This window comes from Nocardioides sp. BP30 (genome assembly GCF_029873215.1).
In the GTDB taxonomy this organism is placed as follows: Bacteria; Actinomycetota; Actinomycetes; order Propionibacteriales; family Nocardioidaceae; genus Nocardioides.
Genome location: NZ_CP123620.1, coordinates 2,610,569 through 2,839,600, shown reverse-complemented (window position 1 = coordinate 2,839,600; position 229,032 = coordinate 2,610,569). Strand labels below are relative to the sequence as shown.

Annotated in this window: 210 protein-coding genes and 1 tRNA gene (2 of these 211 only partly in view); 141 read left to right on the top strand and 70 right to left on the bottom strand. The window is 70.6% G+C overall.

Annotated elements, in window-relative coordinates:
- Positions 1–729, bottom strand: partial view of a 2-oxoglutarate dehydrogenase, E2 component, dihydrolipoamide succinyltransferase gene (sucB, locus tag P5P86_RS13410; RefSeq protein WP_280607943.1) — the 5' portion only. Its footprint begins 1,116 nt before the window's first position; 729 of the gene's 1,845 nt are visible here — the first part of the coding sequence; it begins with the start codon at positions 727–729; the stop codon falls past the left edge of the window.
- Between the two features lie 156 nt (positions 730–885).
- Here sucB and P5P86_RS13405 point away from each other — a divergent pair, with 156 nt between their 5' ends.
- Positions 886–1,245 (top strand): hypothetical protein, encoded by a 360-nt coding sequence (locus P5P86_RS13405; protein ID WP_280607942.1) that lies wholly within the window; start codon positions 886–888, stop codon positions 1,243–1,245.
- A gap of 7 nt (positions 1,246–1,252) precedes the next feature.
- Here P5P86_RS13405 and P5P86_RS13400 read toward each other — a convergent pair whose 3' ends face one another.
- Complete coding sequence (locus P5P86_RS13400; protein WP_280607941.1) at positions 1,253–2,728, bottom strand: leucyl aminopeptidase; 1,476 nt, start codon at positions 2,726–2,728, stop codon at positions 1,253–1,255.
- Positions 2,729–2,761: 33 nt separating this feature from the next.
- Between P5P86_RS13400 and gcvT the strand changes: the two genes are divergently transcribed.
- The 16 genes from gcvT (at position 2,762) to P5P86_RS13320 (ending at position 29,178) form a co-directional block, all read left to right on the top strand.
- Complete coding sequence (gene gcvT / locus P5P86_RS13395; protein ID WP_280607940.1) at positions 2,762–3,895, top strand: glycine cleavage system aminomethyltransferase GcvT; 1,134 nt, start codon at positions 2,762–2,764, stop codon at positions 3,893–3,895.
- 3 nt (positions 3,896–3,898) lie between these two features.
- Positions 3,899–4,162: a hypothetical protein gene (locus tag P5P86_RS13390; protein WP_280607939.1), complete on the top strand. Its 264-nt coding sequence runs from the start codon at positions 3,899–3,901 to the stop codon at positions 4,160–4,162.
- The gene (locus P5P86_RS13385; protein WP_280607938.1) at positions 4,162–5,688 is read left to right on the top strand and encodes an amino acid permease; all 1,527 of its coding nucleotides are present in this window, start codon (positions 4,162–4,164) and stop codon (positions 5,686–5,688) included. The genes P5P86_RS13390 and P5P86_RS13385 overlap by 1 nt, the downstream gene beginning before the upstream one ends.
- 165 nt (positions 5,689–5,853) lie before the next feature.
- Entirely contained in the window at positions 5,854–7,206 is a 1,353-nt protein-coding gene (locus P5P86_RS13380) for an NCS2 family permease (protein ID WP_280607936.1), read from the top strand.
- A gap of 70 nt (positions 7,207–7,276) precedes the next feature.
- On the top strand, positions 7,277–8,104 hold the full coding sequence (locus P5P86_RS13375; RefSeq protein WP_280607935.1) for a PhzF family protein: 828 nt from the start codon (positions 7,277–7,279) through the stop codon (positions 8,102–8,104).
- Positions 8,105–8,118: 14 nt separating this feature from the next.
- A complete protein-coding gene (locus tag P5P86_RS13370; RefSeq protein ID WP_280607934.1) occupies positions 8,119–8,928 on the top strand; it encodes a thymidylate synthase in 810 nt (269 codons plus the stop codon).
- Entirely contained in the window at positions 8,921–9,433 is a 513-nt protein-coding gene (locus tag P5P86_RS13365) for a dihydrofolate reductase (protein WP_280607933.1), read from the top strand. Before P5P86_RS13370 ends, P5P86_RS13365 begins: the two co-directional genes overlap by 8 nt.
- Positions 9,430–10,551: a calcium:cation antiporter gene (locus P5P86_RS13360; RefSeq protein WP_280607932.1), complete on the top strand. Its 1,122-nt coding sequence runs from the start codon at positions 9,430–9,432 to the stop codon at positions 10,549–10,551. The genes P5P86_RS13365 and P5P86_RS13360 overlap by 4 nt, the downstream gene beginning before the upstream one ends.
- 176 nt (positions 10,552–10,727) lie before the next feature.
- The gene (locus tag P5P86_RS13355) at positions 10,728–11,663 is read left to right on the top strand and encodes an LLM class F420-dependent oxidoreductase (RefSeq protein ID WP_280607931.1); all 936 of its coding nucleotides are present in this window, start codon (positions 10,728–10,730) and stop codon (positions 11,661–11,663) included.
- Between the two features lie 16 nt (positions 11,664–11,679).
- Positions 11,680–12,570 carry a 4-hydroxy-tetrahydrodipicolinate synthase gene (gene dapA, locus P5P86_RS13350; RefSeq protein WP_280607930.1) on the top strand — a complete coding sequence of 297 codons (891 nt, stop codon included), beginning with the start codon at positions 11,680–11,682 and terminating at the stop codon, positions 12,568–12,570.
- Between the two features lie 13 nt (positions 12,571–12,583).
- The gene (locus P5P86_RS13345) at positions 12,584–14,269 is read left to right on the top strand and encodes a ribonuclease J (protein ID WP_280607929.1); all 1,686 of its coding nucleotides are present in this window, start codon (positions 12,584–12,586) and stop codon (positions 14,267–14,269) included.
- 141 nt (positions 14,270–14,410) lie between these two features.
- Positions 14,411–17,203 carry a DNA translocase FtsK gene (locus P5P86_RS13340; RefSeq protein ID WP_280607928.1) on the top strand — a complete coding sequence of 931 codons (2,793 nt, stop codon included), beginning with the start codon at positions 14,411–14,413 and terminating at the stop codon, positions 17,201–17,203.
- Positions 17,203–18,816 (top strand): helix-turn-helix domain-containing protein, encoded by a 1,614-nt coding sequence (locus P5P86_RS13335; protein ID WP_280607927.1) that lies wholly within the window; start codon positions 17,203–17,205, stop codon positions 18,814–18,816. The genes P5P86_RS13340 and P5P86_RS13335 overlap by 1 nt, the downstream gene beginning before the upstream one ends.
- 142 nt (positions 18,817–18,958) lie before the next feature.
- Positions 18,959–20,413 carry a 30S ribosomal protein S12 methylthiotransferase RimO gene (rimO, locus tag P5P86_RS13330; protein WP_280607926.1) on the top strand — a complete coding sequence of 485 codons (1,455 nt, stop codon included), beginning with the start codon at positions 18,959–18,961 and terminating at the stop codon, positions 20,411–20,413.
- A gap of 30 nt (positions 20,414–20,443) precedes the next feature.
- The gene (pgsA, locus tag P5P86_RS13325) at positions 20,444–21,058 is read left to right on the top strand and encodes a CDP-diacylglycerol--glycerol-3-phosphate 3-phosphatidyltransferase (RefSeq protein ID WP_280607925.1); all 615 of its coding nucleotides are present in this window, start codon (positions 20,444–20,446) and stop codon (positions 21,056–21,058) included.
- Positions 21,059–21,234: 176 nt separating this feature from the next.
- A complete protein-coding gene (locus P5P86_RS13320; RefSeq protein WP_280607924.1) occupies positions 21,235–29,178 on the top strand; it encodes a putative Ig domain-containing protein in 7,944 nt (2,647 codons plus the stop codon).
- Between the two features lie 79 nt (positions 29,179–29,257).
- Here the strand turns inward: P5P86_RS13320 and P5P86_RS13315 are convergent, their stop codons facing one another.
- The gene (locus P5P86_RS13315) at positions 29,258–31,141 is read right to left on the bottom strand and encodes a glycoside hydrolase family 15 protein (RefSeq protein ID WP_280607923.1); all 1,884 of its coding nucleotides are present in this window, start codon (positions 31,139–31,141) and stop codon (positions 29,258–29,260) included.
- Positions 31,142–31,183: 42 nt separating this feature from the next.
- Here P5P86_RS13315 and P5P86_RS13310 point away from each other — a divergent pair, with 42 nt between their 5' ends.
- Entirely contained in the window at positions 31,184–31,726 is a 543-nt protein-coding gene (locus P5P86_RS13310; RefSeq protein ID WP_280607922.1) for a CinA family protein, read from the top strand.
- 48 nt (positions 31,727–31,774) lie between these two features.
- Positions 31,775–32,077 carry a helix-turn-helix domain-containing protein gene (locus tag P5P86_RS13305; RefSeq protein WP_280607921.1) on the top strand — a complete coding sequence of 101 codons (303 nt, stop codon included), beginning with the start codon at positions 31,775–31,777 and terminating at the stop codon, positions 32,075–32,077.
- A gap of 3 nt (positions 32,078–32,080) precedes the next feature.
- Here the strand turns inward: P5P86_RS13305 and P5P86_RS13300 are convergent, their stop codons facing one another.
- Both P5P86_RS13300 and P5P86_RS13295 read right to left on the bottom strand, forming a co-directional pair.
- Entirely contained in the window at positions 32,081–32,839 is a 759-nt protein-coding gene (locus tag P5P86_RS13300) for a DNA-formamidopyrimidine glycosylase family protein (protein ID WP_280607920.1), read from the bottom strand.
- Positions 32,826–37,373, bottom strand: coding sequence for an Lhr family helicase (locus P5P86_RS13295; RefSeq protein WP_280607919.1), 4,548 nt, complete (start codon positions 37,371–37,373; stop codon positions 32,826–32,828). The genes P5P86_RS13300 and P5P86_RS13295 overlap by 14 nt, the downstream gene beginning before the upstream one ends.
- Before the next feature lie 144 nt (positions 37,374–37,517).
- On the opposite strand from P5P86_RS13295, the gene P5P86_RS13290 reads away from it, so the two are divergent.
- From P5P86_RS13290 to P5P86_RS13255, 8 genes are all read left to right on the top strand, one after another.
- Positions 37,518–38,093, top strand: a complete 576-nt coding sequence (locus P5P86_RS13290; RefSeq protein ID WP_280607918.1) for a DinB family protein — start codon at positions 37,518–37,520, stop codon at positions 38,091–38,093.
- On the top strand, positions 38,093–38,287 hold the full coding sequence (locus P5P86_RS13285) for a DUF3046 domain-containing protein (RefSeq protein WP_280607917.1): 195 nt from the start codon (positions 38,093–38,095) through the stop codon (positions 38,285–38,287). Before P5P86_RS13290 ends, P5P86_RS13285 begins: the two co-directional genes overlap by 1 nt.
- A gap of 248 nt (positions 38,288–38,535) precedes the next feature.
- Positions 38,536–39,579 (top strand): recombinase RecA, encoded by a 1,044-nt coding sequence (gene recA / locus P5P86_RS13280; protein WP_280607916.1) that lies wholly within the window; start codon positions 38,536–38,538, stop codon positions 39,577–39,579.
- Between the two features lie 13 nt (positions 39,580–39,592).
- A complete protein-coding gene (locus P5P86_RS13275) occupies positions 39,593–40,234 on the top strand; it encodes a regulatory protein RecX (RefSeq protein ID WP_280607915.1) in 642 nt (213 codons plus the stop codon).
- The gene (locus P5P86_RS13270) at positions 40,231–40,728 is read left to right on the top strand and encodes a phosphoribosyltransferase (RefSeq protein ID WP_280607914.1); all 498 of its coding nucleotides are present in this window, start codon (positions 40,231–40,233) and stop codon (positions 40,726–40,728) included. The genes P5P86_RS13275 and P5P86_RS13270 overlap by 4 nt, the downstream gene beginning before the upstream one ends.
- On the top strand, positions 40,728–41,582 hold the full coding sequence (locus P5P86_RS13265) for a PPK2 family polyphosphate kinase (protein WP_280607913.1): 855 nt from the start codon (positions 40,728–40,730) through the stop codon (positions 41,580–41,582). The genes P5P86_RS13270 and P5P86_RS13265 overlap by 1 nt, the downstream gene beginning before the upstream one ends.
- Positions 41,579–42,343 (top strand): HipA family kinase, encoded by a 765-nt coding sequence (locus P5P86_RS13260; RefSeq protein ID WP_280607912.1) that lies wholly within the window; start codon positions 41,579–41,581, stop codon positions 42,341–42,343. Before P5P86_RS13265 ends, P5P86_RS13260 begins: the two co-directional genes overlap by 4 nt.
- Positions 42,340–42,744, top strand: coding sequence for a DUF3037 domain-containing protein (locus tag P5P86_RS13255; protein WP_280607911.1), 405 nt, complete (start codon positions 42,340–42,342; stop codon positions 42,742–42,744). The genes P5P86_RS13260 and P5P86_RS13255 overlap by 4 nt, the downstream gene beginning before the upstream one ends.
- Here the strand turns inward: P5P86_RS13255 and P5P86_RS13250 are convergent.
- From P5P86_RS13250 to P5P86_RS13240, 3 genes are read right to left on the bottom strand one after another with little or no spacing between them, the layout of a single operon-like run.
- Complete coding sequence (locus P5P86_RS13250) at positions 42,741–43,484, bottom strand: sirohydrochlorin chelatase (protein WP_280607910.1); 744 nt, start codon at positions 43,482–43,484, stop codon at positions 42,741–42,743. The two genes, P5P86_RS13255 and P5P86_RS13250, sit on opposite strands and share 4 nt — an antisense overlap.
- A 40-nt stretch (positions 43,485–43,524) precedes the next feature.
- On the bottom strand, positions 43,525–44,268 hold the full coding sequence (locus P5P86_RS13245) for a phosphoadenylyl-sulfate reductase (RefSeq protein WP_280607909.1): 744 nt from the start codon (positions 44,266–44,268) through the stop codon (positions 43,525–43,527).
- On the bottom strand, positions 44,265–45,989 hold the full coding sequence (locus P5P86_RS13240) for a nitrite/sulfite reductase (RefSeq protein ID WP_280607908.1): 1,725 nt from the start codon (positions 45,987–45,989) through the stop codon (positions 44,265–44,267). Before P5P86_RS13240 ends, P5P86_RS13245 begins: the two co-directional genes overlap by 4 nt.
- Positions 45,990–46,421: 432 nt before the next feature.
- Here P5P86_RS13240 and P5P86_RS13235 point away from each other — a divergent pair, with 432 nt between their 5' ends.
- On the top strand, positions 46,422–47,864 hold the full coding sequence (locus tag P5P86_RS13235; protein ID WP_280607907.1) for a glycine hydroxymethyltransferase: 1,443 nt from the start codon (positions 46,422–46,424) through the stop codon (positions 47,862–47,864).
- Positions 47,865–47,944: 80 nt separating this feature from the next.
- Here the strand turns inward: P5P86_RS13235 and P5P86_RS13230 are convergent, their stop codons facing one another.
- Positions 47,945–49,630, bottom strand: a complete 1,686-nt coding sequence (locus P5P86_RS13230) for an acyl-CoA dehydrogenase family protein (RefSeq protein ID WP_280607906.1) — start codon at positions 49,628–49,630, stop codon at positions 47,945–47,947.
- A 38-nt stretch (positions 49,631–49,668) separates the two neighbouring features.
- Here P5P86_RS13230 and P5P86_RS13225 point away from each other — a divergent pair, with 38 nt between their 5' ends.
- Positions 49,669–50,763 carry a potassium channel family protein gene (locus P5P86_RS13225; RefSeq protein ID WP_280607905.1) on the top strand — a complete coding sequence of 365 codons (1,095 nt, stop codon included), beginning with the start codon at positions 49,669–49,671 and terminating at the stop codon, positions 50,761–50,763.
- A 131-nt stretch (positions 50,764–50,894) separates the two neighbouring features.
- Here the strand turns inward: P5P86_RS13225 and P5P86_RS13220 are convergent, their stop codons facing one another.
- Together P5P86_RS13220 and P5P86_RS13215 are read right to left on the bottom strand one after the other, a co-directional pair.
- Positions 50,895–51,146 (bottom strand): DUF3263 domain-containing protein, encoded by a 252-nt coding sequence (locus tag P5P86_RS13220; protein ID WP_280607904.1) that lies wholly within the window; start codon positions 51,144–51,146, stop codon positions 50,895–50,897.
- Positions 51,147–51,193: 47 nt separating this feature from the next.
- A complete protein-coding gene (locus tag P5P86_RS13215) occupies positions 51,194–52,582 on the bottom strand; it encodes a pyridoxal phosphate-dependent decarboxylase family protein (RefSeq protein ID WP_280607903.1) in 1,389 nt (462 codons plus the stop codon).
- Positions 52,583–52,669: 87 nt separating this feature from the next.
- On the opposite strand from P5P86_RS13215, the gene P5P86_RS13210 reads away from it, so the two are divergent.
- Together P5P86_RS13210 and P5P86_RS13205 are read left to right on the top strand one after the other, a co-directional pair.
- On the top strand, positions 52,670–54,421 hold the full coding sequence (locus tag P5P86_RS13210) for an MFS transporter (protein ID WP_280607902.1): 1,752 nt from the start codon (positions 52,670–52,672) through the stop codon (positions 54,419–54,421).
- The gene (locus P5P86_RS13205) at positions 54,418–54,903 is read left to right on the top strand and encodes a MarR family winged helix-turn-helix transcriptional regulator (protein ID WP_280607901.1); all 486 of its coding nucleotides are present in this window, start codon (positions 54,418–54,420) and stop codon (positions 54,901–54,903) included. The genes P5P86_RS13210 and P5P86_RS13205 overlap by 4 nt, the downstream gene beginning before the upstream one ends.
- Positions 54,904–54,968: 65 nt before the next feature.
- On the opposite strand, the gene map is transcribed toward P5P86_RS13205, so the two are convergent.
- Positions 54,969–55,736: a type I methionyl aminopeptidase gene (map, locus tag P5P86_RS13200; protein WP_280607900.1), complete on the bottom strand. Its 768-nt coding sequence runs from the start codon at positions 55,734–55,736 to the stop codon at positions 54,969–54,971.
- Positions 55,737–55,822: 86 nt separating this feature from the next.
- On the opposite strand from map, the gene P5P86_RS13195 reads away from it, so the two are divergent.
- From P5P86_RS13195 to P5P86_RS13185, 3 genes are all read left to right on the top strand, one after another.
- Complete coding sequence (locus P5P86_RS13195) at positions 55,823–56,218, top strand: limonene-1,2-epoxide hydrolase family protein (RefSeq protein WP_280607899.1); 396 nt, start codon at positions 55,823–55,825, stop codon at positions 56,216–56,218.
- 79 nt (positions 56,219–56,297) lie between these two features.
- Entirely contained in the window at positions 56,298–56,915 is a 618-nt protein-coding gene (locus P5P86_RS13190) for a ClpP family protease (RefSeq protein WP_280607898.1), read from the top strand.
- Positions 56,912–57,520 (top strand): ClpP family protease, encoded by a 609-nt coding sequence (locus P5P86_RS13185; RefSeq protein ID WP_280607897.1) that lies wholly within the window; start codon positions 56,912–56,914, stop codon positions 57,518–57,520. The genes P5P86_RS13190 and P5P86_RS13185 overlap by 4 nt, the downstream gene beginning before the upstream one ends.
- A gap of 14 nt (positions 57,521–57,534) precedes the next feature.
- On the opposite strand, the gene P5P86_RS13180 is transcribed toward P5P86_RS13185, so the two are convergent.
- The 3 genes from P5P86_RS13180 to P5P86_RS13170 form a co-directional block, all read right to left on the bottom strand.
- Positions 57,535–57,852 (bottom strand): helix-turn-helix domain-containing protein, encoded by a 318-nt coding sequence (locus P5P86_RS13180; RefSeq protein ID WP_280607896.1) that lies wholly within the window; start codon positions 57,850–57,852, stop codon positions 57,535–57,537.
- Positions 57,853–57,917: 65 nt separating this feature from the next.
- Positions 57,918–58,592 (bottom strand): MBL fold metallo-hydrolase, encoded by a 675-nt coding sequence (locus P5P86_RS13175; protein ID WP_280607895.1) that lies wholly within the window; start codon positions 58,590–58,592, stop codon positions 57,918–57,920.
- Positions 58,589–59,299: a maleylpyruvate isomerase family mycothiol-dependent enzyme gene (locus P5P86_RS13170; RefSeq protein WP_280611263.1), complete on the bottom strand. Its 711-nt coding sequence runs from the start codon at positions 59,297–59,299 to the stop codon at positions 58,589–58,591. Before P5P86_RS13170 ends, P5P86_RS13175 begins: the two co-directional genes overlap by 4 nt.
- A 110-nt stretch (positions 59,300–59,409) precedes the next feature.
- Between P5P86_RS13170 and uvrA the strand changes: the two genes are divergently transcribed.
- Together uvrA and P5P86_RS13160 are read left to right on the top strand one after the other, a co-directional pair.
- On the top strand, positions 59,410–62,349 hold the full coding sequence (gene uvrA / locus P5P86_RS13165; protein ID WP_280607894.1) for an excinuclease ABC subunit UvrA: 2,940 nt from the start codon (positions 59,410–59,412) through the stop codon (positions 62,347–62,349).
- Positions 62,350–62,476: 127 nt separating this feature from the next.
- Positions 62,477–62,959 carry a Rieske (2Fe-2S) protein gene (locus P5P86_RS13160; protein ID WP_280607893.1) on the top strand — a complete coding sequence of 161 codons (483 nt, stop codon included), beginning with the start codon at positions 62,477–62,479 and terminating at the stop codon, positions 62,957–62,959.
- Between the two features lie 76 nt (positions 62,960–63,035).
- On the opposite strand, the gene P5P86_RS13155 is transcribed toward P5P86_RS13160, so the two are convergent.
- Positions 63,036–64,340, bottom strand: coding sequence for a tetratricopeptide repeat protein (locus P5P86_RS13155; protein ID WP_280607892.1), 1,305 nt, complete (start codon positions 64,338–64,340; stop codon positions 63,036–63,038).
- Positions 64,341–64,419: 79 nt separating this feature from the next.
- On the opposite strand from P5P86_RS13155, the gene uvrC reads away from it, so the two are divergent.
- From uvrC to whiA, 8 genes are all read left to right on the top strand, one after another.
- The gene (gene uvrC, locus P5P86_RS13150; protein WP_280607891.1) at positions 64,420–66,384 is read left to right on the top strand and encodes an excinuclease ABC subunit UvrC; all 1,965 of its coding nucleotides are present in this window, start codon (positions 64,420–64,422) and stop codon (positions 66,382–66,384) included.
- A 44-nt stretch (positions 66,385–66,428) separates the two neighbouring features.
- Positions 66,429–67,256: an RNase adapter RapZ gene (gene rapZ / locus P5P86_RS13145; RefSeq protein ID WP_280611262.1), complete on the top strand. Its 828-nt coding sequence runs from the start codon at positions 66,429–66,431 to the stop codon at positions 67,254–67,256.
- The gene (locus tag P5P86_RS13140) at positions 67,253–68,263 is read left to right on the top strand and encodes a gluconeogenesis factor YvcK family protein (RefSeq protein ID WP_280607890.1); all 1,011 of its coding nucleotides are present in this window, start codon (positions 67,253–67,255) and stop codon (positions 68,261–68,263) included. The genes rapZ and P5P86_RS13140 overlap by 4 nt, the downstream gene beginning before the upstream one ends.
- Positions 68,264–68,410: 147 nt before the next feature.
- Positions 68,411–69,724: an ABC transporter substrate-binding protein gene (locus P5P86_RS13135; RefSeq protein WP_280607889.1), complete on the top strand. Its 1,314-nt coding sequence runs from the start codon at positions 68,411–68,413 to the stop codon at positions 69,722–69,724.
- Between the two features lie 9 nt (positions 69,725–69,733).
- Positions 69,734–70,762, top strand: coding sequence for a carbohydrate ABC transporter permease (locus P5P86_RS13130; RefSeq protein WP_280607888.1), 1,029 nt, complete (start codon positions 69,734–69,736; stop codon positions 70,760–70,762).
- Positions 70,762–71,655 carry a carbohydrate ABC transporter permease gene (locus tag P5P86_RS13125; protein ID WP_280607887.1) on the top strand — a complete coding sequence of 298 codons (894 nt, stop codon included), beginning with the start codon at positions 70,762–70,764 and terminating at the stop codon, positions 71,653–71,655. Before P5P86_RS13130 ends, P5P86_RS13125 begins: the two co-directional genes overlap by 1 nt.
- Before the next feature lie 44 nt (positions 71,656–71,699).
- Positions 71,700–74,186 (top strand): beta-xylosidase/alpha-l-arabinosidase, encoded by a 2,487-nt coding sequence (locus tag P5P86_RS13120; protein WP_280607886.1) that lies wholly within the window; start codon positions 71,700–71,702, stop codon positions 74,184–74,186.
- A gap of 22 nt (positions 74,187–74,208) precedes the next feature.
- Positions 74,209–75,192 (top strand): DNA-binding protein WhiA, encoded by a 984-nt coding sequence (whiA, locus tag P5P86_RS13115; protein WP_280607885.1) that lies wholly within the window; start codon positions 74,209–74,211, stop codon positions 75,190–75,192.
- Positions 75,193–75,294: 102 nt separating this feature from the next.
- Here whiA and P5P86_RS13110 read toward each other — a convergent pair whose 3' ends face one another.
- From P5P86_RS13110 to P5P86_RS13100, 3 genes are all read right to left on the bottom strand, one after another.
- Complete coding sequence (locus P5P86_RS13110) at positions 75,295–76,947, bottom strand: Ig-like domain-containing protein (protein WP_280607884.1); 1,653 nt, start codon at positions 76,945–76,947, stop codon at positions 75,295–75,297.
- A 112-nt stretch (positions 76,948–77,059) separates the two neighbouring features.
- Entirely contained in the window at positions 77,060–78,034 is a 975-nt protein-coding gene (locus P5P86_RS13105) for an acetylxylan esterase (RefSeq protein WP_280607883.1), read from the bottom strand.
- The gene (locus tag P5P86_RS13100) at positions 78,034–79,062 is read right to left on the bottom strand and encodes a LacI family DNA-binding transcriptional regulator (RefSeq protein ID WP_280607882.1); all 1,029 of its coding nucleotides are present in this window, start codon (positions 79,060–79,062) and stop codon (positions 78,034–78,036) included. Before P5P86_RS13100 ends, P5P86_RS13105 begins: the two co-directional genes overlap by 1 nt.
- 251 nt (positions 79,063–79,313) lie before the next feature.
- Here P5P86_RS13100 and gap point away from each other — a divergent pair, with 251 nt between their 5' ends.
- Genes gap through P5P86_RS13075 form a run of 5 tightly spaced genes read left to right on the top strand, consistent with a single transcriptional unit; the run spans position 79,314 to position 82,940 of the window.
- Entirely contained in the window at positions 79,314–80,312 is a 999-nt protein-coding gene (gene gap, locus P5P86_RS13095; protein WP_280607881.1) for a type I glyceraldehyde-3-phosphate dehydrogenase, read from the top strand.
- 3 nt (positions 80,313–80,315) lie between these two features.
- Entirely contained in the window at positions 80,316–81,506 is a 1,191-nt protein-coding gene (locus P5P86_RS13090) for a phosphoglycerate kinase (RefSeq protein ID WP_280607880.1), read from the top strand.
- A complete protein-coding gene (tpiA, locus tag P5P86_RS13085; protein ID WP_280607879.1) occupies positions 81,503–82,297 on the top strand; it encodes a triose-phosphate isomerase in 795 nt (264 codons plus the stop codon). Before P5P86_RS13090 ends, tpiA begins: the two co-directional genes overlap by 4 nt.
- 33 nt (positions 82,298–82,330) lie before the next feature.
- Positions 82,331–82,561, top strand: a complete 231-nt coding sequence (gene secG / locus P5P86_RS13080) for a preprotein translocase subunit SecG (protein WP_280611261.1) — start codon at positions 82,331–82,333, stop codon at positions 82,559–82,561.
- A 19-nt stretch (positions 82,562–82,580) separates the two neighbouring features.
- Positions 82,581–82,940 (top strand): RNA polymerase-binding protein RbpA, encoded by a 360-nt coding sequence (locus tag P5P86_RS13075; RefSeq protein WP_280607878.1) that lies wholly within the window; start codon positions 82,581–82,583, stop codon positions 82,938–82,940.
- A 128-nt stretch (positions 82,941–83,068) separates the two neighbouring features.
- On the opposite strand, the gene pgl is transcribed toward P5P86_RS13075, so the two are convergent.
- Genes pgl through tkt form a run of 6 tightly spaced genes read right to left on the bottom strand, consistent with a single transcriptional unit; the run spans position 83,069 to position 91,209 of the window.
- Positions 83,069–83,809 (bottom strand): 6-phosphogluconolactonase, encoded by a 741-nt coding sequence (gene pgl / locus P5P86_RS13070; RefSeq protein ID WP_280607877.1) that lies wholly within the window; start codon positions 83,807–83,809, stop codon positions 83,069–83,071.
- A complete protein-coding gene (locus tag P5P86_RS13065; protein WP_280607876.1) occupies positions 83,806–84,759 on the bottom strand; it encodes a glucose-6-phosphate dehydrogenase assembly protein OpcA in 954 nt (317 codons plus the stop codon). The genes pgl and P5P86_RS13065 overlap by 4 nt, the downstream gene beginning before the upstream one ends.
- Positions 84,756–86,315 carry a glucose-6-phosphate dehydrogenase gene (gene zwf / locus P5P86_RS13060; RefSeq protein WP_280607875.1) on the bottom strand — a complete coding sequence of 520 codons (1,560 nt, stop codon included), beginning with the start codon at positions 86,313–86,315 and terminating at the stop codon, positions 84,756–84,758. The genes P5P86_RS13065 and zwf overlap by 4 nt, the downstream gene beginning before the upstream one ends.
- A complete protein-coding gene (gene pgi / locus P5P86_RS13055) occupies positions 86,312–87,979 on the bottom strand; it encodes a glucose-6-phosphate isomerase (protein ID WP_280607874.1) in 1,668 nt (555 codons plus the stop codon). The genes zwf and pgi overlap by 4 nt, the downstream gene beginning before the upstream one ends.
- A gap of 17 nt (positions 87,980–87,996) precedes the next feature.
- Entirely contained in the window at positions 87,997–89,103 is a 1,107-nt protein-coding gene (gene tal, locus P5P86_RS13050; RefSeq protein ID WP_280607873.1) for a transaldolase, read from the bottom strand.
- Positions 89,104–89,163: 60 nt separating this feature from the next.
- Positions 89,164–91,209, bottom strand: coding sequence for a transketolase (tkt, locus tag P5P86_RS13045; protein ID WP_280611260.1), 2,046 nt, complete (start codon positions 91,207–91,209; stop codon positions 89,164–89,166).
- 198 nt (positions 91,210–91,407) lie between these two features.
- On the opposite strand from tkt, the gene P5P86_RS13040 reads away from it, so the two are divergent.
- Positions 91,408–92,358: a heme o synthase gene (locus P5P86_RS13040; protein ID WP_280607872.1), complete on the top strand. Its 951-nt coding sequence runs from the start codon at positions 91,408–91,410 to the stop codon at positions 92,356–92,358.
- 34 nt (positions 92,359–92,392) lie between these two features.
- Here P5P86_RS13040 and P5P86_RS13035 read toward each other — a convergent pair whose 3' ends face one another.
- The 4 genes from P5P86_RS13035 to P5P86_RS13020 form a co-directional block, all read right to left on the bottom strand.
- Complete coding sequence (locus P5P86_RS13035; protein WP_280607871.1) at positions 92,393–93,319, bottom strand: type IV toxin-antitoxin system AbiEi family antitoxin; 927 nt, start codon at positions 93,317–93,319, stop codon at positions 92,393–92,395.
- Between the two features lie 231 nt (positions 93,320–93,550).
- Positions 93,551–94,456, bottom strand: a complete 906-nt coding sequence (locus P5P86_RS13030) for a COX15/CtaA family protein (RefSeq protein ID WP_280607870.1) — start codon at positions 94,454–94,456, stop codon at positions 93,551–93,553.
- A complete protein-coding gene (locus tag P5P86_RS13025) occupies positions 94,447–95,232 on the bottom strand; it encodes an ABC transporter permease (RefSeq protein ID WP_280607869.1) in 786 nt (261 codons plus the stop codon). Before P5P86_RS13025 ends, P5P86_RS13030 begins: the two co-directional genes overlap by 10 nt.
- Positions 95,225–96,073, bottom strand: coding sequence for an ABC transporter ATP-binding protein (locus P5P86_RS13020; protein WP_280607868.1), 849 nt, complete (start codon positions 96,071–96,073; stop codon positions 95,225–95,227). The genes P5P86_RS13025 and P5P86_RS13020 overlap by 8 nt, the downstream gene beginning before the upstream one ends.
- Before the next feature lie 165 nt (positions 96,074–96,238).
- Between P5P86_RS13020 and P5P86_RS13015 the strand changes: the two genes are divergently transcribed.
- The 9 genes from P5P86_RS13015 (at position 96,239) to P5P86_RS12975 (ending at position 104,126) form a co-directional block, all read left to right on the top strand.
- The gene (locus tag P5P86_RS13015; RefSeq protein WP_280607867.1) at positions 96,239–96,955 is read left to right on the top strand and encodes a helix-turn-helix transcriptional regulator; all 717 of its coding nucleotides are present in this window, start codon (positions 96,239–96,241) and stop codon (positions 96,953–96,955) included.
- The gene (gene sufB / locus P5P86_RS13010; protein ID WP_280607866.1) at positions 96,952–98,370 is read left to right on the top strand and encodes a Fe-S cluster assembly protein SufB; all 1,419 of its coding nucleotides are present in this window, start codon (positions 96,952–96,954) and stop codon (positions 98,368–98,370) included. The genes P5P86_RS13015 and sufB overlap by 4 nt, the downstream gene beginning before the upstream one ends.
- Positions 98,370–99,578 carry a Fe-S cluster assembly protein SufD gene (gene sufD, locus P5P86_RS13005; RefSeq protein WP_280607865.1) on the top strand — a complete coding sequence of 403 codons (1,209 nt, stop codon included), beginning with the start codon at positions 98,370–98,372 and terminating at the stop codon, positions 99,576–99,578. Before sufB ends, sufD begins: the two co-directional genes overlap by 1 nt.
- Entirely contained in the window at positions 99,578–100,336 is a 759-nt protein-coding gene (gene sufC / locus P5P86_RS13000; protein WP_280607864.1) for a Fe-S cluster assembly ATPase SufC, read from the top strand. Before sufD ends, sufC begins: the two co-directional genes overlap by 1 nt.
- A 45-nt stretch (positions 100,337–100,381) precedes the next feature.
- Positions 100,382–101,677 (top strand): cysteine desulfurase, encoded by a 1,296-nt coding sequence (locus P5P86_RS12995; protein ID WP_280607863.1) that lies wholly within the window; start codon positions 100,382–100,384, stop codon positions 101,675–101,677.
- 5 nt (positions 101,678–101,682) lie between these two features.
- Entirely contained in the window at positions 101,683–102,135 is a 453-nt protein-coding gene (sufU, locus tag P5P86_RS12990; protein ID WP_280607862.1) for a Fe-S cluster assembly sulfur transfer protein SufU, read from the top strand.
- Positions 102,132–102,494, top strand: a complete 363-nt coding sequence (locus P5P86_RS12985; protein WP_280607861.1) for a metal-sulfur cluster assembly factor — start codon at positions 102,132–102,134, stop codon at positions 102,492–102,494. The genes sufU and P5P86_RS12985 overlap by 4 nt, the downstream gene beginning before the upstream one ends.
- Before the next feature lie 117 nt (positions 102,495–102,611).
- Positions 102,612–103,193: an acVLRF1 family peptidyl-tRNA hydrolase gene (locus P5P86_RS12980; RefSeq protein WP_280607860.1), complete on the top strand. Its 582-nt coding sequence runs from the start codon at positions 102,612–102,614 to the stop codon at positions 103,191–103,193.
- 27 nt (positions 103,194–103,220) lie between these two features.
- On the top strand, positions 103,221–104,126 hold the full coding sequence (locus P5P86_RS12975; protein WP_280607859.1) for an aminoglycoside phosphotransferase family protein: 906 nt from the start codon (positions 103,221–103,223) through the stop codon (positions 104,124–104,126).
- A gap of 9 nt (positions 104,127–104,135) precedes the next feature.
- Here the strand turns inward: P5P86_RS12975 and ypfJ are convergent, their stop codons facing one another.
- Positions 104,136–105,074, bottom strand: coding sequence for a KPN_02809 family neutral zinc metallopeptidase (gene ypfJ / locus P5P86_RS12970; RefSeq protein WP_280607858.1), 939 nt, complete (start codon positions 105,072–105,074; stop codon positions 104,136–104,138).
- A 78-nt stretch (positions 105,075–105,152) separates the two neighbouring features.
- Between ypfJ and P5P86_RS12965 the strand changes: the two genes are divergently transcribed.
- Positions 105,153–106,751 carry an ABC-F family ATP-binding cassette domain-containing protein gene (locus P5P86_RS12965; RefSeq protein WP_280607857.1) on the top strand — a complete coding sequence of 533 codons (1,599 nt, stop codon included), beginning with the start codon at positions 105,153–105,155 and terminating at the stop codon, positions 106,749–106,751.
- A gap of 12 nt (positions 106,752–106,763) precedes the next feature.
- The gene (locus P5P86_RS12960) at positions 106,764–108,641 is read left to right on the top strand and encodes an ABC transporter ATP-binding protein (protein WP_280607856.1); all 1,878 of its coding nucleotides are present in this window, start codon (positions 106,764–106,766) and stop codon (positions 108,639–108,641) included.
- Here P5P86_RS12960 and P5P86_RS12955 read toward each other — a convergent pair.
- Positions 108,623–109,642, bottom strand: coding sequence for an SURF1 family cytochrome oxidase biogenesis protein (locus P5P86_RS12955; protein WP_280607855.1), 1,020 nt, complete (start codon positions 109,640–109,642; stop codon positions 108,623–108,625). The genes P5P86_RS12960 and P5P86_RS12955 overlap by 19 nt on opposite strands.
- Before the next feature lie 64 nt (positions 109,643–109,706).
- On the opposite strand from P5P86_RS12955, the gene moaA reads away from it, so the two are divergent.
- Positions 109,707–110,708 (top strand): GTP 3',8-cyclase MoaA, encoded by a 1,002-nt coding sequence (gene moaA / locus P5P86_RS12950; protein ID WP_280607854.1) that lies wholly within the window; start codon positions 109,707–109,709, stop codon positions 110,706–110,708.
- A 6-nt stretch (positions 110,709–110,714) separates the two neighbouring features.
- Here the strand turns inward: moaA and P5P86_RS12945 are convergent, their stop codons facing one another.
- On the bottom strand, positions 110,715–110,921 hold the full coding sequence (locus P5P86_RS12945; protein ID WP_280607853.1) for an acetone carboxylase: 207 nt from the start codon (positions 110,919–110,921) through the stop codon (positions 110,715–110,717).
- On the bottom strand, positions 110,921–111,247 hold the full coding sequence (locus P5P86_RS12940; protein WP_280607852.1) for a DUF3099 domain-containing protein: 327 nt from the start codon (positions 111,245–111,247) through the stop codon (positions 110,921–110,923). Before P5P86_RS12940 ends, P5P86_RS12945 begins: the two co-directional genes overlap by 1 nt.
- A gap of 56 nt (positions 111,248–111,303) precedes the next feature.
- Here P5P86_RS12940 and P5P86_RS12935 point away from each other — a divergent pair, with 56 nt between their 5' ends.
- From P5P86_RS12935 to P5P86_RS12920, 4 genes are read left to right on the top strand one after another with little or no spacing between them, the layout of a single operon-like run.
- Positions 111,304–111,519: a dodecin gene (locus tag P5P86_RS12935; protein WP_280607851.1), complete on the top strand. Its 216-nt coding sequence runs from the start codon at positions 111,304–111,306 to the stop codon at positions 111,517–111,519.
- A 58-nt stretch (positions 111,520–111,577) separates the two neighbouring features.
- On the top strand, positions 111,578–112,306 hold the full coding sequence (locus tag P5P86_RS12930) for a beta-ketoacyl-ACP reductase (protein ID WP_280607850.1): 729 nt from the start codon (positions 111,578–111,580) through the stop codon (positions 112,304–112,306).
- Between the two features lie 42 nt (positions 112,307–112,348).
- Positions 112,349–113,128 (top strand): enoyl-ACP reductase FabI, encoded by a 780-nt coding sequence (gene fabI, locus P5P86_RS12925; protein ID WP_280607849.1) that lies wholly within the window; start codon positions 112,349–112,351, stop codon positions 113,126–113,128.
- 36 nt (positions 113,129–113,164) lie between these two features.
- A complete protein-coding gene (locus P5P86_RS12920) occupies positions 113,165–113,671 on the top strand; it encodes a SixA phosphatase family protein (protein WP_280607848.1) in 507 nt (168 codons plus the stop codon).
- Positions 113,672–113,775: 104 nt separating this feature from the next.
- Here the strand turns inward: P5P86_RS12920 and serB are convergent, their stop codons facing one another.
- The gene (gene serB / locus P5P86_RS12915; protein ID WP_280607847.1) at positions 113,776–114,990 is read right to left on the bottom strand and encodes a phosphoserine phosphatase SerB; all 1,215 of its coding nucleotides are present in this window, start codon (positions 114,988–114,990) and stop codon (positions 113,776–113,778) included.
- A 38-nt stretch (positions 114,991–115,028) separates the two neighbouring features.
- A complete protein-coding gene (locus P5P86_RS12910) occupies positions 115,029–115,787 on the bottom strand; it encodes an Rv1486c family protein (protein ID WP_280607846.1) in 759 nt (252 codons plus the stop codon).
- A 32-nt stretch (positions 115,788–115,819) separates the two neighbouring features.
- Here P5P86_RS12910 and P5P86_RS12905 point away from each other — a divergent pair, with 32 nt between their 5' ends.
- From P5P86_RS12905 to P5P86_RS12890, 4 genes are all read left to right on the top strand, one after another.
- On the top strand, positions 115,820–116,617 hold the full coding sequence (locus P5P86_RS12905; protein WP_280607845.1) for an ABC transporter ATP-binding protein: 798 nt from the start codon (positions 115,820–115,822) through the stop codon (positions 116,615–116,617).
- A gap of 64 nt (positions 116,618–116,681) precedes the next feature.
- Positions 116,682–117,128 carry an NfeD family protein gene (locus tag P5P86_RS12900; protein ID WP_280607844.1) on the top strand — a complete coding sequence of 149 codons (447 nt, stop codon included), beginning with the start codon at positions 116,682–116,684 and terminating at the stop codon, positions 117,126–117,128.
- Entirely contained in the window at positions 117,128–118,258 is a 1,131-nt protein-coding gene (locus P5P86_RS12895; protein ID WP_280607843.1) for an SPFH domain-containing protein, read from the top strand. Before P5P86_RS12900 ends, P5P86_RS12895 begins: the two co-directional genes overlap by 1 nt.
- Entirely contained in the window at positions 118,258–118,920 is a 663-nt protein-coding gene (locus P5P86_RS12890) for a nitroreductase family protein (protein WP_280607842.1), read from the top strand. The genes P5P86_RS12895 and P5P86_RS12890 overlap by 1 nt, the downstream gene beginning before the upstream one ends.
- Here P5P86_RS12890 and P5P86_RS12885 read toward each other — a convergent pair.
- From P5P86_RS12885 to P5P86_RS12865, 5 genes are read right to left on the bottom strand one after another with little or no spacing between them, the layout of a single operon-like run.
- Complete coding sequence (locus tag P5P86_RS12885; RefSeq protein ID WP_280607841.1) at positions 118,883–119,629, bottom strand: gamma-glutamyl-gamma-aminobutyrate hydrolase family protein; 747 nt, start codon at positions 119,627–119,629, stop codon at positions 118,883–118,885. The two genes, P5P86_RS12890 and P5P86_RS12885, sit on opposite strands and share 38 nt — an antisense overlap.
- Complete coding sequence (locus P5P86_RS12880; protein WP_280607840.1) at positions 119,626–120,405, bottom strand: 3-oxoacyl-ACP reductase; 780 nt, start codon at positions 120,403–120,405, stop codon at positions 119,626–119,628. Before P5P86_RS12880 ends, P5P86_RS12885 begins: the two co-directional genes overlap by 4 nt.
- Positions 120,406–120,434: 29 nt before the next feature.
- Complete coding sequence (locus tag P5P86_RS12875; RefSeq protein WP_280607839.1) at positions 120,435–121,829, bottom strand: aldehyde dehydrogenase family protein; 1,395 nt, start codon at positions 121,827–121,829, stop codon at positions 120,435–120,437.
- Positions 121,829–123,199 carry a glutamine synthetase family protein gene (locus P5P86_RS12870; protein WP_280607838.1) on the bottom strand — a complete coding sequence of 457 codons (1,371 nt, stop codon included), beginning with the start codon at positions 123,197–123,199 and terminating at the stop codon, positions 121,829–121,831. The genes P5P86_RS12875 and P5P86_RS12870 overlap by 1 nt, the downstream gene beginning before the upstream one ends.
- Before the next feature lie 53 nt (positions 123,200–123,252).
- Positions 123,253–124,005: a FadR/GntR family transcriptional regulator gene (locus P5P86_RS12865; protein WP_280607837.1), complete on the bottom strand. Its 753-nt coding sequence runs from the start codon at positions 124,003–124,005 to the stop codon at positions 123,253–123,255.
- 164 nt (positions 124,006–124,169) lie between these two features.
- On the opposite strand from P5P86_RS12865, the gene P5P86_RS12860 reads away from it, so the two are divergent.
- Positions 124,170–125,777: an amino acid permease gene (locus P5P86_RS12860; protein WP_280607836.1), complete on the top strand. Its 1,608-nt coding sequence runs from the start codon at positions 124,170–124,172 to the stop codon at positions 125,775–125,777.
- Positions 125,778–125,803: 26 nt separating this feature from the next.
- Here P5P86_RS12860 and P5P86_RS12855 read toward each other — a convergent pair whose 3' ends face one another.
- Positions 125,804–126,769 (bottom strand): alpha/beta hydrolase, encoded by a 966-nt coding sequence (locus P5P86_RS12855; RefSeq protein WP_280607835.1) that lies wholly within the window; start codon positions 126,767–126,769, stop codon positions 125,804–125,806.
- Positions 126,766–127,479, bottom strand: coding sequence for a glycerophosphodiester phosphodiesterase (locus P5P86_RS12850; protein ID WP_280607834.1), 714 nt, complete (start codon positions 127,477–127,479; stop codon positions 126,766–126,768). Before P5P86_RS12850 ends, P5P86_RS12855 begins: the two co-directional genes overlap by 4 nt.
- 109 nt (positions 127,480–127,588) lie before the next feature.
- Here P5P86_RS12850 and P5P86_RS12845 point away from each other — a divergent pair, with 109 nt between their 5' ends.
- Together P5P86_RS12845 and P5P86_RS12840 are read left to right on the top strand one after the other, a co-directional pair.
- A complete protein-coding gene (locus P5P86_RS12845) occupies positions 127,589–128,740 on the top strand; it encodes an LLM class flavin-dependent oxidoreductase (protein ID WP_280611258.1) in 1,152 nt (383 codons plus the stop codon).
- Entirely contained in the window at positions 128,737–129,402 is a 666-nt protein-coding gene (locus P5P86_RS12840; protein WP_280607833.1) for an FMN reductase, read from the top strand. Before P5P86_RS12845 ends, P5P86_RS12840 begins: the two co-directional genes overlap by 4 nt.
- A 211-nt stretch (positions 129,403–129,613) precedes the next feature.
- Here P5P86_RS12840 and P5P86_RS12835 read toward each other — a convergent pair whose 3' ends face one another.
- The 6 genes from P5P86_RS12835 to P5P86_RS12810 form a co-directional block, all read right to left on the bottom strand.
- Complete coding sequence (locus P5P86_RS12835; RefSeq protein WP_280607832.1) at positions 129,614–131,629, bottom strand: glycosyltransferase; 2,016 nt, start codon at positions 131,627–131,629, stop codon at positions 129,614–129,616.
- A gap of 1 nt (position 131,630) precedes the next feature.
- On the bottom strand, positions 131,631–133,346 hold the full coding sequence (locus tag P5P86_RS12830; protein ID WP_280607831.1) for a hypothetical protein: 1,716 nt from the start codon (positions 133,344–133,346) through the stop codon (positions 131,631–131,633).
- On the bottom strand, positions 133,327–135,516 hold the full coding sequence (locus P5P86_RS12825; RefSeq protein WP_280607830.1) for a hypothetical protein: 2,190 nt from the start codon (positions 135,514–135,516) through the stop codon (positions 133,327–133,329). Before P5P86_RS12825 ends, P5P86_RS12830 begins: the two co-directional genes overlap by 20 nt.
- A gap of 154 nt (positions 135,517–135,670) precedes the next feature.
- Positions 135,671–136,675 (bottom strand): glycosyltransferase family 2 protein, encoded by a 1,005-nt coding sequence (locus P5P86_RS12820; RefSeq protein WP_280607829.1) that lies wholly within the window; start codon positions 136,673–136,675, stop codon positions 135,671–135,673.
- A gap of 1 nt (position 136,676) precedes the next feature.
- Positions 136,677–137,714 (bottom strand): glycosyltransferase family 2 protein, encoded by a 1,038-nt coding sequence (locus P5P86_RS12815; RefSeq protein ID WP_280607828.1) that lies wholly within the window; start codon positions 137,712–137,714, stop codon positions 136,677–136,679.
- Between the two features lie 66 nt (positions 137,715–137,780).
- Positions 137,781–138,308 carry a YbhB/YbcL family Raf kinase inhibitor-like protein gene (locus P5P86_RS12810; RefSeq protein ID WP_280607827.1) on the bottom strand — a complete coding sequence of 176 codons (528 nt, stop codon included), beginning with the start codon at positions 138,306–138,308 and terminating at the stop codon, positions 137,781–137,783.
- A 105-nt stretch (positions 138,309–138,413) separates the two neighbouring features.
- On the opposite strand from P5P86_RS12810, the gene cobA reads away from it, so the two are divergent.
- On the top strand, positions 138,414–139,697 hold the full coding sequence (gene cobA / locus P5P86_RS12805) for a uroporphyrinogen-III C-methyltransferase (RefSeq protein ID WP_280607826.1): 1,284 nt from the start codon (positions 138,414–138,416) through the stop codon (positions 139,695–139,697).
- Positions 139,698–139,736: 39 nt separating this feature from the next.
- Here the strand turns inward: cobA and P5P86_RS12800 are convergent, their stop codons facing one another.
- Together P5P86_RS12800 and def are read right to left on the bottom strand one after the other, a co-directional pair.
- The gene (locus tag P5P86_RS12800; protein WP_280607825.1) at positions 139,737–140,540 is read right to left on the bottom strand and encodes a TrmH family RNA methyltransferase; all 804 of its coding nucleotides are present in this window, start codon (positions 140,538–140,540) and stop codon (positions 139,737–139,739) included.
- 13 nt (positions 140,541–140,553) lie between these two features.
- Positions 140,554–141,156, bottom strand: coding sequence for a peptide deformylase (gene def / locus P5P86_RS12795; protein WP_280607824.1), 603 nt, complete (start codon positions 141,154–141,156; stop codon positions 140,554–140,556).
- Between the two features lie 87 nt (positions 141,157–141,243).
- Here def and P5P86_RS12790 point away from each other — a divergent pair, with 87 nt between their 5' ends.
- The 3 genes from P5P86_RS12790 to P5P86_RS12780 all read left to right on the top strand — a co-directional run bounded on the left by P5P86_RS12790 (position 141,244) and on the right by P5P86_RS12780 (position 144,479).
- Entirely contained in the window at positions 141,244–142,620 is a 1,377-nt protein-coding gene (locus tag P5P86_RS12790; RefSeq protein WP_280607823.1) for an acyl-CoA dehydrogenase family protein, read from the top strand.
- Entirely contained in the window at positions 142,620–143,834 is a 1,215-nt protein-coding gene (locus P5P86_RS12785; protein WP_280607822.1) for an acyl-CoA dehydrogenase family protein, read from the top strand. The genes P5P86_RS12790 and P5P86_RS12785 overlap by 1 nt, the downstream gene beginning before the upstream one ends.
- A gap of 84 nt (positions 143,835–143,918) precedes the next feature.
- Complete coding sequence (locus P5P86_RS12780) at positions 143,919–144,479, top strand: nucleosidase (protein WP_280607821.1); 561 nt, start codon at positions 143,919–143,921, stop codon at positions 144,477–144,479.
- On the opposite strand, the gene P5P86_RS12775 is transcribed toward P5P86_RS12780, so the two are convergent.
- Both P5P86_RS12775 and P5P86_RS12770 read right to left on the bottom strand, forming a co-directional pair.
- Positions 144,460–144,966 carry a hypothetical protein gene (locus P5P86_RS12775; RefSeq protein WP_280607820.1) on the bottom strand — a complete coding sequence of 169 codons (507 nt, stop codon included), beginning with the start codon at positions 144,964–144,966 and terminating at the stop codon, positions 144,460–144,462. The genes P5P86_RS12780 and P5P86_RS12775 overlap by 20 nt on opposite strands.
- 89 nt (positions 144,967–145,055) lie before the next feature.
- Complete coding sequence (locus P5P86_RS12770) at positions 145,056–145,631, bottom strand: LysR family substrate-binding domain-containing protein (RefSeq protein WP_280607819.1); 576 nt, start codon at positions 145,629–145,631, stop codon at positions 145,056–145,058.
- A gap of 87 nt (positions 145,632–145,718) precedes the next feature.
- Here P5P86_RS12770 and P5P86_RS12765 point away from each other — a divergent pair, with 87 nt between their 5' ends.
- The 5 genes from P5P86_RS12765 to P5P86_RS12745 all read left to right on the top strand — a co-directional run bounded on the left by P5P86_RS12765 (position 145,719) and on the right by P5P86_RS12745 (position 148,569).
- Entirely contained in the window at positions 145,719–146,024 is a 306-nt protein-coding gene (locus P5P86_RS12765; RefSeq protein ID WP_280607818.1) for a hypothetical protein, read from the top strand.
- Between the two features lie 148 nt (positions 146,025–146,172).
- Positions 146,173–146,838 carry a VC0807 family protein gene (locus P5P86_RS12760; RefSeq protein WP_280607817.1) on the top strand — a complete coding sequence of 222 codons (666 nt, stop codon included), beginning with the start codon at positions 146,173–146,175 and terminating at the stop codon, positions 146,836–146,838.
- Positions 146,839–146,912: 74 nt separating this feature from the next.
- Positions 146,913–146,997: transfer RNA gene (locus P5P86_RS12755), tRNA-Leu, on the top strand.
- 265 nt (positions 146,998–147,262) lie between these two features.
- On the top strand, positions 147,263–148,192 hold the full coding sequence (locus P5P86_RS12750) for a PP2C family protein-serine/threonine phosphatase (protein ID WP_280607816.1): 930 nt from the start codon (positions 147,263–147,265) through the stop codon (positions 148,190–148,192).
- Positions 148,193–148,236: 44 nt separating this feature from the next.
- Positions 148,237–148,569, top strand: a complete 333-nt coding sequence (locus tag P5P86_RS12745) for a cupin domain-containing protein (protein WP_280607815.1) — start codon at positions 148,237–148,239, stop codon at positions 148,567–148,569.
- Here P5P86_RS12745 and P5P86_RS12740 read toward each other — a convergent pair.
- Positions 148,554–149,705: an HNH endonuclease signature motif containing protein gene (locus P5P86_RS12740; RefSeq protein WP_280607814.1), complete on the bottom strand. Its 1,152-nt coding sequence runs from the start codon at positions 149,703–149,705 to the stop codon at positions 148,554–148,556. The two genes, P5P86_RS12745 and P5P86_RS12740, sit on opposite strands and share 16 nt — an antisense overlap.
- A gap of 497 nt (positions 149,706–150,202) precedes the next feature.
- Between P5P86_RS12740 and P5P86_RS12735 the strand changes: the two genes are divergently transcribed.
- A complete protein-coding gene (locus P5P86_RS12735) occupies positions 150,203–152,248 on the top strand; it encodes an MDR family MFS transporter (RefSeq protein WP_280607813.1) in 2,046 nt (681 codons plus the stop codon).
- A gap of 92 nt (positions 152,249–152,340) precedes the next feature.
- Here P5P86_RS12735 and P5P86_RS12730 read toward each other — a convergent pair whose 3' ends face one another.
- Positions 152,341–153,243: an aldo/keto reductase gene (locus P5P86_RS12730; protein WP_280607812.1), complete on the bottom strand. Its 903-nt coding sequence runs from the start codon at positions 153,241–153,243 to the stop codon at positions 152,341–152,343.
- Between the two features lie 126 nt (positions 153,244–153,369).
- On the opposite strand from P5P86_RS12730, the gene ybaK reads away from it, so the two are divergent.
- On the top strand, positions 153,370–153,855 hold the full coding sequence (gene ybaK, locus P5P86_RS12725) for a Cys-tRNA(Pro) deacylase (protein ID WP_280607811.1): 486 nt from the start codon (positions 153,370–153,372) through the stop codon (positions 153,853–153,855).
- Between the two features lie 4 nt (positions 153,856–153,859).
- On the opposite strand, the gene P5P86_RS12720 is transcribed toward ybaK, so the two are convergent.
- The gene (locus tag P5P86_RS12720) at positions 153,860–155,125 is read right to left on the bottom strand and encodes a polysaccharide pyruvyl transferase family protein (RefSeq protein WP_280607810.1); all 1,266 of its coding nucleotides are present in this window, start codon (positions 155,123–155,125) and stop codon (positions 153,860–153,862) included.
- Between the two features lie 57 nt (positions 155,126–155,182).
- Here P5P86_RS12720 and P5P86_RS12715 point away from each other — a divergent pair, with 57 nt between their 5' ends.
- A complete protein-coding gene (locus tag P5P86_RS12715; protein ID WP_280607809.1) occupies positions 155,183–156,499 on the top strand; it encodes a M20/M25/M40 family metallo-hydrolase in 1,317 nt (438 codons plus the stop codon).
- 72 nt (positions 156,500–156,571) lie between these two features.
- Here P5P86_RS12715 and P5P86_RS12710 read toward each other — a convergent pair whose 3' ends face one another.
- The 3 genes from P5P86_RS12710 to P5P86_RS12700 all read right to left on the bottom strand — a co-directional run bounded on the left by P5P86_RS12710 (position 156,572) and on the right by P5P86_RS12700 (position 158,878).
- Positions 156,572–157,570 carry a GGDEF domain-containing protein gene (locus P5P86_RS12710; protein WP_280607808.1) on the bottom strand — a complete coding sequence of 333 codons (999 nt, stop codon included), beginning with the start codon at positions 157,568–157,570 and terminating at the stop codon, positions 156,572–156,574.
- 99 nt (positions 157,571–157,669) lie between these two features.
- Entirely contained in the window at positions 157,670–157,888 is a 219-nt protein-coding gene (locus P5P86_RS12705; RefSeq protein ID WP_280607807.1) for a DUF5703 family protein, read from the bottom strand.
- Between the two features lie 42 nt (positions 157,889–157,930).
- On the bottom strand, positions 157,931–158,878 hold the full coding sequence (locus P5P86_RS12700; protein WP_280611257.1) for an aldo/keto reductase: 948 nt from the start codon (positions 158,876–158,878) through the stop codon (positions 157,931–157,933).
- Positions 158,879–158,980: 102 nt separating this feature from the next.
- Between P5P86_RS12700 and P5P86_RS12695 the strand changes: the two genes are divergently transcribed.
- Positions 158,981–159,802, top strand: a complete 822-nt coding sequence (locus tag P5P86_RS12695; protein ID WP_280607806.1) for an undecaprenyl-diphosphate phosphatase — start codon at positions 158,981–158,983, stop codon at positions 159,800–159,802.
- 42 nt (positions 159,803–159,844) lie between these two features.
- Here the strand turns inward: P5P86_RS12695 and P5P86_RS12690 are convergent, their stop codons facing one another.
- Complete coding sequence (locus tag P5P86_RS12690) at positions 159,845–160,165, bottom strand: hypothetical protein (protein WP_280607805.1); 321 nt, start codon at positions 160,163–160,165, stop codon at positions 159,845–159,847.
- A 25-nt stretch (positions 160,166–160,190) separates the two neighbouring features.
- Positions 160,191–161,180 carry a magnesium/cobalt transporter CorA gene (corA, locus tag P5P86_RS12685; protein WP_280607804.1) on the bottom strand — a complete coding sequence of 330 codons (990 nt, stop codon included), beginning with the start codon at positions 161,178–161,180 and terminating at the stop codon, positions 160,191–160,193.
- Between the two features lie 109 nt (positions 161,181–161,289).
- Here corA and P5P86_RS12680 point away from each other — a divergent pair, with 109 nt between their 5' ends.
- The 4 genes from P5P86_RS12680 to mshC are packed head-to-tail and all read left to right on the top strand — an operon-like array spanning position 161,290 to position 164,700.
- Positions 161,290–162,030, top strand: coding sequence for a histidine phosphatase family protein (locus P5P86_RS12680; RefSeq protein ID WP_280607803.1), 741 nt, complete (start codon positions 161,290–161,292; stop codon positions 162,028–162,030).
- 9 nt (positions 162,031–162,039) lie between these two features.
- Complete coding sequence (locus P5P86_RS12675) at positions 162,040–162,621, top strand: Rv2134c family protein (RefSeq protein ID WP_280607802.1); 582 nt, start codon at positions 162,040–162,042, stop codon at positions 162,619–162,621.
- Between the two features lie 19 nt (positions 162,622–162,640).
- Positions 162,641–163,426 (top strand): Rv2133c family protein, encoded by a 786-nt coding sequence (locus P5P86_RS12670; RefSeq protein WP_280607801.1) that lies wholly within the window; start codon positions 162,641–162,643, stop codon positions 163,424–163,426.
- A gap of 23 nt (positions 163,427–163,449) precedes the next feature.
- Positions 163,450–164,700 (top strand): cysteine--1-D-myo-inosityl 2-amino-2-deoxy-alpha-D-glucopyranoside ligase, encoded by a 1,251-nt coding sequence (mshC, locus tag P5P86_RS12665; RefSeq protein ID WP_280607800.1) that lies wholly within the window; start codon positions 163,450–163,452, stop codon positions 164,698–164,700.
- 70 nt (positions 164,701–164,770) lie between these two features.
- On the opposite strand, the gene P5P86_RS12660 is transcribed toward mshC, so the two are convergent.
- Positions 164,771–165,619 carry a PAC2 family protein gene (locus P5P86_RS12660; RefSeq protein WP_280607799.1) on the bottom strand — a complete coding sequence of 283 codons (849 nt, stop codon included), beginning with the start codon at positions 165,617–165,619 and terminating at the stop codon, positions 164,771–164,773.
- 84 nt (positions 165,620–165,703) lie between these two features.
- Here P5P86_RS12660 and metH point away from each other — a divergent pair, with 84 nt between their 5' ends.
- From metH to P5P86_RS12635, 5 genes are all read left to right on the top strand, one after another.
- On the top strand, positions 165,704–169,426 hold the full coding sequence (gene metH / locus P5P86_RS12655) for a methionine synthase (protein ID WP_280607798.1): 3,723 nt from the start codon (positions 165,704–165,706) through the stop codon (positions 169,424–169,426).
- A gap of 7 nt (positions 169,427–169,433) precedes the next feature.
- A complete protein-coding gene (locus P5P86_RS12650; protein ID WP_280607797.1) occupies positions 169,434–169,637 on the top strand; it encodes a hypothetical protein in 204 nt (67 codons plus the stop codon).
- Positions 169,638–169,841: 204 nt separating this feature from the next.
- Positions 169,842–170,090: a hypothetical protein gene (locus P5P86_RS12645; protein WP_280607796.1), complete on the top strand. Its 249-nt coding sequence runs from the start codon at positions 169,842–169,844 to the stop codon at positions 170,088–170,090.
- 132 nt (positions 170,091–170,222) lie between these two features.
- On the top strand, positions 170,223–170,729 hold the full coding sequence (locus tag P5P86_RS12640) for a DUF5994 family protein (protein WP_280607795.1): 507 nt from the start codon (positions 170,223–170,225) through the stop codon (positions 170,727–170,729).
- Positions 170,729–171,811: a fatty acid desaturase family protein gene (locus P5P86_RS12635; protein ID WP_280607794.1), complete on the top strand. Its 1,083-nt coding sequence runs from the start codon at positions 170,729–170,731 to the stop codon at positions 171,809–171,811. The genes P5P86_RS12640 and P5P86_RS12635 overlap by 1 nt, the downstream gene beginning before the upstream one ends.
- Before the next feature lie 31 nt (positions 171,812–171,842).
- On the opposite strand, the gene P5P86_RS12630 is transcribed toward P5P86_RS12635, so the two are convergent.
- The 4 genes from P5P86_RS12630 to P5P86_RS12615 form a co-directional block, all read right to left on the bottom strand.
- Entirely contained in the window at positions 171,843–172,067 is a 225-nt protein-coding gene (locus tag P5P86_RS12630) for a hypothetical protein (protein ID WP_280607793.1), read from the bottom strand.
- A gap of 2 nt (positions 172,068–172,069) precedes the next feature.
- Positions 172,070–172,630: a DUF5994 family protein gene (locus tag P5P86_RS12625; RefSeq protein ID WP_280607792.1), complete on the bottom strand. Its 561-nt coding sequence runs from the start codon at positions 172,628–172,630 to the stop codon at positions 172,070–172,072.
- 149 nt (positions 172,631–172,779) lie between these two features.
- The gene (locus P5P86_RS12620) at positions 172,780–174,048 is read right to left on the bottom strand and encodes an ATP-binding protein (RefSeq protein ID WP_280607791.1); all 1,269 of its coding nucleotides are present in this window, start codon (positions 174,046–174,048) and stop codon (positions 172,780–172,782) included.
- Between the two features lie 102 nt (positions 174,049–174,150).
- Entirely contained in the window at positions 174,151–174,567 is a 417-nt protein-coding gene (locus P5P86_RS12615; RefSeq protein WP_280607790.1) for an ATP-binding protein, read from the bottom strand.
- A gap of 294 nt (positions 174,568–174,861) precedes the next feature.
- Between P5P86_RS12615 and P5P86_RS12610 the strand changes: the two genes are divergently transcribed.
- From P5P86_RS12610 to P5P86_RS12555, 12 genes are all read left to right on the top strand, one after another.
- Positions 174,862–175,476, top strand: a complete 615-nt coding sequence (locus P5P86_RS12610) for an ANTAR domain-containing protein (RefSeq protein WP_280607789.1) — start codon at positions 174,862–174,864, stop codon at positions 175,474–175,476.
- Complete coding sequence (locus P5P86_RS12605; RefSeq protein WP_280607788.1) at positions 175,476–176,267, top strand: GAF domain-containing protein; 792 nt, start codon at positions 175,476–175,478, stop codon at positions 176,265–176,267. The genes P5P86_RS12610 and P5P86_RS12605 overlap by 1 nt, the downstream gene beginning before the upstream one ends.
- A 173-nt stretch (positions 176,268–176,440) precedes the next feature.
- Positions 176,441–177,316, top strand: a complete 876-nt coding sequence (locus P5P86_RS12600; RefSeq protein ID WP_280607787.1) for an MEDS domain-containing protein — start codon at positions 176,441–176,443, stop codon at positions 177,314–177,316.
- A 187-nt stretch (positions 177,317–177,503) separates the two neighbouring features.
- Complete coding sequence (locus P5P86_RS12595) at positions 177,504–177,803, top strand: putative quinol monooxygenase (protein ID WP_280607786.1); 300 nt, start codon at positions 177,504–177,506, stop codon at positions 177,801–177,803.
- A 94-nt stretch (positions 177,804–177,897) separates the two neighbouring features.
- Positions 177,898–179,814, top strand: a complete 1,917-nt coding sequence (gene dnaK / locus P5P86_RS12590; RefSeq protein WP_280607785.1) for a molecular chaperone DnaK — start codon at positions 177,898–177,900, stop codon at positions 179,812–179,814.
- Positions 179,815–179,819: 5 nt separating this feature from the next.
- Positions 179,820–180,362, top strand: coding sequence for a nucleotide exchange factor GrpE (locus tag P5P86_RS12585; protein ID WP_280607784.1), 543 nt, complete (start codon positions 179,820–179,822; stop codon positions 180,360–180,362).
- Entirely contained in the window at positions 180,362–181,354 is a 993-nt protein-coding gene (locus P5P86_RS12580; protein WP_280607783.1) for a DnaJ C-terminal domain-containing protein, read from the top strand. The genes P5P86_RS12585 and P5P86_RS12580 overlap by 1 nt, the downstream gene beginning before the upstream one ends.
- On the top strand, positions 181,351–181,671 hold the full coding sequence (locus P5P86_RS12575) for a chaperone modulator CbpM (protein ID WP_280607782.1): 321 nt from the start codon (positions 181,351–181,353) through the stop codon (positions 181,669–181,671). The genes P5P86_RS12580 and P5P86_RS12575 overlap by 4 nt, the downstream gene beginning before the upstream one ends.
- Positions 181,662–184,298 carry an ATP-dependent chaperone ClpB gene (gene clpB, locus P5P86_RS12570; protein ID WP_280607781.1) on the top strand — a complete coding sequence of 879 codons (2,637 nt, stop codon included), beginning with the start codon at positions 181,662–181,664 and terminating at the stop codon, positions 184,296–184,298. The genes P5P86_RS12575 and clpB overlap by 10 nt, the downstream gene beginning before the upstream one ends.
- On the top strand, positions 184,295–184,747 hold the full coding sequence (gene trxA, locus P5P86_RS12565; protein ID WP_280607780.1) for a thioredoxin: 453 nt from the start codon (positions 184,295–184,297) through the stop codon (positions 184,745–184,747). The genes clpB and trxA overlap by 4 nt, the downstream gene beginning before the upstream one ends.
- Positions 184,744–185,022 (top strand): UBP-type zinc finger domain-containing protein, encoded by a 279-nt coding sequence (locus P5P86_RS12560; protein WP_280607779.1) that lies wholly within the window; start codon positions 184,744–184,746, stop codon positions 185,020–185,022. The genes trxA and P5P86_RS12560 overlap by 4 nt, the downstream gene beginning before the upstream one ends.
- Positions 185,000–186,667, top strand: coding sequence for an FAD-dependent oxidoreductase (locus P5P86_RS12555; RefSeq protein ID WP_280607778.1), 1,668 nt, complete (start codon positions 185,000–185,002; stop codon positions 186,665–186,667). Before P5P86_RS12560 ends, P5P86_RS12555 begins: the two co-directional genes overlap by 23 nt.
- Before the next feature lie 401 nt (positions 186,668–187,068).
- Here P5P86_RS12555 and P5P86_RS12550 read toward each other — a convergent pair whose 3' ends face one another.
- Positions 187,069–188,523 carry a DHA2 family efflux MFS transporter permease subunit gene (locus P5P86_RS12550; protein ID WP_280607777.1) on the bottom strand — a complete coding sequence of 485 codons (1,455 nt, stop codon included), beginning with the start codon at positions 188,521–188,523 and terminating at the stop codon, positions 187,069–187,071.
- 125 nt (positions 188,524–188,648) lie between these two features.
- On the opposite strand from P5P86_RS12550, the gene P5P86_RS12545 reads away from it, so the two are divergent.
- The 15 genes from P5P86_RS12545 to P5P86_RS12475 all read left to right on the top strand — a co-directional run bounded on the left by P5P86_RS12545 (position 188,649) and on the right by P5P86_RS12475 (position 204,928).
- Positions 188,649–189,548 carry an alpha/beta fold hydrolase gene (locus P5P86_RS12545; protein ID WP_280607776.1) on the top strand — a complete coding sequence of 300 codons (900 nt, stop codon included), beginning with the start codon at positions 188,649–188,651 and terminating at the stop codon, positions 189,546–189,548.
- Entirely contained in the window at positions 189,545–189,925 is a 381-nt protein-coding gene (locus P5P86_RS12540; protein WP_280607775.1) for a non-heme iron oxygenase ferredoxin subunit, read from the top strand. Before P5P86_RS12545 ends, P5P86_RS12540 begins: the two co-directional genes overlap by 4 nt.
- Positions 189,926–190,040: 115 nt before the next feature.
- Positions 190,041–190,943, top strand: coding sequence for an alpha/beta fold hydrolase (locus P5P86_RS12535; RefSeq protein WP_280607774.1), 903 nt, complete (start codon positions 190,041–190,043; stop codon positions 190,941–190,943).
- 133 nt (positions 190,944–191,076) lie between these two features.
- A complete protein-coding gene (locus tag P5P86_RS12530) occupies positions 191,077–191,838 on the top strand; it encodes an IclR family transcriptional regulator (RefSeq protein ID WP_280607773.1) in 762 nt (253 codons plus the stop codon).
- A gap of 62 nt (positions 191,839–191,900) precedes the next feature.
- Positions 191,901–193,139 carry an NAD(P)/FAD-dependent oxidoreductase gene (locus P5P86_RS12525; protein WP_280607772.1) on the top strand — a complete coding sequence of 413 codons (1,239 nt, stop codon included), beginning with the start codon at positions 191,901–191,903 and terminating at the stop codon, positions 193,137–193,139.
- A gap of 168 nt (positions 193,140–193,307) precedes the next feature.
- Positions 193,308–194,843 (top strand): sugar ABC transporter ATP-binding protein, encoded by a 1,536-nt coding sequence (locus P5P86_RS12520; RefSeq protein ID WP_280607771.1) that lies wholly within the window; start codon positions 193,308–193,310, stop codon positions 194,841–194,843.
- 65 nt (positions 194,844–194,908) lie between these two features.
- Positions 194,909–196,012 carry an ABC transporter permease gene (locus P5P86_RS12515; protein WP_280607770.1) on the top strand — a complete coding sequence of 368 codons (1,104 nt, stop codon included), beginning with the start codon at positions 194,909–194,911 and terminating at the stop codon, positions 196,010–196,012.
- Positions 196,013–196,199: 187 nt separating this feature from the next.
- Positions 196,200–197,300 carry a sugar ABC transporter substrate-binding protein gene (locus P5P86_RS12510; RefSeq protein WP_280607769.1) on the top strand — a complete coding sequence of 367 codons (1,101 nt, stop codon included), beginning with the start codon at positions 196,200–196,202 and terminating at the stop codon, positions 197,298–197,300.
- Positions 197,301–197,381: 81 nt separating this feature from the next.
- Positions 197,382–198,410 carry an aldo/keto reductase gene (locus P5P86_RS12505; protein ID WP_280607768.1) on the top strand — a complete coding sequence of 343 codons (1,029 nt, stop codon included), beginning with the start codon at positions 197,382–197,384 and terminating at the stop codon, positions 198,408–198,410.
- A 132-nt stretch (positions 198,411–198,542) separates the two neighbouring features.
- On the top strand, positions 198,543–199,088 hold the full coding sequence (locus P5P86_RS12500; RefSeq protein WP_280607767.1) for an aromatic-ring-hydroxylating dioxygenase subunit beta: 546 nt from the start codon (positions 198,543–198,545) through the stop codon (positions 199,086–199,088).
- 11 nt (positions 199,089–199,099) lie between these two features.
- Positions 199,100–200,410 (top strand): aromatic ring-hydroxylating oxygenase subunit alpha, encoded by a 1,311-nt coding sequence (locus P5P86_RS12495; protein WP_280607766.1) that lies wholly within the window; start codon positions 199,100–199,102, stop codon positions 200,408–200,410.
- Between the two features lie 48 nt (positions 200,411–200,458).
- Positions 200,459–201,193 (top strand): ferredoxin reductase, encoded by a 735-nt coding sequence (locus P5P86_RS12490; RefSeq protein WP_280607765.1) that lies wholly within the window; start codon positions 200,459–200,461, stop codon positions 201,191–201,193.
- A 515-nt stretch (positions 201,194–201,708) separates the two neighbouring features.
- Positions 201,709–202,329: an HAD family hydrolase gene (locus P5P86_RS12485; RefSeq protein ID WP_280607764.1), complete on the top strand. Its 621-nt coding sequence runs from the start codon at positions 201,709–201,711 to the stop codon at positions 202,327–202,329.
- A gap of 5 nt (positions 202,330–202,334) precedes the next feature.
- A complete protein-coding gene (locus P5P86_RS12480; protein ID WP_280607763.1) occupies positions 202,335–202,568 on the top strand; it encodes a hypothetical protein in 234 nt (77 codons plus the stop codon).
- 170 nt (positions 202,569–202,738) lie between these two features.
- Positions 202,739–204,928 carry a DEAD/DEAH box helicase gene (locus tag P5P86_RS12475; RefSeq protein ID WP_280607762.1) on the top strand — a complete coding sequence of 730 codons (2,190 nt, stop codon included), beginning with the start codon at positions 202,739–202,741 and terminating at the stop codon, positions 204,926–204,928.
- A gap of 15 nt (positions 204,929–204,943) precedes the next feature.
- On the opposite strand, the gene P5P86_RS12470 is transcribed toward P5P86_RS12475, so the two are convergent.
- Positions 204,944–205,792: a RecB family exonuclease gene (locus P5P86_RS12470; RefSeq protein WP_280607761.1), complete on the bottom strand. Its 849-nt coding sequence runs from the start codon at positions 205,790–205,792 to the stop codon at positions 204,944–204,946.
- A 98-nt stretch (positions 205,793–205,890) separates the two neighbouring features.
- On the opposite strand from P5P86_RS12470, the gene P5P86_RS12465 reads away from it, so the two are divergent.
- The 16 genes from P5P86_RS12465 (at position 205,891) to P5P86_RS12390 (ending at position 224,071) form a co-directional block, all read left to right on the top strand.
- Positions 205,891–207,039: a site-2 protease family protein gene (locus tag P5P86_RS12465; RefSeq protein WP_280607760.1), complete on the top strand. Its 1,149-nt coding sequence runs from the start codon at positions 205,891–205,893 to the stop codon at positions 207,037–207,039.
- A gap of 10 nt (positions 207,040–207,049) precedes the next feature.
- The gene (locus tag P5P86_RS12460) at positions 207,050–208,042 is read left to right on the top strand and encodes a tRNA (adenine-N1)-methyltransferase (protein ID WP_280607759.1); all 993 of its coding nucleotides are present in this window, start codon (positions 207,050–207,052) and stop codon (positions 208,040–208,042) included.
- A 166-nt stretch (positions 208,043–208,208) separates the two neighbouring features.
- Complete coding sequence (gene arc, locus P5P86_RS12455; RefSeq protein ID WP_280607758.1) at positions 208,209–209,948, top strand: proteasome ATPase; 1,740 nt, start codon at positions 208,209–208,211, stop codon at positions 209,946–209,948.
- A 32-nt stretch (positions 209,949–209,980) separates the two neighbouring features.
- Positions 209,981–211,504, top strand: a complete 1,524-nt coding sequence (gene dop / locus P5P86_RS12450; RefSeq protein ID WP_280607757.1) for a depupylase/deamidase Dop — start codon at positions 209,981–209,983, stop codon at positions 211,502–211,504.
- A gap of 10 nt (positions 211,505–211,514) precedes the next feature.
- The gene (locus P5P86_RS12445) at positions 211,515–211,712 is read left to right on the top strand and encodes a ubiquitin-like protein Pup (protein ID WP_280607756.1); all 198 of its coding nucleotides are present in this window, start codon (positions 211,515–211,517) and stop codon (positions 211,710–211,712) included.
- On the top strand, positions 211,709–212,551 hold the full coding sequence (gene prcB, locus P5P86_RS12440; RefSeq protein ID WP_280607755.1) for a proteasome subunit beta: 843 nt from the start codon (positions 211,709–211,711) through the stop codon (positions 212,549–212,551). The genes P5P86_RS12445 and prcB overlap by 4 nt, the downstream gene beginning before the upstream one ends.
- Positions 212,548–213,366, top strand: a complete 819-nt coding sequence (gene prcA / locus P5P86_RS12435) for a proteasome subunit alpha (protein ID WP_280607754.1) — start codon at positions 212,548–212,550, stop codon at positions 213,364–213,366. Before prcB ends, prcA begins: the two co-directional genes overlap by 4 nt.
- Before the next feature lie 130 nt (positions 213,367–213,496).
- The gene (gene pafA / locus P5P86_RS12430) at positions 213,497–214,858 is read left to right on the top strand and encodes a Pup--protein ligase (RefSeq protein ID WP_280607753.1); all 1,362 of its coding nucleotides are present in this window, start codon (positions 213,497–213,499) and stop codon (positions 214,856–214,858) included.
- Positions 214,859–214,919: 61 nt separating this feature from the next.
- Entirely contained in the window at positions 214,920–215,936 is a 1,017-nt protein-coding gene (locus P5P86_RS12425; RefSeq protein WP_280607752.1) for an FKBP-type peptidyl-prolyl cis-trans isomerase, read from the top strand.
- 153 nt (positions 215,937–216,089) lie between these two features.
- On the top strand, positions 216,090–217,085 hold the full coding sequence (locus tag P5P86_RS12420; RefSeq protein WP_280607751.1) for an FKBP-type peptidyl-prolyl cis-trans isomerase: 996 nt from the start codon (positions 216,090–216,092) through the stop codon (positions 217,083–217,085).
- A 73-nt stretch (positions 217,086–217,158) separates the two neighbouring features.
- Positions 217,159–218,127 carry a helix-turn-helix transcriptional regulator gene (locus tag P5P86_RS12415; protein WP_280607750.1) on the top strand — a complete coding sequence of 323 codons (969 nt, stop codon included), beginning with the start codon at positions 217,159–217,161 and terminating at the stop codon, positions 218,125–218,127.
- Positions 218,124–219,146, top strand: a complete 1,023-nt coding sequence (locus P5P86_RS12410; RefSeq protein ID WP_280607749.1) for a helix-turn-helix transcriptional regulator — start codon at positions 218,124–218,126, stop codon at positions 219,144–219,146. The genes P5P86_RS12415 and P5P86_RS12410 overlap by 4 nt, the downstream gene beginning before the upstream one ends.
- A gap of 56 nt (positions 219,147–219,202) precedes the next feature.
- The gene (gene tatA, locus P5P86_RS12405) at positions 219,203–219,496 is read left to right on the top strand and encodes a Sec-independent protein translocase subunit TatA (protein ID WP_280607748.1); all 294 of its coding nucleotides are present in this window, start codon (positions 219,203–219,205) and stop codon (positions 219,494–219,496) included.
- Positions 219,497–219,510: 14 nt separating this feature from the next.
- Positions 219,511–220,350, top strand: a complete 840-nt coding sequence (tatC, locus tag P5P86_RS12400; protein WP_280607747.1) for a twin-arginine translocase subunit TatC — start codon at positions 219,511–219,513, stop codon at positions 220,348–220,350.
- 22 nt (positions 220,351–220,372) lie between these two features.
- Complete coding sequence (locus P5P86_RS12395; protein ID WP_280607746.1) at positions 220,373–221,248, top strand: diacylglycerol/lipid kinase family protein; 876 nt, start codon at positions 220,373–220,375, stop codon at positions 221,246–221,248.
- A gap of 45 nt (positions 221,249–221,293) precedes the next feature.
- Complete coding sequence (locus tag P5P86_RS12390) at positions 221,294–224,071, top strand: DEAD/DEAH box helicase (protein ID WP_280607745.1); 2,778 nt, start codon at positions 221,294–221,296, stop codon at positions 224,069–224,071.
- A 37-nt stretch (positions 224,072–224,108) separates the two neighbouring features.
- Here the strand turns inward: P5P86_RS12390 and P5P86_RS12385 are convergent, their stop codons facing one another.
- Complete coding sequence (locus P5P86_RS12385; protein WP_280611255.1) at positions 224,109–225,020, bottom strand: 5'-3' exonuclease; 912 nt, start codon at positions 225,018–225,020, stop codon at positions 224,109–224,111.
- 72 nt (positions 225,021–225,092) lie between these two features.
- Between P5P86_RS12385 and P5P86_RS12380 the strand changes: the two genes are divergently transcribed.
- The 3 genes from P5P86_RS12380 (at position 225,093) to P5P86_RS12370 (ending at position 228,100) form a co-directional block, all read left to right on the top strand.
- On the top strand, positions 225,093–225,656 hold the full coding sequence (locus tag P5P86_RS12380) for an Lrp/AsnC family transcriptional regulator (protein WP_280607744.1): 564 nt from the start codon (positions 225,093–225,095) through the stop codon (positions 225,654–225,656).
- A gap of 442 nt (positions 225,657–226,098) precedes the next feature.
- Complete coding sequence (lnt, locus tag P5P86_RS12375) at positions 226,099–227,613, top strand: apolipoprotein N-acyltransferase (protein WP_280607743.1); 1,515 nt, start codon at positions 226,099–226,101, stop codon at positions 227,611–227,613.
- A 7-nt stretch (positions 227,614–227,620) separates the two neighbouring features.
- Positions 227,621–228,100: an FxsA family protein gene (locus P5P86_RS12370; RefSeq protein ID WP_280607742.1), complete on the top strand. Its 480-nt coding sequence runs from the start codon at positions 227,621–227,623 to the stop codon at positions 228,098–228,100.
- Positions 228,101–228,120: 20 nt separating this feature from the next.
- On the opposite strand, the gene P5P86_RS12365 is transcribed toward P5P86_RS12370, so the two are convergent.
- Together P5P86_RS12365 and P5P86_RS12360 are read right to left on the bottom strand one after the other, a co-directional pair.
- Complete coding sequence (locus P5P86_RS12365; RefSeq protein ID WP_280607741.1) at positions 228,121–228,501, bottom strand: RNA polymerase-binding protein RbpA; 381 nt, start codon at positions 228,499–228,501, stop codon at positions 228,121–228,123.
- Between the two features lie 153 nt (positions 228,502–228,654).
- On the bottom strand, positions 228,655–229,032 hold the final stretch of the coding sequence (locus tag P5P86_RS12360) for an MFS transporter (protein WP_280607740.1). Its footprint extends 1,017 nt past the window's final position; 378 of the gene's 1,395 nt are visible here — the last part of the coding sequence; its start codon lies beyond the right edge, outside the window; the stop codon is at positions 228,655–228,657.

The window sequence follows — 229,032 nt, the reverse complement described above, 5'->3', positions numbered from 1 at the left end:
CGCGGGCTCGGCCGGGGCGGCCTCGGAGGAGGCGGCCGGCTCGGCGGGCGCCGCGGGAGCCGCGGGAGCCGCGGGAGCCTCCGGCGCCGCGGGGGCTGCCGAGGCGTCGCCGACGAGGGCGAGCTCGGCGCCGACCTCGACCGTCTCGTCCTCGTTCACCTTGATCTCGAGCAGCGTGCCGGCGACCGGCGAGGGGATCTCGGTGTCGACCTTGTCGGTGGAGACCTCGAGCAGCGGCTCGTCGACGGCCACGGCGTCACCGACCTGCTTGAGCCACCGCGTCACCGTGCCCTCGGTGACCGACTCGCCGAGGGCGGGCAGGGTGACCGACGTGGCGTTGCCGCCGCCGGCGGGAGCAGCGGGGGCCTGGGCGGCAGCCGGAGCCTCCGGCGCGGCCGGGGCCGGCTCGGCCTGGGCGGGCGCCTGCTCGGCAGGTGCCTCGGAGGCGGCGGGCGCCTCGGGCGCGGCCGGTGCAGCGGAGCCGGCCTCGTCAGCGGCACCGATCAGCGCCAGCACGGCGCCGACCTCCACGGTGTCGTCCTCGCCGGCCTTGATCTCGACGAGGGTGCCCGCCACCGGCGAGGGGATCTCGGTGTCGACCTTGTCGGTGGAGACCTCGAGCAGGGGCTCATCGACGGCCACGGTGTCGCCGACGTTCTTGAGCCAGCGGGTGACAGTGCCCTCGGTGACGGATTCGCCGAGTGCCGGGAGGGTGACTTCGGTGGCCATGGACTTCCTTCGCTGCGTACTGGTGGTGACCGTACTGGGACCGTAACGTGTGCGTTCATCTTGGCACCCCGCACACAGGCGCGCAGCACCGGCTGTCCTACCGACTGGTAACGGAATGTGCCACATCACATGGCGCGACCGGGCACACTTGCCCCCATGGCGTGGTGGGATCGATGGCGTCGCGGTGGCCGCTGGCGCGCACCGGCGGCGGATGGCTACAGGACCGGCTCGACCCGGGTGCGCGCGGCGGACGGTGCCGACGTCGAGCACCTGCAGGCGTTCATCGACGGCCGGCGCGGCGTCGAGGGCTTCGTCGAGCCGCGCACGGCCGTCAGCGATGTGACGCTGCTCCTGGTCGCCCACGACGGGGAGTGGACCCGGCGCCGGGTGCCCTCGGTGCGTTGGGCGCACGAGTTCTGCAACGACCGGATGGTGCCGTCGTACGACGCGGCCGTCGTCGGCGTCCCGCAGCGGATGCGCGACTACAACCGCCGTCGTAAGCAGGAAGGGCGCTGAGCGCGGCTCAGACCAGCGACCGGGCGTAGTCGACCAGGGTCGCCGTCGCGGTCCCGGTGGCGCCGGGGCTGAGGTGTCCCGAGGCGCCGCCGGCGTTCCACGACGGCCCCGCGATGTCCAGGTGCGCCCAGGGCAGGCCGGCGGTGAACTCGCGCAGGAACGCGGCGGCGAACAGACCGCCGCCCCACCGGATGAAGTCGTACTGCGCCAGGTCGGCGATCTTCGAGGAGTGGACCCGCTCGTCCATGATCTCCGGCAGCGGCATCGGCCAGGCGTCCTCGCCGGCGATCTCCGCCGCGGCCAGGACGGCGTCGACCATGTCGGGTGTGCCCATCACGCCGGTGATCTTGTCGCCCAGCGCCGTGACCATGTGGCCGGTCAGGGTGGCGACGTCGATGATCGCATCGGGGGAGACCTCGGTCGCGCGGACGAGCGCGTCGGCGAGGATGAGCCGGCCCTCGGCGTCTGCGTTCAGCATCTCCGAGGTGGTGCCGCCGTAGTGCGTGATCACGTCGCCGGGCCGCATCGCGGCACCCGAGATCATGTTCTCCGCCATCGGGGCGAAGGCCGAGATCCGCACCGGCAGCCCGAGCCGGGCGATCGCCAGCGTCGCCTGCACGACGGAGGCCGCGCCGTGCATGTCGGTCTTCATGTGCGTCATCGCGCCGCCGGGCTTGATCGTCAATCCGCCGGTGTCGTAGGTGATGCCCTTGCCGACCAGGGCGAGGTGGGCGACCGGCGCCTCGGGCTGGTAGGACAGCTCGACCAGCCGCGGCGGGGCGGCCGACGCCGCGCCCACGGCGAGGATGCCGCCGCAGCCGAGGTCGGCGAGCTGCTGCTCGTCGTACACCGTCACCGACACCCCCGGGACACCGCCGGCGGCGGCCACGACGGCGTCGGCGAACACCGGCGGGGTCAGGTCGGCGGCAGGGGTGTTCACCCAGTCGCGCACGGTGGCGATCGCCGCGGCGAGCACCTGCGCCTCCTCGAAGGCGGCCGTCGCGGTGGCCTGCCGCGCGATCGGCGACAACACGATCACGTCGGCCGGCGCCTGGCTCTGGGCACCGCTCTTGTAGACGGTGAAGGTGTAGCCACCCAGGACGCTGCCCTCCGTCACGGCCCGGACCAGCTCGCCGGAGTCCGCCGGCAGCGCCAGCGCCACCGACGTCGCGTTCGGTACGGCGCGGGCGGCCACGCCGGCGGCCCGCCGGACGGCATCGGGCGTCACGGCCGGTCCGATGCCGACGAGGACGAGCAGCTGGGCCGCGAGACCGTCGCCGGCCGGCAGCCGGGTGACCTCGCCGGCCTTGCCGGTCACGCCCAGCGATGCCAGCAGACCCCGCAGCCGGCGGCCGAAGGTGTGCGCGACGTCCTCGGCCCCAGCGGCCAGCTCCGGGCCCTTCGCGCCCTGCACGACGCCGACCACGACGGCCTCGGCGCGGGTCTTGGCGGGGCTGGCGGTGCGCAGGGTGTAGGACGTCACGCCCGGCAGCCTACCTACGGTAGTTTCGAGGCCATGTCCGAAGCCGATGATCTGCTGACCTCACCCCTCCACGACCGCCATGTCGCGCTCGGCGCGAAGTTCGGCGAGTTCGGCGGCTGGTCGATGCCGCTGGAGTACGGCGGCGCCGGTGGCGGGGTCGTCAAGGAGCACACCGCCGTGCGCGAGGCCGCGGGCATCTTCGACGTCAGCCACCTCGGCAAGGCGACGGTGCGCGGGGCCGGCGCCGCGGCGTACGTGAACGCCACGCTGTCGAACGACCTGCGCCGGATCGCGCCGGGGAAGGCGCAGTACACCCTGTGCATCGACGACCTCACCGGCGGCATCGTCGACGACCTGATCGCCTACTACAGGAGCGAGGAGGAGGTCTTCCTCATCCCCAATGCGGCGAACACGGCCGAGGTGGTGCGCCGCCTCGCCGAGTCCGCGCCCGAGGGGGTGCAGGTGAGCGATCAGCACCGCGACTTCGTCGTGCTCGCCGTGCAGGGCCCGCGCTCGGACGAGGTGCTGGCCGCGGTGGGGCTGCCGACCGGCCACGACTACATGAGCTTCGTCGAGGCGCCGCTGCCCGGCGCTGCCGCCGGCGGCACCGTGGTCGTGTGTCGCACCGGCTACACCGGCGAGCGCGGCTACGAGATCGTCGCGAGCAACGCCGACGCGGCGCCGCTGTGGGACGCGCTGATGAGCGCCGGTGCCGAGTTCGGACTGGTGCCGTGCGGCCTCGGCGCCCGCGACACGCTGCGCACCGAGATGGGCTACCCGCTGCACGGCCAGGACATCTCGCCGACGATCAACCCGCTCGAGGGCGGCGTCGGCTGGGCCGTCGGGTGGAAGAAGGAGGCGTTCTGGGGGCGGGAGGTGCTGGCGCCGATCAAGGAGGCCGGCCCGACCCGGGTCCTGCGCGGCGTCCTGGCGACCGGACGCGGCATCCCGCGCCCGCACATGGTCGTGTCGCTGACCCCCGACCTCCTGGTCGGGGAGGTCACCTCGGGCACGTTCAGCCCAACCCTGCGCAAGGGGATCGGTCTGGCCCTGGTCTCCACCAAGGTCGCGCCCGATGCCGAGATCGGCATCGATGTCCGCGGCCGGCGTGAGGTCTTCCAGCTGACCTCGCCGCCGTTCGTCCCCGCCCACGTCCGAGAGGCCTGAGCCGTGTCCCTTCCCGATGTGCCCTCGCCCTTCCGCCCGACCCCGCCGCCCGAGCAGGCCTGGTGGTGGCGCCTCCAGGACGCCGCCGGTGAGGAGGTGGGTGTCACCGAGGAGTACGCCGACCAGCGGTTCGCCTCGCAGGGCGACGCCGAGTCGTGGGTGGGGGAGTACTGGCAGGAGCTGGCGGAGCAGGGCGTGAGCGCCGTCGTACTGCTCGAGCACGACCGGCAGGTCTACGGGCCGATGTCCTTGAGCGCTGACGGCTGATGACGGACGCGACGACGCCCGCCCGTTCCGACCAGCCCGACCAGCTCGACGAGCAGGCGGGCTACCACCAGAGCCTGGGGCGCCGTCAGGTCCAGATGATCGCCATCGGCGGCGCGATCGGCACCGGCCTCTTCCTGGGCTCGGCCGCTCGGCTCAACAGCACCGGTCCGGCGCTGCTGCTCAGCTACGCCGCCGTGGGCGTGATCGCCTACTTCCTGATGCGGGCCCTGGGCGAGCTGGTCCTGCACCGCGCGACCTCGGGGGCCTTCGTCTCCTACATGCGGGAGTTCTACGGCGAGCTCGGCGCCTACGTCACCGGTTGGATGTACTGGCTCAACTGGGCGCTGACCGGCATCGCCGACCTCTCCGCCGTCGGCCTGTACGTGAAGCACTTCGACAAGAGCATGCCCTCGTGGGTCACCGTGCTGATCGCGCTGGCGGTGGTCCTGGTGGTCAACCTGCTCTCGGCGAAGGCGTTCGGCGAGTTCGAGTTCTGGGCCTCGCTGCTCAAGGTCGGCGCGATCGTGGCGTTCCTCCTGGTCGCCCTAGTGGTGGTCGTCGGCGGCCTGCACATCGGCGACCACCAGGCCGGCTTCCAGAACCTCTGGAACAACCCCGGCGGCTTCTGGCCGGCCAGCGGCGACTTCCACTGGTACGGCCCGATCCTCATCATGTCCAGCGTCGTCTTCGCCTACGCCGCCATCGAGATGGTCGCCGTGGCCGCCGGCGAGATGGAGGATCCGCGCCGCGAGGTGCCCCGCGCCGTGCACTCGGTGGTGTTCCGGATCGGGGTGTTCTACGTCGGGTCGATCCTGCTGCTCGTCGCGATGCTGCCGACCTCGGACTACCAGTCCGGCACCAGCCCGTTCGTCACCGTCTTCGACCGGCTGGGCTTCGGCGCGATCGGCGACGTCGTCCAGGCGATCCTCATCATCGCCGCCATGTCGAGCCTCAACTCCGGGCTCTACTCCACCGGCCGGGTGCTGCGCAGCCTCGGCGGGGCCAAGCAGGCGCCGGGCTTCACACTGCGGATGAGCGCCAGCGGCGTCCCGTACGCCGGCATCCTCATGACGGCCGTCGTCTACGCGCTGGGCGCCATCCTCAACGCCGTCGCTCCGGGCTCGGCCTTCGACATCGCGCTGGAGTGCGCCTCGATCGGCGTCCTGGCGACCTGGTCGGCGGTCTTCCTGTGCCAGCTGCGCCTGCGCCAGCTCAGCGATCGCGGGGTGGTCCCGGCGAGCTCGTTCCAGGCGCCGGGATCGCCGTACACGAGCATCATCGGCCTGGTGTTCATCGGGCTCGTCGTGGTCGGGATGGCGATCTCGGGGTGGCAGGAGTCGGCCGACTTCTGGCACAAGACCGACTTCCTGGTGGTGGTGCTCGGCCTGCCGGTCATCGTCGTGGTGCTCGCCGTCGGCTGGCTCTACGCCCGACCCCGGGTGGTCGCCAACACCGGCAACCGGTTGGGCTCGCGCTGGACCCTCGACGGCCCGAGGTACGCCGAGGGCGACCGGGCCGGCGCCTGACCCCGGGGGCGCTGCGGGCACGGCGTGGCTGCGACCTGCGGCTGCCGGCGGGTTCGCGTGCGGCGTACGAATGCGTCCATAATGCGCCCCGTCATCCCTCGCAGACCGGATCGGGCGGCGCCCTGTGCCGTCCTGGTCCCGCACAGTCTTGACTAGGACTTCTCCATGGACCGCTTCTTCCGCATCAGCGAGCGTGGCAGCACCGTTCGCACCGAGATCCTCGGTGGTCTCGTCACGTTCGCGACGATGGCCTACATCGTCGCCCTGAACCCGGCCATCCTCGGCGGAGTCAAGGACGCCGCCGGGCTCACCCTCGACCAGACCCAGCTCGTCACCGTCACCGCGCTGGTCGCCGGCGTCATGACGATCGCGATGGGCCTGTTCGCCAACGTTCCCATGGCGCTGGCCGCCGGCCTGGGTGTCAACGCCTTCGTCGCCTACACCCTGGTCGCCGGCCGCGGCCTGAGCTGGGCCGACGCGATGGGCGTGATCGTGATCGAGGGCATCGTGATGCTCGTGCTGGTCCTGGTCGGGCTGCGCGAGGCGATCATGAACGCGATCCCGGACGCTCTCAAGCGTGCGATCGGGGCCGGCATCGGCCTGTTCATCGCGCTGATCGGCTTCGTCGACGGCGGCATCGTGATCCACCCCGAGGGTGGGGGCACCGTCGTCGCGCTGAGCGACCACTTCCGCAGCTGGAACACGCTGGTCTTCGCCGTCACCCTGCTGGTGGTCGCCATCTTGATGGCACGGCGCATCCCGGGTGCGCTACTGATCGGCATCGTCGTCGGCACGATCGTGGCGCTGATCGTCAACGGTGCCGCCGACGGGACCCCCGTCGCCGGGGCAAGCTGGCCACACAAGGTCTTCGCCACGCCGGACTTCCACCTCGTCGGCGACGCCCGCTTCCACGTCTTCGACGTGCTCGGGTGGGGCGCCGCGATCGGGCTGATCCTGACCGTGCTGATGGCCAACTTCTTCGACGCGATGGGCACCGCCCTGGCGATCGGCCGCGAGGCGGAGCTGGTCGACGAGGACGGGCGGCTGCCGCAGATGCGCAACGTCTTGATCGTGGAGTCCGTCGGCGCCGTCGCCGGTGGCGCGGCCTCGGCCTCGTCCAACACGATCTTCGTCGAGAGCACCGCCGGTGCCGCGCAGGGCGCCAAGACCGGCCTGGCGAACATCGTCACCGGCGTGCTGTTCCTGCTCGCGATGTTCCTCTCGCCGATCGTCGGGATCATCCCGTCCTCGGCCACCGGCCCGGCGCTGGTGATCGTCGGCGCGCTGATGATCAGCCAGGTCGCCGGCATCGACTGGCAGGACATGGGCGTCGCGCTGCCCGCCTTCGTCACCATCACGCTGATGCCGTTCACCTACTCGATCGCCAACGGCGTGGGCGCGGGGATCGTCACCTTCGTGCTGATCGCCCTGGGTCGCGGCCGGTGGCGCGACGTGCACCCGCTGCTCGCCGTCGTCGGGGCGTTCTTCGTCTGGTACTTCCTGCGCGGGGTCGTCTGAGGCTCGGCGCTTCGCACGGCGTCCACAGCGCTGGGGTGGGCAGGACGGGCCGAGACGCTACGGTCGAGCCATGCGATCCTTCCGACAGGTCGACGTCTTCTCCGCCGAGCCGCTGCTGGGCAATCCGGTGGCCGTCGTCCACGACGCTGAGGGGCTGGAGGACGAACAGCTGGCGGCGTTCGCACGCTGGACGAACCTGTCCGAGACGACGTTCCTGCTGCCGCCGACCTCCGCCGAGGCCGACTACCGGTTGCGGATCTTCACCCCGGGCGGCGAGCTGCCGTTCGCCGGTCACCCGACGCTGGGCTCCGCGCACGCGTGGCTGGAGGCCGGCGGTCGTCCACGGGGTGAGCGAATCGTGCAGGAGTGCGGCGTCGGTCTGGTGGAGCTGCACCGCGAGCAGGGCCGACTCGCCTTCGCGGCCCCCGACCGTCTCCGCTCCGGCTCGGTCGGTGCGGAGGACCTGGCCCGCGTCGCCGACGGCTTGCGGATCGGACGCGACGAGATCCTCGACGCCGAGTGGGTCGACAACGGCCCGGGCTGGGTGGCGGTGCTGCTCGCGGACGCGGCGGCGGTGCTCTCGGTGTGGCCCGACCCCGCCGCGCTCGGTGACCTGGCCGTCGGCGTCGTCGGGATCTACCCGGAGGGGGAGTGCGCCATCGAGGTGCGCGCGTTCGTCGGCGGCCTCGGCGTCGACGAGGATCCGGTGACCGGCTCGCTGAACGCCGGCATCGCGCAGTGGCTGGTCGGCAACGGGACGCTGCCGGCGGCGTACGTCGCGAGCCAGGGCACGGCGCTGGGGCGTCACGGGCGGGTGCACGTCGCCAGCGACCCCGACGGCGTCATCTGGGTGGGCGGCGACACGCGGACGACCATCACCGGCACCGTCGCCCTCTGACTAGGCTGACGCCCGTGCAGTCCTACCTCGATCTCCTGACCCGGATCCTCGACGAGGGCGTCGAGAAGTCCGACCGCACCGGCACCGGCACCCTCAGCGTCTTCGGGCACCAGACGCGCTACGACCTCACCGCCGGTTTCCCGCTGCTGACCACGAAGAAGGTGCACACCCGCTCGGTCTTCGGCGAGCTGCTGTGGTTCCTGCGCGGAGACACCAACGTGAAGTGGCTCCAGGAGCGTGGCATCACCATCTGGGACGAGTGGGCCGACGAGAACGGCGACCTCGGTCCGGTCTACGGCGCGCAGTGGCGCTCGTGGCCGACCCCCGACGGACGCCACATCGACCAGCTGCGCGAGGTGATCGACCAGATCCGGGCCACCCCCGACTCGCGACGGCTGGTGGTCTCGGCGTGGAATCCCGCGGACATCCCGGACATGGCGCTGGCGCCCTGCCACGCGCTCTTCCAGTTCTACGTCAGCCCTCAGGACGACGGCCCGGGGCGGCTCAGCTGCCAGCTCTACCAGCGCAGCGCCGACGTGTTCCTCGGCGTACCTTTCAACATCGCCTCCTACGCCCTGCTGACCCACATGGTCGCGCAGGTCTGCGGGCTCGAGGTCGGCGACTTCGTGCACACGCTCGGCGATGCGCACCTCTACCTCAACCACCTCGACCAGGCCCGCGAGCAGCTGACGCGCACGCCGCGCTCCCTGCCGCGGCTGGTGCTCAACCCGGACGTCCGCGCGATCGACGCGTTCGAGCTCGAGGACATCAGCGTGGAGGACTACGACCCGCATCCGGCGATCAAGGCGCCGATCAGTGTCTGATCCGACCCGGCGCGTCGTGCTGGTGGCGGCGGTGGCCGACAACGGCGTCATCGGCAACGGCCCCGACATCCCGTGGCGCATCCCCGGCGAGCAGGCCGAGTTCAAGGAGCTCACCTGGGGTCACACCCTGCTGATGGGCCGGACGACGTATGAGTCGATCGGGCGACCGCTTCCGGGCCGTACGACCATCGTGCTCAGCCGCGATCCGGACTGGCGGCCCGCGAGCAGCCCGGGATCCGAGGCGGTGCAGGTCGCCGGTGACATCGCGGCGGCGCTCGCCCTCGCGAAGGACACGCCGGGCGACGTGATGGTGGCCGGGGGCGCGCAGGTCTACGCCGCAGCGATGCCGCACGCGACCGAGCAGGTGCTGACCCGCGTCCACCTGACGCCGGAGGGCGACGTCTTCTACCCGGCCTACGACGAGGGGTCGTGGCGGGAGTCCGCACGCGAGGACCGCGAGGGCTACGACCGCATCTTCCTGATACGGCGGACGGCGACCGCGTGAGCGCACTGCTCCGCCGTCTCGACCTGCTGCTGACCCGGCTGCGGTGGACGATCAGCGTCCCGGTCGTCGCGGCCCTCGAGCTGCTCCTCGCCTGGGGCAGCCATCCCCACGGGCTGGTCGTCGCGATCATCGCCGTACTCCTCATCGGAGCGGTGCTCGCCTCGGTGCACCACGCCGAGGTGGTGGCCCACCAGGTCGGCGAACCGCTCGGCTCGCTCCTGCTCGCCGTGTCGGTGACGGTGATCGAGGTCGGACTGATCGTGACGCTGATGGCCGGCGGCGGTTCCGGCACCGACTCGCTGGCGCGGGACACGGTGTTCTCCGCGGTGATGATCTGCCTCAACGGCATCGCCGGCGGTGCGTTCCTGATCGGGGCGGTGCGCCACCGGCTCGCGGTGTTCAATCCCGAGGGGACCGGCGCCGCGCTCGCCACCGTCAGCACCATCGCCGTGCTGTGCCTGGTGCTGCCGAGGTTCACCACCTCCCACCCGGGCCCGATCTTCACCGGTGCGCAGCTGACCTTCGCCGGCCTGGCCTCGCTGCTGGTCTACGTGCTCTTCGTGCTCACCCAGACCGGCCGCTACCGCGACTTCTTCCTGCCGGTCGCCGCCGACGGCACGGTGCGCGACGCGGACCAGGACGGCCATGCCGATCCGCCGGGCATCCGGTCGGCGGTGATCAGTGCGGCGACCCTGGTGCTGGCGCTGGTCGCGGTGGTCGGGCTGGCCAAGGTCGAGTCCGGAGCCATCAAGGACGGTGTGCACGCGCTCGGCCTGCCCGACACGGTCGTCGGGGTGGTGATCGCGCTGCTCGTGCTGCTGCCGGAGAGCATCGCCGCCTTCCGGCACGCACTCGGCGACCGGGTGCAGATCAGCCTGAACCTGGCCTACGGCTCCGCGATGGCCTCGATCGGGCTGACCATCCCGGCGATCGCGGTGGCCTCGATCTGGATCGACGGCGACCTCGTCCTGGGACTGGACCCGACCCAGATCGTGCTGCTGGCGATCTCGCTGGTGGTCGGCACGCTCACCGTCGTCCCCGGACGGGCCAAGACCCTGCACGGTGGCCTGCACGTCGTACTGCTCGCGGCCTTCGTCTTCCTCTCCGCCAGTCCGTAGTCGACTCGGGCCTCCGTCCGGGTTGGTTCGGGCCTCCGTCCCGCGGCGTGGACGCAGGCCCGACTCGACGTGGACGCAGGCCCGACTCGACGTGGACGGAGGCCCGACTCGACGTGGACGCAGGCCCGACTCGACCCGGACGCAGGCCCGACTCGGCGGTCGGTAGGGTGAAACACATGGAGTTGCGCATCTTCACCGAGCCCCAGCAGGGCGCGACGTACGACGACCTGGTCCGCCTCGCCCAGGAGGCCGAGCGCCTCGGGTTCGCGGCGTTCTTCCGGTCCGACCACTACCTGAAGATGGGCGACGTCACCGGGCAGCCCGGGCCCTCGGACGCGTGGATCACGCTGGCCGGCCTCGCCCGCGAGACCACGACGATCCGGCTCGGCACGCTCGTCACCAGCGCCACGTTCCGGCACCCCGGCCCGCTCGCTGTGAGCGTCGCCGGCGTCGACCAGATGTCCGGAGGCCGGGTCGACTTCGGCCTCGGCGCCGGGTGGTTCGAGCAGGAGCACCAGGCCTACGGCCTCCCGTTCCCGGCGACCGGCGAGCGCTTCGACCGGCTCGAGGAGCAGCTCGAGCTGATCACCGGGCTGTGGGCCGCCGAGGGCAACTACGACTTCGCCGGCCGGCACTACCAGCTCACCGACAGCCCCGCGCTGCCCAAGCCGGTCCAGCGCAGCGGTCACCGCGGCACGATCCCGGTGCTCGTGGGCGGGCACGGCAAGAAGCGCACACCCGCGCTGGCAGCGGCGTACGCCGACGAGTTCAACGTGCCCTTCGCCGACCTGGAGGCGACCCGGACGCAGTTCGGCCGCGTCGCCGCGGCCGTCGCTGATGCCGGACGCTCCGCCGAGAGCATGACCTACAGCGCGGCCCAGGTGCTCTGCGTCGGCACCGACGAGGCCGAGATCGAGCGCCGCGCCGCGGCGATCGGCCGCGACAAGGACGAGCTGCGGGAGAACGGTCTGGCCGGCACGCCGGACGAGGTGATCGCCAAGATCAAGGCGTTCGAGTCCGCCGGCGCCGCCCGGCTCTACCTCCAGGTGCTCGACCTCTCCGACCTGGACCACCTCCGCCTGGTGGCGGCTGACGTCATGCCCGCCGTCTGAGCGATACGCTGACCCCATGACCACCGCCGCTCCGTTCGGGACCGTCCTGACCGCCATGGTCACCGTCTATCGGCAGGACGGATCGGTCGACCTCGAGCAGACCCAGAAGGTGGCGCGGCACCTCGTCGACCACGGTCACGACGGTCTGGTGGTCTCCGGGACGACGGGCGAGTCGGCCACGACGACCGTCGCGGAGGACGCCGAGACCCTGGCCGCGGTCAAAGACGCCGTCGGCGATCGGGCCAAGATCGTGGCAGGGGTCGGCACCAACGACACCCGGACCACCGTCGAGCTGGCCCGTCAGGCCGAGAAGGTCGGGGCCGACGGCCTGCTGCTCGTCACGCCCTACTACAACAAGCCCGGCCAGCGTGGCATCGCGCAGCACTTCGGCCAGGTCGCCGCTGCGACCGGCGTGCCGATCATGCTCTACGACGTGCCCGGTCGCACCGGCTCGACGATCTCCTACGACGTCTACCGCGAGGCGATCGGCTGGGACACGGTCCTCGCCGTCAAGGAGGCGACCGGCGACCTGGCGCGGGGCACGAAGCTGATCGACCTCGGCTACGCGCTCTACTCCGGCGACGACGCCCTCAACCTGGCCTGGCTCGCGCACGGCGCTGTCGGCGTCGTCAGCGTCGCCGGGCACGTGGCCGGTGACCTGCTACGCGCCATGGTCGACGCGATGGCGGCCGGCGACGTGGCCACGGCCCGCAAGACGTATGCGCGGATGCTCCCCGCGATCGACGCCATCATGGGCGTCCCTAACTACGGAGCGACCACAGCGAAGGCAGCCCTCGAGCTCACCGGCGTGATCGACAACCGCTCCGTCCGCTCGCCCCTGGTGGCGCTGGACGAGGACGAGGTCGAGGCACTCCGCGCGGGTCTGGTGGCGGCTGGCCTTCTTTGATCGAAAGGGCTTCATGAGCCACCCCCATCCCGAGCTCTCCACGCCTGCGGAGCTGCCCGAGGGCGCCCTGCGCGTGATCCCGTTGGGCGGCCTCGGCGAGGTCGGCCGCAACATGACCGCCTTCGAGTACGCCGACCGGCTGCTCATCGTCGACTGCGGCGTCCTCTTCCCCGAGGACCACCAGCCCGGCGTCGACCTGATCCTGCCGGACTGGTCCTGCATCCGGGAGCGGCTGGACGCCGTCGAGGCGCTCGTCCTCACCCACGGGCACGAGGACCACATCGGTGCCACGCCCTACCTGCTGCGCGAGCGCGGCAACATCCCGCTGGTCGGCTCCAAGCTCACCCTGGCGCTGCTCGGGTCCAAGCTGCGCGAGCATCGGCTCAAGGAGACGGTGCACCACGAGGTCAAGGAGGGCGACCGGCTCAGCTTCGGCCCCTTCGACCTGGAGTTCGTGGCGGTCAACCACTCCATCCCGGACGCGCTCGCCGTGGCCATCCGCACCGGTGCCGGCATGGTGCTGCACACCGGCGACTTCAAGATGGACCAGCTGCCGCTGGACGGGCGGATCACCGACCTGCGGTCCTTCGCGCGGCTGGGGGAGGAGGGGGTCGACCTCTTCCTGACCGACTCCACCAACGCCGAGGTGCCCGGCTTCACCACCGCCGAGCGGAAGATCACCCCGGCGATCGAGCAGGTATTCCGCGAGTCCGAGCAGCGCATCATCGTGGCCTGCTTCGCCTCGCACGTCCACCGCGTGCAACAGATCCTGGACGCGGCGGTCAAGCACGGCCGCAAGGTCGGGTACGTCGGCCGTTCGATGGTCCGCAACATGCAGATCGCCTCGGACCTGGGCTACCTGCACGTGCCCGAGGGCGTCATCGTCGACGCCAAGGAGCTGGCCGAGCTGGCCCCGGAGCGGCAGGTCCTGATCTCCACCGGCTCCCAGGGCGAGCCGATGTCGGCGCTGTCGCGGATCTCCAACGGCACGCACAACTTCGTCCAGATCGCGCCCGGCGACACCGTGCTGCTGGCCTCATCGCTGATCCCGGGCAACGAGAACGCCGTCTACCGGGTCATCAACGGCCTGGCCCGGCTCGGGGCGAACGTCGTGCACAAGGGCAACGCGCTCGTGCACGTCTCGGGTCACGCCTCGGCGGGCGAGCTGCTGTACTGCTACAACATCGTCCGCCCGCGCAACGTGCTGCCGGTCCACGGCGAGATCCGGCACCTGCTCGCCAACGGCGACCTGGCGCGCGCGGTCGGGATCGACAACGTCGTCATCGCCGAGGACGGCGTGGTGGTGGATCTCGTCGACGGAGTCGCGAAGGTCGCGGGCAAGGTCGAGTGCGGCTACGTGTTCGTCGACGGCACCTCGGTCGGCGACATCACCGAGTCGGAGCTCAAGGACCGCCGGATCCTGGGCGAGGAGGGCTTCATCTCGGTGATCGTGGTGGTCGACTCGGTCAGCGGCAAGGTCTCCGCCGGACCGGAGATCCACGCCCGTGGCAACGCCTGGGACGCCGGGGCGTTCGACGACATCAAGCAGCCCATCGTGGACGCGATCAACCGGGTCGTCGCCGAGGGTGCCACCGACACCTACCAGATGCAGCAGGCGGTACGCCGGACGATCGGGCGCTGGGTCTCCGACACGCACCGTCGCCGCCCGATGATCATCCCGGTGGTGCTCGAGGCCTGATCGGTGGGGGCCTGATCGGTGCGCGGGGCCTGATCGGGTGTCCCGACAGGCTCGGCGCCGACCGGCGTGCGTGACTCCTGTGAGCGACACGCACTCCTGTGGTGCGTGTGACGGGTGTGATCACCAAATAGGGTGCTGACTATGGCGACCCGTACGTCTTCCCCGCCGGGTTCGCGGAACAGCAGCACGTCGTCCTCGACTGGCAACGGACCGCGCCCCCGGAGTACCGGCACCACCCGTGCCGCCTCCAAGGCTCCTGCACGCGGCAACTCCCGCGGCAAGAGCTCCGCTCGTCGTCCCGCAGCGCGACCGGCACCACGTGCCGTTCGCAACGGCCGGGGGCCGGTGGCGCGACTCTTCGACGGGATCGCCCGGCTGATCGCGACCATCTGGATGGGCATCGCGCGCGCCGTCGGAGCCGTCGCGCGCAGCGTCGGCCACACCGCCCGCGACCTCGAGCCGGAGCACCGCCGCGACGGCGTCGGGCTGTTCCTGCTGGCGCTGTCGGTGGTGGTCGTGGCGGCGGTGTGGTTCCAGCTCAGCGGCCGGGTCTTCCACGTCACCCGCGTCGCCGTCGCCGGCAGCGTCGGCAAGGTGGGCTGGCTGGTGCCGCTCGGTCTGGTCTACCTGGGGGTCCGCACGATGCGCGACCCGCTCAAGGGCGGCCCCGTCGGCCGTCAGGTGGTCGGCTGGTCGGCGCTCGCGCTCGGCGTGCTCGGCATCGTCCAGATCGCCAACGGCAACCCGCAGCCGGTCAACGGCGACTCCACGGACCTGCAGGCCGCCGGTGGCGCCATCGGGTACGTCGTGGCCAGTCTCCTGCTCGACCTGCTCCGCTCGAACCTGGTCGTGGTCCCGCTGCTGGCGCTGCTCGCGTTCTTCGGCGTACTCGTCATCACCGCCACCCCGCTCTACCAGGTGCCGAGCCGGCTCGCGGAGTTCCGCGACCGTGCGCTCGGCCTCGGTCCCGACGAGGACGAGGAGCCCTACGAGGACCTCTTCGACGAGGGCAACCCGCGCCGTCGCCGCTCGGCCAAGCTCTTCGCCGACGAGACCGACAGCAGGATCGAGGTGCCGGCGTACGACACCCCGGTCGTGGAGGACCCGAAGCCTGCCCGGAAGAAGCGCACCAAGCGTGCGGACAAGGCGCAGGAGCGCGATCGTGACGCGCTCGACCTGGCCCAGGAGTTCAGCAGCGTCGACGCGTTGGCCGGCGGGGACGTCGGCATCGACCTGTTCGACGAGTCCGCAGTGGCCGGCGGCGTCGCCGGAGCTGCCGCAGGGCTCGCCGACCTCGACGACGAGGACGGCCGCGAGCGCACCAACCCCCGGTTGAAGCAGATCCCGGCCAAGCCCAGGCCCGGCGAGCGGATCGACAAGTTCGAGAAGGCCGACAAGGTCGAGCTCGAGCCGCCGCCGCACGCTCAGCTGCCGCAGCGCGTCGAGCAGCTCTCGCTGTCCGGCGACATCACCTACACCCTGCCGGACAGCTCGGTGCTCAAGGCCGGTGACGCGCACCAGCCGCGGTCGAAGGCCAGTGACGACATCGTCGATCGGCTGCAGTCGGTGCTCGACGAGTTCGGCATCGACGCGCGGGTGACCGACTACACCCGCGGCCCGACCGTCACCCGCTACGTGGTCGAGGTCGGCACCGGCGTGAAGGTCGAGAAGATCCTCGGCATCCAGAAGAACATCGCCTACGCGGTGGCCAGCGCCGACGTGCGCATCCTCAGCCCCATCCCGGGCAAGTCGGCCGTCGGCGTCGAGATCCCGAACCGGGACAAGGAGATCGTCTCGCTGGGCGACGTGCTGCGGTCCAACGCGGCCCGCAGCAACACCCACCCGATGGTGGTGGGGCTCGGCAAGGACGTCGAGGGCGGCTTCGTCGTGGCGAACCTCGCCAAGATGCCGCACCTGCTGGTCGCCGGCGCCACCGGCTCGGGCAAGTCGTCGTTCATCAACTCGATGATCACCTCGATCCTGATGCGCTCCACGCCCGACGAGGTCCGGATGATCATGGTCGACCCCAAGCGCGTCGAGCTGACCGCCTACGAGGGCGTGCCGCACCTGATCACCCCGATCATCACCAACCCGAAGAAGGCCGCCGAGGCGCTCGAGTGGGTCTGCCGCGAGATGGACATGCGGTACGACGACCTCGCCAACTTCGGCTTCCGGCACATCGACGACTTCAACAAGGCGGTCAGGGCGGGCAAGGTCGAGGTTCCCGAGCACAGCGAGCGCGTGCTCTCGCCGTACCCCTACCTGCTGGTCGTCATCGACGAGCTCGCCGACCTGATGATGGTGGCCCCGCGCGACGTCGAGTCCTCGGTCGTGCGGATCACCCAGCTGGCCCGCGCGGCCGGCATCCACCTGATCCTGGCCACCCAGCGACCCTCGGTGGACGTCGTGACCGGCCTGATCAAGGCCAACGTGCCCTCCCGGCTCGCGTTCGCCACCTCGAGCCTCGCCGACTCCCGGGTCGTGCTCGACCAGCCCGGCGCGGAGAAGCTGGTCGGTCAGGGCGACGGCCTGTTCCTGCCGATGGGCGCCTCCAAGCCGATCCGCGTGCAGGGCTCGTGGGTCGGCGACAGCGAGATCGAGGCGGTGGTCAAGCACGTCAAGACCCAGCTCGAGCCCACCTACCGCGAGGACGTCACCGCCCCGGCGGAGTCCAAGCGGGTGCTCGACGACGACATCGGCGACGACCTCGACCTGGTCATCCAGGCGATCGAGCTGGTCGTCTCCACCCAGTTCGGCTCGACGTCGATGCTGCAGCGCAAGCTGCGCGTCGGCTTCGCCAAGGCCGGACGGCTCATGGACATCATGGAGAGCCGCGGCGTGGTCGGGCCCTCCGAGGGCTCCAAGGCCCGTGACGTGCTCGTCAAGCCCGACGAGATCGACAGCGTGATCGCCACCATTCAGGGAGAGATGTGATGGTCGAGGTACGACGCAACACCCGGCTCGCGACGGTGGTCGCGGTGTCCGCGCTGCTGCTCGGGGTCGGCTTCGCGACGCGCGGCGGGGGATCGGTCCTCGTGGGCGCGCTGCTGCTCCTGCTCGGACTGGCGCACGCCTGGCTCGCCTGGGACGCTCGCACGCCGCTCGCGGTCGTGGACGAGCAGGGCGTCCGGATGCGGCTCGGCCGTACCTGGCGCGGGCTGCCGTGGAGCGAGATCGACGAGGTCGAGCACCAGCCGCGTCCCGCCGGTGCTCGGCGCTGGTGGAGCGACGGACGGCTCACCGTCCTACCGGTCGACAACGCCGCCCAGCTGGACGGCCTGTCCGGCATCGCGCTGCGGCTGGGTCGGATCGCGGAGCGGATGTACGGCGTGCCGTTCGCCGTACCGCTCGGGCTCGGGACGACCGTCTCCGGTGCCGACGAGGGGCTGACCGAGGCGCTGCTCGCGCTGGCGCCGGTCGAGGTGGAGGTGGTCGAGATCGATCCGGCCCTGGCCACCGCCGACGTCACCGACGTCACCGACGTCACCGACGAGTCTCGGGCGATCGACCTGACCGACACCGCCGAGCGGCCCGCCGTGGCTGCGCACGAGGCTGCGTACGCGGCCGGTGACGAGGGCGGCCTGGAGGGTGGCCTCGACCGCGGGACGACGGCGGAGCCGACAGTGGCCGTGCTCCGTCCCAGCGTGACGCCGAGTCCGCTGCGCGAGCCGACCGTGGCGGTGCGCAGCGATGTGGTCGGCAGCGGTTCGCTCGCCCCCCTCGACGCCGCGGCCCCGGTCGCCGAGGTGGCACGGTTCGCCCAGCCAGCCGACGAGTCCGAGACCCAGGTGGTCTTCGACGATCTGGTCGACTCCGGGATCATCCCGGCCGCCGATCCGGTCATCGGCCCGAAGCTCGCCGCTGCCCGCGATCGGGTCGGCCTGAGCGTCGACCAGCTCGCCGAGCGCACCCGGATCCGCCCGCACGTCATCGAGTCGATCGAGGTCGACGACTTCGCCCCCTGCGGTGGCGACTTCTACGCCCGCGGGCACCTGCGCACGCTCGCCCGCGTTCTGGGCGTGGACTCGGCTCCGCTGCTCGCCGAGTACGACGCGACGTACGCGCACGCACCCGTCGACCCGCGAGCAGTCTTCGAGGCCGAGCTGGCCAGCAGCCACGGCGGTGGCCTGCGGCCGATGCGGGGCGGCCCGAACTGGTCGGTGCTGGTCGCCGCGGTGATGGGCGTCGTCCTGATCTGGTCCGTCGCCCGCCTGGTGATGGCCGGCTCGCCGGCCTCGCCCGCCCCGCAGATCAGTCTGGACAGCGGCTCCGCGGGCACCACCAACCCCTACGGCAAGTCCGCCGCGCCGGTGCCGGTGGTGCTGACAGCGGCCGGCGGGGGAGCGCAGGTGGTCGTCCGGGACAGCTCCGGCACCGTCGTCTTCACCGGCGACCTGGCGTTCGGTCAGACCAAGTCGCTGAAGGCCTCACCGCCGGTGCGGGTGCAGACCTCCGACGGCTCGCTCGCGGTCTCGGTCAAGGGCAGCAAGCCTGCGGCGATCGGGGCGACCGGGAAGTCGGCGCAGAAGACCTACACCGCCGACTGACGGCGATCGCGCGAGCGCAGGGAAACGGAAGGCGATCGGCGGCATTCCTGCAGGGGAAGTCCGCCGATCGCCTTCGGTTTCCCCGCCGTGCCGCTCGCCTTCAGTTTCGCCCCGCCACCCCCCGAGCCCCATACTCGTGCCAATGACTGAGCAGCTCCTCTCCGTGGCCATGGTGACCCTCGGGTGCACCCGTAACGAGGTCGACTCCGAGGAGCTCGCCGGCCGGCTGCAGGCGGGCGGATTCCGGCTGGTCGCGGACCCCGCGGACGCGGACACGGTGGTGGTCAACACCTGCGGGTTCGTCGAGCAGGCCAAGAAGGACTCGGTCGACACGCTGCTCGAGGCCGCCGACCTCAAGGAGAGCGGTCGGGCCCAGGCGGTCGTGGCGGTGGGTTGCATGGCCGAGCGGTACGGCAAGGAGCTGGCCGACTCGCTGCCCGAGGCGGATGCAGTGCTCGGCTTCGACGACTATCCCGACATCGCCGCCAAGCTGCGCGCGATCGTCGCCGGCGGCCACCACGAGGCTCACACGCCCTCGGATCGGCGGCTGCTGCTCCCGATCAGCCCCGTCGAGCGCGACGCCGCGAGCATCTCGGTCCCGGGCATGGGCGTCGCCGCACCACCGAACCTGCCGACCACCGCGGTGACCGGGATGCTCGGCGGCGCGGTCAAGGACTTCTCCGAGGTCCGCGCCCGGCTCGACGACGCGCCCTGGGCTCCGCTCAAGCTCGCCAGCGGCTGCGACAGGCGTTGCACGTTCTGCGCCATCCCCAGCTTCCGTGGCTCGTTCGTCTCGCGCCGGCCCAGCGACGTGCTGCACGAGGCGCAGTGGCTGGCCGGGCAGGGCGTCAAGGAGCTGTTCCTCGTCTCGGAGAACTCGACCTCCTACGGCAAGGACCTCGGCGACCTTCGGCTGCTCGAGTCGCTGCTGCCCGAGCTGGCGGCCGTCGAGGGCATCGAGCGCGTCCGGGTGTCCTACCTCCAGCCCGCCGAGACCCGGCCCGGCCTGGTCCGGGCGATCGCCACGACGCCGGGCGTGACGCCGTACTTCGACCTCTCCTTCCAGCACGCCTCCAACGCCGTGCTGCGCCGGATGAAGCGCTTCGGCGACCCGGACTCCTTCCTCGGCCTGCTCGAGCAGGTCCGACAGCTCGCGCCGGAGGCGGGCGTGCGCTCCAACGTCATCGTCGGCTTCCCCGGGGAGACCGAGGAGGACCTGCAGATCCTGTGCGACTTCCTCGAGGCGGCCCGGCTCGACGTCACCGGCGTCTTCGGCTACTCCGACGAGGACGGCACCGAGGCGGCCGGATTCGACGGCAAGCTGGACGAGGACGAGGTCGCCGCGCGTGCCGCGCACGTCGCAGCGCTGGTCGAGGAGCTCACCGCGCAGCGCGCCGAGGAGCGCGTCGGGGAGACCGTGGAGGTGCTGGTTGAGGAGATCGATGGCACCGAGGTGATCGGTCGCGCCGCCCACCAGGGTCCCGACGTGGATGGCGTCACGGCGCTGGTCGGCGACGTCTCCGGCGTACGTCGCGGCGACCTGGTCCGTGCCGTGGTCGTCGCCAGCGAAGGCGTGGACCTCACCGCCGAGGCCTGAACAACGGCGACCGGCCGCTAGGGTCTAGGCGTGACCGAGACCCAGGCCGCACAGCCCAGCAACTGGAACGTCCCGAACGTCCTGACGACGCTGCGGATCGTGCTGGTCCCCTTCTTCGCCTGGGCGCTGCTCGTCGACGGCGGCGACTCGGCGCGGTGGCGTCTGGTCGCGTGGGCGATCTTCTTCGTGGCCATGGTCACCGACAAGATCGACGGCGACCTGGCCCGCAAGCACAACCTGATCACGAACTTCGGCAAGATCGCCGACCCGATCGCGGACAAGGCCATCACCGGGATGGCGTTCATCGGCCTCTCGATCGTCGGCGAGGTCTGGTGGGCCGTCACGATCCTGGTGCTCATCCGGGAGTGGAGCATCACCTTCGTACGGCTCGCCGTCGCGTCCAAGGTGGTCATCGCGGCCGACACGCTCGGCAAGTGGAAGACCTTCATCCAGGCGATCGCGCTGGGCGGTCTCGTGCTGCCGCTGCGCGATGACGACGCCGCGCACTGGTGGAAGGTGCCCGGCGAGGTGCTGCACGCCGGCTTCCTGGCCTGCCTGGTGGTGGCGGTGGTGCTCACGTTCTGGTCCGGCGCGCAGTTCTACGCCAGCATCTGGCGCCAGCGCGCCAACCTGCGCTCGGCCTGAAACCCTCTCCGCGCCCGGCGCCGCATCGCCCAACATTGCCGTTGGGTAAATGTCGAATGACGTTCATCTTGGTCAGGGTTCTTTGGGGGTGCTCTCAGGTTAGGTTCCCTGCGAGTCCGGGCTGAGGGCGCGCAGAGCCTCCCCGCGGCGTCCGTTCGCACTACCGGGAGAACCTCTTGAAGCTCGCCGCACGCCGCACCCTCGGCACTGTCCTCGGTGGGGCGCTCGCCGCCGCCGGGCTGCAGGTCATGACGCTGCCGGCCGCCCACGCGGCCGGTGCCACGCATCTGGTGATCAACGAGGTGTACGGCGGGGGTGGCAACAGCGGTGCGCCCTACACCTACGACTTCGTCGAGCTGTTCAACCCCACCGACGCCGCCGTGAGCCTGTCGGGGATGAGTCTCCAGTACCGCTCCGCCGCCTCCACCACCGCGCCGGCATCGACGAGTGTCAACGCCCTCAGCGGCTCCGTCGCACCGCACGGGCACTTCCTGGTGCAGCTGGCGGCCGGCACCACGGTCCTCAACAAGCCGCTCCCGAACGTCGACCTGGCCATCACCACCTCGCCGTTGGCGCTGAGTGGGACCGGCGGCCAGGTCTACCTGGTCAACAGCACCTCGTCCGTGGCCGCGCAGACGAACACGTCGGCTCCGTGGACCTTCGCCTCCTCGGTGGTCGACTTCGTGGGCTGGGGCACCTCGACCACCGTCTACGAGGGCACCGGCGCGGCGGGCGCGACCGCCAACGCGACCTCGATCTCGCGCAAGACCCTGGGTGCCGATACCGACAACAACGCAGCCGACTTCGCCGCGGCGACGACGCCGACCCCCGAGGGCTCGGCGACCGACGGCGGCAGTTCGACCCCGACGCCGCTGGCCCTCGCGGCCGTGACCGACAAGGCCGCCTTCCGCAACACCCCGATCGCGCCGATCGCGCTCACCGCGTCGGGCGGAAAGGCGCCGTACGCCTACAGCCTGTCCGGCGACGTCGACGGCAGCGGCCTGAAGGTGTCCAGCGCCGGCGTCATCTCGGGTCTGCCCACCGCGGCCGGCACCTACCACCTGACCGCGAAGGTCACCGACAGCGCCGACACCCCGGCGACAGCGAAGCAGGACTTCACCCTCACCGTCACCGACGGCGACACAGCGAACCATGTCGTCATCGCCGAGGTCTGGGGCGACGGCGGCTACGGCGGCACGGCCTACAAGAACAGCTTCATCGAGCTCTACAACCCGACCGACTCCACCATCGGGCTCAGCGGCGACTCGATCGCCTACGTCCCGGCGTCGAACGCCACGCCCCCGGTGGTGGGTGCGACGCTGCAGTCGAACCTGACCGGCGACATCCCGGCGCACTCGTTCTACCTGATCGCGGGGGTGTCCTCCAACGGCGGCTCCAACGGCGTCGACCTGCCGGCTCCCGACGACAACTCGACGATCAACTGGCACTACGCCGACGGCACCATCGCGCTTCTCGACACCCAGGACGAGACTTCGCTGACGGCCGGTGACCTCACCGACGCACCGCACGTCGTCGACGCCGTCGGCTACGGACCGAGCACCGGCTACGTCCCGGTCGCCTACGAGGGTGCCGTCACCGGGACGGCCACCGGCTCCGCGATCGCCGCCCTGCGCTCGCCGGTCGGGACGGACACCGACAACAACCACACCGACTTCACCACCATCGCGCCGTACGCGATCAACGCCAACGGCGACACCCAGCCCGAGCTCAAGCTCACCCCCGTCACCGACCAGACGGCTCTCACCAACCAGCCGATGACGCCGATCGACCTCGACGTCTCCGGCGGCGTCGGCGCGATCACCTACTCGCTGAGCGGCCAGCCGGCAGGGGTGTCGATCGACAGCGCGACCGGCGTGATCAGCGGTACGCCGAGCGCCGCCGGCACCTTCACGCTCACCGCCAAGGCGGCCGACACCCTCAACGACGTCGCCTCGATCAGCTTCAAGCTCACCGTCGGCAGCTTCCTGGTGACCAACCCGGGCGACCAGACCCTCGACAAGGGCGGTCCGGCCGACATCCAGCTCACCGCCTCGCCGGCGAACACCAACGGGTACGGTTTCGCGCTGAAGTCGGGCGGCACGCTGCCCGCGGGGCTGACGCTCGACGGCACGACCGGTGAGATCACCGGTACGCCGACGGCCACGCAGTCGGCGACCCCCGTCACGATCACCGTGACGAACAAGGACGACGCGACCACCATCGACGTGACCTTCAGCATCACCGTCACCGCCGACGTGACCTCGATCGCGACCATCCAGGGCGCCGGGCAGCGCTCGTCGTACGCGCCGGCCTCGGGCACGGGGGCCGGACAGACGGTGAGCACCGAGGGCGTCGTCACAGCGGTCTGGGACGAGGGCTACTCCGGCACCGGCACCGCCGCGGCCCTGGGCACGGCGAACAGCGGCCTGTCCGGCTTCGTCATCCAGACCCCCGACCCGGACGTGGCGACCTCGCCGTCCTCGGAGGCGATCTTCGTCTTCTACAGCGGCACCACCTTCACCGGCAAGGACGCCAACGGGTCCGCGATCACGGTGGGCGACTCGATCAAGGTGAGCGGCACCGTGAGCGAGTACAAGGCAGCCAGCGCCGCCTCCACGGAGACCGCGACCGAGATCACCGCCACCGTCGCCAACACCCACAAGCTGGGCGCCTCGCTCGGCACGGTGACGGTCCAGACCACCCTGCCGGCGACGTACGCCGATCGGGAGGCCCACGAGTGGGAGGCCTACGCGCCCACCGACACCGTCGTGACCGACACCTACGACTACGAGTCGGACGGCGAGCTCGGCCTGGCCAGCGGCGGCAAGCCGCTCGTGCAGCCGACCGAGGTCTGCACCACCGCGCAGACCTCCTGCATCCAGGACGCCGAGACCGACATCGTCAACCGTGGCTACTTCCTCGGCGACGGCACCAACACCTTCTTCCTCTCCGGAAGCACGCACTACAGCCCGAACAAGAGCGGCAACAGCGCCATCCCGCTTCCCTACATGGACGCCTCGACCTCGGCGCGCGTCGGCGCCCGCGTGACGGCACCGACGGGACACGCGCTGATCCTCGGCTTCTGGCCGGACCTGTCGCAGACGGCTGCCAGCCGCCCGGGCAAGTGGTACCTGCAGCCGGAGCGCGCCGTCCTCGGTACGCCGGGCACGACCACGACCGCCGGCACGCCGGACCTGGGCAAGGACGTGGTCAGCTTCGAGGACACCCGCGCCGAGAACGCCACCCCCGACCCGGCCAACATCAACGCCGACGCCACCTCCAACATCCGGGTGGCCACCTTCAATGTGGAGAACTTCTTCACCGAGACCGGTGAGGCGTTCGCCGACGACAACCCGGCGATCGGCAACTCCGCCGCAGGCGTGACCTCGTCGACCACGAAGGGCTGCCAGTACGACTACGACCGGGCCGGCAACCGTGAGCTGACCTACCAGTGCGTCTCGCCGTACGGACAGGCGACGGCCTGGGACCCGGTCTCCGGCACGCCGACCGCCTACAAGGCCGGGGTGACGAACGCCCCGCGCGGTGCGGCGCGGCAGCAGGACCTGGACCGGCAGACCGCCAAGATCGTCACCGCCATCAACGGTCTGGGCGGCATCGACCCCAACGCGGTCAACCACAGCTCGGGCGCCGACATCATCTCGCTGGAGGAGATCGAGAACCCCAACAAGCTCAAGCAGGGCATCACCAACAGCCCGCTCTCCCCGGACCTGTCGAACCTCAAGGACCAGGGTCAGGGCACGCCGATCGCCAACCGCGACGCCGCGCTGAAGTACCTGGTGGACAAGCTCAACGCGGCCGCCGGCAGCACGGTGTGGGGCTACGTGAAGAGCCCCGAGGAGGCCACCGACGCCACCTCGATGGTGCACATGTGCTCGATCCTGCGCGGTGATGGGGTCACCCCGATCGACGGCAACGCCGCGTCCCGCGCCAACGCCAGCTGCTCCTACGCCTCCACCCAGGACGTGATCCGGTCGGCGTTCATCTACAAGGTGGCCACCGTCGTACCGGTCGGGTCCTCCGACATCGACTTCCCGGCCAACCCGCTGAGCCCCGACGGCACCGGCAACAACGCGCAGCCCACCTACAACGGTGCTACGCCGTTCGACCCGGCCCGCGAGCCGCTGGCCCAGTTCTTCAAGCCGAAGGGCTACCCGAACGCCGACGGCTTCGCCGTGATCGTGAACCACTTCAAGTCCAAGGGTGGGACCTCCACCAGCGACGACCCGGGGATCACGGTCACCGGCGACAACAAGTCCGACCCGCTCGTCGGCGCCTACAACACGGCGCGCACGAAGGAGGCGCAGGAGCTCGTCCGCTTCGCCAACCAGTTCGCGGCGCAGTGGCACACCGACAAGGTGCTCATGGTCGGTGACTTCAACTCCTACACCGACGAGGACCCGGTCTCCGCCGTCCTGGACGCCTCGAAGACCGACCCGGACAACGGCGTCGGCGCGCTGAACTTCTCGCTCATCGAGTCCAGCGACGCCAGCGACCTCACCTACAACTACACCTCCAACGTCAACGTCGGCCTGGACTCCAGCGGCGCGCTCCACGTCGCGACGCCGAACACCAGCGGCACCAGCGGCACCGACCAGGTCGGCTACGGCACCGTCGGCTCGATCGACCACGAGTTCATGTCGGCCGGCTTCAGGTCGATGTTCACCGGCGCCGACGTGTGGGAGATCAACGCCAACGAGACCGACGCCTACGACTACGGGCGGTTCAACACCAACGCGACCGACTTCTACTACGGGACCGCGCCCGGCTCGTCGGTGCCGGCGGACGCGTCGTACGACGACGACCTCAAGGTGGCGACGCCGTTCCGCAGCTCGGACCACAACCCGATGGTGATGGGCATCCGGATCCCGGCACTCGCCGACGCGAGTGCGGCCAAGGTGACCGACGTCCAGCTGGTGGGGGTCAACGACTTCCACGGGCGCCTCATCGCGGACTCGAGCGATGGTGGTGCGGCGGCGCTCGGTGGCGCTGTCGACGAGCTCCGCGAGCAGTACGGCGCGGACAAGACCCTGTTCGTCTCCGGCGGCGACAATGTCGGCGCCTCGACGTTCGAGTCGTTCACCGCGCACGACAAGCCCTCCCTGGACGCCCTCGCGACCCTGGGTCTCGACGTCTCCACCGTCGGCAACCACGAGTTCGACGGCCAGGCGTCGCTCGGTGCCGGCAACGTGGGCTGGAAGGACCTCGTCAACCGGCTGATGAAGCCCTACGACGCCACGACCAACCCCTACGGGCCGGTGGCGACGGCGGCCGACCCGAGCGGGCTGCCGTACCTGGCCGCGAACGTCACCTACGCGACCGACCCCGATGGCAGCGGCCCGCTCAAGGCCGGTGACACGATCGCTCCGGCGACCAAGTCCTTCACCATCGCCAACCCGCTCGATGCGAGCAAGCCGATCAAGATCGGCTTCGTGGGCACTGTCACCCCCGACCTCGTCTCGCTGGAGAGCCCTGCCAACCTGGCCGGCATCCACGTCGACGACGAGGCGGCCACCATCGCGGCGATCAACGGCTACGCCGCGCAGCTCAAGGCCGCCGGGGACCAGATCGTCGTGCTCCTGACCCACGAGGGCGCGGCGTCGACCGACTGCTCCTCGATCACCTCCGCGGGCGGCTCGTTCGCCCAGGAGCTGAACGGCGTGAGTGACGACGTGGACGCGGTCCTGTCGGGTCACACCCACCTCGAGTACAGCTGCACGATGCCGAAGAAGGCGACGGCCAGCAACCCGCTGACCACCCGCCCGGTGATGCAGGCGGGTTCCTACGGCGTGGCCCTCGACCAGCTCGTCTACTCCTTCGACCAGAACGGCACGCCGACGGACGTCACCTCCAACATCGTCGGCGTGAAGGGTCCGGTCAGCACGCTGTTCAGCGCGCCGGACGACGCCGCGGTGAAGTCCATCGTCGACGACGCCGTGACGGCCTCGGCCACCGCCGGCGCCAAGGTGCTCGGCAAGCTCGGTGGTCCGTTCGACAGGGCGCGGCTCTCCGACGGCACCGAGAACCGCGGCGGGGAGTCGACGCTGGGCAACCAGATCGCCGAGATCCAGCGCTGGGCGACCTCGTCCGACGACCCCGACGGCTACGTCTCCTCGGCGAACGGGTCGGCGCAGATCGCCTTCATGAACCCCGGCGGCCTGCGGGCCGACCTGGAGGGCACGAGCAGCGACGGCTCCGGCGACCTCACCTATCGCGCGGCGGCCGACGTGCAGCCGTTCGCCAACGAGCTGACCAACATGTCGCTGACGGGCGATCAGATCAAGACGGTGCTCGAGGAGCAGTGGTCGCGCGACAACATCGACAACGCGAAGGCCAACATCCCGGCCCGCCCCTTCCTCAAGCTGGGCATCAGCAAGGGCTTCACCTACAGCTATCACGAGGTCGCCGACCCGGTGCACAGCGGCGCGAAGCTCGGCGTGATCGACGGGATGTGGCTCGACGGGGTGCCGATCGAGGCCGACCAGCACTACAGCGTCACCGTCAACTCCTTCCTGGCCACCGGCGGCGACAACTTCTGGGAGCTCGCGAACGGCACCCACCAGGAGGACACCGAGCAGACGGACCTGCAGGCCCAGGTCGACTACATGTCGAGCCTCGGCGACAAGGCCCTGCCGGTCGACGACAGCCAGCGCGGCGTCGAGATCACCTTCCCCGGTGGCACGGCTCCGACGATCACCGGCGACGCGCAGGAGATCACCTTCGACGTCGCCTCCCTCGACATGACCGGCAAGAGCGCCGCCAACACCGCCGGCGACCCGCAGGACGCCCATGTCCTGGTCAAGCTCAACGGCACGGTGCTCGGCACGTTCGCTGTGACCCACACGAACACCACGCAGCCCTACGACGACCGCGGTACCGCGAGCGTCGACGTCACCCTGCCGGCGGGCGCGAAGGGTCGGCTGACGGTGGAGGGCGACACCACGGGCACCGTGGCGGTCGTCCCGCTGGACCTGCCCAAGCAGACCAGCACCGTCAGCGCCGACGCGCAGAAGGTGACCGCCGGCTCGGGGTCGATCAAGGCCACCGTCGCCGCGGGCTCGGGCAGCGTCACGCCCGGCGGCTCGGTGACCTTCAAGGACGGCGACAAGGTCCTCGGCACCGCTCCGGTCGGTGACGATGGCCTGGCCACCCTCTCGCTGGTGGGTGTCTCGCTCACGGCCGGTGACCACACCATCACCGCGTCGTACGGCGGTGACGCCACCTTCGACGCCGACAGCACGACATTCACGCTGACGGTGGTGGCTCCGCTGGCGCTGGACGCGATCACGAGCCAGAGCTGGACCGCCGACACGGCGATCACCTCGGTGACAGCGTCGGCCACGGGCGGCACCGCGCCGTACGCCTTCTCGGCGACCGGCCTCCCGGCCGGGGTGTCGATCACCGCCGGCGGAGCGATCAGCGGTACGCCGACCGGTGCCGGCTCGGGCACAGCGACGATCACCGTCACCGACGCCACCTCCGCGACCGCGCAGACCACGTTCGGCTGGACGGTGGCGGCGGCTCCGGTGCCGCTGGCGATCAACCCGCTCGGCGCTCAGAGCTGGTCGGCCGGCAGGGCGATCACCTCGGTGACAGCGTCGGCCACCGGCGGCACCACGCCGTACACCTTCTCGGCGACGGGCCTGCCCGCGGGTGTCTCGATCTCCAGCGCCGGCCTCATCAGCGGCACGCCGCGGGCTGCGGGCTCCGGAGCGGCGACGATCACCGTCACCGACGCCACCTCCGCGACGGAGCACACGACGCTGGCCTGGACGGTCAGGGCGTCGTCCACCGGTCACCCGACCGGCCCGACGACCCACCCGGTCGCCGTCACGGTGAAGGTGCTCGACAAGACCATCAAGGCCAAGCACGGCAAGGCCAAGGTCACCATCACCGTGACCTCGGCCGATGGTGCCAGGCACACCGGTGAGGTGACGCTGAAGGGCGGTGGCCTCAAGGGCAGCGGCGTGCTGAAGAACAACAAGGTCACCATCACGCTGAAGAAGGCGAAGCCGGGCAAGCACAAGGTCCGGATCAGCTACAGCGGCGATGCGACCTCGCTGGCCAGGACCGTCACCGTGACGATCAAGGTCAGGCGCTAGGCGCGAGAGCACGAGGGCCCGGCCGGTCGGAGGACCGGCCGGGCCCTCGCACGTCCGGTGACAGCTCGCGGGCTCGGACTCAGGGCTCGCCGAGCGTCTCGGCGGCCTCGCCGGCCCGGCCCACGTCCCCACCGGGGCGGGTCGCGCCGTGCTCGTGGTCGGGCGCGTCATGGTCGCCGGGCTGCCGTGCATCGGCGAGCGCGAAGGCGGCCTGGATCAGCGCGAGGTGGCTGAAGGCCTGCGGGAAGTTGCCGACCATCCGCTCCTCGCCGGGGTCGTACTCCTCGGCCAGCAGCCCGACGTCGTTGGTCAGCGCCACCAGCCGGTCGAAGAGCGCGTGCGCATCCTCGAGTCGACCGGCGCCGGCGTAGGCGGAGACGAGCCAGAACGAGCAGGCCAGGAAGGGGTGCTCGTCACCGGGCAGCCCGTCGACACCGGACTCGGTGCGGTAGCGCATCACCAGGCCCTCGCGCAGCAGGTCCTTCTCGATCGCGTCGATCGTGCCGAGGACGCGCGGGTCGTCCCCGGGCAGGAAGCCGACCAGCGGGAGCATCAGCAGCGCGGCGTCCACCTCGGTGCTGCCCTCGTGCTGCACGAACGTGTTGCGGTCGGCGTCGTACGCCGTCTCCAGCACCGCCTCGCGGATCCGGTCGCGGATCGCACGCCACTCCTCGACCGGTCCGTCGACGTCGTACTCCTCGATCGCGCGGACGGCGCGGTCGAAGGCGACCCACATCATCACCCGGGAGTGGGTGAACTGCTGCGGCTCGCCGCGGATCTCCCACAGCCCGTGGTCCGGCTCCTGCCAGTGCTTGGCCAGCTCACCGACCAGGGCGCGCTGCAGGGCCCAGGCGTTGGCATCGGGCCGGGCCCCTGCCGCCCGGTCCAGGGCCAGGGCGTCCATCACCTCGCCCAGGACGTCGTGCTGGAGCTGGTCGACGGCCGCGTTGCCGATCCGCACCGGCGTCGAGCCGGCGTAGCCCGGCAGGTGGTCCAGGGTGCTCTCCGGCAGCCGCCGGCGCCCGTCGACGCCGTACATGATCTGCAGGTCCTGGGGGTCGCCGGCCACCGCGCGCAGGAGCCAGTTGCGCCACAGGTCGGCCTCGTCGATGTAACCGGCCCGGATCAGGCTCGCGGTGGTCAGCGCGGCGTCGCGCAACCAGCAGTAGCGGTAGTCCCAGTTGCGCACGCCGCCGAAGTCCTCGGGCAGCGAGGTGGTCGGGGCCGCGACGATGCCGCCGCTCTCGGCGTGGGTCATCAGCCGCAGGGTCATCAGCGAGCGCAGCACCACGTCGCGGTGCGGAACCTCGGCGGTGCACCGGTCCGCCCACTCCTGGTCGGCGGCGATGGTGCGGTCGACCGCCTCCAGGACACCGTCGAGGTCCGCCAGCCCCTCCAGGGAGGCGTAGGACGGCAGCCAGGTGGTGATGAAGACCAGCTCGTCACCGGCGCGCACGTCGAACCGGTCGGTGTGCCGGTGATCGGCCGCCCGTGGCAGGCGCGGGCCGCGCAGCACGAGCATGTCGGGACCGGCGGTGGCGGTGATGACGTGGTGGCCGTGGACGGTGCGGCGCCGTACCCACGGCAGGATCGCGCCGTAGTCGGGCCGGACCAGCCACTCGTGCTCCATGCTCACGGTCCCGCTGACCCCGCGCAGGATCCGCACCACGTCGGCCTGGCCGTCGCCCTCGGGCATCAGGTCGGTCAGCGTCATCACCCCGGAGTCGGTGGTGAAGGTGGTCTCCAACGCGCTCGAGGAGCCGACGTAGCGACGGGTCACCGTGTGCTCGCCGCTGGGGCGCAACTGCCAGTGCCCGTGGTCGTCGGTGCCCAGCAGCGCGGCGAAGCAGGCGCCGCTGTCGAAGCTCGGCAGGCACAGCCAGTCGATCGATCCGTTGGTGCCGACCAGCGCTGCGGTCCGGCGGTCGCCGATGAGCGCGTACTCCTCGATGGGCAGAGACATGACGCGAGCGTACGGCCTGGGGCGAAGACCTAGGATCGATCCATGACCCCGTCGAGTGACGTGCCTCCGGAACCCGATCAGTCCGCGCTCGACCTGGCGACCCGGGTCTTCCTGGCGCTGCGGGCGGCGGGGGAGACGCTGGCGACGGCGGAGTCGCTGACCGGCGGCCAGCTGGCTGCGTTGGTCACCGACGTGCCGGGGGTGTCCGACACCTATCTCGGCGGCGTGGTCAGCTATGCCACCGAGCTCAAGATCTCCCTGCTGGGCGTGTCCGCGGAGCTGGTCGAGGAGCACGGAGTGGTCTCCGGCCCGTGCGCCGAGGCGATGGCGACCGGCGTCCGCGGCCTGACCGGCTCGACGTGGGCGCTCGCCACCACCGGCGTCGCCGGGCCCACGGCGCAGGAGGGGAAGCCGGTCGGGACGGTGTACGTCGGGATCGCCGGACCGGGACGCGTCGAGGCGATTGAGCTCAGCCTGGACGGGGATCGGCCGACCATCCAGGAGCAGACCTGCGAGCGGGCGCTCGCCGCGCTCGACTCGGCGTTGACCGAGCAGGTGCGGCGGGAATCACGGGCCCTCGGGTAGCGTTGACCCACCACAGCGATGGACGGTTCGAACACAGGAGGCAAGCCGATGGTGCTGTTCCGGCGGTTGCTCGGTGATGTGCTCCGTGCTCAGCGCGTGGAGCGGGGCATGACGCTCCGCGAGGTCTCGGCCGGGGCGCGGGTCAGCCTGGGCTACATCTCCGAGATCGAGCGCGGCCAGAAGGAGGCGTCCTCGGAGCTGCTGGCCTCCCTGTGCTCGGCGATGGACGTCAGCCTGGCGACCGTCCTGCGCGAGGTGTCCGACGCTGTGGCGATCGAGGAGGCGGCGACGCTGCCGACGCGGATCCCGGTGCGCACCGCGGGCGACGTGGTCGCCTCGGCGGCCGCCTGACCCTCAGCTCCGGACCGGCTGGCACGACGGGCAGAAGTACGCCGGTCGCAGCCTGGCCTCCTCGCCCATCTCGATCCGCTGGATCGGGGTGGCACAGCGGGGACAGGTCGCCCGGCCGCGACCGTAGACCGCGTTGACCGGCGGGCGCCGTGCCATCGCCTGGTCGAGCTTGAGGTGCGCGACGCGCAGCATCCGGACCAGATCCGGCACGGCGGCGACGGGTGAGGTGGGGTGCACGCCCATCGTGAAGCAGATCTCGGCCGCCCACATCGTGCCGATCCCAGCCAGATTGCGCTGGTCGCGCAGCGCGTCGAAGATCGGTCGCTCGGGTTGCGCGCGCAGCCGCCGGGCGGCCTCGTTCTCGTCCCAGTCGGGCCCCAGCACGTCGGGACCGAGGTAGGCGAAGGTCTCGAGCTCGTCGGAGCGGTGCAGCAGCTCGACGATGCCGAGCTGGAACCCGACGGCCTGCGCCGTCTCGGTCGTGAGCGCCACCCGGGCCAGGTGCGGAGCCTTCGGCCAGCGCTGCCGTGGCTTGAGGGTGGCCCACGACCCCTCCATCTTGAGGTGGGTGTGCAGCGTCCAGTCGGTGCCGATCCGGGTCAGCAGATGCTTCCCGCGCGCGATCGTGCCCCTCACCTCCTGTCCGGCGAGGTCGACGGTCGCATAGCGCGGCACCCGGAAGTCGGTGCGGGTCAGCACGCCGCCGGTGAGCGTCCTGTCCAGCCGGCGCGCGGTGCGCAGGACGGTGTCACCTTCCGGCATCGCGCACCCCCTCGCGCAGCCGCAGCCCCTTCGGGGTGGCGACGAACCCGGCCAGCTGCAGCGCCTCGCGCAGCGGGGTCCCGCCGGAACCGAGCAGCGGCGCGCCGTCGGCCTTCTCGACGGTCAGCCTGCCCAGCGCCCCGCCACGCACCGCCGTCGCCAGCGCAGCGGTGGCGGCCGCCAGCGGAGCCTCCTCCTCGGTCCACGACAGCAACGTGCGTCCGCCGCGCTCGACGTAGAGGGTGAGGGCGCCGTCGACGAGGAGCACCACCGCGCCGGCCTTGCGGCCCGGCTTGTGACCGGTCGACGCCGATGCGGCGGGTGCACCGGTCCGCTCCTCGTCGGGGTCGGCCGCCTCGCGTGCGGTGGGCCAGGCGAGCGCCGCACCGTACGGGTTGGCCGGGTCGGTAGCGGCCAGGCACACGGCGACCGGCTTGGCCTCGTCGGCGACCGCGCCGAACGTGCGCAGCCGGTCGACGGCTCCCGCGGTGCCGAACTGGGCGGCGCCGAGCCCCTCCACGAAGTAGCCGCGACGGCAGCGCCCGGACTCCTCGAAGGCGGAGAGCACCTTGTAGACCGCCGCGAATCCACCGGGCACGCGCTCGGCCGTGACGGCGCCACGGGTCACCACGCCGTGGCGGTCGAGCAGGCGCTCGGCGGCCGCATGGGCACGGCGGGTCGGGTCGGTGTCGAGCTCGGGCAGCAGCGTCCAACGGCCCGACGTCTCGGGCGGCCCGGTGCGGACCGGCATCCGGGGTCGCCCGCCGGCGAGGCGGGTGCGTGGCGGCGGTCGCCTGCTGCGATGCGCCGGCGTACCGGTGCGGGTCAGGGCGCGCAGCGGCGCGAGCGTGTCGTTGCCGACGCGTCCGGACCAGACCAGCTCCCAGAGCGCGGCGCTGAGCGCGGCGTCGTTCTGCGAGCCCACGGCGTCGGAGAGCTGCCGGAAGAACCAGGCGCCGCCCGGTGCCAGTGCGTCCAGGAGCCGCTGGGCGAGCTCGCTGTGCTCGAAGGGCTGCGGATCGGGCAGGGTCAGGTCGGCGTTGTCGGCGAGGTGCAGCGAGACCCAGCCGTCGCTGCCCGGCAGCGCGCCGTGGCCGGCCCAGAGCACCTCGCCCGAGGCGGTCAGCTCGTCGAGGTACGCCGGCTCGTAGTCACGCACCCGCGAGGCGAGCACGAGCGACTCCAGCGCGCTGGCCGGCACCGGAGCCCCGGCGAGCTGCTCGACGGCGCTCAGCACGCCGTCGACGCCGCGCAGTCCGCGTCCGGTACCCGTCGAGGCGACCTGTTGCCAGGCCGGCAGGAAGCGGGCCAGGGTGGTCGGCTCCACCGGCTCGATCTCGTGCCGCAGCCGCGCCAGGGAGCGGCGCCGCAGGGAGCGCAGCACGTCGGCGTCACACCACTCGGCGCCGGTCCCGCCGGGACGGAACTCGCCGTCGAGTACGCGGCCTCGACCGGCCAGTCGCTGCAGCGTGTGGCGCACGACGGCCACCCCCACGCCCAGCCGGTCGGCCACCTGCTCGGCGGTGAACGGGCCGTGCGTGCGGGCGAACCGGGAGACCAGGTCGCCCACCGGGTCCTCGACGGGCTCGGCGAACGTGGCGGGCGTTCCCGGCGGGACCGGTACGCCGAGGCCGTCGCGCAGCCTGCCCACGTCCTCGACGACCGCCCACCGTGCCTCGCCGGCCATGCGCACCTCGACGAGCCGGCGCTGGTCGCGCAGCGTCTCCAGCCAGTCGCCGATCGGTGCCTCGGGCGTGCAGCGCTCGCGTACCTCCGCGGTGCTCAGCGGGCCGATCAGCCGCACGAGGTCGGCCACGCCCTCGGCGTCGCGGGCGCGGCGCTCGGGCGCGGTGCGCTGCAGCTCCGTCTCCACCTCGGCGAGCACGTCCGGGTCGAGCAGCTCGCGCAGCTCGGCGCGGCCGAGCAGCTCGGCGAGCAGACCCTGGTCGAGCGAGAGCGCTGCAGCCCGGCGCTCGGCGATCGGCGAGTCGCCCTCGTACATGAACTGCGCGACGTAGCCGAACAGGAGGCTGCGTGCGTACGGCGAGGGCTGGCTGGTGGCCACGTCGACCACCTGGACCTCGCGCCGCTCGATCCGGCCGAGCAGGCCGACCAGGGCGGGCAGGTCGTAGACGTCGCGCAGGCATTCGCGCACCGCCTCCAAGACGATGGGGAAGCTGGGGTACTGGGCGGCCACCTCGAGCAGCGCGGCGGCCCGCTGGCGCTGCTGCCACAGCGGCGATCGCCGACCCGGGTCGCGCCGGGGGAGCAGCAGGGCGCGGGCGGCGCACTCGCGGAACCGGGAGGCGAACAGCGCGGAGCCACCCACCTCGGTGGTCACCAGGTCCTCGATCTCGTCGGCGCCGAACACGACCACGTCGCCGCCCGGCGGCTCCGCCTCGGTGTCGGGGATACGCACGACGATGCCGTCGTCGGAGGCGACGGCCTGCCCGTCGACGCCGTACCGCTCCCGCAGCCGGGCGTTGATCGCCAACGCCCAGGGGGCGTGCACGGGGGTGCCGTAGGGACTGTGCAGCACCAGCCGCCAGTCGCCCAGCTCGTCGCGGAACCGCTCCACCACGATGCTGGTGTCGCTGGGCAGGACGCGGGTCGCCTCCAGCTGCTCGTGGAGGTAGCCGACCAGGTTGCCCGCCGCCCACGCGTCCAGGCCGTTCGCCATCACCCGATCCGTGGCCTTGGCCGCCGGCAGGGCAGCCAGCTCGCGGGTGAAGCCGCCGATCGCGGCGCCGAGCTCGGCCGGTCTGCCGAGGGCGTCGCCCTTCCAGAACGGCAGCCGCCCCGGGATCCCGGGTGCGGGGGAGACCAGCACCCGGTCGTGGGTGATGTCCTCGATCCGCCAGCTGGTGGCGCCGAGCGCGAAGATGTCGCCGACGCGCGACTCATAGACCATCTCCTCGTCGAGCTCGCCGACCCGCTTGCCGGCCGCCGACTCACCGACCAGGTAGACGCCGAACAGGCCACGGTCCGGGATGGTGCCGCCGCTGGTGACGGCCAGGCGCTGGGCACCGGGTCGCCCGGTGAGGGTGCCGGCGACGCGGTCCCACACGATGCGCGGGCGCAGCTCGGCGAACTCGTCGGAGGGGTAGCGTCCGGCCAAGAGGTCCAAGGTGGCGTCGTAGGCGCTGCGGGGCAGCCCGGTGAAGGGTGCGGACCGGCGGACCAGGTCGTAGAGCTCGTCCACGTGCCAGGCGTCGAGAGCGGTGGCGGCGACGACCTGCTGGGCCAGCACGTCCAGAGGGTTGGCCGGTACGGCGAGGGCCTCGATCGCGCCCGATCGCATCCGCTCGACAGCGACGGCGGTCTGGGCCAGGTCGCCGCGGTGCTTGGGGAAGAGCACGCCGCGGGAGACCTCTCCGACCTGGTGGCCGGCCCGGCCCACCCGCTGCAGGGCGCTGGCGACGCTCGGGGGCGACTCGATCTGCACCACCAGGTCGACCGCACCCATGTCGATGCCCAGCTCGAGGCTGCTGGTCGCCACCACCGCGGGCAGCCGGCCGCGCTTGAGGTCGTCCTCGATCAGCGCCCGCTGCTCCTTCGACACCGAGCCGTGGTGCGCCTTCGCTATCACCGTCGGCTCGCCGAGGCGCTCGCTGGCGAGCTCGTTGAGGCGGCCGGTCAGCCGCTCGGCGAGCCGGCGGGAGTTGGCGAAGACGATGGTCGACCGGTGCTCGGCGATGAGGTCGGTGACGCGCTCCTCGACGTGGGGCCAGATCGAGGTGGCCCGCTGCGGGTCGGTGTCCGACCCCTCGTCGTACTCCTCCGGAGCGGTCATGTCCTCCACCGGCACCACGACGCGCAGGTCCCACTCCTTGGCCGAGGGCGGCGCGACGATCTCGACGGGCGCGGAGCCGCCGAGGAATCGGGCGACCTCCTCGAGCGGGCGGACGGTGGCGGAGAGCCCCACCCGCTGGGCCGGTGTGTCCAGCAGCGCGTCGAGCCGCTCCAGGCTGAGGGCGAGATGGGCGCCGCGCTTGGTGCCGGCGACGGCGTGTACCTCGTCGATGATCACCGTCTCGACGCTGCGCAGCACCTCCCGCGCCTGGCTGGTGAGCATCAGGAAGAGCGACTCGGGGGTCGTGATCAGGATGTCGGGCGGTGTGGTGCTCAGCCGGCGACGGTCCGCGGCGGGGGTGTCGCCGGAGCGGACGCCGACCCGCAGCTCGGGCACCTCGATGCCCAGGCGCGCAGCCGTATGGCCGATGCCTGCCAGCGGGGCGCGGAGGTTGCGCTCGACGTCGACGGCCAGTGCCTTGAGCGGCGAGATGTAGAGGACCCGACAGCGCTCGGTCTTCTCCGGCACCGGCCGGGTCAGGAGGCGGTCCAACGACCAGAGGAAGGCGCTGAGCGTCTTGCCGGAGCCGGTGGGCGCCACCACCAGGGCGTGACGGCCGGCGCCGATCGCCTGCCAGGCGCCGGCCTGGGCGGGTGTGGGGGCGGCGAAGGCGGCGGTGAACCACTCGCGGGTGGGCGCGCTGAACCCGCCCAGCGCATCGTGGACGAGCCGCTCCGACATGCGGTCCATCCAACCAGCCGACCGGAAACCTCGTGCGGCAGCCGCGACCAACCAGGCGGGGCCCGTGGGGCTTCCGGGAGGCCCGGCCGCGTCGTCCCCGGGCGGTCCTCCCGGCCGCCGGCGGGGCCGTGTCAGAGTGGAGGCATGACCGACGCCGCCGACACCGCGCCCGAGGGTCTCTCCGATGAGACGATCGAGCCCGACACCAAGGACTGGACCTGGGTGCTCAACGAGACCTGCCCGGAGTGCGGATACGAGGCGTGGTCGATGACGGTGGACCGGTTCGCCCCGATCGTGCGGGACAACGCGACCGTGTGGGAGCGGCTCCTGGCCGACGAGGGCGCGCGCCGCCGGCCGCGGCCCGACGCCTGGTCCCCGCTCGAGTACGGCGCCCACGTCCGCGACGTGCACCTGGTCTTCGCCGAGCGGATCCGGCTGATGCTGGCCGAGGACGAGCCCCGGTTCGCCAACTGGGACCAGGACGCCACGGCGCGGGAGAAGGCCTACCACCTCGCCGACCCGGCCGTGGTCGCCACCGAGCTGCTCGAGGCGGCCACGGCCGTCGCCGACCTCTACGAGACAGTCCCGCCGGACGCGTGGAGCCGCCGGGGGCTGCGCTCCAACGGCAGCGAGTTCTCCGTCGAGACGCTGGGGCGCTACCACCTGCACGACGTGGTGCACCACCGCTGGGACGTCGACGGCACCGGCTGGGGAGCCTGATGCGTCATACCGAGTTCTGGTCGCGGATGGAGGCGGCCCTCGGGCCGGGCTACGCGGGCGTCTGGGCCTCGCAGTACGTGCTCGCCGCGCTGGACGGTCACACGGCCCAGGAGGCGCTCGCCGCGGGCTATGCGCCCAAGGAGGTCTGGGCCGCCGTCTGGGAGGCGCTGCAGCTGCCGCCCTCGCAGCGTTGAGACGGCGGCCGGCCTCAACCCCAGGGCCGCGACGACCCGCGACGACGCGCGACACGCCGGTCCCGCTTGGGTTGCTCGAACAGATGTTCGGGCTAGATTGATCCACAGGTGACGCTGCGAGCAACCTTCTCCACAGGTCCGATGCGGAAACTGTCGGTGGCTCCGTCTAGCGTCCAGCCTTGATGACGAGGACACGAGCAAACGCGACGAAGACGGCGGGCCCCAAGGCCCCGCAGGGAAGGACCATCATGGCTGGTGGAGACCGCGACAAGGCCCTCGAGCTGGCGCTCGCAGGCATCGAGAAGCAATACGGCAAAGGCTCGGTCATGCGGCTGGGCGACGACTCCCGCGCACCGCTGGAGGTGATCCCGACCGGTGCGATCTCGCTCGACGTCGCGCTCGGCATCGGGGGGCTCCCGCGGGGTCGTGTGGTGGAGATCTACGGTCCGGAGTCCTCCGGTAAGACGACCGTCGCGTTGCACGCGGTCGCCAACGCCCAGCGCAACGGCGGCATCGTGGCGTTCATCGACGCCGAGCACGCCCTCGACCCCGAGTACGCCAAGGCGCTCGGCGTCGACACCGATGCGCTGCTGGTCAGCCAGCCCGACTCCGGTGAGCAGGCGCTGGAGATCGCCGACATGCTGATCCGTTCCGGCGCGCTCGACCTCATCGTCATCGACTCCGTGGCAGCTCTGGTGCCGCGCGCCGAGATCGAGGGCGAGATGGGCGACAGCCACGTCGGCCTGCAGGCGCGCCTGATGTCGCAGGCGCTGCGCAAGATGACCGGCGCGCTCAACCAGTCCAAGACCACCGCGATCTTCATCAACCAGCTGCGCGAGAAGATCGGCGTCATGTTCGGCTCGCCCGAGACCACCACCGGTGGCCGCGCGCTGAAGTTCTACGCCTCGGTCCGCCTGGACGTGCGCCGCATCGAGACGCTCAAGGACGGCACCGACATGGTCGGCAACCGCACGCGCGTCAAGGTCGTGAAGAACAAGGTCGCCCCGCCGTTCAAGCAGGCCGAGTTCGACATCATGTACGGCAAGGGCATCAGCCGCGAGGGCGGCCTGATCGACGTCGGTGTCGACGCCGGTCTGATCCGCAAGGCCGGTGCCTGGTTCACCTACGAGGGCGACCAGCTCGGCCAGGGCAAGGAGAACGCACGCACCTTCCTCAAGGACAATCCCGACCTCGCCAACGAGCTCGAGAAGAAGATCCTGGAGAAGCTGGGCGTGGGCGCCACGGTCGACGAGGCCCCGCTGGCCGAGCCGGTCGGTGTCGACGACTTCTGAGCCCCGGCCCTCGATGAGCGAGGCGTGGCCGTCCGATCCGCCGGAGTGGCTCGGAGACGTCTCGGCCGGGGTGGAGGCGTGGACGCGCCGCTCCGCCCCGGCCGGATCGGCCCGACCGGGGCGAGCGGCCGGTGAGGAGGCCGAGCCGGTCGACGAGGTCGCCCGTGGCCCCGAGGCGGATCCGGAGTCGGTCGCACGCAAGATCCTGCTCGACCAGCTGACCGGTCAGGCGCGCAGTCGCCAGGAGCTCGCGGACAAGCTCGCCAAGAAGCTCGTGCCCGACGAGATCGCCGCCACGCTGCTCGATCGGTTCGAGGAGGTCGGGCTGATCGACGACGCCGCCTTCGCCCGACTGTGGATCGACAGCCGCCAGGGCAGCAAGGGCCTTGCCCGGCGAGCCCTCGCGCAGGAGCTGCGGCGCAAGGGCATCGCCGACGACGTCGCCCGCGAGGCACTCGACGAGGTCGATCCTGCCGACGAGGAGGCGGCCGCGCGCTCGCTCGTGCGGCGCAAGCTCCGCACGATGAGCCGCCTGGACGAGACCACCAAGGTCCGTCGGCTGCTCGGGATGCTGGCCCGCAAGGGCTACTCGTCGAGCCTGGCGATGAGCGTGATCCGCAGCGAGATCGCAGACGTGCCAGAATCCGACGCGTGAGTGCACGCGAGCGCGAAGTCCTGAGCTACGAGTTGTTCGGCACGGCTGTGCGAGAGCTCGCCCAGCAGGTGGTCGACTCCGGTTACGAGCCGGACATGGTGCTGTCCATCGCCCGCGGCGGTCTCGGCCTCGGCATGGGCCTGGGCTACGCCCTGGACATCAAGAACCTGTCGGCCGTCAACGTCGAGTTCTACACCGGCGTCGGCGAGACCCTCGACGTGCCGATGATGCTGCCGCCCACGCCGGCGGCGATCGACCTGACCGGCCTGAAGGTCCTCATCGCCGACGACGTCGCCGACTCGGGCAAGACGCTCGAGGTCGTGCGCGCGTTCTGCGCCGGCCACGTCGCCGAGGCGCGCACCGCGGTGATCTACGAGAAGCCGTGGACGATCATCCACCCCGAGTACGTGTGGCGGCGTACCGACCGGTGGATCGACTTCCCCTGGTCGGCGCTGCCGCCGCTGGTGGATCGGCACGGCGGGATCGGGCACTGATGAGCCTCCTCGAGGATCTGCGGGTGCCACGCGGTCGCGTCGAGCTGTCGTCCTACTCCACCCGCGCGACGCCCGGCGTCCACGGCGGCAAGAAGCGCGGCCATCGCGCGCTGTTCGACCTCGGCGCCGAGCTGATGGAGCTGCAGACGAAGCTCTACGCCCAGCGTGAAGCCGTCGGCGCGCGGCGCCTTCTGCTCGTGCTCCAGGGCATGGACACCTCCGGCAAGGGTGGCGTCCTCAAGCACACGGTCGGCCTGGTCGACCCGGTCGGCGTCCGGATCACCTCCTTCAAGGCGCCGACCGAGGAGGAGCGCGCCCACGACTTCCTGTGGCGGATCGAGAAGGCGGTCCCCGGGCCCGGCTATCTCGGGGTGTTCGACCGGTCGCACTACGAGGATGTCCTGATCGGCCGGGTGCGCTCGCTCGCCCCGATGACGGAGATCGAGCGCCGCTACGACGCGATCAACGGCTTCGAGCGCCGACTCGTCGAGGAGGGGACCACGATCGTGAAGTGCTTCCTCCACATCTCGCCCGCCGAGCAGAAGGAGCGCCTGCTCGCGCGGCTCGACGATCCGACGAAGCACTGGAAGTACAACCCCGGGGATGTCGACGAGCGCCAGCTGTGGACCGACTACGCCCGGGCCTACGAGATCGCGCTGGAGCGCACGAACACCGACATCGCTCCCTGGTACGTCGTGCCCAGCGACCGCAAGTGGTACCGCAACCTGGCCATCGGCGAGCTGCTGCGTGAGTCCCTGAAGGACCTCCACCTCGGCTGGCCACCCGCCGACTTCGACGTCGCAGCCGAGCGCAGGCGGCTGATGGACGACACCATCGGCGAGGCGGGCGCGTGAGCCTGCCGCGCGTCACTGTCACCCGCTACGTCACACCGCTCCGCGAGGGCGGCAGCCTGCCCGGGATCGTGGAGGCCGACGACCTCGGCACCTACGTCTGCAAGTTCCGTGGCGCTGGTCAGGGCCTGCGGGTGCTGGTCGCGGAGGTGATCGTCGCCGGCCTGGCCCGGACCCTCGAGATCGCGACCCCGGACCAGGTGGTGCTCGACCTCGACGCGGAGATCGCGCGCTACGAGGCCGACGAGGAGGTCCAGGACCTGATCAACGCCAGCAGCGGCCTCAACCTCGGCATCGACTTCCTGCCCGGTGCGTTCGGGTACGACGCGGCGTGCGAGCCGGAGCCCGGCCTCGCCGGTCGGATCGTGTGGCTCGACGCGCTGACGGCCAACGTCGACCGCAGCTGGCGCAACCCCAACCTGCTGGTGTGGGGCGGCACGGTGCAGGCGATCGACCACGGTGCCTCGCTCTACTTCCACCACTCCTGGCCCGGCGGGGTGGGCAGCCCGGACCGGTTCGCCGCCCAGCCCTACGACCTCTCCGAGCACGTCCTGAAGGATCACGCCGTCAGCGCCGCCGAGCAGGCGCCGGCACTGCGCGAGCGACTGGACGCCGCCGCGCTGACGAAGGTCGTCGACGACGTGCCGGACGAATGGCTGGAGCCTGTCCCGGGCGCGGCGACGCCGGCCGAGCTCCGGGCCCACTACGTGGAGTTCCTCCGCGCCCGGCTCGCGGGCCCTCGGCCGTGGGAGCCGACCGCATGAGCCCCTACCAGTACGTCGCGCTGCGCTGCGTGCCCCGCGTGGAGCGTGAGGAGTTCGTCAACGTGGGGGTGGTGCTCTACTGCCCCGAGGCCAGGTTCCTCGCCTCCGCGTCGCGGGTCGACCCGTCCCGGCTCGCCGCGTTCGCCCCGGGCCTGGACCTGGTGGCGGTGCACTCGGCGCTGGCAGCGATCGACATGGTCTGTCGTGGCGAGGCGCCCGGCGGCGGCGGTGAGCGGGCGACCGCCTACGGCGTGCGGGTGCTCGCCGACACGCAGAGCAGTCGGTTCGGCTTCCTGAAGGCGCCGCGCAGCACCGTGATCCAGCCCGGGCCCGTGCACGGTGGCGTCACGGCCGATCCGGCGACCGAGCTCGAGCGGCTGCTCGACCGGCTGGTCCCCTAGACCGGGACCAGCTCGACCGCTCCCACCGCGTAGCGCGCCAGCACGGTGCGGGCCACCTCGGGGTGGGCCCCCAGCGGAGCCGACACCGCCACGGCGCCGGCCTCGTAGGCCAGCTCGGCGGCCCGGTCGACCAGGCTGCCCGGGGCGAGGAAGAGCGAGGCCACGGCGATGTGCCGGCGTCCCTCGGCGCGGAAGGCGCGCACCGCCTCACCGGTGGCCGGCGGCGCGGAGGAGGCGTACGCAGCGGTCACGGGCAGCTTGTGGTGCGAGCCCCAGATCCGCGCCAGCCGGGCGACGGCCTGGTTGGCCAGCGGGTCCGAGGAGCCGGCGGCCGCCAGCACCAGCGCGTCCAGCTCGCGGACGCGCTGGGCGCTCAGCGCGGTGCGCAGGCGCTCGTCGAGCACCTCGAGGAAGCACGCCTCCAGACCGAGGATGGCGGTCGCGCGGATCTTGACGGCCGGGTGCTTGGCGCCGACCTCGGCGATGGCCGAGGGGACGTCGACCTTGGCGTGGTAGGCCTCGGTCAGCAGCAACGGTACGACGACGATCTCGTCGTACCCCGCCTTCACCAGCCGGTCGACGACCGTGGGGAAGGACGGCTTCGACAGGTCGAGGAACGCGGCCTCGATGCGGAGGTCGGGCCGCTGCGCCCGGACCTCCGCGACGAGGGCGTCGATGGTGGCGGCCGAACGGGGGTCACGGCTTCCGTGAGCGAGCGCCACCAGGGCAGGAGCAGCCATCAGCGGTCTCCCTTCGTGGTCGTAACGGGGTTGATGCGGATCATGTGTGGATGCCGCACTCGGTCTTGTTGGTGCCCGCCCAGCGTCCGCTGCGCGGGTCGTCGCCGGGCGCGACGCGTCGGGTGCAGGGCGCGCACCCGATCGAGGGGTAGCCGTCGTAGACGAGCGGGTTGACGAGCACGCCGTTCTCGGCGATGTAGCGGTCGACCTGCTCGTCGGACCAGCGCGCGATCGGGGAGACCTTGACCTTCTGCTTCTTGGCGTCCCACCCGATCACCGGCGCGATCACGCGGTTGTGGGTCTCCGCGCGGCGCAGGCCGGTGGCCCAGGCGTCGTACTGGGCCAGGCCCTCGGCCAGCGGCTTGACCTTGCGCAGCGCGCAGCACAGGTCGGGGTCGCGGGCGTAGAGGTCCTTGCCGTACTCGGCGTCCTGCTCGGCGACCGTCTGCACCGGCGTGATCGTCAGCAGGTTCACCGGCAGCGTCGCCTCGACCGCGTCGCGGGTGCCGATGGTCTCGATGAAGTGGTAGCCGGTGTCCAGGAAGACCACGTCGACCCCGGGGACCACCTTGGCGGCCAGGTGGGCGAGCACCGCGTCACCCATCGAGGAGGTGACGCAGAAGCGCTCGCCGAAGGTGGCGGCCGCCCACTCGATGATCACCTCGGCCGGTGCGAGCTCGAGCTCGGCTCCCCAGTGGGAGACGATCTCGCGCAGCTCCTCGGGCGTGCGGTTGTCGGTGTGCGCACCGCGGTTGGCGCGTGCTGCGGCTGTCAGGAGACTCATGAGCGCGCGACCTCCAGTGCCTTGTCGCCGCGCAGCAGCGCCTCGTCGGCATGCTCGATCCAGTCGGCGAAGCTCTCGCCGGCGGTGCGGTCGCGCAGGTAGTTGCGCACCACTGTCTCGACGTAGTCGTCGAGGCCGGCGCTGGTCACCTTGTGCGCACGCAGCTTGCGCCCGAACCGGGTGATCTCGCCGATGCCGCCGCCGAGGTGCACCTGGAAGCCCTCCACCTGTCGGCCGTCGTCGTCGAGCACGAGCTGACCCTTGAGCCCGATGTCGGCGACCTGGCTGCGCGCGCAGGAGTTGGGGCAGCCGTTGACGTTGACGGTGATCGGTACGTCGAGGTCCGGAAGGCGCTGCTCCAGCGACGCGATCAGGTCGGCCGCGCGCTGCTTGGTCTCCACGATCGCGAGCTTGCAGAACTCGATGCCGGTGCAGGCCATCGTGGAGCGGCGCCAGTTCGACGGGTTGGCCTGCAGGCCGATCGTCTCCAGGTCCGCGACCAGGGCGTCGACCTGGTCGGCCTCGACGCCGAGCACGACCAGCTTCTGGTAGGAGGTCAGCCGGGCGCCGGCGGCGCCGTACTGCTCCAGCAGGTCGGCCAGGCCGGTGAGCAGGGCACCGTTGACCCGGCCGACGACCGGCGCCAGGCCGATGTAGAACTTGCCGTCCTTCTGCTCGTGGACGCCGATGTGGTCACCGGGACGCGTGGCCGCCTCGGGGGAGGGGTTGGAGAGCAGCTTCCGCTCGAGGTACTCGTTCTCGAGGACCTCGCGGAACTTGTCGTTGCCCCAGTCGGCGACGAGGAACTTCAGCCGGGCCTTCGAGCGCAGCCGGCGGTAGCCGTAGTCGCGGAAGATGGAGGCCACGCCGGCCCACACGTCGGGGACCTCGTCGATCGGGATCCACACGCCGAGCCGCTGGGCGAACATCGGGTTGGTCGACAGGCCGCCGCCGACCCACAGGTCGAAGCCCGGGCCGTGCTCGGGGTGCTCGACGCCGACGAACGCGACGTCGTTGACCTCGGGCGCGCCGTCGAGGCTCGGGTGTCCGCTGACCGAGGTCTTGAACTTGCGCGGGAAGTTGGAGAACTCCGGGTTGTTCAGGAACCGGCGCTTGATCTCGACCATGGCGGGGGTGCCGTCGATGATCTCGTCCTTGGCGACGCCGGCGACCGGCGAGCCGAGGAAGGGACGGGGGCTGTCGCCGCAGGCCTCGATGGTGTCGAGACCGACCGCCTCGAGCCGCTCCCAGATCTCGGGGACCTTCTCGATCTCGACCCAGTGCAGCTGGATGTTCTGCCGGTCGGTGATGTCGGCGGTGCCGCGCGCGAAGTCGGTCGAGATGCCGCCGAGGGCGCGGATGGCCTCGGGGGAGAGCAGGGCGCCGTCGGTGCGGATCCGCATCATGAAGAAGCGGTCGTCCAGCTCCTCCTCCTCCAGGGCACCCGTCTTGCCGCCGTCGATGCCGGGCTTGCGCTGGGTGTAGAGGCCCATCCAGCGGAACCGGCCGCGCAGGTCGGCGGGATCGATCGAGTCGAAGCCGCGCTTGGAGTAGGTGTAGAGGATCCGGTCGCGGACGTTGAGCGGGTCGTCGTCCTTCTTGGACTGCTCGTTCTTGTTGAGCGGCTCGGTGTAGCCGAGCGCCCACTGACCCTCGCCCCGCTTGGGACGCGGGATCTCGGTCTGGGCGGCGGTCTTCGCCGTGAAGCGCAGGTCGGGCATCGGTGTCAGAGTTCCTAGCGTTCGAAGACACGCGTCACGATGGAGCCCCGGGTGGGATGGGTGGGACTGTCCTCGCGATCGCGCGCCCGTGGTTTGTCGATCGGGCGGCGGGCCAACGGGCTCGTACCGGGCGGAAGACGCCGGCGGTGCGGAGCGTTGGTGTCAGCGAGGCCAACAGATCATGCTGCGCATACGCCCGAAGTCCACGTGGCGACGGACCACGAGGTGCTTGTGGGTTGCGGCGGAGACCATGTCAAGGAGTCTCACTGCTCGGACGGGGTTGCCACAAGGGCGCATCCCATATAGCGAGACCTCAGTCCGCGATATGAACACGTCTGCACGCTCGGAGCGGGCCGTTGTGGCCCACGTCACCCTGGGCGGCCGCTACCGCGAGTCGGCGCGATCCGCCTCCGTGTCACTAGGATCAGCACCATGGCTGACCTCTCGTCCCTGACCAGCTCCGCGTATCAGCAGGCCCTCGAGGTGATCGCCTCGGTCGAGCCCCGGGTCGCCGAGGCCACCCGCAAGGAGCTGGCCGACCAGCGTGCCTCGCTCAAGCTGATCGCGTCGGAGAACTACGCCTCGCCGGCAGTGCTCATGACGATGGGCACCTGGTTCAGCGACAAGTACGCCGAGGGCACGGTCGGCCACCGCTTCTACGCCGGTTGCCAGAACGTCGACACCGTGGAGGCCCTCGCCGCTGAGCACGCCCGCGAGCTGTTCGGCGCGGAGTACGCCTACGTGCAGCCGCACTCGGGCATCGACGCCAACCTGACGGCGTACTGGGCGATCCTGGCGCACCGCGTGGAGGGTCCCTGGCTGCAGGACGCCGGGGTGAAGAACATGAACGACCTCACCGAGGCCGACTGGGAGAGGCTGCGGTCCGAGCTCGGCAACCAGCGCCTCCTCGGCATGTCGCTCGACGCTGGCGGACACCTCACCCACGGCTTCCGGCCGAACATCTCGGGCAAGATGTTCCACCAGAACCAGTACGGCACCGACCCGGAGTCCGGGCTGATCGACTACGACGCCGTGCGTGCGAAGGCCAAGGAGTTCAAGCCGCTGATCCTGGTGGCGGGCTACTCCGCCTACCCGCGTCGGGTGGACTTCGCCAAGATGCGCGAGATCGCCGACGAGGTCGGCGCCACCCTGATGGTGGACATGGCGCACTTCGCCGGACTCGTCGCGGGCAAGGTCTTCACCGGCGACGAGGACCCGATCCCGCACGCCCACGTCGTCACCTCCACCTCGCACAAGTCGCTGCGCGGCCCGCGCGGCGGCTTCATCCTGGCGACGGAGGAGTACGCCCCGAGCGTGGACCGCGGCTGCCCGATGGTGCTGGGCGGCCCGTTGTCGCACGTGATGGCCGCCAAGGCCGTCGCCTTCGCCGAGGCGCGCCAGGACTCGTTCCGCACCTACGCGCAGAACATCGCGGACAACGCCCAGTCGCTGGCGGCGGGCTTCCTCGAGCGTGGCGCGAAGCTGGTCACCGGCGGTACCGACAACCACCTGGTGCTCCTCGACGTCAGCTCGTTCGGCCTCACCGGCCGCCAGGCCGAGTCGGCCCTGCTCGACGCGGGTGTCGTGACCAACCGCAACTCGGTCCCGGCCGACCCGAACGGCGCCTGGTACACCTCCGGCGTCCGCCTCGGCACGCCCGCCCTGACCACCCGCGGCTTCGGGCACGACGAGTTCGACAAGGTCGCCGAGCTGATCGTCGACGTCCTGAAGAACACCGAGCCCGGTACGACGAAGGCCGGCGAGCCCTCCAAGGCGTCCTACGTGCTCGGCGACGGTGTCGCGGAGCGGACCCGGGCCGCCAGCGCGGAGCTGCTCGAGCGGCACCCGCTCTACCCGGGCCTCGACCTGGCCTGAGCGGGCCGCGTCGGCCGTCCGCCGAGCGTGCCGAGGCGTCTCGAGCACGCTCGGCGAGGGCCGTCCAGCGCGCCGACCGGCTAGGAGAGCGTCGGCGTGGTCCGCTGGACCAGGGCGGCGAGGTCGCCGCCGGCGAGCATCCCGTACGTGCCGTCGTGGCCGGCGCCGAGTCGCGACGCACAGAACGCGTCGGCCACCTCGGCCGGTGCGTGCCGGACCAGCAGCGAGCCCTGCAGCACGGCCGCCATCCGCCCGGCCAGCCGACGGGCGGAGCTCTCCAGCTCGTCGGGGGAGCCCATCAGCGTGCCCAGCAGGGCAAGCAGGTCCTCGATGGCCCGGTCGAAGTCCGCGTTCGCACCGCGGGCGCTGCCCACCTCGGCGAGGTAGGCGTCCAGCGCCTCCGGCTCGCGCGAGAGCGCCCGCAGGACGTCCAGCGCGTTGACGTTGCCCGAGCCCTCCCATACCGAGTTCAGCGGCGCCTCCCGGTAGAGCAGTGGCAGTCCGGACTCCTCGACATAGCCGTTCCCGCCCAGGCACTCCAGCGCCTCGGCCACCATGCCCGGCGTGCGCTTGCAGACCCAGAACTTGGCCAGCGGCAGGGCGAGCCGGCGCAGGGCTGCCTCGGCCGGGTCGTCGGCCCGGTCGACCGCGGCGGCCAACCGCAGCGCGAGCGCCGTCGCTGCCTCCGACTCGAGGGCGAGGTCGGCGATCACGTTGCGCATCAGCGGCTTGTCGGCGAGCCGGGACCCGAAGGCCGAGCGGTGCGCCACGTGCCAGGACGCCTCGGCGACGGCCTTGCGCATCAGCGACGCCGATCCCAGCACGCAGTCCAGACGGGTGGCGGCCACCATCTCGATGATCGTGCGGACGCCGCGGCCCTCCTCGCCGAGACGGCGCACCAGGGTGCCGTCGAACTCCAGCTCGGAGGAGGCGTTCGACCTGTTGCCCAGCTTGTCCTTGAGCCGTACGACGTCGAGTCGGTTCGCGGAGCCGTCCGGCAACACGCGCGGCATCACGAAGCAGGTCAGACCTCCGGGCGCCTGGGCCAGCACCAGGAACACGTCGTTCATCGGCGCGGAGGTGAACCACTTGTGGCCGTAGAGGGCGTACTCACCCTCGACGCCTGTCGGGCGCGCAAGGGTGAGGTTCGCGCGGACGTCGGAGCCGCCCTGCTTCTCCGTCATGCCCATGCCGGCGAGCACGCCGAGCTTCGCCGAGGCGGGCCGCAGACCGGGGTCGTAGCGGAGCGAGGCCAGCAGCGGCGCCCACTCCGCGGCCAGCGCTGCGTCGGCGCGCAGGGCGGGCACCGCGGCGTACGTCATCGAGATCGGGCAGCCGTGGCCCGGCTCCGTCTGCGACCACGCCAGGAAGCCCGCCGCACGGCGCAGGTGAGCGTGCGCGTCGCCGTCCTGCTGCCGCTCCCAGGGCGCCGCGGCGAGGCCGTGCCCGACGGCGCGCTCCATCAGCCAGTGCCAGGAGGGATGGAAGGTCACCTCGTCGACCCGGTTGCCGTAGCGGTCGTAGTTGACCAGCACGGGGGAGTGCTGGTTGGCGAGCAGGCCGTGCTCGCGCGCGTCGGCGGTGCCGGCCTCCGCGCCGAGCGCGAGCAGGGTGTCCAGTACGCCGGCGTCACCGTGCCGCAGGACCGCCTCGCGCAGCGCCGCGTCGCTCGTCACCACGTTGTGGCCGACCAGCGGCGGGGCCTGGTTGGTGACGGAGCGGAGGTCGGTGCGGGAGGGAACCGTGCCCGGGAGCGTGGATGCCATGGACGAGAGCCTAGAGCGCAGCGCGATAGATTGCGCTCGTGTCCGATGTGGAGAGTGTGCACCAGGGTCGTGCGCGAGGGCGGGTGTCGCTTCCCGAGCGCTACCGGTCGCCGTGGTGGCACCTGATGCGGCGGATCCTCATCGGCGTGGCCATCCTCGCCGTCGTGGTGCTGCTCGTGTACCTCCAGCGGGACGGCTACCAGGACGGCAACGACCCGGTCGGGCAGGTGAGCCTCCTGGACTCGTTCTACTACTCCGCCACGACGCTGAGCACGACCGGCTTCGGGGACATCGCCCCCGCCACGGACGCGGCGCGCCTGGTGAACGCGCTGGTCGTGACGCCGTTGCGGATCGCCTTCTTGATCCTGCTCATCACCACCACGATGGAGATCCTGGCGTTCCGTCGCCGGGACGTGTTCCGGATCGCACGCTGGAGGAAGAACATGAGCAACCACGTCGTGGTCGTCGGCTACGGGACCAAGGGGCGCAGCGCCGTGCAGACGCTGGTCAACAACGGCCAGGACCGGGACCGGATCGTGATCGTCGACCCGGCGGCCTCGGCGCTGCAGGAGGCGCACGCCGACGGGCTCGCGGTCGTGACGGGCGATGCCACCCGCCGCGACGTGCTGCAGCGCGCGGGCGTCGAGCGGGCGCAGCAGGTCATCATCACGACCGACCGCGACGACTCCAACGTCCTGGCCACGCTCACCGTGCGCCAGCTCAACCCGGAGGCATGGATCGTCGCCTCGGCCCGGGAGCAGGAGAACGCCCCGCTGATGAAGCAGTCGGGTGCGAACTCGGTGATCACCAGCTCCGACGCGGTCGGACGCCTGCTGGGTCTCTCGTCGCTGAGTCCGACCCTCGGCTCGGTGATGGAGGACCTGCTGACCTACGGCGAGGGTCTCGAGGTGGCCGAACGCGGCCTGCTGGTGAACGAGGTGGGCAAGCAGCCCCAGCAGCTGCCCGACCAGGTGATCGCCGTCGTGCGCGACGAGAAGGTCTTCCGCTACTTCGACCCGGTGGTCACCCAGCTCGCCCGCGGCGACCGGCTCGTGGTGGTCCGCCCCGCCAAGGAGCTGCCGTGGGCACCGCGCCCGGGCACGCATGACGAGGACCTGGCGTACGACTCCTGAAATGAGCTGAACCGCTGGCGTCTCGGGTCACCAGCGGTTCAACGAATGAAACATTAACCGGCCCGCGGGCGCCTGTCACCGTCCCAGGGCGAAGATCACCCGAGAGGACCGGGTGATCTAGCCCGAACGGGCTAGCCCCGGGCCCGCCGTACCGAGCGGGCGCGCTGCCGGGCAAGACGTTGGCGGCGGAGCCGGCGCACCAGCAGGGGGTCCTGCTCCAGCGCTTCCGGACGGTCGATCAGCTCGCCCAGGAGCCGGTAGTAGTGGGCAGCGCTCAGGTCGAACCGCTCGCGGATGGCCGTCTCCTTGGCGCCGCCGGCCGACCACCAGGACCGCTCGAAGGTCAGGATCTCGCTCTCGCGCTGACTCAAGGCACCGGACATGCCGGCCATTCTCGCAGGCCGTCGGCGGTGGGGCTCCGACGCCTCGCTCAGCGCATCGATGCGAGCACCAGCTCGATGTCGGCCAGCGTCGTCATCGGGTTCACCACCGCGATCCGGGTGCACACCTGGCCGTGGTGCCGCGTCGGGGTCACGAAGGCGGTGCCCTCGCGCAGCAGTCGTGCGCTCCACTGCGCGTAGTCGTCGGCGGACCAGCCCACCCGCTCGAAGATCAGCACACTCAGATCCGGCTCGACCAGGAGCCGCAGGTGGTCGGCCCGGTCGATCATCCGGCGGGCGTCGGCGGCCATGGCGAGGGTGTGCTCGATCGCCGCGCGGTAGGCGTCGGTGCCGTGCACGGCCAGCGAGAACCAGAACGGCAGGCCGCGCGCGCGGCGGCTGAGCTGGACGGCGAAGTCGCTGGGATTCCACTCGCCCTCCACGTTGACCGGGTCGAGGTAGCCCGCCTTCTGGGTGTGCGCGGCGCGGGCCAGCACCGGGTCGCGGTAGAGCAGCGCGCAGGCGTCGAAGGGCGCGTAGAGCCACTTGTGCGGATCGACGATGAAGGAGTCGGCACGCTCGACGCCGTCGAACAGGTGCCTGACCGAGGGCGCGGCGAGCGCAGCCCCGCCGTACGCGCCGTCGACGTGGAGCCACCATCCGTGTTGCTCGCAGACGTCGGCGATCCCGGCGATGTCATCGACCACGCCGACGTTGGTGGTGCCGGCGGTGGCGACCACGGCGAAGACCGCATCCAGCTCCTCGGCGGAGGCATCGGCCGCCCACGCCGCGACGGCGGCGCCGGTGACGCGCCCGCGCTCGTCACCGGGGACGACGACCACGTCGACGTCCATCACCGACTCCAGGGAGTGCTTGACCGAGGAATGGGTCTCGTCACTGAGCAGCACGGCCCAGCGGACGGGCCGACTGCCGCGGCGGTGCTGGGCGGCCGATCGGGCCGCCACGAGCGCCGAGAGGTTGCCGGAGGTGCCGCCCTGCACGAACACCCCTCCCGCCTCCTCGGGCAGGCCGGCGAGATCGGCGAGCCAGCGCAACGCCTGGTTCTCGGCGTAGACCGCACCCGACCCCTCCAGCCAGCTGCCGCCGTACACGCTGGAGGCTCCGATGAGCATGTCGAAGGCAGCCGCCGCCTTGGTGGGTGCGCTGGGGATGAAGGCCAGGTAGCCGTGGAAGTCGGTCGAGATGCAGGCACGGGAGAGCACCTCGTCCCAGAGCTCGACGGCTGCGTCGGCACCGATGCCGGCGTCGGTCACCGTCTGGCCGGCGGCCGCCTGCAGCGCCTCGAAGGTGCTCGCACCGTCGAGCGGGACGGGATCGCACAGCCGGGCGATGCTCAGGTCGGCCAGTGCTCGGGTCAGCTTCTCGGTCGCCGGTCCGGAGCGGTGCATCCGGGTGGCGTCGGTCAGGTCCCTTTCCATGCTGGGCAGCCTAGGCCACCCCACCGGAGCCGGGCCCGGGAGCGGCCGCGGCAATTTAGTTAGCAGAAGTGAAGTAATATGGCCCGAGTGACCTCATCCTCGAGCCAGCGCGGCTGGATCGCTGCCGACCACCCGTCGTACCGCTGGGTGGCCTTGTCCAACACCACCCTCGGGATCCTGATCGCCACGATCAACAGCTCGATCGTGATCATCTCGCTGCCGGCGATCTTCAAGGGGATCAAGGTCGATCCGCTGGGTGCTGGCAACGTCAGCTACCTGCTCTGGATGATCATGGGCTTCCTGGTCGTCTCGGCGGTGCTGGTGGTGATGCTGGGCCGGCTCGGGGATATGTACGGCCGGGTGAAGATCTACAACCTCGGCTTCGTGGTGTTCTCGATCGCCTCGGTCTACCTCTCCCTCGATCCGTTCACCGGCGGGGCGGGCGCCCTGTGGCTGATCGTCGGGCGCGTCATCCAGGGTGTCGGTGGGGCGATGCTCTTCGCCAACTCCACGGCGATCCTCACCGACGCCTTCCCGGCCGCTCAGCGCGGGATGGCGCTGGGCATCAACAACGTCGCCGCGGTGGCCGGCTCGTTCATCGGGCTGATCGTGGGTGGCGTGCTCTCCGAGATCGACTGGCGGCTGGTCTTCTGGGTTTCGGTGCCGATCGGGGTGCTCGGGACGGTGTGGTCCTACAAGTCGCTGCACGAGACCGGCGTCCGGCGCGAAGGCAGTCTCGACCTCCCGGGCAACCTCACCTTCGGGATCGGGCTGACAGCGATCCTGGTCGCCATCACCTACGGCATCCAGCCGTACGGCGACCACACCATGGGCTGGACCAATCCCTGGGTCCTCGCCGGCATCATCGGCGGTGCCGCCCTGCTGGCGCTCTTCTGCTGGATCGAGACCCGGGTGGCCGATCCCATGTTCGCGATGAGCCTGTTCAAGATCCGGCCGTTCTGGGCCGGCAACCTCGCCGGGCTGCTCTCCTCGATCGCGCGCGGCGGGATGCAGTTCATGCTGATCATCTGGCTCCAGGGCATCTGGCTGCCGCTGCACGGCTACTCCTACGCCGACACCCCGCTGTGGGCGGGCATCTACCTGCTGCCGCTGACCATCGGCTTCCTCGTCGCCGGGCCGATCGCGGGGGTCCTCTCCGACCGGTTCGGCGCGCGCCTGTTCGCGACCGGCGGGATGCTGCTCGTCGCGGCGACGTTCATCGGGTTCCTGCTCATTCCGGTGAGCTTCGACTACTGGGAGTTCGCGCTGCTCCTGCTGCTCAACGGTCTGGCCTCGGGCCTGTTCGCGGCGCCGAACGTCTCCGCGATCATGAACTCCGTGCCCGCCAACCAGCGTGGTGCCGCCTCCGGCATGCGCGGCACCTTCTTCAACGCCGGCTCCTCGCTGTCGATCGGCGTGTTCTTCTCGCTGATGATCGCCGGTCTGGCGGCCAAGCTGCCGACCTCGCTGACCGGGGGGCTGCAGGCGCACGGCGTCTCCGACCAGGCCGCGACGGCGGCCGGGCAGCTCCCGCCGGTGGCGTCGCTGTTCGCCTCGTTCCTCGGGTTCAACCCGATCCAGACGATCCTCGACCAGCTCCAGCAGGCCGGTATCCCGCTCGGCTCGCCCGACGTCACGACACTGACCGGCAAGAAGTTCTTCCCCCAGCTGATGTCGGAGCCCTTCCACCACGGCCTGATCGTGGTGTTCGGCGCCGCGGCCGGCATGTGCGTGCTCGCCGCGGTCGCATCGTTCTTCGCCGGCGGCAAGTACGTCCACCAGGACGAGCCGGTGGGCGCCGAGGCGACCGCCGGCACTGCGTCGCCGGAGCAGGAGTGAGCGGCCGCCACGGCAGGCCGGCCGACGTGCCCGGGGACCTGCCCGGGGACCTGCCCGGGGACCTGCCCGGGGACCTGTACGTCGCGCTCGGTCGGCTGGTGCGCTCGCTGCGACGCGAGCAGGGCGACGCCCCGCTCTCGGTCGGGCTGTTCAGCGCGATGCGGCAGCTGGCCGATCACGGCCCGATGCGTGCCACCGCCCTGGCCGAGGCCGAGGGCATCGCCGGTGCGTCGATGACGCGGGTGCTCAACGCGCTGGAGGACCGCGGTCTGGTGCTGCGCGCACCCGACCCGCACGACGGCCGCGCGCTGCTCGTGCGGCTCTCCGCCGAGGGCAGGCGGGTGGTGACCGAGGGGTCGGGGGTCCGGATCGCGGCCCTGCGTCGGCGCATCGGAGCCTTGTCCGCCGACGAGCGGGCCGCCCTCGCCGCGGCACTACCGGCGCTGTTGCGGCTCGAGGAGCCGGTCGACGGGTTGGGGTAGTCCGGGGCGCAAATCAGGGGTGATCGCCGAAGATCCCTGATTTCCGCCCCGGACTATCCCGACGCTCAGTCGCGAGCCGTCAGCACCAGCGGCCCGTCGGCCGTGACCGCCACCGTGTGCTCCATGTGGGCGCCGCGGGAGCCGTCCTTGCTGCGCAGCGTCCAGCCGTCCTTGTCGGTGTAGATCTCGTCGGTGGTGTGCAGGAACCACGGCTCGATCGCGATCACCAGACCGGGCTGCAGCTTGAAGCCACGACCCGGGCGTCCGTCGTTGGGCACGTGCGGGTCTCCGTGCATGGTCCGGCCGACACCGTGGCCGCCGAACTGGGTGTTGATACCCAGGCCCGCTGCCCGCGCCACCTCGGCGATCGCATGCGAGATGTCGCCGATCCGGTTGCCGGCCTGCGCGGCACCGATGCCGGCCTCGAGGGCGCGGGTGGTGGTCTCGATCAGGTCGAGGTCCTCCTGTCGCGGCGTACCGACGACGACGGAGAGGGCACTGTCGGCGACCCAGCCGTCGACGCTGGCCGCGAAGTCGACGCTGAGGAGGTCACCGCTCTGGAGCGCGTAGTCGAACGGCAGGCCGTGGAGCACGGCGTCGTTGACGCTGGTGCACAGCACCTTGCCGAAGGGGCTGGCGCCGAAGCTCGGGTGGTAGTCGATGTAGCAGGACTCCGCGCCGCGCTCACGGATCATCCGGTGGGCGAGCTCGTCGAGCTCCAGCAGGTTGACGCCGACATCGGCCTTCTCCTTCAACGCGAGGAGGACGTCGGCGACGAATCGGCCGGCCGGCCGCATCTGCTCGATCTGGGTAGGGGTGCGGAGCTCGATCACGTCGTGAGCCTATCGGCCGGGCGGATCGGCCGAACGGATCGGCCGGCCCTATCGGCGCGGCCGCGCGGCCAGTACCGTCGCGTGACATGACCGACTCCACCGTCGTCGTCCGCGACTTCCTGTCCCTGCTCGAGAACGGCCGCGCCGCCGAGGCGGTCGAGATGCTGACTCCCGACGCCCAGTGGCGCAACACCGGCCTGCCGACCCTGCGCGGTCGCCGCATGCGCCGGGTCCTGCTCGACCTGGAGCGGCGCCACATCCGGTTCCGGGCCGACATGCACCACCTCGCCGCCGACGGCGACGTGGTCCTCACCGATCGGACCGACTTCCTGCGGATCGGCCGGTGGGAGGCGTCGTTCTGGGTCTGCGGGACCTTCCACGTGCGCGCGGGCCGGATCGAGCTGTGGGACGACCACTACGCGATGGGCAACGTGCTCGCCGGCTCCCTGGTCGGCCTGGCCAAGATGGTCACGAGACGCTGAGCCGGTCCCGCTGCTGAGGGCGGATCTGCCCTCAGCAGATCCGCTGGGCCCGTACGCCGAACCCGGTCAGGCTGGCCGCATGACACAGACCCAGGAACACCCGCTCGGCGCTCTCGACGACCAGCTGACCGCGCGGCTGCTGCACCAGCGCATCATCGTCCTCGGCCAGGAGGTCGACGACCCGATCGCCAATCGGATCTGCGCCGAGCTGCTCCTGCTCGCCGCGGAGGACCCACACCGGGACATCAGCCTCTACATCAACAGCCCGGGCGGTTCCGTGACGGCCGGGATGGCGATCTTCGACGTGATGCAGCTGATTCCCAACGACGTCGCCACGCTGGGCATGGGCCTGGCCGCCAGCATGGGTCAGTTCCTGCTGACGGCCGGTACGCCGGGCAAGCGCTTCGTGCTGCCGAACGCCGAGGTGCTGCTGCACAAGGGCTCGGCCGGGATCGGCGGGAGTGCGGCGGACATCGAGGTGCAGGCCACCCGCCTGGAGCGGATGACCCGCCGGATGCTGGCCATCACGGCGGAGCGGACCGGGCGGAGCATCGAGCAGGTGGACGCGGACTCGGTGCGGGACCGCTGGTTCACCGCCCAGGAGGCACGCGAGTACGGCCTGGTCGACGAGGTGCTCGACGACGTGGAGTCGGTCGCGCCGGCCCGTCGTGGCACCGCGTTCGGGATCGCGCGATGAGCAGCTACACGATCCCGTCGGTGGTGGAGCGAACCCGGCAGGGCGAGCGCGCGGTCGACATCTACAGCAGGCTGCTGGGCGAGCGCATCGTCTACGTCGGCACGCCGATCGACGACGGGGTCGCCAACGTGGTGATCGCCCAGCTGCTGCATCTGGAGTCCGACAGCCCCGAGTCGCCGATCAGCCTCTACCTGAACAGTCCCGGCGGCGATCCGACGGCGATGCTGGCCGTCTACGACACGATGGAGTTCATCGCCTCGCCCGTGGCCACCACCTGCGTCGGGCAGGCTCGCGGAGCGGCCGCCGTGCTGCTGGCGGCCGGTGCGCCGGGGCAGCGCACCGTGCTGCCCCGCGCGCGCGTCGTGCTCGAGCAGCCGGCGCAGGGCGGCACGCGCGGCGACGTACCCGACCTCCAGGTGGCGGCCAAGGAGATCCTGCGGCTGCGCACCGAGCTGGAGACGGTCCTGGCCCGGCACACCGGCCGCGGGGTGGGGGAGGTGCACCGGGACACCGATCGCGACCTCGTCCTCACCGCCGAGGAGGCGGTCAGGTACGGCGTCGCCGACGCCGTGATCGCCAGCAGGAGGCCACGGGGCGTGGCGTGAGCCGTGCGGCCGGCTCAGGCGGCCAGGCAGACCGGGCCGCTGAGCCGGCCGGCGGCGAGGCGGCGGGTGACCCGGCCCGTCAGGTCGATCAGGCGCAGTCCGAGCGCGCCCGACACCGCGCCGAGGACCTCGGAGCTGGCCTCCTTGCGGCCGCGTTCGACCTCCGAGAGGTACTGCGTGGACACCCCTGCCGCGCCGGCCACGTCGGCCAGGGTGCGGTCCTGGGTGCGGCGCTCGTCGCGGAGCACCTCACCCACGGCGTCTCGCCACAGCGGCTCGGCCGCGGGCTCGCTCGGCTGGGGTCGCTGCGGGAACTCGAAGACCTGGCCCATGCGACCCACGCTAGGCCCGCGCTCGTCGTCGTGACGACGGCGTTCGCCTTGGGCGAACAGCCGGCTCACCAGCCCCGTTCGCGCCACTCGGCGAGGTGTGGCCGCTCGGCTCCCAGCGTGGAGTCGTCGCCGTGGCCGGGGTAGAACCACGTGCTGTCGGGCAGCCGCTGGAAGATCCGCTCCTCCACGTCGTCGATCAGCTGGGTGAAGCGCGCCTCGTCCTTCTGGGTGTTGCCGACGCCGCCGGGAAAGAGGCTGTCGCCGGTGAAGAGGTGCGGGGTGCCGTGGGGGTCGCTGTAGAGCAGGGCGATCGAGCCCGGCGTGTGGCCGCGCAGCGCGATCACCTCCAGCACGCACTCGCCCACGGCGACGGTGTCGCCCTGGCCCACGGTCCGGGTGATCGGCACGCCGGTGGCGTCGGTGATCGCCGCCGCGTCCGGCTCGCCGGCCACGGTGGCCGCACCGGTCACGGCGACCACGTCCGCGAGCGCGCGATGGTGGTCCCAGTGCTGGTGGGTGGTCACGACGGTGGACAGGCCGCCGCCGGCACCGATCAGGGGCAGCAGGGTCGCGGCCTGCGCCGCGGCGTCGACGAGCAACTGCTCGCCCGTCGCCCGGCAGCGCAGGAGGTAGCAGTTGTTGGCCATCCGCTCGTCCACCGCCACCTTGGTGATGGTCAGGTCGGCCAGCTCGCGGACGTCGGGCGCGCCGCCCGGCGTCACCTCTCCGGTGTAGCTCACATCGCCTCGATCCTCGGCAGGACGCCGCTCTCGCTGGTCACCTCGGCACCCGGGTACGGCGCCCTTCCGGTGAGCCACCATGCCAGCCCGTGTGCCGCACCGGTGACGGTGGGCCGGCCGCTGCCCAGCGGCAGCGTCCAGTCCAGGTCGGTGGCGACGACCGTCGCATCGACCGTGTCCCGGTGGCGGCGCGCTGTCTCCTCCAAGAGCGCCCTGCTGAACTCCGCCGGCCAGTCGGCGGGGGAGTAGCCCCGACCGAGGTCGACGTGGTGGATCTCGACCTCGCGCCACCGCATCGTGGCGACCCGCGCGACCGGGAAGCGCCTGCCACCCGGCGTCCGGTCGATCATCGCCGCGTCCACCTCCTCGGGCGCCTGTGCCAACAGTGCCAGGGCCTGCAGCAGCGTCGTCACGCCGCCGAAGAGCCTGTCGCGCAGCCGGTCGGGCGCCGCCACGGCCAGCGCCTCGATGTCGCCGTCGCGGCGCTCGTCGGAGACGTACATCGGTACGGGCCGGCCCTCGACGGCGCCCGTCACCGCTCCCGCGAGGCCCTCCGCGTTGAGGGCGAGGTGCGCCACCACGTGGGCACGGCTCCACCCCGGCAGGCGGCTCGGCGCGGCCCAGTCGTCGTCGGACAGTGCGTCGACGGTGCGCACCAGCCGGCGCGAAGCGGCGCGCAGCTGATCGGCCTCGGTGGCGGCGGACATGGTCACGGAGCCATCCTGGCACCACCGAGCCGCGCGGGGGAGGCTCGTTTCGGCCCACCTGCTAGCATGGCGAACACGTGTTCGAGTCAAGCTCTTCAGAAGGGACCGCGGTGGCGGACCAGCTCATCATCCGGGGTGCGCGTGAGCACAACCTCAAGGACGTCTCGCTCGACCTGCCCCGCGATGCGCTGATCGTGTTCACCGGCCTGTCCGGCTCGGGGAAGTCGAGCCTCGCCTTCGACACCATCTTCGCCGAGGGCCAGCGGCGCTACGTCGAGTCGCTCTCGGCGTACGCGCGCCAGTTCCTCGGCCAGATGGACAAGCCCGACGTCGACTTCATCGAGGGCCTGAGCCCGGCCGTGTCGATCGACCAGAAGTCGACCTCGAAGAACCCGCGCTCGACGGTCGGCACCATCACCGAGGTCTACGACTACCTGCGCCTGCTCTACGCGCGCGCCGGCCGTGCGCACTGTCCCGTCTGCGGCGCGCCGATCGAGCGGCAGACGCCGCAGCAGATCGTCGACCGCGTCCTCGCCCTGGAGGAGGGCCGGCGCTTCCAGGTGCTCGCGCCGGTCATCCGCGGCCGCAAGGGCGAGTACGTCGAGCTCTTCTCCCAGCTGCAGCAGCAGGGCTACAGCCGTGCCCGGGTGGACGGCGAGACCTACCAGCTCGATGCCCCGCCGACGCTCGACAAGCAGAAGAAGCACACGATCGAGGTCGTGGTCGACCGGCTGGCGGTCAAGGAGTCGAGCAAGCGCCGGCTCACCGACTCGGTGGAGACCGCCCTGGAGCTGGCCGGCGGCCTCATCGTCTTCGACTTCGTCGACACCGGCGAGCAGGTCAAGTTCAGCGAGAAGATGTCGTGCCCGAACGACCACGCCATCGACACCGACGACCTCGAGCCGCGCTCGTTCTCGTTCAACAGCCCGTTCGGCGCCTGCCCGGCCTGTTCCGGGCTCGGCACCCGGATGGAGGTCGACCCCGAGCTGGTCGTGCCGAACCCGCAGGCCACCCTCGGCGAGGGCGCCATCCAGCCGTGGAGCCATGCCCACATCGCCGAGTACTTCCTGCGGCTGATGGGTGCGCTCGGCCAGGAGCTCGGCTTCGACCTGAACACCCCGTGGGAGGAGCTCTCGGTCAAGGCCCAGCGTGCGATCCTCGACGGGCACAGCACGAAGGTGCACGTCGTCACCCGCAACCGCTACGGCCGCCAGCGCGCCTACGACGCCGATTTCGAGGGTGTGCGCTCCTACATCGAGCGCCGTCACCGGGAGGCCGAGTCCGACACCAGCCGGGAGCGCTTCGAGGGCTTCATGCGCGAGGTGCCGTGCCCGGTCTGCTCCGGCAGCCGGCTCAAGCCCGTCTCCATGGCCGTCACGCTGGGTGCCAAGGAGGAGGGCGGCAAGAACATCGCCGAGGTCTGTGCGCTGCCGATCAACGAGGCCGCCGCCTACCTCGACGGCATCGAGCTGAGCGAGCGCGAGAAGCAGATCGCCGAGCGGGTGCTCAAGGAGATCCAGGAGCGGCTGCGCTTCCTGCTCGACGTGGGTCTGGACTACCTCTCGCTCGACCGGCCGAGTGGGTCGCTGTCGGGCGGCGAGGCGCAACGCATCCGGCTGGCGACGCAGATCGGCGCCGGCCTGGTCGGCGTCCTCTACGTCCTGGACGAGCCGTCGATCGGTCTGCACCAGCGCGACAACCAGAAGCTCATCGAGACCCTGGTCCGGCTCAAGGAGCTCGGCAACACCCTGATCGTCGTCGAGCACGACGAGGACACCATCCGGGTGGCCGACTGGGTGGTCGACATCGGCCCCGGTGCCGGTGAGCACGGTGGCCAGGTGGTGCACAGCGGGACCGTCAAGGAGCTCTACGCCAACGAGTCCTCCATGACCGGGCAGTACCTGGCCGGCAAGCGTGAGATCCCGGTGCCCGAGCTGCGCCGGCCCCGGACGCCGGGCCGCGCCCTGACCGTGCACGACGCCCGCGAGAACAACCTGAAGAACGTGACGGTCGAGTTCCCGCTCGGGGTCTTCTGCGCCGTCACCGGCGTCTCGGGCTCGGGCAAGTCGACGCTGGTCAACGACATCCTCTACACCTCGCTGGCCAAGCAGATCTACGGCGCTCGCGCGATCCCCGGGCGGCACCGGACGATCAGCGGCCTGGAGAACGTCGACAAGGTGATCCACGTCGACCAGTCGCCGATCGGCAGGACGCCGCGGTCGAACCCGGCGACGTACACGGGTGTCTTCGACCACGTCCGCAAGCTGTTCGCCGCGACCCCGGAGGCGAAGATGCGGGGCTACCAGCAGGGCCGGTTCTCGTTCAACGTCAAGGGCGGCCGCTGTGAGGCGTGCGCCGGCGACGGCACCATCAAGATCGAGATGAACTTCCTGCCGGACGTCTACGTCCCCTGCGAGGTCTGCCACGGTCAGCGCTACAACCGCGAGACGCTCGAGGTGCACTACAAGGGCAAGAACATCGGCGAGGTCCTCGACATGCCGATCGAGGAGGCGGTGGAGTTCTTCGCCGCCGTCCCCGCCATCGCCCGTCACCTCACGACGCTGGTGGAGGTCGGCCTCGGCTATGTCCGGCTGGGACAGCCGGCGACCACGCTCTCGGGTGGTGAGGCGCAACGCGTCAAGCTCGCCTCCGAGCTGCAGAAGCGCTCCACCGGCCGCACGGTCTACGTCCTGGACGAGCCGACCACCGGACTGCACTTCGAGGACATCCGCAAGCTGCTCAAGGTGCTCCAGAGCCTGGTCGACAAGGGCAACACGGTGCTGACGATCGAGCACAACCTCGACGTCATCAAGACCGCCGACTGGCTCATCGACATGGGCCCGGAGGGCGGGTCGCGCGGCGGCACGGTGATCGCCGAGGGTACGCCGGAGCAGGTCGCGGCCGACCCGGCCAGCTACACCGGGCGGTTCCTCGTGCCGCTGCTGCAGGGTCGCGAGGCGGCGCAGCCGCCGGCGGCGAAGAAGCCGGCGCGCAAGCGGGCCTCGACACCGGCGAAGGCGACGGCGAAGGCAGCGGCGAAGGCACGCTGAGGCCGGGGTTGAACCGGACGGCCTGCCGCCTCGTGATTCTCGGAGACTTCACAGGTTCGCTTGTCTGGATGACCGGTGAGCCCACGTAGTGTGAAGTTCAATCACCTTCACCGAGAGGAATTGGTCTGTGACCGAGCAGAAGATCACCCGTCGGCATGTCATCGGGGGCGCCGCGATCGTGGGGGTCGGCGTACCGCTGCTCGCGGCGTGCGGGTCGAGCGACGGCAGCGCCACCGACAGCACCGGCACCAGCAACACGAGCGGCAGCAGCTCGGCGGCGAGCAGCGGTGGGGCAGCCGGCTCCTCCAGCGGCTCCAGCAGCGCGCAGACCCTCGGGCCGGCCTCCGACGTCACCGTCGGCAGCGGCAAGATCTACACCGACGCGGCCGTCGTGGTGACCCAGCCCACGGCCGGGACCTACGAGGGCTTCAGCGCCATCTGCACCCACCAGGGCTGCCCGGTGACCTCGATCTCCGGCGGCACCATCAACTGCACCTGCCACGGCAGCAAGTTCTCCATCAAGGACGGCTCGGTCGTGCAGGGCCCGGCCACGCAGTCGTTGGAGAAGGTCGCCGTCAGCGTCGACGGCGGCAACATCGTCAAGAGCTGACGCGGCAGGCGGACGACGGTGGCGTGCGGCGCGCACGGTGCGCACCGCACGCCACCGTCCCGGCACCGAGATCCGCCTAGCCGTGCGCGGCAGGGGTGAGCGCGGAGTCGAGCAGCTGTGCGCGCCAGGCCTCGTCGCGCGGGGAGCGCCGCCGATCGAGCCGCAGGTCCAGCAGCACCCGCGCCTCGTCCCAGCGGCCGGCCCGTAGCAGCGCCGCGATCCGGGCCTCCTCGATGATCTCCCGCTGGGCATCGGACCCGCCGAGACGGCGGATCTGCGGTGAGAGCGCGCCGAGGGCGTCGGCGGCGGGGCCGAACCGGCCGGAGGCCATCGCGCCGAGGGCGTCGGCGAGAGGCGCCACCACCTCCCGGAACGTCGGGTGCCGGTGTCGGGTCGCCCAGGCCGACAGCTCGCGCAGCGCCGGCGCGTCGTCGAGCGCGAGCCGGGCCACCGCCACGTGCATGGCCAGGAACGGCGTGGCCGGACGCTCCAGGGTGGCCCGGCCGGTCACCCGCACCACCTCCGCCATCGCCGGCACCTCGCCGGCGTCCGGGGTCAGTGCCCACCGGAAGAGCAGCGACCCGGTGTCGACCAGCGCGCGACAGCCGAGCGCGTTGCCCGGCTGGAGCTGTGCCTCGTAGCGGCGGCGGACCGCGTCGATGTCGCCGATCGAGAGCTCGTGCAGCGCGGCGTGCCAGGAGAAGTGCGAGAGGGAGTCGATCTCGGCGCCGTCGCCGGTGACCCAGGCGTCCATCCAGGCCAGGCCGGCCTCGTGGTCGCCTGTCTCGTAGTGTGCGTGCGCGCGGGCGTGCGCCGAGTGGCCGGCGCCCGGCTCCTGGGCGAGCGAGCGGCAGGACAGCGCGAGCGCCTCGTCGTACCGGTGCTGCTCCTGTCGCACGAAGGCGAGTAGTCCGGTGAACCACCAGTCGTCGCCGTAGGCGGGGATGCAGCGCTCCACGATCGCCCAGGACTCCTCCGGCACCTCGGTGGCGCCGGCGAACGCGATGGTGGGGACGGCCGAGGAGAGCAGGAGGGCGTCGCGCGGGTAGGCGGCGACATGGTCGATCAGCGGTCGCGAGTCGCCGCGGACGTGGGCGCCGATGGCGTGGACGTGGCTGCGCTCGCGCTCGCTGGTCCGGCCGGCGAGTTGCTCGGCCTGTCGCAGCCGGGCGTCGACGTCGACCGGCGCGCACATCTCGTGGCCGAGAAGCGCCAGTGCGGCATGGCCCAGGGCGAAGGTCGGGTCGTGCGCGATCGACTCGGCGATGTGGCTCAGCGCACCCGCCCGCAGCTTCAGGATGTCGCCGACGCCCCGGATGTACGCCGCGGCGGCTTCCTGGCTCGTGCTCAGGCCGTAGCCGTAGGGGTCCAAGATACGCATGTAACTATACTAAGACACCAGACAATCGATCCTGCTACCTCAGCATGGGAGTGTCGGTGCCCGCAACTAGGGTTGGTGCGTGGCAGATCCGCGCAGCTACCGGCCCAAGCCGGGGGAGATCCCGACCCAGCCGGGTGTCTACCGGTTCCGCGATGCGAAGGGCCGGGTGATCTATGTCGGCAAGGCGAAGTCGCTGCGGCCGCGCCTGACGTCCTACTTCCAGGACATCGGCAACCTGCACCCCCGCACGGCCACGATGGTGACCACGGCGGCCAGCGTCGAGTGGACGGTGGTCAACACCGAGGTCGAGGCGCTGCAGCTGGAGTACTCCTGGATCAAGGAGTTCGATCCGCGCTTCAACGTGAAGTACCGCGACGACAAGTCCTACCCCTGGTTGGCGGTGACGCTGAGCGAGGAGTTCCCGCGGGTGATGGTCGGCCGTGGCGCCAAGCGCAAGGGCACCCGCTACTTCGGTCCCTATGGGCACGCCTGGGCGATCCGGGAGACGGTCGACGTGCTGCTGCGGGTCTTCCCGATGCGCTCGTGCTCCAACGGGGTCTTCAAGCGAAGCCAGCAGATCGGGCGTCCGTGTCTGCTGGGCTACATCGACAAGTGCAGCGCGCCGTGCGTGGGGAAGATCAGCCCGCAGGACCACCGCGCGATCGTCGACGACTTCTGCGACTTCATGGGCGGCCAGACGGCGAGCTTCCTGCGCCGGATCGAGAAGCAGATGTACGCCGCCAGCGACGCTCTCGACTTCGAGCGCGCCGCCCGGCTTCGCGACGACCTCGGTGCCATGCAGCGGGCGCTGGAGAAGCAGGCGGTCGTGCTCGGCGACGGGGCCGACGCCGACGTCATCGCCCTGGCCGAGGACCCGCTCGAGGTCGGGGTGCAGATCTTCTACGTCCGCGGCGGCCGGATCCGGGGCCAGCGGGGGTGGGTCGCCGACCGCGTGGAGGAGGGCGACACAGCCGAGCTGGTCGAGCACTTCCTGCTCCAGCTCTACGCAGGTGAGGACGCCGAGGCGATCCCGCGCGAGATCCTGGTCCCGGCGCTGCCGCCCGACGTCGAGACGATGGAGGCACTGCTCGCCGACGTCCGCGGCGCCAAGGTGCAGGTCCGGGTGCCGCAGCGCGGCGACAAGCGGGCGCTGCAGGAGACGGTGGCGGCCAACGCCAAGCAGGCCCTGGCGCTGCACAAGACCAAGCGCGCCAGCGACCTGACCACCCGCAACCGGGCGCTGGAGGAGATCCGCGACGCCCTGGCGCTGGAGGAGGCGCCGCTGCGGATCGAGTGCTACGACATCTCCCACCTGCAGGGCAGCGAGATCGTGGCCAGCATGGTCGTCTTCGAGGACGGGCTGGCGCGCAAGAGCGAGTACCGGCGGTTCATCATCAAGGGCCAGGACGGCTCCGACGACGTCCGCGCGATGCACGAGGTCATCACGCGCCGGTTCCGCCGGCTGCTGGACGAGCAGGCCACCTCGACCTCGGTCGAGGGCGACGGCGGCCCGATGCTGGTCGACCCCGAGACCGGCCGGCCGCGGAAGTTCGCCTACGCGCCGGGTCTGGTCGTGGTCGACGGAGGGGCGCCCCAGGTCGCGGCCGCCCGGCGAGCGCTCGCGGAGCTCGGGATCGACGACATCCCGGTCGCGGGCCTGGCCAAGCGGCTGGAGGAGGTCTGGCTGCCCGACGAGGAGGATCCGGTGATCCTGGCGCGCAGCTCCGAGGGGCTCTACCTGCTGCAGCGGCTGCGGGATGAGGCGCACCGCTTCGCCATCGCCCATCACCGCGGCCGGCGCAGCAAGTCGATGGTGGAGAGCCTGCTCGACGACGTCCCCGGCCTGGGCGAGGTGCGGCGCAAGACGCTGCTGAAGCATTTCGGCTCACTGCGCAAGCTGCGCGCCGCGACGGTCGAGGAGATCGCCGAGGTGCCCGGCATCGGCCCGGCCACGGCGCGCGCCATCAAGGATGCCGTCGCAGCCGGCGCCGCGACCCCTAGGGTTGCTGTCAACGTCACCACCGGCGAGATTGAGGAGATCTGAACGTGGGCCAGGACCCCTCCGGCGAGCTTGTCGTCGTCACCGGCATGACCGGTGCGGGCCGCAGCACCGCGGCCAAGGAGCTGGAGGATCTCGGCTTCTACGTCGTCGACAACCTGCCGCCCGGACTGCTTCCGGACGTGGTGCGGCTGGTGGACGCCGCTCGCGGCCGGCAGCAGCCGATCGCGGTGGTGGTCGACGTACGGTCGGGCGCATTCTTCGACCAGCTCATCGACGAGTTCCAGCACGAGGCGCTGGGCCGGGAGAAGACACTGCTGTTCCTCGATGCCACCGACGAGGTGCTGGTGCGCCGCCAGGAGGCTGCGCGCCGGCCACATCCCATGCAGGGCAAGGATCGGCTGCTCGATGCGCTCCAGCGCGAGCGCATCGTGCTCGGTGAGCTGCGGGCGCTGGCCGACCTGGTCATCGACACCTCGGCGCTCAACGTGCACCAGCTCACCGACCGGGTGGCCCAGGCGTTCGGTACGCCGGAGCGCACCCGGCTGTCGGTGACGGTGATCAGCTTCGGCTTCAAGTACGGCATCCCCGTCGACGCGGACTTCGTCGCCGACATGCGGTTCCTGCCCAACCCGCACTGGATCCCCGAGCTGCGAGCACGCAACGGCACGGACGCCGACGTGGCGGAGTACGTCTACGGTCAGCCGGGTGCCCAGGAGTTCCTCGACGGCTACGTGGCGGTGCTGGCGGGGGTCGCGCCGGGCTACCTGCGCGAGGGCAAGCGCTTCATGCGGATCGCCATCGGCTGCACGGGCGGCAAGCATCGCAGCGTGGCGATGTCGGAGGAGATCGCCCGACGACTGCGGGCGCTGGGCCACGACGCGGCCACCGCCCACCGCGACCTGGGCCGGGAGTGAGCGTGAGCGACGCCAACCTATCGGTGGGACTGCTGCCTCCCGACGTCGCGGAGCGCGCCGTCTCGGTCGTCGCCTTCGGTGGTGGCCACGGGCTGCACGCGTCGCTGTCGGCGCTGCGCATCCTGCTGGAGGAGGTCATCGTCGACGAGCTCACCGCCGTGGTCACGGTCGCCGACAACGGCGGCTCCTCGGGCCGGCTGCGCGGGGAGTTCGGCGTGCTCCCGCCCGGCGACCTGCGGATGGCGCTGGCGGCGCTGTGCGGCCGCGACGACTGGGGCGTGACCTGGGCGAACGTGTTGCAGCACCGCTTCGCCGGCGAGGGGGAGATGAACGGCCACAATCTCGGCAACCTCCTCATCGTCGGTCTGTGGGAGCTGCTCGGCGACCACGTCGCCGCGCTCGACTGGGTCGGTCGGCTCCTGGGCGCCCGGGGTCGGGTGCTGCCGATGGCCCTGGTGCCGATGGAGATCCGGGCGGAGGTGCGGGGCATCGACCCGGCTGACCCCGACGCACTGACGACGGTGACGGGCCAGGTCGAGGTCGCCACCACCGACGGCGTCATCCACTCCATCGCGCTCGAGCCCGAGGATCCGCCGGCCAGCCCGGACGCGCTGCGGGCCATCGCCGAGGCGGACTGGGTGGTGATCGGGCCCGGCTCGTGGTTCACCTCGGTGCTGCCGCACCTGATGGTGCCCGCGCTGCGCCACGCCCTCGTCGCGACCTCCGCCCGGGTGGTGGTGGTGCTCAACCTGGCCGAGCAAGCGGGGGAGACCCCTGGTTTCGGACCGGCCGACCACCTCGGCGTGCTGGCCGAGCACGCCCCGGACCTGCAGGTGCACACGGTCCTGGCCGACGCGTCGCTGGAGGGCCTGGACGCCCTGCGCGAGATGACCGACGCGATGGGAGCACGGCTGGTGACGGACCGGATCGCCATGGCCGACGGTTCCGCGCGGCACGATCCGGTACTGCTCGCAGCCGCTTACCAGAGGATCCTCGCAGGGCGCTGACGTCGTCGCGCCGGGCCGCTCGGCGATACGGGGTCGACGATCTACGAAAACGTTATCGATAACGATTGACACGGTGGCGTTCGGCTTGAGAGAGTCCCGGGTGTTGTGGCGTGGTTCACACGCCGACCTGACTCAACGAGGTGTCTGATGTCCTTCAACCCCACCCGGGCTCGGCGGTCGGCGTTCGCCGTCGCCGCTGCGGGCCTGCTCCTGACGACGGCTGCCTGCGGTAGCAGCAACGACGCGTCGGGCTCGTCCGGCGATGCCAACGCCAAGGTCACCATGACGTTGTGGACCAACTCCACGACCGGGCCCGGCGTGCAGTTCTTCAAGGACGCGGCAACGGCCTTCCACACCCAGCACCCGAACGTGACGATCAAGGTGCAGAGCGTCCAGAACGAGGACTACGACGGCAAGCTCCAAACGGCCCTGCAGGCCGGCAAGGGCTCGGCGCCGGACATCATGTTCCAGCGCGGCGGCGGCAAGATGCTCGCAATGGTGCAGGCGGGCCAGCTCGGCGAGCTCACCCTCTCCGGCGACGCCTCGAGCAACATCAGCACCGGCGCACAGTCGATCTTCCAGGCCGACGGCAAGACCTACGGCGTCCCGCTCTCCATCACGCCCGAGGGGATCTGGTACAGCACGGACCTGTTCAAGAAGGCCGGCCTCACCGGTACGCCGACGACGATCGCCGACCTGACCTCCGACGCCGCCAAGCTGCAGGCCGCCGGCACCCCGCTCGCCGTCGGCGGCAAGGACGGCTGGCCGGCCGCGCACTGGTACTACATGTTCGCTGTCCGGGACTGCAGCCAGGACGCGCTCAACAAGGCCGCCTCGAGCGCCCAGTTCGCCGACCCGTGCTTCCTCCAGGCCGGCAAGGACCTCGGCACCTTCGTCGCGACCAAGCCGTTCGAGAAGGACGCGTTCAACACCGCCGCGCAGGGCAGTGCCGCCTCCACAGCCGGCCTGCTGGCGAACCACAAGGTCGCCGGCGAGCTGATGGGCGCCTGGGAGCCGGGTGTGGTCGGCGACCTCACGCCCGACAAGAAGCCGCTCGCCGACCTGGGCTACTTCCCGTTCCCCTCGACGGTCGACGGCAAGGGCGACGCGACGGCGATGATGGAGGGCGCCGACGGCTACTCCTGCTCGGCCTGGGCGCCCCAGCAGTGCAACGAGTTCCTGAACTTCCTCGCCACCGCCGACCAGGAGAGCAAGTACGCCACCGCCTTCAGCGCGATCCCGGCGAACAAGGCCGCCCAGGGCAGCGTCACCGACGCGGCATCGAAGGCGGCGCTCGAGGCCGCGAACAACGCGAAGTACTCCGTGCTCTTCCTCGACACGCTGTTCGGGTCCAACATCGGCAACGCGCTGAACACCGCTGTCGTCAACTTCATGTCGGGCCAGTCCAGTGACCCTCAGAGCATCGTCGACGCCGTCAACAACGCCTCGACCAAGGGGTAACAGCAAGCGATGAGTGAAACGCCCCAGGTCACCTCGGCCTTGGCGAGCTCGCTCGACACGACCACGGTAGGGGGCGGCGCTGACGCGGTGTCGCCCCCCGCCGCGGTCGCCGGGCGTCCTCCTCGAGCCCGCGCCAGCCGGCGAGAGCGTCTGGAGATCACCCTGCTCTCGGGCCCGGCGATCGTCGTCTTCGTCGCGTTCGTGATCCTGCCGGTGATCGCAGCCTTCTACTACGGCTTCTACCGGTGGAAGGGCTACGGGCCGCCGAGCGACTTCATCGGCCTGCACAACTACCGGGTGATCCTCACCGATCCGGAGTTCCACCGGGCCGTGCTGCACAACGTGGAGATCGCCGGGCTCTCCCTGCTCATCCAGGGCCCGCTGGCCATCCTGCTCGCGCTGCTCCTCAACCGCGAGATGCGCGGTCGCTCGATCATCCGGGTGCTCGTCTTCGTCCCGTGGGTCGTCTCCGAGGTCATCGCCGGTACCGGCCTGAGCCTGATGCTGCCGGTCAACGGTGCGATCAACGCCTTGCTCACCAACCTGCACGTCTTCGGCCACGTCGAGGTGCAGTGGCTCGGCCCTCACCTCGGTCTGTGGACGCTGATGGCGATCCTGACATGGAAGTACCTGGGCTTCGCCGTGATCCTGCTGATGGCCGGCCTGCAGAACATCCCCGAGGAGCTCTACGAGGCCGCCTCGATCGACGGAGCGTCGTACTGGCAGATGCAGCGCAACATCACCCTCCCGCTGCTCGGCCCCACGATCCGGATCTGGGCGTTCCTGTCCATCATCGGCGCGCTCCAGCTCTTCGACCTGCCCTGGATCGTCTGGGGCGAGTTCAACCTCGACCGCGACGGAGTCTCGACGATGGCGACCTACATGGCGCACTACGGTCCCCGGACCGGTCTCTACGGCTACGGCAACGCGGTCGCCGTCGTCCTGTTCGTCATCTCGTTGATCGTGGCGCTGCTCTACCAGCGCTTCGTGCTTCGGCGTGACATCTCCGGCTCGGTGACCGATGGAGGAAGGCGCTGATGACGACCTCGACCCTCGACGCCGCCCCCGGCCCGTCGCGCTCCCGCCGTGCCAGCGGACGTCCGCAGAGGAGGAAGCTCCCCTGGGGCAGCCCCGCCGTCTACTTCATCGCGCTCGTCGTCATCGGCCTCACGCTCGCACCGGTGGCCTACATCGTCCTGGGCGGCTTCCGGGACAACTCCCAGCTGACGGTCGACCCGGCCGGCCTGCCCAGCCCCTGGCGGTTCGCGAACTACAGCAACGTCTTGTCGTCCTCGACCTTCTGGCGCGAGTTCGCCAACTCCGTGATCGTGGGTGGGGTGACGACCCTGCTGGTCGTCGCGATGGGCGTGTCGGCCAGCTTCGTGATCGCCCGGTACAGGTTCAGAGGTCGGGGACTCATGTTCGGCCTGTTCGCGGCGGGCCTGATGTTCCCGATCACCGTGGCCATCACGCCGCTGTTCATCATCTTGGACAAGCTGAACCTGACCGACTCGCTGCTCGGGGTCATCCTGCCCCAGGTCGCCTTCGGCCTGCCGACGACGATCATCATCCTGGTGCCGTTCCTGCAGGCGATCCCGGACGAGATCGAGGAGGCGGCCGCGGTCGACGGTTGCAGCAGGCTCGGCTTCTTCTTCCGGATGGTGCTGCCGCTGTCGCTGCCCGGCGTTCTGACCACCGGCATCCTGACGTTCGTCGCCAGCTGGAACAGCTACCTGCTGCCGCTGTTCGTGCTGAGCAAGACCAGCAGCTTCACGCTGCCCCTGGGCATCCAGCAGTTCCACTCCCAGTACGCCTCCGACACGGCCGCCGTCCTGGCCTTCACCTCGCTGTCGATGATCCCCGCGCTGGTGTTCTTCACCGCCTTCGAGCGCCGCATCGTCGGCGGCCTCCAGGGTGCCGTCAAGGGCTGAGACCTGCCCACCCCCTGCACGCTCGCAACCCGAAAGAGCCCTTCGTGACCACTTCACCCACGGCGATGCCGCACGTCTCCGATCGCGTCGCCGACCTCCTCGCCCGCATGACCCTCGAGGAGAAGCTGGCGCAGCTGGTCGGCTTCTGGCTCGACCACGGGGGTGAGGTCGTCGCGCCGATGGCCGACGAGATGACAGCGGGCGCGCCGACCCGGCTCGCCGATGTCACCCAGCACGGCATCGGCCACTTCTCCCGGGTCTACGGCACCCGGCCGGTGGATCCTGTGGAGCGGGCCGCGTGGCTGTGGGGGGAACAGCGCCGGCTGGTCAGTGAGACCCGGCTCGGCATCCCTGCCCTGGTGCACGAGGAGTGCCTCACCGGCCTGGCCGCGTGGAAGGCTGCCACCTTCCCGACGCCGCTGGCCTGGGGTGCCTCCTTCGATCCCGGACTGGTGCAGGAGATGGCAGCGCTGATCGGCGCCGACATGCGGGCTCTCGGTATCCACCAGGGGCTGGCGCCGGTGCTCGACGTGGTGCGGGACCCGCGGTGGGGCCGGACCGAGGAGGCCATCAGCGAGGACCCGTACGTCGTGGGCACCATCGCCACTGCCTACGTTCGGGGGCTGCAGTCGGCCGGGGTGCATGCGACGCTCAAGCACTTCGTCGGCTACTCGGGATCGCGCGCAGGGCGCAACCACGCCCCGGTCTCGGCCGGTCCGCGGGAGATGGCCGACATCTTCCTGCCGCCGTTCGAGATGGCCGTGCTCGACGGCGAGGCGCGGTCGGTGATGGCCGCGTACAACGACGTCGACGGCGTACCGCTGCATGCCTCGCCGGAGTACCTCACCGAGCTGCTGCGGGACCGCTGGGGTTTCGACGGCGTCGTCGTCGCCGACTACTTCGGCGTGGCCTTCCTGGCAGTCATGCACCGGGTCGCCGAGGATCGTGGCCGAGCGGCCGCGATCGCGCTCGAGGCGGGCGTGGACGTGGAGCTGCCGACCGGTGACGCCTACCTGGAGCCGCTGGCCGAGCTCGTCCGGGCGGGCGAGGTGGAGCAGGCGATCGTCGACCGCGCGGTCACGCGCGTGCTGCGGCAGAAGGAGCAGCTGGGCCTCCTGGACGAGGACTTCGCGGGCCCGCCGCCGACACAGCTCGACATCGACGGGCCCGCCCACCGCGACGTCGCACGCCGGCTCGCCGAGGAGTCGCTGGTGCTGCTCGGCAACGACGGTACCCTGCCGTTGTCGCAGGCCGTACGCACCGGCCGGATCGCGGTGATCGGCCCGAACGCCGACCGCTCCGCGGCGATGATGGGCTGCTACTCCTTCGTCAACCACGTGCTCGCCCACCACCCGGAGGTTCCCGTCGGCATCGCGGTGCCCGGCGTGCTGGCGGCGCTTCGCCACGAGCTGCCGGAGGCCACCGTCGGGTTCGCGCCCGGCTGCGAGGTCGAGGGCGACGACCGCTCCGGCATCCCGGCGGCCGTGGCGAGTGCTCGTGCCGCCGACGTGGCGATCGTCGTGGTGGGTGACCAGGCAGGCCTCTTCGGACGCGGCACGGTGGGGGAGGGCAACGACACCGACACCCTGGACCTGCCCGGGGTGCAGCGCGAGCTGGTCGAAGCGGTGGTGGCGACCGGGACGCCGGTCGTCCTGCTGGTCATCAGCGGGCGCCCCTATGCGATCGGCTGGGCGCTCGACGGCCCCCACGCCCCCGCGGCCGTACTGCAGGCGTTCTTCCCCGGGGAGGAGGGCGGTCGCGCGATCGCCCGTGTCCTCGCGGGTACGGCGAGCCCGTCGGGCCGGCTGCCCGTCAGCCTGCCACGCTCGGCAGGGGCGCAGCCGTACTCCTATCTGCGTCCCGTCCTCGGCGGCCCCTCCGAGGTGACCAGCGCCGACCCCACACCCGTGCGCCCGTTCGGCTTCGGCCTGAGCTACACCAGCTTCGCGTCCTCCGACCTGAGCGCCGACGCCGCCGTGCCCACCGACGGCGAGATGGCCGTGCAGGTCACGATCACGAACACCGGCGAGCGCGCGGGCAGCGATGTCGTGCAGCTCTACGGACGCGACCTGATCGCCTCGGTGGCGCGCCCGGTCGCTCAGCTGCTCGCCTTCCACCGGGTCGCGCTGGAGCCGGGTGAGTCGACCCGGGTGACCTTCCGGGTGCCGACCGCCCGGTTCGCCTTCACCGACCGTTCGCTGCGGCGCGTCGTCGAGCCGGGCGAGGTGGAGCTCTGGGTGGCCGAGGACGCCGGTGCCAAGAGCGAGGCTGTGGTCGCCGAGGGCATCGCCTCGGCGGCGGTCACCGACGGTGCCGCGGCGGCCGGCCAGCACGTCGAGCGGGTCCGGGCGCGGCTGACCGGAGAGGTCCATGCCGTCGGAGCCGAGGACCGGCGGATCGCCGTGGCCACGACCGTGCCGCTGCCCCACGGCGCCGGCGAGGAGCACGACGTGGACGCGAAGCTCACACCGGGTGCGCGGGAGGTCACAGCCGGGGCGCTCGGGTCGGTCCCGAGTGAAGCGGGTCGTTGACGAGCGTGAAAGACTCAGCCGCATGGCGATGACGGGACAGGTGAAGGCCGAGCTCTCGAGCACCCAGATCACGAAGACGTGCTGTCGCAAGGCCGAGGTGGCCACCACCCTGCGCTTCGCCGGCGGCCTGCACATCGTCAACGGCAGGATCGTGGTCGAGGCCGAGCTGGACACCGGTGCCGCCGCGCGCCGTCTGCGCAAGGACATCGCCGAGGTCTACGGACACCATGCCGAGGTGGCGATCGTTCAGGCCAACGGCATCCGCAAGGGCTCGCGCTACATCGTGCGGGTGGTCAAGGACGGTGAGGCACTGGCGCGCCAGACCGGGCTGCTCGACCAGCGTGGTCGGCCGGTGCGCGGGCTACCGCCCGCCGTGGTCTCCGGTGCCGCGTGCGACGCCGTCGCCGCGTGGCGCGGAGCCTTCCTGGCCCACGGCTCGTTGACCGAGCCCGGCCGGTCGAGCTCGCTGGAGGTGACCTGCCCCGGTGCCGAGGCGGCGCTCGCGCTGGTCGGCGTGGCCCGGCGGCTGGGCATCCAGGCCAAGGCCCGCGAGGTCCGCGGTGTCGACCGCGTGGTCATCCGCGACGGCGATGCGATCGGCCAGCTGCTCACCCGCCTCGGCGCCCACGAGTCGCTGATGGCGTGGGAGGAACGGCGGATGCGCCGCGAGGTCCGGGCCACCGCCAACCGGCTGGCGAACTTCGACGACGCCAACCTGCGGCGCTCGGCTCGCGCCGCCGTCGCTGCCGGCGCGCGGGTGGACCGGGCGATGGAGATCCTCGGCGAGGAGGTGCCCGACCACCTCAAGCTCGCCGGTCAGCTCCGGCTGGAGCACAAGCAGGCCTCGCTGGAGGAGCTGGGCCAGCTGCACGTGCCCCCACTGACGAAGGACGCGATCGCGGGGCGGATCCGCCGATTGCTGGCGATGGCGGACAAGCGCGCCGAGGAGCTCGGCGTACCGGACACGGAGGCGTCGCTGACGCCCGACATGCTCGCCGAGGACTGAGCCGAGCATCGCGGTTCGGCGCGTCGAGAGCGACCGTCGAGCCTGGAACAGCCGATCGCCCGGCCGCGCAGCTGCGCGGCCGGGCGATCGGCGTCGTGGACGCTACTTGCGCCGCGGGGGAGAGGTCACCACGACCGGCGCATTCTGCGTCGCGGCCGGGATGGTCGGGTAGAGGCCGCTGCGGGCGCCGCGGACGTAGGTGACGTAGGTCTGAGCCGATGCCGGGATCTGGATCCCGGTGGTGCTGCCGCGGGAGAGGAACATCGTGGTGAACCCGGCGGCGTGCGCGTGCTTGAGCACCTTGAGGGCGTACTTCTGCCCGCCCGAGAGGTTGGAGAGCACCTTGATCTCGACCCGGCTGCGCCACGCGGTGCCGTAGTACTGCCGGGCGAGCGCCGCGAGGTTGGCGAACGCCGCGTCCAACGTGGCTGCCTTGGTGAACGGGTGGACGTTCTTGACCTCCCACTCGACCGAGAGCCCGTACTTCGCGTCCTGGCGCATCGTGGCGGCCGCGTCGCGCAGGCCGGGCCGGTTCTGGATCGCGGCCCAGGTCTTGGTCTCGAAGCGGCCCTTCTTGAGCCACTTCGGGTTGAACGGCGAGCCGTGGGCGTTGACCCAGACCAGATCCGCGGCCTGCGAGATGCGCGCTGCTCCGGCGAGCTTCTGGGGGCGGGCCTGGAACACGAGCTGACCGTCCTGGTCGATCCAGGTGTAGCCCTTGGCGTGGGCCGCACGGGTGCCGCGGGCCGCGTCGGCGTAGACGCCGCCGGCGTTCTTGATGCGCTTGTCGTTGTGGTAGAACGCCTTGCCCGGGGCGGCGTAGGACACCGTGCCCACGATCACCTGGTAGCTGGGCTCCTTGCCGCCGTGGATGTCGTTGACGTTGAGGTCCGCGTAGACCAGGTAGCCGCCGGTCGCGTAGCCCGTCGCTGTCAGCGGCCCGGTGCCGGAGCCCGGCCCGGTGAAGGTGACCTTGCCGAGGGCGTTGGTCACGCCGAGCTGGTCGACGCGGGGACCGTATGTGCCGGCCGCCTGGCCCGCGAGTCGCACCGGTGCCCCGACGACCGGGAGGCCGTACTGGTCGGTGACCGAGGCGGTGATGAGCACGTTGCCGGTGCCGGGGACAGCGGTGGTGGTGGCCCGCACGGTGGTGACGACCTGCGCGTACAGCGCGGCGTCGATCGTGGCCGAGGAGGTGCCGTCGCTCACCCGGATGGTGGCGGTCGGGTCGAGGACGCCGTTGTACGCCGTCAGGTCGACCGGCTCCGCGAAGCTGCCCACGGCGCCGACGGGGAAGACACCGGTCGGGAGCGGCAGGGTCGTGGGTGCACCGGTCGTGGTCGTCGTCCCCGAGCCCGGCAGGGTCGTCGGGGTCGCCGAGCCGGTCGGGCTCGCGCTCGGCGTGGTCACCGGTGTGGGGGTCGGCGTCGGGGTGGTGGTGGCGATGCCGTTCGCGTCGACGGCGGTGGGCGCGGTCGTGCCCGTCGTGCTCCCCAGGACGCCGGCGAAGGAGTGCCCGTCCTTGCGCTGGTAGAAGCCGAGCGGGTCGCCGGAGCGCGCCGGCCGCGTGAAGGTGAAGCGGCTCGCCGCGCTCAGGGCGATGCTGCCGTCGCCGTCCTGGTCACCCGCGCGACGGCTCGTGCCGCCGTGGTGCTGGGCGATGACAGGGATGGCAGCCAGCACGGCCGCGGCGGCGGCGAGGGCCACCACCCGTCGCGTGGGCTTGGTCCGAGGTCCGGTCGTGTGCACCGTCATTCCTTCACGATCGTGACTGATGTTGCGGATGTTGCTCGTGTGAAAGTAGACGTTAGAGCAGACACGGCGTTTCGCCCAGAGTTTGAGCGAAAAACGTGCTAATGACGCGGTCTCAGGCGAGGGTGGCGCGCAACCAGTCGACCTGGCGTGCGCTGTGGAACGCGCCGCCGCCCTCATGGTCGTTGAACTCGTAGACGGCGATGTCCTTGGGACCGGCGTAGGCGTGGTAGGCCGCGAAGACGGTCGAGGGCAGGCAGATGCTGTCCATCATGGCCACCGAGAACAGGGCTGGGGCGCTGGCCCGGCGAGCGAGCACCGCGGCGTCGAAGTGGGCGAGCGTCGCGAACACCTGCTCGGTGCGGTCACGATGGGCACCGAGGTAGCGGGCGACCTCGGCGTAGGGATCGCCGGGCGACAGGTCCACCGCGCGCCGGAAGTGGGCGAGGAAGGGTACGTCGGGCATCGCCGCGGCCACCTCCGGTGACAGCGATGCGACGGCCGTCGCGATGCCGCCACCCTGGCTGTGCCCCGTGACAGCCACGCTCGTCGGGTCGACCTCCGGATGGGCGCGGAGCACGGCGACGGCGCGGACGGCGTCGACGAACACCCGGCGATAGAAGTGGTCCTCGGGTCGCTCGATGCCGCGCGTGAGGAAGCCACCCTGGGCGGGTCCCGCCGCCGCAGGATCGGCGGTGTCGCCCGTGGTCCAGCCGCTTCCCTGGCCGCGGGTGTCCATCACCAGGTGGGCGAAGCCCGCCTGGGCCCAGAACGTGTGCTCGTGCGGCAGCCCGCGACCGCCGTTGTAGCCCTGGTACTGCACGACGCCGGCGAGCGGCGCCTCGTCCCGCAGGGCAGCCGCCGGCAGGTGCAACCACGCCCGGATCGGGGCGCCACCGAAGCCCGCGTAGGTCACGTCGTGGGTCACGACCCCCGGGAGGATCGACGGCACGCGCTCCAGGCGCACGTCGAGCGGTACGCCGGCTGCTTCGGCGAGCGTCCCGTGCCAGAAGGAGTCCAGCCCCGGCGGCTCGGGGAGGTCCTCACGCAGCTCCCACAGCTCGCTGAGCGACAGGTCGATGCGTGGCATCAGCCGCGTGCCGGCGCCGCGGTCGAGGCCCGCGCCACCAGTCGGGTGTCGAGGCGTACGTGCACGCCGGTCGGAGGGGGTGTGCCCTCGTTGGCGTCGAGGCGCTCGACCAGCAGCTGGGCCGCCCGGCGCCCCATCTCGCGGATCGGTTGCTCGATGGTGGTGAGACCGGGGTCGCTCATCGCCGCGTCCGGGACGTTGTCGAAGCCGATCACCGACAGGTCGTCGGGTACCCGCAGGCCGAGTTCGTGCGCGACGTCGATGGTGGCCAGGGCGGTCGCGTCGTTGGCGGCGAAGATCGCGGTGGGTCGGGCACCGGCAGCCCGGTCGAGGAGGGTCCGGGCAGCAGCGGCAGCGACCTCGGGGTCGTAGCCGCCAGCCGCGAACTCGACGGCGTCGCACGGCGTGTGCGCATCGCGCAGCGCCGCCCGGAACCCGTCCTCGCGCAGCTGGGCCGAGGCGAGGTCGTCGCGTCCGGTGATCATGGCGATCCGGCGGTGTCCGAGGGCGAGCAGGTGCTGGCCGGCGAGGTAGCCGCCACGGGCGTTGTCGGCATCCACCGTGGGGATGTCCGATCGACCGGCATGGGGGTCGACCGCCACGATCGGGACGCTCGCCACGATGTCGGTCACGGTGGGCGTGACGAGCACGGCCCCGTCGATCAGGGTGCCGCTGAGCCGGTTGAGGTGGCGGCGCTCCCAGCCGATGTGCTCGCCGACGCGGGCGGCCGCGGCGTAGGCGACCAGTTCGTACTCGGTGCCGCGGAGCACGTCCGCGACGCCCTTGAGCACCTCGGCACTGAAGGGCTCGAGGTCCGCGACCAGGACGCCGATCACGTTGGTGCGCTGGTTGCGCAGGCTGCGTGCGACCAGGCTGGACTCGTAGCCGAGCTCCTCGATCACCGCGCGGACCCGTACCGCTGTGGCCTCCGAGACGCCGTAGCGGTCGTTGAGCACCTTGGAGACGGTGGCGACCGAGACGCCCGCGGCCTGGGCGACCTCGCGGATCGTGACGCGGGGCGGGACCATGGGCAGACCCTACTGATCGAAAACGTTATCGACAACGGCTCCATGCGTATGGCGACGGCGTACTCACCGGTAGCGCGCGGCGCCGCCGCGGGCACGGGGTGACGGCAGTGCGGGTCCGTGCGTCCGACCGGTGGAACCTGCGCTCGGGCTCCCTCGGCAGTCTCCGGGCGGACTCGGTAGGGTCGGGATGGGTCACCGAAGGCCCGATCCAAGCCGCGGGTCACCAAAGGCCCCGAACCAGGAGAAGAACCATGACCGTTCGTGTAGGCATCAACGGGTTCGGCCGCATCGGCCGCAACTTCTTCCGCGCCGTGCGCGCCTCCGGTCTCGACATCGAGATCGTGGGCGTCAACGACCTCTCCGACAACGCCGTCCTGGCCCACCTGCTCAAGTACGACACCATCCTCGGCACGCTCGACGCCGACGTGTCCGCCGCCGACGGCGAGATCAAGGTCGGCGACCAGGTCATCAAGGCCTTCGCCGAGCGCGACCCCGCCAACCTGAAGTGGGCCGACCTCGGCGTGGACATCGTGGTCGAGTCGACCGGCTTCTTCACCGACGCCACCAAGGCCCGGGCGCACGTCGACAACGGCGGCGCCAAGAAGGTCATCATCTCCGCGCCGGCCTCCAACGAGGACGCCACGATCGTGATGGGCGTCAACGAGGGCATCTACGACGCCGACCAGCACACCGTCGTCTCCAACGCCTCCTGCACGACCAACTGCCTCGCTCCGCTGGCCAAGGCGCTGCACGAGGGCATCGGCATCACCAAGGGCCTCATGACCACCGTGCACGCCTACACCGCCGACCAGAACCTGCAGGACAACATCCACAAGGACCTGCGTCGCGCCCGCGCCGCTGCCCTGAACATCGTGCCGACCTCGACCGGCGCCGCCAAGGCGATCGGCCTGGTCCTGCCCGAGCTCAAGGGCAAGCTCGACGGCTACGCCCTGCGCGTCCCGGTCCCGACCGGCTCGCTGACCGACCTGTCGTTCGAGGCCTCCCGCGAGACCTCGGTCGAGGAGATCAACGAGATCGTGCGCAAGGCGGCCGACGGTCGCTACCTGGTCTACTCGACCGACCCGATCGTCTCCTCGGACATCGTCACCAACCCGGCCTCCTCGATCTTCGACGCGCCGCTGACGAAGGTCATCGGCAACCAGGTCAAGGTCGCCTCCTGGTACGACAACGAGTGGGGCTACTCCAACCGCCTCGCCGACCTGATCGACTACATGGGCAAGAGCCTCTGACCCATGGGCTCCTACACCGGTCTCGGCGAGGTCGCCGGGAAGCGTGTCCTCGTCCGCTCCGACCTGAACGTCCCCCTCAAGGACGGCCGGATCACCGACGACGGGCGCATCCGTGCCTCCGTTCCGACGATCCAGACGCTCGCCGAGGCCGGTGCCCGCGTCGTCGTGACGGCCCACCTGGGCCGTCCCGACGGCGCCCCGGACCCGAAGTACAGCCTGGCGCCGGTCGCCCAGCGCCTCGGTGAGCTGCTGGGTCGGCCGGTGGCCTTCGCCACCGACACCGTCGGCCCCTCCGCCCAGGAGACGGTCGCCGGACTGGCCGACGGCGACGTGGCGCTGCTGGAGAACGTGCGCTTCAACGCCGGCGAGACGGTCAAGGACGACGCCACCCGCGCTGCCTTCGCGGCCGAGCTGGCGTCGCTGGCTGACGCGTTCGTCTCCGACGGGTTCGGCGTGGTGCACCGCAAGCAGGCCAGCGTCTACGACGTCGCCCGGCTGCTGCCGCACGCCATGGGCGGCCTCGTGCGGGCCGAGATCGACGTGCTGCGTCGGCTCACCGACACCCCCGAGCGCCCGTACGCCGTCGTCCTCGGCGGCTCCAAGGTCTCGGACAAGCTCGGCGTGATCGACAACCTGCTGGGCAAGGCCGACACGCTGCTGATCGGCGGCGGCATGGTCTTCACCTTCCTCAAGGCACAGGGCCACGAGGTCGGCAAGAGCCTCCTGGAGGAGGATCAGATCCCCACCGTGCTGGAGTACCTCGAGCGCGCGCAGGCCAACGGCGTCGAGATCGTCCTGCCGACCGACATCGTGGTCGCCGACTCCTTCGGCGACGAGGCGTCTGCGCGGGTCGTGGCCGCTGACCAGATCCCGGCGGACTCGCTCGGGCTGGACATCGGTCCCGACTCCGGCGCCGCCTTCGGCCGGGTCGTGGAGCAGGCCGCCACGGTCTTCTGGAACGGCCCGATGGGCGTCTTCGAGCAGGCCGCCTTCGCCGAGGGCACCCGCGCCGTCGCTGCCGCGCTGACCAAGGTCGACGGCCTCTCGGTCGTCGGTGGCGGTGACTCGGCGGCCGCTGTTCGCGCGCTGGGCTTCACCGACGACCAGTTCGGTCACATCTCGACCGGCGGCGGTGCCTCGCTGGAGTACCTGGAGGGCAAGGAGCTCCCCGGCATCACGGTGCTCGAGGCATGAGCGCCAAGCGCACCCCGCTGATGGCGGGGAACTGGAAGATGAACCTCAACCACCAAGAGGCGGTGGTGCTGGTCCAGAAGCTGGCGTGGACGCTCTCCGACAAGCGGCACGACTACGGCAAGGCCGAGGTAGCGGTGCTGCCGCCGTTCACCGACATCCGCTCGGTGCAGACCCTGGTGGACGGTGACAAGCTCTCCATCCGCTACGGCGCGCAGGACGTGTCGGTGCACGAGAGCGGTGCCTACACCGGGGAGATCTCCGCGGGGATGCTCGCCAAGCTCGGCGTGAGCTACGTGGTGGTCGGCCACTCCGAGCGTCGCCAGTACCACGGCGAGACCGACGCGCTGGTGGCGCAGAAGGCCGCCGCAGCACTGGCTGCCGGGATCACCCCGATCGTCTGCGTCGGCGAGGGCCTGGAGGTCCGTCAGGCCGGCACCCACGTCGACCACTGCACCGAGCAGACCGTCGGCTCGCTCGCCGGGCTCAGCGCGGAGCAGGTGGCCGGTCTGGTCATCGCCTACGAGCCCGTCTGGGCCATCGGTACCGGCGAGGTCGCCACCCCCGAGGACGCCCAGGAGGTGTGCGCCGCGATCCGGGCCCAGGTCGAGGAGACGTACGGCGAGGCCGCGGGTGCCGGCGTACGGGTCCTCTACGGCGGCTCGGTGAAGGCGAACAACGTCGTGGGCATCATGGCGAAGCCGGATGTGGACGGCGCGCTGGTCGGCGGAGCCAGCCTGGTGGTCGAGGAGTTCGCGGCGATCTGCCGCTTCTATGACCTGCCTGCGTTGTGACGCGGCGCGAGTGACGTAGGATTCCCGATCGTGCTGGAACTTCTCTTCACCATCGTGCTGGTGATCGCGAGCGCCCTGATGATCCTGCTGGTGCTGTTGCACAAGGGTCGAGGTGGTGGCCTGTCCGACATGTTCGGCGGCGGTGTCTCGAGCTCGCTCGGCGGCTCCTCGGTCGCCGAGCGCAACCTCGACCGGCTGACCATCGGCATCGGCGTGATCTGGTTCGCGTGCGTGATCGCACTCGGCCTGCTCCTCGCCTACTGATCTCGAGAAGGACGACAACATGGCTGGTGGAGCGAACGCGATCCGGGGTAGCCGGGTCGGCGCTGGTCCGATGGGCGAGGCGGAGCGCGGCGATGCAGCGCCCCGCAAGGCCGTCACCTACTTCTGTGCCAACGAGCACCGCTCGGTGATCACCTTCGCGGTCGAGGCGACCCCGCCCGACGCGTGGGACTGCCCCAAGTGCGGTCTGCCGGGTGGTCTGGACGCGCAGAACGCACCTGCGGCACCCAAGATCGAGCCCTACAAGACCCACCTCGCCTACGTGAAGGAGCGCCGCTCCGACAAGGAGGCCGAGGACATCCTCGAGGAGGCCATCAACCTCCTGCGGTCGCGGCGCAAGTCCGGCGAGATCATCTTCTGACGCGGCTCGGGGCTCTCCCGCCTCGGGTACCGGGTCCTCACGCGGCGAGGGGCCCCACACGGCATCGTGTGGGGCCCCTCGCTCGTCCGCGGCACTCCGGGATCGGTCGCGGAACTACCGCATCGAGGCTAGAGCCGCGAGGCGGCGTCGCGGTCCAGGAACCAGATGGTCTCGTCCTGGCCCGACACGCCCGCGGCCGGCGTCTGGTGCAGGTCGGCTCCGCCGAGCGCGCTGGCGACCGCCTCGGCCTTGCCCTCGCCGCTGACGAGGAACCACACCGAGCTGGCGTTGCGCAGCGCCTGGAACGTGAGGCTGATGCGCAGCGGCGGCGGCTTGGGGGATCCGGTGACGCCGACGGCGAGCATGTCGAAGCTGTCGAGCTGGGGGAAGCCGGGGAAGAGCGAGGCCACGTGCCCGTCGGGCCCGACGCCCAGCATCATCACGTCGAAGTGGCCGCCGCTGGCCAGCAGCTCCTGGGCGTAGGCGGCCGCACCGGTGTCGACATCGGGAACCTCCGCCGGGGAGGGCATCTGGTGGATGCGGTGGGCGGGGACGCCGACCTCGTCGAGGAAGGCGGCCCGCGCCTGGCCCGCGTTGCGGTCGGGGGAGTCGGGGTCGACGAAGCGCTCGTCGCCGAACCAGAACTCGACGGCGCCCCAGTCGACGCCGGACTCGGGGGCGAGCCGGGCGATCTCGCGGTGGATCGACTCGGCGATCGTGCCGCCGGTGAGGCAGATGCTCGGTACGCCGCCGGCAGCCTGCGCGTCGGCGATCCGGTTGAGCAGCTCGCCCGCGACGGCCGTGGAGAGCTCAGCGGCGTCCTCGTGGACCTCGACGCGCGGCTGGGGAGGCTCAGGGGTGGTGGTCACTTCTTGGAGCCCTTTCTGGTCGGAGTGCGCCGGCTGGTGCGGCCGGCGACGCTGCGGGTGAGGTAGCGCGCGGTCGCGGCGTAGACGTTGTCCTCGTCGAGCCGGCGCAGCTCCTCGGCGAGCAGCTCGGGCACGTCGCGTCGCTTGAGCGCCACGGGTCGGTCCGGGTTGCCCGGGGAGGTGAAGGTTGCGTGCCGTCCGTCCTCGCGGTGGATCCGGATCGGGCCCTTGGCGGTCTCGAGCACCACGTCCGTGACGCCCGGGCCCGGGGAGACGGTCCGCTTCACCTCGACGCGCAGTCGGCTGGCGAGCCAGGCGACCAGCAGGTCGGCGCTGGGGTTGACCCGTTCGGCGCTGACCGAGCCACCTGTCACCTTGAGCGGATGCTGGTCCAGGGCGACCGCCAGCAGCGCGCGCCAGGGCGTCAGCCGCGTCCAGGCGAGATCGGTGTTGCCCGGCGAATAGGCCGCGCACTGGACGTGCAGCGCGCGGGTGCTGGGGTTGCTGACCGTCTGGGTGTCGGTGATCCGGCGCTGCGCCAGCCGACCGAGCGGGTCGCTGGCGGGATCGACCGGCGCCGCACCCGGCCACCAGGCCACCACCGGCGAGTCGGGCAGCAGCAGCGGCAGGACGACCGACTCCGGGTGGCGCACGACCTCGCCGGAGAGCCGGATCAGCGCCATCTCGCCGCCCCAGCCGGCGCCCACAGTGACCTCGGCGTCGACGTCGGCCGCTCCTCGCGACGAGCCGAGGACGACCGCCAGCACCCGCGCGGGGTGCTCGTGGGAGGCGAGCCGGGCCGCCTCCAGGGCGGACTCGACAGCGTCCTCGTCGATGACGACGATCAGCGTCATCACCATTCCCATCGCGGGGCTGCCGGCGTGGGTGCGCGCCCGCACGAACTCGGCGGCGATCGCGGCGCTGTTGGTTCCGGTGAGCCGGCGCGTCATGGCCGCCTCCATACGCGGCCGTCGCGGGCCAGCATCGCCTCGGCCGACGAGGGCCCCCAGCCGCCGGAGTCGTAGGCCTCGGGCCGCTTGCCCTTCTTGTCCTGAGCCGCCCAGAAGTCCAGGATCGGGTCCAGGATCTGCCAGGACAGCTCGACCTCCTCGTGGCGGGGGAACAGCGGCGGATCGCCGAGCAGCACGTCGAGGATCAGGCGCTCGTAGGCCTCGGGCGAGGCCTCGGTGAAGGTGCTGCCGTAGGCGAAGTCCATGGTGACGTCGCGGATCTCCATCGCGGTGCCGGGCACCTTGGAGCCGAACCGCACGGTCATGCCCTCGTCGGGCTGGATCCGGATGACGAGGGCGTTCTGGGTCAGCTCCTCGGTCGCGGTGGGGTTGAACAGCTGGTGCGGGGCGCGCTTGAAGGCGATCGCCACCTCGGTCACCCGACGACCGAGCCGCTTGCCGGTCCGCAGGTAGAACGGCACCCCGGCCCAGCGCCGGTTGTCGACGTGGAGCGTGACGGCGGCGAACGTCTCGGTGGTGGACTTGGGGGAGATGCCCTGCTCCTGCAGGAAGCCGGGGACCTTCTCGCCACCCGCCCAGCCGGCGGCGTACTGCCCGCGGGCGGTCGTGGCCTCCAGGTCGTCGGGCAGGCGTACCGACCCGAGCACCTTCTGCTTCTCGATCCGCAGCGCCAGCGCGTCGAAGGTGGCCGGCTCCTCCATCGCCACCAGCGACATCAGCTGGAGGAGGTGGTTCTGGATGACGTCGCGGGCGGCGCCGATGCCGTCGTAGTAGCCCGCACGTCCGCCGATGCCGACGTCCTCGGCCATCGTGATCTGCACGTGGTCGACGTAGTTCGCGTTCCAGATCGGCTCGAACATGGTGTTGGCGAAGCGCAGCGCCAGGATGTTCTGGACCGTCTCCTTGCCGAGGTAGTGGTCGATCCGGAAGATCGACCCCTCGGGGAAGACCTCGTCGAGCACCCCGTTGAGCTTGCGGGCCGACTCCAGGTCGTGGCCGAACGGCTTCTCCACCACGACCCGACGCCAGGCACCCTCGGCCTCGGTCAGGCCGTGCTCGCGCAGCTGACCGACGACCGCGCCGAAGAAGCCGGGTGGGATGGCGAGGTAGAAGGCATGGTTGCCGCCGGTGCCGCGCGCCTCGTCGAGCTCCTCGATGGTGGCGCGCAGCTTCTCGAACGCCTCGTCGTCGTCGAAGTCGCCGGGGACGAACCGGAACCCTTCGGCGAGCTGGTCCCAGACCTCCTCGCGGAACGGCGTGCGGGCGTGCTCCTTGACCGCGTCGTGCACGACCTGGGCGAAGTCCTCGTCGGCCCAGTCGCGGCGGGCGAAGCCGGTCAGCGAGAAGCCCGGTGGCAGCAGGCCCCGGTTCGCGAGGTCGTAGATCGCCGGCATGACCTTCTTGCGCGACAGGTCGCCGGTGACCCCGAAGAGCACGAGCCCGCAGGGGCCGGCGATCCGGGGGAGTCGGCGGTCCTGCGGATCGCGCAGCGGGTTGTCGCGCGGCGCGGTGGCCCGGGCGGGACGTGGGCTCACTTCCGGTGGCTCCGGTAGTAGTCGATCAGGGCCCTGGTGGAGGGGTCCTGGGCGCTGGCCGCCTTCTCGTCGCCGGAGACCGCCGGGCTGATCTGCAGGGCGAGCTGCTTGCCCAGCTCCACGCCCCACTGGTCGAAGCTGTCGATGCCCCACACCACGCCCTGGGTGAAGGTGATGTGCTCGTAGAGCGCGATCAGCTGTCCGAGGACGGCGGGGGTGAGCACCGGCGCCATGATCGAGGTCGTCGGACGGTTGCCGGGGAAGACCCGGGCCGCCACGATCGCCTCCGCCGTACCTTCCGCGCGCACCTCGTCGGCGGTCTTGCCGAAGGCGAGCGCCCGGGTCTGGGCGAAGAAGTTCGACAAGAACAGCTCGTGCACGTCGGTCTCGCCGTCCTTGAGCGCGTACGCCGGGGTGGCGAAGGCGATGAAGTCGGCGGGCACGAGGCGGGTCCCCTGGTGGATGAGCTGGTAGAAGGCATGCTGACCGTTGGTGCCGGGCTCGCCCCAGAAGACCTCACCGGTGTCGGTGGTCACGGGGCTGCCGTCCCACCGCACCGACTTGCCGTTCGACTCCATCGTCAGCTGCTGCAGGTAGGCCGGGAAGCGGTGCAGGAGCTGGGCGTAGGGCAGGACCGCGTGGGTGCCGGCGTCGAGGAAGTTGCCGTACCAGATGTTGAGCAGGCCCATGAGCGCCGGGACGTTGCGGGTCAGCTCGGTGTGGCGGAAGTGCTCGTCCATCGCGTGCATCCCGCCGAGGAACTCGGTGAAGCGCTCGGGACCGATCGCGATCGCCAGCGACGTACCGATCGTGGAGTCGACCGAGTAGCGGCCGCCCACCCAGTCCCAGAAGCCGAACGCGTTCGCCGGGTCGATGCCGAAGTCGGCGACCTTGTCCAGCGCCGTGGAGACGGCGACGAAGTGTCGGGCGACGGCCTCCTCGTCCTTGCCCTCGAAGACCCGCTGGGCGCGAAGGTTGTCGAGCAGCCAGGAGCGGCACAGTCGCGCGTTGGTGAGGGTCTCCAGCGTGGAGAAGGTCTTGCTGGAGACGATGAACAGGGTCGTGGTCGGGTCGAGGTCGGCCAGCTTGCGGGCCGCGTCGGTGGGATCGATGTTGCTGATGAACCGGCACTCGATCTCGGGGCTCCGGTAAGGGGCGAGCGCCTCGTAGGCCATCACCGGGCCCAGGTCGGAGCCGCCGATGCCGATGTTGACGACCGTCCGGATACGGCGGCCGGTGACGCCGGTCCACGCGCCGGATCGGACGCGCTCGGCGAAGTCGAACATGTGCCGCAGCGCCTCGTGCACCTCGGTGACCACGTTGACGCCGTCGACCACGAGCGTGGCGTCCTCGGGCAGCCGCAGGGCGGTGTGCAGGACGGCGCGGTTCTCGGTGACGTTGATGCGCTCACCGCGGAACATCGCCTCGCGACGTTCCTCCAGGCCGACCTCGCCGGCCAGCTCGACCAGGGCGTCCAGGATCTCCTGGGTGATCAGGCCCTTCGACAGGTCGACGTGCAGGTCGGCGGCGTCGAAGGTGAGCCGCTGGGCCCGCCCCGGATCGGCGGCGAACCAGCCGCGCAGATCCGGGGCGAAGCCCTGGGCGTACTGGGACAGACGGCCCCAGGCCGCCGTACCCGTGGGATCAACCGGAGTCGTTGTCACAGGCGCGGCTCCCACCCTCAGGCCCCTGCCCTCTCCATCTGGCCCTTGACGGTGTCGAGCAGGTCGGTCCAGGAGCCCTTGAACTTGTCGACGCCCTCGTTCTCCAGGGTGAGGAACACGTCGTCCAGGTCGATCCCGACGGCGACGAGCTGGTCGAAGACCTGCTGGGCCTCGGCCCCCCTGCCGCTGACCTGATCGCCCTTGACCTCGCCGTGGTCGGCGAAGGCCTGCAGGGTCTTCTCGGGCATGGTGTTGACCGTGTCGGCGACGACGAGGTCGGCGACGTAGAGGGTGTCGGGGTACGCCGGGTTCTTCACGCCGGTGGAGGCCCACAGGGGGCGCTGCGCGTTCGCGCCGGCGTCGGCCAGCGTGCGCCACCGGTCGCTGGCGAGCACCTCCTCGAAGGCCGCGTAGGCGAGACGGGCGTTGGCCACCGCGGCCTTGCCGCGCAGCGCGAGCGCGTCGTCCGAACCGATCTTCTCCAGGCGCGCGTCGATCTCGGTGTCCACGCGGCTGACGAAGAAGCTGGCCACCGACCGGATCGTCGACAGGTCGATGCCGGCCTCCTTGGCCTGCTCCAGGCCGGTCAGGTAGGCGTCCATCACGGCGCGGTAGCGCTCGACGGAGAAGATCAGCGTCACGTTGACGCTGATCCCGGCCGCGATCGCCGCGGTGATGGCCGGCAGACCCTCCAGGGTCGCCGGGATCTTGATCAGGGCGTTCGGCCGGTCGACGGCCGCCCACAGGGCCTTGGCGCTGCCGATGGTGCCCTCGGTGTCGTTGGCGAGGGTCGGCTCGACCTCGATCGAGACCCGTCCGTCGTCCTTGGTCGCCTGGGCGACCGGAGCGAGGATGTCGCACGCGTTGCGCACGTCCTCGGTGGTGAGCTCGAAGATCACCTTGTCGACGTCGGCGCCCTCGGCGACGAGTCGGGCGACCTGGTCGTCGTACCGCTCGCCGTCGGCGATCGCCGCGGCGAAGATGGTCGGGTTCGTGGTCACGCCCACGACGGACGACTCCTTGACGAGGTCGGCCAGGTTGCCGGTCTCGATGCGCTCGCGCGACAGGTCGTCGAGCCAGATGGACACGCCGGCATCGGCCAGCGCCTTGAGACGGTCACTCATGATGGAACTCCCGTTCGTTTTGATCGATCCAATTCGACTTTAGCGCGCGAGCGCACCGCCTCAGTGGGCGGCCGCCTCGATGCTGTCGCGTGCGGCCTGGGCGACCGCCTCGGCGGTGAAGCCGAACTCCTTGAAGATGCGCGCACCGTCCGCGCTGGCGCCGTAGTGCTCCAGGCTGACCATCCGCCCGTTGTCCCCGACGTACTCGCGCCATCCCTGGCGGATGCCCGCCTCGACGCTGACGCGCGCCTTGACGCCGGGCAGCAGGACCTGGTCGCGGTAGGCCTGCGTCTGCTGCTCGTACCACTCGATCGAGGGCATCGAGACCACCCGCGCGCGGATGCCCTCGGCGAGCAGCTGCTCCCGGGCGGCGACGGCCAGCTGCACCTCCGAGCCGGTGCCGATCAGGATGACGTCCGGCTCCCCGCCCTCGGCGTCGATCAGGACGTAGCCGCCCTTGCCGACGTGCTCGGTGGTCGCGAACCCCTCCTCGCCGCGCGGGAAGGTCGGCAGGTTCTGCCGGCTCAGGATCAGGCCGGCCGGGCGGTCGGTGTTCTTGAGGATCTGCAGCCAGGCGGCAGCCGTCTCGTTGGCATCGGCCGGCCGGACGATGTCCAGGCCGGGGATGGCCCGCAGCGCCCACAGGTGCTCGACCGGCTGGTGCGTCGGGCCGTCCTCTCCCAGGCCGATCGAGTCGTGCGTCCAGACCCAGATCGAGGGCGCCTTCATCAGCGCGCCGACCCGGACCGCTCCGCGCATGTAGTCGGAGAACTGCAGGAAGGTGCCACCGAAGGCGCGGGTGCCCCCGTGCACGGCGATGCCGTTGATGATCGCGCCCATGCCGTGCTCGCGGATGCCGAAGTGCAGCACCCGGCCCTGGTAGGGGTCGCCCTCCCAGTCGTGGGTCGAGCGGCTCGCCGGGATGAACGACTTGGCGCTGGTGATCGTGGTGTTGTTCGAGCCGGCGAGGTCGGCCGAGCCGCCCCAGAGCTCCGGCATCAGGTCCGCGATGGCGTTGATCACCTTGCCGGACGCGGCGCGGGTCGCCACGCCCTTGGCGTCGGCCGGGAAGACCGGCAGCGCCGCCTCGAGGCCCTCGGGGAGGGCGCGGGTGCGCAGCCGCTCGAGGATGGCCACCTGCTCGGGGTTGGCCTCGGCCCAGGCGGCGTACCTCTCCGACCAGGCCGCCTCCAGCTCCTTGCCGCGGGCGTGCAGTGCGCGGGTGTGCTCCAGGACGTCGGCCGGCACGTAGAAGTCCTGCTCGGGGTCGAACCCGAGCAGCTTCTTGGTGGCGGCGACCTCCTCGGCGCCGAGCGCGCTGCCGTGGGCCGCCTCGGTGTTCTGCGCCTTCGGCGAGGGCCACGCCAGGATCGTGCGCAGCACGATGATGCTCGGCTGGTCGGTGACCGCCTCGGCCGCGCGGATCGCCTCGTAGAGGGCCGGGACGTCCTCGTGGTAGTTCGCGCCGTCGGCGTGGTCGCCGCCGTGCAGCCAGTCGACGATCTGGACGTGCCAGCCGTAGGCCTCGTAGCGCTTGGCGACGTCCTCGGTGAAGGCGACGTCGGTGTTGCCCTCGATCGAGATCTTGTTGGCGTCGTAGATGAGCGTGAGATTGCCCAGCTGCTGCGTGCCGGCGATGGAGGAGGCCTCGCCGCTGACGCCCTCCTCCAGGTCGCCGTCGGAGGCGATCGCGTAGATGTGGTGGTCGAACAGCGACTCCCCGGGAGCGGCGTCCGGGTCGAGCAGGCCCCGCTCGCGGCGGGCGGCCATCGCCATGCCCACCGCGTTGCCGACACCCTGGCCGAGCGGGCCGGTGGTGACCTCGACGCCGGCGGTGTGGCCGTACTCGGGGTGACCCGGGGTCTTGCTGCCCCAGGTGCGCAGGCTCTCGATGTCCTCGATCTCCAGGCCGAAGCCGCCGAGGAAGAGCTGAAGGTAGAGGGTGATGGAGCTGTGCCCGCAGGAGAGCACGAAGCGGTCGCGGCCCAGCCAGGAGGGGTCGGCCGGGTTGTGCTTCATCACCTTCTGGAAGAGCAGGTACGCGGCAGGCGCCAGGCTCATGGCGGTCCCGGGATGGCCGTTGCCCACCTTCTGCACGGCGTCCATCGCCAAGACCCGGATGGTGTCCACGGCCTTCTTGTCGAGGTCGGTCCACTCAAGTTCAGGGGTTGCAGTCACGGGAGTCCTCTCTGAGACGTACGGCGAATCCGAGCCTACTCATGCCGAGGGTTAGACTCACACCCGCTGTCCTAGCGATGGCACCACGGGACAAGACCGAGGTTCCACCAACAGTTGAGGAAGTCCGTGACGTACGTCGGTGAGCGAAGCCCGGGTCTCAGTACCCAGGAACACGACTCTCCGCGAGCGACCCTCAAGGATGTCGTGGCCGCGTACGTCGGCCTGACCAAGCCGCGCGTCATCGAACTGCTCCTGCTGACCACCGTGCCGGTGATGTTCTTCGCCGCGCGCGGGGTCCCCGGCCTGGGCCTCGTGGTGGCCACCGTGGTGGGTGGGACGCTGTCGGCCGGCTCCGCGTCGGTGTTCAACTGCGTCTACGACCGCGACATCGACGAGCAGATGCGCCGTACGCGGCGGCGGGCGCTGCCGCGCCACATCGTCTCGCCCGGCGCCGCGCTGGTGTTCGGAGCGGCCCTGGCGGTGCTCTCCACCGCCATCCTGGCGATCTGGGTGAACACGCTCTCGGCGGCGCTGTCGCTGGGGGCGAACGCGTTCTACGTCTTCGTCTACACGATGCTGCTCAAGCGGCGCACGACGCAGAACATCGTCTGGGGCGGGATCGCCGGCTGCTTCCCGGCGATGATCGGCTGGACAGCCGTCACGGATCACCTCTCCTGGGCGCCGGTCATCCTCTTCCTGGTGGTCTTCTTCTGGACCCCGCCGCACACCTGGGCGCTCGCACTGCGCTACCGCGAGGACTACGCCAACGTGGACGTGCCGATGCTGCCGGTGGTCAAACCGGCCCGCGAGGTCGGTCGGCAGATCGTGCTCTACAGCTGGGTGATGGTCGCTGTCTCGCTGTCCCTGTGGCCGATCGCCTCCACCGGGTGGTTCTACCCGGCTGCGGCGACGGTGCTCGGCGCGATCTTCCTGTTGCAGGCGCACCGCATGCACGCTCGCACTCGCGGCACGGAGGATCTCTCCGTGATCCAGCCGATGCACCTGTTCCACAGCAGCAACCTCTACCTCTCGCTGCTCTTCGTCGCCGTCGCGGTGGACCCCCTCATCTCTCGTTGAGTCGGGCCTGCGTCCGGGTTGAGTCGGGCCTGCGTCACCAGCGGCGGTTGTCGTACGTCGCAGCCAGCGCGAGGCGCAGCTCCCGGATCCACCGGTCGCGCCGCTCGCCGGTGAAGTCACCCGACCGGATCACGATCACCGTCCAGCCGTTCTTCCGCAGCCAGGCGCGCCGGGCAGCGTCATGGCGGCGCTGCTCGTCGGTGCGGTCGTGGAACTCCGCGCCGTCGTACTCGATGGCGATCCGGCGCCGTTCGTAGGCGAAGTCCAGACGGTAGGTCGGCACGCCGTCGATCTCGATCCAGACCTGCGGCTCCGGCATCGGCAGCCCGGCGTCGTGGATCTCCAGCCAGGTCCACGACTCCCGGGCGGACTCGATCCTCGGCTCGACGAGCTGCGCGAGCTCGCGCAGCTGGATGACCCCTCGACGGCGGTGGAAGCGCGGCAGCAGGACCCGCAGGTCGTCCGCGCTCACGGCGTGCAGGCGCCCGAACGTGTTGAGTGCTGCCATCGCCTCACGGCGACGCAGGTGGCAGCCGAGGTCGAGAGCCGTGCGCAGCGGAGTGGTCACGCGCAGACCGTCGATCACCATGATGTCCCCGGGTGCGAGATCACGGGTGCGGCCGCGGACGTCTCGCCGCTGGGTCGGGTTGGCTCCGCGCAGCACGCAGGTCTCCACGGGTGGCGGCTCCTCCAGCTCGACGTAGGTGAAGGTGTTCACCCCGTGGATGGCTGCGGCCGTGCGGTCGACCGCCACGTGCCCCTCGGCGACGGCCAGCGAGACGGCCGCCGCTCTGAGCCGGGTGGTGTCCTCGAGGTCGGCCCGGACGAAGGCCTCGCGCACGACCGCCCGGATCACACCGTCCTCGACCAGGCGGTAGAAGTCACGGCGGGTCAGCCCGAGCTCGAGCAGCTCGGCCCGGCGGAAGGGGCGGTCGGGGATCACGATGGTCGGAGTGGTCATGGCACGAGCGTCGTCGCCGTACGCCGCTCCGTGCGGCGCGGCGCTGGTTCCTGTGGAGAAGGCGGTCAGCAGCCTCGGCTGTGGACGAGATCGGGCCATCTAGGAACGACGCAGGCCCGAATGAACCCGGACGCAGGCCCGACTCAACCCGGACGCAGGCCCGACTCAACCCGGACGCAGGCCCGACTCGACCCGGACGCAGGCCCGACTCAACCCGGACGCAGGCCCGAATCAGCGGGTGTGCGGGCGCGTGGAGAGCACCACCCGGGCGAGCCCGGCGGCGGTGAGGGCGGCACCGAGCATGTGCAGGCCCACGACGAAGGCCGGCAGCCCCGTCTCGTACTGGATCCAGCCGACGATGCCCTGGGCGAGCTCCACGCCGAGGAGCACCCCGACGACGAGCCGCAGATAGGGCGAGCGCCGCACGACCACCAGCAGCGTCACGGTGAGCGCCACCAGCAGATCGACAGCGAGCGCGTGCAGGTGGGACATCGTTGCCGGGTCGAGTCCGGTGCGCTTGGACTGCAGGTCGCCTGAGTGCGGGCCGGAGCCGGTCACGATGGTGCCCAGCCAGAGCACTACCCAGCCGAGGGCGAAGACGGCCCACGACAGCCCTGCGACGCGCCGGGGAGCGGCGCCCCGGGCGGGGGACCAGAGCGTGTCGAGCATCCACACGCACAGGGAGATCATGGCCATCGAGGCGAGCAGGTGCAGCGCGACCACCCAGGGGTTCAGGTCGGTGAGGACGCTGATGCCGCCGATCACCGCCTGCAGCGGAATGCCGAGGGCGATGCCGACCGCCAGCCGCCTGACCTTGCCCACCCGGTCCCAGGCTGCGACGACCACCGCGATCGCGATGGCGGTGAGCACGTAGGTGAGCATCCGGTTGCTGAACTCGATCACGCCGTGGATGCCGGTGGCGCCGTGGCGGACATACGACCCGTCGGTGCATTCGGGCCACGTCGGGCAGCCGAGCCCCGACGAGGTCAGCCGTACGACGCCGCCGGTCACGACGAGCAGGATGTTCGCGCACAGGTTCGCGACGGCGAGCGGCACCAGGTGGCCGCGCAGCCAGCTCCTGACCCGGCCCGGACGCCGGGTGTCGGGGGTGGCGCGAGCGGTGGAGATCACTCCCATTTGAACGTCCTTGCCGTCAGTGCCGTCCCGAGCGCCGCCCATACCGCGAGGACACCGAGGTCGCGCCAGGCCACGTTCGCGTCGAGGAAGGCGCCGCGCATCGCCTCGCCCAGGGCGCCCGAGGGCAGCCAGCGGGCGACGTGGCCGAAGCTGCCGTAGGCGCTGGTGGGCAGCACGACGGCACCGCCGGCCATCAGGAGCAGGTAGATCAGGTTGGCCGCCGCCAGCGTCGCCTCGGCGCGCAGGGTGCCGGCCACGAGTAGCCCCAGCGAGGCGAAGGCGGCCGTGCCGAGGGCGACGCCCAGGAACGCACCGAGCACGCCCGCCCGCGGCGTCCATCCGAGCAGCTGGCCGACCCCACCGATCACGATGATCTGGATCAGCTGGACGGCGAGGAGCGCCAGGATCTTGCCCAGCAGCAGCCCCGAACGCGGCAGCGGCGAGGAGCCCAGCCGCTTGATCACGCCGTAGCGCCGCTCGAAGCCGGTGGCGATCGCCAGCGAGGTGAACGAGGTCGACATCACCGCGAGCGCGATCACGCCGGGCGTGAAGATGTCGACCAGGGGCCGCGGGTCGGTCAGCTTGAGGTCCAGGTGGGTCCCGGCGGTGACGCCGCCGACCAGGATCAGCACCGGGATCACCACGGCCAGGAGCAGCTGCTCGCCGTTGCGCAGCATCAACCGGGCCTCCATCGAGGCCTGGGCGAGTACCTGACGGCCGAACGGGGCCGCACCGGGCCGTGGTGCCAGGTCGAGCGGCGTGGAGAGCTCACTCATGGCCCATGCCCCTTCCGGTGAGCTCGAGGAAGACGTCCTCCAGCGTGCGTGATCCGAAGCTCATCGACCGCACGCCGACGCCGTACTCCTTGCTCCAGTGCTCCACGGCGGTGCGCAGTGCCGCCTCGGTCTCGGCGGGGAGCTCCTGGTCGACGACCAGCCGCACGGTGGCCGACGAGCCGCGGGTGAGTTCCTCCGGCGAGCCGGACGCGATCAGCTGGCCGTGGTCGATGATGTGCACCTGGTCGGCCAGCTGCTCGGCCTCCTCCAGGTAGTGCGTGGTCAGCACGACGGTGACGCCGGACTCGCGCAGCTCGCGCAGCAGCTCCCACGTCGTACGTCGGGCGGCGGGATCCATCCCGGCCGTCGGCTCGTCGACGAAGACGATCTCGGGGCGGCCCACGATCGCCATCGCCAGCCCCAACCGCTGCTGCTGACCACCCGAGAGGCGCCTGTACGGCGTCCGCCCGCACTCGTGCAGCCCCAGCCGGTCGGCGAGTGCGTCGACCGGCAGCGGATCGGCGTGCAGCCGGGCGATGTGCCGCAGCATCTCCATGGCGCGCACGCCGCTCCAGGCGCCCTGGCCCTGCAGCATCACGCCGATGCGGGGAAGCAGGTCGCGGCGCTGCGTCACCGGGTCGAGACCGAGCACGCGCACGGTGCCCGACTGCGGCCGCCGGTAGCCCTCGCAGGTCTCCAGCGTGGTCGTCTTGCCAGCGCCGTTCGGCCCCAGGACGGCGGTGATCGAACCGGCCTCGACGCTGAGCGAGAGGCCGTCGACGGCGGTCTTGGTGCCGTAGGTCATGCGCAGGCCGGAGACCTCGACAGCGGGCTGTGACACCGCGCCAGTGTAAGGATCGAAGGCGGCGGAGCCCGCTTCCGCACCTGGGAACGAGCCTGTGAGTGTGGCGAGTGTCTCATCCTGAGGACGCATGCGGCGCGCGGCCGCCTCGGGTTAGGGTCGCCTTCGTTGAAAGGCCGCCCCCAATATCGTCACAATGATGTTGTGAAAATCGACGAGGGTGCTGCGCGGGCTGATGCCGGGCGCGCCGAGGACCGCAACACGCGTCAGCGTGTCGCGCGGTCGATCCTCGTCGACGGGCCCTCGACGGCGGCAGCGCTCGCGGAGCGGCTCGACCTCACCCCCGCCGCCGTACGACGCCATCTCGACCAGCTTGTCGAGGACGGCGCGGTGGAGGCGCGCGAGCCGCGACCGAGCGGGCACAAGGGCCGTGGCCGGCCGGCGAAGGTGTTCGCGCTCACCGAGCGTGGTCGCGGCGGCTTCGACCAGCAGTACGACGACCTGGCAGCCCAGGCGCTGCGCTTCCTGGCCGACAGTGCCGGCGAGGACGGCCTGCGGGCCTTCGCCCAGCGGCGGGCGGACTTCATCCGGGAGGGCTTCGCACGGCTGAGCGCCGAGCAGCCCGGGCTGAGTCCCGCGCAGGTGCTGGCCCAGGTCTTCACCGAGGCGGGCTATGTCGCCAAGGTCAGGGAATTGGCAGTGGTGGGCGAGCAGTTATGCCAACAGCACTGCCCGGTCTCCCATGTCGCCCATGAGTTCCCCCAGCTGTGCGAGGCCGAGACCGCAGCGATCAGCGAGGTCCTCGGCACCCACGTCCAACGGCTCGCGACCATCGCCCACGGCGACGGGGTCTGCACCACGTGCATCCCGAGCACCAGCAACACCGGTAGCAACACTGAGAGGAAGCAGGTCACGATATGACCTCGATCGAGGAGCTGAACCCCGAACTGAAGGGGATCGGCAAGTACGAGTTCGGCTGGGCCGACCCGGACGTCGCCGGTTCGGCGGCACAGCGCGGCCTCAACGACGCCGTCGTGCGCGACATCAGTGAGAAGAAGAACGAGCCGGAGTGGATGCTGGACCTGCGGCTGAAGGGCCTCAAGCTCTTCGGGCGCAAGCCGATGCCCACGTGGGGCTCGGACCTGTCGGGCATCGACTTCGACAACATCAAGTACTTCGTCCGCTCCTCGGAGAAGCAGGCCGCCAGCTGGGACGACCTGCCGGAGGACATCAAGAACACCTACGACAAGCTCGGCATCCCGGAGGCGGAGAAGCAGCGCCTGGTCGCGGGCGTCGCGGCGCAGTACGAGTCCGAGGTCGTCTACCACTCGATCCGCGAGGACCTCGAGCAGCAGGGCGTGATCTTCGTCGACACCGACACCGCGCTGAAGGAGCACGAGGAGCTCTTCAAGGAGTACTTCGGCACCGTCATCCCGGTCGGCGACAACAAGTTCGCCGCGCTCAACACCTCGGTGTGGTCGGGCGGCTCGTTCATCTACGTGCCGAAGGGCGTGCACGTCGACATCCCGCTGCAGGCCTACTTCCGGATCAACACCGAGAACATGGGCCAGTTCGAGCGCACGCTGATCATCGTCGACGAGGACGCCTACGTGCACTACGTCGAGGGCTGCACGGCGCCGATCTACTCCTCGGACTCGCTGCACTCAGCGGTCGTGGAGATCATCGTCAAGAAGGGCGGCCGCTGCCGCTACACGACCATCCAGAACTGGTCGAACAACGTCTACAACCTCGTGACTAAGCGCGCCGTCTGCGAGGCCGGCGCGACGATGGAGTGGGTCGACGGCAACATCGGCTCGAAGGTGACGATGAAGTACCCGGCCGTCTACCTGATGGGGGAGCACGCCAAGGGCGAGACGCTCTCGATCGCCTTCGCCGGCGAGGGCCAGCACCAGGACGCCGGCGCCAAGATGGTGCACGCCGCGCCGCACACCTCGAGCTCGATCCTGAGCAAGTCGGTGGCGCGCGGCGGTGGCCGGACGTCGTACCGCGGCCTGATCCAGGTCAACGAGGGCGCACACGGCTCGAAGTCCAACGTGCTCTGCGACGCGCTGCTGGTCGACCAGATCTCCCGGTCGGACACCTATCCCTACGTCGACATCCGCGAGGACGACGTCTCGATGGGCCACGAGGCCAGCGTCTCGAAGGTCTCCGACGACCAGCTCTTCTACCTGATGAGCCGCGGCATGGCCGAGGACGAGGCCATGGCGATGATCGTGCGCGGCTTCGTCGAGCCGATCGCCAAGGAGCTCCCGATGGAGTACGCCCTCGAGCTCAACCGCCTGATCGAGCTGCAGATGGAAGGAGCCGTCGGCTGATGACGGACACGTACGCCGAGCCCGTCGAGACGAACACCTCGGCGAGCTCGCTGGCCGCTGCGCTGGAGGTCGACAAGGTCGATTCCCACCTGCACCCGGAGGGCAGCTTCGAGGTCGCCGACCACCCGGTCCCGACCGGTCGCGAGGAGATCTGGCGGTTCACGCCGCTCAAGCGGCTCCGAGGCCTGTACGACGCGACGCCGTTCGGCGGCAAGCTCGACATGGACGGCCGGCTGCACGACGGGGTGAGCGTCACCACCGAGGTCTCCGGCCTTCTCGGGACCAGCGGTTTCGTGCCGACCGACCGGATCGCCGCGCGGGCCGCTGAGGCCTCGCCGACCAGCACGCTGGTCGAGATCGCCGCCGACACGGTCGTGCCCGACGCGGTCGTGCTCGAGGTGCGCGGTACCGGCATCGAGCCGGCGGTCGCCCAGCACGTGGTGGTGCGCGCCGGTGCCTTCTCCAAGGCGACGGTCGTCTTCCGCTTCGAGGGCTCGGCGACCCTGGCGGACAACGTCGAGATCCTCGTCGGCGACGGCGCCCAGCTGACCGTCGTCAGCATCGACGACTGGGCCGACGACGCCGTGCGGACCGGTCACAAGCACATCCGAGTGGGCCGCGACGCGCAGTTCAAGCACGTCGACGTCACCTTCGGCGGCGATGTCGTGCGCAACGACACCACCGCCGAGTACGCCGGACCCGGCGGCTCGGTGGAGATGCTCGGCCTGTACTTCGCCGACGCCGGTCAGCACATCGAGCACCGGCTCTTCGTGGACCACACCGCGCCGAAGACGAAGTCGCACGTCGTCTACAAGGGCGCGCTGCAGGGCGACGGCGCCCACGCTGTGTGGATCGGCAACGTGCTGATCCGCAAGGTCGCCGAGGGCATCGAGACCTACGAGGAGAACCGCAACCTCGTCCTCACCGACGGCGCCCAGGCCGACTCGGTGCCCAACCTGGAGATCGAGACCGGCGAGATCGAGGGTGCCGGTCACGCCTCGGCGGTCGGCCGCTTCGACGACGAGCAGCTGTTCTACCTGCGCAGCCGCGGAGTCTCCGAGGCCGAGGCACGGCGCCTGGTCGTGCACGGGTTCTTCAACGACCTCATCCGCCAGATCGGTGTGCCGGACCTGGAGGAGAAGCTGACCGCCACCGTGGAGGCGGAGCTCGCCAAGAACGTACTGAACGAGAAGAAGGACATCGCCTGATGAGCACGCTCGAGATCAAGGACCTGCACGTCTCGGTGGAGACCGAGGACGGCCCCAAGGAGATCCTCAAGGGCGTCACGCTGACCATCAAGGACGGTGAGACCCACGCGATCATGGGTCCCAACGGCTCCGGCAAGTCGACGACCGCCTACTCCATCGCCGGCCACCCGAAGTACACCATCACCGGGGGCACCGTGACCCTCGACGGTCAGGACGTGCTGGCGATGTCGGTCGACGAGCGGGCTCAGGCCGGGATGTTCCTCGCCATGCAGTACCCGGTCGAGGTCCCCGGCGTCTCGATGGCCAACTTCCTGCGCACCGCGAAGACGTCGCTCGACGGCGAGGCCCCCAAGCTGCGCACCTGGGTCAAGGACGTCAACGGCGCCCTGGACCGGATGAACCTCGACCCGGCCTTCTCGCAGCGCTCGGTCAACGAGGGCTTCTCCGGCGGCGAGAAGAAGCGCGCGGAGATCGCACAGCTCGACCTGCTCGACCCGAAGGTCGCGATCCTCGACGAGATCGACTCCGGCCTGGACATCGACGCGCTGAAGGTCGTCTCGGACGGCATCAACGACTTCCGCTCGCGCGAGGGCAAGGGCGTGCTGCTGATCACGCACTACACCCGCATCCTGCGCTACGTGAAGCCGGACTTCGTGCACGTGTTCGTCGACGGACGGATCGCCGAGTCCGGTGGCCCCGAGCTCGCCGAGGAGCTCGAGACGAACGGCTACACGAAGTACGTCGGCGCGCACGCCTGACCCCGTCCCCGCACCGCCGTCCACCCCGCTGACGAAGGAGTCGTCATGACGCAGCTTCCCGGGCTGCTGCCCGAGCTGGAGGTCGTCCGCAAGGACTTCCCGATCCTCGAGCGCAGCTTCGAGAACGGCCTGCCGCTGGTCTACCTCGACAGCGCCAACACCTCGCAGAAGCCGCAGATCGTCATCGACGCGATGGTCGACCACCTGGAGCGGCACAACGCGAACATCGCCCGCGCGATGCACCACCTGGGCGCAGAGGCGACCGAGGCCTTCGAGGCGGGTCGTGACACGACCGCGCGCTTCATCGGCGCCCCGGACCGGGACGAGGTGATCTTCACCAAGAACGCCTCCGAGGCGCTCAACCTGGTCGCCAACACGCTGGCGTGGGCGCGCCCCTCGACCGGCTCGGGACCCGATCTCACCATCGGCGAGGGCGACGAGATCGTCATCACCGAGCTGGAGCACCACTCCAACATCGTGCCGTGGCAGCTGCTCGCCGAGCGCAAGGGCGCGACGCTGCGCTGGTTCGGGCTCACCGACGACGGCCAGCTCGACCTGGGCAACATCGACGAGCTGATCAACGAGCGCACCAAGGTGGTCTCGCTGGCGTGGGTCTCGAACATGCTCGGCACCATCCTGCCGATCGCCGAGATCGCCCGCCGGGCGCACCAGGTCGGCGCCGTCGTGGTCGTGGACGCCTCGCAGGCAGCGCCGCAGCTGCCGATCGACCTGGCAGCGATGCCGATCGAGGAGCGGCCCGACTTCCTGGCCTTCACCGGGCACAAGACCGTCGGGCCGACCGGCATCGGCGTGCTGTGGGGCCGACGCGAGCTCCTCGAGCAGCTCCCGCCGTTCCTGGGCGGCGGCGAGATGATCGCCACCGTGCGGATGGAGGCCTCGACGTACGCCGGGATCCCGCACAAGTTCGAGGCCGGCACGCCACCGATCGCTGAAGCGGTCGGGCTCGGCGCGGCCCTGGAGTACCTGGGACACCTCGGCCTGGAGGCCATCCACGCGCACGAGCAGGCCATCACCGGCTACGCGCTGCAGGGTCTGCAGACGGTCAAGGGTCTGAAGGTCCTGGGCCCGCTCGACCCGGCGCTGCGCGGCGGTGCGATCTCCTTCGAGCTCGACGGCGTGCACCCCCACGACGTGGCGCAGGTGCTGGACTCGCGGGGCATCGCCGTCCGCGCCGGGCACCACTGCGCCAAGCCGGCCCACGCCCGCTTCGGCGTCCAGGCCTCCACCCGGATGTCGTCGTACCTCTACACGACGCCCGGCGAGATCGACGCGCTGGTCGAGGGCCTGGAATACACCCGCTCCTACTTCCGGTTGGACTGAGCGGTATGAGTCAAGATCTTGATGCGCTGTACCAGGAGATCATCCTGGACCACTACAAGCACCCCCACGGCAAGGGGCTGCGCGACGCCTTCGAAGCCGAGGTCCACCACGTCAACCCGACGTGCGGCGACGAGATCACGCTGCGCGTGCACGTCGACGACGGACGGGTGGCCGACGTGTCGTACGACGCGCTGGGCTGTTCGATCTCGCAGGCGTCGGCGTCAGTGCTCTACGACCTCGTCGTGGGCAAGCCCGTCGACGAGGCGATGGTCGTCCAGGAGGAGTTCCTGCAACTGATGCAGGGCAAGGGCAGCGTCGAGCCGGACGAGGAGGTGCTGGAGGACGGCATCGCCTTCGCCGGCGTCGCCAAGTTCCCCGCCCGCGTCAAGTGCGCTCTGCTGTCGTGGATGGCCTGGAAGGACGCCACCGCCCGCGCCCTCAAGGAGGAGAACCGATGACCGAGGCTGCCAACACCGACGAGGGTCTGAACACCGTCGCCGACGGCGCGACCCTCACGCTCGATGACGTGTCCGAGGCGATGAAGGACGTCGTCGACCCCGAGCTCGGGATCAACGTCGTCGACCTCGGGCTCGTCTACGGCATCCACATCGAGGAGCACTCGCGAGTGGTCCTCGACATGACGCTGACCTCGGCGGCCTGCCCGCTGACGGACGTCATCACCGACCAGACCAACACGGCCCTGGAGGGCATGGTCAACGACGTCCACATCAACTGGGTGTGGATGCCGCCGTGGGGTCCGGACAAGATCACGCCCGACGGACGCGAGATGCTCCGGGCGCTGGGGTTCAACGTCTGACGCTCGCTCGGGCGCTCTGACGGCGCGGATCGGTCCGCCGTCACCTCGTCCGCGTGCTCGGACGGCGCGGCCGTCCGCCCGCCCTGCGCCCCGTGCGTCACTCGCTAGGGTATGCGGATGGCAGAGGTGCTGGTCGCTGTGGAGCGGGTGCAGCGCTGGATCGACAACTTCGCCGGGCGGCACGGCGGTGTCGAGCTCGCGGTCGGTGACGATGCCCTGCGCGGGACGGCACCGGACGGCTCCAGCTTCGTCGCGCGGCTGCCGTTCGATCGCTCGTACGCCGGAGCGGCGGACCCGGCGGCCTTCGCGGAGGCGGCCGCGCCGCCGCCCGACTGGGGCGTGTTGCTGGTCCGCAGGGGCGGCTTCGCCGTTGCGCGGCTGCGGGGTGGCGAGGTCGTCGCGAGCAAGGTGGGCAAGCGGCACGTGCAGGGGCGCACCAAGGCGGGCGGCTGGAGCCAGCAGCGGTTCGCGCGACGTCGCGACAACCAGGCCCGCGTGGCCTTGGCGGCGGCCGACGAGCATGCCGCCCGGATCCTCGACGGCCTGGCGGGCCCGCTGGTCTACGGCGGGATCGAGGAGGCGTGTCCCGAGGGTGCGCTCCTGCTGGGAGGACACATCGCCGACCCGCGCCGCGACGTCCTCGACAAGGCCGTCGCCGATGCGCAGGCGGCGCGTGTGGAGGTGCTTAACGCCGAATGACGGGTGCGATGGGCTAGCGTCCCGCTCATGTGGCAGCCCGAGCCGGGGTGGCATCCGATGCCTGGTGGGACCAGCACGACCACTGTCGGGGTCTGGCGCGCCTCCATCGGCGATCGTCCGGTGGTGATCAAGCGGCTGGCCGCTCCGGCCCACTACGACCCGCCCGAGCTGAGCGACCCGCGCCACTTCGCCTTCTGGCGGCGCGAGGCGGACGTCGCGAGCTTCCGATTGCTGGAGGGTGTGCCGGGTGTCGCCCTGACGCCGACCGAGGTGCACGAGGACGCCGAGGGCATCACGCTGATCTCGGACTGGGTGGAGGACGCCGCCAACGCCGGGCTCTTCGTCGTGCACGCCCTGGGACGCTTCGCCGGGGCCGACCTCGCCCACGTGCGCTGGCTGGCCCGCAACCAGCTGCGCGACAGGCTCGAGCGGGTCGAACGGCACGGTGGCTGGCCGACGTTGGAGCGGACGACCGTCGCCGACGTGGCCCACGAGCTGTGGCGTCAGCGCGGGAAGCACCTCGACGAGCTGGACGCGCTGCCGCAGGTCGCCCAGCACGGCGATCCGACGCCGGCGAACCTCCCGGGCCGTGCCGGCGACCTGCTGATCGCGCTGGACTGGGCCTGCCTCGGGTACGGCGCTGTCGGTGCCGACCTCGGCCTCTACCTGCTCCCGGCCCGGGAGGAGTTCGAGCCGCTGCTCGACGCCTACCTGCTGGGTCTGCCCGACGGCCTCGCCACCCGTGCCCAGGCGACGCGCGGGGCCCAGATCACCGCCGTCTACACCGCCCTGACCCGCGCGGAGTGGGCGCTGGCCCGGGTGGCCGGGGGAGAGGGCGCCCTGCTCGCGAAGTTCCGTCATCCGGCCGTCGCCCCGCACCTGCGTGCCCTGCAGCGGCAGTTCCCGGCGATCGAGGCCCTGCTAGAAGGCTGAGGCGTGGCCTCAGTCGAGGCTGGCGGCGGAGAAGGTGTCGCAGGCGGAGATGTCGTCGTTCGCTTGCATGCCGGTGGTGAACCAGTGCTGCCGCTCGGCCGAGGAGCCGTGCGTCCACTGGTCGGGGTTCACCGAGCCGCCGGTGCGCTGCTGGATGTAGTCGTCGCCCACCTCCTTGGCCGCGGTGATGCCCTGCTGGATGTCGTCGGAGGTGATGTCGGAGATCAGCACGTTGCCGTCCTGGTCGGGCGTGGTCTCGGCACCGTGGGCCCACATTCCGGCGTAGCAGTCGGCCTGGAGCTCGAGGCGCACCGAGTCGCTCTTCTTGCCCTGCTGGGTCCGCACCTTGCTCATCGTCCCCAGCAGGTCCTGGATGTGGTGGCCGTACTCGTGCGCGATGACGTAGGCCCGCACGAACGGCGTGGCCTCCCCGCCCAGCTGCTTGAAGATCGTGTCGTAGAACGCGGTGTCGAGGTAGATCGTCTGGTCGCCCGAGCAGTAGAACGGTCCGACGTCGGTCGTCGCCGTGCCACAGCCGCCCGTGGAGACGGATCCGTGGAAGACGTGGATCGCCCGCTCGGGCTGGAACACGTCGGCGACCTGGGCCTGGTTCTTCCAGTAGTCGGTCAGCGAGTTCTCGACGGCGACCAGCGCGCATTCGTCGGAGTTGTTCGCATCCTCCCCGCTCGTGCAGGTCGAGTAGTCGAAGTCCTGCCCGTAGAGACCGACCGAGTTCCCGGAGAACGCCGAGCCGGTCAGGACGCCGCCCGCGCTGCCCCCGCCCAGGTTGGTGACGACGAGGTAGATGATCACAGCGACGATGAGGCCACCGATGCCGCCACCGGCCTTGCCGATCGGGATCGGGAACCCGCCGCCCGTGCCGCCGCCACCGCCGCCGACGTCCTGGGTGCGGCTCGCGTCGAGCCGCGCCTTGGCGTTGAAGCGCATGTGTGTCCCCCCATGAGACTCGGCGAGCACCCGACGAATACGGGACCAGGTGCCCAGCGCCTTAGACTAGTGAACCTCATGATCACCGCCCAGAACCTCGAGGTACGCGTGGGCGCGCGCCTCCTCATGGAGAACGTCAGCTTCCGTGTCGGGCCCGGTGACAAGGTGGGTCTGGTCGGCCGCAACGGTGCCGGCAAGACCACCCTGACCAAGGTGCTCGCCGGTGATCTGCTGCCGGCGGCGGGCGAGGTGGTCAACTCCGGCGAGCTCGGCTACCTGCCGCAGGACCCGCGCGTGGGCGACCCCGAGATGCTGGTCAAGGACCGGATCCTGTCGGCTCGCGGCCTCGACGTCGCCGTACGTCGGATGCGGGAGGCCGAGGTCGAGATGGGCTCGGACGACCCGAACCGCCGCGAGAAGGCGATGCGCAAGTACCAGCGCGCGCACGACCTGCTCGACGCCGGCGGTGGCTACGCGGCCGAGTCCGAGGCCCTGCAGATGGCGCAGTCGCTGGGCATCCCCGACCGACTGATCAACCAGCCCCTCGGCACGCTCTCGGGCGGCCAGCGCCGCCGCGTCGAGCTGGCGCGGATCCTGTTCTCCAGCGCCGAGGTGCTCATCCTCGACGAGCCGACCAACCACCTCGACGCCGACTCGATCGTGTGGCTGCGCGACTGGATGAAGTCCTACAAGGGCGGCTTCATCGTGATCAGCCACGACAACGAGCTGCTCGAGCAGACCGTCAACCGGGTGCTGCACCTCGACGCCAACCGGGCCGTCATCGACGTCTACAACATGGGCTGGAAGAACTACCTGCAGCAGCGCGAGACCGACGAGGCGCGCCGCAAGCGCGAGCTGCTCAACGCGCAGAACAAGGCGAAGACGCTCACCGACCAGGCCAACAAGATGCGGGCCAAGGCGTCGAAGGCCACCGCCGCGCAGTCGATGCTCAAGCGCGCCGAGCGCCTGCTCGAGGGCGTGGAGGGCGAGCGGCAGGCGGACAAGGTCGCGGCGATCAAGTTCCCCACGCCCGCACCCTGCGGCAAGACGCCGCTCACCGCCGAGGGCCTCTCGAAGTCGTACGGCGCCCTCGAGGTCTTCACCGCCGTCGACCTGGCGATCGACAAGGGCACCCGGGTCGTCATCCTGGGGCTCAACGGCGCCGGCAAGACGACGCTGCTGCGCATCCTCGCCGGAGTCGACAAGCCCGACACCGGCATGGTGATCCCCGGCCACGGCCTGAAGCTCGGCTACTACGCCCAGGAGCACGAGACGCTCGACGTACGCCGCTCGGTGCTGGAGAACATGCAGTCCGCGGCGCCGCAGCTGACCGACACCGAGGCGCGCTCGGTGCTGGGCTCGTTCCTCTTCACCGGTGACGACGCGCACAAGCCCGCAGGGGTCCTCTCCGGCGGCGAGAAGACCCGGCTGGCGCTGGCCTCCCTGGTGGTGAGCCAGGCCAATGTCCTGCTGCTCGACGAGCCGACCAACAACCTCGACCCCGCCTCGCGCGAGGAGGTGCTCAACGCCATCCGGCGCTACGAGGGCTCCATCATCCTGGTCACCCACGACGAGGGTGCGGTGCACGCGCTCGAGCCGGACCGGGTGCTGCTGCTGCCCGACGGTGTCGAGGACCTCTGGAACGTCGACTACGCGGACCTCGTCTCGCTGGCCTGAGGACCGGTCACGATGGCGGGCAACCTGGGGATGGGCGGTGTCTACCGCAACCTGCGTTCGGACCGGGAGGTGCTGGGGCAGCGTCTCGAGCCCGGGACCGTACGCCGCGTGCTCGCCTTCGCCGTACCGCACCGGCGGCTGATCTCCGTCTTCCTGGCGCTGATGGTCGTGGACGCGGGCCTGGTGGTGATCACCCCGCTGCTGACCAAGTGGGTCGTCGACGACGGCATCCTGCAGCACGACCTGTCGACGGTGTGGTGGCTGGCCGCCGGGATGGCGGTGGTGGCGATCGTGGACGCGGCGCTCGGGATCGGCAGCGGCTACCTCTCCTCGCGGATCGGCGAGGGTCTGATCTTCGACCTGCGCACCCGCGTCTTCGGGCATGTGCAGCGCCAGTCGCTGGCGTTCTTCACCCGCACCCAGACCGGCGCGCTGGTCAGCCGGCTGAACAACGACGTGATCGGTGCCCAGCGCGCCTTCACCTCGACCCTGTCGAACACCGTCGCCAACCTGATCTCGGTGCTGGTGGTCGGGGCCACCATGCTCACCCTCAGCTGGCAGGTCACGCTGCTGTGCCTGCTGCTGTTCCCGATCCTGTTCGTCACCTCGCGCTGGGTAGGCACCCAGCTGGCAGGGCTGACCCGTGAGCAGATGAACGGCAACGCCGACCTCGGCAACGCCATGACCGAGCGGTTCAACGTCGGCGGCGCGATGCTGCTCAAGCTGTTCGGCCGGCGCGACGAGGAGGACGTCTACTTCGCGGCCAAGGCGGGCGTGGTCCGCGACCTCGGGGTGCGGATCTCGCTGCTGACCCGGGTCTTCACGATGGCCATGCAGCTCGTGCCGGCCCTGGCCACCGCCCTCGTGTACGGCGTGGGCGGGTGGCTGGTGATCCGCGGGCACTTCTCGTTGGGCACGCTGACGGCTCTGGGGTTGCTGCTGGTGCGGCTGCTGGGTCCGTTGCAGAGCCTGTCCAACGCCCGGATCGACGTGATGACTGCGCTGGTCAGCTTCGAGCGCGTCTTCGAGGTGCTCGACCTGCCCTCGCTGATCCAGGAGCGGCCGGACGCGGTGGTGCTGCCGCCGGATGCGGCCAGCCTCGAGTTCGACCACGTCAGCTTCACCTATCCGCGGGCCGACGAGGTCTCCCTGGCCTCGCTGGAAAGCATCGCCCGAACCGAGCCGCGCTCGAGTGCCGAGGTGCTGCACGACGTCACCTTCCGCGCGCGGCCCGGGCAGATGATCGCGCTGGTGGGTCCTTCGGGTGCGGGGAAGACGACCGTGACCCACCTGGTGGCGCGGCTCTACGACGTGACCGGCGGTGCGGTCAGGGTGGGTGGCGAGGACGTCCGCGACGTAACGCTGCAGTCGCTCGAGGACGTGGTCGGCTACGTCACCCAGGACGCCCACATGTTCCACGACACGGTGCGGGCCAACCTGCTCTACGCACGCCCGGGTGCCACCGAGCAGCAGATCTGGGACGCGCTCGCGGCGGCGCAGATCGACGCCCTGGTCGCGGGGCTCCCGGACGGTCTGGACACCGTCGTCGGCGACCGCGGCTACCGGCTCTCCGGTGGTGAGCGTCAGCGGCTGGCGATCGCCCGGCTGCTGCTCAAGGCGCCGGCGATCGTCGTGCTGGACGAGGCGACCGCCCACCTCGACAGCGAGTCCGAGGCAGCGGTCCAGCGCGCGCTCGACGCCGCGTTGGCCGACCGGACCTCGCTGGTGATCGCCCACCGGCTCTCCACGATCCGAGACGCCGACGTCATCCTGGTGGTCGAGGACGGTCGGATCGTGCAGTCAGGCAGTCACGAGGAGCTGCTCGCCGGCGGCGGCCTGTACGCCGACCTCTACCGCACCCAGTTCGCCGGTCAGCTCTCCCGCGACTGAGAGCCGCTGCCCGAGCGCTCGATGCTCTGACCGAAGGCCTTGGTCCTGTTGGCCTCGTCACGGGCCCGCGCGGCGGCGTACGCGGCGGCCAGCGCCTGCCTGCGGGCGTTCTTGTCGTGGCGGCGGGCCTTGCGCTCATCCACGACCGTTCCTCGGGCGGCGGCGACGCTGACCGGTGGGCCGGTGGGCGTGCCGGCGTGTGCGTCGACGGCATCCTCGTCGTCCCCGCCGGTCACGTCGGGATCCGGCTCGGTGGCCGGCTCCGGTCCGCGCACGTAGAGCCGGCGCTCGTCGTACATCAGGTAGAAGAACCCGACGACGGCGAGGATGCCTAAGAACCACCACTGCAGCGCGTAGAAGAAGTGCGGGCCGTTGCTCAGGTCCGGCTCGTCATTGGGGGAGAGCGCCGTGGCAGGCTTCGGCGACTCGGACTGCACGATCAGGAACCCGCTGTCCAGCGTGCGGCCGATCGCCGGTGCGATCGTCCGGCTGGAGATCGCTCGCGTACCGAGCTGGCTGACCCGCGTGCTCGAGCCGGTGGCGTCGGCGCGGACCCAGCCGACGACGGTGACCTGGCCGCTGGGCGGGGGCGGGATCGGCACCGGGTGGTTGTCCTGGTCGGTCGAGGCGAGCCAGCCGCGGTCCACCAGGACGCCGGTGCCGTCGGCGGTGATCAGCGGCACGACGACGTCGATGCCGGACTCGCTGTGGTCGTTGGTGCGGTAGCGCCACGTGATGGTGTCGGCCGCGTCATAGGTGCCGGTGACCACGACCCGCTTCCACTCGGTGTCGCTGTCGACCTTCTTGCCGGGCGCCATCACCTCCTCGACCGGCTGGGGCGCCTGCTTCAGGTTGGCGCTGATGATGGCGTTGCCGTGGTGCTTGTCCTGCAGCCGGCCCCACTGCCACTCGCCGAGCCACCACGTGCCGTAGGCGAGGATGGCGACCGCCAGGGTGAACAGCGCCCAACGGCGGCTCAGCAGGAAGCGGAACGATCGCACCCTCCGAGGCTAACCGGCGCACGGCACCGGACCGCGATCGGGATGGGCCCCGTCCTAGGATGGTGTGGTGCAGACGACACCCCTGGTCGACCGGTTCGGACGAGTCGCCGCCGATCTGCGCGTCTCCCTGACCGATCGGTGCAACCTCCGGTGCAGCTACTGCATGCCCGCCGAGGGGTTGGCCTGGCTGCCCGACGAGCGGGTGCTCACCGACGACGAGGTGGTGCGACTGATCGGGATCGGGGTGACCCAGCTGGGCATCCGCGAGGTCCGGTTCACCGGCGGCGAGCCCCTGGTACGCCGAGGCCTGGCCGGCATCGTCGCGCGGACCCGCGCCCTGGATGCGGGGCTGGAGCTCTCCTTGACCACCAACGGGCTCGGCCTGGCGCGGCTGGCGCGGCCGCTGGCCGAGGCCGGCCTGGATCGGGTCAACGTCTCGCTGGACTCGATCCGGCCCGAGACCTTCCACCGGATCACCCGCCGGGACCGGCTGCACGACGTGCTCGAAGGCCTGGAGGCGGCGGCGGACGCGGGCCTCGGCCCGATCAAGGTCAATGCGGTGCTGCTGCGCGACGTCAACGAGGACCAGGCGGCCGAGCTGCTGGAGTGGGCCGTGCGCGGCGGTTACCAGCTGCGCTTCATCGAGCAGATGCCGCTCGACGCCCAGCACGGCTGGACCCGCGAGACGATGGTGACCGCCGCGGAGACGCTGGCGCGACTGGAGAAGGAGTTCGACCTGACCCCGGCGACCGAGCCGCGGGGGAGCGCCCCGGCCGAGCTCTTCGTCGTCGACGGCGGACCTGCGACAGTCGGTGTCATCGCCTCGGTGACCCGGCCCTTCTGCGGCGACTGCGACCGGGTGCGGCTGACCGCCGACGGACAGGTGCGCAACTGCCTGTTCGCCCGCGAGGAGTCCGACCTGCGCGCCGCGCTGCGTGCCGGCCTGCCCGATGAGCAGATCGCGCAGCGCTGGGTCGCGGCGATGGCCGGCAAGCGCGCGGGACACGGGATCGACGACCCGACCTTCCTGCAGCCCGATCGACCCATGTCGGCGATCGGCGGCTGAGGGCGGCTACCGGGGCTGCAGCGTCCCGTCGTGCGGCGCCGTCTCCTGCAGGAACCCGCGCGCGCTGAGGAACGCGGCCAGCGACTCCTGGTGCTCGTCGCACGCCAGCCAGACCTTGCGGCGGTCGGGGGTGTGGATGCGCGGGTTGTTCCAGCCCAGCGCCCAGGTGGCGGGCGCGCGGCAGCCCTTGGCCGAACAGACGTCAGGCTCCATCAGCCGCGGTCCTCGCGGTGGGGCTCGGGGTCGTTGTGCAGCTCGTTGGCGTGATACGGCGTGTCGAGCAGGTCCATCTCGGTGGCGCCCTTGGTGTTGGCGGCGTTGGCCATCACCACCGCGATGTAGGGCAGGAAGATCGCCGCGAGGATCAGCACCGGCCACAGCCACACCACGTGGTTGACGCCGGCGATGACGGCGCCGATGAAGCACAGGGTGCGGATGCCCATCGCCATCACGTAGCGCCGCTGCCGGTGTGCGATGTCCACCTGCCGGCTCTGTGCCGCCGTGGTGATCCGGATCGGCTGATCGTGGGCCCTGGCCATGTCCCGATCGTACGCCGCGGGTCGCAGGGCGCCCGGACCCGGCTAGAGTCGGTCGCATGACCAACCGCACCTACCGCGTGACCGAGATCGTCGGCTCCGCTCCCGATGGCATCGACGAAGCCATCCGCAACGCCGTCGAGCGGGCCTCGAAGACGCTGCGGCACATCGACTGGTTCGAGGTGACCCAGGTCCGCGGCCAGGTCAAGGACGGTTCGGTCGAGCACTTCCAGGTCGGGATCAAGCTCGGCTTCCGGCTCGAGGACGAGGCCTAGCCCACACCGCGGCGCGGGCGGTAGGCCTACGCTCCGGTAATCGCTACGGTCGCGTAACGTGACTGACTCACCGCTGACCACCGTCCCCCGCTCGGTCCTCGTCACCGGCGGCAACCGCGGCATCGGCCGCGCCATCGCCGAGGCGTTCCTCGCCCAGGGCGACAAGGTGGCGGTGACGACCCGCAACGGCGGCGCACCCGAAGGTGCCCTCGACGTACGGTGCGACATCACCGATCCCGAACAGGTGGACGCCGCGTTCGCGCAGATCGAGCAGGCGCACGGCCCGGTCGAGGTCCTGGTCGCCAACGCCGGGATCACCCAGGACACCCTCATCCTGCGGATGAGCGAGGACGACTGGACCTCGGTCATCGACACCAACCTGACCGGCTCCTACCGGCTCGCGAAGCGTGCCGCCAAGGGGATGCTGCGGCTCAAGCGCGGCCGGCTGATCTTCGTCTCCTCGGTGGTAGGGCTGCTGGGCAGCGCGGGGCAGGCCAACTACGCCGCCTCCAAGGCCGGCCTCGTGGGCCTGGCCCGCTCGCTCGCGCGCGAGCTCGGTTCGCGCAGCATCACCGCCAACGTCGTCGCGCCGGGCTTCGTCACCACCGACATGACCGACGTCCTCACCGAGGACCAGAAGAGCGCGATCAAGCAGCAGGTCCCGCTCGGCCGCTACGCCTCCCCGGACGAGATCGCCAGCGCCGTCACCTGGCTGGCCGGCGACGGTGCCGCCTACGTCACCGGCGCCGTGATCCCGGTCGACGGCGGCCTCGGCATGGGCCACTGAGCCGGTCTCGACAACCTCGATCAACCAAGAACAGGAACTGTGATGGGACTTCTCGAAGGTAAGCGGATCCTGGTCGCCGGGGTCACGATGGACTCCTCGATCGGCTTCGCCGTCGCCAAGGTGGCGCAGGAGCAGGGTGCCACGGTGCTCATCTCGAACTTCGGCCGCGCGCTGTCGATCACCAAGCGGATCGCCAAGCGGCTGCCGCAGGAGCCGCCGGTGCTGGACCTGGACGTGACCAACCAGGAGCACCTCGACGGCCTGGCCGACGCCGTCCGCGAGCACCTCGGCCCGGACGCGACCCTCGACGGCGTGGTGCACTCGATCGCCTTCGGCAACCCGGAGACGCTGCTGGGCGGCAAGTTCCTCGGCGGACCCTGGGAGGACGTCGCGCAGGCGGTCCAGGTCTCGGCGTACTCGCTCAAGAGCCTGGCCATGGCGACCAAGCCGGTGCTGGCCCCCGGGGCGGCCATCGTGGGCTTGACCTTCGACGCGACGGTCGCCTGGCCGGCGTACGACTGGATGGGGGTGGCGAAGGCGGCGCTGGAGTCGACCAACCGCTACCTGGCCCGCTACCTCGGCCCGGAGGGCATCCGGGTCAACCTGGTCTCGGCCGGTCCGTTGCGCACCATCGCCGCCAAGGCCATCCCCGGCTTCGAGGAGCTCGACGCGATGTGGTCCGACCGCTCGCCGCTGGGCTGGGACAACACCGACCAGGAGCCGACCGCGAAGGCCGTGTGCGCGCTGCTCAGCGACTTCTTCCCGGCCACGACCGGCGAGATCGTCCATGTCGACGGCGGCTACCACGCGATGGGCGCCTGACCCACCGGTCACGCTCCGGCCCACTAGGCTCATCCCATGCGGACCCTGGTCATCGCGCGGCACGCCAAGGCGGAGGCCTCGGCCCCCAGCGACATCGAGCGGCAGCTCACCGAGCGCGGGCACGCCGACGCCGAGGAGGCGGGGGCCTGGCTTGCCCAGCAGGGCATCGAGCCGCAGGACGCGCTGGTCTCCGGCGCCGCGCGCACCGCGCAGACCTGGGAGGACCTGGCGGGCGGTGCGGGCTGGGAGCTGGACATCGCGCAGTACGTCGATGCGCTCTACACCGCCGGCACCGACACCGTCCTGGACCTGATCCGCGAGACCGACGACGGCGTGAGCACCCTGGTGGTCCTGGGGCACAACCCGACGATCGGGCTGCTCGCACAGCTGCTGGACGACGGCGACGGTGACGACGAGGTCGCCAACGCGATGGTCTCGGGCTTCCCGACCTCGGCCGTCGCGGTGTTCGCCTACGACGGCGACTGGGCGGACGTCGAGGAGGCGAGCGCGACGCTGACCGGCTTCCATGTGGGGCGCGGCTGATGGTTCTGACCCCCAGGGGTCGAAACCGCAGCCTGGGGGGCAAAGCTTCGCCCGACAACGTTCGGTTCTGACCCCCAGGGGTCAAAACCGTGCGCGCACGCCACTCAGAGCAGCGGCGGAGCAGGCGTCACGATCCCGGCCTCGGCGTCGGCCGCCTCGATCTCCTCACGGGTGAAGCCGAGCAGATACATGATGGTGTCGAGGTAGGGGACGTTCACGGCGGTGTGCGCGGCGGAGCGGACGGCCGGCTTGGCGTTGTAGGCGACCCCGAGGCCGGCTGCGGCGAGCATGTCGAGGTCGTTGGCGCCGTCGCCGATCGCGACAGTGGAGGCCTCGGTGAGGCCCAGCTCGGCGGCGAACTCCCGCAACGCGCGCGCCTTCCCGGCCCGGTCGACCACCTCGCCGACCACGTTGCCGGTCAGCACGCCGTCGACGATCTCGAGCTCGTTGGCCCGGGCGTAGTGGATGCCGAGGTCCTGGGCGAGCCGGTCGGTGATCTGGGAGAAGCCGCCGGAGACGATCGCGAACCGGTAGCCGAGCCGGCGCAGCGTGCGGACCATGGTGCGGGCGCCGGGGTTGAGGTGCAGCGACTCGTACACCTCGTCGAGCGCGGAGGCGGGCACGCCGGCGAGCAGCTTCACCCGGGCGCGCAGCGACTCCTCGAAGTCGAGCTCGCCGCGCATGGCCGCCTCGGTCACCCGCGCCACCTCCTCCTCACAGCCGGCGTGGGCGGCGATCATCTCGATCACCTCACCGTCGATGAGGGTGGAGTCGACGTCCATGACGACCAGCTTCATGCCGCGGCGCAGCAGGTTCTCCGGCTGCACGGCGATGTCGACGCCCTGTGCCGCGGCCTCGGCGGCCAGCTCCGTACGCAGCACGTCGGGCGAGGCACCGGACACGTGCAGGTCGAACGCGGTGACCGGATAGCGCGCCAGCCGGATGATCCGGTCGATGTTCGCCCCGGCGGAGGCGATCCGGCGCGTCACGGCGGCCAGCGCCGCCGCCTTGAGCGGCGTGCCGAGCACGGTGACGTGAGCGCGCTCGCGCGAGCGGCGGGGCCGGTCGCCCGAGCCGGACTCGATCTCCACCGACATCTCCAGCGCGCGGGCGGTCTCCTCGATCGCGGTGCGCAGCGCCGCAGGATCCGCCGGAGCGGTCACCAGCAGGCCGAGCACGAGCCGGCCGCGCAGCACGATCTGCTCGAGGTCGACCACGTCGACCCCTGCGAGCGCGAGGGTCGCCAGGGTGGAGGACGTGACGCCGGGCCGGTCGCGGCCGGTCAGCGTGATCAGCAGGGTCTCGGGTGCATCAGCCATCGCAGTGCGAACGCTATCGCCTCGCCGACCCCCGTCGGTCAGGACGGCCACGCCTCGGGCGAGCCGGCAGCGGTCAGCGCGCGGCGGGCCGCCCGGTCCAGGGGCAGCAGCGCCTCACGGCGGCCGCTCATCTCGTACGCCGTCACCGCGCCACCCTCGTCCTCCAGGGCCAGGGCGACGATCTCCGCTGCCTGCCAGCCCCGTTCGGCCAGCTCCACGCACCGGGCGGGCACCCCCGGTGCTGCCTGGACCGGATCGCGGTGCCGCAGGTTCATCAGCCGGTCCGCGACGTCGGGCCGCCAGCGGGCGACGTCGAGGTCGGCGAGCGCCTGGGCCGATGCCACCAACGCCGCCCGCAGCGCCCGGTCGGCCTCGCCGACGTCGGGCAGCTGGCGGCGTTGGGCGGCGTACGCCTGCCAGGTGATGACGGCTCCGACGCGGACCGGCACCAGACCGATGCCGGCGTCGGCGACGACAGCCTCGCCGGCCTCCAGGGCGGCGTGGTTGAAGGGCGGCGGGCCGCCGAGCCCGACCGCGTCGCCCTCGGCGGGGAAGGCGCAGCCGAGGGACGTCGTACCCTCGGCGCGCAACCGGCCGAGGCCGCCGACGAGCGTCTCGGCGGCGTCGCCGCCCCCGAGACCGAGCTCGCCGAGGCCGGCGACGGTGTGCGTCGCGTCGTGCCCGATCACGGCATCGAGCATCAGGTCGGTGACCACGGCGCCGCGCAACCACGCGGTGCCCCACCAGGCCAGACGGAGGGCAGGGGAGAGCGAGGTCGCCGACGTGGCCGCTGACATGGCGCAGAACGGTAGTCGATATCTTTGCGAGCATGGCCGCCGTCCTTGATCTCGTCGATGTCACCGTCCGTCGCGGCCAGAGCCTGCTGCTCGACCGGGTGACGTGGCGGGTCGAGGAGGACGAGCGCTGGGTGATCCTCGGGCCCAACGGCGCCGGGAAGACCACGCTGATGCAGCTGGCGGCGGCCCAGCTGCACCCGACCAGCGGCACCGTCGAGGTGCTCGAGGGACGACTCGGCAAGGTCGACCTGAGCGAGATCCGTCCCCGCATCGGCGTCACCAGCGCCGCGCTGGCCGACCGGATCCCCCGCGAGGAGTCGGTGCGCGACGTCATCGTCACGGCCTCCTACGGCATCTACGGCCGGTGGAAGGAGCAGTACGACGAGGTCGACCACGACCGCGCCGAGGCGCTCCTGACCGAGATCGGCATCGCCCACCTGGCCGACCGCACCTTCGGCACGCTGTCCGAGGGCGAGCGCAAGCGCGTCCAGATCGCGCGGGCGCTGATGGTGGACCCCGAGCTGCTGCTGCTCGACGAGCCGGCGGCCGGGCTCGACCTCGGCGGCCGCGAGGACCTGGTCTCGACGCTCTCGACGCTGGCCTACGACCCGGACTCCCCGGCGACGGTGCTGGTCAGCCACCACGTCGAGGAGATCCCGCAGGGCTTCAGCCATGTTCTGCTGCTGCGTCGCGGCACCGTCGTCGCGGCGGGTCTGCTCGATCAGGTCCTCACCGAGGCGAACCTGTCCCAGGCCTTCGGCATGCCGTTGACGCTCGACGCCGTGGACGGCCGCTACGCCGCGCGGCGCCGTACCCGCCGGGCGCACTGACGCCGGCAGGCCCGCGCCCGCTCGGATCCGCCTCGCTCGACCGGGGCGTGACTAGAGTGCAAGTGTGGACTGGTTGATCTGGCTCTGCGTCGCCGCAGGCCTCGCGATCCTCGAGTTGCTGAGCCTCGACCTCGTGCTGCTCATGCTGGCCGGGGGAGCGCTCGCGGCCACGATCGTCGCGATCCCCAGTGGCAGTGTCGTCGTCGAGGCCGTGGTGGCCATCGTCGTCAGCGCCGGCATGCTCAGCCTGGTCCGGCCCTCGCTCGTGGAGCGCCTCCACCGCGGCAGCCCCGAGCTGCGCATCGGTCCGGATCGGCTGGTCGGCAAGCGCGCCGAGGTGACCACCTCGATCAGCACCGACCACCCCGGCCAGGTGATCATCGCCGGGGAGCAGTGGACCGCTGCCCCCTACGACGAGACCCTCGTGATCGCGCCCGGCTCCACCGTCGAGGTCCTGGCGATCAGAGGCGCCACGGCCTACGTCCATCCCCTCCCGAAGGAGATCTTCTGATGGCTCTCGCAGTGTTGATCGTGATCGTCGTCCTGGCACTGTTCGTGATCATCACGCTCGCCAAGTCGGTCCGCATCGTCCCGCAGGCCCGGACCGGCATCGTGGAGCGGTTCGGGAAGTACAAGGGCTCGCTGGCGCCGGGGCTGAACGTCATCACGCCCTTCGTGGACAAGGTCCGCTACGTCATCGACATGCGCGAGCAGGTCGTCTCCTTCCCGCCGCAGGGGATGATCACGCAGGACAACCTGACCGTCTCCATCGACACGGTGCTCTACTTCCAGGTCACCGACCCGATCGCGGCGACGTACGAGATCGCGAACTACATCACTGCAGTCGAGCAGCTCACCATGACCACCCTGCGCAACATCGTCGGCGGCATGGACCTGGAGAAGACGCTCACCAGCCGCGAGTCGATCAACAGCCAGCTCTCCGCGGTGCTCGACGGCGACACCGGCCGATGGGGGCTGAAGGTCAAGCGGGTGGAGATCAAGTCCATCGAGCCGCCGCCCTCGATCAAGGACGCGATGGAGAAGCAGATGCGCGCCGACCGCGACAAGCGTGCCGCGATCCTCCAGGCCGAGGGTCTGCGGCAGTCGGCCATCCTCAGCGCCGAGGGCAACAAGCAGTCGGCCATCCTCAACGCAGAGGGTCAGCGCGAATCGCAGATCCTGGCCGCCCAGGGCGAGCGCGAGGCCGCCATCCTGCGCGCCCAGGGCGAGGGCCAGGCCATCCAGACCGTCTTCCAGGCGATCCACGACGGCCAGCCCGACCAGTCGCTGCTCGCCTACCAGTACCTCCAGCTGCTGCCGCAGATCGCCCAGGGCGATGCGAACAAGCTCTGGATCCTGCCCAGCGAGTTCACCAAGACCATCGAGGGTCTCGGATCCACGCTCAACTCCGCGCTGGGCATCCCGGCCAAGGCCGCCGGCGACTTCAAGCGCGTCGACATGGGCCCGGGCGCCACACCGCTGGAGGAGGCCCGTACGACGGAGGCCGACGACGCCGTGCAGCAGGCGATCGCCGAGGCCGCCTCCGCGGCGAACCCGGGGCTGTCGGCCGCACCCACGGGCGAGGCACCGCCCAGCGCACCCGCGGGCGAGGCAGGCACGGACGAGGAGCCCGGCGCCTGATGGAGCTCGCCGAGGTCATCCGGACGACGGCGGCGATCCGGGAGTTCACCGACGACCCGTTGCCGGACGACGTCCTGGCGCGGATCCTCGACCTGGCCAGGTTCGCGCCCAGCGGCGGCAACCGGCAGGGAGTGCGGATCGTCGCGGTCCGCGAAGGGACGACCCGGGAGCGGCTGGTCGACCTCACCGCGCCGGGCGTGCGGCGCTACATGGCGCAGAGGAAGGCCGGCGAGGGCCCGTGGAACCCGCTGACCCCACCCGGCCCGAGTGCCGAGGAGATCGCCGCGACAGCGGTGCCCGACTCCTTCGTGGAGCCCCTGCGCCAGGCGCCGGTCGTCCTGGTGGTGCTGGTCGACCAGGGCGTGCTGGCCAGCACGGACCAGCACCTGGACCGCGTCGGCCTGGTCGGGGGCGCGTCGGTCTACCCGCTGGTGTGGAACATCCTGCTCGCCGCCCGGGCCGAGGGGTACGGCGGCGTCATCACCACGATGGCCGCCGCGCAGGAGCCGGCGGTCCTGGAGCTGCTCGGTGCGCCCCCTCAGTACGCGGTGGCAGCCGTCGTACCGCTCGGCCGTCCGGTCCACCAGCCCACCCGGCTCACCCGCCGGGCGGTGGCCGACTTCGTCACCCGTGAGCGCTTCGACGGCGCGCCTCTGGCGTGAGGGCCGCGCGGGCCCGTGCCGCCGCCACCAGGCCCGTCAGCAGCCCGATGTCGGCGACCGTCTCCGGATGCCACTGGACCCCCACGCAGAACCGCGGCCCCGGTGCCTCGATCGCCTCCAGCGTGCCGTCCGCCGCCCGGGCGGCCACCGCGAAGCCGGGGGCGGAGCGCACGGACTGGTGATGGTGGCACGCGACGGCGGCCGTCGACTCCCGCAGCAGCCCTGCCAGCCGGGTCCCCGGCTCGACGGCCACCGTGGTGGTGCCGAAGGCATCGCCGCCGGGGGAGTGCTCGTCATGGCGCACCAGGTCCGGGGTGTGCTGGTCGAGGTCGCCACCGGCGTGCACCGCCATCAGCTGCATGCCTCGGCACACGCCGAGGACCGGGAGACCGGAGGCCTCCGCGGCGTCGAGCAGGGCGAGCTCCCAGGTGTCCCGGTCGGGTCGCCAGCCGGCGGTGCGCGGGTGCGCTGCGGCGCCGTACCGCTCGGGGTCGACATCGGCCCCACCGGAGATCACCAACCCGTCGAGGCGGTCGGCCACCCCGGCGGCCGCACCGGTCGACGCGACCGGCGGGAGGAGCACCGGCACCCCGCCGACGGCCTCGACCGCGCGCGCGTACTGGGCGGGCAGGAGGTCGGCGGCCTGGTGCCACACGCCCCAGGCCGCCTCCTCCCGGTAGGTCGTCAGCCCGATGAGAGGAAGGCTCACAGCGGGGTGACGTAGGCGCCGGAGATGCCCCCGTCGACGAGGAACGTGTTGGCGGTCATGAACGAGGAGTCGTCCGAGGCCAGGAACAGCACCGCCGAGGCCATCTCCTCCGGCTCGCCGAACCGTCCCATCGGCACGTGCACCAGCCGGCGGGCGGCTCGCTCGGGATCGCTGGCGAACAGCTCCTTGAGCAGCGGCGTGTTCACCGGGCCGGGGCACAGCGCGTTGACCCGGACGCCCTCGCGGGCGAACTGCACGCCCAGCTCACGGGTCATCGACAGCACGCCGCCCTTGGAGGCGGAGTAGGAGATCTGCGAGGTCGCCGCCCCCATCACCGCGACGAACGAGGCGGTGTTGATGATCGATCCCTTGCCCTGTTCGAGCATGTAGGGCAGCGCCGCCTTGCAGCACAGGTAGACGCTGGTGAGGTTGACCTCCTGCACCTTGCGCCACGCGTCGAGCTCGGTGGTCAGGATGGAGTCGTCGTCAGGCGGGCTGATGCCAGCGTTGTTGAAGGCGATGTCGACGGAGCCGTAGGTGTCCTTGGCGGTCTTGAAGAGCGCGTCGACCTCCTCCTTGCTGGTCACGTCGACGTGGACGTACGTCGCCACCGCGGCGCCGCCCAGCTCCTCGACCAGCGCTGCCCCCGCCTCGTCGGCGATGTCGCCGATGACCACGCGCGCGCCCTCGGAGACGAAGCGGCGTACCGTCGCCAGCCCGATGCCCGAGCAACCGCCGGTGACAACCGCCACCTTGTCCTGGATCCTGCCTGTCATTTCTCTCCTGTTCGATGATGCGTGAGGGATCATTGGGCGATGAAGACGTTCTTCTCCTCGGTGAACGCGTAGGGCGCGTCCGGACCGAGCTCGCGACCGAGGCCGGACTGCTTGTAGCCGCCGAACGGGGTCCAGTAGCGCACCGAGGAGTGCGAGTTGACGCTGAGGTTGCCGGCCTGGACGCCGCGCGCGACCCGCAGGCCCTTGCCCAGGTCGTTGGTGAAGATGGAGCCGGAGAGGCCGTACTCGGTGTCGTTGGCCTTGGCGATCGCGTCGGCCTCGTCGTCGAACGGCATCACCGCCACGACCGGCCCGAAGACCTCCTCGCGCCAGATCGGCAGCGCCGGATCCTCGACCGCCACCACGGTCGGGGGCACCCAGAACCCGGGGCTGCCCGCTCCGGCGGGGCTCGAGCCCTGGATCGCGACCTCCGCACCGTCGAGGTAGCCCGTCACCCGCTGCTGCTGGGTCGCCGAGATCAACGGCCCCATCTCGCTGGTCTCGTCGCTGGGGTCCAGCACCCGCAGCCCCGTCACCGCCGGCTCCAGCAGGGCCAGGAAGTCGTCGTACACGCTGCGCTCGACCAGGAGGCGGGAGCGGGCGCAGCAGTCCTGGCCGGCGTTGTCGAAGACGGCGTAGGGCGCGCTGGCCGCCGCGGCTGCCAGGTCGGTGTCGGCGAAGATGACGTTGCTCGACTTCCCGCCCAGCTCCAGGGTCACGTTCTTCACCTGCTCCGCGCAGCCCGCCATGATCCGCTTGCCGACCGCCGTCGAGCCGGTGAAGCAGACCTTGCGCACGAGCGGATGGGTGACGAACCGCTCGCCGACCACCGGGCCGGCGCCCGGGATGACGGTGAGCACGTGCTCGGGCAGACCCGCTTCGAGGGCGAGCTCGCCCAGCCGGAGCGCTGTGAGCGGGGTGAGCTCGGCGGGCTTGAGCACCACCGTGTTGCCCGCGGCGAGGGCGGGCGCGAACCCCCAGGCGGCGATCGGCATCGGGAAGTTCCAGGGCACGATGATCCCGACCACGCCGAGCGGCTCGTGGAAGGTCACGTCCAGCCCGCCGGCGACCGGGATCTGCTTGCCGGTCATCCGCTCGGGGGCGCCGGCGTAGTAGTTCAGCAGGTCACGGACGTTGCCGGCCTCCCAGCGCGCGTTGCCCCAGGTGTGGCCGGCGTTGCGGACCTCGATCTCGGCGAGCTCGTCGAGGTGGGCGTCCACCACGGCGGCGAAGCGGCGCAGCAGTGCGGCGCGCTCACCCGGAGCGAGGGTGCGCCAGGTGGCGAAGGCCTCGTGGGCCGCGACGATCGCGGCGTCGGCCTCCTCGACCGATGCCAGGGGTACGTCGAGGAGCGGCTGGGCGGTGGCGGGGTTGACGACGGTGAAGACGTCGCCGGTGGTGGGTCCGCTGGTGTGCGTGGTCATTACATCCTCTCGAAGCCGCGGCGCAGCTCCCAGTCGGTGACGGTGGCGTTGTAGGCGGCCAGCTCGACGTCGGCCATGTTGACGTAGTGGTCGACGACCTCATCGCCCAGTGCCGCCCGGGCGAAGGTGGAGCCCGCGAAGACCTCGCGTGCCTCGAGCAGCGTGGCCGGCACCCGGGGTAGCTCGCTGGCGTAGGCGTTCCCGACGAGCGCCTCCGGCAGCGGGAGGTCGTTGTCGATCCCGTGGAGGCCACCGGCGATCATCGCGGCGAGCGCCAGGTACGGATTGACGTCCGCACCGGGCACCCGGTTCTCCAGGCGGGCGCCGGAGCCGTGGCCGACCAGTCGCACCGCGCAGGTGCGGTTGTCCTCACCCCACGCGATGGCCGTCGGTGCGAAGGAGCCGGCGGCGAACCGCTTGTAGGAGTTGATGTTGGGCGCATAGAGCAGGGTGAGCTCCGACATCGTGGCCAGCAGGCCGGCGACGAAGCGGTCGTAGAGCGGCGTACGGCGCCCCTGGTCGCCATCCCAGAAGATCAGCGACCCGTCGGCGCCGCGCAGCGAGAGGTGGATGTGGCACGAGCTGCCCTCGCGCTGGTTGTACTTCGCCATGAAGGTCAGCGACCGGCCGTGCTGGGCGGCGATCTCCTTGGCCGCGTTCTTGTAGACCACGTGGTTGTCGGCGGTGGTCAGCGCATCGGCGTAGAGGAAGCCGATCTCGTGCTGGCCGTCGTTGCACTCGCCCTTCGAGCCCTCCACATCGAGTCCAGCGGCGTACATGTGCGTGCGGATGTCGCGGATCAGCGGCTCGACCCGGCTGGTGCCGAGGATCGAGTAGTCGACGTTGTAGCCGTTGACCGGCGTGAGCTGCTGCCAGTCGGCACGGGCGGCGGCCTCGTAGGTGTCCTCGAAGGCGATGAACTCCAGCTCGGTGCCCGCCAGGGCGATCCAGCCGCGCTCGGCCAGCCGGTCGAGCTGGCGCGCCAGGATCGCCCGCGGCGACTGCACGACGGGCTGTCCGTCGGGCCAGACCAGGTCGCATTGGACCAGCGCCGTGCCGGGCAGGTGGGTCAGCCGCCGGATGGTGCGCTCGTCGAGGACGAACTCCATGTCGCCGTACCCGCGCTCCCACGACGAGATCGCGTAGCCGTCGACGGTGTTCATCTCGACGTCGACGGCCAGGAGGTAGTTGCAGCCCTCGGTGCCGTGACCCAGGACGTGGTCGACGAAGTAGTGCCCGTGCAGGCGCTTGCCCTGGAGCCTGCCCTGCATGTCCGTGAAGGCGACGACGACGGTGTCGATGTCACCGGCCTCGATGGCGGTGCGCAGGGCCTCCGCGCTCAGGTGCCGGTTGTTGCGGAGCTCGGTCACAGGCGTCCTCGTCCTTCGTCCTTGGGGATCGTTCGGGGTCATGCGGGGGTGGATCAGGTCAGCAGCCCTCGCAGCAGCGCCGCGGTGTCGTCGCAGTGGTGCTCCATGGCGCGGCGGGCGGCATCGGGCCGGCCGTCGAGGATCGCCTGGACGACGGCTTCGTGCTGGGCGTCGGAGTGGGCGATGTTCGTGGGCAGCTGCGGGATGGCCAGCAGCATCTCGTGCAGGGTGGCGTGCACGGATGTCACGGCGTCGATCAGGCGATCCGACCCGGTCAGTGCCGCCAGGGTGAGGTGGAAGCGGGAGTCCGACTGGCGGTACTGGGCCGGCCTGGTGGCCGCCCGCACCTCGTGGTGGGCGGCGAGCAGCCGTTCCCGGGCCTCCTCGGAGAGCTCGCTGCAGGCCAGCATCGTCACGGCGCCGCACTCGATGATGCGCCGGTAGGTGAGGGCATCGAGCCAGTCGGCGCGCTGGGCGGCGGTGGTGCGCGCGGCGGCTCGGGCCGAGGGCGTCGGTGGTTTGAGGGTGACGACCGTGCCGCCCCCGCGACCGCGGGTGGTGGCGACCAGACCCGCCTGCCGCAGGGCCGCCATCGCTTCGCGAAGGGTCGCCCTCGAGACGTGCAGCAGGGCGGCCAGGTCGCGCTCGGGCGGCAGGGTCGAGCCGAGCGGGTAGACGCCCAGGCGGATCGCCGTGGCGAGCTGCTCGACGCAGGCCTCGAACGCGTGGTGCCCGTGAACGGGTCGCAGCAGTGACGCCGGCAGGGACGGCGGCTGGGACGGCACCGCGTCCGGGGTGGAGCTCACGGCGGTCAGTCAACTGACTGCCCAGGCCTCGTGTCAATGAACCCGGGAGATGAATTGGTCTGGGTTCATACCAAATTTACGTGGGGGTGTTTACACCCTCGAGACGGCGGGTCTAGGTTCCGTCAGGAGCCTCGACTCACCGCCGTGAACACAGGAGAATCCGCATGCCTGAAGGACATGACTCGCCCGAGGTGCACCTCGACGATGAAGCGCATCTCGCACGTCTCGGATACAAGCAGGAGCTGGCCAGGACGTGGTCCGGCTTCTCGAACTTCGCCATCTCGTTCTCGATCATCTCGATCCTCGCAGGTTGTCTGACGACGTTCTACGTCGGCTGGAACAACGGCGGCCCGGCCGGCATCGCCTGGGGGTGGCCGGTGATGTCGATCCTGATCCTGGTCATCGGCTACTGCATGGCCGAGCTGGTCTCGACCTACCCGACCTCCGGCGGCATCTACTGGTGGGCCAGCAAGCTCGGCGGCCCGGCGGCGGGCTTCTACACCGGGTGGCTCAACGTGATCGGCCTGCTCGGGATCTGTGCGTCGGTCGCCTACGGGTGCGCCGGCTTCTTCGACAGCTTCGTGGGCAGCCTGTCGGACTCGTGGGCGGCGAACTACTCGCTGACCCGCGTCTTCATCGAGTTCGTGGTGATCCTGGTGCTCGCTGCCGCGGTCAACATCTTCTCCAGCCACCTGCTCGCGGTGATGAACAACGTCTCGGTGTGGTGGCACGTCATCGGTGCCGCCGTGATCGTGGTGATGCTGTGGTTCTTCACCGCGTCCGGCACGCACCACAACTCCGTCGGTGACGTCTTCGGCAGCACGGTGAACAACACCGGCTTCTTCGGCGGCCACACCCACGGGCTCGGATTCATCCTGATGATCCTGCCGCTCGGTGCCGTCCTGACGCAGTACACGATCACCGGGTACGACGCATCGGTCCACCTCTCCGAGGAGACCAAGGGCGCCTCGAACTCCGCGGCCAAGGGCATCACCAGCTCGATCCTCTACTCGGCCATCGGTGGCTGGATCCTGCTGCTCAGCCTGCTGTTCGCCGTGCAGGACAAGGACGGGCTGACCAAGGGCGGCGGCGGGATCTTCGTGCTGCTCGGTCAGGCGTTCACCCCGCACACCGCAGCGGTGATCGTCTTCATCTCCACGGCCGCGCAGTTCTTCTGCACCTGCGCGTGCATGACCTCCTGCAGCCGGGTGATGTTCGCGTTCTCCCGGGACGGCGCCGTGCCCTACTCGCGGGTCTGGTCGAAGGTGAACGCCCAGAAGACCCCCGTCAACGCGGTGCTCGTCTCGGCGGCGATCGCGCTGATCATCACCCTGCCCGCGCTGATCAAGGTCGACATCAACGGTGCGCCCAGCCCGATCGCCTTCTACGCGGTGGTCTCCATCGGCGTACTCGGCCTCTACGGAGCCTTCGCCATCCCGATCTTCCTGCGCTGGCGCAAGGGCGACTCCTTCGAGGCGGGTGCCGTCAACAACGGCCGCAAGTACCGGTGGATGAACCCGATCGCCGTGCTCGAGATCGTGATCATGTCGATCGTCGGCATCCTGCCGACCGCCAGCGTGGGCGTGCCGTGGCTCGACGGCTTCTCGATGAAGTACGTCAACTACGCCATCCTGGTGATGCCGGGTGCGCTCGTCCTCCTGACCATCTACTGGCACGTCTCGGTGAAGCACTGGTTCACCGGGCCGAAGAACACGCTCGACGAGACGCCGGGTGAGCCGCAGCTGGGCGGCTCGGTCGCCGAGCCCGCCTGAGGTCCGGACCGACTCCGGCCGCTGGCTCAGCCCTCGACGTAGGTGCTGAGCCAGCGGTCGAGCTCGGCGTAGGCGCGCTCCCTCGCCTCGGGGCGGGAGAGCACGACGTCGTGCTTGGCGCCGGGCACGGCGATGTAGGTGACGTGGGGTCCGATCGCCGTCGACCAGCGGCGGATCTGCTCCACGTCGAGGACGATGTCGGTGCCGTGCACCAGGTCGTCCACGCTGCCGCTCTTCGGGTCCGGATGGCCGGTGGCGTCCGAGGAGAGCACCAGCACCGGGGCCGGCACGTCCAGACCGGCGTGCAGCCGGGCGTGGCCGTGCCGGATCGCGCGCAGCCAGCCGGCGTACACCGTGAAGGACTCGACCGGCTTCCAGACCAGGTCGAAGTCCCACTCGCCCTCGTGGTCACGGTGCAGCGAGCGGGTGTAGAGCCCCGATACGGCACGCGGGATGGCCCGCATCGGCTGGAACCGGCCGAGCTGGCGCACCACCGGGGTCAGCACGATCCGCATCAGGGCCGGCCCCTGCAGGTCGAGCCAGGGCGAGTTGAGGAACAGCCCGGCCAGTCCCTCGGGCCGGCGTGCGTCCGCCCACAGCGAGGTGGTGAGACCACCGGTGGAGTGGCCGGTGATCACGATGCTGTCGTGGTCGGCGCGGATCCGGTCCCAGACCTCGTCGAGGACGGGGAAGTAGTCGGCCAGGTCGGTGGTGTAGTTCGGCGTCTGGTGCGGGCGGATCGAGCGGCCGTACTTCGGCAGGTCCACGGCGTAGAAGTCGTAGCCCCGGGCGGCCCACCAGGCGGCGTACTCGGTCTGGAAGAAGTAGTCGGCGAAGCCGTGCACGTGCAGGACGGCCCGGCGCGGCGACGTGTCCTCGGCCGCCCGACTCGCCAGGCGCGTCACCAGCGTCGCGACCACCTCACCCTCGTGGTCGTCGGGGAACGGGATCGTCTCGGCGGTGAAGGGAGCGCCCAGTACGTCGGTGGTCACGACCGCATCCTGTCAGGTCCGCGGAACTCCAGGGCGCGGGCGGGGTAGTTGGTGGTGACCATCCAGGCCCGGCCGGGCCGCAGCCACCAGCGCAGCAGGCGTCGATCGTCGACGGTCCAGACCAACAGGTCGAGCCCGCGCCGCCGAGCCAGCCGCCGCAGCGTGAGCGAAGCGAGGACATGGTGGGCACACAGGACGTCGGCCCGGGCCGCGGCGTACCTGTGCCACGGGAAGAGCTGGCGGCGTAGCGACAGCGCGGCCGCCCACGGCGACAGGCCGCTCAGCGACGTGCCGGTGGAGAGCCCGACCCGAAGTGCGCGGCAGTGCTCGTCGGCCCAGTCGCGCAACCGGCGCGCGCCCGCGACCGAGCCGGTGGTGATGAGGATCCGGCCACCGTCCAGGTGCCGCAGGGCGGTCCGCGCCGCCTCGAGCTCGTGACCCGCCCCCTTCAGGTCGATGTGCGCTGCGGACCGGCCGGCCAGCCGCTCCAGGACGGCCTCGTAGGGGAGCAGCTCGATGCCGGCGGTCTCGTCGGGAGCGTCGTGGGTGACCACGAGACGGCCGTCGGCGAGCTGACGGACGTCGAACTCGACGTAGTCGACGCCGAGCGCCACCGCGTGCTCGAGGGCGTGCAGCCCGTTCTCGCCTGCGCGGCTCGATCCCGGCTCCGTGTCGCCCGCGCCGCAGCGGTGTGCACTGATCAGGGCCACGCGACGACCGTAATGGGTCGGGGGGAATAGCCTGGAGAGCGGGTTGGTTCAGGACGATAGTTCACGTTTAAACTAAATGTGAGACCTGAGAACGGAGACAGCGATGGGCATGCAGTTCGGCATCTTCACCGTCGGTGACGTCACCACGGACCCCACGAACGGCAGCACGCCGACCGAGTACGAGCGGATCAAGGCGACCGTCGCGATCGCCAAGAAGGCCGAGGAGATCGGCCTGGACGTCTTCGCGACCGGCGAGCACCACAACCCGCCGTTCATCGCCTCGAACCCGACGGCGACGCTCGCCTACATCGGTGCCCAGACCGAGAACATCATCCTGAGCACCTCGACCACGCTGATCACCACCACCGACCCGGTGCTGATCGCCGAGGACTACGCCAAGCTGCAGCACCTCACCGACGGCCGCGTCGACCTGATGATGGGCCGCGGCAACACCGGCCCGGTCTACCCGTGGTTCGGCAAGGACATCCGCCAGGGGATCAACCTGGCGATCGAGAACTACGCGCTGCTGCGCCAGCTGTGGACCGAGACGAACGTGGACTGGAAGGGCCGCTTCCGCACCCCGCTGCAGGGCTACACCTCGACCCCGCGTCCGCTGGACGGCGTGGCGCCGTTCGTGTGGCACGGCTCCATCCGGAGCCCCGAGATCGCCGAGCAGGCGGCGTACTACGGCGACGGCTTCTTCCACAACCACATCTTCTGGCCCGCTTCCCACACCGAGCAGATGGTGCGGCTGTACCGGCAGCGCTTCGAGCACTACGGCCACGGCACGGCCGAGCAGGCCATCGTCGGCCTCGGCGGGCAGTTCTTCATGCGCCACAACAGCCAGGACGCGGTCAACGAGTTCAGGCCCTACTTCGACAACGCCCCGGTCTACGGCCACGGCCCGTCGTTGGAGGACTTCACCGAGGCCACCCCGCTGACCGTCGGCTCGCCGCAGCAGGTGATCGAACGCACGCTCTCCTTCCGGGAGTACGTCGGCGACTACCAGCGCCAGCTGTTCCTCATCGACCACGCCGGCCTGCCGCTGAAGACGGTCCTGGAGCAGCTCGACCTGTACGGCGAGATCCTGCCGACGCTGCGCTCGGAGTTCGAGAAGCTGCGCGCGCCGGGCGTTCCGGACGCGCCGACGCACGCCTCGCTGGTCGCGAAGGCGGGCGGCCCGAAGGACGACGCCGTCTACGGCGCCGACGACGCCACCGGCACCAGTGACCGCGACGAGGTCCTGGCGGGGGAGCTGTGAGTAGCAAGAGGATCGTCGTGGTCTCGGCGGGGCTCAGCGTCCCGTCGAGCACCCGGCTCCTCGCCGACATGCTGGCCGAGGCCAGCGAGCGGGCGGTCGAGGCGCGCGGCGTGGAGGTCGAGGTGCAGCACGTCGAGCTGCGCGGCCTCGCCCACGCGCTCACCGACAACCTGCTCACCGGCTTCCCCTCGCAGGAGCTGGCAGCGGCGATCGACGCCGTACGGCAGGCGGACGGCCTGATCGCCGTGACGCCAGTCTTCTCCGCGTCGTACTCCGGGCTGTTCAAGACGTTCTTCGACGTCTTGGAGCTGGGGGTGCTCGACGCCAAGCCGGTGCTGCTCGGTGCGACGGCCGGCACCGCTCGGCACAGCCTGGTCATCGAGCACGCGCTGCGCCCGTTGTTCGCCTACCTGCACGCGATCGTCGTGCCGACCGGCGTCTTCGCCGCCACCGAGGACTTCGCCGCCACGGGCGCCGGTGCGGAGGGGGAGCTGCACAAGCGGGTCGAGCGGGCGGCCGGCGAATTCGCGGCGCTGGTCGCCGGACCCGTCGGCACCGCTTCGGCGGCCCCGACCCGCCGCCTGGTCGAGGACGAGTTCGAGCACCCGACCGACTTCGCCGACCTGCTCAAGCGGGCCAGCGACGGGCCGCCGGAGTACTGACGGCCCGCTCGACGCGGACGCCGACCGCACGGCGCCGACCACGGGTGAGGCTCGGGCCCGGCTCCTCCTCGGACGCTCCGCGTCGATCGTGCCGAGGTGGCCGATGCCGGGGCGAGGCCGTCGTGCGAGAAGCACCTCCACGGCGCCCGCGTCCCACGTACGGACACCGGGGACGGAGGCCCGACTCGAGCCGGACGGAGGCCCGACTCGACTAGTGGTGCTCGCCGGTCGTCGAGTCGTAGTCCCCGGTCAGCCCGTGGGGCGTCTTCTCCCAGGTGAACGGGTCGAAGATCAGCTGGTACGCGGCCCGCCAGGCGGCCACCGAGTGCATCAGCCAGTAGATCGGGTTGAAGACGGCGTAGAGCGCGATCCGCCAGCTGTAGCGTCGCCAGGCTGCGATGCCCGCGAACAGGATCATCGCCCCGTTGCCGATCACCATCATCAGGATGCCGGCGCTCAGGATCGGGTGCGGGAAGTCCAGGCCGGTGCGGACGCCGATGTAGGTGACCACGGTGAACAGCAGCGCCAGCGGGTAGGCGAGGAACGCCAGGGGCGTGCCCAGCACCAGCCCGCCCATGCTGACGGCGCCGCCGACACCGTTGAGCCGCCACCAGCGGACGGGGTGCCTGGTGTTGACGGCGGCGGTGATCATGTAGCCCTTGATCCACCGGGTCCGCTGCCGGATCCAGGCGAACGACTCCGAGGTCGCCTCCTCCTCGGTCGCCGAGTCGATGATGCCGATCTTGTAGCCCTGGCTCGCGATCCGCAGGCCGAGGTCGGCGTCCTCGGTGACGTTGTAGGGGTCCCAGGCGCCGAGGTTGCGCAGCACCTCGGTCTCGAAGTGGTTGCTGGTGCCGCCCAGCGGCAGCGGCAGCCCGGCCTGGTCCATGCCCGGCAGCATCATGTCGAACCAGTGCGCATACTCGATCGAGAACAGCCGGGTGAGCAGGTTGTAGTCGTAGTTGAAGTACGCCAGCGCACCCTGGACGCACACCAGCTTGGGCTCGTACGGATCCACGTGCTCGCGCAGGAGCCGGTTGAGCCGGAACGCCGCCACCGCCTTGCGCAGCTGGTCGGGGTTGGGCCGGTCCTCGGCGTCGAAGATGACGACGTACTCGCCGAGCGCGAACTCCAGGCCGTAGTTGCACGCCCGCGGCTTGGTCTGCGGATGCCCCTCCGGTACGACGACGATGCGCACGTACTCCGGCGGGCGGGAGGCCTTGGCGGCCTCGATCGTCTTGTGGTCCTTCTCCTCGAGCAGGATCATCACGTCGAGCTTGGACTTGGGGTAGTCCATCCGCTCCATGTTGCCGATGACCTTCTGCACCACCTCGACCTCGTCGTAGACGGGGACCAGGACGGTGTACATCGGCAGGTCCTCGTCCCGCATCCGGCCGGGCCAGTCGGGCTCGTAGCCGCGGGTGGAGCGCTCCCGTCCGATGGCGCCGTCGAGGCGCGCGACCTGGCGGCGCCGCAGCGGCGAGCGCAGCCCGTAGAGCACCTTGAACGCGACGTTGTTGACGAAGAGCAGGTTGGCCACGCAGAAGACGGCCAGGATCGCCCAGTGCGGCGCGAGGGCGGCCCCGGCGACCAGCGCCGCCAGCAGGATGAGCGGCACCACCTTCTGCCAGGTCACCACGCTGCCGCGCGCGGAGGCGTCGGGCATGTTGTCGGCCATGTAGTCGGTGATCCGGTACAGCAGCCGGGCGCGGCCGATGTCCTGGCAGGTGCGGAAGATGTCGAAGTCGGTGGTCGTCCGGGCCTCGACGTGCTGGTGGCCGGTGGTCGTGCGCACCTCGGCGAGCAGTCGCTCACTGGGTGCCACGGAGGTGGCGAACACCAGCACCTCCTCGCCGTCGCGGCGCAGCACCCGCCAGGGCAGCCAGTGGTGCCGGGCGAACCAGCGCACGCCGTCGAGGTGCCGGTTGACCATCTCCACGGCGCGCGGGTCCGGCGGCTCCGCGAGCATGTCGAGGTACGGCGCCTGCCACTCCTCGGCGAGGTGCCGGTAGATCGTGCGCCGCGGCACCAGCGCATCGATCATCAGGTGGCGGCTCAGCGCACCCCCCAGCCGCTGCTGGGCTGCCAGTGCGCCGTCGAGCTGCGCCTGGGAGATGATGCCGTCACGGACCAGCACCAGGGCGACGTCGAGCTCGGCCTGCTGCTCGAGGTCGAGGGGAGCGCCGGCGTCCTCGCGGCGACGGCGACCGGTCAGGTCGGCGGTCATCTCACCACGCCCTCTCGTAGACAGCGTGCTCGCCCTGCACGAAGACGCGGGAGTAGGCGGTGAACAGCTCGGGGTGCTCGATCATGTCGGCGTAGACGGCGTCCATGCCGTCGAGGTTCATGCCGCCGGTGCTGGAGGTGTTGACGAACAGCCAGCGCGCGTGACTGGCGGGGGAGGCGAGGGCGGTGGCGAAGGAGTCGCCCGTCGAGCGGTTCCAGTACTCGCTGATCCGCACGCCGACCAGCGGGATGATGCCGTTGCTGGCGCCGGACTCGTCCATCAGGATGCCGCCGCCGCGGTAGTGCTCGCGCAGGTACTCCGCCGCGGCATCGGGCCGGGTGTCGTTGTTGTAGGCGCCCTCGCCGATCAGCGAGTTGTGGGCGACCGGGTCCTCCAGCCACCAGCCCGCCTGCGCCGCCAGCGCGAAGACCGCGACGTAGGGGATCACCAGGGCGGGCAGGAATCGCCGCGTCCAGCGCCGCAGCAGCTCCACGGCGAAGCCCGTCCCCAGGGCGCAGAAGAGGATCGGCTGGATGCCGTACCTGACGTTGAACAGGCCCTTGGGCAGCGAGTGCGAGTTGTTCATCACCGACATGCCGAGGTAGAGCGCCGCCACCTCGAAGACGTAGGTGCCGAACAGCACGCCCAGCACGAGCGTGACGGTGTCCAGCCCGCGGGTGGCGACGACCAGCAGGAACCCCAGGGTGCCGATCACGATGGCCGCGATGCCCAGCGTCTGCACCATCGACCAGTCGTAGACGTACAGACTGACGCCGAGGTGACCCTTGGTGGTCAGCGTGCCGTAGGTGCTGATCGACTTCTGCTGCGCGTAGGCGGAGTACTGCCCGAACATGAACTCCAGCGGATCGCGGTAGATCGCGTAGTTGTAGGCCAGCCACCAGCCGATCGCGATGACCGGCGGCAGCACGGCCGGCAGCACCCGCCGCAGCACGATGAAGCGCAGCAGCCGGTAGGTGTTCGGGAACCGGGTGCGGCTGCGGCGCCACTCCACCACGACGATGAACAGCGACATGCTCATCACCAGCACCCAGCCCTCGTAGCGCGAGAGCACCGCACCGGCCCCGGGTACGCCGGCGTACACGGCGAGCTCGCCGCCGCTGAGCGGCCGCCGGGCCGTGGCCCAGTGCGTCATGCCGGCCACGCAGCTCGACATCGTCAAGAAGAGCACCGGCTCGGTCAGGGCGGTGGTGTGTGCGTAGAGGAACGACACGTTGGCCCACAGCACCAGCAACGTCAGCAGCCGGCCGGTCCGGCGCAGGCCCAGCCGCGCGGCGGTGCGGTACATCGCCGCGCTGGTGCCGGCCAGGCAGAAGATGCCCAGCAGTGCCGCCGACCAGCCCGTGCGCCACATCGCCAGGTCGGCGACGAACGGGATCAGCATCAGGTGTGGCACCGGCAGCCACACCGTGCCGAGCTGCTGGAAGCCCGGCGCCTTGTCGTCGAAGATGCGGCGCGCGATGGTCAGGTGCGACAACGCGTCGGAGTACCACATCGCGGCGCCCTGATGGACGGTGTAGACCGACACCGCTGTCATCAACAGCGCGGCGGCGAGGGTCACGACGCCCGTCCCCGGCACCCGACGGCCGAGCACCGGTGCGTCCAGGCTCGCCCAGAGCGCCAGCAGCCGGCCGAGGAGCCCGCGAGGGGTCTCGGCCGGCGCGCCGATCAGGCCGGCGTCAGTGGTGGCTGCCGTCACCGGGCTCGTCCTGGTCGGCGGCGCGGTGGTGGTGGCGCGGATCGCTGACGTGGCCCGGGTCGGTGGTCGGGCCCGGTACGGCGCGGTCCGCCTCGGCCTGCGCCTCGGCGACCGCCTGCGCGCTCGCCTGGGCGTCCGCCTCCTCCTGCGCGTCGACGAGCTGGCGGGCACGCTTGCGCAGCCGGCGCCCGGAGATCCACTGCGCGAGCAGGAGCAGGACCAGCAGCCCGACGAACGCGATGATCCACCACACGTAGGTGGCGAGGTGATGCACCTTCGCCGCCTGGGGGACGACCGAGTTGCTGTCCAGCGATACGTTCTCGCCGTCGGTGCTCTGCCGCACGATCAGGTCGCCGGAGAGGCCGTACCAGTCGCCCTTCGCGGTGACCAGGTCGTCGACGAGGGCGGACTGGAGCGCGCGGCCGGTGGTCTGGTCGGCGCCCTGCGGGCTCCACGATGAGAGCACCAGCAGGTCGCGGCCGTTCTGGTGGAAGGCCTGGAACGCGGCGTACGGGTCGGTGACGCCCACGCCGAAGTGGACGTTCTGCTGGTCGATCGACCGGAACTCGTCCATCCGCAGCGGCGCCTGGAGGTCATCGACCTGCTGCGCGGTGGCGCCGACGAGGAGCCCGGACGCCGAGGTCCCCACCAGGCGGGAGGGGCTGACCAGGTTGATGCTCAGCTGGTCGGAGTTGAGCTGCTGCAGCGCCTGCAGGACGCCGGCGGCGTTGGTCAGGTCGTCGGCCGTCGCCTGGGCGCCGAACGCGGTGGTGAGCACGTTGCCGAGTGTCTGCGGGAAACGGGCGAAGCCGGGGTCGGTGCTCTGCCCGCGCACAGCGGTGACGGTGGAGGCCAGGCCGTCGAAGGTCACCTTGATCGGCAGGTAGTCCACCGGGCCGCCGCAGCCGAAGGCCGAACCGCTCGAGCCGCTGGAACCTGCCGAGCCGCCGGAGCCGCCCGAGCCGCTCGGCACCGCGTTGAGCTGGACCTGCAGGCTGTTGGAGAAGGTGAGCTGGGTGGCCGGCACGGTGAGCGTCTGGTCGATCGCGGTGTTGGCGTTGCTCAGGACCTGCGAGCCGATGAGCTGACCGTTCCAGCTGTAGGTGAGCACCGCCTGGAGCGAGCTCGGCAGCTGGGCGTAACGACCGACCAGATGCACCTTCATCTGGCGGACAGAGGCGCCGAAGTCGGACTGCTTGACCGTCACAGCGAAGTCGGACTCGCCCAAGCCCTGCAGCGCCGGGGCCGACTGTCCGAGGTCGGCGAAGGTCTCGGAGGTGCGGCCGCTCGGCACGCCACTCTGGCCGAGCCGGCTGGCGGTGGTGGTGTCGCCCAGGACCAGGTTGGCCGAGCCCAGGGCCGCCGCGGCGTCGGCCAGGCGACTCGGATCGCCGGTGAGGGTCAGGGTCGGGACGCCGCCGGTCGCGGAGATGCTGGTCCGGACCTCACCGCTGCCGCCGACCAGCTTCACGATCCGGCCCTCGGCCGGCGTGACAGCCGCCGCCCGGCCGGCGTCGTCCGGCGTGGTCACGGTGACGTCGGCGCTGCTGTAGCGGTGCACCACCGCCGCCTCGGCCGACAGGCCCGCGGCCTGGAGGTCGGCGGATCCGGCCGACGGCACCACGATCGAGACGGCGGTGACGCCCGCGCTGAAGAAGGAGGCCAGCGTGGTCGGCGCCTTCGCCGTACCGCTGGCGTCGACCCTGACGGAGGTCAGCTGCACGTTGCCGTTGTTCGACTGGACGCAGGACAGCTTCGGATCGGTCAGGGTGCCGGCGAGGTAGCGGAGCTGCAGGGAGATGGCGCCGTTGCTGACGTCGCGTGCGCTCACCGGGACCGTGACCGGTGCGGACGCCGTCGAGGCCTGCTTCTTCACCGTCGCGACGACCTCGTGGTGGGCCAGGATCTGCACGGTGCCGCTGGCGTCGTTGTCGAAGGCCAGCGTGCCGGTGACCTGGTGGGGCGTGAGCCCGTCGGGGACCGGGATCGCGATGGACTGGGCGTGGGTGTTGGTGCTCGTCGAGTACGTCGTCCCCGGTGTCAGCACCACCCCGGCCGGAGCGGGCGCCGCGGTGGCGGCACCGGCGGTGGCGAGGACGCCCGTGGTGGCGGCCAGGGACAGGCTCAGCGCGAGCGCGAGTCCGGGGCGGGGGCCAGGGGTGCGACGCATGCGGGGGCTCCACTCAGGTAGCGGGGTTGGCGGGTGCGGGGTGGCGATCCGAGGGACATGGTCCCCGACGCGCGCGAAGATGACGAGTTGGCGCGGCCCCGGCCCCTCAACGACCGATGTCCCGGCGGCGTCACGGACGGGGCCCTCAACGCCGTCACCGCGCCTGGCGCCGCTCCTGCGGCCGGTTCCTGACGCCGAGGTTCACGGCGTCGTTGCTGGCGTGGAAGAGCGAGACGAAGTAGAGCGGGCGCTGCTTGGACTCCAGGAACGTCCGGCCGACGTACTCGCCGATCACGCCCAGGGACAGCAGCTGCACGCCGCCGAGGAAGAGGATCACCGCCATCAGTGAGGGATAGCCGCTGAGGTGGGAGATGCCGAAGATGGTGCGTACCAGGATGATGAGCAGGTAGATGAAGGCGAACAGCGAGACCACCATGCCGACGTACGTCGAGATCCGCAGCGGGGCGGTGGTGAAGGAGGTCACGCCCTCGATGGCGAGATCGACGAGGTTGCTGATCCGCCACTTGGTGGTGCCGGCCGCCCGCGGATCCCGGTCGAAGAGGATCTCCTTCTTCCGGAAGCCCACCAGGCTGAACATCCCCTTGGTGTAGCGCTCGGACTCGCGGAAGCGCCGCAGCGCCTCCAGCGCGCGCCGGGACAGCAACCGGAAGTCACCGGTGTCACGCTGGATCGGCACGCGGGTGGTGCGCTGGAGCATCCGGTAGAAGATCCGCGACGTGGTCTTCTTGAACCAGGTCTCGCCCCGGCGGGCGGCGCGGCGCGCGTAGACGTCGTCGTACCCCTCGTGCCAGGCCTCGAGCATCTGACCGATCAGCTCGGGTGGGTCCTGCAGGTCGGCATCGATGATCACCATCGCGTCGGCGTCGACGTGGTCGATGCCGGCCGCCATCGCGATCTCCTTGCCGAAGTTGCGCGACAGGCTCAGGTACGCAGCGCGCGGCTCGTGCTCGGCGAAGCGCGCGATCTCCTCCAGGGTGTTGTCGCTGCTGCCGTCGTCGACGAAGAAGAACGTGAAGTCGTAACCGGTCAGGGAGTCCGCCAGCGCTGTCAGCCGCGGCATCAGGACGGGTAGTGACTCCTCCTCGTTGTAGGCCGGGATCATGATGCACACGGTCGGGCGAGCGCCGGGCTCGGTCATGCTAGAGGTCCTCCTGGTGGGGGTCGCGTGGTGACAACGGCGCACCGCGGCTCAGGTCATGCCCGGAGGTCGGCTGCGATGTTCCAGCGGTCCCGCGGGCGGCCAGGGCCACCGAGTACAGCGGCCGGTCGAGCACCTCGACGTAGGTCCGGCCCACGTAGCTCCCGATCACGCCCAGCACGATGAGCTGCACGCCTCCGAGGAAGAACATCGCGACGGCCAGGAACGCCCACCCGGGCACCGAGTCGTCGGCGTCGAGCAGCCGCACGCCGAGGACGTAGACGATGCCGACCAGCGAGAGGCCGGAGATCAGCAGGCCGAGGTGGGAGATCAGCCGCAGGGGCTGGGTGGAGAAGCCCATGATCCCGTCGCCGGCCAGGCGGAGCATCTTGCTCAACGGGTACTTGGACTGCCCGGCGAGTCGCTCGTCGCGATCGAAGAGCACCGCCTCCTGGCGGAACCCGACCTGGGCGACGATCCCGCGCAGGAAGCGGTTGTGCTCGCGGTACTTGGCCACCTCGCCGACCACGCGGCGGTCCATCAGGCGGAAGTCGCCGACGTTGCGCGGGATGGGAGTCTCGGCGAGTCGGTCGAGCAGCCAGTAGAACCCGGCCGCCGTACCGCGCTTGAAGCGGGTGTCCTGCCGGGAGCGACGCTGGGCGTAGACGACGTCCGCGCCCGCCTCCCAGCGCTGCAGCAGCTCGAGGCTGACCGCCGGCGGATCCTGGAGGTCGGTGTCCATCACGATCACCGCATCGGCCTCGGCGGCGTGCGCGGCGTCGATGCCGGCGGTCACGGCGAGCTGGTGGCCGAAGTTGCGGGCAAGGCTGAGCACCGTCACCCGCTCGTCCTTCTCGCGCAGGCTCAGCAGCCGATCGAGCGACCCGTCCTGGGATCCGTCGTCGACGTAGACGAACTCGAAGGCCAGGTCGGGCCGCTCGTCGGTCGCTGTCACGAGGGCGTCGTGGAACACGGCGACGATGTCCGCCTCGTTGAAGACGGGCAGCACGTAGGTGACGCGACGGGGGAGATCGGTCATGGTGCCGCGACTCTATCGGTCAGGAGCGGGCGGCGCGGTGAGCGACAGGCCCCGGCGCAGCCGCTCTCAGTGCCGGTAGGTGCCGTGCAGGATCGCCCGCCCGGCCGTCTTGAAGGCCAGGTTGAAGCTGACCACCGCCGGGGTCGCGTCGCTGTCGACGCCGAGGGTGTCCTCGGTGACGGCGTGTACGACGAAGAAGTAGCGGTGGACCTGGTCGCCGGCCGGCGGAGCGGCGCCGACGAACGCCTTCTCGCCCATGTCGTTGCGGCACATGAAGGCGTTGCCGGGCAGGTCGGCGTCGGCGGCGCCGATGCCGGCCGGGAGACTTGTCACGTCGGCCGGCAGGTCCACCAGCACCCAGTGCCAGAAGCCGCTCGGGGTCGGCGCGTCCGGGTCGAAGCAGGTCACGGTATAGCTCTTGGTGCCCTCGGGGGCTCCGCTCCACGACAGCTGCGGGGAGGTGTTGCCGAACTCGGCCACCTGGTCGTCCTTGAGTGGCTCGCCCTCGACGACGTCCGCGCTGGTCACCTCGAAGCCCGGGGCGGCCGGCAGCAGCGGGTAGGGGTCAGGGGTCACGGGACGGTCGAGCGACATGGTTCCTCCTGGGGGTCTTACCGGTTCGTCGTGTCGATCACGAACCTAGTCCGTTCTGCGAGCCCGCGTGCGGGTGGGTACGCCGCGGCACGCGACAATGGCGCCGTGGACGAGAACACCCCGGCGCCTGCTGCCACCGACCCGGCCGCTTCCGAGCCGGCCGACCCGGCCGTCGCCGACCTGCTCACGCCCTACCCGGTCGGGCTGCTGCTGCACGGTCGCCGGGTGGTGGTGGTGGGCGGTGGTCACGTCGCTCAGCGGCGGGTGCCGACGCTGATCGCGGCCGGTGCGGACGTCGTGCTCGTCTCGCCCGAGGTCACGCCGGCGATCGAGGGCCTGGGCCCGGAGATCACCTGGGTGCGACGTCGCTTCGCGGAGGGCGACCTGGACAACGCCTGGTACGCGCTCGCCGCCACCGACTCCGCGGAGGTCAACGAGGCGGTGGCTCGCGCGGCGGAGGAGCGCCGGATCTTCTGCGTCCGCTCCGACGACGCCAGCCGGGCCACGGCCTGGACGCCAGCGGTCGGCCGGCACGACGGAGTCACCGTCGCCGTGCTGAGCAACCGCGAGCCCCGCCGCTCGGCCGCCCTGCGGGACGCGGTGGTGGAAGGCATGCGCGAGGGCCGGATCGCCGCCCGCACCGCGGCCCACCACACGCCGGGCGTCACGCTGGTCGGCGGGGGACCCGGCGACCCGGAGCTGATCACGGTGGCGGGCCGCAAGGCCCTCATGGAGGCGGACGTGGTGGTCGCGGACCGCCTGGCGCCGCGCGAGCTGCTCGCCGAGCTGCCGGCCGACGTCGAGCTGATCGACGTGGCGAAGCTGCCGCGCGGCCGCTCGGCCACGCAGGAGACGATCAACCAGGTCATCGTGGAGCAGGCGCTCGCCGGCAAGCGCGTCGCCCGCTTCAAGGGCGGCGACAACTTCGTCTTCGGCCGCGGCTACGAGGAGATCATCGCCTGTCGCGAGGCCGGCGTCTCCGTCACCGTGATCCCCGGACTCACCTCGCCGGTCTCGGTGCCGGGTCTGGCGGGCGTGCCGGTGACGCACCGTGGCGTGACCCACGAGTTCACCGTCATCTCCGGGCACCTGCCGCCCGGGCACCCGGAGTCGCTGACCAACTGGACGGCGGTGGCGCAGCTCACCGGCACCCTGGTGCTGATGATGGCGGTCGAGAACGCTCCGGCCATCGCCTCGGTGCTGCTGGCCGGTGGCCGGGACGCGGCCACGCCGGTGGCAGTGGTCTGCGACGGCTCGATGCCCACCGAGCGGACCGTGCTCGCCACCCTCGGCACCCTCGGCGAGGTGCTGCAGCGCGAGGCCGTCCGACCGCCGGCGATCATCGTGGTCGGCGAGGTCGTGCGGGTCGCCCACCCCGACGCCTTCTGACGTCGCCTCTCGCCGAGCATCTCGGCCGGCGGCACCGGGTCACCGGCGAGCGGTCACGTAGCAGGCCACAGCGGTGGCGGCCGCGACGTTGAGGGAGTCGACACCGGCGTGCATCGGGATGATCGCGCGGCGGTCGGCCGTGCGCTCCCAGCGCTCGGAGAGGCCATGACCCTCCGAGCCGAGGACGAGCGCGACCCTGTCGACGCCGGTCACCGCCTCCTCGATCGCCACCGAGTCCGCGGCCAGGGTCAGGGCGATGGTGGTGAAGCCGGCCGCGCCGAGCATCGGCAGCGCGTCGTACCAGTCGTCCAGCCGGGTCCACGGAACGGAGAAGACGGTGCCCATCGCCACCTTGATCGAGCGTCGGTAGAGCGGGTCCGCGCACCTCGGCGCGAGCAGCACGGCGTCGAACCCGAGCGCAGCGCCGCAGCGGAAGATCGCCCCGACATTGGTGTGGTCGACGATGTCCTCGAGCACGAGCACCGAGCGTGCGCCGGCCAGCACCGACGCCACGGTGGGCAGCGGACGACGCCGCATCGAGGCGAGCGCGCCGCGGTGGACGTGGAAGCCGGTGACCTCCTCGGCCAGCTTCTCCGAGACCACGTAGCAGGGAGCGGGAGAGGCGGAGAGCACCTCGTTCAGACCGTCCAGCCAGCGCGGCGCCATCAGGAACGAGCGAGCCTCGAAGCCGGCGGCCGCCGCCCGGCGTACGACCTTCTCGCCCTCGGCCAGGAACAGGCCCTCCTCGGCCTCGATCGACTTGCGCAGCTCGACGTCGCGCAGGTCGCGGTAGTCGGCGAGCCGGGGGTCGTCGGCAGCGGTGATCTCGATCAGCTGTGCCATCGCCGCCCGCCGCTCAGGCGGGCCAGTCGGGCGGGAAGTCCTTGGCCGCCTTGTCGTGCTGCTTCTGCAGCCGCTTGCGCGCCTTGTCCCCGATCCGGTCCCCGAAGACCGTGCCGAGAGTGTGGTCGGTCTCGTGCTGCAGGCAGCGCGCGAGCAGGCCGTCGCCCTCGAAGTGGACCGGCTCGCCGTCCAGCCCGAGACCGTCAACGGCGGCGAAGTCGGGCCGGGCGCAGTCGACGAACGCGCCGGGGAAGGACAGGCAGCCCTCCTGGTCCTCGTCGAGCACCCGGTCGCGGCCCTCGGGAAGCGTGAGCACGGGGTTGCAGACGACGCCGACGGTCCGATCGCCCGAGGCGTCGGGGCAGTCGAAGACGAAGATCGCGAGGTCCTCGCCGATCTGGCACCCGGCCAGACCCACCCCGTCGGCGGCGTACATCGTCGCGACCATGTCGGCGGCCAGGGCGCGCAGCGCGTCATCGAAGACCGCCACCTGCTGCGCGGGGCGGTGCATGACCGGCGTACCCCACCGGGTCATAGGGCGGACGGTGCCGCCGGCGGGGAGCGGGCCGTACGGCGCGTGCACCCGTTCGTCGGCGGCTGCGGCGGAGTCGTTCACACCGAGAAGCCTATCGGCCGCGCCGATGTGAGCCGCAGCACGAGGGAGCCCATGGACCAAGGTGTAACTGCGAGTTACAGTGACGTCATGTCCCTCCTCCAGATCCTCAAGGGCGGCGGTCGGCACGGCGTGCCGTCCACCGAGTCCCGAGACCCGATCGGCCTCGCTGTCGCCGGCCTCAACCGGCTCGCCCAGAGTGACCTCCTCGACCGCTGGGGCGTGCGGCGCCAGACCGAGCGAGGGGTGTTCACCGTCACCCGGGGCGGCTTCCGCGCCGCCACCAACGCGGGCCGCACGTTCAAGCGGGTCGGCAGTCGCGACAAGGCGGGCGTCCGCGCCCCGAGCGCAGCTCCGCGGGGAGTCTTCGACCTGACGCCCACCGAGGACGAGCAGATGCTCGTGGACGTCGTCGGCGAGTACGCCGCCGAGGTCCTGCGGCCTGCCGCGCACGACGCCGACGAGGCCTGCGCGGCGCCCGACGACGTGCTCAAGGCCAGCCTCGAGATCGGGGTGCCCATCCTCGGCGTGCCCGAGGAGCTCGGCGGGATCTCCGAGACCCGGTCGGCCACGGCGGGCACGCTCGTGGCCGAGGCGCTGGCCAAGGGGGACCTGGGCCTGGCGGTGGCCGTGCTCGCGCCCGGTGCCGTCGCCACCGCACTCGGCCTGTGGGGGACCGAGGAGCAGCAGCAGACCTACCTGCCCGCCTTCACCGAGCCGGACGCGGAGCACGGCGTTCCGGCCGCGAGCCTGGCGCTCAACGAGCCGAGAGTGCTCTTCGACGTCCTCGCGCCGGCCACCACGGCCGTGCGGCAGGGCAACGACTTCGTCATCACGGGGGAGAAGTCGCTCGTCGCGCGCGGCGGCGATGCGGAGCTGTTCGTGGTCGCGGCGTCGCTGGAGGGCAAGCCGGTCCTGTTCCTGGTCGAATCCTCGGCAGCGGGCCTGAGCATCGAAGGCGACCCGGCGATGGGGGTGCGCGCCGCCGGCCTGACCCGGCTGGTGCTCACCGACGTGCGGGTCGGAGCCGACGCCGTCCTGGGTGCCACGGACGGGACGACGTACGCCGAGTGCGTCCGGCTGGCGCGGCTCGGCTGGTGCGCGCTCGCTGTCGGCACCGCACAGGCCGTGCTGGACTACGTGACTCCGTACGTGAAGGAGCGGGAGGCGTTCGGCGAGCCCATCGCGCACCGGCAGGCCGTCGCCTTCGCCGTCGCGAACATGGCCATCGAGCTCCAGGCGATGCGACTGGTGACCTACAAGGCCGCCTCGCAGGTGGCTCAGGGGATCGACGCCGCCCGCGAGATCGCGCTCGCCCGCAAGCTGTGCGCCGACAAGGCGATGCAGATCGGCCTGGACGGCGTGCAGCTGCTCGGTGGCCACGGGTTCACCAAGGAACACCCCGTCGAGCGGTGGTACCGCGATCTGCGGGCCATCGGGATCATGGAAGGCACGGTGCTCGTCTGATGGCGATCAACCTGGAGGACCCGAAGAAGTTCCGTCCGCTGCGCGACCAGGTGCATCAGGTCGCGATGAACATGCTGCGGCCGATCAGCCGCAAGTACGACAAGGCCGAGCACGCCTATCCCAAGGAGCTCGACATGCTGGCGGCGATGGCCGACGGCCTGGCGGAGTCGGGTGCCGGCGAGGGTGCCGGCGCCGCCGGCGTACGGCGCGAGGAGGCGGCCGACGACGGCCGCGTGAAGAACGGCTCCAACCTCGCCTCGGTGATGACGATCGCCGAGATGTGCTGGGGAGACGTCGGCCTGCTGCTCTCGATGCCGCGACAGGGGCTCGGGAACTCGGCCATCGCCTCGGTCGCCAATGACGAGCAGGCCGAGCGCTTCAAGGGCGTGTGGGCCTCGATGGCGATCACCGAGCCGTCGTTCGGGTCCGACTCGGCGCAGGTCGCGACCACGGCCGTCAGGGACGGCGACCATTACGTGCTCAACGGCGAGAAGATCTTCGTCACCTCCGGGGAGCGGTCCGACGCCGTGGTGGTGTGGGCCACGCTCGACAAGTCCTTGGGCCGCGCCGCGATCAAGTCCTTCGTGGTGCCCAAGGGCACCCCCGGCATGAAGGTCGAGCGGCTCGAGCACAAGCTCGGGATCAAGGCCTCCGACACCGCCACGATCACCTTCACCGACTGCCGGGTGCCCGCCGAGAACCTGCTCGGCAATCCCGAGGTCAGCACCAGCGAGGGCTTCGCCGGCGCGATGGCGACCTTCGACAACACCAGACCGCTGGTGGCGGCGATGGCTGTCGGCTGCGCCCGCGCCTCCCTGGACCTGACCCGTGAGCTGCTGGGCTCGGCGGGCATCGTGGTCGACTACGACCGCCCGGCGCAGCTCCAGTCCGCCGCCGCGGCGAAGTTCCTGCAGATGGAGGCCGACTGGGAGGGTGCCTACCTGTTGACGCTCCAGGCGGCGTGGATGGCGGACAACCGCAGGCCGAACTCGTTGGAGGCCTCCATGGCGAAGGCGAAGGCCGGCCGGGTCGGTTCGGACATCACGCTGTCCTGCGTCGAGCTGTGCTCGTCGGTGGGATATGCGGAGACCGAGCTGCTGGAGAAGTGGTCGCGCGACTCCAAGATCCTCGACATCTTCGAGGGCACTCAGCAGATCCAGCAGCTGATCGTCGCGCGCCGGGTGCTCGGGCTGAGCAGCGCCGAGCTGAAGTAGGCGCGCTCAGCCGAGACCCGCGACGCGACGTACGCCGAGCTCGTCGAGGAGGCGCGCCGGCGAGGCGCCCTTACCCTGGGCGCCATGAAGACGCTCGTGGTCTCGGCCACCAAGGCCGAGGCGGCCCACGTCCCTGCGCACCTGCCGGTGCTGGTGACAGGGGTCGGGAAGGTGGCGGCGGCCTCGGCCGTCGCCTCGGAGCTGGCGCGGGCCGAGGCCGACGGTTCGGCGTACGACCTCGTGGTCAACATCGGCTCCGCCGGCGCCTTGCACGACCATCTCGAGGGTCTGCACGAGATCGGATCCGTGCTCAACCACGATCTGTCGGCCGACGTCCTGCGAGGCTTCGGCTACGACCCGCAGGAGTGGCTCGAGGTCGGGCCTGCGGAGGGGCTCCGCCTGGCGACCGGCGACGTGTTCGTGAGCGACCCGGTGGTCCGCGGCGTCCTGGCCGAGCGAGCCGACCTGGTCGACATGGAGGGCTACGCGGTCGCGTGGGCCTGTCGGCAGGCAGGTGTGCCCGTGCGCCTCGTCAAGCACATCTCGGACAAGGCCGACGAGGGGGCCATGGACTGGCTCACCCTCGTCGACCTGAGTGCCCGAGCGCTGGGGGACTGGCTGAGGATCAGCCTTCCTCGTCGGTGAGCCGCGGCTGGTCGGGGCCATCGGTGATCCCGGGCAGGTCGTCGCCGTAGTCGCGCTCGATCTCGGCGGCGATCTGGGGCGGGAGGTGCGGGACGGGGCCGCGAGCCTCGACCGGGCGGTCGTCGACCTGTTGCTCGCCGACGACCGCGTTCGACGCCTCCTGCGCCGGCGGTGCGACGGGCTTGGCCACGATGTCCGGTCCCGGCGGGGTCTTCGGCTCGGCCGGCTTCTTGGCGCTGCCGGTCTTCGTCGACGCGGACGGCGGGGTCGACGTCGCGGACGGGGGTGAGGCGGGCTGCTCTGCGGCATCCGTCGGGGCGCCGGGGACCGGATCCGCCGGCGGACTCACCAGGCCCCTGACCACGGTGGCGCCGTCCCGCACGGTGCGGAACGGGTGGAAGCTCGCCCCGATGACGACGGCGGCGGCGTTCGCGCCTCGTCGGGCGAGCAGCCGCGCCTGGGCGGTGGCCTCGGCGATGACAGGCATGGAAGCTCCCTTCGTTCGGTGACCTCCGTCCCGTACCCAGGTCCGCGTTCGGCACGCGCCCCGGTCCGCCGCGCCCCGGAACCACCGCGCTACGAACGCGAGCTGCGCGCGGTGCGACCGCGCACGATGCCGATGAAGGTCTGCACGCGAGGATCCTCGTCGTCGACCCGCCAGGCGAGCCCGACCGTGGTCGGCTCCAGGTCGCTGACCGGCCGCGCCACCACGTCCTTGCGGTGGAAGAGCCGGGCGACGGAGGCGGGGAGGACCACGATCCCGCCTCCGGAGGCAGCGACCTCGACGGCGTCCTTCTCCGACATGTCGGGCCAGTCCAGCTGGTCGGCCGTGGGCCGCCAGCCGGAGCGGTGCGGCAGGATCAGCTGCTCCTCGACGAGCTCGGCCAGGGTCACGGTCTCGGCGAGGGAGAGGTAATGCTCCCGGCCGACCACTACCACCTGCTCCTCCTCGTAGAGCGGGATGCAGTGCAGCCCGTCGCGATCGATCGGAAGTCGCACCAGCGCCAGCGAGGTCGCGCCGGACCGGACACCGTCGAGTTGCTGCGCCTCGGGTGTCGGGACCAGCTCGAGACGCTCCGGGGACCGCTCGCGCCACACGCGGGCCCACTTGTCCGGCGTCGCGCCGGTGACGAAGGCGATGGTGAAGGTCACCGCGCCAGTATCGCGCCCCGCCTCCGATCGCCCGCGCTGGCCACCGATCCGGCCGTAGCCCGGCGCCGTGCAGTCCGTTAGAAGGGCATGTCGCCGTCCACCGATCACCGCATCCCGCAGGCCTCGCTGCGCGAGGAGTGGTCCATCGCCTCCGTGCAGCGGCTGGCGTGGTCGATGGGACGCCCAGCCGACGCTGTCGACCCGGTTCGCCGTCTGCCCGTCGGGCTGACGTCCGGATCCGAGCGCAGGTCGCCCGATCCGGCTCGACGAGCTCGCCGCATGGAGGCGCTGGCCCGGCTGGCGGTCGACCCGCAGGCCACCCCGGCCGAGCGGGCGCTGGCCGCCCAGCGGCTCGCTGCACTGAGCGCTGCGGCGTACGCGACGGCCTGCTGAGGGTGACGCAACGGTCGCATCGGTGGGAGCGGATGGCCCGTTCGGGCCATCCGGCTAATCGTTGGGTGAGAATCACCTGACGATCAGACTCTTCGGGGCGTTCGTGAGGCATAGTCGTTCAAACGGTCCCCGACCCCCGGAGCACGTCATGGCCTCTTCCCAGCCGCACGAGCACACGATCGAGATCGGACATCTCGGTGGAGTGGTCGGTCGCGCCCTCCTGATGCTCGCCGAGAGCGTCCTGGTCCCGACGGCCATCCTCTACGGCTGCATGCGGACCATCGGGACGCCGGCGGGGCTCGTCGGCGTGCTGGCATGGTGCGCCCTGACGATGCTGGTCCGGCTCGCCGTCGGCCGCCGGGTGCCGTCCACGATGCTGCTGGTGGTCGGGATCCTCGTCGTGCGGACGACGATCGCGCTGGCCTGCTCGAGCGTGTGGCTCTACCTGCTGCAGCCGGTGGCTGCCTCGATCCTGATGAGCCTGGTGTTCGTCGGCTCAGCGCTGGTCGGGCGCCCCGTCACCCAGCGGCTGGCGCAGGACTTCGTCCGGCTGCCCGAGCGGCTGCTGGCCGACCACCGGATGCGGCGTGTCTTCGTCGAGGTGGCCCTGATCTGGGGCCTGTCCCGAGCGCTCGACGCCGCCATCGGCTTCAACTCGCTGCACTGGGGAGCGGGCGCCGGCGTGCTGGCTCGCGGAGCGTTGTCCAGCGGGCTGACGGCCCTGTCCATCGGCATCTGCGTCTACTGGGGCTGGCGGCGCGTGCACGCCATCCCGGGCGTGCGGTTCCGCATCGGCACGCCCCTGCCGGCCTGAGCCGACACGCTTCGCAGCGAGGTCGGCCCGGATTCGTATCCAGGGCCCCCCGCTGCTAACGTTCTCTTCGCAACGCGCGGGTGGCGGAATAGGCAGACGCGCTAGCTTGAGGTGCTAGTCCTCCAAAAGAGGGTGGGGGTTCAAGTCCCCCCTCGCGCACGCGTTGACAGAAGGCCCTGACCAGGGAAGACGTGGTCAGGGCCTTCTCGCATCCCTGACGGGTGCTAGCCGACGGCCCCCGATTGAAAAGTGGCCGCTCAGGTCACAGGGAACCAGGCATCCTCTCGGGAAGGACGAACACGTTAAAAGCCGCAACAGCCATCTCTTCGACCGCGCGCTCCGGCTCACCCTGCACCTGACAGAGGCCGACGTCGCGGGGATCGCGCTGCCCGACGGAGTCTCGACGGCGGTGGGGCACGGCCCGGTGCCCGGTCCCGAGCTGCTGGCGGCCGTCCGGCTCAAGCAGGAGCTGCTGGTCGAGGACGTCCAGACCGACCCCCGGCTCGCCGACCCGGAGGTGCGATTCTTCACCGGCGTGCGGCTGGACCTGGGCGATGCCGCCGAGGCAGGTGTGCTGTGGGCCGCGTCCGCACGGGCGGGGACCGCGGATCCGGCGGTGCCCCGGGCCCTGGCCGACCTCGGTGCCATGCTCGCGCGCGAGCTGACTACCAGCGCCTCGCTGGAGCTCGGTCGGGAGATCCAGAACGAGCTCCTGCCCCTGCGGCCACCGCAGGTGTCCGGGTACACCCTTGCGGCACACTCGCTGCCCTCGCTCGAGCTCGGCGGAGACTTCTACGACTGGTGGCGCGTGGGCGGGAGCCTGCGCATCGTGCTGGTCGACGTGATGGGCAAAGGGGTGGCCAGCTCTCTGATCGCCGCAGGTGTCCGAGCCATGATGCACGCCGCGCTCACCCACCACGGCCCCGAGGCAGCCATCGCGCGGGTCGCCGGTGATCTGGAGACGGACTTCGACCGCACCGCGCGCTTCGCCACCTGCTTCATCGGCGCGCTCGACGAGGCCACCGGCGTCCTCCGCTACGTCGACGCCGGCCACGGCATCGCCGTGTTGTTGCACGCCGACGGCTCCTACGAGCAGCTGGCTGCCGGAGATCTGCCGCTGGGAGCCCTGCCGGGGCTGACGTGGCAGGAGCAGACCGCCACGCTCGGGCCCGGCGACGTGCTGCTCGTGGGCAGCGACGGCGTGCTTGAACGTTACGACCGCCTCTCGGACGTGCTCGAGGAGGTCCGGCGGCTGTATCGCGAGGGCGTCGACCTCGACACCCTGGTCCAGACGATCGGCGGAGATCGCTCCGTCGATGACGACGTCACGATCGTCGCCGTACGCCGGATGTGAGGCCACGCCGCCCGGTCCTGGGGAGCGGAACTAGGGTTCGGCAGGTGAGCGATCAGTCAAGCGAGCGGCTCATCGCCGCTGACATCACCAGCATCGGTGTCGAGACCGACGGGGGATCGGCGGCGCTCGACACCGCCAGCCGGGAGCTGGGGGCCATCGGCACCGGCTCGTTCGGCATCTGGGAGGCCGGCCCCGGCAGCGACGTGGACGTCGAGCAGGACGAGCTCTTCCTCGTGCTGCAGGGGCGCGGAGAGATCGCCTTCGAGGACGGCAGCGTCATCGAGTTGGCGCCGGGCGCCTTGGTGCAGCTGCACGCCGGCGACAGGACGACCTGGACGATCGGCGAAAGGCTGCGAAAGCTCTACCTCGCGCCCTGAGCCTCGGTGAGTCGATCGGCGAAGCCGGCCCGGCGTTGGAAGCGGTAGCGCCCGTCGGGTAGTCGGGTGGTTTCGTAGGTGGGGTCGTGGCCTCGGCGGTGGTGGTGGCCGCAGAGGAGGGATCCGTGGGCGAGGTTGGTGTGGCCGCCGTGGCTCCAGGGTTGGTCGTGGTGTGCGTCGCACCAGGGTGCGGGGACGGTGCAGCCTTCTGCTCGGCAGTGCTTGTCTCGCAGGGCGAGGGCCTTGCGCTGGGTTGGGGTGAAGAGTCTTCGGGTTCGGCCCAGATCGAGGGGTTCGGAGTTGCCGCCGAGGACGGCGGGGATGATCCCCGCGGTGCACGCCAGCCGGCGGGTCTCCCCGGTGCTGATCGGGGTGCCGTCATCGAGCCACGCAACACCCAGACCTGCCCGCAGCTGGTCCAGCGTCATGGTCACCACCACCGTCGTCGCATCACCCCCATGGGCGGGCAGTCGGGTGGGGTCGGTGTTCTCCAGGAGCTGGGCGAACGCGTGCGCGAGCAACCGGCTCCGAGGCTGGACCCGGCCGTCGGCCTCCAGGGCCGCTACCCGGGGCTGGGTGTAGGCCTGCAGGTAGGTCCGCAACCGGTGACCCACGACCTCGGGCACGATGCCGTGGATCCGGGTCGTCCCGTCACCTTGGTCGGTGATCGACAACGTGGCCTTCGCGTTCGCAGTCTCTTCTAACCGCTGGATCGCTGCGGCCTCGGCGGCTTCGGCAACGTCGGGGGCGACGACCGCCAACAGGTGGCTGGCGAGGCGGCGCAGGTCCTTGGGCCGGTGCTCACGCGCGAGGTCGCACAGGGTGACCTCTGCCTGGGCGAGGATCTCGGGATCGAGGTCGTCGGGCAGGTCCTCCAGCCCACGGAGGATGACGCGGGCGTGCTCAAGACTGAACCGACCCTGCGCGAGCCTTGCCCGGACCACCGGCCGAGCCTCCAACTCCCGGGCCAACCGAAGGGCGGCGTGCGCGGCGGGACTCTCGACCCGCTGCTGCGCGATCAGCCAGGCTGCGACATCGCGGGCACCAACCTCATCGGCCACGTCGTCCGCGGAAGCGATCACGCGCAGGTACAGCTCCTCGAGCCGCGCCCGGGACCGCATCAGCGCGGCGAGCACGTCTCTCTTCTCTCCGGTCCTAAGAAGACGGGATTGGCGTCGGACGCATCGTCGAGGGCAGCAGCGATCGTGGCGAGTGTCGCCTGGATCTGATGCATGGGGACCACCACCGAGAGAGATCAGTTCGAACGCATGTTCGAAGCCTAGGTGGTCGGATGTGTGTGGTCAACCCTCTTCTCACAACCAGACCAGCGCGGCAATCTCGTCGTACTGGATCACAGCCATGGTGGCCCGACGCAACTGTGCTCAAGGCACTCGACCCAGCCAAGACACCGGGCCACGCTGGGACTGGCCCACGCTTTTCGTTTTTCCTTGCACCGACCCCCGAACACCCAGTCGCGCTGGAGGCCCGACTCAACCCGGACGCAGGCCCGACTCGAGCCGAACAACCCGACGCCTCGACGGTCACACGATGACGCCTCGACATCCTCGAAGAACCGACAGCCACCGAAGTTCACCCTGTCCGAGGACCACCGCCCGTGACTAGGGTGGCGGTTGTGACGGCGACCACGGTCGAGGAGCTCGCCCCGCAGGACTCCGGGGCCACCCTGCAGGGCACGGCGCGCATCCTGGCGTTCTCCCTGATCGCAGGCGGCATGTTGCTGGCCGCGCTCGACAGCACGATCGTGTCGACCGCGCTCCCCACGATCGTCGGCGACCTCGGTGGGGCGAGTCACCTGTCGTGGGTCGTCACGGCGTACATGTTGACCGAGACCGTGGCGACGGCGCTGGGCGGCAAGCTCGGTGACCTCTACGGGCGCAAGACGCTCTTCATGGTCTCGATCGTCGTCTTCGTCGGCTCCTCGGCCCTCGCGGGTGCGAGCGGATCGATGGTCTGGCTGATCGTGGCGCGGGCGATCCAGGGCCTGGGCGGCGGTGGCCTGACCGTGACCGCCACCGCGATGATCGCCGACATCATCCCGCTGCGTGACCGCGGCAAGTACCAGGGTGCGCTCGGTGCTGTCTTCGGCGTGACCACCGTGATCGGGCCCTTTCTCGGTGGGGTGTTCACCGACCACCTGTCGTGGCGCTGGGTGTTCTACATCAACGTCCCGATCGCCGTGATCATCCTGGTGGCCGCTGTGAAGCTGCTGCCGTCGGTGCGGTCCGATGCTCGCCCGCAGATCGACTACTGGGGGATCACCTGGATCACCCTCGCGTCGACCCTGCTGGTCCTGGGCACCACGTGGGGCGGCACCGAGTACCCCTGGGCCTCGGTCCAGATCATCGGGATGTTCGTCGGGGCGGTGATCGCCCTCTGCCTCTTCGTGTGGGCCGAGTCGCGTGCCGCCAGTCCCATCCTTCCGCTGCGGCTCTTCCGCGGGAACGTGTTCACCGTCAGCTGCGTGCTGAGCTTCATCGTCGGGTTCGCGCTGATGGGGACGATGACCTACCTGCCGACCTTCCTGCAGTACTGCCTCGGGGTCTCGGCCACGGGGTCCGGCGTACGCACCTTCCCGATGGTGGTCGGCCTGCTGATCGCCTCCGTCCTGGCCGGCAACACCGTCTCGACCACCGGCCGCTACAAGATCTTCCCGATCGTGGGTGGCGCGGTGATGGCGGTCGGAGCGTTCCTGCTCTCCCGGCTCGACCAGCACTCCGGCATCTGGTCCACCTCGATCGCGATGTTCGTCCTCGGGATCGGGATCGGCCTGTCCATGCAGGTGCTGGTGCTGATCGTGCAGAACACCGTCGCCTACGCGGATCTGGGCGTCGCGACGTCGGCGGTGAGCTTCTTCCGGACGATGGGCAGCACCTTCGGCGCGGCCGTGCTGGGCAGCGTCTACACGAACGCGCTCGGTGACCGGCTGCCCGGCGCCCTCGCCCGCACCGGCGTCGCTCCCAGCACGATCTCGACGCCCGACGCGCTGAACGGCATCGCCTCGAGCGCGGCCGACATCATCCGTACGGCGTACGCCGACTCGTTCCAGATCGTCTTCAGCGCAGCGATTCCGCTCGCGGCCCTGGCGATGGTGCTCGCACTCTTCCTCAAGCAGGTGCCGCTGCGCGGGCTGGTGGCGCCGACTGCGAACGAGGTCGGCCGGGGCTTCGGCATGCCTGACGACCGCAGCAGCAGCGAACAGCTGGAGGCGCAGGTCGTCAGCGTCGTGCGCAGCCGCCGCGCCGTGGCCATCCGTGACCGCATCCTGTCCCGCGACGACATCCCCGAGGACGCGATGGTGTGGGCGGTGATGGAGACGGCCGTGCACACCTACCGCCACCACGAGCCGCCGACCATCGAGCAGATGGCTCGGCGCCACCTGCTTCCGCCGGCGGTGCTGCGGCCCAGCCTGGACGATGCTCTCGAGCAGGGGTTGCTCTCCGGCGGCGACGGTGGGTTCGTGCTGACGCAGGAGGGGGAGGCGACGGTGCGCCGGATCCTGTCCGCCGTCCACGCCGGTCTGATCCGGGAGATCGAGGAGCAGTACGGCCGGACGCTGGACGCCGCCGAGCGCGAGGATGTCGGCCGAGTGGCCTGGCGGCTGGCGGCGGAGCGGATGGCCCTCCAGGCTGAGGGGCGGCACCGGCGAGAGGTCGCCTGAGGCCGGCCGGACCCGGCAACGGGGCGCCGATGGGTCCGGATGGGTCCGGACCGGTTCCGGACCGGTTCCGGACCGGGTCCGGCGGTGGCGGCCTAGGCCTCCGGGATCGGCATGTCGAAGCGCTCCGGCCGGGCGACGTCGGGGTCGGGCCCGTTGCGCACCCCGCGGTCGAGGGCGTCGATGCGGGCCAGCTCCTCGCTGCTGAGGGCGAAGTCGAAGACCTCGAAGTTCTGCCGGATGCGGCCGGGGTCGGTCGACTTCGGGATGGCCGAACGGCCCTGCTGCAGGTGCCAGCGAAGCATCACCTGAGCAGCGGATCGCTCGTGCTGGGCGGCGATCTCGAGCAAGGTGTCGTCCTCCATCACGCTGCGGCGCTGCTCGCCCCAGCCCGGGTAGAACGTGATGCCGCCGATCGGTGACCAGGCCTGGTCGAGGATGCCGTGTTCGGCATCGGCGCGCCGCACCTCCGGCTGGGTGAAGTAGGGGTGCAGCTCGATCTGGTTGACCGCCGGGACGATCTCGGTCTCCGCCAGGAGCCGGTCGAGGTGGTGCGGCATGAAGTTGCTGACGCCGATCGCGCGCACCCTGCCGTCGGCGAGGAGTGTCTCCAGCGCCTTGTACGCCGCGACGGTCCGTTCGAACCGGTCCGGTGCCGGCTGGTGCAGGATGAGCAGGTCGAGCTGGTCGACGCCCAGCTTGGCAGCCGCCTTCTCGTACGCGTGCAGCGTCTCGTCGTAGCCGTAGTCGCTGACCCACACCTTGGTCTCGAGGAAGACATCGCCGCGGTCCACCCCGGCGCGGCGCAGGCCCTCGCCCACCTCGCGCTCGTTGCCGTACGCCGCCGCCGTGTCGATGTGCCGGTAGCCGATGCCGAGCGCTGTCGCGACGGCCGCTGCGGTCTCCTCGGGCGGACTCTGGAAGACGCCGAGGCCCAGGGCGGGCATGCTCACGCCGTTGTTGAGGGTCAGGGTCGGTTGGTTCTCGATGGGTTCCACGCCCACCACGGTGGCACGGGGGCTCAACTCCCGGGAGGCCCTGGCGGTACCCGGAACGCGAGCACCCCCGTGTCGGCCGCACGGGACGAGCGGACGGACGCGGCCCGTCCATGGCATGCTCGCGCCGTGGCGAAGGCATCCAGCGGCACCCCGGCGACGATCGCCCTGACCCGGGCCGGGGTCTCCTTCACGCTCCACCCCTACGAGCACGACGAGGGCGCTCGCGCGTACGGCGAGGAGGCAGCCGCGCTGCTCGGGGTCGATCGCGGCCGCATCTTCAAGACCCTCGTCGCGCAGGTGGGCGGCCGGCTGACGGTCGCCGTCGTGCCTGTCGCGCAGCACCTCGACCTCAAGGCGCTGGCACGGGCATGCGGCGCCAAACGCGCCGAGATGGCCGACCCCGCCGCCGCCACCCGGAGCAGCGGGTACGTGCTGGGTGGCATCTCGCCGATCGGGCAGCGCACGCCGTTGCCCACGGTCGTCGACGAGAGTGCCTCGGCGTTCGAGACGGTCTTCGTGAGCGCCGGGCGACGGGGGCTGCAGCTCGAACTGGCTCCGGCCGACCTGATCACGGTGACCGGCGCCAGTACCGCGGCGATCGCCACCGACTGACAGGTCAGCGGCGCAGCCGCGCGGCGATCCGCGATGCCAGGGACGGTCGCTGCGACGGGCGACCGGGCCGCCCGAGGCGCGGTACCGGTACGCCGGCGCGCACCGCGGGGTGGAAGTCCACCGCGGCGACGGCGTCATCGAAGGAGGCGCCGGTCTGGCCCGGCGCGAAGATGTGGTCCAGGCCGTGCCGGTCGAGGTAGGCGACGTAGCGCTCGAACCGCTCGGCATGACCGCTGACGGTGGGGCCGTAGTCGGCGCCGGCGGCCAGCGTCGCTGCGTCGGCGAGCGCAGGGTCGCCGAGCGAGCGGACCACCAGGTGCGGGATCTGGTGGTAGCGCGCGAGCTCCAGCGTGCGCGAGTCGTGAGCCAGTACGTACGCCGGCGTACCGGCGAGGAGGGCCGCGATGTTGCCGTGGATCCGGGTGCCGAAGCTGAAGTCGTACCGGGCCAGCTCGCGTAGCCAGGTCGTTGCGTTGAGCGCCATCCAGGCCCGCCCGCCGGCGACGAGCGGGTGCTCGGGGCCGGTGGGGAGCAACGGGTCCCCGGCGCCCTTTCCGTCGTACGGCTCGCCGAGCAGCAGGCCGAGGGTCTGCAGGTCCTGAGCGACGTAGTCCAGCCGGTCGTAGCGGGCGAGGTTGTGCTCGATGATCGGACCCATCTCGCTGACGTACGGCGAGAGGTTCAGGGCGATGGGGGAGTCGTCGGTGAGATCGGGCAGCGGGCGCAGGGTGAGGTCGCCGCCGCGCAGGAACATCGAGGGGCAGCCGATGATGTCGACCGTGTCGGTGGGGAAGCCCAGTCCGATCAGGTAGTCGCTGGTGAACTCGCCGCGCACCCCGATCGAGGGGCCGCGTTCCAGCAACGCGCCGACGAAGCGCTTCACCGAGGCGTCGATCTGGGTGGCGTGGTCGGCGTTCCACTCCCCGGCGGCGCTGGCCTGTGCGCCGACGCCGATCACGGTGACCGGGATGCGCAGGCGCTCGATCAGCTCGCTGAGCGTGTCGAGTCGCTCGCGGAAGGTCCAGCGGAACGCGTTGGCGAGCGGGATGACCAGGTGGTCGACGTGCTCGTGGTACCAGCCCGGGTCCAGGCGCTGCCCACGCGTGGGGCCGGGCTGCACGACGTTGCCGCTCGAGGAGAGCTGTCGCTCCACCGCGTAGGTGTAGAGGAGGTTGCCCAGGTTGTCGCCGAAGAGGTTCTGCTGCCACTGCTGGTAGGCATCGGGATTGGCGGTCGCGGCTTGGTAGGAGCGGACGTAGACGTTAGACATAGTATCCAAACTGTATTACATGACTTTGCTGTCACGACGACCCGATAGCGTAAGCACATGGCCACCCCCTCTGTCCCTTCGGCGCACGACGAGGTCGTCGAGATCGCCCGCGACCTGATCCGGATCGACACCTCCAACTTCGGCGACGACTCCGGACCCGGGGAGCGCAAGGCCGCCGAGTACGTCGCCGGTCTGTTGGACGAGGTGGGCGTCTCGTCGCGGCTGCACGAGTCGGCGACGGGCCGGACGTCGCTGGTCGCGCACTGGGGCGAGGACGCGCCCGACGGTCGGCCGGCGCTGCTGATCCACGGCCATCTCGACGTGGTGCCCGCCGAGGCTGCCGACTGGCAGGTCGACCCGTTCGCCGGGGCGGTCCAGGACGGTTACGTCTGGGGCCGCGGAGCCGTCGACATGAAGGACTTCGACGCGATGGTGCTCAGCGTGGTGCGGGCCCGGCAGCGCGCGGGCCGGCCGCCCGCTCGTCGGGTCGTCCTCGCGTTCACCGCCGACGAGGAGGCCGGCGGCCACCTCGGTGCGCAGAAGCTCGTCGAGGAGATGCCCGAGGAGTTCGACGGGGTCACCGAGGGGATCGGCGAGGTCGGTGGGTTCAGCACCACCATCCGTGGCCGGCGCCTCTACCTGATCGAGGCGGCCGAGAAGGGCATGGCCTGGATGCGGCTGACCGCGCGGGGGACCGCCGGACACGGCTCGATGATCAACCGCGACAACGCGGTCGCCCGGCTCGCGGCGGCGGTGGCACGGATCGGCGCCCACGAGTGGCCGGTTCAGCTCACGCCCACGATGCAGACGCTGCTGGCCGCCGTCGCGGAGCTGGTCGGCACCGAGGCGACGCCGGAGAACGCGCAGACCCTGATCGAGGAGTTCGGTCCCGCCGCCCGGATGATCGGCGCGACCCTGAGCCACGTCACCAACCCGACGATGCTGGATGCGGGCTACAAGGTCAACGTCATCCCGACGGAGGCGACAGCGCACGTGGACGGGCGCTTCCTACCCGGCTACGAGGACGAGTTCTTCGCCGAGCTGGCGCGGCTGTGCGGCGAGGGCGTGGACATCGACTTCGTGTCGAACCAGAAGCCGTGGGAGACGCCGTACGAGGGGCGGCTGGTCGATGTGATGACGCGCTCGCTGCTAGCCGAGGATCCTGGGGCCGCGGTGGCGCCGTACCTGATGTCGGCCGGGACGGACGCCAAGCACTTCACCAAGCTGGGCATCAAGACCTTCGGGTTCGCACCGCTGCGGCTGCCCGAGGACCTCGACTTCACCGGCCTCTTCCACGGCGTCGACGAGCGTGTCCCCACCGACGCCCTCGAGTTCGGCGCCCGGGTGATGGACCGGTTCCTCGACGAGGCCTGACCCGCGCCGGCCGTCCCCGCCGGGACGATCGGTCCCGGCGATCGTCTCGGGCGATCGTCTCGGGCGACCGGCTCAGGCAGCGACGACGCGGTCGCGGCCCGCCGACTTGGCCTGGTAGAGCGCCTCGTCCGCACGGAGCATGAGGCCGGGCAACGTCTCGCCGGGTCGCTGGGCGACGAGCCCGATCGAGCAGGTCTGTCCCAGCGGTACGGCGCGGCGGATCCGCTCGGCGATCTGCGGCGCCTCTGCGACGTCCTGCACCGCCAGCGCGAACTCCTCCCCGCCCCAGCGGGCGCGCACGGCCGCCTCGGGAGCGTTCTCGTCGATGACCCGGGCGAAGGCGATCAGCATCTCGTCCCCGGCCAGGTGGCCATGCGCGTCGTTGAAGAGCTTGAAGTGGTCCAGGTCGACCAGCAGCACGGCGAAGGACGTCCGCTGGCCGAGCATCCGGCCGACCTGCGCGTCCCAGTACCGCCTGTTGGCCAGCCCGGTGAGCGGATCCGTCGCGGCCAGCCGCTCGAGGTCCGCCCGGGCCGAGCTCAGCTTCGCGTTCAGCCACGCCGGCAGCTCGCCGGCAGCTATCCAGACGACCAGCGCGATGCCGAGGCGCACGCCGAGCTGTTGAGCCGGCACCGAGTGGTTGACCCGGACGAAGGTCGCCAGCGTCGGCGGCAGCAGGACGAGGGAGACACCGCGCGCCTGGGTGAGGCCGGCGAAGAGGAATCCCAGGACGGCCGAGCCCATGCACAGGGTCGCCGCGACGGGCGCGGAGAAGGAGACGCCGACGAGGCCGAGCAGGGCCATCAGCGGCCAGCACAGCAGCGCCCACGGGGCGCGCAGACGATGCACCAGCAGCCAGACCGCGACCGTCAATGCGACGGCCGCGCCGTAGTAGGCCCACGAGCCGCTGTCGAGCTCGTGGGTCGAGGCTGACGCCAGCAGTCCGACCAGCCCGATGCCGACAGCGCCGATGACGCCGATCCGGTGCCACGCCGACACATCGACGACCGGCGCGGACGGGCGATCGCGACGGCGGGAGCGGGTCGGTGGGCGGCTCGGTGGGCGAGGCATCACCGCAAGGGTAGGGAACAACCGCCCGGTCGGGGAGCCCCGACCGGTTGTCTGTCGCAAATCGGCCGGAGGGGACGCACGCAGCCGTGACCGCGGCGATCAGGCGGTGCGGACGGCGCGGATGATCTTGCGCCGCAGGATCACGCGGCGGATGCCGTCGGAACTGATCCGGACCCGATCCAGCTCCCAGCCACCCTGCTCGGCGCGCTCGACCAGGAGTTTGGTCACCACGTTGCGCGAGAAGTCGCGACTGAAGCTGATCTTGTCGAACTCCCACTCCACACCGGGGCGCGGCGTACGGCGATCGTGATTGCTCATCGGGAGAGGCTCCTCCTTCGGGGCGGTCGGCGACAGGCCTCTTCAGTCTGCCGAAACGTCGTCCAGGGCGCTGGCGATCTCCGCCGGAAGGGTGAGATCGACGACGCCGAGGGCCGACTGTAGCTGGGCCGCCGTCCGGGCACCGACGATCGGTGCTGTCACCAGCGGCCGGTCACGGACCCAGGCGAGGGCCACCTGCTGAGCAGTCCAGCCGAGCCCGTCGGCTGCGCGGGCCACCGCCTCGACGATGCCGCGCCCACGCTCGTCGAGGTAGGCGTCGACCCGGCCGGCGAAGTCCGAGCGGGCGCCGCGCGAGTCCGAGGGCGTGCCCGTGCGGTACTTGCCGGTGAGCACTCCGCCGGCCAACGGTGACCAGGGGAAGATGCCCAGGCCGAGGGCTTCCGCGGCGGGCACGACGTCGTACTCGACCTCGCGGGCGAGGAGTGAGTACTGCACCTGCGTGCTGACCAGCCGCGCGCGGCCGGGGACCGCGCGCTGCCAGGTGGCGGCCTGGGCGGTCTGCCAGCCGGCGTAGTTGGAGATCCCGACGTAGCGTGCCCGACCGGTGGTGACGGCATGGTCCAGGGTGGCGAGCGTCTCCTCCAACGGCGTCTCGTCGGACCAGACGTGCACCTGCCACAGATCGACGTGGTCGGTACCGAGGCGGCGCAGGGAGGCCTCGAGCCCGTCGAGCAGGCCGCGCCTGCTGGTGTCGACCTGACGCGAGCCGCTGCGCCGCGAGATGCCGGCCTTGGTCGCGAGGACGATCTCGTCGCGTGCCATCACGTCACCGATGAGCGAGCCGAGCAGCTGCTCGGAGGCCCCGTCGGCGTAGCCGGCCGCAGTGTCGACCAGGGTGCCCCCGGCCTCGGCGAAGGCGATCAACTGGTCGCGGGCCTCGTGCTCGTCGGTGTCGCGTCCCCACGTCATGGTGCCCAGTCCCAGGGAGGACACCTTCAGACCGGACTCCCCGACGGCGCGCTGTTGCATGCGGAAGAAGATAGTCGGCACGCTGACGAGGTTGCTTCCAGGCTCGCCGGAGCTGTGACCCCCTAGGCTTCAGGCGACCTTCCGCAGACCCGAAAGTGATCGATGAACTATCTGGACTCCGTCGTGCTGGGCATCGTCGAGGGGCTCACCGAGTTCCTCCCGGTCTCCAGCACCGGCCACCTGACCATCGCCGAGAAGATCCTGGGACTGCAGATCGACGACGACGCGGTCACCGCGTACACGGCGGTCATCCAGATGGGCGCCATCGCGGCGGTCATCCTGTACTTCCTGCGCGACATCGTCGCCATCGTCCGGGGCTGGTGCGTCGGCCTGCTCAAGCCACAGCAGCGTGGCACCCAGGAGTACCGGATGGGCTGGTACGCCATCGTCGGCACCATCCCGATCGGCATCGTGGGGCTGGTGGCGAAGGACCTGGTCTCGGGCCCGCTGCGCTCGCTGTGGTGGGTCGGCGGTGCCCTGATCGGCTGGAGCGTCGTGATGGTCTGGGCCGAGCGGGTCGCGCGGCAGGACCGCGGCGAGCGGCAGCTGACCATGAAGGACGCGGTCGCTGTCGGCCTGGTCCAGTGCATCGCACTGATCCCCGGTGTCTCCCGCTCGGGGGCCACCATCTCGGCCGGCCTGTTCCGCGGGCTCGACCGGGTCACCGCGACCCGGCTCAGCTTCTTCCTCTCGATCCCGGCGCTGCTGGCGGCGGGGCTCTACGAGCTCAAGGACGTGCAGGGCATCTCCGTCGGGCAGACGGTCGTGGGGACCCTGATCGCCTTCGTGGTCGCCTACGCGACGGTGGCCTGGTTGCTGCGCTTCGTCAGCCACCACTCGATCGCCCGGTTCGTGCCGTACCGGGTCGCGCTCGGCGCCGTCGTGCTGATCCTGGTCGCGAGCGGGGTCGTCAGCGCGACGTGATCACAGCGACGTGATCAGTGCGACGTGATGAGCGCGACCTGATCAGCTGGCGAGCTGGTAGTGGTAGAAGCGGCTGAGGTTGTGCACCTGGATGGACACCGGCGCGCCGGAGTCCGCGGGTGCCAGGATGTCGCCACCGCCAAGATCGCGGCCGTGCACCAGATAGCCGTGCTCCTTGTGGAGGTCGAGGCCGGTCCGGTCGTAGACGTGACCGTCGAAGCGCAGCAGCATCGGCTCGGCGGAGGGTCGCAGTCGCCACTCACCACTCTCGCGGTGCACCACCGTCAGGCGAACGGCGATCGCCACCGCGCACGCTGCCACGAAGCCGAGGACCCACAGGGTGTTCTTGAGCCAGAACCTCACAGCCGGCGAGGCTAGGCGCGCGAACCTACAACCAACCTGAACGCCTGAACCACCACCACAGCGCCGTCACCGACGAGGCCATCAGGATCAGCGCGTACGCGTAGCCGAAGCGCCAGTGCAGCTCGGGCATGTGCTCGAAGTTCATGCCGTAGACACCGGCCACGAGCGTCGGTACGACGATGATCGCGGCGCCGGCCGAGATCTTGCGCATGTCGTCGTTCTGCTGGACCTGGATCCGCGCGACGTGGGCGTCGAACGCGGACGACAGCAGGGAGTCGAGCGAGTCGACGGACTCGGTGCCCTGGTTGAGGTGGTCCAGCACGTCGCGGAAGAAGGGCCTGATGTCGTCGTCGATGTCGCGCTCGCCGTACTCCGCCGTGGCGAAGCGCCGGATCGGGTCGCGCAGCGGCAGGACGGCGCGACGCACCTCGACCAGCTCGCGCTTGAGCTTGTAGATCCGCTCGGAGTCGCTGGTGCGAGCGGGGGAGAAGACCGAGGTCTCGACCTCGTCGACGTCCTTGACCAGCTCGCCGATCACCGAAAGGTATCCGTCCACCACGTGGTCGGCGACCGCGTAGATCGCCGAGGACGGTCCCTGGGTCAGCAGCCGGCGCTCGTCGCTCTCCAGCAGGTGGCGCGCGGGCGCCAGCTGGGAGCCCCGACCATGCCTGACGGTGACCACGAAGTCACGGCCCATGAACACGTTGATCTCGCCGGTCTCCACCGCGTCGTCGGCGTCGACGTACCAGAGCGTCTTGAGCACCAGGAACATCACCTCGCCGTAGCGCTCGAGCTTGGGGCGCTGATGCGCCGTCAGCGCGTCCTCGACGGCGAGGGGGTGCAGGCCGAAGGCCTCGGCCACCTCGGCGAGCTCGCGCTCACTCGGGCGGTAGAGGCCGAGCCAGACGAAGTCGCCCGGGTTGTGCACGCCGGCCCGCATGACGCCGTACTCGTGCGGGTGGCAGGCGAGATCCACGCGCTCACCGTTGCGGTACAGAGCGGAGTCCACGATCACAGGTGCCACCGTAGGCGACGGGTGGCCGGGCGAGGCGCTGCTCGGAGCGTGTCGAGGCGCAGCACGCCCGCCGACCACGCGCGGGCGACCCCCTGGCTAGGCTCGGCCCATGGCGACCCTCATCCTGGTCCGGCACGGCCGCACCACAGCGAACGCCAGCGGTGTGCTGGCCGGGCGCACGGCCGGCGTACGGCTCGACGAGCTCGGCCAACGCCAGGCGGCCAAGGCCGGTGAGCGGCTCGCCCCGGTCAAGCTGGCCGGCGTCGTCACCAGTCCGCTGGAGCGCTGTCGACAGACCTCGAGGGCGCTCCTCGCCGCGCGGCCCGAGGACGCGCCGGCGGTGCCGCTGGTGGTCGAGAAGGCGATCACCGAGTGCGACTACGGCGCCTGGCAGGGCCGTGCGCTCAAGGACCTGGCCAAGGAGCCGTTGTGGCGGACGGTCCAGACCCAGCCGTCGGCCGTCGCGTTCCCCGAGGGCGAGACGATGCTGACCATGCAGACCCGCGCCGTCGCCGCCGTACGACGCCTCGACGCCGCGTTCACCGCCGAGCACGGCGCCGATGCCGTCTGGGTGGCCGTCAGCCACGGCGACATCATCAAGTCGATCCTCGCCGACGCGCTGGGGATGCACCTCGACCTGTTCCAGCGCCTGCACGTCGATCCGGCCTCGATCTCGGTGATCCGGTACACCGACACCCGGCCGTTCGTGCTGGCGACCAACACCCACGACGGCGACCTGTCGTGGCTCAACCCGCCCGCGAAGAAGCGGCGTACGGCGAAGGCGGCCGGTGGCGACGCGGCGGTCGGAGGCGGTGCCGGTCCCGGCGAGCCGGCACCGGCCCGCCACTAGGCTGGAGCCATGCCCGTCGTCCACGCATTCGACCCGCCCGAGCGATTCGTCGTCGGGACCGTCGGCGAGCCCGGCGCCCGCACGTTCTTCCTGCAGGCACGCGTCGGCACCCTGGTGGTCAGCGTCGCGCTCGAGAAGCAGCAGGTGGCCGTCCTCGCCGAGCGCGTCGACGAGCTGCTCGACGACGTCATGCGCGAGGCCAGCTCGGTGGTGCCGGCGGTGGCGCCGTACGGGCTGGACGACAACGGCCCGCTCGAGCAGCCGATCGCCGAGGAGTTCCGCGTCGGCACGATGACGCTCTCCTGGGACCCCGACGACGAGCGGGTCGTGATCGAGATCTTCCCGGTCGAGGAGACCCTGACCGGAGGCGAGGAGACCGCGGTCCCCGAGGAGTCCGACGACGCGGAGCCGGACGAGATGATGCTGGTCCGGCTGGAGCCGGCGCACGCGCGGGCCTTCGTCAAGCGTGCGGCGCTCGTCGTCGACGCCGGCCGGCCCTCCTGCCCCTTCTGCGGCGGACCGATCGATCCCAACGGTCACCTCTGCGTACGGGCCAACGGCTTCAAGCGACGCATCGCCGACGACCAGTGAGCCACAGGACATGGCGGCCATGAGCGAACCCGTTCCCGAACGGGACGACGAGGAGCTGGTCCTGCACGGTCGCATCACCAGCGCCTCGAACGCGACGTTCCTGGCCTCGCTGCGCTCGGCGGCGGGGACGGAGACGGCCGTCGTCTACAAGCCGATCCGCGGCGAGCGGCCGCTGTGGGACTTCCCGGACGGGAATCTCGCCCACCGGGAGGTGGCGGCGTACCTGCTCTCGGAGCTCACCGGGTGGGACGTCGTGCCGGAGACGTGGCTGCGCGACGGGCCGCACGGCATCGGCATGGTGCAGCGCTGGTGCGAGGTGGACCCGGCACAGGAGGCCGTCACCCTGGTGCCAGGCGGCCGGGTGCCGGCCGGCTACCTGCACGTCTTCGACGGCGTCGGTGCGCGCGACGAACCGGTCTCGCTGGTCCACGAGGACACCCTCGCGCTGCGGCGGATGGCCGTCTTCGACGTCCTCGCCAACAACGCCGATCGCAAGGGCGGACACGTGCTGGAGATGGTCGGCGGCCACCGGTACGGCTGCGACCACGGCCTGACCTTCCACCGTGAGCCCAAGCTCCGCACCGTGCTCTGGGGTTGGATGGGCGAGCCGCTGACCGACGAGGAGATCGAGGTCGTACGGCGGGTGCGGGCGGCGCTCGAGGGCCCCGAGGGCGGTCTGCTGGGGGAGTATCTCGCCTTCTGGGACCTGGAGGCGCTGGCCCTCCGGTGCGACCGGTTGCTCGCCGCGGGCATGCTGCCCGAGCCCGACACCGACTGGCACGTGATCCCGTGGCCACCCTTCTGAGCGGTCTGTCCTAGGCTTCGACCATGCGAGCCTGGTCTGCACCCGAGGTCCCCGCCCTGCCGATCTCCGGACCGGCGGTGCGACTCTTCGACACCTCCCGCAACGCCGTCGTCGAGGTCGGCGCGGCCGCGGCCGGGCTCCCTGCCTCGCTCTACGTGTGCGGCATCACGCCGTACGACGCCACCCACATGGGACACGCGAACACCTATGTCGCCTTCGACCTGCTGAACCGCGCCTGGCGCAACGCCGGCCTGCGGGTCGCCTACGCCCAGAACGTCACCGACGTGGACGACCCGCTGCTCGAGCGGGCCGAGAAGGTCAAGGTCGACTGGCGCGAGCTGGCCGAGCGCGAGACCGAGCTGTTCCGCCAGGACATGGAAGCGCTGCGCGTCCTGCCGCCGGACGACTACACCGGTGCGGTGGAGTCGATCCCGCTGGTCCTGGAGCTGATCCAGCGACTCGACGACGCCGGCGCGATCTACCGCGTCGAGGACGACCTCTACTTCTCCGTCGCTGCCGACAGCGCGTTCGGCGAGGAGTCCCACTACAGCCGTGAGCAGATGCTCGAGATCTTCCCGCAGCGCGGCGGCGACCCCGACCGGGCGGGCAAGAAGGACCCGCTCGACCCGCTGGTGTGGCGTGGCGAGCGTCCCGGCGAGCCGTCCTGGGACTCGCCCTGGGGCAGGGGCCGGCCGGGCTGGCACGTCGAGTGCGCGGCCATCGCCCGCGAGCACCTCGGTGCCGGCTTCACCGTCCAGGGCGGCGGCTCCGACCTGATCTTCCCGCACCACGAGATGTGCGCCTCGCACGCTCAGGTGGTCGACGCGAGCGCGCCGTTCGCCCAGGCCTACGTGCACTGCGGCATGGTCGGATACCTGGGCGAGAAGATGTCGAAGTCCAAGGGCAACCTGGTCTTCGTCTCGGCGCTGCGCAACGCCGAGATCGATCCGATGGCGATCCGCCTGGTCCTGCTGCGGCACCACTACCGCAGCGACTGGGAGTGGACCGACGACCTGCTCTTCGACGCGGTCGACACCGTCGGACAGTGGCGCAAGGCCCTCGTCCTCGGTCGCGGCGCCGCCGCGGCGCCGGTGGTCGAGGAGGTGCTGACCGCCCTCGCCGACGACCTGGACGCGCCGCGCGCGGTCGCGGCGATCCAGGCGTGGGTCGACGCCACCCTCGGTGTCGCGGGCCATCTGGCCGAGACCGGCGACGAGCGGGCGGCCGACCAGATCGCCGTGCTCCTGGACGCAGCCCTCGGCCTCAAGCTCTGAGCCGAGACGTCACGTCCTGCGGGTCGAGTGTCCACCGGAACGGGCCACTCGACCCGCAGAAGGTGACCTCTCAGCTGTCGTCCCCCCGGCGCTTGAGGTAGCGCTCGAACTCGCGCGCGATCGCCTCGCCGGAGGCCTCCGGCAGGTCGGCGGTGTCGCGGGTCTCCTCCAGCGATCGGACGTAGTCGGCGATGTCCTCGTCCTCCTCGGCCAGCTCGTCCACCCCGCGCTCCCATGCCCGCGCGTCCTCGGGCAGGTCGCCGAGCGGGATCGAGCAGTCGAGCAGCTCCTCGAGCCGACCGACCAGGGCCAGCGTCGCCTTGGGACACGGCGGTTGCGCGACGTAGTGCGGGACCGCCGCCCAGTAGGACACGCCGGGCAGGCCGAGGCTGGTGGAGGCGTCCTGGAGCACCCCCACGATGCCGCTGGGACCCTCGTAGGTCGGCTCCTCCAGATCGAGGCGATCGGCGAGGTCGGAATCGGAGGCCGTGCCGTTGACCGGGATCGGCCGGGTGTGCGGGGTGTCGGCGAGCAGCGCGCCGAGGGTCACGATGAACCGACCGCCGAGCTCGTCGGTGGCCGCCAGCAGCTCGGCGGTGAACTGTCGCCACCTCATCGAGGGCTCGATGCCGCGGATCAGGATGACATCGCGCTTGAGGTCGGGCGGCGAGGCCACGGCGATCTGGGTGGTCGGCCAGGTGATGCTGCGCCGGCCGGACTCATCGATCCCGACACGGGGTCGGTTGACCTGGAAGTCGTAGTAGTCCTCCGGATCGAGCGCGCCCACCACCTGGGCGTTCCACACCTCGATGAGGTGGTCGATCACCCCCGTGGCCGCGTCGGCCGCGTCGTTCCATCCCTCGAACGCCGCGATCACCACGGGGTCGACGAGGTCGCGGGTCTGCTGCAGCTCGATCACACCCTTCACCCTAGTCGGCCGCTGGCGGAGCGCGGTCGCGGACACGATTCGGGGTTGGCAAACCCGCGATGGGAGAATGACTGCATGAGTCTGCGTCCCGACGCCACCGAGGCCCTCACCGCTGCGCTCCGTCAGCGGATCATGGTCATCGACGGAGCGATGGGCACCGCCATCCAGCGCGACCGTCCCGACGAGGCCGGCTACCGCGGCGAGCGGTTCAAGGACTGGCCCACGGACGTGATCGGCAACAACGACCTGCTGACGCTGACCCAGCCGGAGATCATCGCCGGCATCCACCGCGAGTACCTCGAGGCCGGCGCCGACATCATCGAGACGAACACGTTCAACGCGAACGCGATCTCGATGGCCGACTACGGCATGGAGGAGCTCGCCTACGAGCTCAACTACGAGTCGGCCCGGCTGGCGCGCGCGTGCGCCGACGAGTTCAGCACGCCGGAGAAGCCCCGCTACGTCGCCGGCGCCCTCGGCCCGACCAGCCGGACCGCCAGCATCAGCCCCGACGTCAACGACCCCGGTGCGCGCAACATCAGCTATGAGGAGCTGGTGGCGGCGTACGCGACGGCCACCCGCGGCCTGCTCGAGGGCGGCGCCGACATCATCATCATCGAGACGATCTTCGACACGCTCAACGCCAAGGCCGCGATCTACGCCGTCGAGCAGGTCTACGCCGAGCACGGCCGTCGCTGGCCCGTGATCATCTCCGGCACCATCACCGACGCCTCCGGCCGCACGCTGTCCGGTCAGGTCACCGAGGCGTTCTGGGACTCGGTGCGCCACGCCCGCCCGATCGCCGTCGGCCTCAACTGCGCGCTCGGCGCGCAGGAGATGCGGCCCTACATCGCCGAGCTCGCGCGCGTCGCGGACACCTTCGTGTCGTGCTACCCCAACGCAGGCCTGCCCAACGCCTTCGGCGAGTACGACGAGGGCCCCGCCGAGACCGCCGGCCACGTCTCGGAGTTCGCCTCGGCGGGCTTCGTCAATATCGTCGGCGGCTGCTGCGGCACCACGCCTGCGCACATCAAGGCGATCGCCGAGGCCGTCGCCGACACCCCGCGGCGGACGCCCTCGACCCCCGAGCCGGGGCTGCGGCTCTCCGGACTCGAACCGTTCACCGTCACCGACGAGAGCCTGTTCGTCAACGTCGGTGAGCGGACGAACATCACCGGCTCGGCGCGGTTCCGCAACCTGATCAAGGCCGGCGACTACGACACCGCGCTGTCGGTCGCCGCCCAGCAGGTGGAGAACGGCGCCCAGGTCATCGACGTCAACATGGACGAGGGCATGATCGACGGGGTCGCGGCGATGGACCGCTTCCTCAAGCTGATCGCGTCCGAGCCGGACATCAGCCGGGTGCCGGTGATGATCGACTCCTCCAAGTGGGAGGTCATCGAGGCCGGTCTGCGCTGCGTCCAGGGCAAGCCGATCGTGAACTCCATCTCGCTCAAGGAGGGCGAGGGGCCGTTCATCGAGCACGCGCTCGCCTGCAAGCAGTACGGCGCGGCTGCCGTCGTGATGGCGTTCGACGAGGACGGCCAGGCCGACTCCTACGAGCGCCGGATCGCGATCTGCGAGCGGGCCTACCGCATCCTGGTCGATCGGGTCGGCTTCGACCCCGAGGACATCATCTTCGACCCGAACGTCTTCGCCGTGGGCACGGGCATCGAGGAGCACGCCAACTACGGTGTCGACTTCATCGAGGCCACCCGCTGGATCAAGCAGAACCTTCCCGGCGCGAAGATCTCCGGCGGCATCTCCAACGTCTCCTTCTCCTTCCGCGGCAACAATCCGGTCCGCGAGGCGATCCACGCCGTCTTCCTCTACCACGCCATCCAGGCGGGCCTGTCGATGGGCATCGTGAACGCCGGTGCGCTGGTGACCTACGACGAGATCGACCCGGAGCTGCGCGACGCGATCGAGGACGTCGTGCTCAACCGAACCGACGACTCGGTGGCCGCCACCGAGCGGCTGCTGGAGCTGGCCGAGAAGCACCGCGGCAGCGGCGAGGAGGCCGAGGCGAAGGTCGACGAGTGGCGCTCGCTGCCGGTCGGTGAGCGGATCACCCACGCCCTGGTCAAGGGCCTCGACGCCTTCGTCGAGCAGGACACCGAGGAGCTTCGGGCCACCCTGGCCGCCGACGGTCGCCGACCGATCGAGGTGATCGAGGGCCCGCTGATGGACGGCATGAACGTCGTCGGCGACCTGTTCGGCGCCGGCAAGATGTTCCTGCCGCAGGTGGTGAAGTCGGCGCGCGTGATGAAGAAGGCCGTCGCCTACCTCATCCCGTACATCGAGGAGGAGAAGGCCGCCGACCCCTCCCTGGCCGGCGCCGACACCAACGGCAGGATCGTCATGGCCACGGTCAAGGGCGATGTGCACGACATCGGCAAGAACATCGTCGGCGTGGTGCTGCAGTGCAACAACTACGAGGTCATCGACCTCGGCGTGATGGTGCCTGCCCAGAAGATCCTCGACACGGCCGCCGAGGTCGGCGCCGACATCATCGGCCTGTCCGGCCTGATCACGCCCAGCCTGGACGAGATGGTGAACTTCGCCGCCGAGATGCAGCGCCAGGGCCTCGACATCCCGCTGCTCATCGGCGGCGCCACCACCTCGCGTGCGCACACGGCGGTCAAGGTGGATCCGAAGTACGACGGGCCCGTCGTCTGGGTCAAGGACGCCTCGCGGTCGGTCCCGGTGGCCGCGCAGCTGCTCGGCGAGCGACGCGGCGAGCTGATGGCCTCGATCAAGGAGGACTACGACGCGCTGCGCGCCCGGCACGCGGAGAAGCACGACCGCCCGCTGCTCACCTACGCGCAGGCGCGCAGCAACGCCACGCCGATGGACTGGGCGTCGTACACGCCCCCGCGTCCGGCGCAGCTGGGCGTGCACGTGCTCAGCGACTACCCGGTCAGCGAGCTGCGCGAGTACATCGACTGGCAGCCGTTCTTCAACGCCTGGGAGATGAAGGGCAGGTTCCCCGACCTGCTGAACAGCCCCGTCACCGGCGAGGCGGCGAGCAAGCTGTACGCCGACGCCCAGGCCATGCTCGACCGGATCGACGCCGAGGGCTGGCTGCGTCCGCGCGGCGTGTACGGCCTGTTCCCGGCCGGTTCGACGGGTGAGGACGTCACCGTGTGGGCCGACGAGTCGCGCACGCAGGTGCGGACGACGCTGCACCAGCTGCGCCAGCAGGGCCAGCACCGCGACGGGATCCCGAACCGGTCGCTGGCGGACTACGTCGCGCCGGTCGACTCCGGTCTCGAGGACTGGGTCGGAGCGTTCGCCGTCACTGCCGGCACCGAGCTGCCCGAGCGGGTCAAGGCCTACAAGGACGCGCTGGACGACTACAACGCGATCCTGCTCGAGGCGCTCGCGGACCGGCTCGCCGAGGCGTTCGCCGAGCGGCTCCACCAGCGCGTGCGCACGGAGTTCTGGGGCTATGCCGCCGAGGACGGGGTGAGCAACGAGGACCTGATCAAGGAGCTGTACGCCGGCATCCGGCCCGCGCCCGGCTACCCGGCCTGCCCCGAGCACACCGAGAAGCGGACGATCTGGGACCTGCTCGATGTCGAGGCCAACACCGGCATCTCGCTGACCGAGTCGATGGCCATGTGGCCGGGAGCCTCGGTCTCGGGCATCTACTACAGCCACCCGCAGTCGCAGTACTTCGTGGTCGGCCGGCTCGGCCAGGACCAGGTGGCGGACTACGCCAGGCGCAAGGGCTGGGCGCTGACCGAGGCGGAGCGGTGGCTCGGGTCGAACCTCGGCTACGAGCCCGAGGACTGAGGCGACGATGACCCGACCCGACCTCGGGAACCGCTACGGCAGCCCGAACGTCGCCGCGAAGGTGATGTGGTCGCTCGTCGCCCTGGCGATGGTCGTCCTCGGCGCGATCTGGACGTTCGGCACCGCAGGCGTGACGCAGTCGTTCGGGCCGATCGTCGCCGGGCTCGGCGTGGCGCTGGGTTACGTCGTGCTGGTCCAGAAGCGGCACTGAAGGCCGACGGAGGCGGTCAGCCTCGGCCTCGTCGTCTCCGAGGCCCCGGCGGCGGTGCCTCGCCGCGCGAACCAGCGCGTAGAGTCGACAGCGAGCGAAGCGGCGCGCCTGGCACGCGACCGGACCGCCGTGATCGGAGTGGGCAGAGCGGGCGGTGCGGTGCCTGGCGACACAACGGCGCTTCTCGACAGGAGGAGAGCGCTCATGGCTTACGTGCTGTTGTACGGGCTGGGGTGGACCCAGCGCTGGGAGATCGCTCAGGACGGCCTGGCAGCTGTCGAGAACGAGATCAGCCGGGTCGGTCAGGACGCGACGGGCCACCTCGCCATCGTCGACCCCGGGTCCCAGCTGCCGACCACGCTCGTGGTGGCCTGGCGGCACATCGCAGCAGCCGTGGTCCTCGGGTCCGAGGAGTCGGCCGAGGCTCCGGACCCGGGAGGCCGCTACCGCTAGCGGGATGTCCTCGCACGGCGAGGCCGGATCCGTGCACCCGCACAGTAGGCTGGAGGCAGAACTGCAATTGCTCCGGATTTGCTCCGGACCATGGTGAGACGGGCGATGCAGCAACCCTGAGGTGGTGGCTCCATGGCCATGAATGCGTCCCCGCGATTCGTCCTTCGGATGGGTCCCGACCAGCGCCCGATCCTCGGTGCCTGGTGGCCGCGTAGTCGCGTGCTGGGTTCCGAGCTCGCGGATCTCTTCGCATCCTGGCCCACCGAGGCGGGCCGGATCGTGCGTGTGCTGTACTCGCCTCCGGACTGGGACGACCGTCCGAGATCCGCGCCGGTGGCCGGGCGCCGGATCAAGACCGGGTGCTTCCCCCAGGACGACACCCATCGCCTGGTGCTGACGATGCTCGACGGCCGGCGCATCCCGATCGGCGTCATCCCTTCGGCGACAGCACAGGCACGCGCCGCCGTCCTCCTCGATGACGCGGCCGGCCCCGCCGCGCCCGCCGCGCCGTCGGCAGGCGGCGGCGAGGAGTCCTTCGCCGTGTGGGACAACGAGGGCGGACCCTCGCCTCGCTCCGAGCCCGGCCGCGGCCACCCACCCACGCATCGGCCCGACCTTCCGCTTCCAGGCGACCAGTGATGCCCGGGTCGCGCGGCGACGTACCCGTCATGGTGGGCGAGGCCGGGGGAGCCGCCGGCGGTCCGGGCGAGGCATCGTGCGCCGGGGTCACCTACAGCGGCGGCTATGGCGACCTGACCCGCCAGGTGCGCACCGCCGGCCTCCTGCGCCGGCACCCGTCGGCCTTCGCGGCGCACGCGGTCGCCCTCCTGCTCGTCCTGGTCGCGGTCGTGATGCTCATGACGGCCCTGCGCGACTCGTGGTGGATCCTCGTAGCTGCGCCCCTGCTCGCGGTGATCGCGACCCGGTTCAGCTTCCTGGGCCACGACCTCGGCCACCGTCAGATCACCCGGAGCGCGATGGGCAGCAGGGTGCTCGGGCTGCTGGTCGGCAATCTCCTCAGCGGCCTGAGCTATGACTGGTGGGTGCGCAAGCACAACGCCCACCACGCGCATCCCAACGATCTGGCCTCCGACCCGGACGTCCGCGCTGGCGCCCTGATCTGGCACCCCAGCCAGGGTGCGGGGCGCCGCGGCGTCGGCGCCTGGTGGACCCGCCATCAGGCAGCGCTCTTCTTCCCGCTGTTGAGCCTGGAGGCGGTCAATCTGCACATCTCCAGCGTGCGGGCGCTCGTCGTGCCGAACCTGCGCCTCCGGGCGGCGGAGGCGACGCTGCTGGCCGCTCACTTCGCCGGGTACGGCGTGCTGCTCGCCCTGACGATGAGCTGGCCGCAGGCGATCGTCTTCCTCATCCTGCACAAGAGCGTGCAGGGTCTCTACCTGGGCTGCTCCTTCGCGCCCAACCACAAGGGCATGCCGATCCTGTCCGACGAACAGGCGCAGGATCCGCTGCTGCGGCAGGTGCTCACGTCGCGCAACGTACGCGGCGGCCCGGTGACCGACGCGCTGCTCGGCGGGCTCAACTACCAGATCGAGCACCACCTCTTCCCGAGCATGCCGCGGTCCAACCTCCGCTTCGCGCAGCCGCTGGTGCGTGCCTTCTGCGTCGAGCGCGACATCCCCTACGTCGAGTGCAGTGCCCTCGGCTCCTACCGTGCGGCGATCACCCACATGCATCGGGTGGGGGCGACGGTGCACGGGTAGGAGCCGCCCAACGGCGTCAGCGCAGCGTCCCTCACAGGACAGCGCCCCGCGGGGCCACCTCGACTGCTGCGACGCCCCTGCCGTACAGCACCAACAGACGGTCGCCGTGCCGGCAGCGAAGCACCCCGGCCTCCTCCGACAGCGTCGTGACGACGTGGTCGAGCAACTGGGTCTCGTCGAGCCCGCCGGCGTCCTCGAAGGTGACGTCGACGCGGTCGCCGCTGACCAGCCGGACCCGGAGCACGAGGCTGGCCACTGTCAGGTTCCGCGGGTGATCGCGTGCGTCGGCGTCGGGAGCGGGCTCGGTACGGCGCCGGGTCGCGACCAGGATTCGTCGCCGTCGATCCAGCGATCCTCCGGGTCGATGTCCGGGCCGTCGGTGACCTCCTCGAGCAGGTCGGCGGCCGAGTGCGCGTTGCCCGACGTGGCCGCCGCCAGCAGTGCTTCCTCACCCTGGTCGGGGGAGAACCCGGGAGGAACGACGAGCAGCGAGAGGACGGTCCGGTCCGACATCGTCAGCCGCGCGATATGGCGCTCCGCCGCGGGAAGCACGTCGACCGCCACGCGACTACCGGCGGCCGCCAGATCGTGGTGCGCGGACTCCCAGTCGTGCGACGAGAGCTCGACCCGCACGATCCGGCCGAACCGCGACGGGAAGTGGTCCGCCAGGGCGATCGTCTCGAGCGCGACATCGTGGCTGCGTGGCCACCAGCCACCGTCCAGACGGCCCGGGGCGCCGCTTCGTGCCAGCCGGAGCCTCACCGAACCGCGGGCCCGCACGGGCGCCTCGGAGGGAGCTGACACCTTCGACGTCACCATGACGCCCGCCTCTCGACCGACGCCCACCCCCCGGGCGGAGGCATCATCGCCGGACACTCAACTGGCTACTCTACACGCGCGCATTCGACGGACCGGTGCTCGACGGACCGGGCGTTCGACGGACCGGGCGTTGGCCGGAGCGCCTCTCGCTACGGCGGCGGCCCGTCGGGGTGGGCGAGCGGCAGGATGATCCGTACCTGCGTGCCCGCGCCGAGCCTGGACGCCAGCGAGACCCGGCCGCCGTGCTCCTCGGCGATGGCCTTCACGATGGCCAGACCCAGACCGGAGCCCGGGATGCCCTGCTCGCGCGCGTTGGCGCCCCGGAAGTAGCCCTGGAAGACGTGCGCCTCGTCCGCGGCCTCGATGCCGATGCCGCTGTCGCGCACCTGGAGGTGAGCGTGCTCGCCCTGCCGGTGCAGCGCGCAGACGACCGTTCCTCCCGGCTGGGTGTACTTGATGGCGTTGCCGAGCACGTTGGCGAGCATCCGCTGCAGCTGCTCGGGGTCGCCCTCGACGGCGACCGGTCGATCCGGGAGCTGGAAGACGAGCTCCGGTCCCGCCTCAGCGGTGACCGGGAGCCGTTCACGGAGGGCACTCACCACCGTGCGCAGGTCCACCAGCTCGTGCGAGCCCGCGCTCGGGGCCGTGCCGGGCGCACGGCTGAGCATCGTCAGGATGTCCGCGGCGAGAGCGCCCATGTCGCCGGCATTGCGGCGGACCGCGGCGACGAGCTGGTGCTGGCGCTCGGAGAGGGTCCCCGTCGCGTGCTCGAGGACCCAGGTGAAACCGGCGATGCTGGCGACCGAGTTGCTGAGCTCGTGGATCGCCGTCGCGAGGAACTGACGCTCGTCCCGCAGAGCGTTCAGCAGGGCGATCTCCTCATGCGTCCGGATCGCCTCGCTCCGGAGGGCGACTCCTCTCAGGACCGCCCCGACGTACGTGGCGACGAAGTCGGCGATGTCCTGAGCCATCCGCATGTCCGCCGCGCTCAAGGCTCCCGGCGCCATCCGGTAGAGGTCGAGGGCGCCGAGGGAGACGCCGTTGTGACGCAACGGGAAAGCGAATACCCCCACCAGGCCCCGTCGGCGAGCGGCGGTCGCGAACTGCTCGAAGCCCCCGACGTCCTCGGTGCCCTCCGCGCGCGAGAGGTCCGGGACGCAGCACGACCGCAACCCGTGGTGGGCTGCGAAACAGGGGCCCTGCGCCAGCGAGCTCTGCAGTCGCTCGAACTCCAACGACGCCGAGTCCGAAGCGCCGACATAGGTCCGCGTCCGAGCCGGGTGCAGCAGCACGATGCCAGCGCCGTCGACAGGAAGCAGGCCCTGGCTTCCGCGAGCTGCTCCGTCGAGCATCGCACGGATGGCGGCGTCGCTCGAGACCGAGGTGAGCGTGCGGAGCAGCTGCGGCAAGAGATCCATGGACGCGACCCGTCGACGAAGAGAGATCTTCGCGGGGTCCGGTCGAAGAGGGCCACCTGCAGCCCTACGACCTTTATACCCGGTCACGCCTGTTGTGCCAGGTCACGCCTGATCGATCGAGAACGTGGCCCAGACCGTCTTGCCTCCGTCGCGCTCGGGCTCCACGCCCCAGCTGCTGGAGAACACCTCGACCAGCAGGAGCCCGCGGCCACCGATCCGCGCGGGATCCGTCGCGGTCAGGAAGTCCGCGCGCGGTGGGCGCAGCGTCGAGGCCGGTGCCTGGTCCCTGACCCGGACCAGGACGAAGACGGTGTTGGCGGCCAGGGAGACGCTGAAGGGCGTCCTCGCATGCACGATGGCATTGCTCGCCAGCTCGCCCACCACGAGCTCGACGTCGTCGCTCAGGTGGGTGAGGTCGTGCTCCACAAGCTCACCCCGGATGAAGAAGCGAGCCCGGGCGGCACTGTCCGGTGCGCACGGCAGGAGCAGGTGGTGCGACCAGTGGAGGGTAGTTTCCATGTCCTTCTCGGCGACCTAGACGAGGCTTGCGGGCCTGCCATGGCCGAAGCAGGGTCTGGGCCACCACCGTGGTTCCCCCACACTACGCTCGAACAGTGCGGGGCGGGTGCGGGCGCTCGGTAGCGACGCTCGCCCCGGCCCTACCGGCCGGCGGGCGGTCGGGGTAGCCTCCACGCAGGCCCGAGTTGCGTGGGCACCCAAGCGCGGCGCAACGAGGACGGAACGGTTCACATGGCCAGACCCGGTGAGAGCGCTGGGGACTTGTCAGGGAGCGTGCGGGCGAAGGAGCTCCTCGTGGCTTGTGTCGGAGCCGCCGGCGTCGACGGTGCCGGCCTGTCCTTGACGCGCGGGAGCACCCATGAGCCGATCTTCGGCACGGATGCGGTCGCCGAAGCGTTGGAGTTGACGCAGTTCACCCTCGGCGAGGGGCCCTGCGTGGACGCCACCGCCTTCGGGGTACCGGTCCTCGTGCCGGATCTCGAGGATCTCCGAGACGGTCACGCTGGGCGGTGGCCGGTGTTCGCCAGCGAGGCGTTGGCGCTGGGCGTGCGCGCCATCTATGCGTTGCCCCTGCGCATCGGTGTCGTGGCCATCGGCGCCGCAGACCTGTATCGGCGCGAATCGGCCCCGCTCGAGGGGGAGGAGCTGTCCCGAGCACTGAGCGCCGTCGACGCGGTCGCCCTCACCCTCCTCGACGGGGGAGCGCTCGGTGACCGGGACCCCGACCCGCTGCCGCTCAGGAGCCTGGAGGTGCATCGGGCGGCCGGGATGGTGATGATGCAGCTGGGCGTGAGCATCGACAAGGCGCTGATCAGGCTGCGCGCCACGGCGTTCGCCGAGGGGATCTCCGTCGAGACGCTGGCGAGTGACGTGGTGCAGGGCCATCGGCGATTCGAGGAGGCTCAGTGATGACCAGCAGTAGTGAGGGCGAGAGCACCTCGACCGACGTACCGCTGACGCGTGAGGACCTCGTGGCCCGCACCTTCGTGATGCTGACGGACACCCTGGTCGCCGACTACGACGTCATCGACATGCTGGACCGCCTCGTCCACAGCTGCGTGGAGCTGCTCGGCGTGGCGCAGGCCGGGCTCGTGCTGATCGATCAGCGCGACGACCTGCACCTCATGGCGTCCTCCGACGAGGCGACGCGGGTCGTCGAGCTGTTCCAGTTGCAGGGTGCGGAGGGCGGCCCGTGTGTCGAGGCGTCCCGGACCGGGGCAGCGGTCGACGTCGACGACCTCCAGGCGTCGACGCGGTGGCCGCGCTTCGCTGCGACAGCCCTCCGGCTCGGTTTCTGCTCGGTGCATGCCATCCCGATGCGGCTGCGGGAGCAGACCATCGGCGCGCTGAACCTCTTCCAGACCGAGGCCGGCCCGTTGAGCGCCTCGGATCGGCGGCTGGCGCGAGCGCTTGCCGACGTGGCCACGATCGCGATCCTCCAACAGCGGTCCCTGCACCGGAGCTCCCTGCTGACCGAGCAGCTTCAAGCCGCCCTCCAGACCAGGGTGGTCATCGAGCAGGCCAAGGGCATCCTCGCCGAGTACGGCTCGGTCGGCATGGACATCGCCTTCGAGGCCCTGCGCGGCCACGCCCGCAGCCACAACCTCAAGCTCGGCATCGTGGCCGAGAGGCTGGTACGTCGAGAGCTGACCCCCGGCCTCCTCCTCCCCCAGGGCGGCACGCGACCTCACCGCAGGTGACCCGCTCGCCGCGCACAGGTTCTGCGCCGGAACCGGCCCCGTGCGCGGGGACCGGCTCGGAGCTCGTCGACCTGGCAAGACTCCTCCCCGATCGGGGACGACGCAGGGGAGACCGCCGGACCAAACGCGCGTACGATGATGGTCTCTGCCTCATCCGGTGAACGGTGGCGGCCATGGACGGTCTGAGCCTCGGGATTCCCGGGGTCGGCGTTGTGAGTCCGGGAACGCACTTCTGCGCGCTCTACTCGGGCCCGGCCGAGCGTGATCGACTGCTCTACCCCTTCCTCGAGGAGGGACTGCGGCAAGGCGACAAGTGTCTGTGCCTGATCGACGACGTCGAGCCCGAGCTGGTCCGGGACCGGGCCGTGGGTCAGCCGGGGCCGGACTATTCGAGACGATGGGCGCAACTCGACGTCGAGCGATCATCGGACGCCTACCTCCGCTCGGGTGCGTTCAGCGTCGACGACATGGTCAGCTTCCTCGCCGCGAGCGTGGAGGTGGCTGTCGCAGACGACTTCGACTTCCTCAGAGCCGTCGGCGAGATATCGTGGGTGCTGTCGGGCGCCCCGGGCTGGGAGGACCTGTTCGTCTACGAGTCGTCGCTCAACCACGTCGTCGAGGAAGTGCCCGCCATCCTCATGTGCCTCTACGACCTGAGGAAGTTCGGCGCCGACATGCTCGTCGAGGTGCTCCATACCCACCCCAAGGTTCTGCTGGACCGGACGGTGATCGACAACCCCCACTACATGGACCCGATGGAGTACGTGCCGGCGGCCAGGGCGGCCGCGGCGGTCCGGTATCCGCTGGTTCGGGTAGAGGCGCACGGCGAGGACGGGAAGGACGACGGATGGGCGTCGCTCACCGGCGCCGAACTGCGCATCGTCTCGTGCGTCTCCCGCGGGGTGACGAACCGCCAGGTCGCTGAGAAGCTCTCCGTCTCCCGCCATACCGTCGACGCCCACCTCAAGCACATCTACCTCAAGCTCGACGTCCACTCGCGCGTCGAGCTGACGGTGCTGGCGCTGCGGCACGGCCTGCCCAACGGTTAGCCGGAGAGGATCGGGACGGATCCGCCCGGCAAGAATCACCCATGTGCGGGATGCAGGGCGGCGACGGACCTGAGAAGCATGGCCGAAGAGAAGTGCTCGGCGCGGCGTCCACTCGCCACCGCCGGCCACAGCGTCGTCCACGGTGTCGTCCACGGCGTCGTCCACAGCAGACAAAGGAGTCCGACCCATGCTGATGAAAGCTCTCCTCGTACGTCTGGAGGCACTGCCGGGCAAGGAGGAGGAACTCGCTGACTTCCTCACCCAAGCGCGGTCGATCGTTCTGGACGAGCCAGGCACCGTCACGTGGTTCGCCATCCGGTTCGGCCCCTCCACCTTCGGCGTGTACGACGCGTTCCCGGACGAGGCGGCCCGAGATGCCCATCTCGCCGGTGGCGTGGGACAGGCGCTCGGGCCGAACACCGGCGTGCTCTTCACCGAGCCCCACATCGAGAAGATCGACATCCTCGCCGACAAGGTCCCGGCGTAAGACCCTCCGCCAAAGCACCCGTTCACGGGATGCCGGCGACAGGTGTGCGCGCGAAGCATGGCCCTGACACGAGCTTCCGGCGAATGGAGTGGTCATGGCTAGGGCAGTCGGCATCGACCTGGGAACGACGAACTCGGTGATCGCGGCCACCGAAGGTGGGCAGCCGCAGGTCATCCCCAACGCAGAGGGCAACAGGACGACACCGTCGGTGGTGGCCTTCCTGGAGAACGGCGAGCGTCTGGTCGGGCAGATGGCCCGGCGGCAGGCGATCCTGAATCCGAAGGGCACGATCTACTCGGCGAAGCGCTTCATCGGGCACCGGTACGACGAGGTCAGCAGCGAGATGACCGCCGCATCCTTCGACGTCGTCGCCGGCCCCGACGGTGCGGCGCGCTTCCAGGTCAACGGCAAGCTCTACGCACCCGAGGAGATCTCGGCCCTCGTGCTGCGCAAGCTGGTCGAGGACGCCGGGAAGTTCCTCGGCGAGCGGGTCACCGAGGCGGTCATCACCGTCCCGGCGCATTTCAACGATGCCCAGCGCCAAGCCACGAAGGACGCTGGCAAGATCGCCGGACTCGAGGTCCTCCGGATCATCAACGAGCCGACGGCCGCTGCCCTCGCGTACGGGATGGACAAGCTCGAGAACGAGACGGTGCTCGTCTTCGATCTCGGCGGTGGCACGTTCGACGTCAGCATCCTCTCCGTCGGAGACGGCGTGGTCGAGGTTCGATCGACGGCCGGGGACACGCATCTCGGCGGCGACGACTTCGATCGACGGATCGTCGACTACCTGGCCGACGAGTTCAAGAAGTCCAACGGCATCGACCTCCGTGACGACTCCCAGGCCCTGCAACGTCTGTTCGAGGCTGCGGAGAAGGCCAAGGTCGAGCTGTCGGCGGTGACCCAGACGGCTGTCAACCTCCCGTTCGTCACCGCTGACGCCTCCGGACCCAAGCACCTCAACGTCAACCTGATGAGGTCCACCTTCGAGCAGCTCACGGCCGACCTCGTCGAGCGCTGCCTCGGTCCGGTCAAGCAGGCGATGGCCGACGCCAAGGTCACCGCAGACGACATCGACGAGGTCATCCTGGTGGGCGGGTCCACCCGGATCCCGGCGGTGCAGGCACTGGTACGCCGCCTGACCGGTGGCAAGGACCCCAACATGACCGTCAACCCGGACGAGGTCGTGGCCATCGGCGCGGCCGTGCAGGCGGCGATCATCAAGGGCGACGTCAAGGACGTGCTGCTGCTCGACGTAGCGCCCCTGTCGCTGGGTCTGGAGACGATGGGTGGCGTGATGACCAAGGTCATCGAGCGCAACACCACCATCCCGGCTCGACGGACCGAGATCTTCAGCACCGCGGAGGACAATCAGTCCGCCGTCGACGTCGTCGTACTGCAGGGCGAGCGGGAACGAGCAGCGGACAACCGCGTGCTGGCCAGGTTCCGGCTGGAGAACATCCGCCCGGCGCCGCGCGGGGTGCCGCAGATCGAGGTGACCTTCGACATCGACGCCAACGGCATCCTGCACGTCTCGGCCCGCGACAAGGACACCGGTGCCGAGCAGCAGGTGACCATCAGCGAGACCTCCACGCTCAGTCAGGAGGAGGTGGACCGGATGATCAGGGACGCCGAGACCCACCGGGGTGAGGACGCCGCCCTACGCGAGCGGGTCGATGCCCGCAACGAGCTCGACTCGGTCGCCTACCAGGTGCGCAAGACCCTCGAAGAGGCTGGCGCGTCCGTTGCCGAGCACGACCGGGCGCGTGCCGAGATGCTGGTCGAGGAGGCCCGCCGGGCTGTCGAGGGCGATGAGCCGGTGGACCGCCTCCGCGCCCTGACCGGAGAGCTCCACCAGATGAACCAGGCGCTGAACGCTTCAGGTCGTGGCGGTGCCGGGCCGTCGACAGGGCCGTCGACAGGGCCGGCGACAGGGCCGGCGAGCGCCTCCGACGAGGCTTCGGACAGCGGTGACGACGACGTCATCGACGCCGAGTTCACCTCCCACTGACGGCCATGTCCGATCACGAGGCACCGACCACCGAGGCCCCGGGCGACGAGGCCCCGGGCAACGAGGCCCTGGGCGACGAAGCGCCGGCGGACGACGCGTCCGAGCGCGTCGACCCGGCGCGCCAGATCGCGGAGCTGGAGGACGCGTGGCGACGTACCGCCGCCGAGCTCGACAACTTCCGCAAGCAGTGCGCACGCGACGTGGCCCGTAGCCGGCAGCAGGAGCGGGCCGCCGTGGCCGCCAGCTGGCTGCCCGTCCTGGACAATCTGGAGCGGGCGCTCGAGCACGCGGCATCCGATCCCGATTCAGTGGTCGAGGGCGTCCGGGCCGTGCTCGCTCAGGCTGTCGGCGTCCTGGCCGATCTCGGATACCCCCGTCGTGAGGACGACGGCAGGGCCTTCAACCCCGCCGTGCACGAGGCGGTGGGCACCGTGTCCGACGACGCGCTGACGCCCGGCACCGTGGCTCGGGTCGTGCGGCCCGGGTACGGACCTGACGAGAAGCTGTTGCGTCCGGCCGCGGTCGTGGTGGCGACCAGGGCACCCTGATGGCCAGGGACTTCTACGAGGTCCTCGGGGTCGCACGCGACGCCGACCCGGCCGACATCCAGCGCGCCTACCGCAGGCTGGCGCGTCAGAACCACCCCGACGTCAACAAGCAGACCGGGGCCGAGGAGCGGTTCAAGGAGATCGCCGAGGCCTACGACGTGCTGTCGGATCCCGAGTTGCGTCGTCGCTACGACGCCTTCGGCGAAGACTTCCGGCGCGTCCCTCCCGATGCGGATCCGAGCGCCTGGCGTCAGGCCAGAACCTATGCCGACGCCGGCGCAGGTGCGCGCGGCCGCTGGTCGTCGGGCGCCCGGCCGTCGGGCGCCCGGCCGTCGGGGTCGGGGCCGTCGGGAGGCTTCGCGGCCGGTGGCTTCGGCGAGGAGATCGATATCGAGGACCTGCTCGGGGGAATCTTCGGCGGTCGGTCCCGGAGCAGTTGGGGGCCGGGCCCGGTCCCGGGCACCGACCACGAAGCGGAGGTGGAGGTCTCGGTCGAGGAGGCGTACCACGGCACCGAGCGCAGCTTCACGATCGATGGTCCGGACGGTTCACGCACCATCGACGTCACCATCCCGCCGGGGGTGGTCGACGGTCAGCGGATCCGGCTGCGCGGCCAGGGCGGCCCTGGCAGTGGCTCGGCGGCGCCCGGCGACCTCTTCCTGGTAGTTCGGATCGCCGACCACCCGCGGTACCGGGTCGAGGGTCGCGATCTACGCGTCCTGCTGCCGGTCGCTCCGTGGGAGGCCGCCCTGGGCGCTTCGGTCTCCGTCGAGACCCCGGGTGGAGCCGCCACGGTGAAGGTTCCGGCGGGCTCATCCAGCCACCGCTCGTTGCGCCTGAAGGGCCGCGGGCTTCCGAACAGACGAGGCGCGCCGGGCAATCTCTACGCCGAGCTGCAGATCCGTGTGCCCACGACCGTCACCGACGAGGAGCGAAGACTCTTCGAGGAGCTCGCGAAGGTGTCCAGCTTCGACGCGAGGAGCCGAGCATGACAGCGATCACGCACTTCGCCCTTGCTCGGCCCTACCGGCTCAGCCTGGACAGCTACGCACAGGTCACCGGCGTACATCCCGACCTCGTGCGTCGGCTGGTGGCCCTCGGATTGCTGGAGGTCACCCGCGACGCGCAGGGCGGGTTGTGGTTCAGCCCCTCCCAGGTCAAGGAGATGGCCCGGATCCAGCGGCTGCGGGTCAGCCTGAACCTCAGCTACTGCGCCGTCGGACTGGTCGCCGAGCTGCTCGACCGGATCGCGGAGCTGGAGAGGGCACAACGACGCATGTCACGACGAGGAGGCGCTCCATGGACATGAACAGATTGACCCAGAAGTCGCAGGAGGCGTTGCACGACGCCCAGACGAAGGCACTGCGCTTCGGCCACGCGGAGGTGGACGGAGAGCACCTGCTGCTCGCGCTGCTCGACCAGGCGGAGGGCTTGGTCGCTCCGCTGCTCGCACGGGCAGGGGCCGATCCGGACGGTCTGCGCGGGCAGCTCGAAGCCGAGCTCGGCCGGCGCCCACGGGTGAGCGGGCCGGGCGTGACGCCGGGGCAGGTGCACATCACGCAGCGACTCTCGCGGCTGCTCGACGCCGCCGATCGCGAGGCCCGGAGACTCAAGGACGAGTACGTGTCGGTCGAGCACCTGGTGATCGCTCTGGTCGAGGAGGGCTCGGGATCGACCGCCGGGCGCCTCCTGCACGCTCAGGGGCTGACCCGCGACACCTTCCTGGCGGCACTGACCGAGGTGCGCGGTCACCAGCGGGTCACCTCGGCGACACCCGAGGGAACCTACGAGGCGCTGGAGAAGTACGGCCGTGACCTCGTGGTCGCAGCGGCGACGGGCAGGCTGGAGCCGGTGATCGGTCGGGACTCCGAGATTCGTCGGACCGTGCAGATCCTGTCCCGCAAGAGCAAGAACAATCCGGTCCTCATCGGGGAGCCCGGGGTGGGCAAGACGGCGATCGTCGAGGGTCTGGCCCAGCGGATCGCCGACGGGGACGTGCCCGAGGGCCTGCGGGACAAGTCCGTCTTCGCCCTGGACATGGGAGCGCTCATCGCCGGGGCGAAGTACCGTGGCGAGTTCGAGGAGAGGCTCAAGGCCGTGCTCAACGAGGTGCAGAGCGCCCAGGGGCACATCCTGCTCTTCGTCGACGAGTTGCACACCGTCGTAGGTGCCGGCGGTGCCGACGGTGCGATGGATGCCGGCAACATGCTCAAGCCCCTGCTCGCCCGGGGCGAGCTGCACATGATCGGCGCGACCACCCTGGACGAGTACCGCGCGCACATCGAGAAGGACGCAGCCCTCGAGCGCCGCTTCCAGCCGGTCCTGGTCGACGAGCCCGACGAGGAGGACGCGCTGTCCATCCTGCGCGGGCTCCGGGAGCGGTTCGAGGTCTTCCACGGCGTGAAGATCCACGACGGCGCGCTGGTCGCCGCGGTGACCCTGAGCCACCGCTACATCTCCGACCGCTTCCTGCCCGACAAGGCCATCGACCTCGTCGACGAGGCCTGCGCGATGCTGCGAACCGAGATCGACTCGATGCCGGCCGAGCTCGACGAGCTCACCAGGCGCGTGACCCGGATGGAGATCGAGGAGGCGGCACTCGCGCAGGAGGAGGACCAGGCGAGCAAGGCTCGCCTCGAGGAGCTTCGCAAGGAGCTGGCCGACGCGAAGGCCGAAGCCGACGCCCTGCGCGCGCAGTGGGAGGCCGAGCGCTCGGCGCTTCGCGAGGTGCAGTCTCTGCGCCAGGAGCTGGAACAGGTACGGCTGGAGAGCGAGCGAGCCGAGCGCGAGTACGACCTGAACCGAGCAGCGTCGCTGCGCCACGGCCAGCTGCCGGAGATCCAGCGCCGGCTGGAGGCGGCCGAGTCCCGACTCGCCGGCAAGCAGGGTGGCCGCCGCCTGCTGCGCGAGGTCGTGACCGCCGACGAGATCGCCGACATCGTGTCGCGGTGGACCGGCATCCCGGTCTCGCGCCTGCAGGAAGGGGAGCGCGAGAAGCTGCTACGCCTCGACGAGGTCCTCCACGAACGTGTGATCGGCCAGGACGAGGCGGTCCAGCTGGTGGCAGACGCCGTCGTCCGCGCCAGGGCGGGCATCAAGAACCCCCAGCGGCCGATCGGGTCGTTCATCTTCCTGGGGCCCACCGGCGTCGGCAAGACGGAGCTGGCCAAGACGCTGGCCGCCGCCCTCTTCGACACCGCGGAGAACATGGTGCGGATCGACATGAGCGAGTACCAGGAGCGGCACACGGTCAGCCGGCTGGTCGGAGCACCTCCCGGCTACGTCGGCTACGAGGAGGGCGGGCAGCTCACCGAAGCCGTACGCCGCAAGCCCTACGCGGTGGTGCTGCTCGACGAGATCGAGAAGGCCCACGTCGACGTCTTCAACACCTTGCTCCAGGTGCTCGACGACGGCCGCCTGACCGATTCTCGGGGTCGCACCGTCGACTTCCGCAACACCGTACTGATCATGACCTCCAACATCGGCTCGGAGTACCTCCTCGAGGGGGTCACCGCGGGCGGCGAGGTGAAGGACGACGCGCGCTCGATGGTGATGCGGACCCTGCAGTCCCACTTCCGTCCGGAGTTCCTCAACCGAGTGGACGAGATCGTGATGTTCAAGCCGCTGACACTCGCCGAGATCGAGCGCATCGTCGACCTCCAGCTCCAGGAGCTGCACGAGCGGCTCGCCGGCATGCGGATCACGCTCGAGGTCACGGCGGAGGCGCGTCGCTTCATCGCCGACGAGGGGTTCGACCCGGCGTACGGGGCGCGCCCGCTGCGACGCCTCATCTCTCGCGAGGTGGAGACGCAGGTCGGCCGGGCGCTGCTGCGCGGGGACGCAGCCGACGGTGGGACGATCCTGGTCGACGTCACCAACGGAGCGATCACGGTGACCGCGGGCGGCAACCCGTCACCAGGGAGGGCCGGCGCATGAGCGGGACGACGGCGAAGACGGCAGAGGTCGAGTGCAGCAACTGCGGGACGATCAATCGCGTTCCGGCGGTCGCCGACGGCACGCCTCGATGCGGGAAGTGCAGCACTCCGCTGCGCTGGGTGGTAGACGCGACCGACGACGAGTTCCACGCCGTCGTGGACGAGTCGAGCCTGCCTGTCCTGGTCGACGTCTGGGCTCCGTGGTGCGGCCCGTGCCGCATGGTGAGCCCGGCTCTGGAGAGGCTGGCCGGGGAGCTGGCCGGCAATCTGAAGCTGGTCAAGGTCAATGCCGACGACAATCCTGCGGTCAGCCAGCGGTTCGAGGTCCGGTCGATCCCGACGCTGATCCTTCTCAGCCGCGGCGAGGTGCTCGACAAGCAGATCGGCGCGCTTCCGGAGCACCAGCTGCGCTCGTGGCTCGAGTCCAGGCTCCCGACGGGTGCGTCATGACCGCCCACCCGACGCGCGTTGGGGAGGATCCGCACCTCGGCATCATCATGCCCGTTCCACCGCCCACCCGGCGCGTGTGCCCGGAATGCCTGCGGCTCTCCACCACGTGGGTGCACCTGCGTCAGTGTCTGACCTGTGGGCAGGTCGGCTGCTGCGACTCCTCACCGATGCGACACGCGCGCGCTCACGCCGCCACCACGGGTCACGTCATCGTGCGCTCGATCGAGCCGGGAGAGGACTGGAGGTGGTGCTATGTCGACGAGCAGTTCGTCTGACGCCGACCTCCCGGACCTTCCCGAGACCCCCGACACCACCGGCGCCTACCCCCGACTCAGCGCCGATCAGGTCATGCTGCTCTCGCGATTCGGCGAGCGGAAGTCGCTGCCCAAGGGCACCAGGCTCTTCTGCGCGGGGGACCGCGACTGCGGTCTGTTCGTCGTCCTGGACGGCAAGGTCCGCGTCCTCCAGGAGGAGAGCCCCGAGCAAGGGTCGCGCGTGATCGCCGTCCACGGGCGGGGTCGCTTCGTCGGTGATCTGTCGATCCTGACCGGCCAGGCGGTCTACGTCACGGCGGTCGCCCAGACCGACGTGGACGTCCTGGAGGTGCGGTACGACCAGCTCAAGCAGGCCGTCAGCCAGGATCAGGCGCTCGGAGACCTGATCCTGCGCGCCTTCATCCTCCGACGCACCATCCATGCCGACCTCGGCGCCGGCCTCCGGATCATCGGGTCTCGCTTCTCGGCCGACACCCGTCGACTGAGGGACTTCGCGAGCCGCAATCGCATTCCATGCCGCTGGGAGGACGTCGAGGAGGATCCCGACGCCGAGGCCACCCTGCGGGCGTTCGACATCCCGCCTGACCAGACACCCGTGGTGATCTGGAAGGGACAGACCGTCCTGCGCAACCCCAGCACCACGGCGCTGGCCGAGCTCCTCGGCCTTCGAGCGGCGCCGAGCCGCGCGGCGTACGACCTTGTCGTGGTGGGCGCGGGCCCGGGCGGCCTGGCAGCGGCCGTCTACGCCGCATCGGAAGGGCTCTCGACGGTCGTCGTGGACGCGTTCGCCACCGGCGGGCAGGCGGCCACCTCGTCCCAGATCGAGAACTACCTGGGATTCCCGGCCGGCATCTCCGGGGCGGAGCTGGCCGATCGCGCGCTGGTGCAGGCCCGCAAGTTCGGCGCCGTCTTCAACATCCCCGGCGAGGCGACCTCCCTGACCCAGGCCGACGGCTACCACCTGGTGGGGCTCGCGGAGGGGGAGGATCTGACCGCGCATGCGGTGCTCGTCGCCACCGGCGTGCGCTACCGACGCCTGGACGTCCCGGGGATGCAGCGCCTGGAGGGCAGCAGCGTCTACTACGCCGCGACGGAGTTCGAGGCCCGTCTGTGCCGGGGGGACCCGGTCACCGTCGTGGGCGGCGGCAACTCCGCGGGCCAGGCCGCCTGCTTCCTCGCCCGGCGGTCGCCGGCGGTCAACCTCGTCATCCGCCACGAGGACCTCCGACGAGACATGTCGCGCTACCTCGCCGACCGCGTCGAGCAATCGCCGCGCATCACGATCTGGCGCACCAGCGAGGTGGCCGAGCTCATCGGAGACGAAGGGCTCGAAGAAGTGCTGCTGCACGACCTTCAGACCGACGAGAAGCATCGCGTGGCGACCAGAGCCCTGTTCGTCCTGATCGGGGCGGCCCCGCACACCAGCTGGCTGCAGGGACAGATCATGCTCGACTCGAAGGGGTATGTGCTCACCGGACCGCCCGCCGACGGCCGCGAGGGGTTGTTCGAGACGAGCCACCGGGGCGTCTTCGCCGTCGGCGACGTCCGGAGCGGCTCGGTCAAGCGCGTCGCATCCGCCGTCGGCGAGGGCTCCGTGGCCATTCGCCACGTCCACGAGTTCCTCGAGTCCGAGGGACGTCTCTGAGGTTGATGGCGAACGCCGTGGAGCCGGCGACTAGGGCGAGCTCGCACAGCACGGCGCACGAAGGTGTTCGGAGGGCATTCTGAGTATCGCGTTTCCTGGGGAGCCGGCAGGTCCGAGCCCGCGGGGGCAGTCGTCCGGGTCGAAGTGCTGCGTGGGATCCATCCGCTCGGGCAGGACGCGTCCGACAGCGAGAACGTCGCCTCCCCATCGGCGGCGAGTACCCAGGCGATCTGGACGGCGGTCGCCCTGGCGATGGTGTCCTCGGTGCGGACTGAACCCGTGGCACGGCCGGTGTGGCGCAGTCGTTCGGGCCGATCGTCGCGGGGCTCGGTGTCGCGGTCGGCGACGTCGTCGTACTGATCCAGAAGCGGTACTGAATCGAGTTCGGCAGACTCCACCGGTCACCATCGCGGTGCTCGAGGGACGGGCGCGGTGCTCTCGAAGGCGGGCTCGACCAGCGCCGAGAGGACCGGCGCGGCCCGACCGGGCAGGGCGATCGCAGCAGCTCCCGCCCCGAGCGAGGCAACAGCCGCCACCAGGAACGCAGCCTGGTAATACGTGACGTCGGCGAGACCGCCTCCGACGGCTCCCGCGGCGATGATGGCTGTCGCGATCCCGGCACCGAGGGCGGTGGAGGCCTGCCGGTTGACGTTCAGGATGGTGGCTGCCTGGGACAGCGCGGAGTCGGGGATGTTGGTGAACATCGAGGCCTGCAGACTCACCATCGCCATCCCGTTGAACACTCCAGCACAGAAGACGGTCAGGCAGAAGCGCCATAACGGTGTCGCCCCGTCGAAGGTGGCCAGCACGACCAGCGCGGCGGCCAGTCCCCCTTGCCCCACCATGGTGAGCATCCGTGGGCCGATCTGGTCATGGGCCCGCGCCACGGTCTGGGTCGAGATGATCACGCCGAGGGGAATGCAGGTGAGGACCAGCCCGGCGACCAGCGGCGAGTGGGAACCGACGTCCTGCAGCACGAGCGGGGTGACGTAGTACAGGCCGCCGAGCCATCCGACGGTCTGCAGCATCGTGGCGATGTTGGAGAACCGGAAGACCGGCTCGCGCAGGAGGGTGATCCCGAGGAGCGGGTGGGGTGTGCTCCACTCGATCGTGACGAATCGCGCCATCGCGGCGACCGCGACGGCCGCGGTCGTGAGGACCAGCGGGTCGCTCCAGCCGTCCTCGGGTCCCTTGCCGAGGACGTAGATGGTCCCGCCGAGGGCGAGGCCGGCGGTGACCAGGGCACCGACGTTGAGCGGCAGTCGCTCGTTGCCATCGTCCGCGTCGAGCCCGACCCACACCATCGACACGGTGAGGAGCCCGATCGGGATGTTGAGGTAGAACGCGACATGCCAGGAGAGGTGCTCGACCAGGAACCCGCCCAAGGGTGGTGCGAGAGCCGGCCCGAGCGCGATCGGCACCAGCAGGAGCCGGGTGATCCGCGGCCGCTCGCTCTGCGGGTAAGTCCGGTAGAGCATGGCGGTCGCCAGCGGTCCGACGAGGCCGCCGCCGATACCCTGGAGTACGCGGAAGGACACCAGTTGCTCCAGTGACTGGGCGGCGCCGCACGCCGCGCTGGCGAGCGCGAATCCGAGGGTCGCGCCGATGAATACGCGGCGCTCGCCGAAGCGGCCGCTGAGCCAGGGTGCCACCGGGAGCGCGATCGCCATCGCGAGCACGTAGACGAGCACGGTCCACTTCACCGACCCGAGGGAGGAGTGGAAGTCGTGGGTGAGCGTGGGCAGCATGATGTTGACCACGTGCGAGTCGAGCGAAGCCAACGTCATGCTGGTCACGTAGGCGGTCGCCGCGGCGGTGCGAGCGCTGATCCGACGTCGCTGGCGGGTCTTGTCCATGGTGCACATTGGCTCGAAGTCGACGCTGCCGGTCAACCGCTCGGTTCGCTCAGCGGACGATGCGATTGCGCCGAAACATTCGCCGGTCAATGTTCTCGCAACCAGAACAGGAAGGCGCCCCGATCATGAACACGGCGACCCAGCTCATCGGCCCGCGCGACCTCCTCCCGCCCGAGGGGATCGCACACACCATCGACTCGCCTGAAGGCCCGATCTACTACCTCGACCTGGGGGAGGGGGAGCCCCTGGTTCTCTGTTCGGCCTGGGGCCCTCAGCCCGGCTCGACGGCGTGGCTCCTCTATCGCGACGCCCTCGAGATCCTCGCGCAGCATCGGCGCTGCATCGTGGTGGAGCTGACGAACTACGGTCACACCGGCCCGGTGACCTACCACGAGCCCACCCACGACGTGTCGGTCCGTGCGGTCATCCGGGTGATGGACCACCTGGGTCTGGGGAAGGTGACCTGCGTTGGGACGTCCCAGGGCGCCACCACCTCACTCGACGTCGCGCTCCAGCACCCTGACCGCGTCGAGGCCCTCGTGCTCGGCGCTTGCCACGCCTCCACCGGTGGAGACCCCTACCTGCTGGCCAACTTCCCGGGTGAGACCTGGCGGTTGCACGAGGAGAGTCAGGCCGATCCACACAACCGGGAGAAGCTGACTCGACTGATGAAGGGCCTGTGGTTCGACCAGTCCAACGTCACCGAAGAGCTGATCGACGACCTGCTCGCGTTCCGGGCCGAGCACATGGATCACTGGGAGGCCAACGAGCGCTCGGTCAGCGTCCCGCACAGCAACGTGACCGCACTGAGCAGCCTCACCATCCCGGCGCTGGTCATCCACGGCCGATTCGACCGGATGGTGCCATACGAGCAGGCGCTGCTGTTCCTGGCGAACATGCCCACCGCCGACGTGCTGCTGCTCAACGAGTGCGGACACTGGCCACCGATGGAGCGCCCCTACGAGTGGGCATCCGCCGTGCTCGAGTTCCTCACCCGCAACACCACGAAGGGGCTGGCGGCATGACCATGGCCGACCCGTACCCGACCGCCGAGAACCTCACCGACTGGTACGACGCCGGTCCGGCCGACGCGATCGACCTGGACGCTGCGATCGTCCTGCCGCTGAAGCCTCCGGTCGCGGTCTACCACATCGAGGACGGCTACTTCGCCAGTGACGACACCTGCAGCCACTCGGAGTACTCCCTGGGCGACGGATGGATCGAAGACGGCACCGTCGAGTGCGAGCTGCACGCGGCGAAGTTCGACATCAAGACCGGTGAGGCGCTCACCCTTCCCGCGACCGAGCCGGTGGCGACGTACCCCGTGGTCGTGGTCGAGGGCACGGTCTATGTCGACCTGCGCGGCCGCGAGGGATGCGTCGTCGAGAAGCTCCGCGGCTGAGGCGTTACCCAGGGTTTACAGAACCCGGACCGGTGAACGGACTCCGTGCCGACGGACGTCGATCGGCCTCATGAGACTGCAGCCAACCCCACGCACCAGCGATTCAAGGAGCATCATGACGATCAACCCACCGGCCATCGCGACCATCCCCGACGCCTACGCGCTCGGTGCGCCCGAGGGGCGTTTGGTGCCGTCCGGCGCCGGCGACGAGATTTGGGTCGCGGAGCTGGGCGAGGGCAAGCCCACCGTCCTGCTGCACGGTGGGGGCCCGGGCTGTACGTCGTGGACCGACTTCTGGACGGTGGCTCCTCTCCTGGCCGCTGACCGCCGCGTGATCCTGCTGGATATGCAGAACTATGGCTTTTCCACCCAGGCCGATGCGCAAGGCCCGGTATGGACTTGGCACGCCTCGAAGATCGCCGCGGCGCTCGACCAGTTGGGGATCGTCGGTGCGGACTTCATCTGCAACTCGATCGGCGGATCGGCCGCCATCGCGCTGGCGGCAGATCGCCCCGACCTGGTCCGCAAGATGGTGGTCACCGGCAGCGAGCCGGTCGCCCGCGGCCGGGGTGCGAAAACCCCCGAGCTCGGGGAGGAGGGCGCGACGGCCTGGACGAACTACTACGCCGGCGACGGCCCCTCCCGGGAGAAGATCGTCGCGATCATGACGCGGCTGGAGTACTTCGACCCGGCAGCCGTGAACGAGACGAACGTCGAGCTCCGGTACCTCTACAGCCTCACCCCGGGCCAGCGCTACCTCGGCTCGGCGCGTGAGGCGTGGGGCCAGCCGGACGACCTTGAGGCGAAGCTCGCGACCGTCAAGGCCCGGATCCTCTTCTTCTACGGCAAGCAGGACGTCTTCGTTCAGGACTCTTACCCGGTGCTGCTCTCCGACATCGCGCCGCATGCCGACGTCTATCTCCAGGACGAGGCGGGGCACCACATGGAGGAGGAGCGTCCGCACGACTTCGTCGGCATTGTGACGACCTTCCTCGACGCCGGGACGACCAATTCCTGAAACAAATTGAAAATTCTTTCAACCGATGATGGCTGTGGGCTCCGCAACGACGCATACCCGCTTGAAGGACAAGAACGCAGAGCTGAACGGTAGAGCGACGATGACAGAAGCACGCCGGCTTGATGGAACCACCATGCAGAATGATCTCGCCGTCGAGTCGGTGATCGACAAGGTCCGCCGACTCGTGGAGACCCTGGGCGCGCGCGGGCCCCTCGGGCTGACCTCCTTGGCCCGTGAGTCCGGGATCTCCAAGACCACCGTCTACCGACTCTGCTCCGAGCTGGTCGAGTGGGGGCTGGTCAACCGGGTCGACGGGCAGTACCAGCTCGGCATCCGGCTGGCCGAGCTGGGGGAGATGGCACCCAAGTCGGCCACGCTCGCCGATGTCGGGCACCCGTACATCGCGGAGTTGTTCGCCACCTTCCGGACAACGGTCAACCTGACCGTGCCGCACGGAAGGCGCAGTGTGCGCTGCGTCGACAAGATCTGGGCGCCCGGTCAGGACCACTCGAGTTACTGGATGGGTGTCGGAACCCGGGCACCCATGCACTGCACCGCCGCGGGCAAGGCGATCCTCGCGTTCAGCCCGGCCGAGGTCTTCGCGGCGGTCGTCGCCCAGCCGCTGGTCGCGCTGACGCCGTTCACCATCGGCGGACCGGAGAAGCTGCTTCGCGAGATGGAAGAGATCCGGCGCACCGGCATCTCGTGGGTGCGCAACGAGATTCGGATGGACTCGTGCGCGATCGCGGTCCCGATCCTGACCGAGGGCGGCCGGGTGATCGGCGCGATCGCCGTTGGCCTCGGAAGCCAGCACACCGGTGTCCCGCCGGAGATGAAGGCGGCGATGGTGACCCAGGCGCGACGCATCGCGATGGCGATGTCGCGCGCCTCCTGATCCGCCCGGACTGACCCGAGGTCAGCGACCCCGCTGAAACATTCAAGGAAAGGATCCTGGGCATGTCTCGACAGGTGTTCGTCATCGTCGGAGCGAGCCTTGCCGGGCTTCGTGCGGCCGAGTCCCTCCGCTCCCGCGGCTTCGACGGTCGCTTGGTACTGATCGGTGAGGAGAGGCACGCGCCCTATGAACGACCGCCGCTGTCGAAGGCGGTTCTCCTGGGCAGGACCGGGCTCGACGCCCTCACCCTCCGCCACGACTGGGAGGAGATCGGCGTCGAGTTCGTCGCCGGAGACAGGGTCGTCGAGATCGTCGCAGACTCGCGCGAGGTCGTCCTCGCGTCCGGCGCGCGGATCCGGGCGGACAAGGTGTTGCTCGCCACCGGCGGTCGCCCGGTCGATCTCGCCCTGCCCGGCGCGGATCTCGACGGGATCTTCACCTTGCGCGATATCGACGAGGCCGTCGAGTTGGCCCCGCTGCTCGCCGAGGGCCGGCGGGTGGTCGTCGTCGGTGGAGGGTTCATCGGGCTTGAGGTCGCGGCCAGCGCCCGGATGCTCGGCTGCGACGTCACCGTCGTCGAGGCCGCCACGGTGCCGCTGGCACGCGGGCTCGGGCCGGTATGGGGCGGCTTCATCGCCGAACACCACCTAACCCAGGGCGTACGGATCGGAACCGGCGTCGGGGTCGCGAGCTTCGGCGGCTTGACGAGCGTCCAATATGTCGAGCTTGACGACGGCACCGTGCTGGAGGCGGACCTCGCCGTGGTCGGCGTCGGCATGCGCCCCCGCACCGCGCTGGCGGCTGGGCTCGGAGTGAAGGTCGACGGTGGGATCGTTGTCGACGCCGGGGCCCGCACCACCAACCGGCACGTCTTCGCGGCGGGCGACGTCACCGTCCAGCCGTCATGGTCGGGGGATCGGCTGGTCCGCTACGAGTCCTACCAGAACGCCCAGGATCAGGCGGCCATCGCCGCTGCGGCGATGCTCGACCAGGAGCCGCCCCGACGCGAGCCACCGTGGTTCTGGAGCGACCAGTTCGACCTCAACATCCAAACCGCCGGAGAGCTCGGTGGGGCGGACGAGGTGATCGTGCGCGGCGACCGTGACAGCGCTTCGTTCGCGGCGTTCCACCTTCACGGTGATCGGGTCGCCGGGGTGTTCGCGGTCAACCGTGGCCGCGACGTACGGGCCGGCATGAAGCTGATGGAGGCCGACGTGCCGGTGTCGGCGGACGAGCTGATGGACGAGTCGGTCGACCTGCGCCGGCTGGCCAAGCGGGTCGTCGCGCACCGGCGCTCCTGATCTTCGAAATGTTTCGGGTCGGAAACAACTGCGCAGCGTTTTTCGCCCAGCGGACCACGTCATCCCGGTGGCGATCACCCTCCGCACACTGACTGCCACACCACCACTGCAGAGCATCGAGCGAATCGCTCGAAGACCAATCCGCAAGAGACCAGGGAGGAGAGAGCCATGACCGGCCAGCACGGATCCGACACGGCGATCGAGCCGTTCATCCGGGTCGAGGGCGTGAGCAAGTCGTTCCCCGGCGTGCGCGCACTCGAGAACGTGAGCCTCAACATCTATCCCGGAGAGATCCACGCACTCACCGGGGAGAACGGCTCGGGCAAGTCGACCCTCTCCAAGATCGTCGGCGGCCTCTACCAGGCCGACGAGGGCGAGCTCTTCCTGGACGGCGAACCGGTTCGGATCACGAACCCCGCGGTCGCCCTCGACCACGGCATCGTCACGATCAGCCAGGAGCTGAGCCTCGCAGCGAGCCTGACCGTCGCCGAGAACATCTACCTCGGCCGGCTGCCGCGCACCCGGCTCGGACTGATCGACTGGGCGAGGCTCAAGCGTGACGCCCGCCGGATCCTCGACCGCCTCGGCGTCCACGTCTCACCGACGGCTCGGGTCTCGAGCCTGAGCATCGAGCTGCAGCAGGAGGTCGAGATCGCCCGGGCGCTCTCGACCGACGCACGACTGCTCATCCTCGACGAGGCCACCAGCTCCCTCTCCGAGACGGCCACCGACCGACTCCTCACCATCGTCGAGGAGCTGGCCGGCCAGGGCGTCGCGGTCCTGATGATCAGCCACCGGATGCCGGAGCTCTACCGCTCGGCGACGCGTGCGACAGTGCTCCGCGACGGCCACCTCGTCGGCGAGGTGCCGCTCCCCGAGACCACCGAGGAGCAGCTCGTCCGGATGATGGTCGGGCGTGACCTGCAGGACTACTTCGGGACCCGCGACGTGCAGCAGGGCGAGGTCGTTCTCCAGGTCCGCGGACTCGAGAGCCTCGACGGCTCTCTCAAGGCCACCGACATCACCGTCCGCAAGGGCCAGATCCTCGGGGTGGCCGGGCTCGTCGGCTCCGGCAAGTCCGAACTCGGTCTCGCCCTCGGCGGCGTGCTTCCCAGCCGCGGTGACATCGTGGTCGCCGGACGAACAGCCTACGTCGACACCCCGCGTGCATCGCTCGCCTCCGGCATCGGGTTCGTCCCCGAGGACCGCAAGGGTCAGTGCATCCTGCCGGGGCGCAGCGTTGCCGAGAACTTCGGCCTCTCCTGGCTGCAGCAGACCAGCAAGCTGGGCATCCTCCAGCTCGGTGCCGAGCGCCGCCGGGTCGAGTCCAGCATGCAGGAGTACGGCGTCGTCGCGGCGAACTCCGGCGTCGCGATCTCCACGCTGTCCGGGGGCAATCAGCAGAAGGTCGTCCTGGGACGCGTCTTCGCCCGCAAGTGCGAGGTCTACGTGCTGAGCGAGCCCACCCGGGGCGTCGACGTCGGCGCCAAGAGCGCGATCTACCAGTTGCTGCAGGACCTGGCGAGCAGCGGCGCCGGCATCGTCATCATCTCCTCCGAGATCCCCGAGCTGCTCGGGCTCTCCGACGAGATCGTCGTCTACCACCAGGGTGAGATTCGGGGCCGCTTCACCGCCGACGACGTCGATGAGGAGGCGGTGGCCAGCGTCGCCGTCGCCGGACGCGTGCACGCCCAGGCCTCCTGACCTCGATCACCACCACCCGACCACCGACCATCTGACCCGACCCGACCGCGGAGAGGCGATTGATCATGACCGTCTACGACATGAGCAGTTCCAACGACGACGCTGTGGCGTCCTCGAAGTCATCGAGCATCGGCGCGAGCTGGGTTGCCGGCGTTCGAGCCCTGTTCGGCAAGCAGGCCGGCCTGGTCGTCGCCTTCGTAGCCGTCATCGTCTACTTCTGGGCGACGCAACCGATCTTCATGACCTGGTCCAACATCACCAACCTGGTCTCGACCAACTCGGTGGTGCTGGTGCTGGCGATCGGGGCGACCTTCGTCGTCATCTCCGGCGGCCTGGACCTCTCCACTGTCTCGGCCACCACGTTGGCCGGAATGGCGTTCGGCTTCTCGCTGACCCATCAGCAACCATTCGTGGTCTCGCTCATCGTGGTGCTCGGGACGGGGATGGCCCTCGGCCTGGTCAACGGCATCCTGATCGCCTGGGTGCGGATGTCTTTCCTGGTGGTCACGCTCGGGACGATGACCGTTTTCTCCTCACTCGCCCTGGTCAGCAACGGCGGTGCGACCCTCAGCGTCTTCTCCGAGCCCGGCTTCGCACCACTCAAGGCGTTCGTCACCGGCGAGGTCGGACCGATCCCCTACATCATGATCTTCGACGTCGTCCTGGCCCTGGTCGCTGGGGGTGTCCTGCGCTACACCGCCTACGGCCGGTCCCTGTTCGCCGTCGGCTCCAACGCCGAGGCGGCCCGGATCAACGGGATCAACGTGACCGTCGTGACCCTGATGACCTTCATCCTCGCCGGGCTCTCCGCAGGAGTCGGCGCCTTGCTCCAGGTCGGTCGGCTCACCGGTGCCAGCGCCACCACCGACCCGACTCTGTTGATGGCCGTGCTCGCCGCCGTCCTCCTCGGCGGGACCGCCGCCACCGGGGGAGAGGGGGGCATCTTCGGCAGCGTCCTCGGCGTCCTCTTCCTCGGCGTTCTGACCAACGGGCTCACCATCAGCCAGGTCTCCGCATTCTGGCAGGGCACGGTCAACGGCGGCGTCCTGCTGCTTGCGGTGCTGATCAGCACCGGCCGCGATCGTGGCTGGTTCACCCGCCGCCCGCGATCCCTCACCACCTTCGACCAGACCGTCGTCGATCCAGTAGCGGCTTCGACCTCCCGCTAACGAGCTGGGCCTCTCGGCTCCAGCGCGTCCACCCCTACCTGCGGCACAGGGTCGCGGTCTCCCTCACTTCGCAATCCCACGGCGGTATTGCGACTCGGCCCCCTGCCGCGGGCCACCCCTGCTCGCTCTCGGATTGCGGCGCACACCCAACCCAGCACCGACCAAACGAAGACAGAAGGGCATTGCGATGCGAAAGACACGGATGGGCGCGGTCGCCGTCAGCGCGGTGGCGGCGATGGCCCTTGCGGCCTGCTCCAGCTCCAGCGGCTCCACCACAGCGGACGCTCCGGCAGTCACGGCAGCGGCGGCCACGGAGAGCGCCGCGGCGCCGGTGGCCGGCACCTCGACCTCACTTGGGCCGATCCCGACCACCAAGATCAAGGTCGCCTACGCCTCGCCGGTCCAGGCGCAGGTCGGCCAGCAGATGTTCGACCTGGGGGCCTCCCAGGCCGCCAAGCTGTCGGGGTCGACGTACACCTCGCTGGACTCGAACGTGGACCCGTCCAAGCAGATCGCCAACATGACCACGATGCTCCAGCAGAAGCCCGACGTGATCGGCACCTGGACGCTCGACCCGGGGTCGACGGCTGGGATCTACGGGCAGGTCGTCGACGCGAAGATCCCGCTGATCGGGACCAACTCCAATGACAACGGGATCTCCTCGACCGTCTGGACGCAGAGTCAGCTCTGCGAGAGCGGTGGCCCCTCCGACCAGGACGCCAAGATGATCGCCGCGAAGTACCCGGGCGGCACGGTGGTCACCATCGGCCTGGACGGCGTACCGTCCATCGACAGCGCTGTGGACTGCTTCAAGAAGCAGGCCGGGGCGGCCGGCCTCAAGGTCGTTGCCCATGTCTCCAACACCTCCGATCAGCCGGCTGGCGCACAGCAGCTGATCACCGACACTCTGGTGCGCTACCCGGACACCGACGCGGTGTGGTCCTACAACGACACCTCCGCTCTCGGTGCCTCGGCGGCCGTGATCGCGGCGGGCAAGAAGGTCTCTGACGGTACGTCGGACGGTGTCATGATCTTCGGCACCAACGGTGACGCGGCGGCGATCAAGGCGGTCAAAGAGGGCCGGATGACCCGGACCTGGGACCCGAACAGTGTTGAGTTCGGCTGGGTGTTCTTCGCCGATGCCGAGCTGGCGGCCGAGGGCAAGGCCCCCAAGAACGTGACGGTCACCTCGACCGGCTACGACAAGTCGAACGTCGACAGCTGGATCGCGCCGCAGGACCGGAAGATCACCAGCTTCGACCAGCTCAAGTACACCGTCGGGAGCTGATCCCGGGCCATCCACCAGTCGATCGCGGGGCTCACACTCACGTGGCCCCGCGATCGGCACGTCGAACCGAAGGACGAAGGAATGTTGCGGAAGAAGCTTGCGAGCAACCGGCTCGGATTCGGAGGTGCGCCGCTGGGCAACATGTTCAGGGCGGTGCCCGACGATGAGGCACATCGCACCGTGCAGGTCGCGTGGGAGGCAGGGGTCCGCTTCTTCGACACCGCGCCGATCTACGGCGCAGGTCTCTCGGAGCGCCGACTGGGGGATGCGCTGGCCGGCCGGCCGCGTGAGGACTACGTCTTGGCGACCAAGGTCGGTCGCGTCGTCACTGCGGAGATTCGCGACGCCGACCTACCCCCCGACGCGATCTTCGCCCACGGACTGCCGCAGGTGGTGGTCGACGACTATTCGGCGGACGCGACACTGCGCTCGATCGAGGACAGCCTGCGACGGCTGCGGACCGATCGGCTCGATGTGGTGTTCGTGCACGACGTCGCCCTCAACGTGTACGGCGACGCCTGGATCGACCGCCTGGCGGAGTGTCGCCGCGGCGCGTTCCCGGTGTTGGACCGGCTCCGAGACGAAGGCGTGATCGATGCCTGGGGGATGGCGGTCAACCGGACCGAGGCGGTCGAGGTCACCCTGGACCTGGAGGAGGTCCGTCCCAACGCCTTCCTGCTCGCCGGGAGCTACACCCTGCTCGACCACCGCCGGGCCCTGGAGCGGCTCCTCGAGCAGGCCGAGGAGCAAGCCGTCGAGATGGTGGTCGGGGGGCCCTATAGCTCGGGCGCCCTGGTCGGCGGCCCGAATTTCGACTACCGCCCCATCACCGCGGAGGTCCGAGACAGGATCGCGCTGGTGGGACGGGTCGCGGCGGCGTACGACGTGTCGATCAAGGCAGTGGCGCTGCAGTTCTGTCTGGCGCCCATCACGAGTGCCGCGGTGATCCCGGGTGCCACCCGGCCCGAGCGCGTCGTCGAGGACGCGGCGGCGCTCGCGGAGGTGGTGCCGGAGCAGCTGTGGCACGAGTTGCGCGAGCGCGGCCTGATCGCTGCGAACGCACCCACGCCCGAGGTTTCGCACCCGTTTCCGGTGACGGCACCGCGTTAACACGACGTGTCGATATGGGCTCTCAGTCCGTTGGCCGGAACGGGACATGAGGCGCGCCGGATCGCGAACCTACTGTCTCGATCAGGGGCTCGAACCCCGATCCTCAGCACCGAAAGGCAAGGCGGGTAAGTAATGACTGTCACGACCAAGAGTGCACTGAGCGGCCTCTTCGATGAGACGTTGTGGTCCACGATCAACAGCTTCTACATCGCCGAGGCGTGGCTCCTCGACGATCGCAAGCTGCGCGAGTGGCTCGACCTCTTCACCGAGGAGATGGTCTATTACATGCCGCGGCGCAGGAACGTGAACCGCAAGGAGCTCGATCGCGAGATCCCGGCCCGCGGCACCGATCTGCCCTACTTCGAGGACTCTCGCAAGCTCATGGAGGTCCGGATCCAGCGCCTCGAGTCCGGTACGGCGTGGGCCGAGGAGCCGCCGTCGCGCACCCGCCACCTCGTCGGCAACCTCCTGATCGAGAGCGTCGAAGACGACGGGACGGTGCGCGCCAAGACGGCGTTCATCTGCCACCGATCGCACGGCGAGACCGCGACCGCGCTCTACTCCGGCTACCGCCAGGACGTCCTTCACCCCGTCGACGGCTCGTGGAAGATCTCCGACCGCACCGTCGTGCTCGACGCCAACGTGATCCTCGACAAGAACCTCGCGATCTTCTTCTGAAAGGCAGCCCTGTGAAGACCAAGAAGTACAACGTCATCGATCAAGAGACGGGCCGTCTCGACCCGACCATCTACTGCGACCCGGACATCTACAAGGAGGAGATGGAGAAGGTCTTCGGCCGCGCCTGGCTGCTGATCGGTCACGACAGCCTGATCCCGAAGCCGGGCGACTTCTTCCACACCTACATGGGTGAGCAGCCGGTCATCCTCTCGCGTGACAAGACCGGCCAGGTCAACGCGATGCTCAACATCTGCCGGCACCGTGGCGCTCGCGTCGTCCGCACCGACGACGGCAACTGCAAGTCATTCGTGTGCCCGTACCACGCCTGGACCTACGGTCTGGACGGCAAGCTCGAGTGGGTCCCCGGCGAGGAGGAGCTCTACGACGGCACGATCGATCGTGCGCAGCTGGGTCTGAAGAGGGCGCGTGTCGCGACGTACGCCGGCCTGATCTTCGCCACCTGGGACCAGCAGGCTCCGAGCCTGGAGGAGTACCTCGGGGATGCCCGTTGGTATCTCGACCTCGAGTTCAACCGCAGTGCCCAGGGCACCAAGGCCTTCGGACCGCACAAGTGGGTCATCCCAATCAACTGGAAGACAGCCGTCGACAACTGCTCGGACTGGTACCACGTGCCGTATTCGCACGCGTCGGCCGCCAACGCCTTGACCCGGATCATGGGCGCACCCCGGATGACGTCGGACGTGCTGTGGAAGAAGAAGGGGCGCGCGGCGTTCGTCAACGGCCACCAGGTCGCGTTCTTCCGGCTGCCCGAGGACAGCTTCGACGGCAACCCCTACGGCGTCGACTCGACGGCGGAGAACCATCGGGAGGCCATCGAGCGGCTCGGTGAGCTGCGCGGTGACGGGCTCATGCTCGGTACCCACAGCCTCTTCCCGAACACCGTCCTCGGCTTCCGGATCGTCATCCCACGCGGGCCCAACGAGACCGAGTTCTGGCACTTCAGCATGACCAACGCCGCCGACACGCCGGACAAGCAGCGTGCGGTAGCGCTCGAGCACGCCGCCCAGAACGGCGCCGGCGGGCACTTCGAGTCCGACGACATCGACAACTGGAGCCAGGTCTCCAGCTCGGGCAAGTACGCAGGAGCCCGCGAGATCGGGCAGTACGTCAACATGGGCATCGGCAACACCCACACCGACGACGTGTTCCCCGGCCAGATCTCCGACCGGTTCGTCACCGAGCAGAACCACCGGTTCTTCTACAACCGGTGGGAGGAGTTCATGAACGCCGACTCCTGGGACGACATCCCGCTCGACCCGATGAAGGCGACCTTCGAGGGCACCGCCTCGATGGACGGCTGAGGCGTCGACTACCTCGACCTGGAGTGCGCGACGACCGTGATCGAGACCATGCTGAGCAGTCCCCGGTCCAGCGACGCGCTGGAGCTGCGGATCGAGACGATGCGCTGGGTGGCCGAGGACGTCATCACCGTCGAGCTGGTCTCCCTCGACGCGACCATGCTGCCGGCCTGGACACCCGGGGCGCACGTGGACCTGGAGCTGCCTTCGGGGATGCAGCACAGGTTCGCGCTCTGCGGTGCTCCGGGCGGGGTCGGCAGCTATCGGATCATGGTCGACCGCAACGACGGCCCGGTGGCGCGCGAGTTGCACGACACAGCCCTGATCGGGCGGACACTGCGGGCGCACGAGGTGGCCAACCAGTTCCCCATGAGACCGGCACTCTCGTACGTTTTCGTCGCCGACGGACTCGGGGTCGCCCCGATCCTGGCGATGGCCGCTCGGGCCTCGGAGCAGCGGGTGCCGTGGCGCCTGGTGTACGCCGGCCGGACGCTGAGTGCGATGCCCTTCATCGACGAGCTCCGGAGCCTGGAATGCGGCCGGCTCGAGCTGGTCCCGGAGGACGAGCTCGGTCGGCCAGACCTCGGGTCAGTGCTGGCGCGCGTGCCCGACGGGGCCGAGGTCTACGCCTCCGGGCCGGCCCGGCTGGTCGATGCGGTCACGCTCGCAGGCCGGTTGTGCGCCGCCGATCGGGTGCACGTGCGGTGCAGCGACCGCGAACCTGAGCCGGCGGTCGACCCTCGCCCTGGACGAGCCCTGGGTCAGCACGCGCCATCTGGCACCTGAATAATCGGGAGGGCAGCACGCCTGCGACGATGGAGGCGTCCCATGGCGTCGATCGCTCGTTGGAGGCAAATCCGGGTGCCGTTGCTACCGCCGCAACCGTCGACCCAGCGCGATGCGTAGCCGCGAATCTATTGCGCTCCGTCGCCTGCGGGACCCCGCGGATCATGTCCGCGACCAGCAGGGTCAGATCGCCGTTCGCCACGTCGTAGTGCGCGAGGTCGCCGCGTGACCGGAGGCGCTCGCCCGCCTGCGGACGCGGACAGCCGGGATCGTGCCGTTCTTGATCGCGTGGTCGACGGGGCGCGGCCTGCTCCGCTGGAGGAGCCTGTCCGCACCTGGATGCACCTGGTTCGCCGCGATGATGCCGAATGCTCGGAACCGGCCAATTAGGGTGAGATGTCGCATGACACGGCGCATGGAGTTCTTCGGAGGGCATTCTGAGTACCGCGTTTCCTGGAGAGCCAGCAGGTCGGAGCCCGAAGGAGGGCCGGCTGCCGGCGGCCGTGCTGTGGGACATGGACGGCACCCTCGTCGACACCGAGCCCTATTGGATCGAGACCGAGTACGAGCTGGCCCGCACGTACGGCGGCGCCTGGTCCCAGGAGGACGCGCTCGCCCTGGTGGGCAACGACCTCCTCGAGTCCGGCCGGTACATCAAGGAGCGGATGGGCCTGCCGCACACGCCCGAGGAGGTCGTAGAGCTGCTGCTCGACGGTGTCGTCGCGCGGATCCAGCAGCACGTGCCGTGGTGCCCCGGCGCCGTCGAGCTGCTGGCAGACCTGCGCGCGCAGCAGATTCCGTGCGCCTTGGTGACCATGTCCTACCAGCGCTTCGTCGCGCCGATCCTGAGCCAGCTCCCGGCCGAGACGTTCGCGGTGGTGGTGACAGGTGATCAGGTGACCCGGGGCAAACCGCACCCCGAGCCGTACGAGACCGCCGCCGCGGCCCTCGGTCTCGCGCCGGCGCAGTGTCTGGCGATCGAGGACTCCAGCACCGGCACCAGGTCCGCGGAGTCGGCCGGCTGCACGGTCCTGGTGGTCGAGAACCACGTACCGGTGCCTCCGGGGGAACGCCGCGTGTTCCGGTCGACGCTCGCCGGCGTGGGCGTGGCCGACCTGCCTGCGCTGCTGCCCTGAGTCGAGTGCACGCCGGGGCCTACGGGGCAGGCCTCAACGTCGCCGCTCTCGCCGGCGTGGGCATCGGCCTGCTGACGGCGACGGTCCACGACGTCGCCGGCGGTCTCGTGCCGGGACCCGGATGGCTCGGCCTGGTCGTCGCAGTCCTCACCGCACTCGTCGTCGCTTGCGCGAGGGCTCTGACCCGGTTCGGGGGAGCGCCGGGGGGGAACCCGATCGCAGATCTGCGCACGGAGTAGCGGCGAGGCGATCCCTCGACGCCGCCGCGCCGGCACGCCCCGCCGCCCCGCGCTGCCCACCAGCGGTTATCATGGGGAGGTCCGGCCCGGAGCGGCGTCATCGACGCGCTCTTCTCTGGGGCCGATGCGATCGATGGGCCGCGCAGCCGCGCGGCAGAACAGGACGTGGTGTGGCGGCAGAGGGTCGGCGCGTTTCCGGGCGGGGGAGGACCTCGCAGCGGCAGCGCTCGCGGCAGCGTGACGAGGGTGGTCTGATCCCGGTCCTCGCCAAGGCCGTGCGCGAGGTCGAGATCGGCGTGCAGCGGGGTCGGCCCGAGCCGACCCGCTTCCAGGTCGTGGCGCTGCTCGTCCGCGAGGAGCGCCAGCGGCTCAAGGCCGACCCCGAGCTGACCGAGCAGACCCGCGCCGCCGAGCTCAAGCGGCTCGACGGCATCGCCACCATCCTCGCCCAGACCGCGGCGCGCGAGCCGTCGCTCTTCGGCCTCCTCGGCGAGGACGCGGTCGAGACCGACGCCACCCGCCACCTGCGGCGCCAGCTGCTCTCCGCTGCCGGCCAGGACCCGGGTCCCGAGGCGGAGGAGCCGGTACGCCGCGAGACCACCGTCGTACGGACCGAGCGGCAGGTCGTCCCGGCCTCCGTCGCCCGCGCCCAGCTGATGACCCCGTTCATGGTCCCCGACTTCTCCGCCGCCCCGGCGCGCGTCGAGACCCGCCGCCTCGTCGGCTGGGATCTGATCGGTCCACTGCTGAACTCCTTCGAGCACCCCGCACCCGGCGTCTCCTCCTGCATGGCGCTCCCCGATGCGCGGCCCGTCGCGGTCCTGCCTCCGGGGCTGTCGCTGATGGACCACCAGGCCCGCTTGATCGCCTCGGTGGCGGACGGCCACCGGACGTTCCTGCTCGCCGACGAGCCCGGCCTGGGCAAGACCGCCCAGTCGCTGCTCGCCGCGCAGGCCGCCGACGCCTATCCGCTGCTCGTCGTGGTGCCGAACGTGGTCAAGACCAACTGGGCCCGCGAGGCCGCCCGCTGGACGCCCGGCCGCAGCGTGAGCGTGGTCCACGGTGACGGCGACGACGTCGACGGCTTCGCCGACATCATCGTGCTGAACTACGAGATCCTCGACCGCCACGTCGGATGGATCGGGGAGCACGGCTTCCGCGGGATGATCGTGGACGAGGCGCACTTCATCAAGAACAAGAAGTCCCAGCGCTCCCAACACGTCCTGGAGATCGCCGACCGGGTCCGCCACCGGGTCGCGAACCCGCTGATGATGGCCCTGACCGGCACGCCGCTGATCAACGACGTCGAGGACTTCCTGACCATCTGGCAGTTCCTCGGCTGGATCAGCGAGCGGTCTCCGCGACCGGGACTGATGGCCAGGCTCGAGGAGACCGGCATGACGCCCGCCGACTTCGGGTTCTACCCGGCGGCGCGCCAGGCGGTTGTGGACATGGGCATCGTGCGACGCCGCAAGGTCGATGTGGCAGCCGACATCCCGGCACGCCGCATCGCCGACCTTCCCGTCGAGCTCGACGACGCCGAGAGCCGTTCGATCCACGCCGCGGAGCGGGAGCTGGCGCTGCGCCTGGTCAAGCGCTACGACTCCGCGATCGCGGCCCGGCGCGAGCACCGGGTCAAGACGGGCGGCCACCACGAGGTCGCAGGCATCGATCACGAGCTCGTACGCCGGGTCGCTGGCTGGGAGCTCGCCGATGGCGATGACTCGACGGCCGGCGACAACGTGTTCGCGATGGTGCGCCGGATCGGACGCGCCAAGGCCGGGCTGGCCGCGGACTACGCCGCCCAACTGGCCCGCAGTGCGGGCAAGGTCGTCTTCTTCGCCAAGCACCTCGACGTCATGGACGCGGCGGGCGAGGTGTTCGACAAGCGGGGCATCACCTACACCGAGATCCGCGGCGACCAGTCGGCGACCGCCCGCACCAAGGCCATCGACTCCTTCGTCAACGACCCCGACGTCTCGATCATCGTCTGCTCGCTGACGGCAGCAGGCGTGGGCGTCAACCTGCAGGTCGCCTCCGACGTCGTTCTGGCCGAGCTGTCGTGGACCGACGCCGAGCAGACCCAGGCAATCGACCGGGTGCACCGGATCGGACAGACCGAGCCGGTCACCGCCTGGCGCGTGATCGCCGCCCAGACGCTCGACGCGCGCATCGCCGAGCTGATCGACCAGAAGGCCGGCCTGGCCGCGCAGGCGCTCGACGGCGTCGCGACCGAGGACGCCGTCTCGACCGTCGACATCCGCCTCGAGGCCCTGGTGCGCCTGCTCACCGACGCCCTGCGCGAACGCGAGGCGCCCACCGCGGACGACCTGGAGGAGATCGAGGTCGAGCTGGCCTGACCCGCAGGCGCCGAGTCAGGCCTCCGTGGTCGGGCTCGGCAAGGGCGGCGGCGTGCCCCCGAAGGAGGGACACAGCGCCTGGTGGGCGCACCAGCCGCAGAGCTTGCTCGGGCTGGGCCGCCAGTCACCCGACACCTCGGCCGACCGGATGGCCTGCCAGATGGCGACCACCTTGCGCTCGGTGGCTCGCAGATCGGCCTCGTCGGGCTGGTAGCGCAGCACCTCGCCGCTGCCGAGGTAGAGCAGCTGCAGCATGGCGGGGATCTCGCCGCGCACCCGCCACGTGACCAGGGCGTAGAACTTCATCTGGAACAGCGCCTTGGCCTCGAAGCCCGGACCCGGAGCACGCCCGGTCTTGTAGTCGCTGATCCGGACGGCGCCGTTGGGGGCGACCTCGATGCGGTCGATGAAGCCGCGCAGCAACAGCTTGGAGTCCAGCAGCGTCTCGACGTACAGCTCGCGCTCGGTGGCCTCGAGCCGGCTCGGGTCCTCGACGCTGAAGTAGCGCTCGAGCACCGTGCGGCACGAGGTCAGCCAGCGCTCGCGCTCGGCCTCCGGCAGCATCTCGGCGAGCTCGGGCTCCTCGCGCTGCAGGGCCTCCCATGCCGGCTGGAGCATGCCGAGCGCCGTGGCCGGCGTGCGCTCGGGGGCGGGCAGGTCGAAGAGGTCCTCGAGGATCTTGTGCACGACGGTGCCCCGCACCGCGTCGGGCGACGGCGGCTCGGGCAGCCTGTCCACCGAGCGGAACCGGTAGAGCAGCGGACAGGTCATGAAGTCCGAGGCCCTGCTCGGGGAGAGCGCGCCCAGCACGTCCACGCCGTCGACCGGCGTCGACACCAGCTCGGCGGGAGATGCGGTGCTCATGGCATGTGACCTTAGGCGAGAGCGCCGACAGTCCCGGTAGCGACACCGGCGCCGGATCCCGCTACGCGGCGGCCGACTCGGTTCGCTAGGCTCGGGTAGTGGCCGATCATCGACCGCGACCGCCGCAGCGTCAGCTCCCTCCCGGCGTCGTCAGGCTGGGGAGCATCGCCGGCAGCGACGTCCTGGTCACGCCGTCCTGGTTCCTGATCGCTGGGCTGATCGTGGTGATCATCAGCCCGGTTATCGAGGATGTGCAGCCGGGACTGGGAGCGCTGAAGTACCTCGCGGGCTTCGTCTTCGCGGTCATGCTCTACGGCGCCGTGCTCGTCCACGAGGCGGCGCATGCAGTCGTCGCGACCAGGCTCGGCTACCCGGTGGGGCCGATCACCATCCACTTCCTCGGCGGCGCGACCCAGGTCGAGGAGGAGTCCCGGCGCCCACGCGACGAGTTCCTGATCGCCGTGGTGGGCCCGCTCGCCTCGCTGCTGATCGCCGGCGTCGGCGCGTTGCTGTGGTGGGCCGGCCCCGACGGCCTGCTGCTCTTCGCCGTGCAGTTCCTCGCCGGCGCGAACCTCTTCGTCGGCGTGCTCAACCTCGTGCCGGGCCTGCCGCTCGACGGTGGCCGGGTCATGCGCGCCGCGGTGTGGGGTGCGACCAGGAGCATGCACCGCGGCACCCTGGTGGCCGGCTGGATCGGACGGGTCGTGGCTGTCTGCGTGGTCGCCTGGCCGTTCGTGGCTCAGGCCGTCACCGGTCATCGCTTCTCGCTCTACGACCTGATGTGGGCGTTCCTCCTGGGCATGTTCCTGTGGTCGGGTGCGAGCGCGTCGATGAGCCACTCCCGCCTGCAGCAGCGGCTGCCGAGCCTGGTCGCGCGCGACCTGGCGCGCCGTACCCTCGCCGTGCCTGCGGACCTGCCGCTCGCCGAGGCCGTACGCCGGGCGCAGGAGGACCACGCCGGCGCGATCGTGACCGTGACGGCGACAGGTGCGCCGATCGGGCTGGTCAACGAGGCTGCCCTGCTGGCGACGCCGCCCGAGCGACGGCCGTGGCTGCCGACCTCGGCGGTGGCGCGGGGGTTGACCGACGGGCTCTCGCTTCCTGCCACCATCCACGGCGAGGACCTCATCAGGGCGCTGGGTGCGACGCCGTCGCCGGAGTACCTGCTCCTGGAGGACGACGGCTCCATCTTCGGCGTGCTCGCGACCGCCGACGTGGATGCGGCCTTCCGGCAGGGCGGCCGATAGCCTTCCGGCCATGTCCGAAGCGCTCGATCCCAGCACCGACGTCCCTGCCGAGGCCTGGTCCGGGGTCCACCGCGGGGTGCTGCGCGAGGGCGAGTGGGTCCGGCTGACCGACGCGAAGGGCCGCCGCCACAACTTCGAGCTCGTCGCCGGGAAGCGGTTCTTCTCCAACAAGGGCCACCTCGACCACGACGACCTGATCGGGCGCGAGGAGGGCTTCACCATCACCTCCTCGGTCGGGGGCGAGTACCTCGTCTTCCGGCCGCTGCTCTCGGAGTTCGTGGTCTCGATGCCGCGCGGCGCGGCGGTCGTCTACCCGAAGGACGCCGCCCAGATCGTGGCGATGGCCGACATCTTCCCGGGCGCCCACGTCGTCGAGGCTGGGGTGGGCTCGGGCGCCCTCACCTGCTCGCTGCTGCGCGCCGTCGGGCCGCACGGGCGGGTCACCTCCTTCGAGCGCCGCGAGGAGTTCGCCGACGTCGCCCGCAAGAACGTCGCGCAGTTCTTCGGCGCCGAGCCGCCCACCTGGTCGCTCAACCTCGGCGACCTGCAGGAGGAGCTGCCGCGGTCGGGGACGAAGGCCGACCGGATCATCCTCGACATGCTCGCCCCGTGGGAGTGCGTCGAGGCAGCGGGGGAGGCGCTGCGTCCCGGCGGGATCCTGTGCGGGTACGTCGCGACGACGACCCAGATGTCGCTGTTCGTGGAGACGCTGCGCGCCCACGGCGGCTTCACCGAGCCGCAGGCGTGGGAGTCACTGGTCCGGGACTGGCACGTCGAGGGCCTCGCCGTACGGCCCGGGCACAAGATGATCGGGCACACCGCGTTCCTGGTCACGGCCCGCCGGCTCGCGCCGGGTGCCAAGCCGCCCCGCAAGACGCGCCGTCCTGCGCCGGGAGCCTACGGACCCGACTACCGCGGGCCGCGGCCGGCCGACATCCCGGAGCCGACTCTCGACGCGGGTGTACCGGCCGAGGACGCGGCCGAGGACCTGGCTCAGGACTGATCGCGGGTCGGAGCAGGCCGGCGAGCCGGTCGGTGAACCGGCCGGTCAACCAGCGGGTGAACTGGCCGCAACCTATTCGTGATCAACACGTTCGCCGAACCGGCCGGATCTGCTCTTCCTTTGTCGCACCGCCCGGGTAGGGTCCTAGACCTAGGAGGTGTGACAGATGTCGACATCCGACGGTTTCACCGGCTCCGGGCACAGTCCTGAGGAGCCCACCCAGCACGGTCGCGGCTACGAGGCGTACGGCGACCAGTCCTTCGGCTCGCGCGCCGCGGAGACGCGACTCGCCGACACCCAGCGCTCGCTCGCCGCCGTCACCGCGCAGAACGAGCGCCTCGCCTCGACGCTGCGCGATGCTCGCGACCAGATCCTCAAGCTCAAGGAGGAGGTCGACCGGCTGGCCCAGCCACCGGCCGGCTTCGGCACGTTCCTCAACGCGAACGAGGACGACACGATCGACGTGTTCACCGGTGGCCGCAAGCTGCGGGTCACGGTCTCGCCGAACGTGGACGTGCCCTCCCTGCAGCGCGGTCAGGAGGTCATGCTCAACGAGGCGCTCAACGTGGTCGACGCCCTCGCGTTCGAGAAGATCGGCGAGGTGGTCATGTTCAAGGAGCTGCTCGCCGACGGCGAGCGCGCCCTCGTGATCGCCAACGCGGACGAGGAGCGGGTCGTGCGGATCGCCGAGCCGCTGCTCGGAGAGCACATCCGAGCCGGTGACGCGCTGCTGCTGGAGTCGCGCTCCGGCTATGTCTACGAGAAGGTGCCGAAGTCCGAGGTCGAGGAGCTGGTGCTCGAGGAGGTCCCCGACATCTCCTACGACTCGATCGGCGGCCTGGGCGACCAGATCGAGATGATCACCGACGCGGTCGAGCTTCCCTACCTCTACCCGGACCTGTTCCAGGAGCACGAGCTGCGGCCGCCCAAGGGCATCTTGCTCTACGGGCCGCCGGGATGCGGCAAGACGCTCATCGCCAAGGCCGTGGCGAACTCGCTGGCCAAGAAGGTCGCCGCGAAGACGGGCTCGGAGGGGAAGTCCTACTTCCTCAACATCAAGGGCCCCGAGCTGCTCAACAAGTACGTCGGCGAGACCGAGCGGCACATCCGGCTGGTCTTCCAGCGTGCCCGCGAGAAGGCCTCGGCCGGCACGCCCGTGATCGTGTTCTTCGACGAGATGGACTCGCTGTTCCGCACCCGTGGCACCGGCGTCTCCTCGGACGTGGAGAACACCATCGTGCCGCAGCTGCTCAGCGAGATCGACGGCGTCGAGGCGCTGGAGAACGTGCTGGTCATCGGGGCCTCCAACCGTGAGGACATGATCGACCCGGCCATCCTGCGACCCGGTCGGCTCGACGTGAAGATCAAGATCGAGCGACCCGACGCCCAGGCCGCGCGCGACATCTTCAGCAAGTACCTCACCGCCACGCTGCCGCTGCACAGCGACGACCTCGCCGAGTTCGGCGGGGACCGGGGCGCGACCGCCTCGGCGATGATCGATGCCACCGTGACCCGGATGTACACCGAGTCGGAGGAGAACCGGTTCCTGGAGGTCACCTACGCCAACGGTGACAAGGAGGTCCTCTACTTCAAGGACTTCAACTCCGGGGCGATGATCCAGAACATCGTCGACCGGGCCAAGAAGATGGCGATCAAGCAGTTCATCGAGTCCGGCACGGATCCGGCGCAGAAGGGCCTGCGGGTGGCGCACCTGCTCCAGGCCTGCGTGGACGAGTTCAAGGAGAACGAGGACCTGCCCAACACCACCAACCCCGACGACTGGGCCCGGATCTCCGGCAAGAAGGGCGAGCGGATCGTCTTCATCCGTACGCTCATCACCGGCAAGCAGGGCTCCGAGCCGGGTCGATCGATCGAGCAGGTCGCCGCCACGGGTCAGTACCTCTGATCCGCCCAGTGACCGACACGTAGGCTCGACACATGAGTGTTCGACGGGTGATGGGGACCGAGATCGAGTACGGCATCTCGGTCGCGGGGCAGCCGCTGGCCAACCCGATGGTCGCCTCGTCGCAGGTCGTCAACGCCTACGCCTCGGCCACGCTGAAGGCGCGTCGCGCGCGGTGGGACTTCGAGGAGGAGTCACCGCTGCGCGACGCGCGCGGCTTCGACATGAGCCGGCAGGTCGCCGACCCCAGTCAGCTCACCGACGAGGACCTCGGTCTGGCCAACGTGATCCTCACCAACGGTGCGCGCCTCTACGTCGACCACGCGCATCCCGAGTTCTCCACCCCCGAGGTGACGACGCCGCTGGACGCCGTCCGCTGGGACAAGGCGGGGGAGCAGATCATGCTCGACGCCACCCGCGCCGCGCAGCGTCTGCCCGGCAACCCGCAGATCACGCTCTACAAGAACAACACCGACAACAAGGGCGCCTCCTACGGCGCCCACGAGAACTACCTGATGCGGCGTTCGACGCCGTTCGGCGACATCGTCAGGCACCTCACGCCGTTCTTCGTCAGCCGCCAGGTCTTCGCCGGCGCGGGCCGCGTCGGGCTCGGGCAGGACGGCCGCGGCCACGACGGTCGCAAGGACGGCTTCCAGCTCAGCCAGCGTGCCGACTTCTTCGAGGTCGAGGTCGGCCTGGAGACGACGCTGAAGCGTCCCATCATCAACACCAGGGACGAGCCGCACGCGGATCCGGAGAAGTACCGTCGCCTGCACGTCATCATCGGCGACGCCAACCTCGCCGAGGTCTCGACGTATCTGAAGATCGGCACGACCTCGCTGGTGCTGGCGATGATCGAGGACAGGTTCATCAGTCGCGACCTCGCCGTCGACGGCCCGGTCGCCGCGCTGCGCGCCGTCAGCCACGATCCGACGCTCAAGCACACCGTGACGCTCAAGGACGGTCGCAGCCTGACGGGTGTCCAGCTCCAGCTGGAGTACCTCGACCTCGCCAAGAAGTACGTCGAGGACCGTTACGGCGCCGACGCCGATCCCCAGACCAAGGACGTCCTGGAGCGCTGGGAGTCGGTGCTCGACCGGTTGGAGCGCGACCCGATGCTGTGCGCGGCCGAGCTCGACTGGGTCGCCAAGCTCAAGCTCCTGCAGTCCTACCGCGACCGTGACGGTCTGGCATGGGACGACGCCAAGCTGCACCTGATCGACCTGCAGTACGCCGACATCCGTCCCGAGAAGGGGCTCTACCACCGGCTGGTGCGTGCCGGCCGGATCGAGCGGCTGCTCGAGGACACCGCCGTCGAGGCGGCGATGCACGAGCCGCCGACGGACACCCGCGCCTACTTCCGTGGTCGCTGCCTGGAGAAGTACTCCGAGAACGTCGCCGCCGCCAGCTGGGACTCGGTCATCTTCGACCTCCCCGGTCGCGAGTCGCTGCAGCGGGTCCCCACGATCGACCCGATGCGCGGCACCCGCAGCAGCGTCGGCGCGCTGATCGACTCCTGCGAGACGGCTACGCAGCTGTTCGATGCACTGACCCGCTAAGTTGGTGGACATGGCACAGGAACAGAAGCAGCCGCGGAAGTCCGAGGCCGACGAGGACGCCGTCGAGGCCACCGAGACCAGCGACGTCGCCGAGCGCAAGGAAGCGCTCGACAACGACATCGACGACATCCTCGACGAGATCGACGACGTGCTCGAGACCAATGCCGAGGACTTCGTGAAGTCGTTCATCCAGAAGGGCGGCCAGTGACCCACCCCCGTCTCCCCGCGTCGTTCATGACGCCGGGGTCCTCCTCCTTCGCCGACTTCCTGGCGAGCACCGCTCCCGACCTGCTGCCGGCACGCCGGGCGATGCCCGCCGGCAACGCCGGCGAGCTGGCACCGCACGGCACCACCATCGTCGCGGTGACCTACCCGGGTGGCGTGGTGATGGCCGGCGACCGTCGTGCCACCATGGGCAACGTCATCGCGCAGCGCGACATCCAGAAGGTGTTCCCGGCCGACGAGTTCTCCTGCGTCGGCATCGCCGGGACCGCCGGGCTCGCGGTGGAGATGGTGCGCCTGTTCCAGACCGAGCTCGAGCACTACGAGAAGATCGAGGGCATCACCCTCTCCATGGACGGCAAGGCCAACCGGCTCGCCGCCCTCATCCGGCAGAACCTGGGCATGGCCATGCAGGGCCTGGCCGTCGTACCGCTGTTCGCCGGCTTCGACCACGAGGCCGGGATCGGCCGCATCTTCTCCTACGACGTCACCGGCGGCCGCTACGAGGAGACCGCCTTCCACTCCGTCGGCTCGGGGTCGATGTTCGCGCGCGGAGCGCTCAAGAAGCTCTACCGCGACGACCTCGACGAGATCGGCGCCGTCACCGCGATCGTGCAGGCCCTGTACGACGCGGCGGACGACGACTCCGCCACCGGCGGGCCGGACCTGACCCGGCGGATCTTCCCGGTCGTCCACCTCATCACGGCCGAGGGCGGTCGTCGTCTGCCCGACGACGAGGTGGCAGCGGTCGCCGACCGCGTGGTCGGCGGGCGGATGCAGCGCCCTGACGGCCCGGTCGCCGCGTTGGAGAGTGGTGCACGATGAGCATGGGATTCGGGGGCTACGTCAGCCCTGAGCAGCTGATGAAGGACCGCGCGGACTTCGCCCGCAAGGGCATCTCGCGCGGGCGCTCGGTGGTCGGCCTCCAGTACGCCGACGGCCTCCTGTTCGTCTCGGAGAACCCCTCGGCCGCCCTGCACAAGGTCAGCGAGATCTACGACCGCATCGCCTTCGCCGCCGTCGGTCGCTACAACGAGTTCGAGAACCTGCGCATCGCCGGCGTGCGGCTGGCCGACATGCGGGGCTACTCCTACGACCGGCGGGACGTGACGGGGCGTGGGCTGGCGAACGCCTACGCCCAGACGCTGGGTGCGATCTTCTCCAGCGGCGGTGAGAAGCCCTACGAGGTCGAACTCTTCGTCGGCGAGATCGGCGACGCGCCGCAGGCCGACCAGCTCTACCGCCTCACCTACGACGGCCAGGTCGCCGACGAGCACGGCTACGCCGTGATGGGCGGCGCCGCCGATGTGGTCGCGGGCTACCTGAAGGAGCGCTACCAGGAGGGCGCCGCGCTCGAGTCGGCGCTCCGGCTGGCGGTCGACGCGCTGGGACACGCGCCGGGCGCCAACGGCAACGACGGCTCCGACCGGGTGATCCCGGTCGAGGACCTCGAGGTCGCCGTGCTCGATCGCACCCGGACGCAGACCCGCAAGTTCTCCCGGCTCGGCCCGTCGCGTCTGACGGCGCTGCTGGGGGAGCGGGCCGCCGCTGCTGTCGCGCCAGCAGCCACCGACCCCGCCGTCGCACCCGGCGAGGTTCCCGCCGCGAACGAACCCCCGGTCGCCCCGCCGCTCTCCTGACTCGGGCCTGCGTCCGGGTCGACTCGGGCCTGCGTCCGGGTCGACTCGGGCCTGCGTCCGGGTCGACTCGGGCCTGCGTCCGGCGTGTTCGCGGCGTACCCGCCCTAGGGCGCGGGTCTAGTGTTTCACCATGGACCGGCGGATCTTCGGCATCGAGAACGAGTACGGCGTGACGTGCACGTTCCGTGGCCAGCGAAGGCTGAGCCCGGATGAGGTCGCGCGCTACCTGTTCCGCAAGGTGGTGAGCTGGGGTCGCAGCAGCAACGTGTTCCTCCGCAACGGCGCTCGGCTCTATCTCGACGTGGGCAGTCACCCGGAGTACGCGACCCCCGAGTGCGACGACGTGGTCGAGGTCGTCACCCACGACAAGGCGGGGGAGCGCACTCTCGAGGGGCTGCTGCTCGACGCCGAGCAGCGGCTGCACGACGAGGGCATCGCGGGCGAGATCTACCTGTTCAAGAACAACACCGACTCCGCGGGCAACTCCTACGGCTGCCACGAGAACTACCTCGTCAGCCGGGCCGGGGAGTTCAGCCGGCTGGCCGAGGTCCTGATCCCGTTCCTCGTCACCCGTCAGCTGATCGTCGGTGCGGGCAAGGTCACCCAGACCCCGCGTGGTGCGACCTACAGCATCAGCCAGCGCGCCGAGCACATCTGGGAGGGGGTCTCGAGCGCGACCACCCGCAGCAGGCCCATCATCAACACGCGCGACGAGCCGCACGCGGATGCGGAGAAGTACCGCCGCCTGCACGTCATCGTCGGCGACTCCAACATGTCCGAGACGACCACGATGCTCAAGATCGCCTCGTGCGACCTGGTCCTGCGGATGATCGAGGAGGGCGTGGTGATGCGCGACCTGACCATGGAGAACCCGATCCGGGCCATCCGTGAGGTAGCGCACGACATGACCGGTCGCCGCAAGGTGCGGCTGGCCAACGGCCGCGAGGCCAGCGCCTGGGAGATCCAGATGGAGTACCTCACCAAGGCACGTGACTTCGTCGACCGCCGGCAGATCTCCACCCCGACCATCGAGCGGGCCCTCGACCTGTGGGAGCGCGCCTTGAAGGCGGTGGAGTCGGAGGACCTGAGCCTGGTCGATCGTGAGATCGACTGGGTGATCAAGTGGAAGCTGCTGGAGCGCTACCGTGCCAAGCACGGCCTGCCGCTGGGACATCCGCGGATCGCCCAGCTGGACCTGGCCTACCACGACATCCACCGCAACCGCGGCCTCTACTACCTGCTGGAGAAGAAGGGCGCGGTCGCCCGCGTCACCAACGACCTGAAGATCTTCGAGGCCAAGTCGGTGCCGCCGCAGAACACCCGCGCGCGGCTGCGGGGGGAGTTCATCAAGAAGGCGCAGGAGCGTCGCCGCGATTTCACCGTCGACTGGGTCCACCTCAAGCTCAACGACCAGGCACAGCGCACGGTGCTGTGCAAGGACCCGTTCCGGGCGTACGACGACCGCGTCCAGCGACTCATCGACGGCATGTAGGCAACGAGGCGCCGTCGGCTAGGGTGTGCTCGCCCTGATCACCGATCCCGAAGGTCCCACCGTGCGTCTGCGTCGCTCCGCGTCCCTCGTCGTACCCGCCCTGCTCCTGCCTACGCTCGTCGCCTGCGGCAGCACCAAGATCGGCTATGGCGACGCCACCACCCAGGGTTTCTCCGGCGTCACCATCTCCGGCTCCCAGGGCAAGGCACCGACGGTGAAGTGGAACAAGGAGATCGCCTACCCCCACTCGACCACCGTCAAGACGCTGGTCAAGGGCACCGGTCCGGCCGTGGCCAAGGGCGACAGCATCAGCGCCAACATCTGGATCGGCGACGGCACCACCAAGCTGCAGTCCTACAGCGACTACGCCAACGGCTCCCCGGAGACGCTGACGTGGGACAGCAGCCTCAGCGCCGAGTGGGGCAAGATCCTGCAGGGCTCGCACTATGGCGACCGGGTCGCAGCCATCGTGCCCTCGGACAAGCTGCTCGGCGACACCGGCAACGCGCAGCTCGGCATCGGCACCCAGGACAGCCTGCTGGTGATCGTGGACCTGATGGAGAAGACGACACCCACGCCGAGCGCGAGCGCCTCGCCCAGCGCCTCGGCCAGTGCCAGCGCCCCCGCCACCCCTGCCCTGAAGGCACCGAAGGGCAAGGTCCAGGCGGCGCCGGGCTGGATGCCGAAGCTCGAGCTCAAGGGCGGCCCCACCAGCGCACCGACCGGGATGAACTTCAAGGGCGTGCCCAAGCCCAAGGCGAGCGGCAAGCTCAAGCAGGCGATCCTGATCAAGGGCACCGGCAAGAAGGTCAAGGCCGGCGACACGATCACCGCCAACTACTACGGCATGGTGTACGGCGCGAAGACGCCGTTCGACGAGAGCTACTCCAAGACGCCGTTCACCAGCGCGCTGGCGCAGCTGGTCAAGGGCTGGCAGGAGGGCCTGGTCGGCGTGCCCGTCGGTAGCCGGGTGTTCCTGCAGATCCCGCCGTCGCTGGGCTACGGCTCGACCGCGCAGAGCGGCATCCCGGCCAACTCCACGCTGTACTTCGTGCTGGACGTCCTCGCCGCGAACTGACGCGAGCCGACGCTGCCGACGCTGCCGACGCGAACGTGTTCGCCGGGACCTGGGCCCGTCGCCTTCCGGCGGCGAGCTCAGGTGCGGTTCAGGGTGGGTTCAGGGTGTCCGGTTACCGTGGATCACGTCCCTTCCTCCAGCAAAGGTTCTTCTGTGCTTCGACGTCTCCACCGTCCCGCGGCCGCCGCGCTGCTCCCCCTCCTGTTGGTCCCGGCCCTGGCTGCATGCGGTGGTGGGAGCAACAAGGACGACGCGAAGTCGACGGCGAGCGCGAGTGCCAGCACGGGCCCGAGCACCGGCATCACCGGCGTCTCCTTCACCGGTGACGTCGGCAAGAGCGTCACGGCGACCTGGAAGTCGACCATCGCGATGCCCAGCACGACCACTGTCAAGACCCTCGTGAAGGGCACCGGCGACACGATCGCCGCCAACGACTCGGTCAGTGCCTACCTGTGGATCGGGGACGGCACCACCAAGAAGACGGCCTACAGCGACTACCAGCAGGGAGCCGCCGAGTCGCTGCCGAACAACGGCCAGCTGGGCACGGTCTTCGACAAGCTGTTCTCCGGGCAGACCTACGGCTCCCGCGTCGTGGCGGTGACGAACGCGACCGACCTGCTCGGCTCGGCGACGGCAGGCAGCCAGCTCGGCATCGGCGCCAAGGACAGCGTCGTGGTCGTCGCCGACCTGGTGAAGAAGGCGCCGACCTCGCCGACGCCGTCCGACGCGAAGGTCCACACCGCCAAGCCGGGTAGCCAGCCCACGGTGGTGCTGAAGAAGGGCGTCGTCTCCGGGCTGAACTGGAAGGGCGTCAAGAAGCCCTCCCTGACGACACCGGTCCAGCGGGTGATCCTGAAGCAGGGCAAGGGCGCGAAGGTGAAGGCGTCCGACACCGTGACGGTCAACTACCTCGGTGAGACCTACAAGGCGACCAAGCCCTTCGACGAGAGCTACTCCACCGGCAAGAAGCTCTCCACCCAACTCGACCAGCTCATCAAGGGCTGGGCGATCGGTCTCGACGGGGTGAAGGTCGGCAGCCGGGTGCTCCTGCAGATCCCGCCCGCCGACGCGTACGGCGCCACCGCCCAGACCAACATCCCGGCGAACTCGACGCTCTGGTTCGTCATCGACGTCGTCAAGGCGAAGTAGCCCGCGAGCGGCGGCGCTGCCTTCGGCGATGCCCTAGGCTCATCTCGCCTGTGCGTCGAGCGAAGGGAGCCCCGTGGCCGCGGCGAAGACCGAGCGCCTGATGAACCTGCTCATCATGCTCCTGGTGCAACGCGGTTACGTCGGCCGGGAGCGGATCCGCGAGCTGCTCTACCGCGACTCCTCCGACGAGGCCTTCGAGCGGATGTTCGAGCGCGACAAGGAGGAGCTGCGCAGCCTCGGCGTGCCGATCGAGACCGGAGGCCACGACCCGCTGTTCGAGGACGAGGCGGGCTATCGGGTCAGCCCCGACCAGTTCGCACTGCCGCCGATCGAGCTCACCGCGGACGAGGCGGCGGTGATCGGCCTCGCCACCAAGGTGTGGGAGCACGCCCGGCTGGCCGAGGCGACCACCGAGGCCGTCCGGAAGCTGACGGCGGCGGGTGCCGACGTGGACGTGGCTGCGCTGGATCTCGTCGAGCCGCGCCTCGCCGCCGAGGAGCCGTCGTTCGACGTCTTCCTCGAGGCGGTCCAGGAGCGGACGGAGGTGCGCTTCGACTACCGCACCTCCGGCGGTCCCGACGTCACCTCGCGCCGCGTCCAGCCGTGGGGGGTCGTGCGCTTCTCCGGACGGTGGTACGTCGTGGGCTTCGACGTCGATAGGGCCGATCGCCGCGTCTTCCGGCTGTCCAGGGTCGAGGGTGAGGCGCGCAAGGTGGGTGAACCGGGGGTCTATCAGGTGCCCGCGGGCATCGACGTGCGAGCGATCGCCAAGGCCACCCTGCGGCCCGAGCGCGCCCAGGAACCGGCTGTCTTGCTCGTCCGGGTGGGCGCAGGGCACGCGCTGCGCCGCCGGGCCGAGCGGGTCGAGCCGCTGGCGCCGGGGGAGCGGGGGCCGGACGGGGGCGGCTGGGAGCGTCTGCACCTGGTCGAGCCGCCGTCCGACCTGGCTGACGAGATCCTGGCGCACGGCACGGACGTCTACGTCGAGGAGCCGGCCGCTCTGCGGCGTACGGTCATCGAGCGGTTGGGAGGGGTCTCGTGAGCACTCCGGCGAGTGGAGGCCGACCGGGACCTGCGACCGCGACCGGCGCGAAGGAGCAGGTCGCCCGGCTGCTGACGCTGGTGCCCTACCTCCACGCCCGCGGCGGGGTGCGGCTGGACGAGGCCGCCCGCGACCTCGGTGTCTCGGAGCGTCAGCTGGTCAAGGACCTGCGGGTGCTCTTCCTGTGCGGGCTCCCGGGCGGCTATCCCGACGATCTCATCGACGTGGATCTGGACGCGCTGGTCGAACCCGGCGGTGACCGCGTGATCCGGGTCGCCAACGCCGACTACCTGGCGCGGCCGCTGCGGCTCTCCCAGACCGAGGCCACGGCGATCATCGTCGCACTGCGCGCACTGCGCGGCGGCGCTCTGACCGAGCAGGCCGCCGAGGTGGTCGACCGGACACTCGCCAAGCTGGAGCACGCCGCCGCCGACGCGGCAGCGCCGGTGGAGGTCCCGGTGGAGCCGGACGAGCGGGAGTACGCCGCCCGCAAGGCGCTGCTGCAGCGTGGGGTCGCCGAGCAGCGCCAGCTCCGGCTGTCCTACTTCGTGCCGACCCGGGACGAGGAGTCCGAGCGGGTGGTGGATCCCCGCGGGGTGGTGTCCTACCGCGGCGTGGAGTACCTCGACGCCTACTGCCACAGCGCCGAGGCGCCGCGGCTGTTCCGGCTCGACCGGATCCGGGCCGCGTCGCTCCTGGACACCCCCGTCGCCTCGGCGCCCGAGGCACCACGCAGCCTGGCAGAAGGACTGTTCGCGCCGGGCGAGCACCTGCTCACCGTCACCCTGCGGCTGGAGCCGGCGGCGCGCTGGGTCACCGAGTACTACCCGACCCAAGATGCACATCAGATGGCCGATGGGAGTCTGCAGGTCGACCTGCAGGTGGCCGACCTCCGGTGGCTGCGCCGGCTGCTGCTGCGCCTCGCGCCGTACGCCTCGGTGATCGCTCCGGAAGAGGTCGCCGAGGACTTCCGCGATGCGGCGAGCGCCACGTTGCGGCTCTACGATCAAGACGCCTGAAGAGGGGCGCGTACGATGGAATGCGTCCGACACGACACACGACGAGGTGACCTTCGATGCTCCCCCTGATCGACATGCCCGGTGGATGGGAATGGCTCATCATCCTGGTCGTTGTCGTCTTCCTGTTCGGTGCGGCCAAGCTGCCCGACCTCGCGCGCGGCACGGGCCAGGCGTTGCGGATCTTCAAGGCAGAGACCAAGGGCCTGCGTGAGGACGAGAAGAAGGACGCCAAGCCCGCGCTGACGGCCGAGCAGATCGACCCGACCGTCGCCGCCCGCCAGGCCGAGCTGGACCGTCGCCAGGCCGAGCTGGACGCCGAGCGCGCTCGCCTGCAGCAGCCTGACGCCTGACCCGGGACAACGCGTTGTCCCTGTCGGGCGTCGTCGGCCTGCTCAGCGGCCGACCCGTTCATCCCGTCGGCGTCGACGGGAAGATGGCACTCTCCGATCACCTGAGGGAACTGCGCGCCCGCATCCTGAAGGTCGCCCTCATCCTGGCGATCGGCTTCGGCGTCGCGCTGATCTTCTACAACCGGCTCTTCGACCTGGTCTACAACCCCTACCTCGATGCCCAGAGGGCACTCGGGGGCCACCGCACCCAGGGCGTCACGGAAGGCGTCGGTGCGGGGTTCCTGCTCTACTTCAAGCTGTCCGGGCTCGCTTCCCTCATCGGCACCTCGCCGTTCTGGCTCTACCAGATCTGGGCGTTCATCCTGCCGGCGCTGCTCCCTCGTGAGAAGCGGTGGACGGCGATCTTCGTCGCCATCGCCGGCCCGCTGTTCATCGTCGGCGTGCTGATCGGCTATCTCACGCTGCCCAAGGGCGTGCAGATCCTGATCAGCTTCAACCATCAGGGTGTGCTGAACCTGGTGGAGTTCAACGACTACCTCTCGTTCTTCATCCACACGTTGCTGATGTTCGGAGTGGCGTTCGAGATCCCCGTCTTCGTCGTGATGCTGAACAAGGCGGGGGTGCTCCCGGCGCGCGTGCTCCGAGCCACGCGTCCGTGGATCATCCTCGGCATCTTCGTCTTCGCCGCGGCAGCGACGCCGTCGACCGACCCGTTCACCATGTGCATGATGGCGATCCCGATGTGCGTCCTCTACGGCATCTCCGAGGTCATCGCCCGGGTCAGCGATAGGCGCAAGGCCGCGAGCAGGCCGTACGCCGACCTCGATCCGGACAGCCCGTCGCCCCTTCCATAGTCCACGCGGTAGCCTCCGGCCCGTGACCCGCCGGATCGCGTTCCTGTCCAACCCGCGCTCGGGCGTCGGCGACGGCCACCAGGGCCGCGACCTCGTCATCCGGCACCTGCGTGCCGGTGGCGCCGAGGTGACCGACGTCGTCGGTCATGACGCGGCCGAGTCGCTAGCGCTGGTCAGGCGTGCCGTCGGCGACGGCGTGGACACGGTCGTGGTCAGCGGGGGCGACGGGCTGATCCACCTCGCCGTCCAGGCCCTTGCGGGATCGGGGACCGCCCTCGGCATCGTGCCGGCCGGCACCGGCAACGACGCAGCCCGGGCGTTCGGCCTCCCGCTGGACGATCCGATGGCGGCCGCAGCCGTGGTCGTCCGCAACCGGCGACGCGGCGTCGACCTCGCCCGCTCCGGCGACAGCTGGTACCTGACGGTGCTGGCCACCGGCTTCGACGCACTGGTCGCCAAGCGTGGGGGAGAGCTGCGCTGGCCGCGCAACAACCTGCGCTACACCGTGGCGGTGGCCCGGGAGCTGCCGCGCTTCCGGCCGCTGCGCTACACGCTCTCGCTCGACGGCCGAGAGCGCACCCTGGACGCCATGTTCGTCTCGGTCGCCAACACGGACTACTTCGGTGGCGGCATGCGTATCGGCGCCGGCGCCGCTTGCGACGACGGACTGCTGGACGTGGTGATCGTCAAGCCGATGTCGCGGCTCTCGCTCGTCCGGTTCTTCCCGACGGTCAACACCGGGCAGCACGTGCACAACCCGGCCTACGAGCGGATCCGGGCCAGGTCGGTGACCATCGCCATCACCCCGCCCGTCACGTCGTACGCCGACGGGGAGCGCTTCGGCGAGGTGCCGCTCACCGTCGAATGCATCCCCGGCGCGCTCCAGGTGCTGACGTAGGGCTCGTCGGACCATGGCTCGGGCCCCGCTGAGTAGGGTTTTCCCATGGGCCCCGCCGAGAAGTACGCCGCGTTCAAGCGCTCCCAGCAACACCCGGTCTTCAAGGACTTCGCGGACCTCTACGACTTCCCGCTCGACGACTTCCAGCGGCGGGCCTGTCACGAGATCGAGGAGGGCCGCGGCGTCCTGGTCGCCGCCCCCACCGGCTCGGGCAAGACGATCATCGGCGAGTTCGCGATCCACCTCGCGTTGGCGACCGGTCGCAAGGCGTTCTACACCACCCCGATCAAGGCCCTGTCGAACCAGAAGTACCACGACCTGGTCCGGCGCTACGGCGCCGACCAGGTCGGCCTGCTGACGGGCGACAACGTGGTCAACGGCGAGGCGCCGATCGTGGTGATGACCACCGAGGTCCTGCGCAACATGCTCTACGCCGGCTCCTCGACGCTGGCGGGGCTCGGCTTCGTCGTCATGGACGAGGTGCACTATCTCGCCGACCGGTCCCGCGGCGCTGTCTGGGAGGAGGTCATCATCCACCTGCCCGAGTCGGTCACCGTCGTCTCGTTGAGCGCCACCGTCTCCAACGCCGAGGAGTTCGGCGAGTGGCTCACCACCGTGCGCGGCGAGACGACCACGATCATCGAGGAGAAGCGGCCGGTCCCGCTCTACCAGCACGTGATGGTCGGCCGCCGGATCATGGACCTGTTCGCCTCCTCCGACGTCGATGCCGCCGCCGGCTTCGTCAAGGAGGGTGCCCCGGTCAACGGGGAGCTGATGAAGATCGCGCGGGACGACTGGGCCTCCTCGCGGCTCAAGGACCGGCGGTCCGCCAGGGGCCGCGGTCAGGGTCAGGGACAGGGCGGTCGCCGCGACGTCGGCAACGGTCGCCGGGTGTGGATCGCCTCGCGCGCCGAGGTGGTCACCGCTCTGGAGCGGGCCCGGATGCTGCCGGCCATCGTCTTCGTCTTCAGTCGCGTCGGCTGCGATGCAGCCGTCACCCAGTGCCTGGCGGCGAACCTGCGCTTGACCACCCCGGAGGAGCGCGACGCGATCTTCGAGTACGTCGAGGAGGCCTGCGCGGACCTGCCCGACGAGGACCGGCACGTGCTGGGCTACCACGACTGGCTCGACGGGCTGACCCGCGGCGTCGCGGCGCACCACGCGGGCATGTTGCCGGCATTCAAGCAGGTCGTGGAGGAGCTCTTCCTGCGTGGTCTGGTCAAGGTCGTCTTCGCCACCGAGACACTCGCCCTGGGCATCAACATGCCGGCGCGCACGGTCGTCATCGAGAAGCTCTCGAAGTGGAACGGTGAGACCCACGCGGACCTGTCCCCGGGGGAGTACACCCAGCTCGTCGGGCGGGCCGGCCGGCGCGGCCTCGACGTCGAGGGGCACGGACTGGTGCTGTGGCAGCCCGGCATGAACCCCCGCGAGCTCGCCGGTCTGGCCTCCACGCGCACCTACCCGCTGCGCTCCAGCTTCCGGCCGTCCTACAACATGGCCGTCAACCTGGTCCACCAGTTCGGCCGGGCCCGTTCGCGCGAGCTGCTGGAGCAGTCGTTCGCGCAGTTCCAGGCGGACAAGGCCGTCGTGGGGCTGGCCCGCCAGCTGCGCAAGGCCGAGGACGCGCTCGAGGGCTATCGCGAGGCGGCGGCGTGCGACCGCGGCGACTTCATGGAGTACGCCACGCTGCGGCACCGGATCAGCCAGGTGGAGAAGGACGCGAGCCGGGAGCGGCGCGCCGATCGCCGCGAGGAGATCGTGGAGTCCCTCGGCAAGCTCAAGCCGGGTGACGTCATCGACGTACCGACGGGGAAGTTCGCCGGCTTCGCGGTCGTGATCGACCCGGGCTTCGACGCCGAGAGCCCGCGTCCCTACGTGGTCACGCTCGATCGCCAGGCCCGCCGCCTGGCGATGATCGACTTCAACGTGCCGATCGTCGCCCAGACGCGGATGCGGATCCCGAAGTCGTTCAACGGTCGCAACCCGCAGATGCGCCGCGACCTGTCCAGCGCCCTGCGGGAGAAGACCCGCGACCTCAAGCCGGTCCAGGCGCCCGCCCGGCGTACCGGCGGGTCGCGCTCGGCGGTGGACGCCGAGGTCGCCGCACTCCGCGAGCAGGTACGGCGCCATCCCTGCCACGACTGCCCCGATCGCGAGGACCACGCCCGCTGGGCGGAACGGTGGTTCAAGCTCGACCGGGACGCAGCGACGCTGCGACGTCGGGTGGAGAACCGCACCAACACGGTGGCCCGCCAGTTCGACCGGGTCTGCGACGTCCTCTCAGCGCTCGGCTACCTCGAGGGCGAGACGGTCACCGATCGCGGCCGGCGGCTGATGCGGCTCTACTCGGAGATGGATCTCGTGGCGGCCGAGTCGCTGCGCGCGGGCCTGTGGGACGACCTCAGCCCCGCCGAGCTCGCCGCGGCGCTGTCGGTCCTCGTCTATGAGGCGCGTCGGTCCGACGACGCCCCCGCGCCGCGGCTCCCGGGTGGCCGGGTCGCCGACGTGGTCGCGCAGATGGTGCGGGTGTGGGCCGACCTGGACGCGCTCGAGCGCGAGCACCACCTCGACTACCTGCGCCAGCCCGACCTCGGCTTCGCCTGGGCGGCCTACCGGTGGGCCGAGGGCGACGACCTCGACGACGTCCTCACCGTCGTCGACCTCGCCGCGGGCGACTTCGTCCGCTGGATGAAGCAGCTGGTCGACCTGGCCGGCCAGGTCGCCGACGCGGCGGGCGGCACGCCGCTGCGCAAGACCGCCCGTGAGGTGGTCGACCTGCTCAAGCGCGGCGTGGTGGCGTACTCGTCCGTGGTCGAGTAGGTCGCGGCGGAGCGCCGCCGGCCGGTCCGGCCCCCGCTCAGCGCGCGAGCGAGGTCAGTGCGTCGACGACCCGGGCCAGGGGCGAGGACAGGTTGTAGCGCTCGGCGAGCTCGGTGATGCGCTCGGCGTCGACGGGCGTGCGGGGGAGGCCGAAGCCGGTCCGGTCGAGGTCGACGTCGCGCGCCACGGCCACGACCTTCGGCGCGACCTCGAGATAGTCCTCGGCCGCCAGGATCTTCGTCCGCAGGCCCGGTGTCAGCGGCGCGGCGCGGTCGCGTGCTGCAGCGCGGATGCCCGCGAGGTCGCCGTACGACGCCAGCAGGCTCGCGGCGCTCTTCTCGCCGACGCCCTTGACGCCGGGCAGGCCGTCGGAGGTGTCACCGCGCAGGGTGGCGAAGTCGGCGTACTGCGCGGCGCCGACGCCGTACTTGTCGCGTACCCAGGCCTCGTCGACACGCTCGTGGTTGCCCACGCCGCGGGCGATGTAGAGCACCCGCACCCCTGCCGCGTCGTCGACGAGCTGGAACAGGTCGCGATCGCCGGTGACCACGTCTACCGGCATCTGGGCGTCGGTGGCAAGGGTGCCGATGATGTCGTCCGCCTCGTAGCCTGCGGCTCCGCGCACCGCCAGCCCGAGTGCGGCGAGCACCTCGGTGATGATCGGCACCTGCACCTCCAGCGGATCCGGCACCTCCTCGACGTCCGGTCCTCCAGGGTTCTCGGCGACGACCCGATGCGCCTTGTACGACGGGATCAGGTCGACCCGCCATTGCGGCCGCCAGTCCTCGTCCCAGCAGCAGACCAGATCGGTCGGCCGGTACTGCTCGAGGAGCCGCGCGATGAAGTCCAGGAACCCGCGCACGGCGTTGACAGGCGTCCCGTCCGAGGCCCTGATCTCCGGCACGCCGAAGAAGGCGCGGAAGTACATCGAGGCGGAGTCGAGCAGCATGAGGCGCGGAGGGCTGTCTGGCACGGTGGAATCCAATCACGGCACCACGCGGGCGTGGCTACAGTTCGGCTCATGAGCGACGACGTGGAGTCCAAGGACCGGCTGATCCTGGAGCTGCTCGCCGCCGACGGCCGGATGTCCTACACGGACCTGGGCAAGGCGACGGGGCTGTCGACCAGCGCGGTGCACCAGCGGGTCAAGCGGCTGGAGCAGCGTGGCCTGATCCTGGGGTACGGCGCCACCGTCAACCACGCCGAGCTCGGGCTGCCGTTGACGGCCTTCGTCGCGCTCACCCTGATCGATCCCCACCTGCCGGACGACTACGCCGAGCGGCTACGGCACTTCCCCGAGATCGAGTCCTGCTGGTCGGTGGCGGGCGAGGACTCCTACATCCTCAAGGTCCGCTCCTCGACACCGGCCGAGCTGGAGGCCCTGCTGACCCGCGTGCGGCAGACCGCGCACGTCACCACCCGGACCACCATCGTGCTCTCGACCTATTACGAGAACCGCCCGGTCGGGCACGCCGAGATCGCACACCAGACCAGCGCCCGGGCCGCCACGCTGGCGGCCGAGCTGGCCGCCGCCCAGGCGGCGACGTTGGCAGCGCAGGCGGACGCCGAGGACACCCCCGCCTGACCGGAAGCGGTCGGCAATGGTCTGGACCTCTTTCACCGGCGTGTCGCGACCGACACGCCGATGAACGCCGAATTGGCCCGGGTGATTTTGTGATTCGGCGCACGTCGCTGACCTGCGGAAACACGCATCTTCGCAGGTCAGCGACCGGTTGACGCTGGCATCGGGGCGCGACAGCCTGTGGCGGTTCGTCCGCGCAGATCGAGGCACGGCGGACCGACGTCCGAGTGGCCGGGGCGGGAGGGTGTCCAGCCAGGCACCTGTCCCACGTGGTTCGCGGAGGTCGGTCCACCATGCTCGAGGATGAGCGCAGAGCCCCCGCTCCGCTTTAGACAACGACTCCTCGCCCGGCAGCCGGCCGGCCGCAGGATCGGCCCGAGGCGGAGCAGGGGCGCTCTGCGTCTTGGATCAGGTGTTCGCTCCGGGTGCTGGCTAGCCTGTCCCGGTGCCACGTCGCCTGCTGCTCGCCCTCGTCGCCGGCGTGGCGCTCTCGCTGGCCTTCGAGCCGGCCACCCTGCCCTGGGTGATCCCGTTCGCGATCGCGGCGCGGCTCGTCAGCCTGCGCGGACTCTCGCCCCGAGCCGCACTGGCGCCCGGCGCGGCCTTCGGTGTCGCCTTCTACTTCACCCATATCTGGTGGATGCATGCGGTGGGGATCGGCGCGTGGCTGGCGCTGTCGGCGGCCATCGCCGTGTTCCTCACCGCCCTGAGCGCGATCGACGCCGTCCTGCTGCGGCTGCGGGCGTGGCCCCTGTGGACAGCGCTGTCGTGGGTCGCCATCGAGTGGGCGCGCAGCACCTGGCCGTTCGGGGGGATGCCGTGGGGTCGGCTGGCGTTCGCCGTGATCGACACGCCGCTGGCACCTGCGCTGCCCTACCTCGGCACCGCCGGCGTGGGCTTCGTGCTGGCGCTCCTGGGCGCTCTCGTGGCCCTCGTGGCGGTGGATGCGGCCGCACGCCGGCGTGCCGCGGCGACGTTGGTGCTGCTGTGCGTGCTGCTCGTCCTTCCGGTGTGGCGCCCCTGGCACGGTCGGGTGATGGGTCACGTCGACGTGGCGGCGGTTCAGGGCAATGTGCCCGGCGACGGAGACGTCCTGGACAACTTCCGCGCCATCACCGCCAGCCACGTCGCGCTGAGCGAGCAGCTGGCGCGCAGCGTGGCGAGCGGGAAGGAGCCCAAGCCGGCGTTCGTCCTCTGGCCGGAGAACTCCACCGCGACCGATCCGCTCACCGACGCGCAGACCAACAGCGGCATCTGGCAGGCGGTGCGCTCGCTCCAGGTACCGATCGTGGTCGGTGGCCTTCCCGACGCTCCCGACCGCACCCACGTGCTCAACCAGGGCATCGTGTGGGACCCGGTGACCGGCCCGGGGGACCGCTACACCAAGCACCATCCGGTGCCGTTCGGCGAGTACCTCCCGATGCGCGGCCTGATCGGCCGGCACAACTTCGGCGGACTCCGCGACTTCTCCTACGACATGGTCGCCGGGACCCGCCGTACGCCGCTTCGGGTCGCGGGGATCCCGGTCGCCGACGCGATCTGCTTCGACATCGCCTACGACGACGTGGTCGACGCGCAGGTGCGCAACGGCGGCCGCCTGCTGACCGTCCAGACGAGCAACGCCAGCTTCATGGGGACCGCACAGATCGCTCAGCAGTTCGCGATCACGCGGGTCCAGGCGGTGACCACCGGCCGGTACGCCGTCGTGGCCTCGCTCAACGGCGTCAGCGGCGTGATCGCCCCGGACGGCCGCGTGGTCGCGACGCTGCCGACGAGGACTGCCGCGGTGCTGGACCGCGACGTGGCGCTGCTCGGCGGTACGACGCCGGCGGTCCGCCTCGGAACGGTGCCCGGTCAGGCCGCCGCGTGGGTGGTGCTGGCCCGGCTGGCCCTCGTCCCGATCGCCGGCCGCCGCCGGCGGTCCCCTCATGCGCGGATCCGCTGGGGCGGGTTGCGATAATGGTCAGGTGAGCACTGTGCATCAGCCCCGCCGACGACGATGGCCCTGGGTGCTGCTGCTCGCCTTCGTGGTGCTGCCGGTGCTGGAGATCTACGTCATCATCCAGGTGGGGCACGTCATCGGTGCCTGGTGGACGGTCGCGCTGCTCATCGCCGACTCCGTGGTCGGCAGCTGGCTGGTCAGGCGGGAGGGCTCGCGCGCGTTCGAGGCGCTGCGGGTGGCGCTGAGCAGCGGTCGGATGCCCGCCAAGGAGCTCGCCGACGGGGCCCTGATCCTCGTCGGTGGCACGCTGATGATCGCGCCCGGTTTCGTCACCGACCTGGCCGGCTTCTTCCTGATCCTGCCGTTCACCCGACCGCTGGCGCGCCGGGTCCTTGCCACCGTGGTGGCGCGGAGGTTGCTCGGGCCGCGCGGAGGCTCGAACGGCACTCGCCCCGGCGCCGGTCCGCAGGGACCGGTCATCCGGGGCGAGGTGGTCGATCCGTGATCAGCGACCGCTGAGCAGGCTCAGACGCCGGCCCGCTTCTTGCTGGGCCGGTGCAGGTGGGCCGGGCCGATCTCGCCACCGCGCAACAGGTCGAGCCGCTCCTTGAGGATGTCCTCGAGCTCGCTCTCCGAGCGTCGCTCCAGCAGCATGTCCCAGTGGGTGCGGACGGGCTTCTCGTTCTTCTCCTCCGGCTGGTTGCCGGCGATGTTCAGCGCCTCGGCCCCGCAGCGCGGGCACTCCCACGTCGTGGGCACCTCGGCCTCGTCCGACATGGTGATCTCGAACTGATGTCCCTGCGGGCAGCGATATCCCACCTGCTGACGCGCTGCGAACTCGATGCCGCGCTCGTCCTCGAAGCTCTGGCCGCCGAGCCGGGCACCGCGCAATGTGCGCTCTGCCATGGGCCACCTCCTTTGATCGTCCCCCGAGTGTCTTCCATGGGACGGTTCCCGCGACGCGGCATGACGTAACTTCCGACGCGCGAGGACCGAACCTCTCGAAGTGTTCAACGGTAGCCGGGCGCCGAAGATTCCGTCCAACCGCAGGCACAGGCCCTACACAGCAACAGGGACCCGGTTCCCGGCCTCCTCGATGCCGCGCCGCGGATCCAACCGCAGCAGGAAGAAGGCCCCGAGGACGAAGAAGAGCACCAGCGAGACGATCGCCGGCCGGTAGGAACCGCTGACCTGGAAGACGATGCCGAACAGCAGGGTGCCGAACCAGGAGGTGCCCCGCTCGCAGGCGTTGTAGAGCGCGAAGTACTCGCCCTCGCGCCCGCGCGGGATCAGCAGGCTGAAGAACGAGCGCGAGAGCGCCTGGGTCCCACCCATGACCAGGGCGATGGCCACCCCGATCGCCAGGAACAGCCCCACGTTGCGCTCCGGCAGGAACATCGCCAGCACGACGATGGCCATCCACGCGTAGGTGCCGTA

Coding starts and splice junctions, on each gene's coding strand:
- P5P86_RS13405 (WP_280607942.1), top strand. CDS start 886: ATGGCGTGGTGGGATCGATGGCGTCGCGGTGGCCGCTGGCGCGCACCG.
- gcvT (WP_280607940.1), top strand. CDS start 2,762: ATGTCCGAAGCCGATGATCTGCTGACCTCACCCCTCCACGACCGCCAT.
- P5P86_RS13385 (WP_280607938.1), top strand. CDS start 4,162: ATGACGGACGCGACGACGCCCGCCCGTTCCGACCAGCCCGACCAGCTC.
- P5P86_RS13380 (WP_280607936.1), top strand. CDS start 5,854: ATGGACCGCTTCTTCCGCATCAGCGAGCGTGGCAGCACCGTTCGCACC.
- P5P86_RS13375 (WP_280607935.1), top strand. CDS start 7,277: ATGCGATCCTTCCGACAGGTCGACGTCTTCTCCGCCGAGCCGCTGCTG.
- P5P86_RS13355 (WP_280607931.1), top strand. CDS start 10,728: ATGGAGTTGCGCATCTTCACCGAGCCCCAGCAGGGCGCGACGTACGAC.
- dapA (WP_280607930.1), top strand. CDS start 11,680: ATGACCACCGCCGCTCCGTTCGGGACCGTCCTGACCGCCATGGTCACC.
- P5P86_RS13345 (WP_280607929.1), top strand. CDS start 12,584: ATGAGCCACCCCCATCCCGAGCTCTCCACGCCTGCGGAGCTGCCCGAG.
- P5P86_RS13340 (WP_280607928.1), top strand. CDS start 14,411: ATGGCGACCCGTACGTCTTCCCCGCCGGGTTCGCGGAACAGCAGCACG.
- P5P86_RS13335 (WP_280607927.1), top strand. CDS start 17,203: ATGGTCGAGGTACGACGCAACACCCGGCTCGCGACGGTGGTCGCGGTG.
- rimO (WP_280607926.1), top strand. CDS start 18,959: ATGACTGAGCAGCTCCTCTCCGTGGCCATGGTGACCCTCGGGTGCACC.
- P5P86_RS13315 (WP_280607923.1), bottom strand. CDS start 31,141: ATGTCTCTGCCCATCGAGGAGTACGCGCTCATCGGCGACCGCCGGACC.
- P5P86_RS13310 (WP_280607922.1), top strand. CDS start 31,184: ATGACCCCGTCGAGTGACGTGCCTCCGGAACCCGATCAGTCCGCGCTC.
- P5P86_RS13305 (WP_280607921.1), top strand. CDS start 31,775: ATGGTGCTGTTCCGGCGGTTGCTCGGTGATGTGCTCCGTGCTCAGCGC.
- P5P86_RS13300 (WP_280607920.1), bottom strand. CDS start 32,839: ATGCCGGAAGGTGACACCGTCCTGCGCACCGCGCGCCGGCTGGACAGG.
- P5P86_RS13295 (WP_280607919.1), bottom strand. CDS start 37,373: ATGTCGGAGCGGCTCGTCCACGATGCGCTGGGCGGGTTCAGCGCGCCC.
- P5P86_RS13290 (WP_280607918.1), top strand. CDS start 37,518: ATGACCGACGCCGCCGACACCGCGCCCGAGGGTCTCTCCGATGAGACG.
- P5P86_RS13285 (WP_280607917.1), top strand. CDS start 38,093: ATGCGTCATACCGAGTTCTGGTCGCGGATGGAGGCGGCCCTCGGGCCG.
- recA (WP_280607916.1), top strand. CDS start 38,536: ATGGCTGGTGGAGACCGCGACAAGGCCCTCGAGCTGGCGCTCGCAGGC.
- P5P86_RS13275 (WP_280607915.1), top strand. CDS start 39,593: ATGAGCGAGGCGTGGCCGTCCGATCCGCCGGAGTGGCTCGGAGACGTC.
- P5P86_RS13265 (WP_280607913.1), top strand. CDS start 40,728: ATGAGCCTCCTCGAGGATCTGCGGGTGCCACGCGGTCGCGTCGAGCTG.
- P5P86_RS13255 (WP_280607911.1), top strand. CDS start 42,340: ATGAGCCCCTACCAGTACGTCGCGCTGCGCTGCGTGCCCCGCGTGGAG.
- P5P86_RS13250 (WP_280607910.1), bottom strand. CDS start 43,484: ATGGCTGCTCCTGCCCTGGTGGCGCTCGCTCACGGAAGCCGTGACCCC.
- P5P86_RS13245 (WP_280607909.1), bottom strand. CDS start 44,268: ATGAGTCTCCTGACAGCCGCAGCACGCGCCAACCGCGGTGCGCACACC.
- P5P86_RS13240 (WP_280607908.1), bottom strand. CDS start 45,989: ATGCCCGACCTGCGCTTCACGGCGAAGACCGCCGCCCAGACCGAGATC.
- P5P86_RS13235 (WP_280607907.1), top strand. CDS start 46,422: ATGGCTGACCTCTCGTCCCTGACCAGCTCCGCGTATCAGCAGGCCCTC.
- P5P86_RS13230 (WP_280607906.1), bottom strand. CDS start 49,630: ATGGCATCCACGCTCCCGGGCACGGTTCCCTCCCGCACCGACCTCCGC.
- P5P86_RS13220 (WP_280607904.1), bottom strand. CDS start 51,146: ATGTCCGGTGCCTTGAGTCAGCGCGAGAGCGAGATCCTGACCTTCGAG.
- P5P86_RS13215 (WP_280607903.1), bottom strand. CDS start 52,582: ATGGAAAGGGACCTGACCGACGCCACCCGGATGCACCGCTCCGGACCG.
- P5P86_RS13195 (WP_280607899.1), top strand. CDS start 55,823: ATGACCGACTCCACCGTCGTCGTCCGCGACTTCCTGTCCCTGCTCGAG.
- P5P86_RS13190 (WP_280607898.1), top strand. CDS start 56,298: ATGACACAGACCCAGGAACACCCGCTCGGCGCTCTCGACGACCAGCTG.
- P5P86_RS13185 (WP_280607897.1), top strand. CDS start 56,912: ATGAGCAGCTACACGATCCCGTCGGTGGTGGAGCGAACCCGGCAGGGC.
- P5P86_RS13180 (WP_280607896.1), bottom strand. CDS start 57,852: ATGGGCCAGGTCTTCGAGTTCCCGCAGCGACCCCAGCCGAGCGAGCCC.
- P5P86_RS13170 (WP_280611263.1), bottom strand. CDS start 59,299: ATGTCCGCCGCCACCGAGGCCGATCAGCTGCGCGCCGCTTCGCGCCGG.
- P5P86_RS13155 (WP_280607892.1), bottom strand. CDS start 64,340: ATGCGTATCTTGGACCCCTACGGCTACGGCCTGAGCACGAGCCAGGAA.
- rapZ (WP_280611262.1), top strand. CDS start 66,429: ATGACCGGTGCGGGCCGCAGCACCGCGGCCAAGGAGCTGGAGGATCTC.
- P5P86_RS13135 (WP_280607889.1), top strand. CDS start 68,411: ATGTCCTTCAACCCCACCCGGGCTCGGCGGTCGGCGTTCGCCGTCGCC.
- P5P86_RS13130 (WP_280607888.1), top strand. CDS start 69,734: ATGAGTGAAACGCCCCAGGTCACCTCGGCCTTGGCGAGCTCGCTCGAC.
- P5P86_RS13125 (WP_280607887.1), top strand. CDS start 70,762: ATGACGACCTCGACCCTCGACGCCGCCCCCGGCCCGTCGCGCTCCCGC.
- whiA (WP_280607885.1), top strand. CDS start 74,209: ATGGCGATGACGGGACAGGTGAAGGCCGAGCTCTCGAGCACCCAGATC.
- P5P86_RS13110 (WP_280607884.1), bottom strand. CDS start 76,947: ATGACGGTGCACACGACCGGACCTCGGACCAAGCCCACGCGACGGGTG.
- P5P86_RS13105 (WP_280607883.1), bottom strand. CDS start 78,034: ATGCCACGCATCGACCTGTCGCTCAGCGAGCTGTGGGAGCTGCGTGAG.
- P5P86_RS13100 (WP_280607882.1), bottom strand. CDS start 79,062: ATGGTCCCGCCCCGCGTCACGATCCGCGAGGTCGCCCAGGCCGCGGGC.
- gap (WP_280607881.1), top strand. CDS start 79,314: ATGACCGTTCGTGTAGGCATCAACGGGTTCGGCCGCATCGGCCGCAAC.
- P5P86_RS13090 (WP_280607880.1), top strand. CDS start 80,316: ATGGGCTCCTACACCGGTCTCGGCGAGGTCGCCGGGAAGCGTGTCCTC.
- tpiA (WP_280607879.1), top strand. CDS start 81,503: ATGAGCGCCAAGCGCACCCCGCTGATGGCGGGGAACTGGAAGATGAAC.
- P5P86_RS13075 (WP_280607878.1), top strand. CDS start 82,581: ATGGCTGGTGGAGCGAACGCGATCCGGGGTAGCCGGGTCGGCGCTGGT.
- P5P86_RS13065 (WP_280607876.1), bottom strand. CDS start 84,759: ATGACGCGCCGGCTCACCGGAACCAACAGCGCCGCGATCGCCGCCGAG.
- tal (WP_280607873.1), bottom strand. CDS start 89,103: ATGAGTGACCGTCTCAAGGCGCTGGCCGATGCCGGCGTGTCCATCTGG.
- tkt (WP_280611260.1), bottom strand. CDS start 91,209: ATGGACGCCGTGCAGAAGGTGGGCAACGGCCATCCCGGGACCGCCATG.
- P5P86_RS13035 (WP_280607871.1), bottom strand. CDS start 93,319: ATGACCACTCCGACCATCGTGATCCCCGACCGCCCCTTCCGCCGGGCC.
- P5P86_RS13030 (WP_280607870.1), bottom strand. CDS start 94,456: ATGGGAGTGATCTCCACCGCTCGCGCCACCCCCGACACCCGGCGTCCG.
- P5P86_RS13025 (WP_280607869.1), bottom strand. CDS start 95,232: ATGAGTGAGCTCTCCACGCCGCTCGACCTGGCACCACGGCCCGGTGCG.
- sufB (WP_280607866.1), top strand. CDS start 96,952: ATGACCTCGATCGAGGAGCTGAACCCCGAACTGAAGGGGATCGGCAAG.
- sufD (WP_280607865.1), top strand. CDS start 98,370: ATGACGGACACGTACGCCGAGCCCGTCGAGACGAACACCTCGGCGAGC.
- sufC (WP_280607864.1), top strand. CDS start 99,578: ATGAGCACGCTCGAGATCAAGGACCTGCACGTCTCGGTGGAGACCGAG.
- P5P86_RS12995 (WP_280607863.1), top strand. CDS start 100,382: ATGACGCAGCTTCCCGGGCTGCTGCCCGAGCTGGAGGTCGTCCGCAAG.
- sufU (WP_280607862.1), top strand. CDS start 101,683: ATGAGTCAAGATCTTGATGCGCTGTACCAGGAGATCATCCTGGACCAC.
- P5P86_RS12985 (WP_280607861.1), top strand. CDS start 102,132: ATGACCGAGGCTGCCAACACCGACGAGGGTCTGAACACCGTCGCCGAC.
- P5P86_RS12980 (WP_280607860.1), top strand. CDS start 102,612: ATGGCAGAGGTGCTGGTCGCTGTGGAGCGGGTGCAGCGCTGGATCGAC.
- P5P86_RS12975 (WP_280607859.1), top strand. CDS start 103,221: ATGTGGCAGCCCGAGCCGGGGTGGCATCCGATGCCTGGTGGGACCAGC.
- ypfJ (WP_280607858.1), bottom strand. CDS start 105,074: ATGCGCTTCAACGCCAAGGCGCGGCTCGACGCGAGCCGCACCCAGGAC.
- P5P86_RS12965 (WP_280607857.1), top strand. CDS start 105,153: ATGATCACCGCCCAGAACCTCGAGGTACGCGTGGGCGCGCGCCTCCTC.
- P5P86_RS12960 (WP_280607856.1), top strand. CDS start 106,764: ATGGCGGGCAACCTGGGGATGGGCGGTGTCTACCGCAACCTGCGTTCG.
- P5P86_RS12945 (WP_280607853.1), bottom strand. CDS start 110,921: ATGGAGCCTGACGTCTGTTCGGCCAAGGGCTGCCGCGCGCCCGCCACC.
- P5P86_RS12940 (WP_280607852.1), bottom strand. CDS start 111,247: ATGGCCAGGGCCCACGATCAGCCGATCCGGATCACCACGGCGGCACAG.
- P5P86_RS12935 (WP_280607851.1), top strand. CDS start 111,304: ATGACCAACCGCACCTACCGCGTGACCGAGATCGTCGGCTCCGCTCCC.
- fabI (WP_280607849.1), top strand. CDS start 112,349: ATGGGACTTCTCGAAGGTAAGCGGATCCTGGTCGCCGGGGTCACGATG.
- P5P86_RS12920 (WP_280607848.1), top strand. CDS start 113,165: ATGCGGACCCTGGTCATCGCGCGGCACGCCAAGGCGGAGGCCTCGGCC.
- serB (WP_280607847.1), bottom strand. CDS start 114,990: ATGGCTGATGCACCCGAGACCCTGCTGATCACGCTGACCGGCCGCGAC.
- P5P86_RS12910 (WP_280607846.1), bottom strand. CDS start 115,787: ATGTCAGCGGCCACGTCGGCGACCTCGCTCTCCCCTGCCCTCCGTCTG.
- P5P86_RS12905 (WP_280607845.1), top strand. CDS start 115,820: ATGGCCGCCGTCCTTGATCTCGTCGATGTCACCGTCCGTCGCGGCCAG.
- P5P86_RS12895 (WP_280607843.1), top strand. CDS start 117,128: ATGGCTCTCGCAGTGTTGATCGTGATCGTCGTCCTGGCACTGTTCGTG.
- P5P86_RS12890 (WP_280607842.1), top strand. CDS start 118,258: ATGGAGCTCGCCGAGGTCATCCGGACGACGGCGGCGATCCGGGAGTTC.
- P5P86_RS12880 (WP_280607840.1), bottom strand. CDS start 120,405: ATGACAGGCAGGATCCAGGACAAGGTGGCGGTTGTCACCGGCGGTTGC.
- P5P86_RS12875 (WP_280607839.1), bottom strand. CDS start 121,829: ATGACCACGCACACCAGCGGACCCACCACCGGCGACGTCTTCACCGTC.
- P5P86_RS12860 (WP_280607836.1), top strand. CDS start 124,170: ATGCCTGAAGGACATGACTCGCCCGAGGTGCACCTCGACGATGAAGCG.
- P5P86_RS12845 (WP_280611258.1), top strand. CDS start 127,589: ATGCAGTTCGGCATCTTCACCGTCGGTGACGTCACCACGGACCCCACG.
- P5P86_RS12835 (WP_280607832.1), bottom strand. CDS start 131,629: ATGACCGCCGACCTGACCGGTCGCCGTCGCCGCGAGGACGCCGGCGCT.
- P5P86_RS12825 (WP_280607830.1), bottom strand. CDS start 135,516: ATGCGTCGCACCCCTGGCCCCCGCCCCGGACTCGCGCTCGCGCTGAGC.
- P5P86_RS12820 (WP_280607829.1), bottom strand. CDS start 136,675: ATGACCGAGCCCGGCGCTCGCCCGACCGTGTGCATCATGATCCCGGCC.
- P5P86_RS12815 (WP_280607828.1), bottom strand. CDS start 137,714: ATGACCGATCTCCCCCGTCGCGTCACCTACGTGCTGCCCGTCTTCAAC.
- P5P86_RS12810 (WP_280607827.1), bottom strand. CDS start 138,308: ATGTCGCTCGACCGTCCCGTGACCCCTGACCCCTACCCGCTGCTGCCG.
- P5P86_RS12800 (WP_280607825.1), bottom strand. CDS start 140,540: ATGGCACAGCTGATCGAGATCACCGCTGCCGACGACCCCCGGCTCGCC.
- P5P86_RS12790 (WP_280607823.1), top strand. CDS start 141,244: ATGTCCCTCCTCCAGATCCTCAAGGGCGGCGGTCGGCACGGCGTGCCG.
- P5P86_RS12785 (WP_280607822.1), top strand. CDS start 142,620: ATGGCGATCAACCTGGAGGACCCGAAGAAGTTCCGTCCGCTGCGCGAC.
- P5P86_RS12780 (WP_280607821.1), top strand. CDS start 143,919: ATGAAGACGCTCGTGGTCTCGGCCACCAAGGCCGAGGCGGCCCACGTC.
- P5P86_RS12775 (WP_280607820.1), bottom strand. CDS start 144,966: ATGCCTGTCATCGCCGAGGCCACCGCCCAGGCGCGGCTGCTCGCCCGA.
- P5P86_RS12765 (WP_280607818.1), top strand. CDS start 145,719: ATGTCGCCGTCCACCGATCACCGCATCCCGCAGGCCTCGCTGCGCGAG.
- P5P86_RS12760 (WP_280607817.1), top strand. CDS start 146,173: ATGGCCTCTTCCCAGCCGCACGAGCACACGATCGAGATCGGACATCTC.
- P5P86_RS12720 (WP_280607810.1), bottom strand. CDS start 155,125: ATGTCTAACGTCTACGTCCGCTCCTACCAAGCCGCGACCGCCAATCCC.
- P5P86_RS12715 (WP_280607809.1), top strand. CDS start 155,183: ATGGCCACCCCCTCTGTCCCTTCGGCGCACGACGAGGTCGTCGAGATC.
- P5P86_RS12710 (WP_280607808.1), bottom strand. CDS start 157,570: ATGCCTCGCCCACCGAGCCGCCCACCGACCCGCTCCCGCCGTCGCGAT.
- P5P86_RS12705 (WP_280607807.1), bottom strand. CDS start 157,888: ATGAGCAATCACGATCGCCGTACGCCGCGCCCCGGTGTGGAGTGGGAG.
- P5P86_RS12700 (WP_280611257.1), bottom strand. CDS start 158,878: ATGCAACAGCGCGCCGTCGGGGAGTCCGGTCTGAAGGTGTCCTCCCTG.
- P5P86_RS12695 (WP_280607806.1), top strand. CDS start 158,981: ATGAACTATCTGGACTCCGTCGTGCTGGGCATCGTCGAGGGGCTCACC.
- P5P86_RS12680 (WP_280607803.1), top strand. CDS start 161,290: ATGGCGACCCTCATCCTGGTCCGGCACGGCCGCACCACAGCGAACGCC.
- P5P86_RS12675 (WP_280607802.1), top strand. CDS start 162,040: ATGCCCGTCGTCCACGCATTCGACCCGCCCGAGCGATTCGTCGTCGGG.
- P5P86_RS12670 (WP_280607801.1), top strand. CDS start 162,641: ATGAGCGAACCCGTTCCCGAACGGGACGACGAGGAGCTGGTCCTGCAC.
- mshC (WP_280607800.1), top strand. CDS start 163,450: ATGCGAGCCTGGTCTGCACCCGAGGTCCCCGCCCTGCCGATCTCCGGA.
- metH (WP_280607798.1), top strand. CDS start 165,704: ATGAGTCTGCGTCCCGACGCCACCGAGGCCCTCACCGCTGCGCTCCGT.
- P5P86_RS12650 (WP_280607797.1), top strand. CDS start 169,434: ATGACCCGACCCGACCTCGGGAACCGCTACGGCAGCCCGAACGTCGCC.
- P5P86_RS12645 (WP_280607796.1), top strand. CDS start 169,842: ATGGCTTACGTGCTGTTGTACGGGCTGGGGTGGACCCAGCGCTGGGAG.
- P5P86_RS12640 (WP_280607795.1), top strand. CDS start 170,223: ATGGCCATGAATGCGTCCCCGCGATTCGTCCTTCGGATGGGTCCCGAC.
- P5P86_RS12635 (WP_280607794.1), top strand. CDS start 170,729: ATGCCCGGGTCGCGCGGCGACGTACCCGTCATGGTGGGCGAGGCCGGG.
- P5P86_RS12625 (WP_280607792.1), bottom strand. CDS start 172,630: ATGGTGACGTCGAAGGTGTCAGCTCCCTCCGAGGCGCCCGTGCGGGCC.
- P5P86_RS12620 (WP_280607791.1), bottom strand. CDS start 174,048: ATGGATCTCTTGCCGCAGCTGCTCCGCACGCTCACCTCGGTCTCGAGC.
- P5P86_RS12615 (WP_280607790.1), bottom strand. CDS start 174,567: ATGGAAACTACCCTCCACTGGTCGCACCACCTGCTCCTGCCGTGCGCA.
- P5P86_RS12605 (WP_280607788.1), top strand. CDS start 175,476: ATGACCAGCAGTAGTGAGGGCGAGAGCACCTCGACCGACGTACCGCTG.
- P5P86_RS12600 (WP_280607787.1), top strand. CDS start 176,441: ATGGACGGTCTGAGCCTCGGGATTCCCGGGGTCGGCGTTGTGAGTCCG.
- P5P86_RS12595 (WP_280607786.1), top strand. CDS start 177,504: ATGCTGATGAAAGCTCTCCTCGTACGTCTGGAGGCACTGCCGGGCAAG.
- dnaK (WP_280607785.1), top strand. CDS start 177,898: ATGGCTAGGGCAGTCGGCATCGACCTGGGAACGACGAACTCGGTGATC.
- P5P86_RS12585 (WP_280607784.1), top strand. CDS start 179,820: ATGTCCGATCACGAGGCACCGACCACCGAGGCCCCGGGCGACGAGGCC.
- P5P86_RS12580 (WP_280607783.1), top strand. CDS start 180,362: ATGGCCAGGGACTTCTACGAGGTCCTCGGGGTCGCACGCGACGCCGAC.
- P5P86_RS12575 (WP_280607782.1), top strand. CDS start 181,351: ATGACAGCGATCACGCACTTCGCCCTTGCTCGGCCCTACCGGCTCAGC.
- clpB (WP_280607781.1), top strand. CDS start 181,662: ATGGACATGAACAGATTGACCCAGAAGTCGCAGGAGGCGTTGCACGAC.
- trxA (WP_280607780.1), top strand. CDS start 184,295: ATGAGCGGGACGACGGCGAAGACGGCAGAGGTCGAGTGCAGCAACTGC.
- P5P86_RS12560 (WP_280607779.1), top strand. CDS start 184,744: ATGACCGCCCACCCGACGCGCGTTGGGGAGGATCCGCACCTCGGCATC.
- P5P86_RS12555 (WP_280607778.1), top strand. CDS start 185,000: ATGTCGACGAGCAGTTCGTCTGACGCCGACCTCCCGGACCTTCCCGAG.
- P5P86_RS12550 (WP_280607777.1), bottom strand. CDS start 188,523: ATGGACAAGACCCGCCAGCGACGTCGGATCAGCGCTCGCACCGCCGCG.
- P5P86_RS12545 (WP_280607776.1), top strand. CDS start 188,649: ATGAACACGGCGACCCAGCTCATCGGCCCGCGCGACCTCCTCCCGCCC.
- P5P86_RS12540 (WP_280607775.1), top strand. CDS start 189,545: ATGACCATGGCCGACCCGTACCCGACCGCCGAGAACCTCACCGACTGG.
- P5P86_RS12535 (WP_280607774.1), top strand. CDS start 190,041: ATGACGATCAACCCACCGGCCATCGCGACCATCCCCGACGCCTACGCG.
- P5P86_RS12530 (WP_280607773.1), top strand. CDS start 191,077: ATGCAGAATGATCTCGCCGTCGAGTCGGTGATCGACAAGGTCCGCCGA.
- P5P86_RS12525 (WP_280607772.1), top strand. CDS start 191,901: ATGTCTCGACAGGTGTTCGTCATCGTCGGAGCGAGCCTTGCCGGGCTT.
- P5P86_RS12520 (WP_280607771.1), top strand. CDS start 193,308: ATGACCGGCCAGCACGGATCCGACACGGCGATCGAGCCGTTCATCCGG.
- P5P86_RS12515 (WP_280607770.1), top strand. CDS start 194,909: ATGACCGTCTACGACATGAGCAGTTCCAACGACGACGCTGTGGCGTCC.
- P5P86_RS12510 (WP_280607769.1), top strand. CDS start 196,200: ATGCGAAAGACACGGATGGGCGCGGTCGCCGTCAGCGCGGTGGCGGCG.
- P5P86_RS12505 (WP_280607768.1), top strand. CDS start 197,382: ATGTTGCGGAAGAAGCTTGCGAGCAACCGGCTCGGATTCGGAGGTGCG.
- P5P86_RS12500 (WP_280607767.1), top strand. CDS start 198,543: ATGACTGTCACGACCAAGAGTGCACTGAGCGGCCTCTTCGATGAGACG.
- P5P86_RS12490 (WP_280607765.1), top strand. CDS start 200,459: ATGCTGAGCAGTCCCCGGTCCAGCGACGCGCTGGAGCTGCGGATCGAG.
- P5P86_RS12485 (WP_280607764.1), top strand. CDS start 201,709: ATGGACGGCACCCTCGTCGACACCGAGCCCTATTGGATCGAGACCGAG.
- P5P86_RS12470 (WP_280607761.1), bottom strand. CDS start 205,792: ATGAGCACCGCATCTCCCGCCGAGCTGGTGTCGACGCCGGTCGACGGC.
- P5P86_RS12460 (WP_280607759.1), top strand. CDS start 207,050: ATGTCCGAAGCGCTCGATCCCAGCACCGACGTCCCTGCCGAGGCCTGG.
- arc (WP_280607758.1), top strand. CDS start 208,209: ATGTCGACATCCGACGGTTTCACCGGCTCCGGGCACAGTCCTGAGGAG.
- dop (WP_280607757.1), top strand. CDS start 209,981: ATGAGTGTTCGACGGGTGATGGGGACCGAGATCGAGTACGGCATCTCG.
- P5P86_RS12445 (WP_280607756.1), top strand. CDS start 211,515: ATGGCACAGGAACAGAAGCAGCCGCGGAAGTCCGAGGCCGACGAGGAC.
- prcA (WP_280607754.1), top strand. CDS start 212,548: ATGAGCATGGGATTCGGGGGCTACGTCAGCCCTGAGCAGCTGATGAAG.
- pafA (WP_280607753.1), top strand. CDS start 213,497: ATGGACCGGCGGATCTTCGGCATCGAGAACGAGTACGGCGTGACGTGC.
- tatA (WP_280607748.1), top strand. CDS start 219,203: ATGCTCCCCCTGATCGACATGCCCGGTGGATGGGAATGGCTCATCATC.
- P5P86_RS12390 (WP_280607745.1), top strand. CDS start 221,294: ATGGGCCCCGCCGAGAAGTACGCCGCGTTCAAGCGCTCCCAGCAACAC.
- P5P86_RS12385 (WP_280611255.1), bottom strand. CDS start 225,020: ATGCTGCTCGACTCCGCCTCGATGTACTTCCGCGCCTTCTTCGGCGTG.
- P5P86_RS12380 (WP_280607744.1), top strand. CDS start 225,093: ATGAGCGACGACGTGGAGTCCAAGGACCGGCTGATCCTGGAGCTGCTC.
- P5P86_RS12365 (WP_280607741.1), bottom strand. CDS start 228,501: ATGGCAGAGCGCACATTGCGCGGTGCCCGGCTCGGCGGCCAGAGCTTC.